General features: G+C 69.6%; 202 protein-coding genes, 3 tRNA genes, 3 pseudogenes and 1 riboswitch (2 of these 209 cut by a window edge). Of the genes and pseudogenes, 113 read left to right on the top strand and 95 right to left on the bottom strand.

Annotated elements, in window-relative coordinates; all coding sequences use genetic code 11:
- Positions 1 to 493, bottom strand: the 5' portion of a protein-coding gene (locus ACIQPR_RS12360; protein WP_403645942.1) for an ABC transporter permease subunit. Its footprint begins 416 nt before the window's first position; 493 of the gene's 909 nt are visible here — the first part of the coding sequence; the start codon lies at positions 491 to 493; the stop codon falls past the left edge of the window.
- Complete coding sequence (locus tag ACIQPR_RS12355) at positions 483 to 1,481, bottom strand: ABC transporter ATP-binding protein (RefSeq protein ID WP_403646474.1); 999 nt, start codon at positions 1,479 to 1,481, stop codon at positions 483 to 485. Before ACIQPR_RS12355 ends, ACIQPR_RS12360 begins: the two co-directional genes overlap by 11 nt.
- Before the next feature lie 247 nt (positions 1,482 to 1,728).
- On the opposite strand from ACIQPR_RS12355, the gene ACIQPR_RS12350 reads away from it, so the two are divergent.
- The 8 genes and pseudogenes from ACIQPR_RS12350 to ACIQPR_RS12315 all read left to right on the top strand — a co-directional run bounded on the left by ACIQPR_RS12350 (position 1,729) and on the right by ACIQPR_RS12315 (position 9,212).
- The gene (locus ACIQPR_RS12350; protein WP_403645939.1) at positions 1,729 to 2,571 is read left to right on the top strand and encodes a M24 family metallopeptidase; all 843 of its coding nucleotides are present in this window, start codon (positions 1,729 to 1,731) and stop codon (positions 2,569 to 2,571) included.
- Positions 2,568 to 4,391: an SDR family oxidoreductase gene (locus ACIQPR_RS12345; RefSeq protein ID WP_403645936.1), complete on the top strand. Its 1,824-nt coding sequence runs from the start codon at positions 2,568 to 2,570 to the stop codon at positions 4,389 to 4,391. Before ACIQPR_RS12350 ends, ACIQPR_RS12345 begins: the two co-directional genes overlap by 4 nt.
- Positions 4,388 to 5,290 (top strand): metal-dependent hydrolase, encoded by a 903-nt coding sequence (locus ACIQPR_RS12340; protein WP_403645934.1) that lies wholly within the window; start codon positions 4,388 to 4,390, stop codon positions 5,288 to 5,290. The genes ACIQPR_RS12345 and ACIQPR_RS12340 overlap by 4 nt, the downstream gene beginning before the upstream one ends.
- 107 nt (positions 5,291 to 5,397) lie before the next feature.
- Complete coding sequence (locus ACIQPR_RS12335; protein ID WP_403646471.1) at positions 5,398 to 6,312, top strand: MerR family transcriptional regulator; 915 nt, start codon at positions 5,398 to 5,400, stop codon at positions 6,310 to 6,312.
- Between the two features lie 122 nt (positions 6,313 to 6,434).
- A complete protein-coding gene (locus ACIQPR_RS12330) occupies positions 6,435 to 6,983 on the top strand; it encodes an RNA 2'-phosphotransferase (protein ID WP_403645931.1) in 549 nt (182 codons plus the stop codon).
- A gap of 31 nt (positions 6,984 to 7,014) precedes the next feature.
- Positions 7,015 to 7,289, top strand: a pseudogene (locus ACIQPR_RS12325) (hypothetical protein).
- A gap of 42 nt (positions 7,290 to 7,331) precedes the next feature.
- Positions 7,332 to 8,234, top strand: coding sequence for an LLM class flavin-dependent oxidoreductase (locus ACIQPR_RS12320; protein WP_403645928.1), 903 nt, complete (start codon positions 7,332 to 7,334; stop codon positions 8,232 to 8,234).
- Between the two features lie 90 nt (positions 8,235 to 8,324).
- Positions 8,325 to 9,212, top strand: a complete 888-nt coding sequence (locus ACIQPR_RS12315; protein ID WP_403646469.1) for an HAD hydrolase family protein — start codon at positions 8,325 to 8,327, stop codon at positions 9,210 to 9,212.
- A 1-nt stretch (position 9,213) separates the two neighbouring features.
- Here ACIQPR_RS12315 and ACIQPR_RS12310 read toward each other — a convergent pair.
- The 6 genes and pseudogenes from ACIQPR_RS12310 to hisC form a co-directional block, all read right to left on the bottom strand.
- A pseudogene (locus ACIQPR_RS12310) lies at positions 9,214 to 9,684 on the bottom strand (M23 family metallopeptidase); the annotation flags it as partial.
- A gap of 233 nt (positions 9,685 to 9,917) precedes the next feature.
- The gene (locus ACIQPR_RS12305) at positions 9,918 to 11,603 is read right to left on the bottom strand and encodes a GAF domain-containing protein (RefSeq protein WP_403645925.1); all 1,686 of its coding nucleotides are present in this window, start codon (positions 11,601 to 11,603) and stop codon (positions 9,918 to 9,920) included.
- A 79-nt stretch (positions 11,604 to 11,682) separates the two neighbouring features.
- Entirely contained in the window at positions 11,683 to 15,174 is a 3,492-nt protein-coding gene (gene cydD / locus ACIQPR_RS12300; protein ID WP_403645922.1) for a thiol reductant ABC exporter subunit CydD, read from the bottom strand.
- Between the two features lie 70 nt (positions 15,175 to 15,244).
- Positions 15,245 to 16,249 carry a cytochrome d ubiquinol oxidase subunit II gene (gene cydB / locus ACIQPR_RS12295; RefSeq protein ID WP_403645919.1) on the bottom strand — a complete coding sequence of 335 codons (1,005 nt, stop codon included), beginning with the start codon at positions 16,247 to 16,249 and terminating at the stop codon, positions 15,245 to 15,247.
- A gap of 21 nt (positions 16,250 to 16,270) precedes the next feature.
- Complete coding sequence (locus tag ACIQPR_RS12290) at positions 16,271 to 17,779, bottom strand: cytochrome ubiquinol oxidase subunit I (RefSeq protein ID WP_403645916.1); 1,509 nt, start codon at positions 17,777 to 17,779, stop codon at positions 16,271 to 16,273.
- A gap of 206 nt (positions 17,780 to 17,985) precedes the next feature.
- Positions 17,986 to 19,065 (bottom strand): histidinol-phosphate transaminase, encoded by a 1,080-nt coding sequence (hisC, locus tag ACIQPR_RS12285; protein ID WP_403645912.1) that lies wholly within the window; start codon positions 19,063 to 19,065, stop codon positions 17,986 to 17,988.
- Positions 19,066 to 19,573: 508 nt separating this feature from the next.
- Between hisC and ACIQPR_RS12280 the strand changes: the two genes are divergently transcribed.
- The 3 genes from ACIQPR_RS12280 (at position 19,574) to ACIQPR_RS12270 (ending at position 23,375) form a co-directional block, all read left to right on the top strand.
- Positions 19,574 to 20,686, top strand: coding sequence for a LacI family DNA-binding transcriptional regulator (locus ACIQPR_RS12280; RefSeq protein ID WP_403645909.1), 1,113 nt, complete (start codon positions 19,574 to 19,576; stop codon positions 20,684 to 20,686).
- A 532-nt stretch (positions 20,687 to 21,218) separates the two neighbouring features.
- Positions 21,219 to 22,319 (top strand): metallophosphoesterase, encoded by a 1,101-nt coding sequence (locus tag ACIQPR_RS12275; RefSeq protein WP_403645906.1) that lies wholly within the window; start codon positions 21,219 to 21,221, stop codon positions 22,317 to 22,319.
- A 192-nt stretch (positions 22,320 to 22,511) separates the two neighbouring features.
- The gene (locus tag ACIQPR_RS12270; RefSeq protein ID WP_403645903.1) at positions 22,512 to 23,375 is read left to right on the top strand and encodes a hypothetical protein; all 864 of its coding nucleotides are present in this window, start codon (positions 22,512 to 22,514) and stop codon (positions 23,373 to 23,375) included.
- A gap of 77 nt (positions 23,376 to 23,452) precedes the next feature.
- Here the strand turns inward: ACIQPR_RS12270 and ACIQPR_RS12265 are convergent, their stop codons facing one another.
- A complete protein-coding gene (locus ACIQPR_RS12265) occupies positions 23,453 to 24,559 on the bottom strand; it encodes a hypothetical protein (RefSeq protein ID WP_403645901.1) in 1,107 nt (368 codons plus the stop codon).
- A 257-nt stretch (positions 24,560 to 24,816) separates the two neighbouring features.
- On the opposite strand from ACIQPR_RS12265, the gene ACIQPR_RS12260 reads away from it, so the two are divergent.
- Positions 24,817 to 26,106 carry a serine hydrolase domain-containing protein gene (locus tag ACIQPR_RS12260; protein ID WP_403645898.1) on the top strand — a complete coding sequence of 430 codons (1,290 nt, stop codon included), beginning with the start codon at positions 24,817 to 24,819 and terminating at the stop codon, positions 26,104 to 26,106.
- Between the two features lie 10 nt (positions 26,107 to 26,116).
- Here the strand turns inward: ACIQPR_RS12260 and thiC are convergent, their stop codons facing one another.
- Positions 26,117 to 27,955, bottom strand: coding sequence for a phosphomethylpyrimidine synthase ThiC (gene thiC / locus ACIQPR_RS12255; protein WP_403645895.1), 1,839 nt, complete (start codon positions 27,953 to 27,955; stop codon positions 26,117 to 26,119).
- A riboswitch (TPP riboswitch) is annotated at positions 27,948 to 28,137 on the bottom strand. It overlaps the preceding gene by 8 nt.
- A gap of 71 nt (positions 28,138 to 28,208) precedes the next feature.
- Between thiC and ACIQPR_RS12250 the strand changes: the two genes are divergently transcribed.
- The gene (locus ACIQPR_RS12250) at positions 28,209 to 29,717 is read left to right on the top strand and encodes a YibE/F family protein (RefSeq protein ID WP_403645892.1); all 1,509 of its coding nucleotides are present in this window, start codon (positions 28,209 to 28,211) and stop codon (positions 29,715 to 29,717) included.
- A gap of 211 nt (positions 29,718 to 29,928) precedes the next feature.
- Here the strand turns inward: ACIQPR_RS12250 and ACIQPR_RS12245 are convergent, their stop codons facing one another.
- From ACIQPR_RS12245 to ACIQPR_RS12230, 4 genes are all read right to left on the bottom strand, one after another.
- Complete coding sequence (locus ACIQPR_RS12245) at positions 29,929 to 30,366, bottom strand: SsgA family sporulation/cell division regulator (RefSeq protein WP_362976005.1); 438 nt, start codon at positions 30,364 to 30,366, stop codon at positions 29,929 to 29,931.
- Between the two features lie 99 nt (positions 30,367 to 30,465).
- On the bottom strand, positions 30,466 to 31,305 hold the full coding sequence (locus ACIQPR_RS12240; RefSeq protein ID WP_403645889.1) for an IclR family transcriptional regulator: 840 nt from the start codon (positions 31,303 to 31,305) through the stop codon (positions 30,466 to 30,468).
- Positions 31,306 to 31,605: 300 nt separating this feature from the next.
- Positions 31,606 to 31,818, bottom strand: a complete 213-nt coding sequence (locus ACIQPR_RS12235; protein ID WP_403645886.1) for a DUF5326 family protein — start codon at positions 31,816 to 31,818, stop codon at positions 31,606 to 31,608.
- A gap of 196 nt (positions 31,819 to 32,014) precedes the next feature.
- On the bottom strand, positions 32,015 to 32,332 hold the full coding sequence (locus tag ACIQPR_RS12230) for a cupin domain-containing protein (protein WP_019073397.1): 318 nt from the start codon (positions 32,330 to 32,332) through the stop codon (positions 32,015 to 32,017).
- 48 nt (positions 32,333 to 32,380) lie between these two features.
- On the opposite strand from ACIQPR_RS12230, the gene ACIQPR_RS12225 reads away from it, so the two are divergent.
- The 5 genes from ACIQPR_RS12225 to ACIQPR_RS12205 all read left to right on the top strand — a co-directional run bounded on the left by ACIQPR_RS12225 (position 32,381) and on the right by ACIQPR_RS12205 (position 36,157).
- Positions 32,381 to 32,758 carry a phage holin family protein gene (locus ACIQPR_RS12225; RefSeq protein WP_403645883.1) on the top strand — a complete coding sequence of 126 codons (378 nt, stop codon included), beginning with the start codon at positions 32,381 to 32,383 and terminating at the stop codon, positions 32,756 to 32,758.
- 7 nt (positions 32,759 to 32,765) lie between these two features.
- Positions 32,766 to 33,257: a low molecular weight protein-tyrosine-phosphatase gene (locus ACIQPR_RS12220; protein WP_403645881.1), complete on the top strand. Its 492-nt coding sequence runs from the start codon at positions 32,766 to 32,768 to the stop codon at positions 33,255 to 33,257.
- Entirely contained in the window at positions 33,254 to 34,411 is a 1,158-nt protein-coding gene (locus ACIQPR_RS12215) for a cystathionine gamma-lyase (protein WP_403645878.1), read from the top strand. The genes ACIQPR_RS12220 and ACIQPR_RS12215 overlap by 4 nt, the downstream gene beginning before the upstream one ends.
- A gap of 228 nt (positions 34,412 to 34,639) precedes the next feature.
- Positions 34,640 to 35,563, top strand: coding sequence for a LysR family transcriptional regulator (locus ACIQPR_RS12210; RefSeq protein ID WP_403645875.1), 924 nt, complete (start codon positions 34,640 to 34,642; stop codon positions 35,561 to 35,563).
- A gap of 111 nt (positions 35,564 to 35,674) precedes the next feature.
- Positions 35,675 to 36,157: an NUDIX hydrolase gene (locus ACIQPR_RS12205; protein ID WP_362976018.1), complete on the top strand. Its 483-nt coding sequence runs from the start codon at positions 35,675 to 35,677 to the stop codon at positions 36,155 to 36,157.
- A 33-nt stretch (positions 36,158 to 36,190) separates the two neighbouring features.
- Here the strand turns inward: ACIQPR_RS12205 and ACIQPR_RS12200 are convergent, their stop codons facing one another.
- On the bottom strand, positions 36,191 to 37,966 hold the full coding sequence (locus ACIQPR_RS12200) for a globin domain-containing protein (RefSeq protein WP_403645872.1): 1,776 nt from the start codon (positions 37,964 to 37,966) through the stop codon (positions 36,191 to 36,193).
- Positions 37,967 to 38,269: 303 nt separating this feature from the next.
- Positions 38,270 to 38,905, bottom strand: a complete 636-nt coding sequence (locus tag ACIQPR_RS12195; protein ID WP_403645869.1) for an HAD family hydrolase — start codon at positions 38,903 to 38,905, stop codon at positions 38,270 to 38,272.
- A 194-nt stretch (positions 38,906 to 39,099) separates the two neighbouring features.
- Between ACIQPR_RS12195 and ACIQPR_RS12190 the strand changes: the two genes are divergently transcribed.
- Positions 39,100 to 39,975: a GNAT family N-acetyltransferase gene (locus tag ACIQPR_RS12190; RefSeq protein WP_403645866.1), complete on the top strand. Its 876-nt coding sequence runs from the start codon at positions 39,100 to 39,102 to the stop codon at positions 39,973 to 39,975.
- A gap of 86 nt (positions 39,976 to 40,061) precedes the next feature.
- On the opposite strand, the gene ACIQPR_RS12185 is transcribed toward ACIQPR_RS12190, so the two are convergent.
- Both ACIQPR_RS12185 and ACIQPR_RS12180 read right to left on the bottom strand, forming a co-directional pair.
- Positions 40,062 to 40,484: a heme-binding protein gene (locus ACIQPR_RS12185; protein ID WP_403645863.1), complete on the bottom strand. Its 423-nt coding sequence runs from the start codon at positions 40,482 to 40,484 to the stop codon at positions 40,062 to 40,064.
- 197 nt (positions 40,485 to 40,681) lie between these two features.
- Positions 40,682 to 41,890: an MFS transporter gene (locus ACIQPR_RS12180; RefSeq protein WP_403645860.1), complete on the bottom strand. Its 1,209-nt coding sequence runs from the start codon at positions 41,888 to 41,890 to the stop codon at positions 40,682 to 40,684.
- 140 nt (positions 41,891 to 42,030) lie between these two features.
- Between ACIQPR_RS12180 and ACIQPR_RS12175 the strand changes: the two genes are divergently transcribed.
- Positions 42,031 to 42,489, top strand: a complete 459-nt coding sequence (locus ACIQPR_RS12175) for a MarR family winged helix-turn-helix transcriptional regulator (RefSeq protein WP_403645857.1) — start codon at positions 42,031 to 42,033, stop codon at positions 42,487 to 42,489.
- Positions 42,490 to 42,527: 38 nt separating this feature from the next.
- Positions 42,528 to 42,980 (top strand): GNAT family N-acetyltransferase, encoded by a 453-nt coding sequence (locus ACIQPR_RS12170; RefSeq protein WP_403645855.1) that lies wholly within the window; start codon positions 42,528 to 42,530, stop codon positions 42,978 to 42,980.
- Between the two features lie 87 nt (positions 42,981 to 43,067).
- Here ACIQPR_RS12170 and ACIQPR_RS12165 read toward each other — a convergent pair whose 3' ends face one another.
- Positions 43,068 to 44,453: a serine hydrolase domain-containing protein gene (locus ACIQPR_RS12165; protein ID WP_403645852.1), complete on the bottom strand. Its 1,386-nt coding sequence runs from the start codon at positions 44,451 to 44,453 to the stop codon at positions 43,068 to 43,070.
- A gap of 222 nt (positions 44,454 to 44,675) precedes the next feature.
- Between ACIQPR_RS12165 and ACIQPR_RS12160 the strand changes: the two genes are divergently transcribed.
- A complete protein-coding gene (locus tag ACIQPR_RS12160; protein ID WP_403645849.1) occupies positions 44,676 to 45,242 on the top strand; it encodes a dihydrofolate reductase family protein in 567 nt (188 codons plus the stop codon).
- 14 nt (positions 45,243 to 45,256) lie between these two features.
- Here ACIQPR_RS12160 and dnaB read toward each other — a convergent pair whose 3' ends face one another.
- A complete protein-coding gene (dnaB, locus tag ACIQPR_RS12155; protein ID WP_026150108.1) occupies positions 45,257 to 46,735 on the bottom strand; it encodes a replicative DNA helicase in 1,479 nt (492 codons plus the stop codon).
- A 460-nt stretch (positions 46,736 to 47,195) separates the two neighbouring features.
- Here dnaB and ACIQPR_RS12150 point away from each other — a divergent pair, with 460 nt between their 5' ends.
- Positions 47,196 to 48,533, top strand: a complete 1,338-nt coding sequence (locus tag ACIQPR_RS12150) for an MATE family efflux transporter (protein WP_403645846.1) — start codon at positions 47,196 to 47,198, stop codon at positions 48,531 to 48,533.
- A 170-nt stretch (positions 48,534 to 48,703) separates the two neighbouring features.
- Here ACIQPR_RS12150 and rplI read toward each other — a convergent pair whose 3' ends face one another.
- The 4 genes from rplI to rpsF all read right to left on the bottom strand — a co-directional run bounded on the left by rplI (position 48,704) and on the right by rpsF (position 50,424).
- On the bottom strand, positions 48,704 to 49,150 hold the full coding sequence (gene rplI, locus ACIQPR_RS12145; RefSeq protein ID WP_019073380.1) for a 50S ribosomal protein L9: 447 nt from the start codon (positions 49,148 to 49,150) through the stop codon (positions 48,704 to 48,706).
- 18 nt (positions 49,151 to 49,168) lie between these two features.
- Positions 49,169 to 49,405 carry a 30S ribosomal protein S18 gene (gene rpsR, locus ACIQPR_RS12140; RefSeq protein ID WP_006381652.1) on the bottom strand — a complete coding sequence of 79 codons (237 nt, stop codon included), beginning with the start codon at positions 49,403 to 49,405 and terminating at the stop codon, positions 49,169 to 49,171.
- A gap of 57 nt (positions 49,406 to 49,462) precedes the next feature.
- On the bottom strand, positions 49,463 to 50,056 hold the full coding sequence (locus ACIQPR_RS12135; protein WP_403645843.1) for a single-stranded DNA-binding protein: 594 nt from the start codon (positions 50,054 to 50,056) through the stop codon (positions 49,463 to 49,465).
- A 77-nt stretch (positions 50,057 to 50,133) separates the two neighbouring features.
- Positions 50,134 to 50,424: a 30S ribosomal protein S6 gene (gene rpsF / locus ACIQPR_RS12130; protein ID WP_006604399.1), complete on the bottom strand. Its 291-nt coding sequence runs from the start codon at positions 50,422 to 50,424 to the stop codon at positions 50,134 to 50,136.
- A gap of 279 nt (positions 50,425 to 50,703) precedes the next feature.
- On the opposite strand from rpsF, the gene ACIQPR_RS12125 reads away from it, so the two are divergent.
- The 3 genes from ACIQPR_RS12125 (at position 50,704) to ACIQPR_RS12115 (ending at position 53,433) form a co-directional block, all read left to right on the top strand.
- Positions 50,704 to 51,018, top strand: a complete 315-nt coding sequence (locus tag ACIQPR_RS12125) for a hypothetical protein (RefSeq protein WP_403645840.1) — start codon at positions 50,704 to 50,706, stop codon at positions 51,016 to 51,018.
- 178 nt (positions 51,019 to 51,196) lie between these two features.
- The gene (femX, locus tag ACIQPR_RS12120; RefSeq protein ID WP_403645837.1) at positions 51,197 to 52,318 is read left to right on the top strand and encodes a peptidoglycan bridge formation glycyltransferase FemX; all 1,122 of its coding nucleotides are present in this window, start codon (positions 51,197 to 51,199) and stop codon (positions 52,316 to 52,318) included.
- 83 nt (positions 52,319 to 52,401) lie between these two features.
- Positions 52,402 to 53,433 (top strand): alanine racemase, encoded by a 1,032-nt coding sequence (locus ACIQPR_RS12115; protein WP_403645834.1) that lies wholly within the window; start codon positions 52,402 to 52,404, stop codon positions 53,431 to 53,433.
- Between the two features lie 101 nt (positions 53,434 to 53,534).
- On the opposite strand, the gene ACIQPR_RS12110 is transcribed toward ACIQPR_RS12115, so the two are convergent.
- Complete coding sequence (locus tag ACIQPR_RS12110; RefSeq protein ID WP_403645831.1) at positions 53,535 to 55,034, bottom strand: glycosyltransferase family 87 protein; 1,500 nt, start codon at positions 55,032 to 55,034, stop codon at positions 53,535 to 53,537.
- Between the two features lie 348 nt (positions 55,035 to 55,382).
- Here ACIQPR_RS12110 and ACIQPR_RS12105 point away from each other — a divergent pair, with 348 nt between their 5' ends.
- The gene (locus tag ACIQPR_RS12105) at positions 55,383 to 55,613 is read left to right on the top strand and encodes a hypothetical protein (protein WP_403645828.1); all 231 of its coding nucleotides are present in this window, start codon (positions 55,383 to 55,385) and stop codon (positions 55,611 to 55,613) included.
- Positions 55,614 to 55,719: 106 nt separating this feature from the next.
- Here ACIQPR_RS12105 and ACIQPR_RS12100 read toward each other — a convergent pair whose 3' ends face one another.
- Complete coding sequence (locus ACIQPR_RS12100) at positions 55,720 to 58,332, bottom strand: transglycosylase domain-containing protein (protein WP_403645826.1); 2,613 nt, start codon at positions 58,330 to 58,332, stop codon at positions 55,720 to 55,722.
- A gap of 375 nt (positions 58,333 to 58,707) precedes the next feature.
- Between ACIQPR_RS12100 and ACIQPR_RS12095 the strand changes: the two genes are divergently transcribed.
- From ACIQPR_RS12095 to ACIQPR_RS12080, 4 genes are all read left to right on the top strand, one after another.
- Complete coding sequence (locus tag ACIQPR_RS12095) at positions 58,708 to 59,394, top strand: PadR family transcriptional regulator (protein WP_403645824.1); 687 nt, start codon at positions 58,708 to 58,710, stop codon at positions 59,392 to 59,394.
- 44 nt (positions 59,395 to 59,438) lie between these two features.
- Positions 59,439 to 60,521, top strand: coding sequence for an inositol-3-phosphate synthase (locus tag ACIQPR_RS12090; protein WP_403645821.1), 1,083 nt, complete (start codon positions 59,439 to 59,441; stop codon positions 60,519 to 60,521).
- Between the two features lie 252 nt (positions 60,522 to 60,773).
- Positions 60,774 to 62,051, top strand: a complete 1,278-nt coding sequence (locus ACIQPR_RS12085; RefSeq protein WP_403645818.1) for an MFS transporter — start codon at positions 60,774 to 60,776, stop codon at positions 62,049 to 62,051.
- 120 nt (positions 62,052 to 62,171) lie between these two features.
- Entirely contained in the window at positions 62,172 to 62,690 is a 519-nt protein-coding gene (locus ACIQPR_RS12080; protein ID WP_403645815.1) for a hypothetical protein, read from the top strand.
- Between the two features lie 103 nt (positions 62,691 to 62,793).
- Here the strand turns inward: ACIQPR_RS12080 and ACIQPR_RS12075 are convergent, their stop codons facing one another.
- Positions 62,794 to 64,260 (bottom strand): CCA tRNA nucleotidyltransferase, encoded by a 1,467-nt coding sequence (locus tag ACIQPR_RS12075; RefSeq protein WP_403645812.1) that lies wholly within the window; start codon positions 64,258 to 64,260, stop codon positions 62,794 to 62,796.
- 258 nt (positions 64,261 to 64,518) lie between these two features.
- Here ACIQPR_RS12075 and ACIQPR_RS12070 point away from each other — a divergent pair, with 258 nt between their 5' ends.
- The 7 genes from ACIQPR_RS12070 to trxA all read left to right on the top strand — a co-directional run bounded on the left by ACIQPR_RS12070 (position 64,519) and on the right by trxA (position 74,268).
- Positions 64,519 to 66,921, top strand: a complete 2,403-nt coding sequence (locus ACIQPR_RS12070; RefSeq protein ID WP_403645809.1) for a DUF6049 family protein — start codon at positions 64,519 to 64,521, stop codon at positions 66,919 to 66,921.
- A gap of 46 nt (positions 66,922 to 66,967) precedes the next feature.
- Entirely contained in the window at positions 66,968 to 69,220 is a 2,253-nt protein-coding gene (murJ, locus tag ACIQPR_RS12065) for a murein biosynthesis integral membrane protein MurJ (protein WP_403645806.1), read from the top strand.
- Positions 69,221 to 69,338: 118 nt separating this feature from the next.
- Positions 69,339 to 71,051: a serine/threonine protein kinase gene (locus ACIQPR_RS12060; RefSeq protein ID WP_403645803.1), complete on the top strand. Its 1,713-nt coding sequence runs from the start codon at positions 69,339 to 69,341 to the stop codon at positions 71,049 to 71,051.
- 26 nt (positions 71,052 to 71,077) lie between these two features.
- Positions 71,078 to 71,806, top strand: a complete 729-nt coding sequence (gene sigM / locus ACIQPR_RS12055; protein WP_403645799.1) for an RNA polymerase sigma factor SigM — start codon at positions 71,078 to 71,080, stop codon at positions 71,804 to 71,806.
- A complete protein-coding gene (locus ACIQPR_RS12050) occupies positions 71,803 to 72,753 on the top strand; it encodes an anti-sigma factor family protein (RefSeq protein ID WP_403645797.1) in 951 nt (316 codons plus the stop codon). Before sigM ends, ACIQPR_RS12050 begins: the two co-directional genes overlap by 4 nt.
- A 171-nt stretch (positions 72,754 to 72,924) precedes the next feature.
- Positions 72,925 to 73,893 carry a thioredoxin-disulfide reductase gene (gene trxB, locus ACIQPR_RS12045; protein ID WP_403645794.1) on the top strand — a complete coding sequence of 323 codons (969 nt, stop codon included), beginning with the start codon at positions 72,925 to 72,927 and terminating at the stop codon, positions 73,891 to 73,893.
- A 42-nt stretch (positions 73,894 to 73,935) separates the two neighbouring features.
- Positions 73,936 to 74,268 (top strand): thioredoxin, encoded by a 333-nt coding sequence (gene trxA / locus ACIQPR_RS12040; protein ID WP_007383275.1) that lies wholly within the window; start codon positions 73,936 to 73,938, stop codon positions 74,266 to 74,268.
- Positions 74,269 to 74,363: 95 nt separating this feature from the next.
- Here trxA and ACIQPR_RS12035 read toward each other — a convergent pair whose 3' ends face one another.
- The 9 genes from ACIQPR_RS12035 to rpmH form a co-directional block, all read right to left on the bottom strand.
- The gene (locus ACIQPR_RS12035) at positions 74,364 to 74,981 is read right to left on the bottom strand and encodes a GNAT family N-acetyltransferase (protein WP_403645791.1); all 618 of its coding nucleotides are present in this window, start codon (positions 74,979 to 74,981) and stop codon (positions 74,364 to 74,366) included.
- 325 nt (positions 74,982 to 75,306) lie between these two features.
- Positions 75,307 to 76,407 carry a ParB/RepB/Spo0J family partition protein gene (locus ACIQPR_RS12030; protein WP_403645788.1) on the bottom strand — a complete coding sequence of 367 codons (1,101 nt, stop codon included), beginning with the start codon at positions 76,405 to 76,407 and terminating at the stop codon, positions 75,307 to 75,309.
- Positions 76,404 to 77,477, bottom strand: coding sequence for a ParA family protein (locus ACIQPR_RS12025; RefSeq protein ID WP_078532690.1), 1,074 nt, complete (start codon positions 77,475 to 77,477; stop codon positions 76,404 to 76,406). Before ACIQPR_RS12025 ends, ACIQPR_RS12030 begins: the two co-directional genes overlap by 4 nt.
- Positions 77,478 to 77,740: 263 nt before the next feature.
- Positions 77,741 to 78,457, bottom strand: a complete 717-nt coding sequence (rsmG, locus tag ACIQPR_RS12020; protein ID WP_403645785.1) for a 16S rRNA (guanine(527)-N(7))-methyltransferase RsmG — start codon at positions 78,455 to 78,457, stop codon at positions 77,741 to 77,743.
- A 135-nt stretch (positions 78,458 to 78,592) separates the two neighbouring features.
- Positions 78,593 to 79,108 carry a protein jag gene (locus tag ACIQPR_RS12015; RefSeq protein WP_403645782.1) on the bottom strand — a complete coding sequence of 172 codons (516 nt, stop codon included), beginning with the start codon at positions 79,106 to 79,108 and terminating at the stop codon, positions 78,593 to 78,595.
- Between the two features lie 15 nt (positions 79,109 to 79,123).
- Positions 79,124 to 80,404: a membrane protein insertase YidC gene (gene yidC, locus ACIQPR_RS12010; RefSeq protein WP_403645779.1), complete on the bottom strand. Its 1,281-nt coding sequence runs from the start codon at positions 80,402 to 80,404 to the stop codon at positions 79,124 to 79,126.
- A gap of 3 nt (positions 80,405 to 80,407) precedes the next feature.
- Positions 80,408 to 80,761 (bottom strand): membrane protein insertion efficiency factor YidD, encoded by a 354-nt coding sequence (gene yidD / locus ACIQPR_RS12005; protein WP_019073355.1) that lies wholly within the window; start codon positions 80,759 to 80,761, stop codon positions 80,408 to 80,410.
- The gene (gene rnpA / locus ACIQPR_RS12000; RefSeq protein WP_403645776.1) at positions 80,758 to 81,129 is read right to left on the bottom strand and encodes a ribonuclease P protein component; all 372 of its coding nucleotides are present in this window, start codon (positions 81,127 to 81,129) and stop codon (positions 80,758 to 80,760) included. The genes yidD and rnpA overlap by 4 nt, the downstream gene beginning before the upstream one ends.
- Before the next feature lie 21 nt (positions 81,130 to 81,150).
- Entirely contained in the window at positions 81,151 to 81,288 is a 138-nt protein-coding gene (gene rpmH, locus ACIQPR_RS11995) for a 50S ribosomal protein L34 (RefSeq protein WP_006381191.1), read from the bottom strand.
- Positions 81,289 to 81,686: 398 nt separating this feature from the next.
- Between rpmH and dnaA the strand changes: the two genes are divergently transcribed.
- From dnaA to ACIQPR_RS11950, 9 genes are all read left to right on the top strand, one after another.
- Positions 81,687 to 83,651, top strand: coding sequence for a chromosomal replication initiator protein DnaA (dnaA, locus tag ACIQPR_RS11990; protein ID WP_403645773.1), 1,965 nt, complete (start codon positions 81,687 to 81,689; stop codon positions 83,649 to 83,651).
- 1,083 nt (positions 83,652 to 84,734) lie between these two features.
- Positions 84,735 to 85,865 (top strand): DNA polymerase III subunit beta, encoded by a 1,131-nt coding sequence (dnaN, locus tag ACIQPR_RS11985; protein WP_403645770.1) that lies wholly within the window; start codon positions 84,735 to 84,737, stop codon positions 85,863 to 85,865.
- A gap of 148 nt (positions 85,866 to 86,013) precedes the next feature.
- Positions 86,014 to 86,889 carry a phosphogluconate dehydrogenase (NAD(+)-dependent, decarboxylating) gene (gene gnd / locus ACIQPR_RS11980; protein ID WP_403645767.1) on the top strand — a complete coding sequence of 292 codons (876 nt, stop codon included), beginning with the start codon at positions 86,014 to 86,016 and terminating at the stop codon, positions 86,887 to 86,889.
- A gap of 61 nt (positions 86,890 to 86,950) precedes the next feature.
- Positions 86,951 to 88,072: a DNA replication/repair protein RecF gene (gene recF / locus ACIQPR_RS11975; protein ID WP_403645765.1), complete on the top strand. Its 1,122-nt coding sequence runs from the start codon at positions 86,951 to 86,953 to the stop codon at positions 88,070 to 88,072.
- Positions 88,069 to 88,614 carry a DUF721 domain-containing protein gene (locus tag ACIQPR_RS11970; protein ID WP_403645762.1) on the top strand — a complete coding sequence of 182 codons (546 nt, stop codon included), beginning with the start codon at positions 88,069 to 88,071 and terminating at the stop codon, positions 88,612 to 88,614. Before recF ends, ACIQPR_RS11970 begins: the two co-directional genes overlap by 4 nt.
- A 354-nt stretch (positions 88,615 to 88,968) precedes the next feature.
- Positions 88,969 to 91,029 (top strand): DNA topoisomerase (ATP-hydrolyzing) subunit B, encoded by a 2,061-nt coding sequence (gene gyrB / locus ACIQPR_RS11965; protein WP_403645759.1) that lies wholly within the window; start codon positions 88,969 to 88,971, stop codon positions 91,027 to 91,029.
- A gap of 42 nt (positions 91,030 to 91,071) precedes the next feature.
- Positions 91,072 to 93,666 carry a DNA gyrase subunit A gene (gene gyrA, locus ACIQPR_RS11960; protein ID WP_403645756.1) on the top strand — a complete coding sequence of 865 codons (2,595 nt, stop codon included), beginning with the start codon at positions 91,072 to 91,074 and terminating at the stop codon, positions 93,664 to 93,666.
- Between the two features lie 18 nt (positions 93,667 to 93,684).
- Positions 93,685 to 94,494 carry a DUF3566 domain-containing protein gene (locus tag ACIQPR_RS11955; RefSeq protein ID WP_403645753.1) on the top strand — a complete coding sequence of 270 codons (810 nt, stop codon included), beginning with the start codon at positions 93,685 to 93,687 and terminating at the stop codon, positions 94,492 to 94,494.
- Positions 94,495 to 94,618: 124 nt separating this feature from the next.
- Positions 94,619 to 94,695: transfer RNA gene (locus ACIQPR_RS11950), tRNA-Ile, on the top strand.
- A gap of 425 nt (positions 94,696 to 95,120) precedes the next feature.
- Here ACIQPR_RS11950 and ACIQPR_RS11945 read toward each other — a convergent pair.
- Positions 95,121 to 95,486: a DUF6344 domain-containing protein gene (locus ACIQPR_RS11945; RefSeq protein WP_403645750.1), complete on the bottom strand. Its 366-nt coding sequence runs from the start codon at positions 95,484 to 95,486 to the stop codon at positions 95,121 to 95,123.
- Between the two features lie 337 nt (positions 95,487 to 95,823).
- Here ACIQPR_RS11945 and ACIQPR_RS11940 point away from each other — a divergent pair, with 337 nt between their 5' ends.
- Together ACIQPR_RS11940 and ACIQPR_RS11935 are read left to right on the top strand one after the other, a co-directional pair.
- Positions 95,824 to 95,952 (top strand): DLW-39 family protein, encoded by a 129-nt coding sequence (locus ACIQPR_RS11940; RefSeq protein WP_003999697.1) that lies wholly within the window; start codon positions 95,824 to 95,826, stop codon positions 95,950 to 95,952.
- Positions 95,953 to 96,143: 191 nt separating this feature from the next.
- Positions 96,144 to 97,547, top strand: coding sequence for a hypothetical protein (locus tag ACIQPR_RS11935; protein ID WP_403646466.1), 1,404 nt, complete (start codon positions 96,144 to 96,146; stop codon positions 97,545 to 97,547).
- A gap of 49 nt (positions 97,548 to 97,596) precedes the next feature.
- Here ACIQPR_RS11935 and ACIQPR_RS11930 read toward each other — a convergent pair whose 3' ends face one another.
- A complete protein-coding gene (locus ACIQPR_RS11930; protein ID WP_403645747.1) occupies positions 97,597 to 98,934 on the bottom strand; it encodes a serine/threonine-protein kinase in 1,338 nt (445 codons plus the stop codon).
- A gap of 130 nt (positions 98,935 to 99,064) precedes the next feature.
- Positions 99,065 to 99,613, bottom strand: a complete 549-nt coding sequence (locus ACIQPR_RS11925; protein ID WP_401949644.1) for a helix-turn-helix domain-containing protein — start codon at positions 99,611 to 99,613, stop codon at positions 99,065 to 99,067.
- A gap of 180 nt (positions 99,614 to 99,793) precedes the next feature.
- On the opposite strand from ACIQPR_RS11925, the gene ACIQPR_RS11920 reads away from it, so the two are divergent.
- Positions 99,794 to 99,866: transfer RNA gene (locus ACIQPR_RS11920), tRNA-Ala, on the top strand.
- Positions 99,867 to 100,327: 461 nt separating this feature from the next.
- Here the strand turns inward: ACIQPR_RS11920 and ACIQPR_RS11915 are convergent.
- Entirely contained in the window at positions 100,328 to 101,038 is a 711-nt protein-coding gene (locus ACIQPR_RS11915) for a DUF5324 family protein (RefSeq protein ID WP_403645744.1), read from the bottom strand.
- Between the two features lie 328 nt (positions 101,039 to 101,366).
- On the opposite strand from ACIQPR_RS11915, the gene ACIQPR_RS11910 reads away from it, so the two are divergent.
- Together ACIQPR_RS11910 and ACIQPR_RS11905 are read left to right on the top strand one after the other, a co-directional pair.
- Complete coding sequence (locus ACIQPR_RS11910) at positions 101,367 to 101,894, top strand: peptidylprolyl isomerase (protein WP_403645741.1); 528 nt, start codon at positions 101,367 to 101,369, stop codon at positions 101,892 to 101,894.
- Between the two features lie 130 nt (positions 101,895 to 102,024).
- On the top strand, positions 102,025 to 102,936 hold the full coding sequence (locus tag ACIQPR_RS11905) for a rhomboid family intramembrane serine protease (protein WP_403645738.1): 912 nt from the start codon (positions 102,025 to 102,027) through the stop codon (positions 102,934 to 102,936).
- A gap of 282 nt (positions 102,937 to 103,218) precedes the next feature.
- Here ACIQPR_RS11905 and crgA read toward each other — a convergent pair whose 3' ends face one another.
- A complete protein-coding gene (crgA, locus tag ACIQPR_RS11900) occupies positions 103,219 to 103,473 on the bottom strand; it encodes a cell division protein CrgA (RefSeq protein ID WP_033285718.1) in 255 nt (84 codons plus the stop codon).
- A 142-nt stretch (positions 103,474 to 103,615) separates the two neighbouring features.
- Between crgA and ACIQPR_RS11895 the strand changes: the two genes are divergently transcribed.
- The 7 genes from ACIQPR_RS11895 (at position 103,616) to ACIQPR_RS11865 (ending at position 108,432) form a co-directional block, all read left to right on the top strand.
- Positions 103,616 to 104,395: a DUF881 domain-containing protein gene (locus tag ACIQPR_RS11895; protein ID WP_403645735.1), complete on the top strand. Its 780-nt coding sequence runs from the start codon at positions 103,616 to 103,618 to the stop codon at positions 104,393 to 104,395.
- 21 nt (positions 104,396 to 104,416) lie between these two features.
- Positions 104,417 to 105,100: a class E sortase gene (locus ACIQPR_RS11890; protein ID WP_403645732.1), complete on the top strand. Its 684-nt coding sequence runs from the start codon at positions 104,417 to 104,419 to the stop codon at positions 105,098 to 105,100.
- A 52-nt stretch (positions 105,101 to 105,152) separates the two neighbouring features.
- Positions 105,153 to 105,314: a hypothetical protein gene (locus ACIQPR_RS11885; protein ID WP_019073551.1), complete on the top strand. Its 162-nt coding sequence runs from the start codon at positions 105,153 to 105,155 to the stop codon at positions 105,312 to 105,314.
- Positions 105,311 to 105,949, top strand: a complete 639-nt coding sequence (locus ACIQPR_RS11880; protein ID WP_403645729.1) for an aminodeoxychorismate/anthranilate synthase component II — start codon at positions 105,311 to 105,313, stop codon at positions 105,947 to 105,949. Before ACIQPR_RS11885 ends, ACIQPR_RS11880 begins: the two co-directional genes overlap by 4 nt.
- Positions 105,946 to 107,040, top strand: coding sequence for a class E sortase (locus tag ACIQPR_RS11875; RefSeq protein WP_403645727.1), 1,095 nt, complete (start codon positions 105,946 to 105,948; stop codon positions 107,038 to 107,040). The genes ACIQPR_RS11880 and ACIQPR_RS11875 overlap by 4 nt, the downstream gene beginning before the upstream one ends.
- 12 nt (positions 107,041 to 107,052) lie before the next feature.
- Positions 107,053 to 107,802 carry a class E sortase gene (locus tag ACIQPR_RS11870; protein ID WP_403645724.1) on the top strand — a complete coding sequence of 250 codons (750 nt, stop codon included), beginning with the start codon at positions 107,053 to 107,055 and terminating at the stop codon, positions 107,800 to 107,802.
- Positions 107,803 to 108,027: 225 nt separating this feature from the next.
- Positions 108,028 to 108,432 (top strand): hypothetical protein, encoded by a 405-nt coding sequence (locus ACIQPR_RS11865; RefSeq protein WP_403645721.1) that lies wholly within the window; start codon positions 108,028 to 108,030, stop codon positions 108,430 to 108,432.
- Positions 108,433 to 108,501: 69 nt separating this feature from the next.
- Here ACIQPR_RS11865 and pknB read toward each other — a convergent pair whose 3' ends face one another.
- The 6 genes from pknB to ACIQPR_RS11835 form a co-directional block, all read right to left on the bottom strand.
- Positions 108,502 to 110,496, bottom strand: coding sequence for a Stk1 family PASTA domain-containing Ser/Thr kinase (gene pknB, locus ACIQPR_RS11860; RefSeq protein ID WP_403645718.1), 1,995 nt, complete (start codon positions 110,494 to 110,496; stop codon positions 108,502 to 108,504).
- Positions 110,497 to 110,666: 170 nt separating this feature from the next.
- A complete protein-coding gene (locus tag ACIQPR_RS11855; protein ID WP_403645715.1) occupies positions 110,667 to 112,154 on the bottom strand; it encodes a peptidoglycan D,D-transpeptidase FtsI family protein in 1,488 nt (495 codons plus the stop codon).
- Positions 112,151 to 113,593 carry an FtsW/RodA/SpoVE family cell cycle protein gene (locus ACIQPR_RS11850; protein ID WP_403645712.1) on the bottom strand — a complete coding sequence of 481 codons (1,443 nt, stop codon included), beginning with the start codon at positions 113,591 to 113,593 and terminating at the stop codon, positions 112,151 to 112,153. The genes ACIQPR_RS11855 and ACIQPR_RS11850 overlap by 4 nt, the downstream gene beginning before the upstream one ends.
- A gap of 27 nt (positions 113,594 to 113,620) precedes the next feature.
- Positions 113,621 to 115,150 carry a Stp1/IreP family PP2C-type Ser/Thr phosphatase gene (locus ACIQPR_RS11845; protein WP_403646463.1) on the bottom strand — a complete coding sequence of 510 codons (1,530 nt, stop codon included), beginning with the start codon at positions 115,148 to 115,150 and terminating at the stop codon, positions 113,621 to 113,623.
- Between the two features lie 98 nt (positions 115,151 to 115,248).
- Positions 115,249 to 115,770, bottom strand: a complete 522-nt coding sequence (locus ACIQPR_RS11840) for an FHA domain-containing protein (RefSeq protein ID WP_019073543.1) — start codon at positions 115,768 to 115,770, stop codon at positions 115,249 to 115,251.
- A 10-nt stretch (positions 115,771 to 115,780) separates the two neighbouring features.
- Positions 115,781 to 116,626, bottom strand: coding sequence for an FhaA domain-containing protein (locus ACIQPR_RS11835; protein WP_403645709.1), 846 nt, complete (start codon positions 116,624 to 116,626; stop codon positions 115,781 to 115,783).
- A gap of 431 nt (positions 116,627 to 117,057) precedes the next feature.
- On the opposite strand from ACIQPR_RS11835, the gene ACIQPR_RS11830 reads away from it, so the two are divergent.
- Positions 117,058 to 117,141, top strand: a tRNA-Leu gene (locus ACIQPR_RS11830).
- Positions 117,142 to 117,243: 102 nt separating this feature from the next.
- Here the strand turns inward: ACIQPR_RS11830 and ACIQPR_RS11825 are convergent.
- Positions 117,244 to 117,897: an FMN-dependent NADH-azoreductase gene (locus ACIQPR_RS11825; RefSeq protein ID WP_403645706.1), complete on the bottom strand. Its 654-nt coding sequence runs from the start codon at positions 117,895 to 117,897 to the stop codon at positions 117,244 to 117,246.
- A gap of 130 nt (positions 117,898 to 118,027) precedes the next feature.
- On the opposite strand from ACIQPR_RS11825, the gene ACIQPR_RS11820 reads away from it, so the two are divergent.
- From ACIQPR_RS11820 to ACIQPR_RS11805, 4 genes are all read left to right on the top strand, one after another.
- Positions 118,028 to 118,390: a winged helix-turn-helix transcriptional regulator gene (locus tag ACIQPR_RS11820; protein ID WP_403645703.1), complete on the top strand. Its 363-nt coding sequence runs from the start codon at positions 118,028 to 118,030 to the stop codon at positions 118,388 to 118,390.
- A gap of 205 nt (positions 118,391 to 118,595) precedes the next feature.
- Positions 118,596 to 120,005: a DUF2252 domain-containing protein gene (locus ACIQPR_RS11815; RefSeq protein WP_403645700.1), complete on the top strand. Its 1,410-nt coding sequence runs from the start codon at positions 118,596 to 118,598 to the stop codon at positions 120,003 to 120,005.
- Between the two features lie 172 nt (positions 120,006 to 120,177).
- Entirely contained in the window at positions 120,178 to 121,248 is a 1,071-nt protein-coding gene (locus tag ACIQPR_RS11810; RefSeq protein WP_403645697.1) for a J domain-containing protein, read from the top strand.
- A gap of 14 nt (positions 121,249 to 121,262) precedes the next feature.
- Positions 121,263 to 121,592: a rhodanese-like domain-containing protein gene (locus ACIQPR_RS11805; protein ID WP_262059518.1), complete on the top strand. Its 330-nt coding sequence runs from the start codon at positions 121,263 to 121,265 to the stop codon at positions 121,590 to 121,592.
- A gap of 50 nt (positions 121,593 to 121,642) precedes the next feature.
- Here ACIQPR_RS11805 and ACIQPR_RS11800 read toward each other — a convergent pair whose 3' ends face one another.
- Entirely contained in the window at positions 121,643 to 122,776 is a 1,134-nt protein-coding gene (locus ACIQPR_RS11800) for an acyl-CoA dehydrogenase family protein (RefSeq protein ID WP_403645694.1), read from the bottom strand.
- Positions 122,777 to 122,981: 205 nt separating this feature from the next.
- On the opposite strand from ACIQPR_RS11800, the gene ACIQPR_RS11795 reads away from it, so the two are divergent.
- Genes ACIQPR_RS11795 through ACIQPR_RS11785 form a run of 3 tightly spaced genes read left to right on the top strand, consistent with a single transcriptional unit; the run spans position 122,982 to position 125,682 of the window.
- A complete protein-coding gene (locus ACIQPR_RS11795) occupies positions 122,982 to 123,734 on the top strand; it encodes a DUF5819 family protein (RefSeq protein ID WP_403645691.1) in 753 nt (250 codons plus the stop codon).
- Positions 123,731 to 124,939 carry an HTTM domain-containing protein gene (locus tag ACIQPR_RS11790; RefSeq protein WP_403645688.1) on the top strand — a complete coding sequence of 403 codons (1,209 nt, stop codon included), beginning with the start codon at positions 123,731 to 123,733 and terminating at the stop codon, positions 124,937 to 124,939. Before ACIQPR_RS11795 ends, ACIQPR_RS11790 begins: the two co-directional genes overlap by 4 nt.
- On the top strand, positions 124,936 to 125,682 hold the full coding sequence (locus ACIQPR_RS11785; protein WP_403645685.1) for a TrmH family RNA methyltransferase: 747 nt from the start codon (positions 124,936 to 124,938) through the stop codon (positions 125,680 to 125,682). The genes ACIQPR_RS11790 and ACIQPR_RS11785 overlap by 4 nt, the downstream gene beginning before the upstream one ends.
- Before the next feature lie 24 nt (positions 125,683 to 125,706).
- On the opposite strand, the gene paaN is transcribed toward ACIQPR_RS11785, so the two are convergent.
- Positions 125,707 to 127,398 carry a phenylacetic acid degradation protein PaaN gene (gene paaN / locus ACIQPR_RS11780; protein WP_403645682.1) on the bottom strand — a complete coding sequence of 564 codons (1,692 nt, stop codon included), beginning with the start codon at positions 127,396 to 127,398 and terminating at the stop codon, positions 125,707 to 125,709.
- 172 nt (positions 127,399 to 127,570) lie between these two features.
- On the opposite strand from paaN, the gene ACIQPR_RS11775 reads away from it, so the two are divergent.
- A complete protein-coding gene (locus ACIQPR_RS11775) occupies positions 127,571 to 129,085 on the top strand; it encodes a 3-hydroxyacyl-CoA dehydrogenase (protein WP_403645679.1) in 1,515 nt (504 codons plus the stop codon).
- Positions 129,082 to 129,672: a TetR/AcrR family transcriptional regulator gene (locus ACIQPR_RS11770; RefSeq protein WP_403645676.1), complete on the top strand. Its 591-nt coding sequence runs from the start codon at positions 129,082 to 129,084 to the stop codon at positions 129,670 to 129,672. Before ACIQPR_RS11775 ends, ACIQPR_RS11770 begins: the two co-directional genes overlap by 4 nt.
- Positions 129,673 to 129,706: 34 nt before the next feature.
- On the opposite strand, the gene ACIQPR_RS11765 is transcribed toward ACIQPR_RS11770, so the two are convergent.
- Positions 129,707 to 130,207: an Lrp/AsnC family transcriptional regulator gene (locus ACIQPR_RS11765; RefSeq protein WP_403645673.1), complete on the bottom strand. Its 501-nt coding sequence runs from the start codon at positions 130,205 to 130,207 to the stop codon at positions 129,707 to 129,709.
- A 174-nt stretch (positions 130,208 to 130,381) separates the two neighbouring features.
- On the opposite strand from ACIQPR_RS11765, the gene pdhA (ACIQPR_RS11760) reads away from it, so the two are divergent.
- From pdhA (ACIQPR_RS11760) to ACIQPR_RS11730, 7 genes are all read left to right on the top strand, one after another.
- Positions 130,382 to 131,518, top strand: coding sequence for a pyruvate dehydrogenase (acetyl-transferring) E1 component subunit alpha (pdhA, locus tag ACIQPR_RS11760; RefSeq protein ID WP_403645670.1), 1,137 nt, complete (start codon positions 130,382 to 130,384; stop codon positions 131,516 to 131,518).
- Entirely contained in the window at positions 131,515 to 132,519 is a 1,005-nt protein-coding gene (locus tag ACIQPR_RS11755; protein ID WP_403645667.1) for an alpha-ketoacid dehydrogenase subunit beta, read from the top strand. Before pdhA (ACIQPR_RS11760) ends, ACIQPR_RS11755 begins: the two co-directional genes overlap by 4 nt.
- A complete protein-coding gene (locus ACIQPR_RS11750; protein ID WP_403645664.1) occupies positions 132,519 to 133,871 on the top strand; it encodes a dihydrolipoamide acetyltransferase family protein in 1,353 nt (450 codons plus the stop codon). Before ACIQPR_RS11755 ends, ACIQPR_RS11750 begins: the two co-directional genes overlap by 1 nt.
- A 54-nt stretch (positions 133,872 to 133,925) precedes the next feature.
- Positions 133,926 to 134,855 (top strand): NTP transferase domain-containing protein, encoded by a 930-nt coding sequence (locus ACIQPR_RS11745; protein WP_403645661.1) that lies wholly within the window; start codon positions 133,926 to 133,928, stop codon positions 134,853 to 134,855.
- Positions 134,852 to 136,240 (top strand): molybdopterin molybdotransferase MoeA, encoded by a 1,389-nt coding sequence (locus ACIQPR_RS11740; protein ID WP_403645658.1) that lies wholly within the window; start codon positions 134,852 to 134,854, stop codon positions 136,238 to 136,240. Before ACIQPR_RS11745 ends, ACIQPR_RS11740 begins: the two co-directional genes overlap by 4 nt.
- Positions 136,237 to 137,334: a potassium channel family protein gene (locus tag ACIQPR_RS11735; protein ID WP_403645655.1), complete on the top strand. Its 1,098-nt coding sequence runs from the start codon at positions 136,237 to 136,239 to the stop codon at positions 137,332 to 137,334. The genes ACIQPR_RS11740 and ACIQPR_RS11735 overlap by 4 nt, the downstream gene beginning before the upstream one ends.
- Before the next feature lie 98 nt (positions 137,335 to 137,432).
- The gene (locus ACIQPR_RS11730; protein ID WP_403645652.1) at positions 137,433 to 138,413 is read left to right on the top strand and encodes an NAD(P)H-quinone oxidoreductase; all 981 of its coding nucleotides are present in this window, start codon (positions 137,433 to 137,435) and stop codon (positions 138,411 to 138,413) included.
- A gap of 21 nt (positions 138,414 to 138,434) precedes the next feature.
- Here the strand turns inward: ACIQPR_RS11730 and ACIQPR_RS11725 are convergent, their stop codons facing one another.
- Positions 138,435 to 139,064, bottom strand: a complete 630-nt coding sequence (locus tag ACIQPR_RS11725; protein WP_403645649.1) for a hypothetical protein — start codon at positions 139,062 to 139,064, stop codon at positions 138,435 to 138,437.
- Positions 139,065 to 139,180: 116 nt separating this feature from the next.
- Between ACIQPR_RS11725 and ACIQPR_RS11720 the strand changes: the two genes are divergently transcribed.
- Complete coding sequence (locus ACIQPR_RS11720; RefSeq protein ID WP_019073519.1) at positions 139,181 to 139,720, top strand: bacterial proteasome activator family protein; 540 nt, start codon at positions 139,181 to 139,183, stop codon at positions 139,718 to 139,720.
- A 67-nt stretch (positions 139,721 to 139,787) separates the two neighbouring features.
- Here ACIQPR_RS11720 and ACIQPR_RS11715 read toward each other — a convergent pair whose 3' ends face one another.
- A complete protein-coding gene (locus ACIQPR_RS11715; protein WP_403645646.1) occupies positions 139,788 to 141,416 on the bottom strand; it encodes a protein kinase in 1,629 nt (542 codons plus the stop codon).
- A gap of 322 nt (positions 141,417 to 141,738) precedes the next feature.
- Between ACIQPR_RS11715 and ACIQPR_RS11710 the strand changes: the two genes are divergently transcribed.
- On the top strand, positions 141,739 to 143,322 hold the full coding sequence (locus ACIQPR_RS11710; protein WP_403645643.1) for a protein kinase: 1,584 nt from the start codon (positions 141,739 to 141,741) through the stop codon (positions 143,320 to 143,322).
- Positions 143,323 to 143,458: 136 nt separating this feature from the next.
- On the opposite strand, the gene ACIQPR_RS11705 is transcribed toward ACIQPR_RS11710, so the two are convergent.
- From ACIQPR_RS11705 to ACIQPR_RS11695, 3 genes are all read right to left on the bottom strand, one after another.
- Positions 143,459 to 144,490: a phosphotransferase gene (locus ACIQPR_RS11705; protein ID WP_403645640.1), complete on the bottom strand. Its 1,032-nt coding sequence runs from the start codon at positions 144,488 to 144,490 to the stop codon at positions 143,459 to 143,461.
- An 86-nt stretch (positions 144,491 to 144,576) separates the two neighbouring features.
- On the bottom strand, positions 144,577 to 144,978 hold the full coding sequence (locus tag ACIQPR_RS11700; RefSeq protein WP_403645637.1) for a pyridoxamine 5'-phosphate oxidase family protein: 402 nt from the start codon (positions 144,976 to 144,978) through the stop codon (positions 144,577 to 144,579).
- Between the two features lie 49 nt (positions 144,979 to 145,027).
- A complete protein-coding gene (locus tag ACIQPR_RS11695) occupies positions 145,028 to 145,690 on the bottom strand; it encodes a response regulator (protein ID WP_403645634.1) in 663 nt (220 codons plus the stop codon).
- A 321-nt stretch (positions 145,691 to 146,011) separates the two neighbouring features.
- On the opposite strand from ACIQPR_RS11695, the gene pdhA (ACIQPR_RS11690) reads away from it, so the two are divergent.
- The 3 genes from pdhA (ACIQPR_RS11690) to ACIQPR_RS11680 are packed head-to-tail and all read left to right on the top strand — an operon-like array spanning position 146,012 to position 149,589.
- Entirely contained in the window at positions 146,012 to 147,169 is a 1,158-nt protein-coding gene (gene pdhA, locus ACIQPR_RS11690; RefSeq protein WP_403645631.1) for a pyruvate dehydrogenase (acetyl-transferring) E1 component subunit alpha, read from the top strand.
- Position 147,170: 1 nt separating this feature from the next.
- Positions 147,171 to 148,163, top strand: a complete 993-nt coding sequence (locus ACIQPR_RS11685; protein ID WP_403645628.1) for an alpha-ketoacid dehydrogenase subunit beta — start codon at positions 147,171 to 147,173, stop codon at positions 148,161 to 148,163.
- Between the two features lie 10 nt (positions 148,164 to 148,173).
- On the top strand, positions 148,174 to 149,589 hold the full coding sequence (locus tag ACIQPR_RS11680) for a dihydrolipoamide acetyltransferase family protein (protein WP_403645626.1): 1,416 nt from the start codon (positions 148,174 to 148,176) through the stop codon (positions 149,587 to 149,589).
- Between the two features lie 220 nt (positions 149,590 to 149,809).
- On the opposite strand, the gene ACIQPR_RS11675 is transcribed toward ACIQPR_RS11680, so the two are convergent.
- Genes ACIQPR_RS11675 through ACIQPR_RS11660 form a run of 4 tightly spaced genes read right to left on the bottom strand, consistent with a single transcriptional unit; the run spans position 149,810 to position 152,661 of the window.
- Positions 149,810 to 150,367: a hypothetical protein gene (locus tag ACIQPR_RS11675; protein WP_403645623.1), complete on the bottom strand. Its 558-nt coding sequence runs from the start codon at positions 150,365 to 150,367 to the stop codon at positions 149,810 to 149,812.
- 38 nt (positions 150,368 to 150,405) lie between these two features.
- Positions 150,406 to 152,082: an RNase A-like domain-containing protein gene (locus tag ACIQPR_RS11670; RefSeq protein ID WP_403645620.1), complete on the bottom strand. Its 1,677-nt coding sequence runs from the start codon at positions 152,080 to 152,082 to the stop codon at positions 150,406 to 150,408.
- A complete protein-coding gene (locus ACIQPR_RS11665) occupies positions 152,079 to 152,204 on the bottom strand; it encodes a hypothetical protein (RefSeq protein ID WP_403645617.1) in 126 nt (41 codons plus the stop codon). Before ACIQPR_RS11665 ends, ACIQPR_RS11670 begins: the two co-directional genes overlap by 4 nt.
- Positions 152,205 to 152,232: 28 nt before the next feature.
- Entirely contained in the window at positions 152,233 to 152,661 is a 429-nt protein-coding gene (locus tag ACIQPR_RS11660) for a WXG100 family type VII secretion target (protein WP_403645614.1), read from the bottom strand.
- A gap of 124 nt (positions 152,662 to 152,785) precedes the next feature.
- Between ACIQPR_RS11660 and ACIQPR_RS11655 the strand changes: the two are divergent.
- Positions 152,786 to 152,986, top strand: a pseudogene (locus ACIQPR_RS11655) (2-oxo acid dehydrogenase subunit E2); the annotation flags it as partial.
- A gap of 121 nt (positions 152,987 to 153,107) precedes the next feature.
- On the opposite strand, the gene murJ (ACIQPR_RS11650) reads toward ACIQPR_RS11655, so the two are convergent.
- Together murJ (ACIQPR_RS11650) and ACIQPR_RS11645 are read right to left on the bottom strand one after the other, a co-directional pair.
- The gene (murJ, locus tag ACIQPR_RS11650; protein ID WP_403645612.1) at positions 153,108 to 154,946 is read right to left on the bottom strand and encodes a murein biosynthesis integral membrane protein MurJ; all 1,839 of its coding nucleotides are present in this window, start codon (positions 154,944 to 154,946) and stop codon (positions 153,108 to 153,110) included.
- Between the two features lie 933 nt (positions 154,947 to 155,879).
- Positions 155,880 to 156,257, bottom strand: a complete 378-nt coding sequence (locus ACIQPR_RS11645; RefSeq protein WP_403646460.1) for an ATP-binding protein — start codon at positions 156,255 to 156,257, stop codon at positions 155,880 to 155,882.
- A 169-nt stretch (positions 156,258 to 156,426) separates the two neighbouring features.
- Between ACIQPR_RS11645 and ACIQPR_RS11640 the strand changes: the two genes are divergently transcribed.
- Positions 156,427 to 157,203 (top strand): DUF5753 domain-containing protein, encoded by a 777-nt coding sequence (locus ACIQPR_RS11640; RefSeq protein ID WP_403645610.1) that lies wholly within the window; start codon positions 156,427 to 156,429, stop codon positions 157,201 to 157,203.
- A 5-nt stretch (positions 157,204 to 157,208) separates the two neighbouring features.
- Entirely contained in the window at positions 157,209 to 157,382 is a 174-nt protein-coding gene (locus tag ACIQPR_RS11635) for a DUF397 domain-containing protein (RefSeq protein ID WP_403645607.1), read from the top strand.
- An 82-nt stretch (positions 157,383 to 157,464) separates the two neighbouring features.
- On the opposite strand, the gene ACIQPR_RS11630 is transcribed toward ACIQPR_RS11635, so the two are convergent.
- A complete protein-coding gene (locus tag ACIQPR_RS11630) occupies positions 157,465 to 158,376 on the bottom strand; it encodes a D-alanyl-D-alanine carboxypeptidase family protein (RefSeq protein WP_403645604.1) in 912 nt (303 codons plus the stop codon).
- Positions 158,377 to 158,657: 281 nt separating this feature from the next.
- On the opposite strand from ACIQPR_RS11630, the gene ACIQPR_RS11625 reads away from it, so the two are divergent.
- Positions 158,658 to 159,341 (top strand): GntR family transcriptional regulator, encoded by a 684-nt coding sequence (locus tag ACIQPR_RS11625; RefSeq protein ID WP_403645601.1) that lies wholly within the window; start codon positions 158,658 to 158,660, stop codon positions 159,339 to 159,341.
- A gap of 101 nt (positions 159,342 to 159,442) precedes the next feature.
- Positions 159,443 to 160,690, top strand: coding sequence for a nitrate/nitrite transporter (locus tag ACIQPR_RS11620; protein WP_403646457.1), 1,248 nt, complete (start codon positions 159,443 to 159,445; stop codon positions 160,688 to 160,690).
- Positions 160,691 to 160,735: 45 nt separating this feature from the next.
- Here ACIQPR_RS11620 and ACIQPR_RS11615 read toward each other — a convergent pair whose 3' ends face one another.
- On the bottom strand, positions 160,736 to 161,560 hold the full coding sequence (locus ACIQPR_RS11615; protein WP_403645598.1) for a maleylpyruvate isomerase family mycothiol-dependent enzyme: 825 nt from the start codon (positions 161,558 to 161,560) through the stop codon (positions 160,736 to 160,738).
- Between the two features lie 179 nt (positions 161,561 to 161,739).
- On the opposite strand from ACIQPR_RS11615, the gene ACIQPR_RS11610 reads away from it, so the two are divergent.
- On the top strand, positions 161,740 to 162,564 hold the full coding sequence (locus ACIQPR_RS11610) for a carbon-nitrogen family hydrolase (RefSeq protein WP_403645595.1): 825 nt from the start codon (positions 161,740 to 161,742) through the stop codon (positions 162,562 to 162,564).
- A 712-nt stretch (positions 162,565 to 163,276) separates the two neighbouring features.
- Here ACIQPR_RS11610 and ACIQPR_RS11605 read toward each other — a convergent pair.
- Both ACIQPR_RS11605 and ACIQPR_RS11600 read right to left on the bottom strand, forming a co-directional pair.
- The gene (locus tag ACIQPR_RS11605) at positions 163,277 to 163,768 is read right to left on the bottom strand and encodes an LURP-one-related/scramblase family protein (RefSeq protein WP_200712920.1); all 492 of its coding nucleotides are present in this window, start codon (positions 163,766 to 163,768) and stop codon (positions 163,277 to 163,279) included.
- A complete protein-coding gene (locus tag ACIQPR_RS11600; RefSeq protein ID WP_403645592.1) occupies positions 163,765 to 164,772 on the bottom strand; it encodes a helix-turn-helix domain-containing protein in 1,008 nt (335 codons plus the stop codon). Before ACIQPR_RS11600 ends, ACIQPR_RS11605 begins: the two co-directional genes overlap by 4 nt.
- A 52-nt stretch (positions 164,773 to 164,824) precedes the next feature.
- Between ACIQPR_RS11600 and ACIQPR_RS11595 the strand changes: the two genes are divergently transcribed.
- Both ACIQPR_RS11595 and ACIQPR_RS11590 read left to right on the top strand, forming a co-directional pair.
- Positions 164,825 to 165,217, top strand: a complete 393-nt coding sequence (locus tag ACIQPR_RS11595) for a cupin domain-containing protein (RefSeq protein ID WP_403645589.1) — start codon at positions 164,825 to 164,827, stop codon at positions 165,215 to 165,217.
- Positions 165,218 to 165,246: 29 nt separating this feature from the next.
- The gene (locus ACIQPR_RS11590) at positions 165,247 to 167,085 is read left to right on the top strand and encodes an NHL domain-containing thioredoxin family protein (protein ID WP_403645586.1); all 1,839 of its coding nucleotides are present in this window, start codon (positions 165,247 to 165,249) and stop codon (positions 167,083 to 167,085) included.
- Between the two features lie 68 nt (positions 167,086 to 167,153).
- On the opposite strand, the gene ACIQPR_RS11585 is transcribed toward ACIQPR_RS11590, so the two are convergent.
- From ACIQPR_RS11585 to ACIQPR_RS11565, 5 genes are all read right to left on the bottom strand, one after another.
- Entirely contained in the window at positions 167,154 to 167,318 is a 165-nt protein-coding gene (locus ACIQPR_RS11585) for a hypothetical protein (protein WP_019055237.1), read from the bottom strand.
- 54 nt (positions 167,319 to 167,372) lie between these two features.
- The gene (locus ACIQPR_RS11580) at positions 167,373 to 168,431 is read right to left on the bottom strand and encodes a glycosyltransferase (protein WP_403645583.1); all 1,059 of its coding nucleotides are present in this window, start codon (positions 168,429 to 168,431) and stop codon (positions 167,373 to 167,375) included.
- A gap of 172 nt (positions 168,432 to 168,603) precedes the next feature.
- The gene (locus ACIQPR_RS11575; RefSeq protein WP_403645580.1) at positions 168,604 to 168,834 is read right to left on the bottom strand and encodes a DUF6458 family protein; all 231 of its coding nucleotides are present in this window, start codon (positions 168,832 to 168,834) and stop codon (positions 168,604 to 168,606) included.
- A 91-nt stretch (positions 168,835 to 168,925) separates the two neighbouring features.
- On the bottom strand, positions 168,926 to 170,221 hold the full coding sequence (locus ACIQPR_RS11570; protein WP_403645577.1) for a M18 family aminopeptidase: 1,296 nt from the start codon (positions 170,219 to 170,221) through the stop codon (positions 168,926 to 168,928).
- Between the two features lie 120 nt (positions 170,222 to 170,341).
- Positions 170,342 to 172,183, bottom strand: coding sequence for an acyl-CoA dehydrogenase (locus ACIQPR_RS11565; RefSeq protein ID WP_403645574.1), 1,842 nt, complete (start codon positions 172,181 to 172,183; stop codon positions 170,342 to 170,344).
- Between the two features lie 126 nt (positions 172,184 to 172,309).
- On the opposite strand from ACIQPR_RS11565, the gene ACIQPR_RS11560 reads away from it, so the two are divergent.
- The 3 genes from ACIQPR_RS11560 to ACIQPR_RS11550 all read left to right on the top strand — a co-directional run bounded on the left by ACIQPR_RS11560 (position 172,310) and on the right by ACIQPR_RS11550 (position 175,015).
- Entirely contained in the window at positions 172,310 to 172,792 is a 483-nt protein-coding gene (locus ACIQPR_RS11560) for an SseB family protein (RefSeq protein WP_403645571.1), read from the top strand.
- A gap of 115 nt (positions 172,793 to 172,907) precedes the next feature.
- Positions 172,908 to 173,885 (top strand): pirin family protein, encoded by a 978-nt coding sequence (locus tag ACIQPR_RS11555; protein WP_403645569.1) that lies wholly within the window; start codon positions 172,908 to 172,910, stop codon positions 173,883 to 173,885.
- A gap of 65 nt (positions 173,886 to 173,950) precedes the next feature.
- Positions 173,951 to 175,015, top strand: a complete 1,065-nt coding sequence (locus ACIQPR_RS11550; protein WP_403645566.1) for an AI-2E family transporter — start codon at positions 173,951 to 173,953, stop codon at positions 175,013 to 175,015.
- Here the strand turns inward: ACIQPR_RS11550 and ACIQPR_RS11545 are convergent.
- Positions 174,967 to 177,111 (bottom strand): SpoIIE family protein phosphatase, encoded by a 2,145-nt coding sequence (locus ACIQPR_RS11545; protein ID WP_403645563.1) that lies wholly within the window; start codon positions 177,109 to 177,111, stop codon positions 174,967 to 174,969. The two genes, ACIQPR_RS11550 and ACIQPR_RS11545, sit on opposite strands and share 49 nt — an antisense overlap.
- 208 nt (positions 177,112 to 177,319) lie before the next feature.
- On the opposite strand from ACIQPR_RS11545, the gene ACIQPR_RS11540 reads away from it, so the two are divergent.
- Positions 177,320 to 178,585 (top strand): glycoside hydrolase family 1 protein, encoded by a 1,266-nt coding sequence (locus tag ACIQPR_RS11540; RefSeq protein ID WP_403645560.1) that lies wholly within the window; start codon positions 177,320 to 177,322, stop codon positions 178,583 to 178,585.
- Positions 178,586 to 178,655: 70 nt separating this feature from the next.
- Here the strand turns inward: ACIQPR_RS11540 and ACIQPR_RS11535 are convergent, their stop codons facing one another.
- Positions 178,656 to 179,309, bottom strand: a complete 654-nt coding sequence (locus tag ACIQPR_RS11535; RefSeq protein WP_403645557.1) for a TetR/AcrR family transcriptional regulator — start codon at positions 179,307 to 179,309, stop codon at positions 178,656 to 178,658.
- Positions 179,310 to 179,413: 104 nt separating this feature from the next.
- Positions 179,414 to 180,760, bottom strand: a complete 1,347-nt coding sequence (locus tag ACIQPR_RS11530; protein ID WP_403645554.1) for an MFS transporter — start codon at positions 180,758 to 180,760, stop codon at positions 179,414 to 179,416.
- 298 nt (positions 180,761 to 181,058) lie between these two features.
- On the opposite strand from ACIQPR_RS11530, the gene aspS reads away from it, so the two are divergent.
- The 5 genes from aspS to ACIQPR_RS11505 all read left to right on the top strand — a co-directional run bounded on the left by aspS (position 181,059) and on the right by ACIQPR_RS11505 (position 187,110).
- Positions 181,059 to 182,822: an aspartate--tRNA ligase gene (aspS, locus tag ACIQPR_RS11525; RefSeq protein ID WP_403645551.1), complete on the top strand. Its 1,764-nt coding sequence runs from the start codon at positions 181,059 to 181,061 to the stop codon at positions 182,820 to 182,822.
- A 146-nt stretch (positions 182,823 to 182,968) separates the two neighbouring features.
- Complete coding sequence (locus ACIQPR_RS11520) at positions 182,969 to 183,961, top strand: dioxygenase (RefSeq protein WP_403645548.1); 993 nt, start codon at positions 182,969 to 182,971, stop codon at positions 183,959 to 183,961.
- A gap of 76 nt (positions 183,962 to 184,037) precedes the next feature.
- Entirely contained in the window at positions 184,038 to 184,496 is a 459-nt protein-coding gene (locus ACIQPR_RS11515; protein WP_403645545.1) for a hypothetical protein, read from the top strand.
- A 108-nt stretch (positions 184,497 to 184,604) separates the two neighbouring features.
- Positions 184,605 to 185,618 (top strand): intradiol ring-cleavage dioxygenase, encoded by a 1,014-nt coding sequence (locus ACIQPR_RS11510; RefSeq protein WP_403645542.1) that lies wholly within the window; start codon positions 184,605 to 184,607, stop codon positions 185,616 to 185,618.
- Between the two features lie 112 nt (positions 185,619 to 185,730).
- A complete protein-coding gene (locus ACIQPR_RS11505; RefSeq protein ID WP_403645539.1) occupies positions 185,731 to 187,110 on the top strand; it encodes a polysaccharide lyase family 1 protein in 1,380 nt (459 codons plus the stop codon).
- Positions 187,111 to 187,132: 22 nt separating this feature from the next.
- Here the strand turns inward: ACIQPR_RS11505 and ACIQPR_RS11500 are convergent, their stop codons facing one another.
- The 5 genes from ACIQPR_RS11500 to ACIQPR_RS11480 form a co-directional block, all read right to left on the bottom strand.
- Positions 187,133 to 188,569, bottom strand: coding sequence for a VCBS repeat-containing protein (locus ACIQPR_RS11500; protein WP_403645537.1), 1,437 nt, complete (start codon positions 188,567 to 188,569; stop codon positions 187,133 to 187,135).
- A gap of 94 nt (positions 188,570 to 188,663) precedes the next feature.
- Positions 188,664 to 189,140: a hypothetical protein gene (locus tag ACIQPR_RS11495; RefSeq protein ID WP_403645534.1), complete on the bottom strand. Its 477-nt coding sequence runs from the start codon at positions 189,138 to 189,140 to the stop codon at positions 188,664 to 188,666.
- Positions 189,141 to 189,294: 154 nt separating this feature from the next.
- Positions 189,295 to 190,875 carry a methionine--tRNA ligase gene (gene metG, locus ACIQPR_RS11490; protein ID WP_403645532.1) on the bottom strand — a complete coding sequence of 527 codons (1,581 nt, stop codon included), beginning with the start codon at positions 190,873 to 190,875 and terminating at the stop codon, positions 189,295 to 189,297.
- A gap of 65 nt (positions 190,876 to 190,940) precedes the next feature.
- Positions 190,941 to 192,665: a methionine--tRNA ligase gene (gene metG, locus ACIQPR_RS11485; RefSeq protein ID WP_403645529.1), complete on the bottom strand. Its 1,725-nt coding sequence runs from the start codon at positions 192,663 to 192,665 to the stop codon at positions 190,941 to 190,943.
- A gap of 131 nt (positions 192,666 to 192,796) precedes the next feature.
- The gene (locus ACIQPR_RS11480; RefSeq protein ID WP_403645526.1) at positions 192,797 to 194,608 is read right to left on the bottom strand and encodes a VWA domain-containing protein; all 1,812 of its coding nucleotides are present in this window, start codon (positions 194,606 to 194,608) and stop codon (positions 192,797 to 192,799) included.
- Positions 194,609 to 194,822: 214 nt separating this feature from the next.
- On the opposite strand from ACIQPR_RS11480, the gene ACIQPR_RS11475 reads away from it, so the two are divergent.
- Positions 194,823 to 195,368: a hypothetical protein gene (locus ACIQPR_RS11475; protein ID WP_403645524.1), complete on the top strand. Its 546-nt coding sequence runs from the start codon at positions 194,823 to 194,825 to the stop codon at positions 195,366 to 195,368.
- Positions 195,369 to 195,431: 63 nt separating this feature from the next.
- On the opposite strand, the gene ACIQPR_RS11470 is transcribed toward ACIQPR_RS11475, so the two are convergent.
- The 3 genes from ACIQPR_RS11470 to ACIQPR_RS11460 form a co-directional block, all read right to left on the bottom strand.
- The gene (locus ACIQPR_RS11470; protein WP_403645522.1) at positions 195,432 to 197,456 is read right to left on the bottom strand and encodes an FUSC family protein; all 2,025 of its coding nucleotides are present in this window, start codon (positions 197,454 to 197,456) and stop codon (positions 195,432 to 195,434) included.
- A 26-nt stretch (positions 197,457 to 197,482) separates the two neighbouring features.
- Complete coding sequence (locus ACIQPR_RS11465) at positions 197,483 to 198,481, bottom strand: endonuclease/exonuclease/phosphatase family protein (protein WP_403645519.1); 999 nt, start codon at positions 198,479 to 198,481, stop codon at positions 197,483 to 197,485.
- A gap of 161 nt (positions 198,482 to 198,642) precedes the next feature.
- On the bottom strand, positions 198,643 to 199,581 hold the full coding sequence (locus tag ACIQPR_RS11460; RefSeq protein ID WP_403645516.1) for a hypothetical protein: 939 nt from the start codon (positions 199,579 to 199,581) through the stop codon (positions 198,643 to 198,645).
- Positions 199,582 to 199,779: 198 nt separating this feature from the next.
- On the opposite strand from ACIQPR_RS11460, the gene ACIQPR_RS11455 reads away from it, so the two are divergent.
- Positions 199,780 to 200,352 carry an SH3 domain-containing protein gene (locus tag ACIQPR_RS11455; protein ID WP_403645514.1) on the top strand — a complete coding sequence of 191 codons (573 nt, stop codon included), beginning with the start codon at positions 199,780 to 199,782 and terminating at the stop codon, positions 200,350 to 200,352.
- A gap of 106 nt (positions 200,353 to 200,458) precedes the next feature.
- On the opposite strand, the gene ACIQPR_RS11450 is transcribed toward ACIQPR_RS11455, so the two are convergent.
- A complete protein-coding gene (locus tag ACIQPR_RS11450; protein ID WP_403645511.1) occupies positions 200,459 to 200,905 on the bottom strand; it encodes a hypothetical protein in 447 nt (148 codons plus the stop codon).
- A 103-nt stretch (positions 200,906 to 201,008) separates the two neighbouring features.
- On the opposite strand from ACIQPR_RS11450, the gene ACIQPR_RS11445 reads away from it, so the two are divergent.
- From ACIQPR_RS11445 to ACIQPR_RS11435, 3 genes are all read left to right on the top strand, one after another.
- Positions 201,009 to 201,644 (top strand): NAD(P)-dependent oxidoreductase, encoded by a 636-nt coding sequence (locus ACIQPR_RS11445; RefSeq protein WP_403645508.1) that lies wholly within the window; start codon positions 201,009 to 201,011, stop codon positions 201,642 to 201,644.
- 5 nt (positions 201,645 to 201,649) lie between these two features.
- Entirely contained in the window at positions 201,650 to 202,795 is a 1,146-nt protein-coding gene (locus tag ACIQPR_RS11440; protein WP_403645505.1) for a PP2C family protein-serine/threonine phosphatase, read from the top strand.
- Between the two features lie 146 nt (positions 202,796 to 202,941).
- On the top strand, positions 202,942 to 204,039 hold the full coding sequence (locus ACIQPR_RS11435; protein ID WP_403645502.1) for a hypothetical protein: 1,098 nt from the start codon (positions 202,942 to 202,944) through the stop codon (positions 204,037 to 204,039).
- Between the two features lie 38 nt (positions 204,040 to 204,077).
- On the opposite strand, the gene ACIQPR_RS11430 is transcribed toward ACIQPR_RS11435, so the two are convergent.
- The 3 genes from ACIQPR_RS11430 to ACIQPR_RS11420 form a co-directional block, all read right to left on the bottom strand.
- On the bottom strand, positions 204,078 to 205,319 hold the full coding sequence (locus tag ACIQPR_RS11430) for an amidohydrolase (RefSeq protein ID WP_403645499.1): 1,242 nt from the start codon (positions 205,317 to 205,319) through the stop codon (positions 204,078 to 204,080).
- A gap of 99 nt (positions 205,320 to 205,418) precedes the next feature.
- The gene (locus ACIQPR_RS11425) at positions 205,419 to 206,195 is read right to left on the bottom strand and encodes an NPP1 family protein (protein WP_403645496.1); all 777 of its coding nucleotides are present in this window, start codon (positions 206,193 to 206,195) and stop codon (positions 205,419 to 205,421) included.
- Between the two features lie 143 nt (positions 206,196 to 206,338).
- Positions 206,339 to 207,103 carry an NPP1 family protein gene (locus ACIQPR_RS11420; RefSeq protein WP_403645494.1) on the bottom strand — a complete coding sequence of 255 codons (765 nt, stop codon included), beginning with the start codon at positions 207,101 to 207,103 and terminating at the stop codon, positions 206,339 to 206,341.
- 1,285 nt (positions 207,104 to 208,388) lie between these two features.
- Between ACIQPR_RS11420 and ACIQPR_RS11415 the strand changes: the two genes are divergently transcribed.
- Entirely contained in the window at positions 208,389 to 212,090 is a 3,702-nt protein-coding gene (locus ACIQPR_RS11415) for a hypothetical protein (RefSeq protein WP_403645491.1), read from the top strand.
- A 138-nt stretch (positions 212,091 to 212,228) separates the two neighbouring features.
- The gene (locus tag ACIQPR_RS11410; protein ID WP_403645488.1) at positions 212,229 to 213,053 is read left to right on the top strand and encodes a hypothetical protein; all 825 of its coding nucleotides are present in this window, start codon (positions 212,229 to 212,231) and stop codon (positions 213,051 to 213,053) included.
- 65 nt (positions 213,054 to 213,118) lie between these two features.
- Here ACIQPR_RS11410 and ACIQPR_RS11405 read toward each other — a convergent pair whose 3' ends face one another.
- Positions 213,119 to 214,087, bottom strand: a complete 969-nt coding sequence (locus ACIQPR_RS11405; RefSeq protein WP_403645485.1) for a ribosome-inactivating family protein — start codon at positions 214,085 to 214,087, stop codon at positions 213,119 to 213,121.
- A gap of 155 nt (positions 214,088 to 214,242) precedes the next feature.
- On the opposite strand from ACIQPR_RS11405, the gene ACIQPR_RS11400 reads away from it, so the two are divergent.
- Positions 214,243 to 214,803 carry a Uma2 family endonuclease gene (locus ACIQPR_RS11400; protein WP_403645482.1) on the top strand — a complete coding sequence of 187 codons (561 nt, stop codon included), beginning with the start codon at positions 214,243 to 214,245 and terminating at the stop codon, positions 214,801 to 214,803.
- Between the two features lie 247 nt (positions 214,804 to 215,050).
- On the opposite strand, the gene ACIQPR_RS11395 is transcribed toward ACIQPR_RS11400, so the two are convergent.
- Positions 215,051 to 215,368: a DUF6401 family natural product biosynthesis protein gene (locus tag ACIQPR_RS11395; protein ID WP_403645479.1), complete on the bottom strand. Its 318-nt coding sequence runs from the start codon at positions 215,366 to 215,368 to the stop codon at positions 215,051 to 215,053.
- Positions 215,369 to 215,481: 113 nt separating this feature from the next.
- Here ACIQPR_RS11395 and ACIQPR_RS11390 point away from each other — a divergent pair, with 113 nt between their 5' ends.
- The 6 genes from ACIQPR_RS11390 (at position 215,482) to ACIQPR_RS11365 (ending at position 220,021) form a co-directional block, all read left to right on the top strand.
- Positions 215,482 to 216,321 carry a helix-turn-helix domain-containing protein gene (locus ACIQPR_RS11390; protein ID WP_403645476.1) on the top strand — a complete coding sequence of 280 codons (840 nt, stop codon included), beginning with the start codon at positions 215,482 to 215,484 and terminating at the stop codon, positions 216,319 to 216,321.
- Entirely contained in the window at positions 216,290 to 216,547 is a 258-nt protein-coding gene (locus tag ACIQPR_RS11385) for a DUF397 domain-containing protein (RefSeq protein ID WP_403645473.1), read from the top strand. The genes ACIQPR_RS11390 and ACIQPR_RS11385 overlap by 32 nt, the downstream gene beginning before the upstream one ends.
- An 8-nt stretch (positions 216,548 to 216,555) precedes the next feature.
- Positions 216,556 to 216,741, top strand: a complete 186-nt coding sequence (locus ACIQPR_RS11380) for a DUF397 domain-containing protein (protein WP_403645471.1) — start codon at positions 216,556 to 216,558, stop codon at positions 216,739 to 216,741.
- A 48-nt stretch (positions 216,742 to 216,789) separates the two neighbouring features.
- On the top strand, positions 216,790 to 218,133 hold the full coding sequence (locus ACIQPR_RS11375; protein WP_403645469.1) for a tetratricopeptide repeat protein: 1,344 nt from the start codon (positions 216,790 to 216,792) through the stop codon (positions 218,131 to 218,133).
- A 152-nt stretch (positions 218,134 to 218,285) separates the two neighbouring features.
- Positions 218,286 to 219,245, top strand: coding sequence for a permease (locus tag ACIQPR_RS11370; RefSeq protein WP_403646455.1), 960 nt, complete (start codon positions 218,286 to 218,288; stop codon positions 219,243 to 219,245).
- Positions 219,245 to 220,021 (top strand): TIGR03943 family putative permease subunit, encoded by a 777-nt coding sequence (locus ACIQPR_RS11365; protein WP_403645466.1) that lies wholly within the window; start codon positions 219,245 to 219,247, stop codon positions 220,019 to 220,021. The genes ACIQPR_RS11370 and ACIQPR_RS11365 overlap by 1 nt, the downstream gene beginning before the upstream one ends.
- Positions 220,022 to 220,052: 31 nt before the next feature.
- On the opposite strand, the gene ACIQPR_RS11360 is transcribed toward ACIQPR_RS11365, so the two are convergent.
- The 5 genes from ACIQPR_RS11360 to ACIQPR_RS11340 all read right to left on the bottom strand — a co-directional run bounded on the left by ACIQPR_RS11360 (position 220,053) and on the right by ACIQPR_RS11340 (position 223,697).
- Entirely contained in the window at positions 220,053 to 220,856 is an 804-nt protein-coding gene (locus tag ACIQPR_RS11360; protein ID WP_403645463.1) for a hypothetical protein, read from the bottom strand.
- Between the two features lie 21 nt (positions 220,857 to 220,877).
- Positions 220,878 to 221,741: a radical SAM/SPASM domain-containing protein gene (locus ACIQPR_RS11355; RefSeq protein ID WP_403645460.1), complete on the bottom strand. Its 864-nt coding sequence runs from the start codon at positions 221,739 to 221,741 to the stop codon at positions 220,878 to 220,880.
- Between the two features lie 164 nt (positions 221,742 to 221,905).
- Positions 221,906 to 222,694 (bottom strand): protein kinase, encoded by a 789-nt coding sequence (locus tag ACIQPR_RS11350; protein ID WP_403646452.1) that lies wholly within the window; start codon positions 222,692 to 222,694, stop codon positions 221,906 to 221,908.
- Positions 222,695 to 222,816: 122 nt separating this feature from the next.
- On the bottom strand, positions 222,817 to 223,260 hold the full coding sequence (locus ACIQPR_RS11345) for a glycine-rich domain-containing protein (protein WP_403645457.1): 444 nt from the start codon (positions 223,258 to 223,260) through the stop codon (positions 222,817 to 222,819).
- Positions 223,261 to 223,454: 194 nt separating this feature from the next.
- A complete protein-coding gene (locus ACIQPR_RS11340) occupies positions 223,455 to 223,697 on the bottom strand; it encodes a hypothetical protein (protein WP_403645454.1) in 243 nt (80 codons plus the stop codon).
- 113 nt (positions 223,698 to 223,810) lie between these two features.
- On the opposite strand from ACIQPR_RS11340, the gene ACIQPR_RS11335 reads away from it, so the two are divergent.
- Positions 223,811 to 225,151, top strand: a complete 1,341-nt coding sequence (locus tag ACIQPR_RS11335) for a helix-turn-helix domain-containing protein (protein WP_403645451.1) — start codon at positions 223,811 to 223,813, stop codon at positions 225,149 to 225,151.
- On the opposite strand, the gene ACIQPR_RS11330 is transcribed toward ACIQPR_RS11335, so the two are convergent.
- Both ACIQPR_RS11330 and ACIQPR_RS11325 read right to left on the bottom strand, forming a co-directional pair.
- Positions 225,129 to 225,662 carry an NUDIX hydrolase gene (locus tag ACIQPR_RS11330; protein ID WP_266859130.1) on the bottom strand — a complete coding sequence of 178 codons (534 nt, stop codon included), beginning with the start codon at positions 225,660 to 225,662 and terminating at the stop codon, positions 225,129 to 225,131. The two genes, ACIQPR_RS11335 and ACIQPR_RS11330, sit on opposite strands and share 23 nt — an antisense overlap.
- A gap of 141 nt (positions 225,663 to 225,803) precedes the next feature.
- A protein-coding gene (locus ACIQPR_RS11325) for an ATP-dependent nuclease (protein ID WP_403645448.1) crosses the window boundary here: on the bottom strand, positions 225,804 to 227,520 show its 3' portion. It continues 29 nt past the right edge of the window; only the last 1,717 of its 1,746 coding nucleotides appear in the window; its start codon lies off the right edge, out of view; the stop codon is at positions 225,804 to 225,806.

Raw genomic sequence — 227,520 nt, 5'->3', positions numbered from 1 at the left:
CCAACAGGGCGCCTACGTAGAGCACGATCAGCGGGGCGGCCGTCAGGACGAACAGGGCCGAGGCGAGGGCCGCGAACTTGGCCCTCACGTAGTCGGCGGTCTCGATCGGCCGTGAGAAGTACAGCGGCACGGTCTTGAAGCGCAGGTCGCGCGAGACGGACTGGGGTGCCTGGGAGGCGACGTAGAGGCTGATGACGGCCTGCATGATGATCGCGTAGCGCGTGTAGTCGACGGGCAGGTCCTTGGCCTTCGTGGCGACCGCGACGGCCACCATGATGGCCGCGGGCACGCACATGACCACGAACAGCAGCATGGGCAGCACCTTGGACTTCACCGAGCGGCCGAGGCCGTAGGCGCCGCGCAGGGACTGCGAGTAGAGGGAGCGCCGGGCGTAGGAGCGGCCCAGCCGGGGGCCGTCGTAGGTGCGGTAGCCGATGTTGTGGATACGGGTCTGGTCGCCCGGCTGGGGGACCAGGGGCTGGTCAATTGCCATGGCCTACGGCCTCCTTCCGCTCCGTGTCGCTGCCGGTTCCGGTGTCGGTGCCGGTGTCGGTTCTCGTGTCGGTGAAGACCTCGGAGATGTGGTGCCTGCGCTGCTCCATGCGCACCAGGCCGAGGCCGAGGTCCGCGATCACGTCCCGGACCAGGTCGTACGTCTCCTCGCCCGAGGCCGTCAGGAGCAGGACGTGGCCCGCGCCCGGCAGGCCGCTGCCGTCGTGGGTGTCCACCCCGCGCGCGTGGAGCGCGTCGCGCACCGCGCGGGTGCCGTCCGGGTGCTCGTCGGTGTCGGTGACCTCGATCGCCAGGGTGGTCGTGGTCTGCGTGAAGTCCGTGGTGGAGCTGGAGCGCAGGAGCTTGCCGCCGTCGACCACGATCACGTGGTCGCAGGTGCGCTCCAGCTCGCCCAGCAGGTGCGAGGTGACCAGGACCGAGATGCCGAAGTCCGTGTGGATGCGGCGGATCAGGCCGAGCATCTCGTCGCGGCCGACCGGGTCCAGGCCGTTGGTCGGCTCGTCCAGGAAGACCAGCTGCGGGTCGTGGACGAGGGCCTGCGCGAGCTTGACGCGCTGCTTCATGCCCGTCGAGTAGCCGCCGATGGGGCGGTAGCGCTCCTCGTACAGGCCGACATGGCGCAGCGTGTCCGCGGTGCGCTCGCGCGCGGCGGTCGGCGGGAGGCCGGACATGCGCGCCATGTGGACGACGAACTCGGTGGCCGAGACGTCGGGCGGCAGGCAGTCGTGCTCCGGCATGTATCCCACGCGCTCGCGGATGGCGGCGCCCTTGGTGGCGACGTCGAGGCCGAGCACTTCGGCCCGCCCCTCGCTCGCCGGGGACAGACCCAGCAGGATCTTGATCAAGGTGGACTTGCCGGCTCCGTTGGCACCGACGAGCCCCGTCACACCGGGTCCGACGTCCACGGAGAGCCGGTCAAGCGCGGTCACCCGGGGGAACCGCTTGCTCAGGCTTTCGGTCGCGATCACAGTCACGTCCACGAAGGTAGTGACGCGGACCACTCCGGTCGTCACCCCGCAGAGCTGTCCTCACATCAGACTCCAGACGTACGGGCCCGTAGGGGATGCCCCTACCTGAGAGCTACGCCACCGCCTTCGCGGAGTTGTCCACAGGCGGGGATCAAGTCTATTGACGCAGCCTCTAACAACTGTCACATTCACCAGTGTCAAGTTACGAGCACGTACCGCAGTCGGTGTGGACAGGTGGGGCGGTGGCATGACTACGGCGGTGACACGCGAACTCTCCGCGGAACTGCGGGGGTTCAGGGAGGTCCAGCGGCTGGCGTACGAGTGCGCCGAGGCGGTGGCGGCCCGGCTGGAGCCCGGGACGACCGAGCGGGACGCGGCGCGCATGCAGCGGTCGTGGCTGCGCGCGAAGGGGGTGCGGGACTGGTTCCACCTGCCCTTCGCCTGGTTCGGCGACCGCACGGCCTTCACCGACTTCCGAGTACCGCTCCAGTTCTTCCCCACGAACCGCAAGCTGGAGCCCGGGATGCCGTTCATCCTGGACATGGCCCCGGTGTACAGGGGCTTCACGGCCGACATCGGCTATGCGGGCACCCTGGGGGCCAATCCGCTCCAGGACCGGCTGATCGCCGACCTGGAGGTCCATCGCGAGCTGCTCCTGCGCGAGGTGCGCGAACGGCGCCCGCTGCGCGAGATCTACGAGGACGTGGACCGCCTCATGGTCCGCCAGGGCTACGCCAACCGACACCGCGCGTATCCCTTCGGTGTGATCGCGCACAAGGTCGACCGGGTCGCCGAACGCCCTTGGTCCCCGAGCCTGTTCGGGTTCGGTACGCAGGCCCTGAAGGGCCTGGCGAGCGACGCGCTGCACGGCCACCGCGAGGGCTGGTCCCCGCTCTGGTCGCCGTACCGCTTCTCCGACCACCCCCCGCACCCTGGCCTGTGGGCGGTCGAACCGCATCTCGGATTCCGGGGCACGGGCGCCAAGTTCGAGGAGATCCTGGTCGTCACCGACTCCAGGGACCCCGAGGAGAGCGCCTTCTGGCTGGACGACGATCTGCCGCACGTGCGGCGCTGGGCGGAGGACAAGTGACGCTTGAGGGTGCGCGCGAGCGCAGGGTGCGGACCGGCGGGATCGAGCTGTGCGTCGCCGAACTGGGGGACACCTCGAACCCCACGGTGGTCCTGGTGCACGGCTACCCCGACACCAAGGAGGTGTGGTCCGAGGTCGCGTCCCGGCTCGCGGACCGCTTCCACGTCGTGCTCTACGACGTCCGGGGCCACGGCCGCTCCACCGCCCCGCAGCCGCTGCGGGGCGGGTTCACCCTGGAGAAGCTGACGGACGACTTCCTGGCGGTCGCGGACGCGGTCAGCCCGGACCGTCCGGTGCACCTGGTGGGGCACGACTGGGGCTCGGTGCAGTCCTGGGAGTTCGTCACCGTCGCGCGCACCAAGGGCCGTATCGCCTCCTTCACGTCGATGTCCGGCCCGTCTCTCGACCACTTCGGGCACTGGATCAACAAGCGCCTGACCCGGCCCACCCCGCGCCGCGTCGGCCAACTCCTGGGCCAGGGCGCCAAGTCCTGGTACGTGTACCTGCTGCACACGCCCGTGCTCCCCGAACTCGCCTGGCGCGGCCCGCTCGGCAGACGCTGGCCGAAGATCCTGGAGCGCGTCGAGAAGGTCCCCGGGGGCGACTACCCGACCGCCTCGCTGCCCTCGGACGCGGCCCACGGCGCCTGGCTGTACCGCGACAACGTCCGCGCCAGACTGCGCGAACCCCGCCCCGACGCGTATGCCCACGCGCGCGTGCAGCTCATCACGCCCCTGGGGGACGCGTTTCTCTCCGAGCGGCTCTACGACGGGCTGGAGGAGTGGGCGCCGGAGCTGGTGCGGCGGACGCTGCCGGCCAAGCACTGGATCCCGCGCACCAGGCCGGACCAACTGGCCTCCTGGATCACGGAGTTCGTGACCGCCGACGAAACCACCCACGAAACCGTCGGCGGAGGGAGCCCGGTGACGTTCAGGGAGAGGGGTCGGGTGACGTCCGGCGGAAAGGGAGCGGTGGCCGCGCGGAGCGGCGAGTACGCCCAGCGGTTCGGCGGGCAGCTCGTGCTGGTCACCGGAGCGGGCAGCGGGATCGGGCGGGCGACGGCGTTCGCGTTCGCCGAGGCGGGCGCGCGCGTGGTGGCCGTCGACCGGGACGCCGAAAGCGCCACCCGCACAGCGGAGTTGGCCCGGCTGATCGGCGCTCCCGAGGCCTGGGCGGAGGCGGTCGACGTCTCCGACGGGCCGGCCATGGAGAAGCTCGCCGCGAAGGTCGCCGGCGAGTACGGCGTGGTGGACGTCCTCGTCAACAACGCCGGAATCGGACTCTCCGGTTCCTTCTTCGACACCACCTCGGAGGACTGGAAGAAGGTCCTGGACGTCAACCTGTGGGGCGTCATCCACGGCTGCCGGCTCTTCGGGAAGCAGATGGCCGAGCGCGGCCAGGGCGGCCACATCGTCAACACCGCCTCGGCGGCGGCGTTCCAGCCCTCCAAGGCACTGCCCGCCTACAGCACCTCCAAAGCGGCCGTCCTGATGCTCAGCGAGTGCCTGCGCGCGGAGCTGTCCGGGCAGGGGATCGGCGTCTCGGCGATCTGCCCGGGCCTCGTCAACACCAACATCACCTCCACCGCGCACTTCGCCGGGGCCGACGCCGACGAGGAGCGACGGCGCCAGAAGCGGTCGGCGCGGCTCTACGGGCTGCGCAACTACCCGCCGGAGAAGGTCGCCGACGCGATCCTGCGGGCGGTCGTCCGCGACCAGGCCGTCGTACCGGTCACCCCGGAGGCGCGCGGCGCCCATCTGCTGTCCCGGTTCGCCCCGCGCGCACTGCGGGCGGTGGCCCGGCTGGAGCCGCCGCTGTGACGGCCGCGGACGAAGCCCCCACGCGCGGACAGCATCCGATCGCACCCCGCCGCGTCGCCTTCGACTGGTCGCGCACACCCCTGCACTGGATCCCCGGCGAGCCGACCGCCACCCATGTCATCAACGTCCTGCATCTGCTGCTGCCGGCGGGGGAGCGGTGGTTCGTGAAGGTCCTCAAGGAGGGCCTGCCACTGGTCAGGGACCCCGAACTCCTCGCGGACGTCAAGGGGTTCATGGGCCAGGAGGCCACCCACAGCGTCCAGCACGCGCACGTGCTGGACCATCTCGCGGCCCAGCGCCTCGACACCACCGGCTTCACCCGGTACGTCGACTTCCTCTTCGAACGGCTGCTGGGCGAACGCCCGCCGCTCGGGGCGCCGTTGCCCGACCGCGAGTGGCTGCGCTTCCGGCTGGCGGTCGTCGCGGCGATCGAGCAGTTCACGGCGGTGCTCGGCGACTGGATCCTGGCCGCGGACGACCTCGACCGGGCGGGCGCCGACGCGATCATGCTCGATCTGCTGCGCTGGCACGGCGCGGAGGAGGTCGAACACCGCGCGGTGGCCTTCGACATGTTCCAGCACTGCGGGGGCCGGGGCCTCCCCCGGTACGCCCGCCGTATCGCCGGCATGACGGTCACCGCGCCCGTGATGCTCTACCTGTGGGCCTGGGGCACGGCCCACCTGATCCGCCACGACCCCGAACTCGCCGGACGCGTCCGCTACTCGCTCGCCGAGCACAACAGGGCCGTACGCGGCGGCCTGTTGCCCACCTGGCGGTCCCTCGGCGCGGCCGTCCCCCGCTATCTGCGGCCCTCCCACCATCCGTCGCGCGAGGGATCCCTGAGCCGGGCGGTGGAGTACCTGAGACGGTCACCGGCGGCCCGGACGGGGGCCGCGTGAACGCCGGCGGCGGTTCGGACACCGGGGGCGGCAACGGCAGCAACAGCGACAGCCGTGGCGGCTCCGGCACCGGGACTGGCACTGGCTCCGGTCAGGCCGCGTACCGGATCGAGGATCTCGCGCGGCTCAGCGGCGCCACCGTGCGCACGATCCGCGCCTACCAGGACCGCGGCCTGCTCCCCCGCCCCGAGCGGCGCGGCCGGGCCAATGTGTACGCCGACGTCCACCTCGCCCGGCTGCGCCAGATCGCGGATCTGCTCGACCGGGGCTACGGCCTGGCCTCCATCAAGGAGTTGCTGGAGGCCTGGGACACCGGCCGGGGCCTGGGCGGGGTGCTCGGGCTGGTCGCCGAGGTGGACGGGCCGTGGACCGACGAGGAGGCGGGCAGGATCTCGCGCGCCGAACTGGAGCGCCGCTTCGGCGGCAGCCCGGACGACACGGCCGTCGCCGAGGCCGTCGAACTCGGCGTACTGGAGCCGGTCCCCGGAGACACCGACTCCTTCCTCGTGCCGAGCCCCCAAGAGCTGGCCGTGGCGGTCGAGTTGTACGCCTCGGGGGTCCCGCTCTCCGCGATCTCGTCCCACCTGCGGGAGTTGAGGGTCCAGGTCGAGCACATCGCCTCCCGCTTCCTGGAGTTCACCACCGAGCACGTCTTCGCCCGCTACCTCGAAGGACCACACCGTCCGACCGACGCGGACGCGGCCGAAGCGGCCTCGCTCGTACGGCGTCTGCGTCCGCTCGCCCAGCAGACGGTGGACGCGGAACTCGCCCGCGCGATGCGGCTGTTCGCCAACCGTTCCCTGCGACAGCACCTCGGTACGGCGGAGTCCTCACCCACGGTGTCCTCGTCACGTTCCGTTGCCGTGCCCGAGGAGACAATGCGGGCCGTGGAGGCGCTGGTTGGGTCGGCGAACGCGGCGGAGTTCATCGCGCTGGCGGCTGAACGGGAGCTGCGGGCAAGGGGGTTGGATGCGCTCATGCCAAGGGGGCGGCCCCCAGCTGATCTTGACGAACGGGTGTGACATGACAGGGAGTTATCCACAGAAACGCCAAATCCCTTGTGGATAACTACAGTTGGTTGTGGACCAAACATCGGCCCTAAAAGAAAATGCGTGATCCGCGTCTCTCCCGTCATGCTGAGCCGATGGACGAAAGACGCACCGTGAAGGTGTCGAAGTACCTCTCCAAACACCTGCGCCACCAGCCCGAGCGGATCGGGCTCGCGCTCGACGAGGCCGGCTGGGTCGAGATCGACACGCTGATCGCCGCCTGTGCCGCGCACGGGTTCCGCTTCACCCGCCAGGAACTCGACCACGTGGTCGAGACGAACGACAAGCGCCGCTTCGCGATCGAGGGCACCCGCATCCGCGCCAGCCAGGGCCACAGCATCGAGGTCGACCTCGGACTGCCCCCGGCCACCCCGCCGTCGTACCTCTTCCACGGCACGGTGGCACGCAACCTGGACGCGATCCGGGCCGAAGGCCTCCGGCCCATGAACCGCCACGCCGTGCACCTCTCCGCCGACCGGGAGACCGCCACCCGCGTGGGCGCCCGCCGCGGCCGGCCCGTGGTGCTCGCCGTGGACGCGGGCGCGATGCACGGCGACGGCCATGTGTTCCGGGTCAGCGAGAACGGCGTCTGGCTCACCGAGGCGGTCCCCGCGCGCTACCTGCGCTTCCCCGAATCCCCCTGACCCCGACCGCCTCGGCCGTGCCGCTCCCGGCATGATGAGAGGTGTGGACCATTTCGCCAGCACCGAGGCTGCCGTCACTGCCCTGTGCGTCCTCGCGGACGAGTACGGGCGCGAGATGGAGGTCACCCACGACATCGGCGCCGACCAGACCTCGCGCCGCACCGCCGCGGGTTTCGGCGTCACCACCGACCCCGACGGTTCCCTCCCGCACGAGGTCTGGTCGTGCCGCTGCCCGGCGACCGGGCGCACAAGGAGTGGATCTCGATGATCACGCTCACACCGTGGCTGAACGGCCGCATCAGGTGACGGTTTCACGTGAAACACGGACAGCCGCATAGCCTGGGATCCATGAACCTGCGCCTGAGCACCGTGATCCTCCCGTACCGCCGCTGGAACGAGGGGAGCCGCCAAGCATGGCAGCGCGCGGAACAGCTCGGCTTCCACACCGCCTACACCTACGACCATCTGTCCTGGCGCACCTTCCGGGACGGCCCGTGGTTCGGCGCCGTACCGACCCTCACCGCGGCGGCGGCCGTCACCGAGCGGATGCGTCTGGGCACGCTCGTGACATCGCCCAACTTCCGGCACCCGGTGACCCTCGCCAAGGACCTCATCACGCTCGACGACGTCTCCGACGGACGCATCACCCTCGGCATCGGTGCGGGCGGCACCGGCTTCGACGCCACGGCGCTCGGACAGGACCCGTGGACCCCACGGGAGCGTGCCGACCGTTTCGGCGAGTTCGTTCCGTTGCTGGACCGGCTGCTCACCGAGGACTCGGTGTCCTACGAGGGCGACTTCTACTCGGCGCACGAGGCCCGGAACATCCCGGGGTGTGTGCAGCGGCCCCGGCTGCCGTTCGCGGTGGCCGCCACCGGGCCCCGCGGTCTGAAGCTCACCGCCCGCCACGGGCAGGCCTGGGTGACCACGGGTGATCCCCGGCTGTTCGAGAGCGGCACCCCGGAGCAGTCGGTTCACGCCATTCGCGGGCAGGTCGAGAAACTGGCCGACGCCTGCGCGGCGATCGGCCGGGACGCGGCCGAACTCGACAAGATCCTGCTCACCGGTTTCACCCCAGACCGCGGCCGGCCGCTGGAGTCCCTCGGCGCCTTCGTGGACTTCGCGGGTCGGCACCAGGAACTGGGCTTCACCGACATCGTGATCCACTGGCCCGTCCCGGACTCCGACTTCGCGGCGGACGAGAAGGTCTTCGAGCAGATCGCGATGGAAGCCCCCACGCAGCTCCGCTGACCCGGTGGCACCCCTGACCTCGGGCGCGAGGGCCCTGACAGGGGCCGTAACCACTCACATGTGCGCACCGTCGCACGGCCGTGCGGGCATATGCGGGAGAATGGCCGGGTGACCTCAGCGACTCGACAGCCCGAGACCCCGGCCTCCGCCGTCCCGCCACGACTGATCGCCACCGACCTGGACGGCACTCTGCTGCGCGACGACAAGTCGGTGTCCCCCCGCACGGTGGCCGCCCTGGCGGCTGCCGAGGAGGCGGGTGTCGAGGTCTTCTTCGTGACCGGCCGCCCGGCGCGCTGGATGGACGTCGTCAGCGAGCACGTCCACGGCCACGGCCTGGCGATCTGCGGAAACGGGGCCGCCGTGGTCGACCTGCACGGCGGCCCCGGCGCCCACCGCTTCGTGAAGGTCCGCGAACTGGCACGGGACAACGCCCTCGACGCCGTACGACTGGTGCGCGAGGCGGCGCCCGGGACGGTGTACGCGATCGAGCAGACCTACGGCTTCTACCAGGAGCCGGCGTATCCCAAGCTGCACATGGAGATCCCGGACACCCTGGCGCCCGCCGAGAAGCTGCTCGCGGCGGACGCCCCGGGGGCCGACGAGCCGGTGCTGAAGATCCTGGCGTTCCACCCCGATCTCGACCCGGACGACTTCCTGGCCACCGCGCGCCTCGCGCTGGGCGACCGCGCGAACGTCACCCGGTCCAGCCCCAGCGCTCTGCTGGAGATCAGCGGTCCCGGTGTCTCCAAGGCGAGCACGCTCGCCCTGTGCTGCGCCGAGCGGGGTGTCGCGCCCGAGGAGGTCGTCGCCTTCGGGGACATGCCGAACGACGTCGAGATGCTCACCTGGGCGGGGCGGTCGTACGCGATGGGCAACGCGCACCCCGACGCGCTCGCCGCCGCCTCGGGGCGGACGGTCGACAACAACGAGGACGGCGTCGCGGTCGTGATCGAGCGGATGCTGGCGGAGCGGCGCTGACTCAGCCGACGGCCACTCCGCGGGCCGCCAGCCACGGCAGCGGATCGACCGCCGAGTCCTGCTCCGGGTCGGTCCGTACCTCGAAGTGCAGGTGGGGACCGGTCGAGTTGCCGGTGGTGCCGGACTCGCCGATCCACTGGCCGGTGGCGACACGGTCCCCCTCGTCGACGGCCACGGCGGCGAGATGGGCGTACTGCGTGCAGTAGCCGTCCGGATGCTCGACCACGATCTGGGTGCCGAAGGCGCCACCGCAGGACACCCGCAGTACGCGGCCCGCTCCGGCCGCCCGGACCGGTGTGCCGGTGGGCACCGCGAAGTCCTGGCCGGTGTGCCGGTTCGCCCAGCGGGAGCCGCTGCTGCCGAATCCCGCGGACAGTTCACCCGTCTCCACCGGTGCGACCCATGCGGCGGTCTCGGTCGTGGGCGGCTGGTCGAGGTGGACGGCGCCCGGACAGGAGCCCGACCCGGCCGACCCGGCCGAGCCGTTCGTCCGCCCGGCACCGGCGGTGTGGCCGCCGCCGTCGCCGGGGCGGGCCGCCAGCACGGCGAGCGCGCACAGCAGCACCGGAACGAGCAGTGGGTGACGGTGGGATGACGGCATGTCAGTGATCGTGACCCGCGCGGCGGACCGATGCCCTGTTCACGTCGTACGCATGGGGGACAGGGCGACGCGAACGGCTCAACGGGAGGCCGGTGGCGGCGGGCTCAGCCGAGTGCCTGCCACACCACCGTCGTGCCGCCGCCGTTCTCGCCGATGCCGGGCCCGTACCAGCTGTCGCCGCCCAGGGACTCGGCCCGCCGCTTGAGGTTGCGCAGGCCGCTGCGACGGCCGCCCTCCGGGATGCCGATCCCGTCGTCCGCGACGGTGAGCCGGACCCCCGGCCGTCCGTCCGGAAGGGTCGCGGTCGCGTCGACGACCACCTCGACGCGGGTGGCCGCCGCGTGACGGAAGGCGTTGGAGAGGGCCTCGCGCAGGGCCGCGACGAGGTTCTTGCCGGTGAGGTCGCCGACCTCGGTGTCGACCGCGCCGACGAAGCGGTGCCCGGGCGTGAACCCGAGGGGGACGGCGGCCGTGTTGATCTCCCGCAGCACCCGGGTGCGCAGCCCGGACGGGGCTTCGGCGGGCCCCTGTTGGAGCGCGAAGATCGCGGTGCGGATCTCCTGGATGGTGATGTCGAGTTCGTCGACGGCGTTGCCGACGCCCTGGCGCACCTCGGGGACGAGCGAGCCGTGCCGGGCGCCCTCCAGCATCATCCCGGTGGTGAACAGCCGTTGGATGACCAGGTCGTGCAGTTCGCGGGCGATGCGGTCCCGGTCCTCGTAGACCGCGAGGCGTTCCCGGTCGCGCTGGGCCTCGGCCATCATCAGCGCGAGCGCGGCCTGCGAGGCGAACTGGATCGCGAGGGTGCGCTCCGCCTCCGTGAACGGCCGCCCGCCCGGCGCCCGAGGGGTGACGAGGGCTCCCAGGACGCGTCCGCCGCTCTGGAGCGGAAGCGCCATGACCGGCCCGTACGCGCGGGCGAGACCGGTGACCAGTCGGGGATCGCTGGCCGCGTCCGCCACGAACACCGGCCGTCCTTCGAGCAGTTGGGCCACGATCTCGCTCTCCGGGGACACGACCGCGCCGAGCGCCTTCGACGGCCGCTCCGAGGCCACGGCGACGATCTCCATTCCGCCCTCGGCGGCGGGCAGCAGCACGATCCCGGCCGCCGACCCGGACAGCCGGCGGGCCTGTTCCGCGACGACCTGGAGCGCGTCCTCGGTGTCCCCGCCGGACAACAGGGCGGTCGTGACGGCCACCGAGCCGTCGATCCACCGCTCGCGCTGCTGGGCGGCCTCGTACAGCCGGGCGTTGCCGATCGCGATGCCGGCCTCGGTCGCCAGGATCCGGACCATGTCGACGTCGTCGTCGCCGAACGGTCCCCCGCCGCGCTTCTCGCCCAGATAGAGATTCCCGAAGACCTCGCCCTGGACGCGGATCGGAACACCGAGGAAGCCGCTCATCCTGGGGTGGTGCGCGGGGAAGCCACAGGAACGCGGATCCTGGGTCACCTCCGCGAGCCGGACCGGGTCCGGTTCCCTGATGAGGGCGCCGAGCAGCCCGCTGTGCCCGTCGGGAAACCGGCCGATGCGCCGCGCGGTTCCCGCGTCCACGCCGTGGAAAGCGAAGTCGGAGAGGCTGTCACCGTCCTCGTCGACGACACCGAGCCCCGCGTAACGGGCGCCCGTCAGCATGGCCGCCGCCTCGCAGATCCGCTCCAGCGTGGCGTGCGGTTCGAGGCCGCTGCCCACGGACCGCATCGCCGCCAGCAACTGCGGCACGCGTGCGGCCAGTTCGGCCGACAGCCCTGGGGAGGGCGACGGGGGACCGGTACTCGGCGCGGCAGACATACCCCGAGCCTAATTAGTACCTTTTGCCATGGAAAGTCGAGCTGTCGGGGACAGTCGAGCGGATCGGCCGTGAGCCTCCCTACCCGGCCGCGACCAGCAGCTCCGACTCCGCCTCCCGCTCCGCCATCCCCCGCAACGGCCCCTCCACCGAGACCAGTCCGGCGTACGGCCCCCGCTGCACGACCCGTCCCTCGTCCAGCACGATCACCTCGTCCACGTCCTCAAGTCCCGCCAGCCGGTGCGTGATGAGCACGGTCGTACGGCCTTCCGTGGCGGCCAGCAGATCCGCGGTGAGCGCGTCGGCGGTCGCCAGGTCCAGGTGTTCGGCGGGCTCGTCGAGGACGAGGACCGGGAAGTCGGCGAGCAGCGCGCGGGCGAGGGCCAGCCGCTGGCGCTGCCCCCCGGACAGCCGGGCACCGTGCTCGCCGACGAGCGTGTCCAGCCCGGCGGGCAGCCCGTCCGCCCAGTCGAGCAGCCGGGCACGCCCCAGCGCGGCCCGCAGCTCGTCCTCGGTCGCGTCCTTCTTCGCGAGCAGCAGGTTCTCGCGCACCGAACTGTCGAAGAGATGCGCGTCCTGGGCGCACAGCCCGACGAGCCGTCGTACGTCGTCGCCGTCCAGGGCGTACGCGTCCACTCCGGCCAGCGTGTACGAACCGGCGTCCGCGTCGAGGAACCGCAGCAGCACCTGCGCGAGCGTCGTCTTGCCGGACCCGGAAGGGCCGACCACGGCGATCCTGCGGCCCTGCTCCAGTGTGAGGTCGAGTCCGGCGAGCGCGTCGCGGTCCTGCCCCGTGTGGCGCGCGGCCAGCCCCTGGACGACGAGCGGGAAGGGCGTCGCGGGTGCCTGGCGGGGCCGCTCCGGTTCCCGTACGGGCTCGGGGGCGTCCAGGACCTCGTACACGCGCTCGGCGCTCTTGCGGACCCGCTGCCGGTACTGCACGGCGAGGGGCAGTCCGAGGACGGCCTCGAAGGCGGCGAGGGGGGTGAGCACGACGACGGCCGTCACCACGCCGCCGAGCCGTCCGGCGGCGACGGCCTGGGCGGCCACCAGGGCGGTGGCGGCGACGGTCAGGCCGGAGATCAGCGCGGTGAGGCCGTCGCCGAGCGCGGTGGCGGTGGCGGCGCGGGAGGCGATCCGGGTGAGGTCGCCATCGGCGCGCTCGGCCTCGTTGGTGCGGGCGGGCAGCGCGCCGGCGACCGTCAGTTCGGCGGTGCCGGTGAGCAGTTCGGTCACGCGGGTGGCGAGGACCCCACGGGCCGGGGCCAGCCGCCGTTCGGCGCGGCGGGCCACGGCACCGGTGACGAGGGGGACTCCGGCACCGGCCGCGAGGAGACCCACCGCGAGCACGGCACCGGCCTCGGGCAGCAGCCAGGCCGTGAAGCCGACCGTCGCCGCCGAGACGGTGGCCGCGACCCCGGCGGGCAGCAGCCAGCGCAGCCAGTAGTCCTGAAGCGCGTCCACGTCGGCGACGAGCCGGGACAGCAGATCGCCGCGCCGGGTGTCGCGCAGCCCGGCGGGCGCGAGCCGTTCGAGGCGCCGGTAGACGGCGACCCGGGTGTCGGCCAGCATCCGCAGCACCGCGTCGTGCGACACCAGCCGCTCCGCGTACCGGAACACGGCCCGCCCGATCCCGAAGGCCCGGGTCGCCGTCACCGCGACCATCAGATACAGCACGGGCGGCTGCTGCGAGGCCCGCGAGATCAGCCACCCCGAGGTGGCCATGAGACCGACCGCACTGCCCAGCGCGAGACTTCCGAGCAACAGCGCCAGGGCGAGGCGGCCACGCCGGGCACCGGACATGGCACGGACCCGCGAGAGGACGCTGCCTGTGTGTGCGGCGAGGCGGGTCCCGGGCTCCTCCGCGGCGCTCACCGGGGTGTCCGAGGAGACCGGACGCTTCCCGCCGAGCGTCGGCGCGGTCTCCGCGTGTACGGCGGCCTCGCCCTCCGTCACCCGCACCACCCGGTCCGCCACCGCCAGCAGGGCCGGCCGGTGCACCACGAGCAGCACCGTCCGTCCGACCGCCAACCGCCGTACCGCCTCGACCACTTCGGCCTCGGTCGCCCCGTCCAGCGCGGCGGTCGGTTCGTCGAGGAGCAGGACGGGCCGGTCGGCGAGAAAGGCCCGCGCGAGTGCCAGCCGCTGCCGCTGCCCGGCGGACAGCCCGGCCCCGTCCTCGCCGAGCACACTCCCGATGCCCTCGGGCAGCGCGTCCACGAAGTCCAGGGCCCCGGCATCGGCCAACGCCCGCCGTACGGCCGTGTCGTCGGCGTCGGGCCGGGCGAGCCGTACGTTCTCGGCGATGGTCCCGGCGTACAGCTGGGGCCGCTGCGGCACCCAGGCGATCCGTGAGCGCCAGCGCTCCAGGTCGGCGTCGGTGAGATCGACTCCCCCGACACGTACTCGGCCCTCAGCGGGCCGCACGAACCCCAACAGGGCGTTCAGCACGGTGGACTTGCCCGCGCCGCTCGGTCCGACGAGGGCGACCGTCTCCCCGGGTTCCACGGTGAAGGACACATGCGACACGGCGTCCGCGGATCGTCCGGGGTACCGCACCGTCACGTCTTCGAAGGACAGGGCGTCGGAGGGTACGTCGGCGGTGCCCGTGGCCGGCACGGGTGTCTCCAGTACCGCGAAGATCTCCTGCGCCGCCGCGAGTCCCTCGGCCGCCGCGTGGTACTGCGCTCCCACCTGGCGCAGCGGCAGATAGGCCTCGGGGGCCAGGACGAGGACGACGAGACCGATGTAGAGGTCCATGTCGCCGTGGACGAGCCGCATACCGATCGTGACGGCGACCAGGGCCACGGAGAGGGTGGCCAGGAGTTCCAGCGCGAAGGAGGAGACGAAGGCGATCCGCAGGGTTCGCATGGTCGCCTGCCGGTACTCGCCGGTGATGCGGCGGATCGACTCGGCCTGGGCCTTGGCCCGCCCGAACACCTTCAGGGTCGGCAGTCCCGCGACCACGTCCAGGAAGTGTCCGGAGAGCCTGGACAGCAGCTGCCACTGCCGGTCCATCCGGGACTGCGTGGCCCAGCCGATCATCACCATGAAGAGCGGGATCAGGGGGAGCGTGCCGACGATGATCGCCGCCGAGACCCAGTCCTCGGTGACGATCCGCGCCAGCACGGCGACCGGGACGACCACCGCGAGCCCCAACTGCGGGAGATAGCGCGAGAAGTAGTCGTCGAGGGCATCGACACCACGGGTGGCGAGGGCTACCAGTGAACCGGTCCGCTGCCCGCTCAGCCAGCCCGGGCCCAGCTCCACGGAACGCGCCAGCAGCCGTCGCCGTAGCTCCGACTTCACGGAGGCGCTGGCGCGGTGGGCTGCGAGTTCGGTGAGCCAGGAGACCAGGGCACGACCACCGGCGACGGCCACCAACAGCAGCAGGGGAGTGCCGAGTTCACTCACCGACTTGCCGTGCTGGAAGGCGCCGACCACGACCTCGGCGATGAGCATGGCCTGGGCGATGACCAGCAGCGCCCCGACGGCACCCAGGCCGACGACCGCCACCATGAACAGCCGGGTGGCGCGGGCGTATTGGACCAGCCGTGGGTCGATTGGTTTCACGTGAAACACACCCTCTTCTCAGAAGGTCCCATCGGGGCATGTTTCACGTGAAACATGCCCCGATCCGGACTCAGTGCGCCGCTTCGGCGATGTGCTGCGTACCGATCCGCTTGCGGAACACCCAGTACGTCCAGCCCTGGTAGAGCAGGACGATCGGGGTGGCGATCCCCGCGCACCAGGTCATGATCTTCAGCGTGTACGGGCTCGACGAGGCGTTGGTGACCGTGAGGCTCCAGTCCGCGTTGAGCGAGGACGGCATGACGTTCGGGAAGAGCGACAGGAAGAGCATCGCGACGGCCGCCACGATGGTGACGCCGGAGAACGCGAACGACCAGCCCTCGCGCCCGACTTGGATCGCCCCGAGGGCCGCGACCAGCGCGACGACGGCCACGATCAGGGCCACCAGGCTCTTGCCGTCACCGCTGTCGACCTGGGTCCAGATCAGGAAGGCCAACGCCAACACGGCCGTGAGGAGGCCGACTTGGAGGGCCAGCTTCCGTGCCCGGGTCCGGATGTCCCCGACCGTCTTGAGGGCCGTGAACACCGTGCCGTGGAAGGTGAACAGCGTCAGCGTGACCAGGCCGCCGAGGATCGCGTACGGGTTGAGCAGGTCCCAGAAGCTACCGGCGTACTCGAAGTTCTTGTCGATCTTCACGCCGCGCACGATGTTGCCGAAGGCGACGCCCCACAGGAACGCGGGGAGCAGCGAGGTCCAGAAGATCGCCGTCTCCCAGTTGCGCTGCCAGTTCTCCTCGGGCCGCTTGGCCCGGTACTCGAAGGCGACACCCCGGACGATCAGGCAGACCAGGATGATCAGCAGGGCGAGGTAGAAGCCGGAGAACAGGGTGGCGTACCACTCGGGGAAGGCGGCGAAGGTCGCGCCGCCGGCCGTGAGCAGCCAGACCTCGTTGCCGTCCCAGACCGGGCCGATCGTGTTGATCAGCACCCGCTTCTCGGTGCGGTCGCGGGCGAGCAGTTTGGTGAGGATGCCGACCCCGAAGTCGAAGCCCTCCAGGAAGAAGTAGCCCGTCCACAGGACGGCGATCAGGACGAACCAGACGTCGTGCAGTTCCATGACAGTTGCAGCTCCCTCGGCCTAGTACGAGAAGGCCATCGGCTTGTCGGCGTCCTGGGAGTCGCCGCCGATCTTCGTGGGCGGGTTGAGGTCGGCCTCGGTGAGTTCGGGCGGGCCGGCCTTGACGTACTTCGCGAGCAGCTTGACCTCGATGACGGCGAGGATCGCGTAGAGCGAGGTGAAGACGATCATCGAGGTGAGGACCTCGCCCTGGGAGACGCTGGGGGAGACGGCGTCCCGGGTCTGGAAGAGGCCGTAGACGACCCAGGGCTGGCGGCCCATCTCGGTGAAGATCCAGCCCCACGAGTTGGCGATGAGGGGGAAGCCGAGGGTCCAGATGGACACCAGCCAGTAGAGCTTGGTGAGTTTCGGGCCGAGGGCCTTCTTCTTGAAGAGGACCACGTTCGGGATCTCGTCGTCGCCGACCCGCAAGTGCTGGGGCAGCATGAACTTCTTGCGGGTCAGCCAGAGTCCGGCCAGGCCCACGGCGAAGGAGGCCATGCCGAAGCCGATCATCCAGCGGAACGCCCAGAAGGTGACGGGGATGATGGGCCGGTAGTCGCCGGGACCGTACTTGGCCTGCTCGGCCTTGTTGGTGTCGTTGATGCCGGGGACGTAGGAGTTGAAGTCGTCGTCGGCGAGGAAGGACAGTATCCCGGGGATCGAGAGCTCGACGGTGTTGTGGCCCTTGCTGACGTCGCCGTAGGCGAAGATCGAGAACGGCGCGGAGTTCTGGCCGTCCCACAGGGCCTCGGCGGCGGCCATCTTCATCGGCTGCTGCTTGAACATGACCTTGCCGAGGGTGTCACCGCTGACGGCGGTGAGCAGGCCGGCGATGGTGACGGTGACCAGGCCGAGGCGCAGCGAGCTCTTCATCACCGCGATGTGCTTCTTGCGGAAGAGGTGGAAGGCCGCGATGCCGACCATGAACGCGCCGCCGGTCAGGAAGGACGCGGAGAGCGTGTGGAAGGCCTGGGCGAGCGCGGTGTTCTGGGTCAGCACGTGCCAGAAGTCGGTGAGTTCGGCACGGCCCTTGGCCTTGTTGATCCGGTAGCCGACGGGGTGCTGCATCCACGAGTTGGCCGCGAGGATGAAGTACGCCGACAGGATCGTGCCGATCGAGACCATCCAGATGCAGGCCAGGTGGATCCGCTTGGGGAGCTTGTCCCAGCCGAAGATCCACAGCCCGATGAAGGTGGACTCGAAGAAGAACGCGATCAGCGCCTCGAAGGCGAGCGGGGCACCGAAGATGTCGCCGACGAACCGCGAGTAGGCGGACCAGTTCATGCCGAACTGGAACTCCTGGACGATGCCCGTGACGACGCCCATGGCGATGTTGATCAGGAAGAGCTTGCCCCAGAACTTGGTGGCCCTGAGGTACTTCTCCTTCTCCGTGCGCACCCACGCGGTCTGCAACCCGGCCGTCAGGGCGGCGAGCGAGATCGTCAGGGGGACGAACAGGAAGTGGTAGACGGTGGTGATGCCGAACTGCCATCGCGCCAGTGTCTCTGGCGCCAGAGCCAATTCCACGTCGTCAGTCTCCTTATGTCGCCGTGGTCACAGCGGCAGTTTGCCCCTTACCTCCAGCCCAACACTGGACAACCGGGACACGCTTGTGAACGCGTTCACATTCACAAGCAATTATGCCGCATGCGCGTTCGACGTTCGATAGGAGGGGGGTCCCCAACGCGGTCCGACCGGCCCCACACGGTCGGGACCGGTCGGCTCATGGCCTTTCAGAGCTCCTTGCGGAAGCCCTCCGCCACCTTCAGGAAGATGTCGTTGCCCTCGGTCTCCCCGACCGTGACCCGCACACCCTCGCCCGGGAACGGCCGCACCACCACACCGTGCCGCTCGCACACCGCCGCGAAATCGACCGTGCGCTCCCCCAGCCGCAGCCACACGAAGTTGGCCTGCGTCTCCGGGACCGTCCACCCCTGAGCGCGCAGCGCGTCGACCACGCGGGTGCGCTCGCTCACCAACGAACCGACCCGGCCCAGCAGTTCGTCCTCCGCGCGCAGCGAGGCGACGGCCGCCTCCTGGGCGAGCTGGCTCACCCCGAAGGGCACGGCCGTCTTGCGCAGCGCCGCCGCCACCGGCTCGTGCGCGATCGCGAAGCCGACCCGCAGCCCGGCGAGGCCGTACGCCTTGGAGAAGGTGCGCAGGACGCAGACGTTCGGGCGGTCGCGGTAGAGCTGGACGCCGTCCGGCACCTCAAGGTCCCGGATGAACTCCCGGTACGCCTCGTCCAGCACGACCAGCACATCGCCGGGCACCCGGTCCAGGAAGCGCTCCAGCTCGGCCCGCCGTACCACCGTGCCCGTCGGGTTGTTGGGGTTGCAGACGAAGATCAGCCGGGTCCGGTCGGTGATGGCGTCGGCCATCGCGTCGAGGTCGTGCACATCGCCCGGGGTCAGCGGCACCTGCACGGCCGTGGCGCCGCTGATCCGCGTGATGATCGGGTACGCCTCGAAGGACCGCCAGGCGTACATGACCTCGTCGCCGGGGCCGGAGGTCGCCTGGATCAGCTGCTGGGCGACCCCGACCGAGCCGGTGCCGGTGGCGAGGTGGGAGACGGGGACGCCGAACCGTTCCGCCAGCTCGTTCATCAGACCGGTGCACGCCATGTCGGGGTACCGGTTGAAGGACGTGGCAGCCGCCGTCACGCTCTCCATGACACCGGGGAGCGGCGGGTACGGGTTCTCGTTGGAGGACAGCTTGTAGGCCACCGGACCGTCGGCCGAGGCGGGCTTGCCCGGCTTGTAGGTGGGGATACCCTCCAGCTCGGCGCGCAGCTTCGGGCTCGTCTCGCTCACCGCAGTCCTCCTCGTGACCACCACCGGCTTTCAATACTCCTCACCTTATGAGGATTCGGCACCGACGCGTACCGGCCGGGTCCCGGCGAACGACCGACGGGCGGCTCTCGGGCGACCCGCCGACGACCTCCTGACGCCCTTCGGGCGACCTTCCGGCGACCTTCGGCGGCCTCGATCCCGCCGGCCGGTACCTTCCCACGAGCCACATCCACAACAGGGGCAACAGCGCACGAAGGCAGACGAACCGGGGGCGCGCCGTACATATATCTATGCGCTGGTGGCTCGCGCCGTGGCGCGCATCCCTCGTACAGGTGAGTTGAGACCTCTTCGAAACATCGGGGACTTGGCAGGCCCATGCGCGCCGACAAGTCACGTAATGCCATCCAAGCGTTTAACTGACTTTGTTTCTAAGGCAGTTGACCCGTTCTGACCTTGCAGAAACGTGCCTGTCAACGCGTGCATATGCGTCCGCACTACCCCACCGCATGAGCCCTACTATCGGCTCGCCATGACAGCAGCAGGGAAGCACCAGGTGAGCCGCGCGGAAACCTCTCGTCGAGGAAGCCGGCCGGGCCGGGCGGGAATCAGAGACGTGGCCGCCGCGGCCGGAGTCTCCATCACGACCGTCTCCGACGCCCTCAACGGCAAGGGCCGGCTCCCGGACGCCACCCGACGCCATGTCCGCGAGGTGGCCGACCGGCTGGGCTATCGCCCTTCCGCGGCGGCTCGCACGCTCCGTACCGGCAAGTCGGGCCTGATCGGCCTGACCGTGACGACGTACGGGGATGAACCTTTCACCTTCACCGAGTTCGCGTACTTCGCCGAGATGGCGCGCGCCGCCACCTCGGCCGCGCTCGCCCGCGGCTACGCCCTGGTGATCCTGCCGGCGACCTCGCGCCACGACGTGTGGTCGAACGTCGCCCTGGACGGCACGGTCGTCATCGACCCGTCCGACCAGGACCCGGTGGTCAGCGAGCTGGTCCGGCAGGGTTTACCCGTCGTCTCCGACGGCCGCCCGGTCGGCTCGCTCCCGGTGACCGCGTGGGTCGACAACGACCACGAGGCCGCGGTCCTGGGCATCCTCGACCACCTGGCCGACGCCGGCGCCCGCCGCATCGGCCTGCTCACGGGCACCAGTACGGACACCTACACCCACCTCTCCACCACCGCATACCTGCGTTGGTGCGAGCGGGTGGGCCAGGATCCGGTCTACGAGTCCTATCCCGCGCACGATCCGTGCGCGGGAGCGGTCGCCGCCGACCGGCTGCTCGCCCGGCCCGACCGGCCCGACGCGGTCTACGGCCTGTTCGATCCCAACGGCACGGATCTGCTGGCCGCCGCGCGCCGTTACGGGATGCGGGTGCCGGAGGATCTGCTGCTGGTGTGTTGCAGCGAGTCCACGGTGTACGCCAACACCGAGCCCCCGATCACCACGCTCTCGCTGAAGCCGCGGCGCATCGGCACGGCGGTGGTGCAGCTCCTCATCGACGCCATCGAGGGCGTCGACTCGGACCTGCCTGTCGAGCAGGTGATACCGACCGAACTGATCATCCGTACGTCGTCCCAACGCCGACCACCGCGGACGACGGTGAGTCCGCCCCGGTCGCCGGAGGGGAAGTAGGGGCGGGTCGGCCTCCGGCCGTCGCCAGCGGTCGGCGCCGTGCCTGGCGTCCGGCGCCTCTCGGGGCGGAGCGGTGGGCAGGCGGTGCCCTGGCGCTTGCCTCGGGCTCCCGTACGGGCCGGACGGTGCCGGGACTCCCACCCGGTGCCGTCCGGCCCGTACCGCCCGCCCAGGGCCGACAGCGGACCGGATTGCCAACTGGCCCGTGGGCAGCGGTCGTAGCGGAGTCGGAAGATGTTGGAGGAAGAAGGCGTCGGAAGGTGATGGCGGGCGGCCGCCGAAGGTCGTCGCACCGGCGAAATCAAGCCGCCCTTCCGGCGGGAACCGATCGCCCCCGGAGTGCTGGTCGAGTGGTCGAAGCCCGGCCCAATCGGGGCGAAAGCCCCGGTGAACCGGAGTCCTGCTCTGATTCACCACCCCTGGGTCATCACATGGCGCGATCCGCATTCCTATGATGGGCGCACGACACCGCGGGCCGCTGCGACCAGGCAGTCCGACGCGGTGCAGACGCGGCGTGATGGTGGAGGGGTCGATGACTCAGGGGGCCGGTCAGGGACCCGAGGTGGAGCGGACGGCGACGTTGCGCGACTTCCGGGTGCCGGCATACGTCCACGAGACCGGTCCGTACGCCGACAGCGCGCAGCCCGGCGGCGCCGTACGACCCGACGAGGAGGCCTTCGAGGAGGCCTTCGACGAGGCGTATCCCGACGGGTACACCCCCACTCAGCGCGATCTGCCGGTCATCAATCGGGGTGACACGGTTCAGGTCGCGGTGGACCCGGCTCCGGGGGGCGTCCCGCGGCAGACCGAGGGCCCCGGTCCGCTGTTCGTCGTAGGGGATGTGCACGGCTACCTCGACGAACTGGTGGCCGCACTGCGGGAGAAGGGCCTGATCGACGCGGCCGGCAGCTGGTGCGCGGGCACCGCTCGGCTGTGGTTCCTGGGCGACTTCACGGACCGCGGGCCGGACGGCATCGGTGTCATCGACCTGGTGATGCGGCTGTCCGCCGAGGCCGCCGCGGCCGGCGGCTACTGCAAGGCGCTGATGGGCAACCACGAGCTGCTGCTGCTCGGCGCCAAGCGGTTCGGCGACACCCCCGTCAGCTCCGGCGCGGGCACCGCCACCTTCCAGGCGGCCTGGCTGCTCAACGGCGGCCAGAAGACCGACATGGACCGCCTCCAGGACGTCCACCTCCAGTGGATGGCCCGGCTGGACGCCATGGAGGAGGTCGACGGACACCTCCTCGTCCACTCCGACACCACCGCCTACCTCGACTACGGCGACTCGATCGAGGCGGTCAACGACAACGTCCGCGAGACCCTCACGCGCAACGACGCGGACGAGGTGTGGGACGTCTTCCGCAAGTTCACCAAGCGCTTCTCCTTCCGCGACGAGGGCGGCGCCGAACATGTCCGCTCTTTGCTCGACATGTACGGCGGCACCCGGATCGTGCACGGCCACAGCCCGATTCCGTACCTCCTGGGGGACGTCGGCTCCGAGGACGGCGAGGACAGCGCCCCGCCCGTGGTCGAGGGACCGCACGTCTATGCCGAGGGACTCGCCATCGCGATGGACGGCGGAGTGACCATGGCCGGAAAGCTGCTGGTCCAGCAACTGCCGTTGGATATCTGAGCGTCTGACGGGCAGTCGTCCTCTTCGGAGGACCGGCGGACGACAGCGCTGGCCAGGGGCCAATTTCTGGAAACCCCCTGTCACCGTGTGCCGTCCCCGCTCTACCATCGGCTTATCCGTAGCAGGCTCCCCTCCGTTTCTGCCCGACGGCTCGTTGGCATGCGAGCCCCAAGCCCTACGGAGCATCGGGGGATGCACATGAACAGCGTTCCGCAGCACCTGCACAGCGAGGACCGCCAGGAGTACGAGCGGATCCTCGACGAGGCGCTGCGCTCCGCCCCTACCCGCCCGGAACTGGCCGCTGTCGGTAAGCGGCTCAACCCCGAACAGCTGCGCACCATGGCGCTGAACGCCACCGCACTCATCACGGCGGCCGCGGCGACCGAGTACCAGCACTACGTGAAGGTCCGCGAGGAACTGCGCCAGCCGGCGTCGTCCACCCCGTCGTCCGTCCACGAACCCGGTTCCACGGAGCCGGGCGGCATGGGCGCGATGGGGCTCGCCACCACCCTGGGAGAGGCCGCCGAGGGTGCGGGCGCCGTCGCCGTCGCCGCCGTCCTCACCCCTGTCCTCGCCGGTACGGCCGCGGCGATATTCCTGCTCGTGGGATACATCCTCAAGATGCTCAGCCCCGAGCCCGCGTTCGCGCAGACCATGCTCACCGCCGGCTGGGTCTTCGGCGCGATGACCGCCGCGGCGATCCTCGTCGCCGCCGTCGGCCTGCTCCTCACGGCCCTGCGCAACCGGCCGACGTTCGACACCGACCCCTACGGCGAGTCGGGCGGTGAGGTGGCCCGGGCCAGGGAAGCCTGGCACGACGCCCTTCTGGAACGCGGCATCCTGCCGTTCCTCCAGGAGGCGCTCGCGGCCCCGGGCACGGCCGCACTGCGCCGTACGACACCCACGGCACCGACCAGTCGCATGCCGCACCTCGGCTACGGCCGCCCGGGCTTCTCCAGCCCCGACGACGGCCCGGAACCGGGCCACCGCCCGAGCTTCAGCAGCCCGGACTTCAGCAGCCCGGACTTCGGGGGGCCCGAGCACCAGCCCGAGTAGCCCCTCGGCTTGCGCCCCCGACCAGGGGAGCGCAAGCCGAACACCCGGATTCACCGCATCAACTGAATTCGCCGTATTCACCGCATCCGGCGAATCGTCTGTGCCGCGGCCCTTTCCACCGGAGTGCGGCTGTGGACGTGCACCAACGCGAGATGGAAGAGGGCCGGTGCAAGAGGGGCCCACCGGTGAACGCGATCGGCGCGCAGCATGTACTTGATGACCGCCGAAGGGCGGAAGGGAACGAAGTCGATGGTCTGGTGTTCCCATCTGTCCGCGACCCCTCTGCTCATCCGTTCCTGTAGACCGGCGCTTTTCACATCGGCGAGCCGGGCGTAGAAGTGAGCACTCCATTGACGCTTCTCGACGTCCAGTACGAACGCGAGCATGTCGAGTGCGTATTCGTGCGGTTCCAAGGACAGTTCTTCGCGCATACCGCGTCGCGCGACCGCGTAGAGATCGGGTGCGTTCCTGCCGGCCGAGTCGATGTAGCGTGACATGCCCTCGTTGACGGACGAGTTCCAGACGCCCGGGGCCATCCGGACCCGGTCACTGCGTTGGCTGACGATCAGCATGTCGTCGGCCGTCACGACGGCGACGTTCACGGCGAAACTGCATTGCAGAAAAGCGGGTGCCGACAGCGGTTTCTCAGGGTCGAGATAGCGCGAACGGGGAGTCGTACCGTCGGACAGCCGACGGTCCAATTGCTGGGCCGCGAGAAAAGTGTAGTAGTCCGTCGGACGCAGCCGCAGATGAATTTCCGGCTGTTCGTCGAGTGCGGTCCGGGAGATGTCGACCCTCTCGACGGCATATCGAGGTCCGTTCCACAACGGTGTTCGTCCCTCTGCCCTCAGGCGCGTGCTTTCCTCCTCTATCTCGCTCCGCCAGTCGACCATGTCCGGCGGCAGCTCGATCTCCTGGTCCAATACTTGGATGTAGACGGATTGCGTCGGTATGGAGGACTCCCCGTCGCCCTCGACGATCAGGGCCGAGGTGTGCAGCGGACCGAGCGAGAACGTCCGCCACGCCGGGCTGGACTCCTCCCGCCGGCGCAGCGCCCGCACCACGCTCTTCGAGCGGGCACGCAGCCTGTACCAGCTGTTCTGTATCGGATCCTGGAACAGCACCGCGACCAACATCCCCAACACGGCACCGACAAGCCCATTGCCCAGATCGATCCCACCCATGCCAGGCAGGGTAGAGACCTTGATCGCGACACGCGTGACCTTGTCTGTTCCGTTACGGCGTCCCCTTCCCTTTCGCTCACGACCTCCACTCCTGTCCCGTCACGACGTCCAGCGGGGCTTCGCCGGGTCCGCCCCGGCCTGGCCGGGGGGCTACCTCGACCCTTCATCCGGAGGCCAGCCCCATCCTCCTTCGTGCCCTGATCCGGTTGGCTGGTGATCGTCACCAATCAGGACCGAGAGCTACGGGGGACTCGAACATGCAGTTGCCGTCGTCGAGGAAGACCGGCGCCGCCGTACTGGCCGCGGCGTTGCTCGCACTGGCCTCACCCATGGCCGCGACCACCGCGACCGCCGCCACCACAACCACCGGACACCCCGCACCGAACCACCCCTCTCACGTGTACGACGAAGCCGTGCTCCAGCGCGACCTGGCGGCCGTACGGCAGGCCGGAGGCGGCGATGTGAACGTGCTGGCCAGGGTCGACCGGCCGAACGGCGCCCCGCTCATGGCCCGCATCGGCACCCGCACGGCCGGCTCCGCCGCGCCGATCCCCTGGAACGCGCACTTCCGTGTGGCGAGCACGACGAAGACGTTCGTGGCGACCGTCGTCCTCCAACTCGTGGCGGAGAAACGGCTGTCACTCGACGACACCGTCGAGCACTGGCTGCCGGGAGTCGTCACGGGCAACGGCAACGACGGCACCCGCATCACCGTCCGCGACCTGCTCCGCCAGACCAGCGGCCTCTACGACTACATCGACGACGCGGAGATCCAGGACCGCCTGTTCAACCACTTCGACGAGAACCGCTACGACACCACCCCGGCGGCCGACCTGGTCGCCGTCGCGATGAAGCACCGGCCGCTGTTCGTGCCGCAGCCGGGCGGGGCCACCCGGTGGGCGTACTCCAACACCAACTACCTGCTGGCCGGGATGATCGCCGAGAAAGCCGGCGGCGCGAGCTGGCAGGACCTGGTCGCCCACCGCGTCATCGCGAGACTCGGACTGCGCGACACCTCCATCCCCGGGCTCAACCCGTTCCTTCCCGATCCGCATGTGAACGCGTACCTCACGACCGCCGACGGCAAGCGTCTCGACGTCACCGACCACAGCCTCCAGCACACCGCCGACTCCGGTGTGGTGAGCACCACCGCCGACCTGAACGCCTTCTTCCGGGCCCTGGCCGACGGCCGGCTGCTGCCCGCCGTACAGTGGCGCGAGATGCGGCAGACCGTCCAGCGGACCGACGACCCGGAGGACGTGGCCGAGATGCCCGAGGGCACCTACGGCCTCGGCCTGCGCAAGATCCCGCTCTCCTGCGGCGGCTTCTACTACACCCACGAGGGCGACGGAGCGGGCGTCAACACCCGCCCCGCGGTGAGTGCCGACGGCAGCCGCGCGGTGACCGTCTCCATCACGACGACCACCGCACCGCCGGACCTCACCGCTCTCAACCGCGCCACGGGCACCCTGGTCGACCACGCCCTGTGCGCCGTCGGCGGCGCCAGCGACGGCAGCGGCCCGGCCAAGGCCTCGCCGAAGAGCTAGAGGGCGGCCCTCAGTCGGCGATCGGCAGATAGACCCGGTTGCCCGCTGCCGCGAACTCCTTCGACTTCCGCGCCATGCCCTCTTCGACCTCGGCCTTGGTACCGCCGTGTTCGCGGCGGATGTCCTGGGAGATCTTCATCGAGCAGAACTTCGGCCCGCACATCGAGCAGAAGTGGGCCGTCTTGGCCGGTTCGGCCGGGAGGGTCTCGTCGTGGAACTCCCGTGCCGTGACCGGGTCGAGGGCCAGGTTGAACTGGTCCTCCCAGCGGAACTCGAAGCGGGCGTCGGACAGCGCGTCGTCCCACTCCTGTGCACCTGGGTGCCCCTTGGCGAGGTCGGCTGCGTGGGCGGCGATCTTGTAGGTGATGACGCCGGTCTTGACGTCGTCACGATTGGGCAGGCCCAAGTGCTCCTTGGGCGTGACATAGCAGAGCATGGCCGTGCCCCACCAGGCGATCATCGCGGCACCGATGCCAGAAGTGATGTGGTCGTACGCAGGCGCGACGTCCGTCGTCAGCGGGCCGAGCGTATAGAACGGAGCTTCATCACAGATCTCCTGCTGAAGGTCGATGTTCTCCTTGATCTTGTGCATCGGGACATGTCCCGGGCCTTCGATCATGGTCTGTACGTTGAAACGCTTGGCGATCGTGTTGAGTTCCCCGAGCGTGCGCAACTCCGCGAACTGCGCTTCGTCGTTGGCGTCCGCGATCGACCCCGGCCGCAGACCGTCGCCCAGCGAGTACGTGACGTCGTAGGCGGCGAGGATCTCGCAGAGTTCCTCGAAGTTCTCGTAGAGGAACGATTCCTTGTGGTGGGCCAGGCACCAGGCCGCCATGATCGAGCCGCCGCGCGAGACGATGCCGGTCTTGCGGTTCGCCGTCAGCGGTACGAACGGCAGCCGCACGCCCGCGTGGACGGTCATGTAGTCCACGCCCTGTTCGGCCTGTTCGACGACCGTGTCCTTGTAGATCTCCCAGGTCAGCTCCTCGGCGCGGCCGTCGACCTTTTCGAGCGCCTGGTAGAGCGGCACCGTGCCGATGGGGACGGGGGAGTTGCGCAGCACCCACTCGCGGGTGGTGTGGATGTTGCGGCCGGTGGACAGGTCCATGACCGTGTCGGCGCCCCAGCGGGTCGCCCACGTCATCTTCTCGACCTCCTCCTCGATGGAGGAAGTGACCGCGGAATTGCCGATGTTGGCGTTGACCTTCACCAGGAACCGCTTGCCGATGATCATCGGCTCGATCTCGGGGTGGTTGACGTTGGCCGGCAGTACCGCCCGCCCGGCCGCGATCTCCTCGCGGACCACTTCGGGCGCCACCTTCTCCCGTACCGCCACGAACTCCATCTCGGGCGTGATCTCGCCCCGTCGCGCGTAGGCGAGTTGGGTCACCGCCGTACCCTCACGGCCTCGGCGCGGCTGGCGCGGGCGGCCCGGGAACACGGCGTCCAGGTTGCGGAGTCCACCGCGCGGTGACGTGTGCTTGATTCCGTCGTCCTCGGGACGGACGGGGCGGCCCGCGTACTCCTCGGTGTCACCCCGGGCGATGATCCAGTTCTCCCGCAGCGGCGCCAGCCCCCTGCGGACGTCGGTGTCGACGAGCGGATCGGTGTACGGGCCCGAGGTGTCGTACAGCGTCACCGACTGCCCATTGGTGAGGTGCACCTGACGGACCGGCACCCGCAGATCGGGGCGCGAGCCCTCGACATACCCCTTGTGCCAGCCGATGGACTCCCCGGCCGCGGGGGACTCCTCAACCCCCGTCGGCTGCTCGGCCCGCGCGAACTCCTCGCCCGGAATGGGCTGTTCGTCCTGGCTGGAGGCAGGCGTGCGTACGTCCTTGTTGGTCATGAGACCTACTCCCTACGCCGGCATTACCCGGTAACAGGTTCGGCGGTCGACGCAGCGGCTTCCGTCAGCCGATGTTTCATGTGAAACATCACTCGATTCAGGTGACGTTTCCCGTGAAACATCGCAGAGACGAAGGTCAGCGCCCTCTCAGCCCGGTGCTCCGAGCTCCCGCGTGTGCAAAGGTGACTCCACGCTAGCGCCATAAGTGGCGCGGTGAACAGTGGGCCCCCGGCGTTCTTGCGATGATCGGGCGGTGACCACGACACAGCAGCCCCCGTACCCGCCGACCGGGCCGCCGCATGGCCACGACCACGGCCATGGTTCGGGAGGCGACCACGGCTCCGGGTCGGGGTCCGGGGACGACCACGGCTCCCACGGGGACGGCGGGCACGGCTCCGGTGCGGGCGGCGGACACGGTCACTCACACAGTCACGGGCCGGCCGCGCCCGTCTCCCGTCACCTCCGGAAGGTCATCGCGGCGATCCTGATCCCGTTCACGGTGGCGGTCGTGGTCGGCATGGTGGTGCTGTGGCCCGGCGGCGCCCCGTCGCACAAGCGCACCGGGGTCGGCTTCGACCGGCAGACGCAGCAGGCGACGGTCACCAAGGTCGTGAGCGTGAGCTGCGCCTCGGTGAACGCCTCGGGCGGGGGCGCGACCGGCGACACCTCCACGGCCGAGGGCTCCTCGGCGCAGCAGGAGGCGGGCGGCACCTGCAAGAAGGCCACGGTCACGGTCAGCACGGGCAAGGACAAGGGCCGTACGTTCACGGAGATCGTGCAGCCCGACCAGTCTCGGCAGTTGCACCAGGGCGAGAAGGTCGTGGTCGCCTACGAGCCCTCCGCGCCCCGGGATCTGCAGTACTCGGTCACCGATGTGAACCGGAAGTTCCCGATGGCGCTGCTCGCCGCGATCTTCGCGCTGGCCGTCGTGGTGGTGGGCCGACTGCGCGGTGTCATGGCACTGATCGCGCTGGCCATCAGCTTCATGATCCTCAACTTCTTCATCCTGCCCGCGATCCTGCACGGCTCGAACCCGCTGATCGTGGCGGTGGTCGGGTCCAGCGCCATCATGCTGATCGCCCTCTACATGTGCCACGGGCTGTCGGCCCGTACATCCGTGGCGGTGCTCGGCACGCTGATGTCGCTGGTGCTGATCGGCGTCCTGGGCTCGGTGTTCATCGGCTGGGCCGCGCTGACCGGCAACACGGACGACAACACGGGCCTGATCCACGGGCTGTATCCGTCGATCGACATGAGCGGCCTGCTGCTCGCCGGAGTCATCATCGGTTCGCTCGGTGTGCTCGACGATGTGACGGTCACGCAGACGTCGGCCGTGTGGGAACTGCACGAGGCCAATCCGTCGATGGGCTGGCGCGGGCTGTACCGCGCCGGTATCCGCATCGGCCGCGACCACATCGCCTCGGTCGTCAACACGCTCGTCCTCGCCTACGCGGGCGCCGCCCTGCCGCTGCTGCTGCTCTTCTCCATCGCCCAGAGCAGCGTGGGGTCGGTCGCCAACAGCGAGTTGGTCGCCGAGGAGATCGTGCGCACGCTGGTGGGTTCGATCGGCCTGGTCGCCTCGGTTCCGGTCACCACGGCGCTCGCCGCCCTCGTCGTCTCGGCGGACCGCCCCGGCAGCGACCCGGTACCGGCGGGTGTCGCCGGGGCGGCCACGGCGGGGCCCGGTGCCGGCCCCGCGTCGGCGCCGACCGCGAAGCCCGCACCGGCGCGCGGCGGGAAGGGCCGGCGCCGCAAGCACTGAGGACGGCGAGAACGGCCGCCCAGGGCCCCGCAGAAGCGTTCCTGCGACCTCGGGACGCCCGGAGTACCTCAGAGAGCACCTCGGGATGCCTCAGAGCATCTGAGAGAGGACCTCGGGGCGCCTCGGGGTCAGGGGCTCCCCAGACGCCGCCCGCGGTTCCGGGCCGTTGGCGAAGCGTTACGCCAACTCCCCCCGCCGCCATGGCAGCACGTCAGCCCGCGCTCTGCTCCTCCGCCAGAATGCGGTCCAGTGCCTCGTCGAGGTGGGCGTCGAAATCCGCGAGCGCGCCCTCCTGACCGAGCGGAACCAGCCGGTCGGTGCGGTCGAGGAAGGCCACGAGCGGGGCCGCGCCGGTCCGGAACAGCGCCTGGTCGCCGCCCACCTGAAGCCTGATCAGTACTTCGCCCAGCGTCTCGGGGTCGACGGGCTCGATCCGGACATCACCGTCCCCGGACGCCCGGCCCACCCCGTCGATCAGCAGCTCCCGGCCGAAAGCCCAGGTCACCGGGGCATCCCCCGGCAAATGGAAGGTCAGCCGCACGGCGTACGGATCGCACGCCTCGTAGCCCAGTTCGACCGGGATACGGAAGGAGAGCTCCTCGGAGACGAGGAAGCTCATCATGACCTCTGCCTGTACGGACTCGCGCATCGCCTATCCCGTCAATTGCCGCCGACTGGCCGGGAATGATCCCCGTGACACTGAAGGAATATTGCTGAACGTACACAACAGATCACAAGGAGTAATTTTTCAGATACTGATAGAGAGCGCGAGCGACCCCAGCAGCCTGCCGACCTCGGTCTGCAACTGCCGGGCGGCGGCCAGCAGTCGGTCGGCCTGGTGCGAGGGGAGAGAAATGGCCATCGTGGCTGCCGTACTGCCGAGCGTGATCGGAATCGCCGCGCAGACCGTGCCCAGCGCGTACTCCTGACGCTCCACCACCAGCTCCATCCGCCTCATCCGATCGAGGCGCCGCAGGAGGGAGTGCCCGTCCCGCACGGTGTACGGCGTGAGCGAGCGCGCGGGGTAGCGGTCGAGGTGGTCGCGCCGGGCCTCCTCGTCCACCTGGGCCAGCAGACACTGGCCGATCGCGTGCGCGTGCCCCGTCTCACGGAAGTCGGCCCACTCCTCGACCGCCGGGTTGGCCGGGGTGTCGGCGACGCACATGACCTCGATCTCGCCGTCGCGGTACATCGCGTAGTAGACCGGGACACCGATCGAATCCCGCCAGGCGGCCAGCGCGTCCACGAGCGTGCTGCGACGTTTCTCCTGCGCTCCGCTGCTGCTCAGCCTCTCGGCCGCCTCGCCGAGGAAGAACAGCCCTTTGTCGCGGCGGAGATAGCCCTCGTGCACGAGGGTGCGCAGCAGGTGGTAGGCCGTGGGAAGCGCGAGGCCGGTCTCGCGGGCCAACTGCTTCGCGGGGGCGCCGTGTTCGTGCGCGGCGACGGACTCCAGCAGCCGCATCGCCCGCTGGACGGAGCCGATGAGGGTGGCGGCGGCCTGGTGCGAGGGCTGGGTCGAGGACTGGGGCGGAGGCTGGGGCGAGGGCTCGGGAGCCGTCGCGGAGCGCTGTCGCGGCGGGGTCGCCACGGGCCGCAGTTGCGCGGGGATCGCCACCGATCTCGGCCATGTCGGCGGGACGGGCCGGGCGGAAGGCGCGTGCGGTTCTACGGGGGCGGTGTCAACCGTGGCCAAGGGTCACTTCCGGAGCGGGGGCAGCCCGTGCGGGGAACACGGGGAGGGGGTGCGCCGCCCGCGGGGTTCGTCCCCGCGGCGAGTTCCGGACTGTAACCGCCCACCACCGCCCGCAGACGGCCTGTCCGGAAAACTTCCCCCGCCCGAGGGAACCGGTGATTCCTGTTACCGATCACCGGTTGCCCGGCAGGGGCCTCACCAGTCGCCGCGTGAGGAGGAACTCGACGTGAACTTCCGCACGACGTAGATCAGTCCGCCGACCAGCGCCACGAAGACCAGCGCCTTGAAGAGCAGTCCGATGACAATGGTCAGGACGGCGGTTATGAGCCCGCCGAACACGACCAGGGCGATGACCGGCACCGCGACCCACTTGACCCACCACGGCAGTCCGCCGAAGATCTCTCGCATCGCCCTCGTCCTTTACCTCTCCGCCCGTCGTTCGTACCGGGTCCTGTCGGTGTCCGGCGCTGTCGTGCCGGACCTCTGATGTCCTGCACCCGATGCTAGGGCGGCCGGAGGCGGAACGGGGGCCCCGGATCCCTTGTCCTCCCCTGACCGTTCCCCTAGGGAACCCTGAGACCGGGATCGGGCTTGCGGTGGAGAGTCAGGCCTCCGGCGGGGAGAACACAACGAGCACCCGCAGGTCCTCGCTGATGTGATGGAACTTGTGGGCCACCCCGGCCGGCACATAGACCACGCTGCCGCGCGCCACCTGGGTGGTCTCCATGCCGACGGTGATCGCGGCACGGCCGCTCACGACGAAGTACACCTCGTCCTGGTTGTGCGGCTGCTGCCGGTCGTGGTCGCCCGCGTCGAGCGCGTAGAGGCCGACCGACATGTTCTTCTCGCGCAGGAACTGGAGGTATGCCCCGTCGTTGGCGGCACGCTCCGCCTCCAGTTCATCCAACCGGAATGCCTTCATCGCCCTCGTCCACGCTCGGATTCGATCTCTTCTGTCACGATCAGACACATGAAGAATTTCCTAGTCAAGACGATCGCCAACGCGGGTGCCCTCGGGGTCGCCGTATGGCTCCTCGACAAGATCACCCTGACCGGGGACAGCACCTTCAAGAAGGTCTGGACCCTGATCCTGGTCGCCCTGGTCTTCGGCCTGGTGAACTTCCTGGTCAAGCCGATCGTCAAGGTACTGACCTTCCCACTGTTCATCCTGACGCTCGGTCTAATCACCCTGGTGGTCAACGCGCTGATGCTGCTGCTCACCTCGTGGCTGGCCGACAAGCTCGACCTGAGTTTCCACGTCGACGGCTTCTGGACCGCCGTCCTGGGCGGCCTGATCATCTCGGTGGTCTCCTGGGCGCTCAACCTCGCCCTGCCCGACGGGGACTGAGCGCGCGATGACCTATCGCGTCAGCTTCGTCTGCACCGGCAACATCTGCCGCTCCCCGATCGCCGAATCGGTCTTCCGCGCGCGGGTGGAGGAGGCCGGGCTCGGCGATCGGATCGAGGTCGAGAGCGCGGGCACCGGCGGCTGGCACGAGGGCGACGGCGCCGACCCGCGCGCCGTCGCCGTCCTCGCGGAGCACGGCTACGACACCAACCATGTCGCACGCCAGTTCCAAGCCTCCGGGTTCGCCCGCCTCGACCTGGTCGTCGCCCTCGACTCCGGCCACCGCAAGACCCTGCGCCACCTCGCCCCCACCGAGCAGGACGCCGAGAAGGTCCGGCTGCTCCGCTCCTACGACCCCGCGGCCGGCGACGACCTCGACGTACCGGACCCGTACTACGGGGCTCTGGACGGCTTCGAGGAGTGTCTTGAGATGGTGGAGGCGGCGAGTGAAGGCCTGCTCGCCGCGGTACGCGAGGAAGTGGAGGGACGAGCGATATGAGTGATTCCGCTGCGGACGGAGGGATCGTGGACACCACCGGGGACGGCACGCGCGCGGTGCGGGCCGGTCTGCCGGAGCCGGTCAAGTACGAGCCGACCCTCCCCGGGCCGGTGTTCGCCGCGCACTTCCATCTCCCGGGCGAGGTGACGGGCCCGTACAGCTACGGCCGCGACGACAACCCGACCTGGACCCACCTGGAGCGCGCCATCGGCGAGCTGGAGGCGCCCGGGCGGGACGGCGTGGAGACGCTCGTGTTCGCCTCCGGCATGGCCGCCATCTCCTCGGTGCTCTTCTCCCAGCTGCGCGCCGGCGACACGGTCGTACTGCCGAACGACGGCTACCAGGCACTGCCCCTGGCGCGCGCCCAACTGGAGGCGTTCGGCATCGAGGTGCGCACCGCGCCGACCGGCGGGGACGCCCAGCTCGACCTGCTCGACGGCGCGAGACTGCTGTGGATCGAAACCCCGTCGAACCCCGGACTCGACGTGTGCGACATCCGCCGGCTGGTCGAGGCGGCACACGCGCGTGGCGCTCTCGTGGCGGTCGACAACACCCTCGCCACACCCCTGGGACAGCGTCCGCTGGAGCTCGGCGCGGACTTCGCCGTGGCGAGCGGCACGAAGCAGCTCACCGGGCACGGGGACCTCCTCCTGGGCTACGTCGCCGGAACCGACGCCACCGCGATGGCCGCCGTACGCCGTTGGCGCAAGGTCGTGGGGGCGATTCCGGGGCCCATGGAGGCCTGGCTCGCGCACCGCTCGATCGCCACCCTCCAGCTCCGGGTGGACCGGCAGGACACCACCGCGCTGCTCCTCGCCGAGGCCCTGCGCGGCCGGGACGAGGTGACGGATCTGCGGTATCCGGGGCTGCCCGACGATCCCTCGCACAAGGTCGCCTCGCGGCAAATGCGGCGCTACGGGTGTGTGGTTTCGTTCACGTTGCCCACGCGCGCGCGTGCCGACCGTTTTCTCGACGCGCTGCGGCTCGTGGACGACGCGACGAGTTTCGGCGGGGTGCGGTCCACCGCCGAACGCCGGGGACGCTGGGGAGGGGACGCGGTACCGGAGGGCTTCGTTCGCTTCTCGGTGGGCGCCGAAGACCCCGAGGACCTGGTGGCCGATGTGCTGCGCGCGCTGGACGAGTCGGCGCGGTGACCGCCTTACGCGCCACCGGCCGGTGTCCGGCCGTGCACAACGGACGGTCCGAGCCTCCCCCCTCGTGGCTCGGACCGTCCTCGGTTCTGCGCGCGAAGAACCGCGCGCACAAGGCTAGTTGACTCTGTGTCAGTGTCCAATCACAGTAACGACAGAGACCTATCGACTTATTTATAGTTGAACCCTGCCCAGGGGCCGGAGAGGGGTGGGGAAAGGAGCGTGCGTGCCATGGATCTGGCCTTGCTGCGCACCTTCGTGACCGTGCACCGGGCCGGCTCCTTCACCCGCGCCGCAGCCCTGCTCGGCCTCTCCCAGCCCGCAGTGACGTCCCAGATCCGCACCCTGGAACGGCAGTTGGGCCGCCCTCTGTTCCTGCGTCAGGCCCGTGGCGTCACCCCCACGACCATGGGCGACGAACTCGCGCACAAGGCCGCGCCGCATCTCGACGCCCTGGTGGAGATCGCCGAGACCGGCCCCGACCACGACGCCTCGCTGCGCACGCTGCATCTCGCCGGACCGCCGGAGTTCACCGCCGAGCGGGCGTTGCCCGCGCTCACGGAGCTGACCGGTGACGACGGCCAGTCCTTCGCGCTGCGCGCGTCCTTCGGGAACGCCGAGGAAACCTTGGAGGGGCTGGCCGCGGGACATCATGATCTGGCCATCAGCACAGCCCGTCCACGAGGTGCCCTGCTCACGGCGACAACCCTCTGCGACGAGGAGCACGTCCTCGTCGCCGCTCCGCACCGGGCCGAGCAACTCCGCTCCGACGCGGGCACCAGCTCCGAGAAGGCCGAGCGCAAGGACGCGCCGGCCCTGGACGACCTCCCCGTGGTCGAGGTCCACGAGTCGCTGCCCTTCGTGTCCCGGTACTGGGCGTCCGTCTTCGACTCCCGTCCGGCCGCCTCGGGCACTGTCATCGTGCCGGACCTGCGCGCGGTCCTCGCCTGCGCGACCGCGGGCGCCGGACTCGCGGTGCTGCCCCGCTATCTGTGCGCCCCCGCGCTGGAGCGCGGCGAGGTCGTCGCGCTCCACGAACCGGCGGTGCCACCGCTGCGCACCTATTTCCTGGTCGTGCGCACCGGAACGCTCGCGATGCCTCACATCGCCCGGGCCTACGAGTGGCTGCACCGCGCGGCCACGACATGGAGCTGACCAGGCACTTTGTCGCCGCTCGGTATCGGCGTCGGCAAAAGTCACGCTCTGAACCGTCAAGGTGACGTTTCGCGATGTTTCACGTGGAACCAGCCGGGCCACATTTCTCCCATGACCGTCCGACCCGTGGTCAAGCGCACCGCACGTGCCGTTCTCCTCGACGGCGACGACCTGATCCTGATCAAGCGCACCAAGCCCGGTGTGGATCCCTACTGGGTCACGCCCGGTGGCGGGGTCGAACCGGAGGACACCACCGTCGTCGACGCCCTGCACCGCGAGGTGCACGAGGAACTCGGCGCCAAGATCACCGATGTGGTCCCCTGCTTCGTGGACACCGTCGAGCACATCGGCGCGAACGCCACGGCGACCGGTGTGAAGGTCCAGCACTTCTTCGTCTGCCACCTGGAGTCCATGGACCCGGCGCTGCGCCACGGCCCCGAAGTGGACGATCCCCTCGGCGAGTACGAGATCGTCAGAGTCCCGTTCACCCGGGTCGGCATCGCGTCCGTCCATCTCGTGCCCCTGTCCCTGCGGCACTATCTGGACGGCAACATCGAAGGGGTCCGCGCGATGCACGCTCCCGACCTCGGCTGAGTCCACGACCTGGGCTGAATCCCCGGCACCGGATCAGTCCCCGGCGGCCACCAGCTCCTCGACCGAGTCGTGCCGTATGCGATCCGCCGGGAAACCCACGTCCTTCAGCGCGTCGACACCGCTGCGGATCATCCCGGGCGGACCCGAGACATACGCGTCGTACCCGCCCCACGGCCCGTACGTCCGTATGGCGTCCGGGAGTTGGAGATGCGCCTGCTGGTCGACGACCGTCCGAACCGTGAGCCACGGATGCGACTGCTGGAGCCGAAGCATCGTGTCGATGTCATAGAGATCGTGCTCGGTGCGGGCCCCGTAGAACACCTCCACCGGTCGCCGTTCGCCGTGCTCGGCGACGTCCTCGACCAGTGCCTTGATCGGCGCTATGCCGGTGCCACCGCCCAGGCAGAGCAGCCCGCTGTCGGTCCTGTGGTCCACGGTCATCGAGCCGCCCGGCGGACCCAGCCGGATGACGTCACCCGGCCGGGCCCGGTGCACCAGGGCGTTCGAGACCCAGCCCGCCGGGACGGCCTTCACATGGAAGGTCAGCAGTCCGTCCGAGCGGGGCGCCGAGGCGAAGGAGTAGTGCCGCCAGATCCGCGGCCACCAGGGCGTCTCCAGGCTCGTGTACTGCCCGGCGAGGAAGGGGTAGGGCTGGTCGGGACGGACGGTGACGACCGCGATGTCCCGGGTCCTGAGGTCGTGGGCGACGACCTCCGCGTGCCACCAGGCCGGGGCACGCAGTTCGTCCGCGGCTGCGGCGTCGATCATGACCTGCGAGATCGTCGTGTACGCCCGGACCCAGGCCGCCTCCGTCTCGGCGTCCCAGACACCGGAGGCGTACTTGTTCAGCGCACCGATGAGGCACTCGCCCACAGCCGGGTAGTGCTCGGCCCGAGTGCCGTACTTACGGTGCCCGCGGCCGAGGTTCTGCAGATACGCGACGAGGATCTCGGTGTTGTCGATGTGCTCGGCCGCGGTGAGCAGCGCCTTGAGCAGTCGGTCGCGCTGGCTGTCCATCGCCGCCGGGAACAGCGACCGCAACTCGGGGTGGCGTACGAAGAGCAGCGCGTAGAAGTACGAGGTCACCTTGTCGGCCACCGGGGCGACTTCGGCCATGGTCCGGCGGATGAGTACGGCGTCCGGGGAGGCGTTCTCGGTGACGGTGCCGGAAGAACGCTGGACCGGTACCCGCACGACGGCCGTGTCCTGCGCGGCGCGTGACGGGGCGGGTGCGGCCGACCACTGCGCGGGAGGCGGGGCCTGAGCGGGAGTGAGCAGTGGCGGGGGTGCGGCGGGAGACGTGGCGTGGGCATCCGTGGCCGGTGACGCTGATGTGGAGAGTGGAGCCCGGGCCTGCGTGGCGGGTGACAGGGGCGGCGAGGTCTGAGCAGGGGTGGAGAACGGTGGAGGCGCCGTGGACGAGGCCTGAGCGGGAACGAAGGGCTGCGGAGGTGCGGCGGCCGGAGGCTGGACCGGGGTGGAGGGCTGTGGCGCGCTCGCGGTCGGCGGTATTCGCTCCTGGCCGGGCGGGACGCTTCGCTGCGCGTCGTGGCCGTCCGGCTCCGCGGGGGCGCCTTCGGCCCTCTGCCCGGCCGACTCCGAACTCACCTCGGGCGGGCGCTCGTTGGCACCCGTCACGGGCCTGCGGACCGGTCGCATCACGGCCGGACGCCGTCCCGCCGCGGTCTCCCGCTCCTCGCCCGGAGCCACCTCCGGATGCTTGCGCGGTGTGAACCAGCCGCTTCCGGCGCTGCCGCTTCCGCCGCCGGACGGGCCGTTGTCGGCCGACGTGGTGGTCGGAGCGTCCATGGTGTGCCTCGCCTCGAACATCTCTCGGTCGGTCGGCGTGCTTCCCCCATCGGAAGCTGCCTGCTTTCCGCGCGGACTGCTTGCTTTTCCCCGTTCGCTCAAGCGGCCGATACGGCCATCCAACCCACATTCCCACTGCTTACGGATAAGTAAGGCGAGAGTGTGACATTGCCCGCAGTACTCTCCCGCAGGACCCGGTTGCGGATCAGAACCGGAGTCGACCATACCGGGCCGCCGTGCGGGCACAAGTCCCGCCTCGCTCCCCCGCGAACGGGCTCGGTGCCGAACCGCCGATTCCCTCAACTACCGGACGCCGCGCACCAATTCGTAGGCGTCCCACAGGTCCCGTCCGGCATAGGAGTGGGTGGCGAGGGCCGCCAGACGCCGATCGGCGTTCACCGCGACAGAGACGGGCACGACAGCGAACAGATCCTTGTCCGACGTCGAGTCGCCATAGGCGACACAATCCGCCCTCGTCACCCCGAACTCCTCACACAGCCGATCCGCGATCACCACTTTGGCGGCTGCGTTGAGGACTCCGGCCAGGTCCATGGAGGGTTCGGTGAAGGGCACGGCCGGGAAGAGCGAGCCGTGCGCGGCGTGCGCACCCCAGCCCGTGAGCCGTTCCACGAAGAAGGACGGCGAGAGCGATACGACGGCGCAGTACTCTCCGGCGTTCCTGATCTCGGCCCAGACCTCGCGGATCCGCGCCAGCCAAGGGGCCCCTTCGAAGGCAGCCGCCACATGCGCCTCTGTGAGATTCGCCCACAGTGCGTACACGCGGCTCGCATACTCCGGTGGTCCGATCAGCCCGGCCGAGATCTCCTGTTCCAGTGCGACCGTCTCGGCTTCCAGACCGAGCTGACGTGAGATCTCCAGGGGTGCGCTGCTCCCGTGCATCAGAGTGCCGTCGAGGTCGAAGAGATGAAGTCTCGCCATGGGCCACGAGGTTAGTGGGCGGACCTGTGGTGCCCTTCAAGAGCGTGGCGGATAGTCGCCGTTCGCCGGTGTTTCACGTGAAACATCCGGCTTCTACCGAGGTGTTGGGCAGTCCGCCATGACATGGCCAAAAGCAAGTACGTCTCCTTGGAAACGGGTGGACGCCGACAACGCAGTCAGACAGCCTGACCTGCGTGCCGACTCACTCCCTCGCCGCTCTGCCCATCCGCCGGCTGACGCTCCGCGATCGCACCGCCTGCGCCGACCTCTCCGAGGACCGGGGGTGGCCACGCGAGGAACACAAGTGGGGCTTCCTCCTCAGCGCCGGCACGGGGTACGGCATCGACAGCCCGGAGGGCGGCCTCGTCGCCGCGTGCGTCGTCACGGAGTACGGCCCGCAGGACCGCCCGGATCTGGGCACCATCGGCATGGTCCTGGTCGCCGAACGCCATGCCCGCCAGGGCGTGGGACGCCGGCTGATGCGCCATGTGCTGTCCGTGCTGAGCCCCACGCCACTGACCCTGCACGCGACGCCGAACGGCCGTCCGCTCTACGAGGAGCTCGGCTTCAAGGCGACCGGTCGAGCCGAGACACTGCGCGGCCGTTTCACGCCTGCTGGACCTGACGCCTCAGAGTCCCGGATCGCCACCCGCGCGGCCACGGCCGAGGACCTCACCGGCATCCTCCGGCTCGACGAGGAAGTGTTCGGCACCGATCGCACGCCCCTCATCACCCGCCTGCCCGCGTTCGCCGACCAGTTGCGGGTGGCGCAGGACAACGGCCGGATCATCGGTTACGCGGCGGCCTGGCCCAACATGGACACACACGTCGTGGGACCGCTGATCGCACAGGACACGGAGACGGCCAAGTCGCTCCTCGCCTCGCTCGCCGCCCGCACCGACCGCCCCCTGCGCACCGACATCGACGTACGCCACGAAGACCTGCTGTCCTGGGCGAAGGAACGTGGCCTGGAGCACCGCGCTTCCAACTCCGTCATGACCTACGGGATCGCGGAGCTGCCCGGCGACTGGACACGGCGGTTCGCGCCTCTCACGGTCGCCGCCGGCTGACACTGCCCGGGCACAGAAGACGCCGGTCCCCGACACGATCGGGAACCGGCGTTTCAGCCGTCTTCAGACGTCGACGTCTTCAGACATCAAACGAGTGCCTCCAGGGCGGCCTGCGCAAAACCGTGGTCCTGTGCCGGCGCGCCGCCACCGACCCCGATCGCTCCGACGAGCCGTCCGTCGCGGTGCACCGGGACACCGCCGGCGATGAACAGCAGCGGTCGGTCGAGCGCGGTCGGCAGGGTGTGGAAGAGGCCTCCGGGCTGGACGGCGTCGACCAGGTCGGCGGTGGCCGCGTCCAGTTGAAGCGCTGTGTAGGCCTTGCGGGTGCTGGTCTCCCCGGAGATCAGCACGGCCCGGTCGTCACGCCGGAAGGCGAGCAGATGACCGCCCGCGTCCAGCACGGTGACGCTGACCGTGACTCCGGCGGCCTCCGCTGCACGACGGGCTCGGTCGACGAGCGTTTCCGCGTCCTGGATGGTCAGCGGGGCTAGGGCTGTGGTGGTGCTCATCGGGGTTTCTCCTTGCGGGTGTTGCTGTCTGTGGTGACTTACGGGTGTTGCTGTCGGTGGTGTCGGAAGGACGGACCGGACAGAGGAATCGGGCGGAGGGACGGATCGGATGGATCGGACGGATTGGACGGACGAGTGCGGTCGGGCGTCACGGGGACGGTCATGGCCCGCTCCCTCGCTGTCGCAGCCCGCCGAGGTCAGTGGTGGGCGACGGTCCGCCGCTCGCTCGGCAGGCCGCCCGTCACGACCGTGCCGTGGACGTCGGTTCGGCGCTCCAGGGCCGCCGAGAGGATCGCCAGGACCAGAGCCGCCGCGGCGAGAACGGCGCCGACCCAGTTGGGGGCGGTGTAGCCGAGTCCGGCCGCGATGACGATCCCGCCGAGCCAGGCGGACAGCGCGTTGCCGAGGTTGAAGGCGCCGATGTTCACCGCGGAGGCCAGTGTCGGGGCGCCCTGCGCCTGGTCGAGGACCCGCTTCTGGAGCGGCGGCACCGTGGCGAAGCCCAGGGCGCCGATGAGCGCGATGGTGACGGCTGCCGCGATCTTGTTGTGCGCGGTGACCGTGAAGAGCGCGAGCACGACGGCCAGGGCGCCGAGCGAGACGTAGAGCATGGGCATCAGGGCGCGGTCGGCGAACTTGCCGCCGACGAGGTTGCCGCCGACCATGCCGAGGCCGAAGAGGACGAGGAGCCAGGTGACGGAGCCGTCGGCGAAGCCCGCGACATGGGTCATCATCGGCGCGATGTAGGTGATGGCCGCGAAGACGCCGCCGAAGCCGAGCACGGTCATCGCCATGGCGAGCAGGACCTGGGTGTTCTTGAACGCGGCCAGTTCGTGCCGCAGTCGTACGCCCTCGGGCTTGGGCAGGTCGGGTACGAGCTTGGCGATGCCGGCCAGGCCGATCACGCCGAGGCCCGCGACGACGGCGAAGGTGAAGCGCCAGCCGAGGGACTGCCCGACGAGGGTGCCCAGCGGAACGCCGACGACATTGGCGACGGTCAGCCCGGTGAACATCATCGCGATGGCTCCGGCCTTCTTGTCCGGGGCGACGAGTTCGGCCGCGACGACCGAGCCGATGCCGAAGAAGGCGCCATGGGCGAGCGAGGCGACCACACGGCCGATCAGCATCACCGAGAAGGTGGGGGCGACGGCGGAGAGCAGGTTGCCGAGGACGAACAGGCCCATCAGCAGCATCAGCATCCGCTTGCGGGGGATCTTGGTGCCGAGCACGGTCATCAGCGGGGCGCCGATCACCACCCCCAGCGCGTAGCCGGTGACCAGCAGGCCGGCGGTGGGGATGGAGACCCCGAAGTCGCCCGCGACCTGGGGCAGCAGGCCCATGATCACGAACTCGGTCGTCCCGATTCCGAAGGCCCCGATCGCGAGGGCCAGAAGCGCGAGAGGCATGGGGATGCACCTTCCCAGAAGATTGCAGGAGCGCTTTGCGTGCGTTCACAATACTTGCAGACGCGGGCTATATGCAAGCGCGGACTATTTCGCCTGTGCTCTATCCTGGGTTCAGCCGCTCCGGGACGGAGGAAACGCCAATGACAGCGACAGACCCCGCACTCACCGCCCTCGCCCAGGGCTGGTGCGCCCTCTCTCTGCTGCACGGGAGGATCGAGGCGCACATCGAGCGCGCCCTACAGGCCAAACACGACCTGAGCATGCGGGAGTACTCCCTGCTCGACGTCCTGAGCCGACAGCACGACGGCGAGGGAGGTCACCTACAGATGCGCCAGGTCGCCGACGCGGTCGTCCTCAGCCAGAGCGCCACGACCCGGCTGGTCACCCGTCTTGAGGACCGCGGCCTGCTCGCGCGCTACCTGTGCCCGACCGACCGGCGCGGCATCTACACCAACGTCTCCGAGGCCGGCCTCGCCCTCCTCGAAGAGGCCCGGCCCACGAACGACACCGCCCTGCGCGAAGCGCTCGACGCGGCGGCCGGAAACCCCGAACTGGCGCCGCTGGTCCGCGTCGTGGAGTCGATGCCCGCACCCGCGTGACCCGTCCCCCATCGCGTGCCGCTGCCTAAGGTGGGCGCATGGGAGATCTTGAGATTCGAGCCGCGATCAGCGAAGACGTCCCCGCCATCGTCGGCATGCTCGCCGACGACCCCCTGGGCTCCCAGCGCGAGTCACCCGACGACCTGACGCCCTACCTGGCCGCGCTGGAACGCCTGACCGCCGATCCCCACCAGCACCTGGTCGTCGCCGTGCGCGAGGGCCGGGTCGTCGGCACCCTTCAGCTCACGGTCATTCCCGGTCTGTCCCGCAGAGGCGCCACCCGCTCGGTCATCGAGGCCGTACGGGTCCACGCGGACGAACGAGGCAGCGGCCTCGGCACTCGGCTCATCGAGTGGGCGATCGCCGAATCGCGCCGACAAGGCTGCCAGTTGGTCCAGTTGACCTCCGACGCCACACGCACCGACGCCCACCGGTTCTACGAACGGCTCGGCTTCACGGCCTCGCACGTGGGCTTCAAGCTCCCCCTCTGAAGAGAGAGCCGTCTGAAGGAGAGAGTCATCTGAAGAAGGGCGCCGTCGTGTTTCACGTGAAACACGACGGCGCCCCGCCCATCCCGGCTAGCGGATCCCTCGCCATCCCTCCGGATCCACTCCACCCGGCACAGAACCGCTCTCGTCGTACGGCTGACGCGTGAAGACGAACGACCCGAGGTCCAGGTGGCTCACGGACCCGTCAGGACGCCGTACGGGCCGTAGAAGCTCTCCGGCGTAGTACCCCTCCAGACCGGTCCAGGTGCCGTCACCGTTGTCCCGGAAACGTGAACGGCGGCCCTTGCCCGCCAACGGCTCCAGGGAGGCCTTTCCGTCCATCGTCAGCCGCAGAGCGAAACCGTGCGTGCCCCAGTACCACTGGCCGACCAACTCCAGTGCGGCGGAGTCGACTTCGGTCAGCGGGCGCCACGGCTCTGGGATCCTCGGCTCGGCCTCCGCGACGATACGGATGAGGTCGGCACCCACCGAGGACAGCAGCGGTCCGGAGGTGCAGTTGGCCAACACCACCGCCGAGACGTCGTCCTCAAGGCAGATGCTGAGGTTTGCCAGGAAACCGGGCAGCGATCCGGAGTGGCCGATGAGCAGTCGGCCGTCGCGGTGCTGCACCTGTAGTCCGAGACCGTAACCGGCGCCGTCCACGAGGTCGGCCGCCTCGGCCGGTGCGGCGGGGGTCCGCATCTCCCGCACGGACTCCGCGCTCAGGACGCGGTCGTCGCCGTTGGCCAGAAAGACGGCGAACCGCGCCAAGTCTCCGGTGGTGGACCAGAGTTGACCGGCCGGGGCCATGAGACCGAGGTCCACGGCGGGTTCCGGCAGCAGTGCGTCGGCCCAGGGATGCACCGCCCAACCGCCCGCGTGCGGTGCCTGGGGCTGACCACTCGTACGACTCAGCCCCAGGGGTTCGAGCACTTCCCGCCGGAGTACGTCCTCCCAGGGCGCACCGCGCAACTCCTCGACGAGCGCGCCCAGCACCGTATAACCAGGATTCGAGTAGTGGAAGCGGCGGCCGACCGGATGCAGCAGGGGCTGCTCGCCCAGCACATCCCGGAGTTCGGGCCGCAGGGAACCCGGCGTCCGCTCCCACCAGGGTGCGGGTGACTCGGCCGCCAACCCGCTGGTGTGCGCCAGCAGTTGGGCGATGGTGGCCTCCCCCGCGCCGGTGCCCGGCAGATGCTTCTCCAGGGGGTCACCGAGATCGAGGACGCCTTCGTCCCGCAGCCTCAGCACCAGGACCGCGGTGAAGGTCTTGGTGATCGAGCCGATCCGGTACTGCACGTTCTCGTCCGGCCCGTGCCCGTCCACCGAGGTCCGCGCGCCGTGCCACACCGCCCGCCCGTCCCGCACCACCGCCGCGACCAACGACGGCGCCCGCCCGTCGGCCTGGGCCACGGCGATCCGATGCAGCAACGCCCGGCGGGTACCGGGAAGCAAGTCGTCCTGAGATCTCGTCATGCCCCCAGTCCATCCGGCCGGGCGGCCGTACGTCGAGCACATTTCCCGGGACACGGCGCCGGGTCGGCCGCCACGCCCGTCGCTTGCCCCTGTCGACCGGGTGCACCACGCTGAACCCCGAGCACGAGGGCTGCCGGCGAGCCCGGATCCAGATCGCGCGCCGATGAGTTTCCCGCGCCACGCTGGTCTGTAAGCCGCACACCCACGGACGGAAGGCCGCGCATGCGGAAACTGGTCTACGGCATGAACCTGACCCTGGACGGCTACGTCGCCGCGGCCGGCGACGACATCGGCTGGAGCGGACCGCCGAGCGACGAGCTGTTCCAGTGGTGGCTCGACCACGAGCAGGCGAGTGGTCTGTCGCTGTACGGGCGCAAGCTGTGGGAGACGATGAGCTCCTACTGGCCGACCGGCGACCAGCAGCCGGGCGCCACCCCGGCGCATGTCGCGTTCGCGCGGAACTGGCGGGACACACCGAAAGTGGTGTTCTCCTCGACGATCGACAAGGTCGACTGGAACACCCGCCTGTTCACGGGCGACACGATCGCCGAGATCAACCGGCTCAAGGCCGAGGACGGCGACCCGATGACCATCGGCGGCCCGACCCTCGCCGGGGCGGCCATGCGCGCCGGGCTGATCGACGAGTACGTGATCGCCACCCATCCGGTCCTGATCGGTGGCGGCACACCGTTCTTCACCGCGCTGGACAACTGGGTGAACCTGAACCTCGTGGAGACGCGGACGATTCCGGGTGGCGTGATCCTGAGCAGGTACGAGACAAGGCGCTGAGCGGCATCACCCGGTCACGTCTGCGCCATGTCGACGAAGCGCGAGTAGTGGCCCTGGAAGGCGACGGTGATCGTCGCCGTCGGGCCGTTACGGTGCTTGCCCACGATGATGTCCGCCTCGCCCGCGCGCGGTGACTCCTTCTCGTAGGCGTCCTCGCGGTGCAGCAGGATCACCATGTCGGCGTCCTGCTCGATGGAGCCGGACTCACGCAGGTCGGACACCATCGGTTTCTTGTCCGTGCGCTGCTCGGGACCACGGTTCAGCTGCGAGAGCGCGATCACCGGCACCTCCAGCTCCTTCGCCAGCAGCTTGAGGTTTCGGGACATGTCCGAGACTTCCTGCTGACGGCTCTCCTGGCGCTTGGAGCCACCAGCCTGCATCAGTTGCAGATAGTCGATGATCACGAGCTTGATGTCGCTGCGCTGCTTGAGCCGCCGGCATTTCGCGCGGATCTCCATCATCGACAGGTTCGGGGAGTCGTCGATGTACAGCGGTGCGGACGACACCTCGGGCATCCGGCGGGCGAGCCGGGTCCAGTCCTCGTCGGTCATGGTGCCGGACCGCATGTGGTGCAGCGCGACGCGGGCCTCGGCGGACAGCAGACGCATCGCGATCTCGTTGCGCCCCATTTCGAGGGAGAAGATGACGCTCGGCAGGTTGTTCTTGATCGATGCGGCGCGGGCGAAGTCGAGCGCGAGCGTGGACTTGCCCATGGCGGGGCGGGCGGCGATGACGATCATCTGCCCGGGGTGCAGACCGTTGGTGAGCGAGTCGAGGTCCGTGAACCCGGTCGGCACACCGGTCATCTCACCGCTGCGTGAGCCGATCGCCTCGATCTCGTCGAGCGCGCCCTCCATGATGTCGCCGAGCGGAAGGTAGTCCTCGCTGGTCCGCTGCTCGGTGACGGCGTAGATCTCGGCCTGGGCCCGGTTGACGATCTCGTCGACGTCGTCGTCGGCCGCGTACCCCATCTGCGTGATGCGGGTACCGGCCTCGACCAGGCGGCGCAGGACGGCGCGCTCGTGGACGATCTCCGCGTAGTACTCGGCGTTCGCCGCTGTCGGCACGGTCTGGACGAGGGTGTGCAGATACGATGCGCCGCCGACCTTGTTGATCTCGCCGCGCTTGGTGAGTTCGGCGGCGATGGTGATCGGGTCGGCCGGCTCGCCTTTGGCGTAGACGTCGAGGATCGCCTGGTAGATCGTCTCGTGCGCGGGCTTGTAGAAGTCGTGGCCCTTGAGGACCTCCACGACGTCGGCAATGGCGTCCTTGGACAGGAGCATGCCGCCGAGTACGGACTGTTCGGCGTCGAGGTCCTGCGGCGGCACGCGTTCGAAGGCCGAGCCCGCGCCTTCCCACTCGCCGCCTTCCCGGCCGCGGTCGTGCTGTTCGTCGCGACCTCTGCCTCCGTCACCTCGTCGTCGGGAAGCAGGCAGACGATCACTTGGACCGCTCTCGGCCCACGGGTCGTCCAAGGGCTCGGAAATACTCAACCGAGCCACCTCCTCCCGTCCGCCGAGCGGACCTCGCCGTGCCCCTCATTTCTACGGCACGGCACTGACAAATGAGGCGCCCAACTCCGGTACGGGCGCGTCGGTTTTGTGATGGTTTCCAGGCCGACGAACGGAGCGGGCGCCGAACCACCGTAGGCCCGCGGGCACCGTCAGCCAATCTGGTTATCCACAGGCCATGTGGACGACGGCCCCGATGCTGTGGAGAACCCGCCAAAACCTGTGCACGACCCGGTGGACAGCCCTGTGAACAAGCCCTCCCCACTCCGAGCGTGACCCATCTGACCTGGCATTTCCCCGTCCACCGGCTGTGCAGAAGAAAAACTTCCCCAGTCCGACCAAGATCGCTTCGAACAGTGCGCGAGAGGACACACGGCGAGACGAGAGGTAAGGGTCACATAGCAATTGCATCGCTTACCTGTGGACGATTAGATTAGTGCTCATGACACAGGCTCCCGCGACCACCAGGGCCACCCGACGCCGGCACGACCGCGAGATCGTCATGCTGGCCGTCCCGGCCTTCGGCGCGCTCGTCGCCGAGCCCCTTTTCGTCATGGCCGACAGCGCGATCGTGGGCCATCTCGGCACCGCGCAACTCGCCGGACTCGGCGTGGCCTCCGCCCTCCTGACGACAGCCGTGAGCATCTTCGTCTTCCTCGCCTACGCCACCACGGCGGCCGTCGCCCGACGCGTCGGCGCGGGCGATCTTCAAGCGGCCATCCGCCAGGGCATGGACGGCATCTGGCTCGCCCTGCTGATCGGCGCCACGGTCATCGCCGTCGTCCTCCCCTCGGCACCCGCCCTCATCCGCATCTTCGGCGCCTCGGACACGGCAACCCCCTACGCGACGACCTATCTCCGGATCTCCTCCCTCGGTATCCCGGCCATGCTGGTCGTACTCGCCGCCACCGGAGTCCTGCGCGGACTACAGAACACAAAGACACCGCTGTACGTCGCCATCACAGGCTTCGTCGCCAACGGCGTCCTCAACCTGGCACTGGTCTACGGCGCCGACCTCGGCATCGCCGGCTCGGCCTGGGGCACCGTCATCGCTCAATGGGGGATGGCTGCCGTGTATCTCGTCGTGGTCGTCCGCGGAGCCCGCCGACATGGCGCCTCGCTCCGCCCCGACTCGGCAGGGATCCGCGCCTCGGCCCAAGCGGGTGCACCGCTCCTGGTGCGCACCCTCTCCCTGAGAGCGATCCTCCTCATCGCGACGGCGGTCGCCGCCCGGCTCGGGGATGCCGACATCGCCGCCCACCAGATCATCCTGTCCCTGTGGTCCCTGCTGTCCTTCGCGCTAGACGCCATCGCCATCGCGGGTCAGGCCATCATCGGCCGCTACCTCGGTGCGGACGATCCACAGGGCGCCCAAGCCGCCTGCCGCCGCATGGTGCAGTGGGGCATAGCCGTCGGAGTGGTGCTCGGCCTCCTGGTGATCGTGTCCCGCCCACTGTTCCTGCCCTTGTTCACCAGCGACCCCACCGTCAAGGACACCGCTCTGCCCGCCCTGCTCATGGTGGCGCTCTCTCAGCCGATCTGCGGCGTCGTCTTCGTTCTGGACGGGGTACTGATGGGCGCGGGGGACGGGCCGTATCTAGCCGGCGCAATGCTGGTGACTCTGGCGGTCTTCGCCCCGGTGGCCCTGCTCGTACCGGCCTTCGGCGCCGGACTGACCGCTCTCTGGGGAGCGATGACCCTGATGATGGCGGTACGCATGGTCACGCTCCTGCTGCGCACCCGCTCAGGCCGTTGGGTCGTCACGGGTGCGACCCGCTGACCGTTTCACGTGAAACACCGCAGACTGCCGCCACGTTTCACGTGAAACATGTGCGCCTCGACGCCACCCCGAACCCTCCGCACCAGTCGTGTACTGCCCACCCCGGGCACGGCAGAGGGGCCGCACCCCAACGGGTGCGGCCCCTCTCTCAGCTATGCCGAGCGCAGCGGTCAGGCCGCGATGACCTCGATGTTGACCTTGGCGGCAACCTCGGGGTGCAGACGCACGGACGTCTCGTGGGCGCCCAGCGTCTTGATCGGGGCAGACAGCTCGATACGACGCTTGTCGACCTCGGGGCCACCGGAAGCCTTGATCGCCGAAGCGATGTCGGCCGGGGTGACGGAGCCGAAGAGACGACCGGCGTCGCCGGAGCGGACGGCCAGACGAACCTTGACACCTTCGAGCTGGGCCTTCACGGAGTTGGCCTGCTCGATGGTCTGGATCTCGTGGATCTTGCGAGCACGACGGATCTGCTCGACGTCCTTCTCGCCACCCTTGGTCCAGCGGATAGCGAACTTCCGCGGGATCAGGTAGTTGCGAGCGTAACCGTCCTTGACGTCGACGACGTCGCCTGCGGCACCGAGGCCGGAGACCTCGTGGGTGAGGATGATCTTCATTGGTCGGTCACCCTTCCCTTATCGCGCGGTGGAGGTGTAGGGCAGCAGCGCCATCTCACGGCTGTTCTTCACGGCCGTGGCGACGTCACGCTGGTGCTGCGTGCAGTTGCCGGTCACGCGGCGGGCACGGATCTTGCCGCGGTCGGAAATGAACTTCCGCAGCATGTTCGTGTCCTTGTAGTCCACGTACTGGACCTTGTCCTTGCAGAAAGCGCAGACCTTCTTCTTCGGCTTGCGCACAGGCGGCTTCGCCATGGTGTATCTCCTGTGTGATCAAGAAGTGTGGGTACGACCCACCCTCGGCCCGGGGGCCTAGAAGGGGGGCTCGTCCGAGTAGCCGCCGCCACCGCCACCGCCGGAGTTTCCACCCCAGCCGCCACCGCCGCCGCCCTGGTTGCCACCGGCGGGAGCGCTGGTGGCCCAGGGGTCGTCGGCGGGAGGACCGCCGGCCGGCTGACCGCCGCCGGAGTTTCCACCCCAGCCGCCGCCACCCTGGCCGCCACCGCCGCCGAAGCCGCCGCCCTGGCCACCGCGAGCGCCACCGGCGGTCTTGGTGACCTTGGCCGTGGCACTGCGCAGGCTGGCGCCGACTTCCTCGACGTCCAGTTCGTAGACCGTGCGCTTGACGCCCTCACGGTCCTCGTAGGACCGCTGCTTCAGCCGGCCCTGCACGATGACGCGCATGCCTCGCTGGAGCGATTCGGCGACGTTCTCCGCCGCCTGACGCCAGACCGAGCAGGTGAGGAAGAGGCTTTCGCCGTCCTTCCACTCGTTCGTCTGGCGGTCGAAGGTGCGGGGAGTGGACGCGACACGGAACTTCGCGACCGCCGCACCGGAAGGGGTGAAGCGCAGCTCGGGGTCGTCGACAAGATTGCCGACGACCGTGATGACGGTCTCGCCTGCCATGGGGGAACCTCTCGGCGGGTTTGCTGCTGGCTGCTTGGTGCTGCTACTCGAATCCCGAGATCAGCTGAGCGGAAAGCTCAGTGGGTCTCGGGGCGGAGGACCTTGGTCCGGAGGACCGACTCGTTCAGGTTCATCTGGCGGTCGAGCTCCTTGACGACCGCAGGCTCGGCCTGCAGGTCGATGACCGAGTAGATGCCCTCGGGCTTCTTCTTGATCTCGTACGAGAGACGACGACGGCCCCAGGTGTCGACCTTCTCGACCTTTCCGTTGCCCTCACGGACGACGGAGAGGAAGTTCTCGATCAGGGGAGAGACGGCGCGCTCCTCCAGATCGGGGTCGAGGATGACCATCACCTCGTAGTGACGCATGTGGAACCCACCTCCTTTGGACTCAGCGGCCACGGTCGATCCGTGGCAGGAGGGTTGTGATGCGTAAGCAACAGTGTGTGCCAGTAAAACAGCCGCCACTGACATCGGGTGCCCCTTGCGGGGATTCCGATCCGTGACGACGTGGGCAGACACCAGTGCAGAGGGTACAGAGTACCCGCACACCGGCTTCCGGTTGAAATCCGGTGGCGGAGAGCGTCAATCTGTACACATCGGGTGTGTCCGGCGCGACGACGCGCCGCCTTCCGCAGGAGGTGCCACATGGCACAGGCATTGCGACCCAACACCGCCGGTTCCCTTTTCGCGACGGACGGCAAGCCCCATCCGCTCCAGGACACGCTGCTCGCGGTGACCCTGGTGCTCGGGGTGACGGCGTTCACCACGTCGTTCTTCCACAGCCTGCACCTGCTCAGCTCATGGACCGGTCTGGTGGGCATCCTCACCGGCGCCTACGGACAGTGGATCTCCGAGACGACGAGGGAACGCTTCGGCCTGATCCTGGGTCTCGGTGCCGCGGGTGTCGGATTCTTCCTCGGCATGGCGCACGGCGGACTGTTCGGCGGCGTCATCAGCTGACGCTCCGACACCTCGGTCCGAACACCACGTAAAACACCACGGAACGCCTCGGCGGCCCGCAGGCCGAGGCGAAGGTTGCATACGCCCAGTCGGGGCGCTCGCAAGGCGCAGTAGGCTTCGGCGCGAGAGCCGGAGCCCCTGTACCCATGGGGACACACCAGCCCGAGGAGCGCCCCGAATGAGCCTGACCCTGAGGACCATCAGCCGAGAGCAGCATCTGGCATTCATCCAGAGCCTGCAGTCGGCTAGCCACATGCAGGTCCCGGCATGGGCTGACGTGAAGGCGGAGTGGCGCTCCGAGAATCTCGGCTGGTTCGACGAGAAGACCGGCGAGCTGGTCGGCGTGGGCCTGGTCCTCTACCGGCAACTCCCCAAGATCAAGCGCTACTTGGCCTATCTCCCCGAAGGCCCGGTCATCAACTGGTTCGCGCCGAATCTGGACGACTGGATCCAGCCGATGCTGGCCCACCTCAAGCACCAGGGCGCCTTCTCGGTGAAGATGGGCCCGCCGGTGATCATCCGGCGCTGGGAGGCCACCTCCATCAAGGCGGGCATCCAGAACCCGGACGTGAAGCGGCTGCGTGACATCGAGGCCGACTACATCGAGCCGCGCGCCTTCGAGGTGGCCGACAAGCTGCGCCGTATGGGCTGGCAGCAGGGCGAGGACGGCGGCGCGGGCTTCGGCGACGTCCAGCCGCGCTACGTCTACCAGGTGCCACTGGCCAACCGCTCGCTCGAAGAGGTCCACAAGAACTTCAACCAGCTGTGGCGCCGCAACATCAAGAAGGCCGAGAAGGCCGGTGTCGAGGTCGTCCAGGGCGGCTACCAGGACCTTGAGGAGTGGCAGCGGTTGTACGAGATCACGGCCGTGCGCGACCACTTCCGCCCGCGCCCGCTGTCGTACTTCCAGCGCATGTGGACGGCCCTCAACACCGAGGACCCCAACCGGATGCGGCTGTACTTCGCCCGGCACAACGGGGTGAACCTGTCGGCGGCGACGATGCTCGTGGTCGGCGGACACGTCTGGTACTCCTACGGCGCCTCCGACAACATCGGCCGTGAGGTCCGGCCCTCGAACGCGATGCAGTGGCGGATGCTGCGCGACGCCTACGCGCTCGGCGCCACCGTCTACGACCTGCGCGGCATCTCCGACTCGCTGGACGAGACCGACCACCTCTTCGGTCTGATCCAGTTCAAGGTGGGCACCGGCGGGCAGGCCGCCGAGTACCTCGGCGAGTGGGACTTCCCGCTGAACAAGCTGCTTCACAAGGCACTCGACATCTACATGTCGCGCCGCTGACCTCACGGTCCCGGCGTCGACGACGTCGACAGGTCCCATACTCCTGATACACCGCAGCCACCAGAAGGGTTCCAGGTCCGGCCATGGCGCTCACGCTCTACGTCGACACCGCGCGCTGGCGTGCGCATCACAAGCACGTGGCCGAGCAGTTCCCGGGGCTCGTCCCGGTCTGCAAGGGCAACGGCTACGGCTTCGGGCACGAGCGGCTGGCGGAGGAGGCGACGCGTCTGGGCGCGGATGTCCTCGCCGTCGGCACGACGTACGAGGCCGCCCGGATCAAGGACTGGTTCGGGGGTGACCTGCTCGTCCTCACGCCCTACCGCCGCGGCGAGGAGCCCGTTCCGCTGCCGGACCGGGTGATCCGCTCGGTGTCGTCCATCGACGGCGTGTACGGCCTCGTGGGCGCCCGTGTGGTCATCGAGGTGATGTCCTCGATGAAGCGGCACGGCGTCAGCGAGCAGGAACTGCCGCAACTGCACTCCGCCATAGAGAACGTCCGCCTGGAGGGCTTCGCCATCCACCTCCCGCTGGACCGCACCGACGGCTCGGACGCCGTCGAGGAGGTCATCGGCTGGATGGACCGGCTGCGGGCCGCGCGGCTGCCGTTGCACACGATGTTCGTCAGCCACCTCAAGGCCGAGGAACTCGCCCGTCTCCAGCAGCAGTTCCCGCAGACCCACTTCCGTGCCCGGATCGGCACCCGGCTGTGGCTGGGGGACCACGAGGCCACCGAGTACCGCGGCGCGGTCCTGGACGTCACCCGGGTCTCCAAGGGCGACCGGTTCGGCTACCGGCAGCAGAAGGCGGCCTCGGACGGCTATCTGGTGGTCGTGGCGGGCGGTACGTCGCACGGGGTGGGCCTGGAGGCTCCCAAGGCACTGCACGGCGTCATGCCGCGCGCCAAGGGCGTCGCCCGCGCCGGCCTCGCCACGGTCAACCGCAACCTCGCTCCGTTCGTCTGGGACGGCAAGCAGCGCTGGTTCGCCGAGCCCCCGCACATGCAGGTCTCGATCCTGTTCGTGCCGGTGGAAGCGGCCGAGCCGAAGGTCGGCGAGGAGCTGGTGGCCCATCTGCGGCACACCACCACCCAGTTCGACCGCATCGTGGATCGCTGAGCCTCCTCGAAGCAGCCGAAAGGCCGTACACGGAATCTCCCGTGTACGGCCTTTCGCATGGTCCCGCCGACTTTCGTGTGGCCCCGCCAGGCCCTGTTCGCTCAGAGCGAACGGTCGGCCGGCTCTTCGTTGCCCCATTCCACCTGCGGTCCGTCGAAGGGCGCCGCGTGCCGTCCCGGACGGGCCGCGGCCCCGAACACGAACATGTCCTCGGCCCGGTCGAGCACCCCGCCCGACGGGTCGTCGTCGCCCGCCATCCGCACCACGTCCCGCTCCGGCATGAGAATGTCGCGCACGATCACGGCACACAGGTAGAGCGTGCCCAGGATGTGCAGGCCGATGGCCAGGTGGTAGCCCTCCGTCGGCAGGCCCTTGTGGGCGTCTCCGCTGGTCGTGTAGGCGAGGTACATCCAGATCCCCAGGAAGTACGCCACCTCGCACGCCTGCCAGATCAGGAAGTCCCGCCACTTCGGCCGGGCCAGCACGGCCAGCGGGACCAGCCACAGCACGTACTGCGGCGAGTAGACCTTGTTGGTCACGATGAACGCCGCGACGATCAGGAAGGCCAGCTGGGCGAAGCGCGGCCGGCGAGGAGCCGTCATCGTGAGGGCCGCGATGGCACCGCAGCACAGCAGCATCAGCAGCGTGGCGAAGGTGTTGACGGTGTCGGTGCTGAGCGGGTCGGTGGAGTTCTGCGCCATGATCAGCCAGAAGGACCCGAAGTCGACGCCCCGTTCCTGGCTGAACGTGTAGAACTTCGACCAGCCGTCGAAGGCGAAGAGCATCACCGGCAGGTTCACCGCCAGCCAGGCCACCGCTGTTCCGGCGAACGCCTTCCCGAAGTCCCGCCACTTGCCCGCGCGCCAGCACAGCAGGAACAGCGAGCCGAGGAGGAAGACGGGATACAGCTTGGCGGCCGTGGCAAGGCCCAACAGGACGCCGAACGCGAGGGAACGGCCCCGCGACCACATCAGCATCGCCGCGGCCGTCAGAGCGACCGCCAGCAGGTCCCAGTTGATGGTGGCGGTGAGCGCGAAGGCAGGCGCCAGGGCGACCAGCAGTCCGTCCCAGGGCCGACGTGCGTGCGTACGGCTGACGCAGACGACGATGACGGCCGCGCACACCATCAGCATCCCGGCGTTGACCACCCAGTACCACTGTTCCTGGTGCTGGATGCTGCCGCTGCCCGGGGTGAGCCAGGCGGCCACCTCCATGAACACGCCGGTCAGCACCGGGTATTCGAGGTACTGCATGTCGCCGGGGAGCTTGTCGAAGTACGGGACGAGCCCATCGGCGAAGCCACGCCCCTGGTAGAGGTGCGGGATGTCCGAGTAGCACGCGTGCGTGTACTGCGAACTCGCGCCGAAGAACCAACCGCTGTTGTAACAGGGCGCCTTCTGGACCAGGCCGAGGGCGAACATCCCGATCGCCACCAGCGCGATGACCCGTACGGGAGTCCACCAGGACGTCCCGAGCAGGGCCCGCCGGCCGAGGGGACCACCGATCACTTCGCTACCGGCGGCGGCGACCTGGTCGACCTTGGTCGGCTTCACCGGATCCGGCTCGTGCACGCTCGTGGGCGTCAGTTCTGCACTGGGCATGGGCCACATCCTGCCGCATGGACCTGAGGGCGACATGCCGTCGTGACAGCTTGCATTCAATTTTGAATTGATACACCCCAATTACGAAGATTATTAATCTTGCGGGGTTCACCCAGCCGTAACTAGGATCACACCAAAGAGAAGAATCACTCAACAACTGGGGGATGGATGAGGAAATTCGCAAGATTCGGCCTGGTTGGCGTCGCTTCTGCAGTACTTGTGGGCTTAGCGGCCAGTCCTTCACAGGCACTCGTGACGCACACTGCCGAATGTTCCGCCACCGGCTCCCAAGGTTCCCTCATCACGACCGGGTGGGACTTCTACGACCGTGGAATACCCAATCTCACCATGACTGTGCGCGACACCAGCTCTGATGGGCATCACGTGCAGATTCGGCTGCTGGTGGGCTATGCCGACACCACCGACTATCTCCAGTGGCACTACAACTATGACGGAGCTGGCACCTCCGCAGTGGTCAACTCGTACGTGCCCGCCGGCGGCCAAATTGCCGATGTCGGGATCGAGGTGGCGACATACGAGGGAAGCTCTCTGATATCCCACTGCATTAAGTGGGTCTGACCCACAAAGGCTCCCAGCGCGCAGTCTTCACACTGAGCGCCGGTATACATAAGGCCGGTGTTCGGTGCCTTTCCATGGCACTGAGCACCGGCCTTATGCTTATCGGTCAGCCGGTTGAGCCTCCGAAGATGCCCCCATTGCCGTTGCCATTGTTGGTGCCGGTGGACTCGGTCGCCGTGGCCGTGTCCGTCGGTGTGGACGTCGTGCCTCCGTCGGTACCGCCGTTGTCACTGCACTGCCAGCTGAACCGGCAGGATTCAGTGGCCGACGGTGACGTGCTCGGTGTCTGGCTGGGCGTCTCGCTCGGCGTCTCACTGGGTGTCTCGCTGGGCGTCACCACGGGAGTCGGAGTGGGAGACGGCGCGCCGTCCTCGTTCTGCACCTTGTCGATCTTGGTGGCATCCGGGAAGCCCGGGTCGGAGCTGCCCTTGAGCGCGGCCTCCATGTACTCGGTCCAGATCGAGGTCGGGATGTCACCACCGTGGATGGACGCCACGCCCGCCGTACCGTTCATGGAGAGCAGCTCGGCGTCCTTGGGGTTCTCCCTGAACATCGCGATCGACGTCGAGAGCTGCTGGGTGTAGCCCACGAACCAGGCCGACTTGTTGCTGTCGGTGGTACCGGTCTTGCCGGCCGCCGCACGGCCCAGAACCTTGGCGGTCTTGGCCGTACCGTTCTGGATGACGTTCTCCAGTGTGTCCGTGACGTTGTTCGCGATGTTCTCCGGCATCGCCTGCTTCACAGCGGGCTTGTCGAAGCCGGCCACCGGCTGTCCGCCCTCTTTGACAGACACCACCGAGTACGGGTCCGCCTGCTTGCCCGAGGCGGCGAACGTCGCGTAGGCGTCGGCCATCCGGATCGCGCTGGGCGTCGACGTACCAATGGCGAAAGACGCATTGAGATCCTTCGCCATACTGGAATCCAGGATGCCTGCCGACTTGGCAACGGCTTTCACCTTCGTCATCCCGACGTCCATACCGAGCTGTACGTACGGCGTGTTGATGGACTGCTCCATCGCCTTGCGCAGCGTGATGTAGCCCCAGGGGTAGTTGCTCTCGTTGTTCTGGTAGAACGTCGAGCCGTCCTTGTTGAGGACGTACGAACCGTCCTGGTTCTCGACCTTGAGGTGATCGTCGCCGTTGTACTTGCTCAGCGGCGAGATACCGACACCATCGGTCTTGTACGTGCCGTACTGCATGGCCGCGGCGAGCACGAACGGCTTCCAGGTCGAACCCACGGGGACACCCGAGGTGTCGGCGTTGTTCGTGAAGTGGCCGTTCTCGTAGCCGTCGCCTCCGTAGAGGGCGACGATCGCTCCGTCCTTGGGCCGCACCGACGCCGCGCCGAACTGGACGTACTTGTCCAGGTCGCGCTTCTTCGGGTCGATGCGCTGCTTCTGGATCTTCTTCACGGCCGCGCTCAGCTCGTTGACCTTGGCCTTGTCGAAGGTCGTGTAGATCTGGAAGCCGCCCTGGTCGAACTGGGTCTGCGAGATGTTCGAGTGGTTCAGGACGTACTTCTTGGCCGTGTCGACCAAGTAGCTGATCTGACCCGTCATGCCCTTGGTCGCCTTCAGCCCCTGCGGAGTGGGGTACCTCTTGATGGCTTCCTGGTACTCGGCGTCCGTGATGTGCTTGTCGTTGTGCATCTGCTCAAGAATCCAGCTCCAGCGGGCTTCTGAGCGCTTGCGGTTGGCGGCGGCGGTCGCCGCGGGGTCGATGTTCGTGGCACCGATCGGGTCGTAGTACGTCGGGCCCTTCAGCAGGGCCGCGAGGAAGGCGCACTGCGACGGCTTGAGATCGACCGCGTTCACGCCGTAGTAGGTCTGCGCGGCGGCCTGTATGCCGTAGGCACCGCGGCCGTAGTACGAGGTGTTCAGGTAGCCCTGAAGGACCTGCTCCTTGCTGAGCTGCGTCCCCACCTTTATGGAGATGAACATCTCCTTGAACTTACGGGTGATCGTCTGTTCCTGGCTCAGGTAGGTGTTCTTGACGAACTGCTGAGTGATCGTCGAACCACCCTGCGTCTGACCGCCCCGGGCCATGTTGGCCAGCGCCCGGGCGATACCCATGGGGTCGACGCCCGAGTCCGTGTAGAAGCTCTTGTTCTCGGCCGAGATCACCGACCACTGCATGGCCTTGGGGATCTGGTCGATGGTGATGTTCTGACGGTTCGCCCCGGTGCCCGTGGCAACCATCTGCTCGCCGTTGGCCCAGTAGTAGACGTTGTTCTGCGACTTGGCCGCGGTGTTCTCGCTGGGGATGCTGACCATCGCGTAGCCGACACCGACCGCGGCCACGATGCTGCCGAAGAACAGCAGGCACAGGCTGGAGACCAGCCGCCAGGAGGGCACCCAGCGGCGCCATCCGTACTTGTCGAAGCGCGGATAGTCGATGAACCTCTTCTTGCCGGGCGCCGGACCGCGTCCTCTGCCCCGACCGGGCCCGCTGGGGCCACCGGGACCGCGGCCTGCCGGCTCGGCCCCTCTGCGACGGCCGCCGCCTCTCTGCGCGGCCCGGCGGGCCTCGGCACGGCTGCCGTACTGGCGGTCGTCGCCCCCGAAATCGGCGGGGTTCGACCCATAGGAATCGGATGGAGACCCGGTGGTGGCGCCTCGCGGTGCCGCGCGGCGGCCGGAGGTCGGTCCGGACTGGCCGCGTCGGTCCGCGGCACGTCCGCCTCCCTGCGGCTGCGGCGGTTTGCGACGGTGCTCGCTCATCGAACGATTACTCCTCGGGCAGGCGCACCCGTGCGCGCCTGGAAACGGCGGCTGGTTTCCGGTCCCCCCGAAGTACGGATGTGGTCGGTTCTGCATTCATCCGTACCGCACCAGGGACGTTGACGCCCCCACGCGTCACTTGGTTCCCGGTGGTGTGCATGCCGCACAGACTACGCACCGTCAAAACCTGCTTAGCCCCGAAGTTCACCCCAAATCAGGCAACTTGATTCCAACGAATCGGTGATGTGACGGCGGTCACCATCTCCCCACTTGTCGCATCCGGAAGGCCGTTCTATCGTCTGGATGTATCGAGTCGATACATCAGCTCGGCATAAAGACCGTGACGGTCGGACCGCGGACAGACAGGAGGCGACGATGAGCAGGCGCTCCGGCATCCTTGAGTTCGCCATCCTCGGCCTGCTCCGCGAATCCCCGATGCACGGCTATGAGCTGCGCAAACGACTCAATACATCACTGGGTGTGTTCCGTGCGTTCAGCTACGGGACGCTCTATCCCTGCCTCAAGACGCTGGTCGCGAACGGCTGGTTGATCGAGGAGGCGGGGAACACTCCTGAGGACGCCCTCACGGCCACACTCGCGGGGCGTCGCGCCAAGATCGTCTACCGGTTGACGGCGGAAGGTAAGGAGCACTTCGAGGAGCTGCTCTCGCAGACGGGACCCGACGCGTACGAGGACGAACATTTCGCCGCTCGTTTCGCCTTCTTCGGGCAGACGTCACGCGACGTACGCATGCGCGTACTGGAGGGCCGCCGCAGCCGGCTGGAGGAGCGTCTGGAGAAGATGCGTGCCTCCCTGGCGCGGACCCGGGAGCGCCTCGACGACTACACCCTTGAGCTCCAGCGCCACGGAATGGAGTCCGTGGAGCGCGAAGTGCGCTGGCTGAACGAGCTCATCGAGAGTGAGCGGGCCGGACGTGACCTGAAGGGTCCCGTTCCGGACGGCACCGCTCAGCAGGACAGCACATCTGGGGAGTCGGGCGGCCTGCCCCGGCTCGGGGGTGCCACCCCCGGGCCGGATCCGTCCGATGACACCACCGCATGAGGTCCAGTCAGGGCCTCACCTCGCACACACAGGGAGCAACCGGAATGGGTTCGGTTCGCGTAGCCATCGTCGGCGTGGGCAACTGCGCCGCCTCACTGGTACAGGGCGTCGAGTACTACAAGGACGCCGACCCGGCCTCCAAGGTCCCGGGTCTGATGCACGTCCAGTTCGGCGACTACCACGTAGGTGACGTCGAGTTCGTCGCCGCCTTCGACGTCGACGCGAAGAAGGTCGGCCTCGACCTCTCGGACGCCATCGGTGCCAGTGAGAACAACACCATCAAGATCTGCGACGTCCCGAACAAGGGCGTCACGGTCCAGCGCGGTCACACCCTCGACGGCCTGGGCAAGTACTACCGCATGACGATCGAGGAGTCCGCCGAGGCCCCGGTCGACGTCGTCCAGGTCCTCAAGGACAAGCAGGTCGACGTCCTGATCTGCTACCTGCCCGTCGGCTCCGAGGACGCGGCGAAGTTCTACGCCCAGTGCGCCATCGACGCCAAGGTCGCCTTCGTCAACGCCCTCCCGGTCTTCATCGCCGGCACCAAGGAGTGGGCGGACAAGTTCACCGAGGCCGGTGTCCCGATCGTCGGCGACGACATCAAGTCGCAGGTCGGCGCCACCATCACGCACCGCGTGATGGCGAAGCTGTTCGAGGACCGCGGTGTCCGCCTTGAGCGCACGATGCAGCTCAACGTCGGCGGCAACATGGACTTCAAGAACATGCTGGAGCGCGACCGCCTGGAGTCCAAGAAGATCTCGAAGACGCAGGCCGTCACCTCGCAGATCCCGGACCGCGACCTGGGCGAGAAGAACGTCCACATCGGCCCGTCGGACTACGTCCAGTGGCTCGACGACCGCAAGTGGGCCTACGTCCGCCTCGAAGGCCGTGCCTTCGGCGACGTCCCGCTGAACCTGGAGTACAAGCTCGAAGTCTGGGACTCCCCGAACTCCGCGGGTGTCATCATCGACGCCCTGCGCGCAGCGAAGATCGCCAAGGACCGCGGCATCGGCGGCCCGATCCTCTCCGCGTCGAGCTACTTCATGAAGTCCCCGCCGGTCCAGTACTTCGACGACGAGGCCTACGCGAACGTCGAGAAGTTCATCAAGGGCGAGGTCGAGCGCTAGGTCGTGTCCGCGAAGTCGCGTCGTCCGCCCGGAGGGCGGGCCTCGCGGCGTCCGGTGCGTGCGATCGGCGTGCCGCCCGGAAGCCCTCGTACTGGACGTACTTGGGCTTTCGGGCGGTGCGGCGAGCGTGCGTGCCGGGCGTCGCGAGGCAGGCGGGACTTCGCGGACACGGCCTAGGACCCGCCGCTCCGTTCGTCGAGGGTCCCCGGGGCATTCCGTCCGGGGACCCTCCTCGTATGTGAGGCTGTGCCCATGGCCGTCGTCCGTGACCTGCGCATCCTTCTGCGCCTCCAGGGCTTCCGACGCCTGCTCGCCGTACGACTGCTCTCCCAAGGCGCGGACGGCGTCTACCAGGTGGCGCTCGCCGCCTACGTCGTCTTCTCCCCGGAGAAACAGACCTCCGCCGCCGCGATCGCCTCCGCGATGGCGGTGCTGCTCCTCCCGTACTCCCTGATCGGCCCCTTCGCCGGCGTCCTCCTGGACCGCTGGCGCCGCCGCCAGGTCTTCCTCTACGGCAACCTGCTGCGCGCCCTGCTGGCCGCGCTGACGGCCGTCCTGATGGTGAGCCACGTCCCGGACTGGCTCTTCTACGTCTCCGCCCTGTGCGTCACGGCCGTCAACCGCTTCGTCCTGGCCGGCCTGTCCGCCGCCCTCCCGCGCGTGGTCGACGACGAACGGCTCGTCCTCGCCAACTCCCTTTCCCCCACGGCCGGAACACTGGCGGCGACAGCGGGCGGCGGCCTCGCCTTCGTCGTCCGGCTGCTCGTCGCGGACACCGACGCGACGGTGGTCCTGCTGGGCGCCGCCCTGTATCTGTGCGCCGCCCTCGCGTCCCTGCGCATCGCCCCCGATCTCCTCGGCCCCGACCTCGCACAGAGCCGCCCCCGACTGGCATCGGCCCTCGTCGGCACCGCCCGGGACCTCGGAGCGGCACTGCGCCATCTCGCCGCGCCCCAGCGCCGGCAGGCGGTCCGGGCTCTCCTCGCGATGACCCTGCTGCGCTTCTGCTATGGCGCCCTGACGGTCCTGCTGCTGATGCTCTGCCGGTACGCCCTGTCGTCGACCTCGGACGACGGACTGCGCCTGCTCGGGCTGGCGTTGGGGGTCTCCGGCGCCGGCTTCTTCGTGGCGGCCGTGGTGACACCCTGGGCCGCCGGACGACTGGGCCCCGGCCGCTGGATCGCCGTGTGCGCAGCGGGCGCGGCCGTCCTGGAACCGGCCCTGGGCCTCCCGTTCACCACCGCCCCGATGCTCGCGGCGGCCTTCGTCCTCGGCCTGACCACACAGGGCGCGAAGATCGCCACGGACACGATCGTGCAGTTCTCGGTCGACGACGGCTTCCGCGGCCGGATCTTCTCCGTCTACGACGTGCTGTTCAACGTCGCCTTCGTCGGCGCGGCGGCGATGGCCGCCCTGGTCCTGCCACCGGACGGCCGTTCGGTGACCTTGGTGGTCACGGTCGCCGTTATCTACACGGCAGTTGCTGTGTCTATGGCCCACTTTGAGCGCCGGAAAGTGTCACATCACTGACACGGAGTCGATCCGGGTCGCGGCGCTGTCAGTGGGTGCCGGTAACTTACGTGCGTCTTACTTCGCACCATGCCGCGCGCAATGCCGCGTCATGCGTCCACGTTCCAGGGGGGACCCCGAATGACAACTCCGCCGCCGCAGAGCCCAAACCCGTACGCCCAGGACCAGCCGCCCCACGGCCAGCCCCAGGCACAGGCTCCGTATCCGCCCCAGGGCGGTTACCCGCAGCAGCCCGGCCAGCCCGGCTTCCCGCCGCAGGGCGCGGCCCCGTACGCTCCGGTCCCGCCGCAGCCGAAGCGCCGGTTCAGCCCCAAGCTGATCCGGCTCGCCATCATCATCGTGATAGGTATCGGCGCGGCCATCTACGGCGTCATATCGAGCCAGAACGACGCCGACACGGCGAAGGTCGGCGACTGCATGCACCGCGGCAGCAGCAGCGACACCAACCCGGACCTTGAGGTCGTGAAGTGCAGCGACTCGAAGGCCCAGTACACGGTCCTGGCCAAGATCAGCGGCAAGTACTCCGAAACCGAGGCGAACGACAAGTGCTCGGCAGCCGCGAAGGACTTCCAGTACTCGTACACCGAGAGCGGTGACGGAAGCGACTTCCTGCTCTGCCTGAAGGACTACAAGAAGTAAGGCAGTTGCGACGCGGGGCGGTGTCTCATGTTTCACGTGAAACACCGCCCCTGATGCTGACCGGGGTCATGTTTCACGTGAAACATGACCCCGTTTCACGGCCTCAGTTCTCCGAGGCCCACCACTCCTTGAGCGCGGCCACCGCCGCCTCATGCTCCATGGGCCCGTTCTCCAGCCGCAGTTCCAGCAGGAACTTGTAGGCCCGACCGATGACCGGCCCCGGTGTGACCCCCAGGATCTCCATGATCTGGTTGCCATCGAGGTCGGGCCGGATCGAGTCCAGCTCCTCCTGCTCCTGGAGCTGCGCGATGCGTTCCTCCAGCCCGTCGTACGCACGGGAGAGGGCGGTAGCCCTGCGCTTGTTCCGTGTGGTGCAGTCCGAGCGGGTCAGCTTGTGGAGCCGGTCCAGGAGCGGGCCGGCGTCACGGACGTAGCGCCGGACCGCCGAGTCGGTCCACTCTCCGGTGCCGTAGCCGTGGAAACGCAGGTGGAGTTCGACGAGACGCGAGACGTCCTTCACCAGTTCGTTGGAGTACTTGAGGGCCAGCATGCGCTTCTTGGTCATCTTGGCGCCGACCATCTCGTGGTGATGGAACGAGACCCTTCCGTCGCTCTCGAAGCGACGGGTGCGCGGCTTGCCGATGTCGTGCAGCAGCGCGGCGAGCCGGAGCGTCAGGTCGGGACCGTTCTCCTCCAGTTCGATCGCCTGCTCCAGCACGATCAGCGTGTGCTCGTAGACGTCCTTGTGCCGGTGGTGCTCGTCGCTCTCCAGGCGCAGGGCAGGCAGCTCGGGCAGGACATGGTCGGAGAGACCGGTGTCGACGAGCAGCGTCAGGCCCTTGCGGGGGTGCGCGGAGAGGATCAGCTTGTTCAGCTCGTCGCGCACGCGCTCGGCCGAGACGATCTCGATCCGCCCGGACATCTCCGTCATCGCCGTGACGACCTCGGGAGCGACCTCGAAGTCGAGCTGGGCCGCGAAACGGGCCGCTCGCATCATCCGCAGGGGATCGTCCGAGAAGGACGCCTCGGGGGTGCCCGGAGTACGCAGCACCTGGGCGGCGAGGTCGCCGAGACCGCCGTGCGGGTCGATGAACTCCTTCTCCGGGAGGGCGACAGCCATCGCGTTCACCGTGAAGTCACGCCGGACGAGATCCTCCTCGATGGAGTCGCCGTACGACACCTCGGGCTTGCGCGAGGTCCGGTCGTAGGCCTCCGACCGATAGGTGGTCACCTCGATCTGGAAGCTCCGGTCGACGTCCCCGACGCGGGCGTCCTTCTGCACACCCACCGTGCCGAAGGCGATCCCGACCTCCCACACGGCGTCCGCCCACGGCCGGACGATCTTCAGTACGTCCTCGGGCCGCGCGTCCGTCGTGAAGTCCAGGTCGTTGCCGAGCCGGCCGAGCAGCGCGTCGCGAACCGACCCGCCGACGAGGGCGAGGGAGAACCCTGCCTGCCGGAAGCGGCGGGCGAGGTCGTCGGCGACGGGAGCGACCCGCAGCAGTTCGCTCACCGCGCGCTGCTGCGCCTGGCTCAGGGCACTGGAGTTGTCTTCGTTGGCGTTCGGCACAACAGAAAAGGGTACGTGGCCCGGGCGACCGCGAGCGCCTCCATTAAATGTCCACGGACACATCCCCCGATACCCGCGCAAGCACAGCCCTTGCGACTTACCGCATCCCTCCCCTTTGTACGTACACATTCAGGACGCGTCGATATCGATCTGCGATCTTGTGGAGCAGTCCGCGGCACTTCCCCTCAGCGCGCATCGTTACCATGCGTGGACGCACATTGCGACGACCACTGACGACGACGAGGGACGGGCGAGCGCGTGGCCGAGGCGGCAGACTTCCAGGGGACGTGTCCCTCACCTGCCCGCCGGTGGCTGCGGCGCACCGGCGCACTGCTCGCCGGGGCGCCACTGCTGGCCGGCGTCCTCCAGATGTCCACCCTCGCGCCCGCAGGTGCGGCCGAGCAGACCTCCGCGCAGACCGCCTCCGGCTCGCAGACGGTGTCCGTCTCCGTGGACACCCTCACCCCCGGCATCCCCACCGACGGGGACACGCTGACCGTCTCCGGGACGGTGACGAACAACGGCAAGCAGGCGGTCACCGACGCCCATGTGGGCCTGCGCCTGGGGCAGGCGCTGAGCACCCGTTCGGCGATCGACAGCGTCGCCGAGCGCACCGGCTTCGTCCAGGGGGTCGACGGCTCGGAGACCGACGCCAAGTACACACAGAAGTTCTCCAAGCTCACTCCGGGCGTCGCCGAGCCCTTCACCCTCTCCGTCCCGGTCGACAAGCTGGACCTCGGCGACGACGGCGTCTATCCGCTCGGCGTCTCGCTCTCCGGCCAGACCTCGGCCCAGCCGTGGGACCAGGTGCTGGGCATCCAGCGGACGTTCCTGCCGTGGCAGCCCGACGACGCGGACACCAAGACGAAGACGACGTACCTGTGGCCGCTCGTCTCCACCGTCCACATGACCGTCCAGACGGGTTCCAACGAGCAGCAGACGCCGGTCTTCCTCAACGACGACCTCGCCAAGGAGATCGCCCCGGGCGGCCGGCTCGACCAGATGCTCTCCCTGGGCAAGGACCTCGACGTCACCTGGGTGATCGACCCGGACCTGCTGGCCTCCGTCGACGCGATGACCCGCAGCTACAAGATCCAGGGCGACGACGGCACCACCACGACGGGCACCCACCAGGCGATCGCCAAGGCGTGGCTGGCCGAGTTGCAGTCGGCGGTGGCCGACAAGGAGGTCGTCGCCCTCCCCTTCGCCGACCCGGACCTGGCGTCCCTGGCCCACAACGGCACCAGTGTCACCGGCTCGTTGAGCCACCTCAAAGACGCCACCGACGTCGCCGCGACCACCGTGGAAACGGTGCTCCACGTGACACCGACCACCGACTTCGCATGGCCGGTGAGCGGCGCCGTGGACCCGTCGATCATCAAGGTCGCCACCTCGGCCGGCGCCGACAAGGTGATCGCCCGCAGCGACAGCCTCCAGGAGACCGGCGGCCTGCCGTACACGCCCTCCGCGGCCCGCCCCATCGGTGGCGGTACGACGGCGGTGGTCGCCGACGCGCGTCTTTCCACGGCGTTCGAGGGCGATCTGACGAAGGCCGGGGCGGCCACCCTCGCCGAGCAGCAGTTCCTGGCCCAGAGCCTGGCGCTGAACCTCCAGACGGACAAGCAGCGCAGCGTCGTCGTCGCCCCGCAGCGCATGCCGACCGCGAGCCAGGCCCAGGCGATGGCGGCGGCCGTGACCACCCTCCAGAGCAGCAACTGGAACGAGTCGCAGGATCTCGCCGCGGCGGCCAAGGCCAAGCCGGACCCGGGAGCCACCACGAAGATCCCGTCGTCCTCCCGGTACCCCTCCTCGCTGCGCAAGCAGGAGCTGCCGAGGTCGGCCTTCGAGGAGATCGCGACCACGCAGGACAAGCTCGACAACTTCCGGGTGATCCTCAGCAACGAGGCCCGCGTGGTGACCCCCTTCGGGCGGGCCATGAACCGCGAGATGTCCACGTCGTGGCGTGGTCGGGCGGGAGAGGGCGAGAACTTCCGCCAGGGTGTGCTGGGTTATCTCGACGACCTCATCGACCAGGTCAAGCTGATCGACAAGTCCGAGACCAAGCTCTCGGGCCGCAGCGCCACCATCCCCGTGACCGTGCAGAACAACCTGGTGCAGGGCGTCGACCACCTGATCCTGCGCCTCACCTCGACGAACCCCACGCGCCTGAAGATCGGCGGCAAGGCCTACGAGGAACAGCGGGTCACGGTCAACGGCGGGCACAGCCAGTCGGTGAAGTTCACCACCACGGCCAACGCCAACGGCAAGGTCGGCGTGGTCGCCCAGCTGTACACGGAGGACGGCCAGGAGTACGGGCAGGCCGTCAACTTCGACGTGAAGGTCACCGAGGTCACCGCCACGGTCATGCTGGTCATCGGCGGCGGTGTCCTGCTGCTCGTCCTGGCCGGCTTCCGGATGTACACCCACCGCAAGCGCGCCGCCGCCCGCCAGGCCGAGGAGGAGGGTCCTGAAGGGCCCGACGACGCGGCGGACGAAGAACCCGACGGCCCGGAGAACCCCGAGGGCCCGCAGGATCGTCTCCAGGAGGAGTCCGGCACTCCGTCCCGGGCAGACGACCCGGGGCACCCGAGTGACCCGACACCGGACACCGCACCGGAAAGCGCCGACCCGTCCGGCACGGGTGAGAGAGTGGACCGTTGAGCGATGTCGTGGCCGGTGGGCCCGGGGACGATGAGGTGGGGTAACCATGAACGCGCCGTACGACGGTGACCGCGGTCAGGGCGCGGGCGGCTCGGGCTACCCCGAGGGCCCGCCGCCCGAACACGGCCAGGTGCCGCCGCAGCCCCCCGCGGACATGTACCTCCAGGACGCCTACGACCAGGACCCCTACCGGGCGCAGGACCTCTCTGCCCAGGACCCGGTCGCCGAGGCGCTCTACGACCGTGCCGCGCACCCCCCGCCGCCCCCGGGCACGTACCAGCCGCAGCCCCCGCTCTACGCCCAGCCGCCGCAGTCCCCGTACGCCCCCGACCCCCGCGTGTGGGCGCAGACCCCGGCGCCCGAGCCCGAGGGCCCGACCCAGTACCTGCCCTACGGCGACGACGCCCGCACCACGCAGTTCGTGGGCGTCGACGACCTGGTGACCGGCGCCGGCGAGGACCGTCAGGAGCCGGACGCCTTCGCTCATCTCTTCCGCGACCAGGGCCAGGGCGGCGGACGCCCGTCGATGGACCCCCCGGGGGTCCCCGGCCCGTCCCCCGCACCGCCCTCGGGCCGGGCGCCCGCCGCGCCCGCCCCGGGACCGATGTCGGACGCCACGATGCAGCTCACCCCGACGGCACCCGCGCCGTCGGCCGCTCCCAAGAAGGGCGGCAAGGCCGGCGGGCTCCTGAAGTCGAGCGCCGTGATGGCGGCGGGCACGATGGTCTCCCGCCTCACCGGCTTCGTACGGTCGGCGCTGATCGTCTCGGCCCTGGGCACGGCTCTGCTCGGTGACACCTTCCAGGTCGCCTACCAGCTGCCGACGATGATCTACATCCTGACCGTGGGCGGCGGACTGAACTCCGTCTTCGTGCCGCAGCTCGTGCGCGCCATGAAGGAGGACGACGACGGCGGAGAGGCGTTCGCCAACCGACTGCTGACCCTGGTCATCGTGGCGCTCGGCGTACTGACCGGGCTCGCGGTGCTCGCGGCACCCCTTCTGGTCCGCCTGCTGTCGAACCCGGTCGCCAGCGACCCCGCGGCGGACCAGGTCGCCATCACCTTCACCCGCTACTTCCTGCCCTCGATCTTCTTCATGGGCATCCACGTGGTGATGGGCCAGATCCTCAACGCCCGGGGCAAGTTCGGCGCGATGATGTGGACCCCGGTCCTCAACAACGTCGTCATCATCGTGACGCTCGGCCTGTTCCTCTGGGTCTACGGCACCTCGGCGCACTCCGGCATGAAGGTCGACAACATCCCGCCGGAGGCCCAACGCCTCCTGGGTGTCGGTGTCCTCCTCGGTCTGGTCGTCCAGGCGCTGGCGATGATTCCGTACCTGCGGGAGACCGGATTCAGGCTGCGGCTGCGGTTCGACTGGAAGGGCCACGGTCTCGGCAAGGCCGCGATGCTCGCCAAGTGGACCGTCCTCTTCGTCCTCGCGAACCAGGCGGGTGCCCTCGTGGTCACCCAGCTCGCCACCGCGTCGGTCGCGGACACGAACATCCCCGGAACCGGATTCAGCGCCTACGCCAACGCCCAGCTCATCTGGGGTCTGCCGCAGGCCATCATCACGGTGTCCCTGATGGCCGCCCTGCTGCCGCGCATCTCCCGCTCGGCGGCCGAGGGCGACGGCGGGGCCGTCCGCGACGACATCTCCCAGGGGCTGCGCACGACCGCCGTCGCGATCGTGCCGATCGCCTTCGGTCTGCTCGCCCTCGGCATCCCGATGTGCACCCTGATCTTCGGCTCCTCCGGTATCAACTCGGCCACGAACATGGGCTTCATGCTGATGGCCTTCGCCCTCGGCCTGATCCCGTACTCGGTGCAGTACGTCGTCCTGCGTGCCTTCTACGCCTACGAGGACACCCGGACGCCCTTCTACAACACGGTCATCGTCGCCGCGGTCAACGCGGGCGCCTCGGCGGTCTGCTACCTGGTCCTCCCGGCCCGCTGGGCCGTGGTCGGCATGGCGGCCTCGTACGGCCTCGCGTACGCGACCGGCGTCGGTGTCGCCTGGAACCGGCTGCGGAAGCGGCTCAACGGCGACCTGGACGGCGCCCGGGTGCTGCGGACGTACGCTCGGCTCGGTATCGCCTCGGTGCCGGCCGCACTGCTCAGTGGTGCGGCCTGCTACGGGATCGGACATACGCTCGGCCAGGGTGTCGTCGGCTCGTTCGCCGCGCTCCTGGTGGGCGGTGCCGTCCTGCTCGGAGTCTTCTACGTCGCCGCACGTCGCATGCGTATCGAGGAGCTCAACTCCCTCGTCGGCATGGTGCGCGGGCGCTTGGGGCGCTGAGGCAGGGGCACACGCACAACCATCGTCCGCCGCTGTGTGTCGTGCATAGCGGCAGACTGTGGGCACAATTGGTTTCGGCGTCGGACAGCGTGCAACGGATGGGGAGGCAGGAGCGGCGGTGGCGGAACGGAGCACGGCTGCCGTCGACGTGGCAGACAACAGCGGCGACGAGCCGCTGACCGCCAAGGCGGACCAGTCCACGGCCGACGGGGTGGCCCAGAACCCGGAGCGGGACACGGACAGCGACGAGGCACAGGGGAGCGGCGGGATCGAGGAAACCGAGAAGGCCTCACCTCCCGAACTGCACAGCGGGCACAAGCTCGCCAGACGCTATCGGCTCGAAGAGTGCGTCACCCGTCTGGACGGCTTCAGCAGTTGGCGCGCGGTGGACGAGAAACTCCGCCGTGCCGTCGGTGTGCACATCCTGCCCGCGGACCACACGCGGGCCCGCTCGGTGCTGGCCGCGGCCCGTTCCTCGGCCCTGCTGGGTGATCCCCGGTTCGTCCAGGTCCTGGACGCCGTGGAGGAGAACGACCTCGTCTACGTCGTGCACGAATGGCTGCCCGACGCCACGGAACTGACGGCGCTTCTGGCGCCCGGCCCGCTGGAGGCGCACGACGCCTACCAGATGGTCAGTCAGATCGCCTCGGCCATGGCCGCCGCGCACCGCGAGGGCCTCGCCCATCTGCGCCTGAACCCGAACGCGGTGCTGCGCACCTCCTCCGGTCAGTGGCGCATCCGGGGCCTGGCCGTCAACGCGGCACTGCGCGGCATCAGTTCGGACACCCCGCAGCGCACGGACACGGAGGCGATCGGCGCCCTGCTGTACGCGGCGCTCACCCAGCGCTGGCCGTACGAGAGCGACGCCTACGGCCTGTCCGGGCTGCCCAAGGGGGTCGGCCTCATCGCCCCCGACCAGGTGCGCGCGGGTGTGCACCGCGGGCTGTCGGAGCTCGCGATGCGCGCGCTCGCCAACGACGGTGCCACGGCCTCCCGCCACGAAGCGGCGTGCACCACTCCCGAGGAGCTGGTGAAGGCGATCGGCGAGATGCCCCGCATCCGCCCGCCGGAGCCCGCGTTCACCGCACCGCCCGAGTATCAGCGCACGACCTACCAGCAGGGCACGTACGGCCGTCCGGCGCCTCCCGGTAGCAACCAGGCGGTGCAGACCCCGCCGCCCCCGTTGCAGAGCCGCACGGGCAAGGCCCTCAAGTGGGCCGTGTCCGCGTTGCTCATCGCCGCGCTGGGACTGGGCAGTTGGCAGCTCGCAGACGCCCTGATGGATCAGGGCAACAAGTCCGAGGACACGAAGCAGACGCAGACGACGGACGGGAACGACAAGAGCGGCGACAAGACCAAGCCGATCCGGACGCTCTCCATCAAGGGCGCCCAGGAGTTCGTGGCGAAGGGCGACGCCCAGCACCCCAACGACGTCGACAAGACGTACGACGGCGACCCGTCGACGTACTGGCGGACCTCCAGCTTCATAGGAGGCCCGGTGCTCGCGCCGTACAAGCCCGGCGTGGGCATCGTCTACGACCTCGGTTCGGCGCAGACCGTCTCCACGGCGACCATAGGGCTCTACTACAGCGGCAACCACACGACGGTGCAGCTGTACGCGGCCGACTCGCTCTCGCCCTCCTCGCTGGACTCCATGACGCAGATCGGCACCGTCACGACGAACGGGACCAGTGCGGCGGTGAAGGTCACCAAACAGGTGAAGACCCGGTACGTTCTTGTCTGGCTCACCGCTCTGCCGCACGCGGACAGCGACCAGTACAGCGATGCCGGCTACAAGCAGGCCATCACCGACGTGAAGTTCACGGGCTGACGTCTCACCGGAGGGGGAGGGGGCCGATGGCGGAAGGCGCCGGACACGACGGCACGAGCGATCAGGATCTGCTCGCCCGTCATGTCGAAGGCGACCCGGACGCCTTCGGTGAGCTCGTACGGCGTCACCGGGACCGTCTCTGGGCCGTGGCCCTCCGCACGCTGGGCGACCGCGAGGAGGCCGCCGACGCGGTCCAGGACGCCCTGGTCTCCGCCTACCGTGCCGCCCACACCTTCCGCGGCCAGTCGGCCGTGACGACCTGGCTGCACCGGATCACCGTGAACGCCTGCCTGGACCGCGCCCGCAAGGCCGCCTCACGGAAGACGTCTCCGGTCGACGACACCGAGCGCCTCGAACAGCTTCTGGAGCCGCACGAGTCGGCCGCCGCCCCGGCGGAGCGCAACGACCTGCACCGCCAACTGCTGGAAGCCCTCGGCACCCTCCCGCCCGACCAGCGCGCCGCCCTCGTCCTCGTGGACATGCAGGGCTACCCGGTCGCGGAGGCCGCCCGCATGCTCGATGTACCGACCGGCACGGTGAAGAGCCGCTGCGCCCGGGGAAGAGCCAGACTGCTCCCGCTCCTCACTCATCTGCGGCCGGAAAGAACCGCTGACGGCGAGGAACCGGGCGCACGACGGAACCGGGCGCAGGGGACATCCGTCCCACCGGCAGCGGGACCACACGAATCGTCGGGTCCCAGGGATGCAGGGCCGAGCGATTCAGCTGCTGTGAAGGGCGGAGGTGGGCGAGCGTGACATCCACGACGGATACGGCCGGGCACCCGGACGTCGCGGAGATCTCCGACCTCACCGAGGGACTCCTTCAGCCGTCCAGGGCGAGTGAGGTACGACGGCATCTGGACGAGTGCGAGCTGTGTGCCGACGTCCATGACTCGCTGGAGGAGATCCGAGGACTGCTGGGCACGATGCCCGGCCCGCCGAGGATGCCCGCCGAAGTCGCGAGCCGGATCGACGCGGCCCTCGCCGCGGAGGCCCTGCTGGGTGCCACGGCTCCCGAGGCGCTGGCCGCACCGACCTTGGTGAGCGCGTCTCGATCCGTGGCCGGCGAGGACATCGCGACGCATGTTTCACGTGAAACATCGCCCCTTGCGGACCGTCCGTCAGGACGTGCGCACGCGGCGACCGGTCCCGGACGCAGGGGCCAAAGCCGCAGCGGTCGTCGCGGGAGGATCGTTCTGGGAGCAGTGTTCACCGCGGCCGTTCTCGGCGCGGGCTCTCTGTTCCTCCAGTCGTCGCTGAGCGACCACAAGACCTCCGACACGGCTCAGGGGAATCCGACCAGCGCTGCGGACACGTTCTCGAAGGGGAAGCTGGAGAGCGAGGTCGCGGACCTTCTCTCCACGAAGACCGCCACGCGTCAGGGCGTCGGCACCGGGAAACCCTGGAACGCCGAAACCGTCCCGGAGGACGGTACGAAGTCCTCCGCCAAGACACCTCAAACCCTGATCCAGCCCTCCGGCACCATCCCGAACTGCATCCGGCAGGGCATCAACCGCAGCGACGAGGATGTGCTGGGTGCGAAGAAGGGCACCTACAACGGCAACGCCGCCTATCTGGTGGTGCTGCCCGACGCTTCCGACAGCACTCGGGTCACGGCGTATGTCGTCGACGCGACCTGTGTCAGCCGGCAGACATCCACTCCTGGCAAGGTTCTTCTGACGCGGTCGTACGCGCGGTCCTGACTTCGGACGTCTCATCCGCGACCGGTGTGGTACTTCCCTCCTGTGGGCCGTCTCCGTGTGCCCGGACACACCGGGAATGCAGGCCCCGTAGGATCCGTTGGGTGGGGTGGAGGCTCTGACAGGGGCTCCCACCGGTCGTACTGACGCAGTCCAGAGACGAGGAACCAAGCCGTGAGCGACGTCCGAAACGTGATCATCATCGGCTCCGGGCCCGCCGGCTACACGGCGGCGCTCTACACCGCGCGCGCGTCGCTGAAGCCGCTGGTGTTCGAGGGCGCCGTCACCGCCGGTGGCGCCCTGATGAACACCACCGAGGTCGAGAACTTCCCGGGCTTCCAGGACGGCATCATGGGCCCCGAGCTCATGGACAACATGCGCGCCCAGGCCGAGCGCTTCGGCGCCGAGCTGATCCCGGACGACGTGGTCTCCGTCGACCTGAGCGGTGAGATCAAGACCGTCACGGACACCTCGGGCACCGTCCACAAGGCGAAGGCCGTCATCGTCACCACCGGCTCGCAGCACCGCAAGCTGGGCCTGCCGAACGAGGACGCCCTCTCCGGCCGGGGTGTCTCCTGGTGTGCCACCTGTGACGGGTTCTTCTTCAAGGACCAGGACATCGCCGTCATCGGCGGCGGTGACACGGCGATGGAGGAGGCGACCTTCCTCTCCCGCTTCGCCAAGTCCGTGACGATCGTCCACCGCCGGGACAGCCTGCGTGCCTCCAAGGCGATGCAGGAACGCGCCTTCGCCGACCCGAAGATCAAGTTCGTGTGGGACAGCGAGGTCGCGGAGATCGAGGGCGACCCGAAGCTGGCCGGTCTCAAGCTGCGCAACCTGAAGACCGGCGAGCTCTCCGACCTCGCGGTGACGGGCCTGTTCATCGCGATCGGCCACGACCCCCGCACGGAGCTCTTCAAAGGCCAGCTGGACCTGGACGGCGAGGGCTACCTGAAGGTCGAGGCGCCGTCGACCCGCACCAACCTGACCGGTGTCTTCGGCGCCGGCGACGTCGTCGACCACACCTACCGCCAGGCGATCACCGCCGCCGGTACCGGCTGCTCCGCGGCTCTCGACGCCGAGCGTTTCCTCGCCGCTCTGGCGGACGAGGAGAAGGCAGAGCCCGCGAAGACCACCGTCTGACCCCCATCCGCCCCACCGCACGATCAAGTTAAGGAGCCCGCCGTGGCCGGCACTCTGAAGAATGTGACCGACGATTCCTTCGAGCAGGACGTCCTCAAGAGCGACAAGCCCGTCCTCGTGGACTTCTGGGCCGCCTGGTGCGGTCCGTGCCGTCAGATCGCTCCGTCCCTCGAAGCCATCGCCGCCGAGTACGGCGACAAGATCGAGATCGTCAAGCTCAACATCGACGAGAACCCGGGTACGGCCGCCAAGTACGGCGTGATGTCCATCCCGACCCTGAACGTCTACCAGGGTGGCGAGGTCGCCAAGACCATCGTCGGTGCGAAGCCGAAGGCCGCGATCGTCCGCGACCTTGAGGACTTCATCGCCGAGTGATGTTTCACGTGAAACATGAATGGGCCGACTCCCCGGAGTCGGCCCATTTTTCATTGAAGCTGTCCTCGACCGTGCCGAGCTGTCCTGGCTAGCTCTTAGAGCGGTCGCAGCGCTGGTTCCTTCTGTACGGCCCCCAACAGCCGGTCGAGCGCCAGCTCCACGTCCTCCTTCCAGGAGAGCGTCGTACGCAGCTCCAGCCGCAGTCGAGGATGGGCGGGGTGCGGGCGGACCGTCTTGAATCCCACGGCGAGCAGGTGGTCGGCGGGCAGTATGCAGGCGGGCTCTTTCCAGCGGGTGTCGCCGAAGGCCTCGATCGCTTTGAAGCCCCGCCGCAGCAGATCCTTGGCAACCGTCTGGACCATGACCCGGCCGAGCCCCTGTCCCTGATAGCCCGGCATGATGAACGCCGTCATCAACTGCACGGCGTCCGGCGAGACGGGACTCGTAGGGAACGCCGTGGAGCGGGGAACGTAGGCGGGCGGCGCGTAGAGGACGAAGCCCACCGGCACGTCATCGACGTAGACGACCCGTCCGCAGGAGCCCCAGTCCAGGAGGACGGAGGAGATCCAGGCTTCCTTCTCCAGGGCTGTCGTGCCGGCTCTTACCGCGGCTTGGCCGCTGACGGGGTCCAGCTCCCAGAAGACGCACGACCTGCACCGCTGGGGGATGTCCGGGAGATTGTCCAACGTGAGCGGTACGAGCCGACGCCCCATGAAGGCTGATCCTCGCTTCCCCCGCCCGCAGCGTCGCGGGCGGCTGTCAGAGCGATGCGTTCCCTGAGCAGACTGCCGACGAACCCGCCGACCGCCCCCAGGCCCAGACCCGCGCTCACCAGTCCGGTGCGGCTCACCGTTCGCATGGCCCCTGCCTCCCCTAAGAGGTGCTGCCAGGTGGATGCGCCATACCCGAACGCATCGTATCCATGATGCGATTGCATCGATACCGACTGAAAGCAAAGAGCGAGCCGTGTTCCGGTACACACCGGACACGGCCCGCTCCGCAGGTCGCGCGAACGAAACCCATGCCGTAGCCAGAGGCTCAGGCTTCGTCCTCCGAGTCGTCGTCCAGCAGACTGCGCTGGAGGACCGGCCCCTCACCCGGAGCCAGCGAACCGAGGATCCGCTCAAGGTCCTCCATCGAGGCGAACTCGACAGTGATCTTGCCCTTCTTCTGACCCAGGTCGACCTTCACCCGGGTCTCGAAGCGGTCCGAGAGCCGCGTGGCGAGGTCGCTCAGCGCCGGGGAGACCAAGGCACCCGCCCGCGGTCCCTTGGAGCGCTGAGCGGTCTGGGGCCGTGAACCCATCAGGGTCACGATCTCCTCGACGGCCCGCACGGAGAGCCCCTCCGCCACAATCCGGTGAGCCAGCCGGTCCTGTTCCTCCGAGTCGTCCACGGAGAGCAGCGCGCGGGCATGGCCGGCGGAGAGCACTCCGGCCGCGACCCGGCGCTGCACCGACGGCGAGAGCTTCAGCAGCCGCAGGGTGTTGGAGACCTGCGGACGTGAACGCCCGATGCGGTCCGCCAGCTGGTCATGCGTGCAGTTGAAGTCCTTGAGCAACTGGTCGTAGGCAGCCGCCTCTTCGAGCGGGTTCAGCTGGGCACGGTGCAGGTTCTCCAGGAGGGCGTCCAGGAGAAGCTTCTCGTCGTCCGTGGCCCGGACGATCGCCGGAATCGCCTCAAGGCCCGCCTCGCGGCATGCCCGCCAGCGCCGCTCGCCCATGATGAGCTCGTACCGCGTCGGGGCGATCTGCCGTACGACGACGGGCTGGAGAAGGCCGACCTCCTTGATGGAGGTGACGAGCTCCTGCAGCGCGTCCTCGTCGAACACCTCACGCGGCTGGCGGGAGTTCGGCGTGATGGAGTCGAGAGGCAGCTCGGCGAAGTGGGCACCGATGGGAGGCGCGAACGTCTCCACGGCGCCGTACGACGGCTCCTCCGTGTCGTAGGAAACCGGCGGCAGGGTGGTGACCTTCGCCGCGGCCACCCCTCGGTCGCCGGTGATGACCGGAACGGCCGTGGGGGACGCGGAAGCGGCGCCGCCTCCCATGGCGGCCGGAGCCGCCGTCTTCTCCCCGGTCGGGGCTGCGGGGATCAGTGCGCCGAGCCCACGGCCCAAACCCCTCCGTCGCTCGCTCACTGGATGCCCTCCACCATGCTCTGGTCGCTCTGCGCGCCGATGTGCGCATGTGGTGCGTCGTAGCTGACGCCCACACCCTTCAGTGCGATTTCCCTTGCTGCTTCAAAGTAGGAGAGGGCACCGCTCGATCCGGGATCGTAGGTCAGTACCGTCTGCCCATAGCTCGGCGCCTCGGAGATGCGGACCGAGCGGGGAATGCTCGTCCTCAGCACCTCGTCACCGAAGTGGCTGCGCACCTCGTCCGCGACCTGGGACGCGAGGCGCGTCCGGCCGTCGTACATGGTGAGCAGGATGGTCGACACATGCAGGTTGGGGTTGAGGTGTCCCCGCACCAGGTCGACATTGCGGAGCAGTTGTCCGAGGCCCTCCAGCGCGTAGTACTCGCACTGGATCGGGATGAGTACCTCCGCACCGGCGACCAGCGCATTGACCGTCAGCAGGCCGAGCGAGGGCGGACAGTCGATGAGGATGTAGTCCAACGGCTGCTCGTAGGCCTGAATCGCCCGCTGCAATCTGCTCTCTCGCGCCACCAGCGACACCAGCTCGATCTCCGCACCGGCGAGATCGATCGTGGCAGGGGCACAGAAGAGACCCTCGACATCGGGAACCGGCTGAACCACCTCGGAGAGGGGCCTGCTATCGACCAACACGTCGTAGATGGAAGGGACTTCCGCGTGGTGGTCGATCCCCAGTGCCGTGGAGGCATTGCCCTGTGGGTCGAGGTCGACCACCAGAACACGGGCGCCATGCAGTGCCAGCGAAGCGGCAAGGTTGACGGTCGTCGTCGTCTTGCCCACGCCGCCCTTCTGGTTGGCGACAACCATGATTCGGGTCTGCTCGGGTCGTGGCAGGCCCTCGCCGGCACGACCTAGGGCTTCCACAGCCAATTGGGCAGCGCGACCGATGGGAGTGTCGTCCATAGGGGGCGGTGTTTCACGTGAAACATCCTCCCCCATCGACTCGGTACGGGGACCGGGGACCGGATCGGTCATCGGTCCCGCGATGTTGGCGTCGGACCGCAAGGATTCACTCTCCTCGACTTCAGGCTCGCAATGAACAGAGCCTCCCATGTCTTCAGGGTCGTGAACCAGTGAGGCCTGTTGTTCTGTGGAGAATTCCACCTCTGTGGACAACTCCGTGCCCTCTCCGAGTGATCCGAGAGGCTTCCTATCGCGGGGTTCGGCCGCGCGGCTGCGGCTGATGATGCCGTGGAGCAGTGAGCGACGTTTCACGTGAAACACGATGCACAGCAGCCAAGGCCGAACTGTCCGCGACACTCCGGCATGCGTAGGTTAGGCAGCTTGTGTGGAGTAAGTCTCGTCCGCAGGACGGATCAGCGACGCCGACGGGTCCGCCCGGTACGTGCCGCCTTCGCTCGCTTGGCGGCGAAGCGGACACCACCGGGGCTCTCCCCGACCTCCACGCGCACGACCGTGGACAGCGGGTCCACGATGCCCTCGCCCACATGAAGGATCGACGTCTCGACGGCACCGAGCTTGCTCAGAGCCGTCGCTGCGGCCTTCAGCTCCTCCTCAGCGGTGTCGCCCTTCAGGGCGAGCATCTCTCCGTACGGACGCAGCAAGGGAATGCCCCAGGTGGCCAGCCGGTCCAGCGGAGCCACGGCCCTTGCCGTCACCACGTGGACGGGCTGCAACTTGCCCATGACCTCCTCGGCGCGACCGCGCACCACCGTCACATGGTCCAGGCCCAGCAGCTCGACGACTTCGGTGAGGAAGTTGGTCCGCCGCAGCAGAGGCTCCAGCAGCGTGATCTTCAGATCCTCCCGGACCAGGGCCAGGGGGATGCCCGGCAGCCCGGCCCCCGAACCGACATCGCAGACGGTCACGCTCTCCGGTACGACCTCCGAGAGCACGGCACAGTTCAGGATGTGCCGTTCCCACAGGCGGGGCACCTCGCGCGGACCGATGAGACCACGCTGCACACCCGCGTCGGCGAGCAGCTCGGCGTATCGGACCGCATCCTCGAAGCGATCACCGAACACCTCACGCGCCTCCTCGGGCGCAGGGGGAAGCTCCGCTGCCTCCGTCACGGGGGACCGTCCTTCCGTACCGCAAGAGCGCATGGAGCGCTGACCATCGGGACCACCAGAACTACAGGACTATCAGGCTGACAAAATTCGGCCCCGTCTGCTCAACAGACGGGGCCGGTGGAACGTAGGAACCGCTCAGGCGGGAAGCACGACGACGAAGCGCTGCGGCTCCTCGCCCTCGGACTCGCTGCGCAGTCCCGCGGCCTTGACGGCGTCGTGCACGACCTTGCGCTCGAACGGGGTCATCGGGTGGAGCTTCACCGGCTCGCCGGTGTTCTTCACGTCGGCCGCGGTCTTGGCACCCAGCTCGGAGAGCTCGGTGCGCTTCTTGGCGCGGTAGCCGGCGATGTCCAGCATCAGTCGGCTGCGGTCCCCGGTCTCCCGGTGCACGGCGAGGCGGGTGAGCTCCTGGAGCGCTTCCAGCACCTCACCGTCACGGCCGACGAGCTTCTGCAGGTCGCGTCCGCCGCTGTCGCTGATGATCGACACAGCGGCACGGTCGGCCTCGACATCCATGTCGATATCGCCGTCGAGATCGGCGATGTCCAGCAGACCCTCAAGGTAGTCCGCCGCGATCTCGCCCTCCTGCTCCAGGCGGGACAGGGTGTCTGCACCCTCGGCAGCGGCGGAGGTGGTGGTGCCTTCCGTCACGGGATGGACTCCTTCTTACTTCTTGGACGGGGACTTGGGCCGCTGCGGGCCCTTGCGCTGTCCGGACTGGGCCCTGCTGCGGGTACCGCCGGCGGGCTTCGGGGCGGCCTTCTTGGCAGCGGTGGCGGGCTTGGCGTCCTCGGGCTCGTCCGACTTGCTCAGCGAGGTCTTCGGCTCGGCCTCGTCGGCCGTGTCGTCGGCCGGCTTCGCACCGGTGGACTGGCGCTGGGACTTGGTCTGCCGCTTGGGCTGCTGGCGCCGGGGAGTGGTCGTGGTGGGCGTTCCGTCCTCGGACTCCACCGGGCTCTCGCCCTTCACCACAGTCCCGTCGGCCTGGGCCACGAGGCCCACCTTGGTGAGGCTGTTGATGAACTTGCGCTCGAACTCGTTGCGCTCGCGGCCCTTGGAGACGATCGCCTTGACGATGGCCTTCTCGCCCCGGCTGCGGGTCTTCTCGTGGTGCGTGACGTGCTTGGTCAGGCGCTCCAGGTAGGCGGCCTGGGCCTTGGAACCCGGGGTCGGGTTGTTGCGGATGACGTACATCTGCTGGCCCATGGTCCACACGTTGGTGGTCAGCCAGTAGACGAGGACGCCGACCGGGAAGTTGATGCCGAAGATGGCGAACATGACGGGGAAGACGTACATCAGCATCTTCTGCTGCTGCATGAACGGCGTCTTCACCGTGGTGTCGACGTTCTTCGTCATCAGCTGGCGCTGCGTGTAGAACTGCGACGCCGACATCAGCACGATCATGATCGCGGTGACGACCCGGACGTCGGTCAGCGTGGCACCGAGCGCCTCGACCTTGCTGCTGCTGTCCGTGAACTTCGCGGCCAGCGGGGCACCGAAGATGTGCGCCTTACGCGCGCTGGCGAGCAGCGAGTCGTTGATGACGCCGATCGTCGAGCCCGTCGCGATGCCGTTGAGCACGTGGTACAGGGCGAAGAAGAACGGGGACTGCGCCAGGATGGGAAGGCACGAGGAGAGCGGGTTGGTACCCGACTCCTTGTACAGCTTCATCATCTCTTCGGACTGACGCTGCTTGTCGTTCTTGTAGCGTTCCTGGATCTTCTTCATCTCGGGCTGCAAGGTCTGCATGGCCCGGGTCGCCTTGATCTGCTTCACGAAGAGCGGGATCAGACAGATGCGGATCAGGATCACCAGGGACACGATGGACAGGCCCCAGGCCCAGCCCGTGTCGGGACCGAAAACCTTCCCGTACACCGAGTGGAACTGGACGATGACCCAGGAAACGGGTGTCGTGATGAAGCTGAAAAGACTGGCAATCGTGTCCACTAATCATGCTCCTTGGGCATGGGACGGTGTCTCTGCGGCCGGGCTCGAAGGACTCAGCCCTTCAGTGGCCGTTTCGGCGGCGGAGGTCCCGCCCTTGTCTGCGCGCCGTGCGCCCCGCAGCATCTCGTGCCACCTCGGCCGCTTGCGCGGCGGGACATGGTCCACACCGCCGAGCGACCACGGATTGCACCGCAGGATGCGCCAAGCCGTGAGCGCGGTGCCCTTGATCGCGCCGTGCCGGTCGATGGCCGTATAGCCGTAGTGGGAGCACGACGGGTAGTACTTGCACACCGGCCCCAGCAGTGGACTGATCGTCCACTGGTACAGCTTGATCAGTGCCAGTAGCGGGTACTTCATCGCGCGCCCCCTCCCAGCAGCCGCTGAACGGCGGCATCCAGGTCTTGGGCCAGCTGTGCATGGTCGGCGTCGCCCGCTCCGGGCAGCGCTCGTACGACTACCAGGCTACCGGGGGGAAACAGAGCGACTCGCTCACGCATCAGATGGCGAAGTCTGCGCTTCACCTTGTTGCGCACCACGGCGCCGCCCACAGCCTTGCTGACGACGAAACCCGCACGCGTCGGGGGAGCGCTCTCCCCTGGCGCGTGCGGGTCCGTGACACCGCTACGAAAGTGGACGACGAGAAGCGGGCGGCCGGCCCGGCGACCCCGTCGTACCGCGGTCGCGAAGTCTTCGCGCCGCCTCAGCCGATGCTCGGTAGGCAGCACGACGTCATGACCTGATCGGGATCAGGCGGACAGGCTGGCGCGACCCTTGCCACGACGGTTCGCGAGAATCGCGCGACCGGCACGGGTACGCATCCGCAGGCGGAAGCCGTGGGTCTTGGCCCGACGACGGTTGTTCGGCTGGAAGGTGCGCTTGCTCACGAGGGGGCTCCAGAAATAAATCGGTGGTTGCGGGTGCCGTCCTGGCTGTCACCGTGCGCCCACGAGTAGCTCGCAGTAACGCCCGAGTGCACCGCTGACCGATCACCCAACGCGATCTGTGCCCATCGGAGGCAGGCGGCAGCAGCCATCGACAACTCGACCTGGTCACGGTACGCGGGGCTACGCCATCCGGTCAAACCAGCGGTCACAGCGAGACACTATCCACAGGCTGGGGACAACAACTTGAACCGCACCCGTCGCCCTGACTACCGTGGCTGGACTCTGATTCGTTCCTTTGTCCCCCGCCCCGACACCTTTTTCCCCCGCGTCCCACCCGATTTACATCCCGTCCCGTCCGCGAACCACACGTTCGTGGGACCCGTGAGAGAGCGTGCCCTGTGGCTGACGTACCTGCCGATCTTGCCGCAGTGTGGCCACGAGTGCTGGAGCAACTTCTCGGTGAGGGGCGTGGGCAGGGTGTCGAGACCAAGGACGAGCACTGGATCCGGCGCTGCCAGCCCCTGGCACTCGTCGCGGACACCGCACTGCTCGCCGTACCGAACGAGTTTGCGAAGGGCGTGCTCGAAGGCCGCCTCGCCCCGATCGTCAGCGAGACGCTGAGCCGCGAGTGCGGCCGGCCGATCCGTATCGCGATCACCGTCGACGACTCCGCGGGCGAGCCCCCGGGCCCGCCGACGCCCCCCGCCCCGCCCCAGCGCCGCTACGAGGAACCCGAGCAGAACCGGGACCCGTACGAGGGCGGCTACGGCCGTCATCGCGCCGAACCGCTGCCGGGCGGCCCCGGCGACCAGTTGCCCACCGCCCGCCCCGCCTACCCGTCGGAGTACCAGCGGCCCGAGCCCGGCGCCTGGCCGCGGCCGTCGCAGGACGACTACGGCTGGCAGCAGCAGCGGCTCGGCTTCCCCGAGCGCGATCCGTACGCGTCACCGTCCCAGGACCAGTACGCGCCGCCCGCGCCGGACCAGTACGGCCCGCCGTCCTCGGACCAGTACGGCACCCCTTCGAAGGACCAGTACGGCGCGCCGCCCCAGGACGCCTACCAGCCGCAGCAGGACCAGTACGCCCCGCCGGCTCAGGACTACCGCCCGCAGTCGATGGAGCGTCCGTCGTACGAGCAGCAGCGCGCGGAGTACGAGCAGTCGCGGGCCGAGTACGAGCAGTCCCGCGCGGAGTACAACCAGCGCGACGCGCGCCGCGATCTGTCCGACTCCCGCCCGTCGTCGAACTCCGGCCATGTGCACCGCGGCGGCCCGGGGTCGCCCGGTCCGCTGGGCTCGAAGCCCGCGCCGGCGGCCGGTCCGGGTGAGCCGACCGCGCGCCTGAACCCGAAGTACCTCTTCGACACGTTCGTCATCGGCGCCTCCAACCGCTTCGCGCACGCCGCCGCGGTCGCTGTGGCCGAGGCGCCCGCGAAGGCGTACAACCCCCTGTTCATCTACGGGGAGTCGGGGCTCGGCAAGACGCACCTGCTGCACGCGATCGGGCACTACGCGCGAAGCCTGTACCCCGGCACGCGCGTGCGGTACGTCAGCTCCGAGGAGTTCACCAACGAGTTCATCAACTCCATCCGCGACGGCAAGGGCGACAGCTTCCGCAAGCGGTACCGCGAGATGGACATCCTCCTTGTCGACGACATCCAGTTCCTCGCGGACAAGGAGTCGACGCAGGAGGAGTTCTTCCACACGTTCAACACGCTCCACAACGCGAACAAGCAGATCGTGCTCTCCAGCGACCGGCCGCCCAGGCAGCTGGTCACGCTGGAGGACCGGCTGCGGAACCGTTTCGAGTGGGGCCTGACCACCGACGTCCAGCCGCCCGAGCTGGAGACCCGTATCGCCATCCTTCGTAAGAAGGCGGTGCAGGAGCAGCTCAACGCCCCACCGGAGGTGCTGGAGTTCATCGCCTCCCGCATCTCGCGCAACATCCGCGAGCTGGAGGGGGCGCTGATCCGGGTGACGGCGTTCGCGTCGCTCAACCGGCAGCCGGTGGACCTCGGTCTCACCGAGATCGTCCTCAAGGACCTCATCCCCGGTGGCGAGGACTCGACCCCGGAGATCACCGCGTCGGCGATCATGGGGGCGACCGCCGACTACTTCGGCATCACGGTCGAGGACCTGTGCGGCAGTTCGCGCGGACGCCAGCTGGTCACGGCCCGGCAGATCGCCATGTACGTGTGCCGCGAACTGACCGATCTCTCCCTGCCGAAGATCGGCGCGCAGTTCGGCGGTCGCGACCACACCACCGTCATGCACGCGGACCGCAAGATCCGCGCCCTCATGGCCGAGCGCCGCTCCATCTACAACCAGGTCACGGAACTGACCAACCGCATCAAGAACGGCTGACAGCCGCGGAGTCACTCCTCCGACCGCAGTGGCTCTACGACATCGAAGGGCGCCCCGGGTCTTCTCCCGGGGCGCCCTTCGACTTTCCGCGACAGCCCACGGAGGGGACGTAACGGATTGCCAGGGACGCCCCGCGAAGCGGTCGAGTCGAAGCCGCGCCCGAGGACGCCGAAGCCGATCCGAAGCCGACGCGGAGCCCGCCCGAAGCCTGCCTGGCGCCCGCCCGAAGCTTGCCTGGCGCCCATCCGGAGCCGTTCCGGAGAGGGTTCGCCGCCTCCGCGCAGCCACCCATCCACCACCCGCTGTTCGAATACCCGCCGGGTTACGGCCGCCCTCCACAGATTTGGGGACTTTCTTCCGTCCACATCCTGGGGACTGCGAAGTTGTCCAGAACGTGTCCACAGGCCTCGCGGGTGAGAGACCATCAGTCCAGGTCAGGTGCTTGTGGATTCGTGGACAAAAGATCTCCACAGGCTGTGGATGAATCCGTGATCCACAGGCTGGGGACGGAGTTGTCCACCGACAACCCACAGGCTGGGGCCGGTTGTCCCCAGCGATCCCCAGCTTCTCCACACCGCTGTCCACTGTTCGGCAACGCGACGCGCCACCTCACCGTGTCGAGTGAAAGGCGTCACACGAAGGTGCCGGGTTGGGCTGTGGGAAAGGTGGGTAAAGCTGGGGACGGCGCTGGGGAGAAGTGGCCCTCGGCTGTGCATGGGGTGTGCAGAACTTTCCGTTCTCCACAGAAACCCGAGGTTGTCCACCGTCGTCACCCACAGGACCAGTGGACAAAATTCCCGCTCTGAGCTGGGAAAACGGGGTTATCCACGGTATCCACAGCCCCTACTACTACTAGCGACTAGAGAGAGCTGGGAAACCGTTTCGAAGCGGGGCCTGTGCACAACTCGCGCTTCGTCGCCCGACCGCCCCTCGTCACGACTTGACCCCGAGAGGCACCTACTGTCAGTGCGGTGCGTCAGACTGTTCCCCGTTGTCCTTCCCCTCACAGGGACCGACGACACCGAGACAGACGACGAAGCCAGGCAGGCCTAGAAGCGCCGGCAACAGCAGGAGGCGGCAACAGTGAAGATCCGGGTGGAACGCGACGTACTCGCGGAGGCAGTTGCCTGGGCGGCACGCAGCCTCCCGGCCCGTCCGCCGGCGCCGGTCCTCGCCGGCCTCCTGCTGAAGTCCGAGGAGGGGCAGCTGAGCCTGTCCAGCTTCGACTACGAGGTCTCCGCGCGCGTGTCGGTCGACGCGGAGGTCGAGGAGGAGGGCACCGTCCTCGTCTCCGGCCGGCTGCTCGCCGACATCTGCCGCGCCCTCCCCAACCGGCCGGTGGAGATTTCCACAGACGGTGTACGGGCGACGGTGGTCTGCGGCTCGTCCCGCTTCACCCTGCACACACTGCCTGTGGAGGAGTACCCGGCGCTGCCGCAGATGCCGGGCGCGACCGGCACCGTCCCCGGTGAGGTGTTCGCCTCGGCCGCCGCCCAGGTGGCCATCGCCGCCGGGCGCGACGACACGCTGCCCGTCCTCACCGGTGTGCGCATCGAGATCGAGGGCGACACGGTGACGCTGGCGTCCACCGACCGCTACCGCTTCGCGGTCCGCGAGTTCCTGTGGAAGCCGGAGAACCCGGAGGCGTCCGCGGTCGCCCTGGTGCCCGCCAAGACGCTCCTGGACACCGCCAAGGCGCTCACGAGCGGCGACAGCGTGATCCTGGCGCTCTCCGGCTCGGGCGCGGGCGAGGGCCTCATCGGCTTCGAGGGCGCCGGTCGCCGTACGACGACCCGTCTCCTGGAGGGTGACCTCCCGAAGTACCGCTCGCTGTTCCCCACGGAGTTCAACTCCATCGCGGTGATCGAGACCGCCCCCTTCGTGGAGGCCGTCAAGCGCGTGGCCCTGGTTGCCGAGCGCAACACCCCGGTGCGGCTGAGCTTCGAGCAGGGCGTGCTGATCCTGGAGGCCGGTTCCAGCGACGACGCACAGGCTGTGGAGCGCGTCGACGCGCAGCTGGAGGGCGACGACGTGTCGATCGCCTTCAACCCGACGTTCCTGCTCGACGGCCTGAGCGCCATCGACTCCCCGGTGGCCCAGCTGTCCTTCACGACCTCGACCAAGCCCGCGCTGCTCAGCGGCAAGCCGGCCCTGGACGCCGAGGCGGACGAGGCCTACAAGTACCTGATCATGCCGGTCCGCCTCAGCGGCTGACCGGTGGGACGAGAACACCGCAGGTCGGGGCAGACCGCCCGGTACTTCTGAGCGCGTATGCCCACAGGTGTGCATGAGCGTCCGGGTTTAGGCTCGGACACAGGTACGCAAGTGCCCTCATGCCACGTCGCACCCTAAGGAACAACTGATGGAGCTCGGTCTCGTCGGCCTCGGCAAGATGGGCGGCAACATGCGCGAGCGCATCCGCCGCGCAGGCCACACCGTCATCGGATACGACCGCAACCCGGACCTCGCCGATGTCCACAGCCTGGGAGAGCTTGTGGACCGCCTCAAGGGCCCCCGCGTGGTGTGGGTGATGGTCCCGGCCGGTGCCGCCACCCAGTCGACCGTCGACGAGCTGGGCGAGCTCCTGGAGCCCGGTGACGTCGTCGTGGACGGCGGCAACTCGCGGTGGACGGACGACGAGAAGCACGCCGAGGAGCTGGGTGCCAAGGGCATCGGCTTCGTCGACGCGGGCGTCTCCGGCGGGGTGTGGGGCCTGAAGAACGGCTACGCCCTGATGGTCGGCGGCGACGCCGAGAACATCGCCAAGGTCCAGCCCGTCTTCGACGCCCTCAAGCCCGAGGGCGAGTTCGGCTTCGTCCACGCCGGCAAGGTCGGCGCCGGGCACTTCTCCAAGATGGTCCACAACGGCATCGAGTACGCCATGATGCAGGCCTACGCCGAGGGCTGGGAACTCCTGGAGAAGGTCCACTCCGTCACCGACGTCCGCGAGGTCTTCCGCTCCTGGCAGGAAGGCACCGTCATCCGCTCCTGGCTCCTCGACCTCGCCGTCAACGCCCTGGACGACGACGAGCACCTCGACAAGCTCAAGGGCTACGCGGAGGACTCCGGCGAGGGCCGCTGGACGGTGGAGGCCGCCATCGACAACGCCGTACCGCTGCCCGCCATCACCGCCTCCCTCTTCGCCCGCTTCGCCTCCCGCCAGGACGACTCGCCGCAGATGAAGATGATCGCGGCCCTGCGCAACCAGTTCGGCGGCCACGCCGTCGAGACCAAGTAATCCACAGATCCACGGGCCCGGGCCCGTGGATCCACAACCTGGGGGAGGTCGGCGAACGACCATGCACGTCACGCATCTGTCGCTGGCCGACTTCCGCTCCTACGCCGGGGTCGACGTCCCGCTCGACCCCGGCGTCACCGCGTTCGTGGGCCCGAACGGACAGGGCAAGACCAACCTCGTCGAGGCGATCGGCTATCTCGCCACCCTGGGCAGCCACCGCGTCTCCTCCGACGCCCCGCTGGTCCGGGTGGGCGCCGACCGCGCGATCATCCGGGCGCAGGTCCGGCAGGGCGAGCGGCAGCAACTGGTCGAGCTGGAACTGAACCCCGGCCGCGCCAACCGCGCCCGCATCAACCGGTCCTCGCAGGTCAGACCCCGTGACGTGCTGGGCATCGTACGGACTGTGCTGTTCGCGCCCGAGGATCTCGCCCTGGTGAAGGGGGATCCCGGGGAGCGACGGCGTTTTCTGGACGAGCTGATCACCGCGCGGTCGCCGCGCATGGCCGGGGTGCGGTCCGACTACGAACGGGTGCTGAAGCAGCGCAACACCCTGCTGAAATCGGCCGCGTTGGCGCGGCGGCACGGCGGGCGGTCGATGGACCTGTCCACGCTCGACGTGTGGGACCAGCATCTCGCGCGCGTGGGGGCCGAGTTGCTCGCCCAGCGGCTGGATCTGATCGCCGCGCTCCAGCCCCTCGCCGACAAGGCCTACGAGCAACTGGCGCCCGGCGGCGGCCCGGTGGCGCTGGAGTACAAGCCGTCGGCGCCCGGTGAGGCGCACACCCGCGAGGACCTCTACGAGCAGCTGATGGCGGCGATCGGCGAGGCCCGCAAGCAGGAGATCGAGCGGGGCGTCACCCTCGTAGGACCGCATCGGGACGATCTGGTCCTGAAACTCGGGCAGTTGCCGGCCAAGGGGTACGCCTCGCACGGGGAGTCCTGGTCGTACGCGCTGGCGCTGCGGCTCGCGTCGTACGACCTGCTCAGGGCCGAGGGGAACGAGCCGGTGCTCGTGCTCGACGACGTGTTCGCGGAGCTGGACACGCGCCGCCGGGAGCGGCTGGCCGAGCTGGTGGCGCCCGGCGAGCAGGTGCTGGTGACGGCGGCCGTCGACGACGACGTACCGCATGTGCTGGTGGGGACGCGGTACAGCGTGGCGGAGGGGGCGGTGGAGCGCGTATGAGCACCGACGAGCCCTCCCCGCGCCCCGCACCCGCGAAGGGCGCCGAGCCCTCCGGTGTGGACCTCGCGCGCGTGGCGCTGCGCGCCGCCAAGGAGCAGGCACGCGCGCGTGGGGACGCGGCGCAGCAGAAGAAGCAGGCGCGGCGCGGGGGCCTGCGCTCCGGCGCGCGCGCCGACGGCCGCGACCCGATGGCGCTCGGTGCCGCGATCAACCGGCTGCTGAACGAACGCGGCTGGGAGACACCGGCCGCGGTGGGCGGTGTGATGGGCCGCTGGCCGCAGATCGTCGGCGAGAACCTGGCCAAGCACTGCGTCCCGGAGCGGTACGACGAGGACGAGCGGATCCTGGTCGTGCAGTGCGACTCCACGGCCTGGGCGACCCAGCTGAGGCACCTCACGCCCACGCTCGTGGCCAGGCTGAACGAGGACCTGGGGCACGGCACCGTACGGATGATCAAGGTGCTCAACCCCGGTGGACCGGCCCGCCGCTACGGCCCGCTGCGGGCTCCCGGCAGCACGGGTCCCGGCGACACCTATGGGTGACTGACATCACAGCGCTCGCCCGCGCGGGCGACCGGACGCGGTTGCGAACGACGACCTGACCCAGGAGTAGCAAAGGGTTCATACCCGGAAGCGCTGAGTGCCGCTGTAAGCCTCTTTGAGCCCCGTTCCGCATATGGGGAGTCGGGAGAGACCGGTTGAGGGCGGCACATGAGGACTCAGGTACCGGCAAACCCCCATCACTGTCGGCGCTACCGGTAGACTGGAAGCAATCCCGCCCCACTTGTGGGACACACACCGAGCAACGCTGACTAAGGCTTACCAACGCAACACGCCGCAGCCGCTCCGGCCACCCCGCCGGGAGCCTGGCTTGTGCTGTGCCAGAAAGGGCGCTTCGTGGCCGATTCCGGCAACCCCAACGAGAACATCCCGTCCACCGACGCAGGCGCCGACGCCGAGGCCCGCACCTCGAACGGCGAGGTCACGGCCTCGTACGACGCCAGCGCGATCACCGTCCTCGAAGGGCTGGACGCGGTCCGCAAGCGACCCGGTATGTACATCGGCTCGACCGGTGAGCGAGGCCTGCACCACCTGGTGCAGGAGGTCGTCGACAACTCCGTCGACGAGGCGCTGGCCGGCCACGCGGACACGATCGACGTCACGATCCTGCACGACGGCGGCGTGCGCGTCATCGACAACGGCCGCGGCATCCCGGTGGGCATCGTCCCGTCCGAGGGCAAGCCCGCCGTCGAGGTCGTGCTGACCGTGCTGCACGCGGGCGGCAAGTTCGGCGGCGGCGGCTACGCGGTCTCCGGCGGTCTGCACGGCGTGGGTGTCTCCGTCGTGAACGCGCTGTCCAGCAAGGTCGCCGTCGAGGTCAGGACCGACGGCCACCGCTGGACGCAGGACTACAAGCTGGGCGTCCCCACGGCCCCGCTCGCCCAGCACGAGGCCACGGACGAGACCGGTACGTCGGTCACCTTCTGGGCCGACCCGGACGTCTTCGAGACGACCGAGTACTCCTTCGAGACGCTGTCGCGGCGCTTCCAGGAGATGGCGTTCCTCAACAAGGGTTTGACGATCAAACTCACCGACGAACGCGAGCTGGCGAAGGCCACGGCCGGTGCCGACGAGGCGGGTGCGGACGAGAAGGACGAGGTCAAGTCCGTCACGTACCACTACGAGGGCGGCATCGTCGACTATGTGACGTACCTCAACTCCCGCAAGGGAGACGTGATCCACCCGACGGTCATCGACCTGGAGGCGGAGGACAAGGACAAGAGCCTGTCCCTTGAGGTCGCGATGCAGTGGAACAGTGGTTACAGCGAGGGTGTGTACTCCTTCGCCAACATCATCCACACGCACGAGGGCGGCACGCACGAAGAGGGCTTCCGGGCCGCGCTGACGTCCCTGATCAACAAGTACGCGCGCGACAAGAAGCTGCTCCGCGAGAAGGACGACAACCTCACGGGTGACGACATCCGCGAGGGTCTGACCGCGATCATCTCGGTGAAGCTGGCCGAGCCCCAGTTCGAGGGCCAGACGAAGACCAAGCTCGGCAACACCGAGGCGAAGACCTTCGTCCAGAAGGCGGTCTACGAGCACCTGAACGACTGGCTGGACCGCAACCCGAACGAGGCCTCGGACATCATCCGCAAGGGCATCCAGGCGGCCACCGCGCGCGTGGCGGCCCGCAAGGCCCGCGACCTGACCCGTCGCAAGGGCCTCCTGGAGACCGCGTCCCTGCCGGGCAAGCTCTCCGACTGCCAGTCGAACGACCCCACCAAGTGCGAGATCTTCATCGTCGAGGGCGACTCCGCCGGCGGCTCGGCCAAGTCCGGCCGCAACCCGCAGTACCAGGCGATCCTCCCGATCCGGGGCAAGATCCTCAACGTCGAGAAGGCCAGGATCGACAAGATCCTCCAGAACCAGGAGATCCAGGCACTGATCTCCGCCTTCGGCACCGGGGTCCACGAGGACTTCGACATCGCCAGGCTGCGCTATCACAAGATCATCCTGATGGCGGACGCCGACGTCGACGGACAGCACATCAGCACCCTGCTGCTGACCTTCCTGTTCCGCTTCATGCGACCGCTGGTCGAGGCCGGGCACGTGTTCCTGTCGCGCCCCCCGCTCTACAAGATCAAGTGGGGCCGTGACGACTTCGAGTACGCCTACTCGGACCGCGAGCGCGACGCCCTGATCGAGCTGGGCCGGCAGAACGGCAAGCGCATCAAGGAAGACTCGATCCAGCGCTTCAAGGGTCTCGGCGAGATGAACGCCGAGGAGCTGCGCGTCACCACGATGGACCAGGAGCACCGCGTCCTCGGCCAGGTCACCCTGGACGACGCCGCCCAGGCCGACGACCTGTTCTCGGTCCTCATGGGCGAGGACGTCGAGGCGCGCCGCCAGTTCATCCAGCGCAACGCCAAGGACGTCCGCTTCCTCGACATCTGAGTCGGTCTCAGCTGACCGCACCAGGAAGGATCTTGACCAGCAATGGCCGACGAGAACACTCCCGCCACCCCTGAAGAGGGCGGCGAACTCGCGATGCGCATCGAGCCCGTCGGGCTTGAGACGGAGATGCAGCGCTCGTATCTCGACTACGCGATGTCCGTCATCGTGTCGCGCGCCCTGCCCGACGTACGGGACGGCCTCAAGCCCGTCCACCGCCGCGTCCTGTACGCCATGTACGACGGCGGCTACCGGCCCGAGAAGGGCTTCTACAAGTGCGCCCGCGTCGTCGGCGACGTCATGGGCAACTACCACCCGCACGGCGACTCCTCGATCTACGACGCGCTGGTCCGCCTCGCGCAGCCGTGGTCGATGCGGATGCCGCTGGTGGACTCGAACGGCAACTTCGGCTCCCCGGGCAACGACCCCGCCGCCGCCATGCGCTACACCGAGTGCAAGCTCGCGCCGCTGTCCATGGAGATGGTCCGTGACATCGACGAGGAGACCGTCGACTTCACGGACAACTACGACGGCCGCTCCCAGGAGCCGACCGTCCTGCCGGCCCGCTTCCCGAACCTGTTGATCAACGGCTCGGCGGGCATCGCGGTCGGCATGGCCACCAACATCCCGCCGCACAACCTCCGTGAGGTCGCGGCGGGCGCCCAGTGGTGCCTGGAGAACCCCGACGCCTCCCACGAGGAACTGCTCGACGCGCTGATCGAGCGCATCAAGGGCCCCGACTTCCCGACCGGCGCGCTCGTCGTCGGCCGCAAGGGCATCGAGGAGGCGTACCGCACGGGCCGCGGCTCGATCACCATGCGCGCGGTCGTCGAGGTCGAGGAGATCCAGAACCGCCAGTGCCTGGTGGTCACCGAACTCCCCTACCAGACCAACCCCGACAACCTCGCGCAGAAGATCGCCGACCTGGTGAAGGACGGCAAGGTCGGCGGCATCGCGGACGTCCGCGACGAGACCTCGTCCCGTACCGGCCAGCGCCTGGTCATCGTCCTGAAGCGGGACGCGGTCGCCAAGGTCGTCCTGAACAACCTCTACAAGCACACCGACCTCCAGTCGAACTTCAGCGCCAACATGCTGGCCTTGGTCGACGGGGTGCCGAGGACCCTCTCCCTGGACGCGTTCATCCGGCACTGGGTGGCGCACCAGATCGAGGTCATCGTCCGCCGGACGAAGTTCCGGCTGCGCAAGGCCGAGGAGCGGGCGCACATCCTGCGCGGCCTCCTGAAGGCCCTGGACGCCATCGACGAGGTCATCGCGCTGATCCGGCGCAGCGACACCGTGGAGATCGCGCGCACGGGCCTGATGGGCCTCCTGGAGATCGACGAGATCCAGGCGAACGCCATCCTGGAGATGCAGCTCCGCCGACTGGCCGCCCTGGAGCGCCAGAAGATCATCCAGGAGCACGACGAACTCCAGGCGAAGATCGCCGAGTACAACGAGATCCTCGCCTCCCCGGTCCGCCAGCGCGGCATCGTCAGCGAGGAACTCGCCGCGATCGTCGAGAAGTTCGGCGACGACCGCAAGACGATGCTGGTGCCCTTCGACGGTGACATGTCCATCGAGGACCTCATCGCCGAGGAGGACATCGTCGTCACCATCTCGCGCGGCGGCTACGTCAAGCGCACCAAGACGGACGACTACCGCTCCCAGAAGCGCGGCGGCAAGGGCGTGCGGGGCGCGAAGCTCAAGGAAGACGACATCGTCGACCACTTCTTCGTGTCGACGACCCACCACTGGCTGCTGTTCTTCACCAACAAGGGCCGCGTCTACCGCGCGAAGGCCTACGAACTCCCGGACGCCGGCCGCGACGCGCGCGGACAGCACGTGGCGAACCTGCTCGCCTTCCAGCCGGACGAGGCCATCGCGGAGATCCTCGCGATCCGCGACTACGAGGCGGCGCCCTACCTGGTCCTCGCGACCAAGGGGGGATTGGTGAAGAAGACGCCTCTGAAGGATTACGATTCGCCCCGTTCCGGCGGTGTCATCGCGATCAACCTCCGTGAGACGGAGGACGGTTCCGACGACGAACTGATCGGTGCCGAACTCGTCTCGTCCGAGGACGATCTGCTGCTGATCAGCAAGAAGGCACAGTCGATCAGGTTCACCGCGACGGACGACGCCCTGCGCCCCATGGGGCGTGCCACCTCCGGTGTCAAGGGCATGAGTTTCCGCGAGGGCGACCAGCTTCTCTCGATGAATGTTGTTCGACCCGGTACGTTCGTGTTCACTGCCACAGACGGCGGGTACGCGAAGCGCACCGCCGTCGACGAGTACCGCGTCCAGGGTCGCGGCGGCCTGGGTATCAAGGCCGCCAAGATCGTCGAGGACCGCGGTTCTCTCGTCGGCGCGCTGGTGGTCGAGGAGACCGACGAGATCCTCGCCATCACGCTGTCCGGCGGTGTGATTCGTACGCGAGTCAACGAGGTCAGGGAGACGGGCCGTGACACCATGGGCGTCCAACTGATCAACCTGGGCAAGCGCGATGCCGTAGTCGGTATCGCTCGTAACGCCGAGGCGGGATCCGAGGCGGAGGAAGTCGCCGGCGACGAAGCCGTCGACGAGACCGCCGAGGGTGTCGCGACCACCGGCACTGACGAGGGTGACGCACCCTCGGTCGAGTAGCACGAGGAGAGAGTCATCGTGAGCGGAGCCACGGGCGCCGGATCGACCGGTACGGACACGGACGGCGGCGGCCGTGGCTCCGCCGCGAACACGACAGATCCGCACACGACCCAACTGCGTGCGATCGATGTGAAGAAGGCGGACCCGCAAGGGTCCGACCCGCATGGATCCCAGGGGGGCGCCGTGTCGGACACCAGAGGTCCGGGGGCCCAGCAGCAGCCCGCCGGGGCCGGCGCGAAGGCTCCGGCCCAGCAGGCCGGGCCCGCACCGGCCGCGCCGCCGTCCGCCGCGCCGCACGGCGCTCCGCAGCCGGGTTCACCGCTCCCCGGTGAGCGTCAGCAGCCGCAGCAGCCCGCGGGGCCGTACCACCCGCCGCAGGCCTACCCCACGCAGGGACCGGCCGCGGCCCAGAGCGGTGCCGTACGGCGTCCGCGCACGGGCGCGCGCACCGCGCCGCGCACCCGCAAGGCGCGCCTGCGGGTGGCCAAGGCCGACCCGTGGTCGGTGATGAAGGTCAGCTTCCTGCTCTCCATCGCGCTGGGCATCTGCACGGTCGTGGCGTCGGCGGTGCTGTGGATGGTCATGGACGCGATGGGGGTCTTCTCGACGGTCGGCGGCACGATCTCGGAGGCGACCGGCTCGAACGAGTCGAACGGCTTCGACCTCCAGTCCTTCCTGTCCCTCCCGCACGTCCTGACCTTCTCGGCGATCATCGCGGTCATCGACGTCGTCCTCGCGACGGCCCTCGCGACCCTCGGCGCGTTCATCTACAACCTGTCCGCCGGCTTCGTCGGCGGCATCGAGCTCACGCTCGCCGAGGACGAGTGAGAAGCAGGGTGAACGGAGGCTGAAACCTCCGCGGGCGGTCCTGTGACTATCGATTTTGGGACTGCCCATGTCGTGCGCTAATCTTCAGGAGTCAGCGCGCGGGACACACCCCGCAGAGCGCGGCGGGGCTATAGCTCAGTTGGTTAGAGCGCATCCCTGATAAGGATGAGGCCACAGGTTCAAATCCTGTTAGCCCCACCAGCACGAAGACCCTCAACCGGCCACGGTTGGGGGTTTTTGGCGTCTACGGCGAATACAGGTCCGGCGGTGGGAGCCGCGCCATCGCATGTCCCCAGCTCGCGGTACGACGTGGACGCAGGGGGAGTCGTCGGAGTCGTCGTGAAGCCGCACAGGACACAGCAGCTGGTGCTGTGGAGCACGTGGGAGTCGATGGGGCCACATCCGGTCTTGAGGTGTGTCTGTCGGGCGGCGACGGACGGCCAAGGGGCCTGAGCCACGCTGGGGTTCCCATTCCCGGGGCCAGTCGCCTGCGGTCGGCCCGGGGTTCTCAGGGGCTTTTCTGGGGCTTCTTCGGAACTTCTCAGAGGCTTCTTCGGTGCTTCTCTGGAGCGTTGTGCGCGAGTTCGGGGTCGTGCGTGGTGTGTGACGGGAGGGGCCTCGGGGCGTCAGCCCTGGAGCGGGGCCGTCAGGGTGGCCGACTGATCGGCGGGGGCCGGTTGTTCGGCGGGGGCGACGGTCTCCGTCGTCTCGTCCGACTCCGCGGGCGAGCGGTGGCGGCAGCTGGGGGACTTGCCGTGGGCCTCGGCGCGGATGCGCTGCTTCATCGTGGGCGGCAGGGACCTGGTGAAGGACCAGGGGGAGATCGTCGGCGCCGCCGGCTGCTCGGTCGCGCAGGTGGCGGTCGCTTCCGACCGGGACGTCACGGCGGTGGCGGCCGTCGCGGTGATCGTGATGAGTCCGAGCGCGGTGCACAGAGAGATGAATGCGGTGACGAAGGCGGTCCACAGCTTCATGACCTTGTTCTGAGGCATGGCCCCTCACTTTCAGGTTGGGCGATTTGCGTACTTTCCTCATGATGTGTATGGCGACCGTGAAGTGTGGGACCGCCGGTCGTGGCGCGTCGATGTTCTGATGAACACCACTCGGATGGGCGCAAGAGCCCCGAAAAGTGCAGGAAAATGGAGATCGCGGACCAAATTAACGGTCCGTGGGGATGTGATCACCCTCCGATCGGAGCGGTTCCATCCGCTTCTACTGCGCTGTCCCGGGCGGGAGTTGGCCGCGGAGGCAGGTCACCGATCGGTATCGGTCGGTGTGTATAGTCGGGCGCCAGAGGTCCCCTACGTCAAGGAAAGACGAGGTCGCGCGGTGAAGAAGCTTCTCCTGGTCGCACTGGCCGCCATCGGCGGGCTCCTCGTGTACCGCCAGATCCAGGCGGATCGCGCCGAGCAGGATCTGTGGACGGAGGCGACCGACTCCGTGCCCACGGGTTCGTGAGTACCGAGATCCAGTTCTGAGCACGCCCCGACCGCTCGGCGGTCGGGGCTTTGTGTTGCGCCACCGCGCGGACCGGGCTACGGCCACCACGACCCGGGCGTTTCGGACGCTCGCGCGCATTGCCCTGATGCCACGCGCGCGTGCGGGGCAGGATGGGCCACGTCCGGAGCAACGACGAGGGGTGACGCGTGATGGGGCGGCGGCGTACGGCGTGGTGGCGGACGACGCGAGCACAGGGCGGCGACCGTACGCCCGTCGCCGAGGCGGCGGCCGTACGACGCGTCGGTGTCGTACGACCAGTGGGAGCCCGGGTCGGGCGCACACCCCGTAGGGGTCTCGTACGACGTGCCGGTGTCCTCGCCGCCGTGCTGTGCGCGACGGTCGCCCTCGCCGGGCAGCCCGCCACCGCCGCCGGGGCGCCGGGCTCCTACGGCTACGACAAGAGCGACAAGGCCGTCGACGGAGCGACCGGCACCGCCGACGCCGTAGGCCTGAATCCCGGTGGGACGTACCGGAGTTCCCTCCCGAAGGGCGCCGGTCTCTACTACGGCCTCACTCTCGACGCCGTGTCCGACGTCTACGTCTCCGTCACCGCCGTGCCCCCGGCCGGCGCCACGGTCGCCGCCACGGACGGCATCAGGGTGTCGCTGCGGAACGCGGCGGGCGCCGGCTGCACCCACCAGAGCGCCACCTTCGGGGCCAGCAGGAGCCCGCACCCCGTGGCCGCCTGGGCCGCCCGGGAGACGGGCCGGGCGCTGTGCAAGGGGTCCGGGCAGTACTACGTCCTCGTCGAACGCGTCGACGCCTCCGGCTCCTCGTCGGACACCTGGGGACTGGAACTCACCGTGGTGTCGGAACCGCCGCTCACCCGGGCCGGGACGTCCGACGCGCCCCAGGTCTGGGACTCCGCGTCGCCCGAGCCCGTCACGGGGGAGGCCCGGAGCCGGGCGGGCGGTCCGGGCTTCGCCGGGGCGGTCGCCGTCGGACAAGGGGTGTGGCGGGGTGACATCGCGCCCGGCGGGACCCTCTTCTACAAGGTGCCGGTCGACTGGGGCCAGCAGCTCTCCGTCACCGCCGACCTGGAATCCTCGAACGCCGGCGCCGGCTATGTGAGCCGCGCGCTGGACCTGGCGCTCTACAACCCCGTGCGCGCCTCCGTCGACGAGACGGGCGTCAGCTATCAGGGCGGCCCGAGATCGGCCGCCCTCGAAGCCCTGCCGCCCGTCGAGTACCGTAACCGCTACTTCGTCGTCGACCACGAGAGCGGGATGCGCTTCGCCGGGTCGTACTACGTCGTCGTGCATCTCGCCGCGCAGGTGGCCGACGACTTCGGCCAGGGGCCGTTCCCGGTGACGCTGCGCGTGCGCGTCGCCGGTACGGCGCACGGCGGGCCCGGATACGCGGGTCGGGCCGACCCCCGGAACGTCTTCGACGTCACCGCGCAGGACCGCACCGCGGCCGTGACGGGCGGCGGCGGGGGAGGCGGCACCGCGATGAAGGTGCTCGCGGTGGCCGGGATCGGCGCGGGCAGCGTGCTGTTGGCGACGCTCGGCGGGTGGACGGTCGCCGCCAGGCGCCGGGCTGCGGTGCAGTGACCGCGGTGCAGTGACCGCGCCCCGCTGACACCGGTCTGTCCGACGCGAGTCAGACGCGGGTCAGCGCCCAGAACCCCACGGCGTAGCAGGCCAGGGCCAGCAGCAGCACCGGTATCGCCACCTTCGCGGGCGGCCCGGGACGACGCCGGGCCCGCCGCCCGCCACGCTGCTGCGCGACCGGCGGCGCGGTGGGCGGAACCAGCGGGACCTGGGCGGTGTAGGAGGCGGTGGGGGACTCGGCCCGCGGGGGCGGCAGGTGGAAGCTCCCGGTGTCCGACATCGGCGTCGGGGTGGGCGTCGGAGTAGGTGTCGGCGTCGGCGTCGGCATTGGGATCGGGTTCGGGATCGGGCTCAGTGTCGAGGCCGACGGACGGGAGATGTCCTGGCGCGGGTCGAGGAGGCCGGAGTCCGCGCCGCCCGCACCGGTACCCGAACCCGTACCCGTACCTGTACCGGTCGAAGTCGCCCCTGCCGAAGTCGCCCCCGTGTCCACCCCGGAGGCCCGTTTCAGCGGCCCCTCGGGCGCGAACCCCTCCGGTAGCGGCCCCACTTGGTCGAAGATCTCGATCAGCTCGTCGTCGGGGCCGGGCTCCGGCAGGAGTTCCACGGCCGCCGCGAGCGCCTTGCGCGCCCCCGTGGCCGTCCGGAAGCGAGCCTGCGGATCGGGTTGCAGCAACATCGCCACGACCTGCCACAGCGGCTCGGGAACGCCCTTGGGCGCCCCCGGGGTCCCGTGCTCGGCGAAGTACTGGATGAGCGCCTTGGAGTCCGGCTTGGCCCCCTCCAGCAGATACAACGCCACCAGTCCTACGGCGAACAGGTCGGCGGGGAAGTCGGGTTCGGCGCCCATCATCTGCTCGGGCGCGAGATAACCCGGCGTGCCCACCACGAGGTTGGTCTCCGTCAGGCGGGCCTCGCCCAGCCGCATCGCGATGCCGAAGTCGGACAGCCGCAGCCGCGGGCGACCCGTGCCGGTGGCTTCGAGGAGCAGGTTGGCGGGCTTGATGTCCCGGTGCACGACGCCTTCCGCGTGCACCGCGGCGAGGCCGGAGAGGAGCTGGTCGAGCAGGGTGCAGACGAACGCGGGCGGCAGGGGGCCGTAGTCCCCGATGAGGTGGACCAGCGAACCGCCGGCCACCAGGTCCATGGTGAACAGGACCTTGTCGTCGTCGGCGGCCCAGCTGGCCGGTGCGAGCACATGGGGGTGGTCGATCCGCAGCGCCTGTTCGCGGACGAAGCGCAGCAGCGAGTGCGCGTCGCTCTGCTGAAGGACCTTGGCCGCGACGTAGCGGCGCCTGCGGTGGTCCCAGGCGCGCCAGACCGCCCCGACACCTCCGCGCCCGATCGGGTCGACCAGTTCGTACCGGCCGGCGAAGACCTCACCCATGGCTGTCCGTCGCTCCTCCCCCTGCGGCTACCTCCGTTGCTTCCCCCGAGACGAGCGATACGACTCCCCCGTACGGCAGTTGCCGTGCGCCCGGCTGCCGAACCCCCGATCGACGGCCGGGCCGTGCCGCTCAGCTCTGGTGGGACTGGTAGTGCGCGACCGCGTCGGAGGTACGGCCCGCGCCGTACACCCGGAGGAACTCTGCCAGTTCGGGGTGGCTCGGGGCGAGGGTGTCCGCCGCGTCGATGATGTCGCCGGCGGCGGCCACCGAGCGCAGCAGCGACTGGATCTCGCGGACCACGCGTTTGACCGTGGGCGCGCCCGAACTGCTCGTCGTGGTCGTGGTGTTGCTGAGCACCGAGCCCCCCTGGGACTTCTTGATCTCGTCCATCCGGTCGGTCGCCTCGGCCGCGCTCACGCTGCCGTCCGCGACCTGTCCCGCCAGGTCCTGCAACAGCTGTACCCGCTGCACCACCGCGGGATTGCCGATCTTCGCCCGCTGACCGCTCATCAGCTGGGACAGCATCGGCGCGGACAGTCCCAACACCCCCGCGAGACGAGCCTGGTTGAGGCCAAGATCGTCGATGAGCTTACGGAAGAGCGCCCCCAAAGGCTCCCCGTACCAGTTCCGCTGAAGCTCCCGCGCTCTGGCGGTTGCTTCCTGCTGTGCGGCGTCCATTGCGTCTCCCCATCGCTTCCCCAAAACCGCGGTTCGCTCTAGCGAACCACGACGAGCATCTTACGGAGAGTGGTCGTCCACCGGGAGCCCCTAGTTTTTGCGAGATACCGGGGGTGACCCGGTACGCTGGTCCCCGAAGCCCGTCGGTACGCGGTTGTGCCGGTCGGACGCTTCTCTAGCGGGGCCTTAGCTCAGTTGGTAGAGCGCTGTCTTTGCATGGCAGATGTCAGGGGTTCGACTCCCCTAGGCTCCACATCCCGCACCGGCCGGTCGCCCTCAGTGGCGTCCGGCCGGTGTTCGTTTGTGCCTGAGAGGTGGCGTGCGTCACATAAGCGGCGGCTCATCGTTGCAGTTGTTTGCGCAAATATTCGTGCCGGGCGGGGTTCGCCGGGTCGCCGGGGTGGTCGTCGGCACAGTGTGGGGAACATGTGTGCCTGTGTGCGAGACCTGTGTGAGCTGGCTGAATACGGTCGCGTAATCAGGGGTGTGCGGTCCGTTAAGGGAGTCTGTGCGGTACTTGTGCACCCGGGGCGTTGCAAACGTCATCGCGGGCGGTGCGCGTAAATCAAGGGTGTTCCGCCGCCCGCCCCGCGACTGTTCCACGTGAAACATCGTGCAACAGCGCGGCGGGGCATGAGAGCTTCAACTCTCCTGCCCCGCCGCGCTGTTGACGGTGTGTCGGTTATCGGCGCCGGATGTCAGCGATGCCGGATGTCAGCGGCGCTCGTCGCGGTCCACCGCGTCCGCCGCGTCGTCCTCGGCCTGCTTCGCCTGGACCTCGGGGTCGAGCACGGACTGGCCGCTGCCGTCCACCGAGGAGAGACGGCCCGTCTCGGGCACATCGGTCGCGGCGGGGGGCTCGACCAGCCAGTCGGGGTTGGCCTGCTTGTCCCACCACTTCCAGGCGGCGAAAGCGCCGCCCGCCAGGATGCCCAGGACCGCCAGCCCCTTCGCGAGCCGGCCGGCCCTCGCCCGCCGCTCGTGCTTGCGGACCAGCTTCTGGATCTCCTTGGGCGAGACCTGGCCGCGCAGCGCGGCGAGCGCCGCCGCACCGCGCGCGGCGGCCTCGTCCTTGACCGGGCCGGCGGCGGCGACCGCCTGCTCGATGCGGGGCCGCGAGTACTCGGCGGCCTGCTGGGCAGCCCTGCGGGTGCGGACGGCGGCCTCCTGGGCGGCTTGGTCGACCTTCGGCGGCACATGGGTGCGGGCCTGTTCCAGACGTGGTGCGAGATGCGCGTCGTACTGCACACGGGCCTGGTCGGCGGCCAGGGACACCTTGGGCGCGAGTCGTACCCGCGCCTCGTGGGCGTAGTACGAGGCCTTGTCCTTGGCCGTGTCGGCGTAGGGCGCCACCACTTCCGCGGCGTGCAGCACGCTGTCCTTCGCCGAGCCGGTCGCGGAGCGCACGCTGTCGATGCGGGTCACGGGTTCCTCCTCCTCGGTGGCGTACGTTTCTTCGTCTGTCCACCCAAATAGGGATCATGCCTGTCAGCGGGCTGTGGGGCATGTGAGGGCGGGCATCCGGGTCACGATCGCGGTAATAGCGGATGAATACGGGGGAACGGGGAGAACGGGGGGATCGGGGGCTTGTCGTCGACAATGCCACGGATCCCCGGCGCCCGCCCCTGTCCCGTAGGCACTCGGCCGGTTTTCTGCAAGCGGGTCCGGTGGACGGGCCCCGGGTCGGCGGGCGACTCGGCGCGGCCGGCGTGCGAGGATCTGGGGGTCACAGGAAGACAACGGAAGGCAGACCGTGGCCGAGCAGCTCTACGCCACCCTGAAGACCAGCCTTGGCGACATCGAGATCCGGCTGCTGCCGAACCACGCGCCCAAGACGGTCCGCAACTTCGTCGAACTCGCCACGGGCGAGCGGGAGTGGACCAACCCCGAGACGGGCGAGAAGTCCAAGGACAGGCTCTACGACGGCACGGTCTTCCACCGGGTGATCAGCGGCTTCATGATCCAGGGCGGTGACCCGCTGGGCAACGGCACCGGCGGCCCCGGATACCAGTTCGAGGACGAGTTCCACCCCGACCTGCGCTTCGACAAACCCTACCTGCTCGCCATGGCCAACGCCGGGCCGGGCACCAACGGCTCGCAGTTCTTCGTCACCGTCTCGCCGACGGCCTGGCTGACCCGCAAGCACACGATCTTCGGCGAGGTCGTCGACCCGGCGAGCCAGAAGGTCGTGGACACCATCGCGACCGCGCAGACCAACCCGCGCACCGACCGCCCGCTCCAGGACGTGGTCATCGAGTCGGTCGTCGTCGAGACCCGCTAGGCCGCGTCCGCGAAGTCCCGCCCCGACCCACAGGGCCGGCACCCATACTTACCGCCGGGAACCAAACGCCCCGTTCATCCGTAAGGATGGGCGGGGCGGTGCATTGCGTACGAACGATTGAGGGGACCCCATGGACCAGGCGCCAGGCAGCCCGCAGGGCCCGGAGGAACAGCGGCCCGCGGACGCCCAGAGCCTGCCGGGCTGCTATCGCCACCCGGACCGCGAGACCGGCATCCGCTGCACCCGCTGCGAGCGCCCGATCTGCCCCGAGTGCATGGTCAGCGCCTCGGTCGGCTTCCAGTGCCCGGAGTGCGTCCGCGGCGGCTCCGGCACGGGTCACGCCCCCACGGCCGCCCAGCCCCGCACGATCGCGGGCGGCACGATGACGGCGGACCCGCGGCTCGTCACCAAGATCCTGATCGGTCTCTGCGTCGCCTTCTACCTGGTCCAGCAGGTGGCGGGCGACGACTTCACCGTGCGCCTCGAACTCCTCGGCCAGGCCTACGTCCCCCAGTTCGGCGCCGTCGAGGGCGTCGCCGAGGGCCAGCCGTACCGGCTGCTGACCGCGATGTTCCTGCACGCCAGCGTGATCCACATCCTCTTCAACATGATGAGCCTGTGGTGGATCGGCGGTCCTCTGGAGGCGGCCCTCGGCCGGGCCCGCTATCTCGCGCTCTACTTCGTCTCGGGTCTCGCGGGCAGCGCGCTCACCTATCTGATCGCCGCCCCGAACCAGCCCTCGCTCGGCGCCTCCGGTGCCATCTTCGGCCTCTTCGGCGCGACGGCCGTGCTGATGCGCCGGCTCAGGTACGACATGCGGCCCGTGATCGCCCTGCTGGTGATCAACCTCATCTTCACCTTCGGCTGGGCCAACATCGCCTGGCAGGCCCACATCGGCGGCCTGGTCGCCGGTGTCGTCACCGGCTACGCGATGGTCCACGCCCCGCGCGAGCGCCGCGCCCTGATCCAGTACGGCACCTGTGCGGTCGTGCTCGTGATCGTCGTGGTGTTGACGCTGATCAGGACGGCTCAGCTCAGCTGATATCAAACCGTTGTCCACAGTGCGTGGCGGATCTTGTGCATACCGTGGAGAACAGCTGTGCCCCCTGTCACCGACCCGTGTTTGCGCAGGTCAGGCAGGGGGCGAACAGGCTTGCGGTTGCCGGTGTGTCAGTCACACCAGCGTCAACATCCAGTGGGTTATCCACAGATCGTCGTTCTTTTTCCCCAGGCCCGCTGTGGATACTGCTCTGGCCTGTGGATAACTCAGTGGAAAGCCGTGGGCAGAGCTGCGTTCACCGGGCGGCAGCCGCAGCTTCCGGCACTACTTCCACTGGGTCGAGACACCGAACCCGGCGGCGATGAAGCCGAAGCCCACCACGATGTTCCAGTTGTCCAGGCTGTCGATGGGCATGGAGCCGTCGGTGACGTAGAAGACGACGATCCAGGCCAGTCCGATCACGAACATGGCCAGCATGACCGGCGCGACCCAGGCACGGCTGTTCAACTTGATGGCGGTCGCCGCCTTCGCCGGCGGCGGCGTGTAGTCGGCCTTCTTGCGGATACGTGACTTCGGCACGAGGGTCTCTCCTGTCGATGCGCTGCGTGGCCGCGCAGGGAACTGGGGCGGGCTCCGGGGCAGCGTACAAGGGGACACTGAGCGCTCCCCCGGGCGTCCGTTAGCGTAGTGCTTCCGCGGCGCCGAAGGAGATAAGGGTACGTTGAGCAATTCTGCCGACTCCCCCGGGACGGGTACCAGTCCTGCCCGTATCCGTCGTTTCCGTCCCGTGCGGATTCTCACGGTGGCCGTCTTCGCGCTCGCGGGGCTCATCTTCTTCACCAGTTTCAACACCGCCAAGGGCACCAACATCCGCACGGACGCCTCCCTGCTGAAGCTGTCCGACCTCATCCAGAACCGCAGCGAGAAGAACGGCCGGCTCAACGACGCCAACGGCGTCCTGCGCGACGAGGTCGACGCCCTCCGCAAGGAGGACGACACCGGCACGGGCGCCGACGACGAGAAGCTGACGAAGCTGGAGCGGAGCGCGGGCGCGCAACAGCTCAAGGGCAAGGCCGTCACCGTCACCCTCAACGACGCCCCGCCCAACGCCACCGCCAAGCTCCCCGGCTACCCCGAGCCGCAGCCCGACTACCTGGTCATCCACCAGCAGGACCTCCAGGCCGTGGTGAACGCCCTGTGGCAGGGCGGCGCCCAGGGCATCAAGGTCATGGACCAGCGGCTGATCGCGACCAGCGCCGTGCGCTGTGTGGGCAACACCCTGATCCTCCAGGGCCGGGTCTACTCGCCGCCGTACAAGATCACGGCCGTGGGTGACCCGGGGAAGCTCCAGCGGGCGCTGGCCGCGTCCAAGGCGATCCAGAACTACATGGTGTACGTCAACGTCTACGGGCTCGGCTGGAAAGTGACCGACGACGGGACGGTGACTCTTCCCGGGTACTCGGGCACAGTGGATCTGCACTACGCGAAGCCAGTGGAGTAGGCGTCCGTACGGGAGCTGCCGGTGCGCGTGATCGTCAGGAGCGTCAGCGAACTCTGCATCACCGTGGGCACCCTGATCGTCCTCTTCGTGGTCTACGTGCTCTTCTGGACCGGTGTGAAGGCCGACCACACCATGAGCGACCAGATCCACCAGCTGCACGACCAGTGGTCGCGGCAGACCGCGCGCCCGAAGGCGGCCTCCACCCCCGCCGCCCCGGCGAAACCGGCCGCCTACCAGGACGGCAAGCCCTTCGCGATCATGTACATCCCGCGGCTTGGTTTCACGTGGAACAAGCCCGTCCTTGAGGACACGGCCGTGAGCACCCTCCAAAAAGGGCTGGGGCACTACGCGGGCACCGCGCGCCTCGGCCAGGTCGGGAACTTCGCGGTGGCCGGGCACCGCCGGACCTACGGCAACCCGTTCGTGGACTTCCCCGAGCTCCGCAAGGGTGACGCGGTGGTGCTGACCGACGGGACGACCTGGTTCACGTATCGGATCGACAAAGGGCCTTACAAAACCGTTCCCACCGACATTGAGGTGATCGATCCTGTGCCACGTAAGTCCGGGTACACGGCCTCGGGCCGCTATCTCACGCTGACCACGTGCGATCCGGAGTGGGGGCACAGCCACCGGCTGATCGTCTGGGCACACCTTGACTCCACACAGCCTGTGGAGGCCGGGAAACCAGCCGCCCTGCGCCGTTAGTCTGGTGGCGTACGGCCTGAGTCTGGTGCCGTGATGCGACGGAAGGGACGGCATGTACGGCTGGATCTGGCGGCATCTGCCGGGCAACGCGTGGGTCAAGGCGCTGATTTCGCTCGTCCTTGCCCTGGCCGTGGTCTACATCCTCTTCCAGTACGTCTTCCCGTGGGCCGAACCGCTGCTGCCCTTCAACGATGTGACGGTGGACAACCAGTGAGCGCACGGATTCTCGTCGTCGACAACTACGACAGCTTCGTCTTCAACCTGGTCCAGTACCTGTACCAGCTGGGCGCCGAGTGCGAGGTGCTGCGCAACGACGAGGTGTCGACCGCGCACGCCCAGGACGGCTTCGACGGCGTCCTCCTCTCGCCGGGCCCCGGCACCCCCGAGGAGGCCGGCGTCTGCATCGAGATGGTGCGGCACTGCTCCTCGACCGGGGTGCCCGTCTTCGGCGTCTGCCTCGGCATGCAGTCGATGCAGGTGGCCTACGGCGGGGTCGTGGACCGCGCCCCCGAACTGCTGCACGGCAAGACCTCGCTCGTCGAGCACGAGGGCAAGGGCGTCTTCGCCGGACTGCCCTCGCCCTTCACGGCGACCCGCTACCACTCCCTGGCGGCCGAGCCGGGCACGGTCCCGGCCGAGCTCGAAGTCACCGCCCGGACCCACGACGGCATCATCATGGGCCTGCGCCACCGTGAACTGCCCGTCGAGGGCGTCCAGTTCCACCCGGAGTCGGTGCTCACCGAGCACGGCCACCTGATGCTGGCCAACTGGCTGGTGGAGTGCGGCGACCAGGGTGCCGTGGCGAGGTCGGCGGGGCTCGCCCCGGTGGTGGGTAGGGCCACGGCGTGACCGCGCTGCGCCCCGAGCGCGAGTCCGAGGCCTCGTACGGGGAGCAGCCGTACGGGGAGCCGGGCGGGTTCGAGGAGTGGTACGACCCGTCCGCCCAGGGCGCGGCCGGGACGCCGTACGGTCCGATCGACGAAGAGACCATGGCGCTGCGGATACCGGAGCCGCCGCCGGTGCGGAGAGGTCACGGGCGGTCCATACCGGCCTCTGACGCCCCATCCGCCTCTGCCGCCACTTCCACCCCCACGGGCGGCCGTGCGGCCCGCAGAAAGGCCGCCAAGGCCCGTCACGGGCGTCATGGGGGCACCGGGCCGGCCGAGGAGACCGCCGAGGGGCTCGAATCCGCTGCCGTCGGCGCGTCCGGCGGATCCGCCGCGCCCGTCTCGCGGGTCGAGGCACGGCGTCGGCAGCGGGCCAACAAGCCGGGTGCCGCGGTCGTCGCGAGCCGCGCGATCGGTGAGGTGTTCATCACCACCGGCGTGCTGATGCTGCTGTTCGTCACCTACCAGCTGTGGTGGACGAACGTACGGGCGCACGCCCAGGCCGGCAGCGAGGCGAGCCAGCTCCAGAACGACTGGGCCAGCGGCAAGCGCGCCCCCGGGGAGTTCGAGCCGGGGCAGGGCTTCGCCATCCTGCACATCCCCAAGCTGGACGTGGTCGCGCCGATCGCGCAGGGCGTCAGCAACAAGAACGTCCTCGACAAGGGCATGGTCGGGCACTACAGCGAGGGCGCCCTCAAGACCGCGATGCCGGACGCCAAGACCGGCAACTTCGCGCTCGCCGCGCACCGCAACACCCATGGCGAACCGTTCCGGTACATCAACCAGCTCAAGCCGGGCGACGAGGTCGTCGTCGAGACCCAGACCACGTACTACGTCTACAAGATGACGAAGACGTTGCCCGTGACCTCGCCGAGCAACACCAGTGTCATCGACCCCATCCCCAAGGGCTCGGGTTTCACCAAGCCCGGCCGGTACATCACGCTGACGACCTGCACCCCGGAGTTCACCAGCAAGTACCGGCTGATCGTCTGGGGCAAGATGGTCGAGGAACGGCCGCGCAGCAAGGGCAAGCCGGATGCGCTCATCGAGTAGGGGCACCTGAACGTGGCAGCGACCACCGACGACACCGAAGAGCAGACCGACACACCCGCGTCGCCGCCGGACCGCCCCCGCGGCACCGGTCCGCTCGCGACCGCGGTCAGCCTCTTCGGTGAACTCCTCATCACGGCGGGCCTGATCCTCGGCCTGTTCGTCGTCTACTCCCTGTGGTGGACGAACGTCGTCGCCGACCGCACGGCCGACAAACAGGCCGACAAGGTCCGCAACAACTGGTCCAAGGACAAGGACACCGGCCCCGGCGCGCTCGACACCAAGGACGGCATCGGCTTCCTGCACGTGCCCGCCATGAAGAACGGCGAGGTCCTGGTCGAGAAGGGCACCGGCACGGACGTCCTCAACGACGGCGTCGCCGGCTACTACACCGACCCCGTCAAGGCCGTCCTCCCCACCACCGGCAAGACCGGCAACTTCACCCTCGCCGCCCACCGCGACGGCCACGGCGCCAAGTTCCACAACATCGACAAGCTCAGGAAGGGCGACCCGATCGTCTTCGAGACGAAGGACAAATGGTACGTCTACAAGGTCTACGACATCCTTCCCGAGACCTCGAAGTACAACGTGAAGACCCTCGCCCAGATCCCCACGGAGTCCGGCAGGAAGAAGGCCGGCCACTACATCACGCTGACGACCTGCACCCCGGTGTACACCTCCCGCTACCGGTACGTGGTGTGGGGCGAACTGGTCCGCGTCGACAAGGTGGACAGCGCGCGGACCCCGCCGAAGGAACTGCGCTGACCGTTCGCACCGGTCTACGGCTGGGCCTTCCCGTCGCTTCGCGAGGCTTCCGGCTGTCCGCTCGTGGGCAAAGGAAGATCGGCTTGATATCGATCAACTGTAGTATTAATTACTTGCACTTGCCCAAGTCTTTAGGAAACCATCGCCCTTGATCGCCGAGGCCCCTGTCCAAAGGGGATTGAGGCCATCGGCAACCAAGGGGGCATGGGCAACATGAGAAACCGTATGCGCGTAGCAACTGCCATTGCCATGGCGGGCGTGGCCACGATCGTGTTCAGCGGCCAGGCGTCCGCGGCGGAGACCGCCAGCTGCTCGACGACCGGAGCGCGGGGCAGCATGGGCGCCACCTACCCCACTGGGGACAACTGGATGTACAAGGAGTTCAGCATCGCGCTGTCGGTTACGGACACGTCTGCGGATGGGCACCACGTACGAGTCCGCCTGCTTACCAAGGGCGTCGGGACCGATGCCACCACCACGTGGAAGTGGCACTCCCTCACCTCGGGTTCAGGCCAAACCCTCACCCTCAGCACCAGCGCCCAGAGCGACTACGGCATCTGGGCCACAGGGGTCGAGGTGGCCCGCTTCGAGGGCGACACCAAGCTCAACTCCTGCACCGATTGGTCCTAGTCCCGGCGACGCGAAGAGCCCCGGCACCCTCCTCAGGGTGCCGGGGCTCTTCGCGTACGGGGTACCGCGCTATCCGTTCAGCCCTCCGAAGATGCCCCCGTTGTTGTTCCCCCCGTTGTTGTTGCCGTTTCCGACACTCAGGGTGGTGAGGGTGATCGTCGTGCTGCTCGGGTCGACCGTGTTGCCCGCGCCCGGGTCGATCTGGGTCACGAACGCGTTGTCGCTCTGGTCGCTGCCGTCGGCGAACTGGATGTTGGTGAAGCCCTGCTGCTGAAGCTGCTGCTTGGCGTTCTTCACCGTCTGGCCGACCACGTTCGGGACCTGGACCTGCGTGGACTTGCCGATCTGGATGTTGACCGTGGAGTTCTTGTCGACCTGGGTGTTGGCCTGCGGATCGGTCGAGACGACCTTGCCGACCAGGTTCGGGTCGCTGGTGTCGACCTCGGTGCAGTTACCCACGAGGTTGTTCGCGGTCATCTGCGCCTTGGCGTCGTCACAGCTCTTGCCGCTGACGTCCGGGACGGTGGACTTCGCCTGGGCCTTGGCGATGGTGAGGGTGATGATCGTGCCCTTCTCCACCTCCGCGCCGAGCTTCGGGTTCTGTTCCAGGACGGTGCCCGGGTCCTCCGCGGAGACCTTCTGCTTCGTCTCCACCTTGAACTGGTACTTGTCGCCCTCCAGCGTCGTGGTGGCGTCGTCGACGTTCTGGCCGAGGACGCTCGGTACGACCACCTTCGGGGCGCCGGTCGAGACGACCAGGTTGACGGTGTCGCCCTTCTTGACGTCGGCACCGGCCTTCGGGTCCTGCGAGCAGACGCTGCCCTTCGGCGCGTTCTCGCAGGTCTTGCGGGTGGGCTCGGCCAGCTTCAGACCGGAGTTGACGGCCATCGTCTTCGCGGTGTCGTAGGTCTGGCCGACGAAGTTCGGTGCCGCGAACGTCTTGTCCGCGCCGCCGTCGCCGCTGAACGCCCACTTCCCGATCAGGATCGCGCCCACCAGCACCAGGACGGCCGCCACGACCAGCAGGATCGTCGAGGTGTTCGCCTTCTTCTTCTGCTGGCGGCGCCGGTCGGGACGGTCGTCGTAGCCGAAGCCGCCGTCGTCCGGGTTCATCGGGGGCAGCATCGTGGTGGCGCCGGCGTCGGCGCGCAGGGCCGTGGTGGCCTGGTCGTCGCCGTAACCGCCGTAGCCGACCGAACCCATCGCCGCCGTCGCCGCGACCGGCTGGCCGTCGAGGCAGGCCTCGATGTCCATGCGCATCTCGTCGGCGGACTGATAGCGGTAGTTGGGGTCCTTGACCAGGGCCCGCAGCACGATCGCGTCCATCTCGGGCGTGATCTCGGGGTCGAAGACCGACGGCGGCTGCGGCTCCTCGCGCACGTGCTGGTACGCGACCGCGACCGGGGAGTCGCCCACGAACGGCGGCCGTACGGTCAGCAGTTCGTAGAGCAGGCAGCCCGTCGAGTAGAGGTCCGAGCGGGCGTCGACCTGCTCGCCCTTGGCCTGCTCCGGGGACAGGTACTGGGCGGTGCCGATGACCGCGGAGGTCTGCGTCATCGTCATGCCGGAGTCGCCCATCGCGCGGGCGATGCCGAAGTCCATCACCTTGACCTGGCCGGTGCGCGTCAGCATGACGTTGGCCGGCTTGATGTCGCGGTGCACGATGCCGTTGCGGTGCGAGTACTCCAGGGCCTGGAGGATGCCGATGGTCATCTCCATGGAGCGCTCCGGCAGCAGCTTGCGGCCACTGTGGAGAAGCTCACGGAGGGTGGAACCGTCGACGTACTCCATGACGATGTACGGGATCGAGACCCCGTCGACGTAGTCCTCGCCCGTGTCGTAGACCGCGACGATCGCGGGATGGTTGAGCGAGGCGGCCGACTGGGCCTCCCGGCGGAACCGGGCCTGGAAGGAAGGGTCGCGCGCAAGGTCGACGCGCAGCGTCTTCACCGCCACCGTGCGGCCGAGGCGTGTGTCATGGGCGAGGTAGACCTCCGCCATGCCACCACGGCCGAGCACCTGGCCCAGCTCGTACCGGCCGCCGAGGCGACGCGGCTCTTCCATAGTTCCCTACCAGCCCTCTCCGTCGGTCCCGACCCGCACGGGTGTGCGGTCGGAGGCTAGCCGTCCGGGCCTACCGTACCCGGCTGGCTTTGTGTGACCTGGCCAAGCCCGTCACCCGATACAGGACCGGTATCGCAACGTGCACCGATGTGAAGGGGACGTGAGCGGGGTCACTTCTTGCTGTTGATGACCGCCTCCATCACGCTCTTCGCGATGGGGGCCGCGAGACCGCCGCCGGAGATGTCGTCACGGTTGGCGCTGGAGTCCTCGATGACCACGGCCACGGCCACCGGCGAACTGCCGTCGGAGAGCTTGGCGTAGGACAGGAACCAGGCGTACGGGTTCTCGCTGTTGGCCACACCGTGCTGGGCCGTACCGGTCTTGCCGCCGACCGTGACACCGCTGATCTGCGCCTTCTTGCCGGTGCCGTCCTTGACGACCGTCTCCATCATCGACTGGAGGATCTGCGCGTTCTTCGACGACAGGGGCTGGCTCAGCTCCTGCGGCTCCGTCTGCGCGATGGTGTCGAGGTTCGACGACTGGAGCTTGTCGACCATGTACGGCTTCATCAGCTTGCCGTCGTTGGCGACCGCGGAGGCGACCATGGCCATCTGCAACGGGGTCGCCGCGGTGTTGAACTGGCCGATCGAGGAGAGCGCGGTCTGCGACGGGTTCATGTTGTCGGAGAAGACCGAGGCGCTGGAACGGATCGGGGTGAACTGCTCGGCGTCGAAGCCGAACTTCTTCGCCTCGGCCAGCATCTTGGCGTTGCCCAGGTCCGAACCGACCTTGCCGAACACGGTGTTGCAGGAGTACTGCAACGCCACGCGCAGGGTCGCGTTCTTGCAGGGGATGTTGCCCTCGTTCTTCAGCTGGGTCGTGGTGCCCGGCATGGTCCACGGCAGCGGCGAGTCGGTCGCCTCGTCGGCGGAGCTGTACAGCCCGTTCTCCAGCGCGGCCGACGCGGTGACCACCTTGAAGGTGGAGCCCGGCGGGTAGGTCTCGCGCAGCGCCCGGTTGAGCATCGGGTCGTTCGGGTCGTACTTCTTCTGGAGCTTCTGCCAGGCCTTGGAGTCCGTGGAGGTGGAGTTCCCGGCGAACGTCGAGGGGTCGTACGACGGGTAGGACGCCAGCGCCAGGATCTTGCCGGTGGACGGGTCGAGGGCGACGACCGCGCCCTTGCCGCCCTGCTTGGTCAGACCGCTCCACGCGGCCTTCTGCGCGGCCTCGTTGAGGGTGGTGACGACGTTGCCGCCGGACTTCTCCTTGCCCGTGATCATGTCCAGGGTGTTGCGGAAGAAGAGCCGGTCGTCGGTGCCGGAGAGGATGCCGTCCTCGATGGACTCCAGCTGGTTGGCGCCGAAGGCCTGCGAGGCGTATCCCGTGACCGGCGCCCACATCGCGCCGTTCTTGTAGGTGCGCTTGTACTTGAGGTCGTTCAGCCCGGAGGTGCTGGTCTCGGTGGAACCGGTGATCGGGCTGCCGTCCACGATGATGTCGCCGCGCGGGGTCGAGTAGCGGGCGATGGTGACCCGGCGGTTCTTCGGGTCGTCCTTGAGACTGTCCGCCTTGACGTACTGGAGCCAGTTGTCGCGCAGCAGCAGAGTGAGGACCAGCAGACCGCAGAAGAGCGCGATCCGGCGCAGGGGCTTGTTCATGACGGGCGGACCACCTGGGTCATCTCGGCGTCGGGACTGGGGGCGGGCGCGGGAGCCGGCCGGCGGGCGGTGTCGCTGATCCGGATCAGGATGCCGATCAGAGCCCAGTTGGCGATCACGGAGGAACCGCCGTACGCGACGAACGGCAGCGTCATACCGGTCAGCGGGATGAGGCCCATGACGCCGCCGGCCACGACGAAGACTTGGAGGGCGAAGGCGCCGGAGAGGCCGATGGCGAGCAGTTTGCCGAAGGGGTCACGGGCGGCGAGGGCTGTGCGCACGCCGCGCTCGACGATCAGGCCGTAGACGAGCAGGATCGCCATGACGCCTGCCAGACCCAGCTCCTCGCCGAAGGTGGCGAGGATGAAGTCGGAATTGGCGGCGAAGCCGATCAGGTCGGAGTGGCCCTGGCCGAGGCCGGTGCCGAGAGTGCCTCCTGAGCCGAAGGCCCACAGGGCCTGCATGGACTGCTCGGAATGGCCGCCCACGCCTGCCTGGCTGAGCGTGTACTCCTTCATCGGGTCGAGCCAGGCCTGGACGCGCATTTTCACGTGCGGCTCGACGCTCGCCACACCCACGGCACCCGCGGCGGACATCAGCAGACCGAAGACGATCCAACTGGTCCGCTCGGTGGCGACGTACAGCATGATCACGAACATGCCGAAGAACAGCAGGGACGTTCCGAGGTCGGTCTCGAAGACCAGGACCAGGATCGAGATGAACCAGACGACCAGGATGGGGCCGAGGTCCCGGCCGCGGGGAAGGTACAGACCCATGAAGCGGCGGCTGGCGAGGGCGAGCGCGTCGCGTTTCACCATCAAATAGCCGGCGAAGAAGATCGCCAGGACGATCTTCGCGAACTCACCCGGCTGGAGCGTGCCGAGCCCGGGGACCTTCACCCAGATCTTGGCGCCGTAGACGTTGGCGCCCAGTCCGGGTACGAGCGGCAGGATCAGCAGGAACAGCGCACCGGCCATGGAGATATAGGTGTAGCGCTGCAGGACGCGGTGGTCCTTGAGGAAGACCAGCACAACCACCAGCAGGGCGACGCCCATTGCCGAGTACAACAGCTGACGTGGCGCCGCCTCGACGAAGGTGTTGCTCTGCTGGAGCCGCTTGGACTGGTCCAGACGCCAGATGATCACCAGGCCGACCCCATTCAGCAGGGTGGCCAGGGGCAGCAACAGTGGGTCCGAGTACGCGGCGAACTTCCGTACGACGAGATGGGCGACGCCGGCCAGCAGGCCGAGGCCCAGTCCGTAGCTCAGCAGGCCGGACGGCACCTTGTCGCTGATGGCCAGGCCCACGTTGGCGTAGGCGAAGACCGGGATGACGACCGCGAACAGCAGCAGCGCCAACTCGGTGTTGCGTCTGCTCGGTGCGCCGATGGCGCCGATCGTGGACGTGTGGTGCGTCGGCGAATTGGTTGAACTGCTCATCGTGTGACGGGGCCTCTCACGGCTTGCCTATTGCTTGCTGCACTGCGAGACGACCTGCTGCTCTTCCTCCGAGAGGCTGGGACCGGGGCTGGGAGTCGCAGACTTGGTCGGGGACGGGGACGTCGTGGCCGAAGGTGACGGCGTGGCCTTGGACGTGAGAGAGGTGCTCGTGGTTCCCGTGGTGCCACTGGGCTTGCTCGTGGCGGACTGGCGCTCGGCCTCCTTCTTGCACGCGGAGGCCTGCACCGCCAGATCGGCGATCTTCTTCTGGGCGTCCTGGAGCCCGCCCTCGGCGATCGTCGCCTTGACCTGCTTCTGCTGGTACGGCGGCAGGTACTTGAGTTCGATCTCGGGGTGGTCCTTCTCCACCTTCGAGAGCGAGACCCAGGCGAGGTCCTGGCTGATGCCCTGGTAGAGCGCCACGTGCTCGCCGTTGCTGCCGACGAAGTACTGCGTCTGCGTCCAGCGCCAGCCGCCGTACAGACCGGCGCCGATGACGGCGAGCGTGAGCACGCCGTAGAAGGATCTCTTCAGCCACCTGCGGCCCTTGGCGGGCTTCACGAAGTCGTCGTCGGAGTAGTCCCCGAAGCTGCCCGAGGGGACGTAGCCGGTGGTGTCGCCGGAGCCGGGCGGGCCGAACTCGCCGCCCCCGCCGCCCTGTCCGGGCACCTGGCGGCCGAGCCCGGAGGCGCGACCGGCCGGGGTCTGCATGATGCCGTTGTCGTGCAGGTGGAGCTGGTTCTCGGCGACCGCGCCGACGATCACCGGGGTGTCCGACAGCTGCGCGGCGAGGGTGTCGCCGGTGTCGAGGTCCAGGACGTCGGCGATGATCACCGTGATGTTGTCGGGGCCGCCGCCGCGCAGCGCGAGCTGGATCAGCTCTTGCACGGTCTCCTGGGGGCCCTGGTAGCTGGCGAGGGTGTCCTCCATCGTCTGGTGGGAGACGACTCCGGACAGCCCGTCGGAGCAGATCAAGTACCGGTCGCCGGCGCGGACTTCACGGATCGACAGGTCCGGCTCGACATGGTCGCCGCTGCCCAGCGCGCGCATCAGCAGGGCGCGCTGCGGGTGGGTGGTGGCCTCTTCCTCGGTGATCCGGCCCTCGTCGACGAGCCGCTGCACCCAGGTGTGGTCCTGGGTGATCTGGGTGAGCACGCCGTCGCGCAGCAGGTAGGCGCGGGAGTCGCCGACATGGACCAGGCCGAGCCGCTGCCCGGTCCACAGCAGGGCGGTCAGGGTGGTCCCCATGCCCTCCAGCTGGGGGTCCTCCTCGACCATCATCCGCAGCTGGTCGTTGGCCCGCTGCACGGCGGTGCCGAGCGAGGTGAGGATGTCGGAGCCGGGCACGTCGTCGTCGAGCGAGACGATGGTGGAGATCACCTCGGAGGAGGCGACCTCACCGGCGGCCTGGCCGCCCATGCCGTCGGCGATGGCGAGGAGGCGTGGACCGGCGTAGCCGGAGTCCTCGTTGCCCTCGCGGATCATGCCTTTGTGCGATCCGGCGGCGAAGCGCAGTGACAGACTCATGCGCACCTCGCCCGTCGGCTCCGGGTACATCCGCACGGTGCCCACCCTCCGGTCGGGAGCGCGCCGGGGTCCGCCAGGCGGTCCGCCGGTGCGTGCTCGCTCCGCTCGCGCTCATTCATGACGTGGCACTACTTCCGCAGCTCGATGACGGTCTTGCCGATGCGGATCGGCGCGCCCAGCGGAATCGGTGTGGGGGTCGTCAGCCGGGACCGGTCCAGATACGTGCCGTTGGTGGATCCGAGGTCCTCGACGATCCACTGGCCGTCGCGGTCCGGGTAGATCCTGGCATGCCGGCTGGAGGCGTAGTCGTCGTCCAGCACGATCGTCGAATCGTGCGCCCGGCCCAGGGTGATGGTCTGGCCCTGGAGGGCGACGGTGGTGCCCGTGAGGATTCCCTCACTGACGACGAGTTTGGTGGGGGCGTTACGGCCCCGCCGGCCGCCCCCGCCCGACTGCTGCTGGCGCTGCTGCGGAGGCGCCGCCTGCCGGGCGGCCTGCTGCTGCGGTCGTCCGGCTTCCCGTCGCGAGCCGCGCTGTGTGACACGCGTTCCGAACAGGTCGCTGCGGATGACCTGCACGGCCACGATCACGAACAGCCACAGTACGGCCAGGAAACCCAGCCGCATGACCGTGAGGGTCAGCTCTGACATTGCCCCCGCTTCACCCTTCGGCTTGCCGGTAAATGATGGTGGTGCTGCCCACGACGATCCGCGAGCCGTCGCGGAGCGTAGCGCGGGTGGTGTGCTGCCCGTCCACCACGATGCCGTTGGTGGACCCGAGATCCTGGATCGTCGAGGGCGTTCCGGTCCGGATCTCACAGTGCCGGCGGGATACGCCGGGGTCGTCGATCCGCACGTCGGCTTCGGTGCTGCGGCCCATCACCAACGTCGCGCGGGAGATCTGATGGCGGGCGCCGTTGATCTCCACCCAGTACCGCATCCGCGCGCCTGCCGCCGGGGCCGCCGGGGCGGACTGGAGATACGGCGCGGAACCGCGGCCCGGCGGCGAGGGCGGCATGGGCGGAGCGCCCGCGGGGGCGGCGGCGGGCGGATAGCCGTAGCCGCCGGGCCGTCCCGCGGCCGGAGCCTGGGGTGCCGCCGGGGCGCCGCCCCCGGGAGCCTGCTGGTTGGTGGAGGAGGCGAGGGTCCGACTGCGCACCCGGTACAGACCGGTGTCGAGGTCCTCGGCCTTCTCCAGGTGGACCTTGATGGGTCCCATGAAGGTGTAGCGCTGCTGCTTGGCGTAGTCGCGGACCATGCCGGCGAGCTCGTCGCCGAGCTGGCCGGAGTAGGGGCTGAGCCGCTCGAAGTCCGGCGTGCTCAGCTCCACGATGAAGTCGTTGGGTACGACGGTCCGGTCGCGGTTCCAGATCGTCGCGTTGTTGTCGCACTCGCGCTGGAGCGCGCCGGCGATCTCCACGGGCTGGACCTCGGACTTGAACACCTTGGCGAAGGTGCCGTTGACCAGACCTTCGAGGCGTTGCTCGAACTTCTTCAGGACTCCCATGGGGCACCTCCTCCGTCGTTGCCGCACTGGTTGTCGTACCGACTGCCGTGCCGGCTGCCTTGGTACTGCTTACTGATCGTATCCACGCGCCGGTAAATCGGCTGGTTCCCCCTTGTCGGCCCGTCGAACTCCTTCTGCACTACTCCTGCCCAGGATCGTAGAGGGGGCCGCAGACAAGTGTCCCGCACCTGACTGTGGACCTTGGCCGCCTCCTGGGGAGATGGCCGCTACCGGTACGAGGTTGATACGTGAACCGGCCCACGTTGATACGCGGCGGGGGGTGCGGGGTGTTCGCAGGGGGCCCCGGTGGTCCCCGGGGCAGGTCACGGGGTGCGGATAAGCGATGTGAATCCACCCCGGCCACCGTGCTAATCTTCTGCATGTCGGAAGGCGCCAGCCCCTAGCGGGGACAGCCCGAGGACACACCCAATGCGCGGGTGGCGGAATAGGCAGACGCGCTGGATTCAGGTTCCAGTGCCCGCAAGGGCGTGGGGGTTCAACTCCCCCCTCGCGCACAACAGAAGCCCCTCAGGTCCTCGGACCTGAGGGGCTTCTTCTTGTGCGGTTCTCACCTTCGGGTGAGGACAATCACAGCCTTCAGTCGGCGATCGCAGCCTCTAGGCGGCGAGCCGTTCCGCCAGTTCCTTGGCCTTGGCCGCCGCGTCGTCGAGGGCGCGCTCACGGGAGGCCTCGTAGAGGGGGACCAGGTCGGCCATCGCCGGGTTCTGCGGGGCCATGGTCAGCTCCGGGACGATGAACTCCAGGTCCATCGCCAGGGCCTCGGCGAAGACCGCGCGGAGATACGTCTGCACGTACTCGAAGCCCTCGCGCGGGGTGCCGGGCCCGTAGGCGCCGCCGCGGCTGGCGATCACGGTGACCGGGGTGCCCTTGATCCGCGACTCCTCGGTGCCGGCGGTGCGGCCCATGAGGATCACGTTGTCCAGCCAGGCCTTCAGGGTCGAGGGGATGGCGAAGTTGTACATGGGGGCGCCGATCAGCACCGCGTCCGCCCCCTCCAGCTCCTCGATGAGCTTCACCCGCTCCGCGAAGGCCGCCGCCTGCTCGGGCGTGTGCGCGGCCGGGTCGGCGAAGCCGGCGGTGTGGGCCTCGGCGGTGAGGTGCGGGACGGGGTGCGCGGCGAGGTCGCGGTGGATCACCGTGCCCTCCGGGTGCTGTTCCTCCCAGGACGTGCGGAAGGCGTCGGCGACGGCACGGGAGGACGAGGCGCCGGCGGGGAACACGGAGGAGTCGATGTGCAGGAGCGTGGCCACGGGGGTCTCCAAGGGGTCGGGCGCGCACGGGGCGCGGCTTTTTCAGCAGCTAAAATTTCGTACTGGACTATGGATAACACAGGTACTTACTTTTTTTCATCCCCGTACGGGAGGGCAGTACCCTGAAGCCATGGCGGTCGAGCAGGAACACGGCAGGGACCTGTGCAAGCAGGTCGACACGGGCATCACCCGTGTCTTCCAGCTGTTCGGGAAGCGCTGGACCGGGCCGATCGTGGCCGTCCTGATGGCGGAGCCCATGCACTTCTCCGACCTGCGCCGGGCCGTTCCCGGCATCAGCGAGCGCATGCTCTCCGACCGGCTCACCGAGCTCGGCGCCGCCGGCCTGCTCGTCCGCGAGGTCGACGAGGGACCGCCGCTGCGGGTCTCGTACCGGCTGACGGACGCGGGCAAGGCCCTGGAACCGGCCCTCCGGGAACTCGGCGAGTGGGCCAAGGTGCATCTGCCCGAGGGGTGGCAGTCCGGCGGCTGCTGAGTTCCGTGCGGCGCCCGCTCCGTGCGGCGCCCGCTCCCTCTGACACGGTGGTCGGTTTTCCACAGCTCGGGAGTTGTCCACAGGGTCTGTTGTCCACAGGGTCTGACGTGTTTTCGCCACCGGCTGTACGGTCGTCGCGAGTTGATGTTCGAGCGAGCGCGAGCCCACATGCGGGCGCGACGGGTGTACGGGGGAGGCGGTCGGTATGACCGAGGCCGGAATCGGTGCGGGGCGCAGGCTGCCGGGTGTGCGGGGCTTCGCCTCGTGGCCGGTGGAGGGATCGCCGAAGGAAGAGGGGAAGGCGCTGCGGGAGAGCGTCCCGCGCAGCGCGCACGCCGCTCTCGACCTGGACGGCTCCCGCCCCGACGCGGTGACCGCCGTGGAGGAGTCCGGCCGCGGCCGTATCCCCGCGCTCACACCGATACGGGTGGGGCGGATGGCGGCCACCCCCTTCGCCTTCCTGCGCGGTTCGGCGGGCCTGATGGCCCACGACCTCGCCCGCACCCCCATGACCCGGATCGGCGCCCAGATCTGCGGCGACGCCCACGCGGCCAACTTCGGCCTCTACGGCGACGCCCGCGGCGGCCTGGTCATCGACCTGAACGACTTCGACGAGACCGTGCACGGCCCCTGGGAGTGGGACCTCAAGCGGCTCGCCGCCTCGCTGGTGCTCGCGGGCCGGGAGGCGGGCGCCGACGAGGACACCTGCCGTACGGCGGCGCACGGCGCGGTGGGCTCCTACCGCCGGACCATGCGGCTGCTGGCGAAGCTCCCGGTGCTGGACGCGTGGAACGCCATCGCGGACGAGGAGTTGGTCTCCCACGCCGACGCCCGTGATCTGCTCGGCACGCTGGAGCGGGTCTCCGAGAAGGCGCGGGGCAACACCAGCGGTCGGTTCGCGGCCAAGTCGACCGAGGCCGCCGAGGACGGCGGGCGCCGCTTCGTCGACGCCTCACCGGTGCTGCGCCGCATCCCGGACGAGGAGGCCGCGGCGGTCGCCGTCTCCCTGGAGGAGTACCTCGGCACGCTCTCCGAGGACCGCCTCCCGCTGCTCGCCCGGCACACGGTGCACGACGTCGCCTTCCGCGTCGTCGGCACGGGCAGCGTCGGCACGCGGTCGTACGTCGTGCTGCTGCTGGACCACCGGGGCGAACCGCTGGTCCTCCAGGTCAAGGAGGCCCGCCCCTCGGCGCTCGTGCCGCATCTGCTCACCGCCGGGTTCGACGCGCCCGCCGTCCCGCACGAGGGCCGGCGCGTGGTGCTCGGGCAGAAGCGGATGCAGGTCGTCAGCGACATCCTGCTGGGCTGGACGACGGTCGACGGACTGCCGTTCCAGGTACGGCAGTTCCGCAACCGCAAGGGCAGCGTCGACCCGGCCGCCCTCGCCGCCGACCAGATAGACGACTACGGCCGGATGACCGGCGCCCTGCTGGCCCGCGCCCACGCCCACAGCGCCGACCCGCGCCTGGTCGCCGGGTACTGCGGCAAGAACGACGAACTGGACGAGGCGATGGCCACGTTCGCCGTCGCCTACGCCGACCGCACCGAGGCGGACCACGCGGACCTGGTGGCGGCCGTGCGGAGCGGACGGATCGCGGCGGAGCTGGGGGTGTGAGGTAGGTCGAACCCGACGGACGCGCGGGTGCGGTGACGGAGGTCGTCGACCCCGGGCCGTGTCCGGCGCGGCTGCCCCGGGACGCTCTTCGTGACCTGCCGGGACCTCTCGGCCGGGTGGTCGCCGGCCGACTGTCCGGAGGCGCGGGGCGGCCGTGGCCTAGGCTGGGCGGGTGACGACCCCGGAAGCTGAACAGCCCCAGTCCGCGCCCGTCGGCGAACCGGCGCCGGAGCGGACGGGTGCCGAGGTGCCGTCCGCCGCCGGAGCCGCGGCGGGCGACGGTTCCGCGAGCGAGGGCACCGAGGAGACGCAGGGCACCGGTGCCGAGGGGACCGGCGCCCACTCGGCCGACTCCCGCCCCGCCGGTGCCCACCCTGCGGACGCCCACCCCGCCGACGCCCACCCGGCGGACACGGACACCGCGACGCCCCGCCCCGAGGAGCGCCTTGAGCGGGCCGTCCGTGCCGCCGAGCAGGCGTTGATCGAGTACGAGATCGCGGTGGACACCTTCCGCATCGAGGTCGAGAACTTCTCCCGGCTGCACCACCAGAAGCTCGGCCCGATGTACTCCCGGCTCGACGAGCTGGACGCGCGGATCGCCGAGGCGAAGGCCGCGCGCAGCGGTGACCCCGAGGACATCCGCCTGGCGGACGAGGCCAGGGCCCGGGTGATGCCGATGCCGGCGGTCGAGGAGCTGTTCCACGGCTGGATGGACGGCGACGGCCTGTTCCCGGAGGCCGCGGCGATGCTCACGGACCAACCGGTCCGGCCCCCGCAGCGGGTGCGCCCCAGCGAGGAGGCCCGCAAGCTCTACCGCGAGCTGGCCCGCAAGGCCCACCCCGACCTGGCGCAGGACGACGAGGAGCGCAAGCGGCGCGAGGAGTTCATCACCCGCGTCAACGCCGCCTACAGCCGTGGCGACGCGCCCCTGCTGCGCGAGCTGGCCGAGGAGTGGGCGGCCGGACCGGCCCCGGCCGAGCGCGGTCCGAGCCCCAGCGAGGAGCTCTACGCCCGCCTCGAATGGCTCGCCCAGCGCAAGGAACTGCTCACCCTCGTCGCCCGGGAGCTGGAGGAGGGCGCGATCGGCTCCATGCTCCGGCTCGCCCCGGACGACCCGGACCGGCTCCTGGACGAGATCGCGGAGCAGCTGCTCGCCCAAGTCTCGCAGCGGGAGGCCGAGTTGGCCGCGCTGCTCGGGGAGCCCGACACGTCCGCACAGCAGTCGGGTAGCGTCGAGTCATGAGCTTCGGAGCTGGTGTGCCCACGGTCGAGGTCGGCGACCTCAAGGACGGCGACTTCCTGCTGGACGTCCGCGAGGACGACGAGTGGCAGGCGGGTCACGCCACGGGGGCGCTGCACATCCCCCTCAGTGAATTCGTGGCCCGGTACGGCGAGTTGACCGAGGCGGCGCCGCAGGACGGCAGGGTCCACGTGATCTGCCGCTCCGGCGGGCGCTCCGCCCAGGTCACCACGTATCTGACCCAGCAGGGCATCGACGCGGTGAACGTCGACGGCGGCATGCAGGTCTGGGCCGCCACCGGCCGCCCGGTCGTCACGGACGAGGGCCAACCGGGCTTCGTCCTCTAGGACGCACAGCTAGCACGCACAGCCCGAACAGCCCGTAGTACTTCGGGGCCCTAGCCCAGCGGATGTGCCGCCAGCAGGTCCCCCAGTGCCTCCTCGTGTGCCGCCGCCGGGCCGAGCGACAGCTCCAGGTGCTTGGCCCAGGCGTGGTACCGGTGCAGGGGATAGTCGGTGTCGGCGCCGAACCCCCCGTGCAGATGCTGCGCGGTCTGCACGACGCGTCGTACCCCCTCCGCCGCCCAGATCTTGGCCACGGCCAGGTCCGCGGCGGCGGGCAGCGCGCCCGGGGCGCCCGTGGAGATCCGCCACGCGGCCTGCCACAGCGTGGCCTCCATCGCGCGCAGGTCGATGTACCGGTCGGCGGCCTGCACGGCGACGGCCTGGAAGGTCGCGACGGGGAACCCGAACTGCTCGCGTTCGCCGGTGTACTCGGCGGTCATGCGCAGCACGGCGGTGCCGAGTCCGAGGGCCAGCGCGCAGGTGCCCGCGGTCAGCAGGTCGCGCAGCCACTCCCAGGCGCCGTCGGCGTCGATGACGTCGACCACGGCGATCGGCACGGACTCCAGGCGCAGTTCGGCGAGCCGTTCGCCGGTGGTGGAGATCTGCTCGGCCAGGACGACTCCGTCGCGGTCCGGGGCGACCAGCGCGAGGACGCTCCGGTCGGCGTCCGTGTGCGCCGGTACGACGACCAGGTCCGCGTTGTGGGCCCACGGCACCGCCGTCTGCACCCCGTCCAGCAGCCACCGGTCGCCGTCCCGCCGTGCCGTCACCGCGAGTTCGGCCGGGTCGTGACCGGTGCGCCCCTGCGCGGCGACGGTCAGCACGACTTCGCCGCGGCCCGCGCGGGCGAGCACGCCGGACCTCAGCTCCTTGCTGCCGAAGGCCTGTACGGCCGCGGCGGCGGCGCTGTGCTCCAGGAGCGGCACCCGGGCCAGCACCTTCGCGGACTCCCGCAGCAGCAGGCAGAGGGCCACGGCGTCCAGTCCGGCGCCGCCGTACTCCTCGTCGAGCAGCAGGCTCAGCAGGTCGGCCTCGGTGAGCGCGGCCCACAGCGCCCGGTCGAAGTCCTCGGCGACGGCACCCGTGGTGTCCGCCGGGCTGGGCACGGAGTCCGGTACGACGTCGGCGAACACCCCCGCCGCCGCCTCGGCCGCCGCCTGCTGTTCCTCGCTGAAGGTGAAGTCCACGGTTCCGGTCCTTCCGCAAGACCTGATCTGACGGAGCGTCAAGATAGAACACGTTCTAGAAGAAGGGAACGGGTCGGCCGCCCGTCCCGCGGAGAACCTGCGGACAACATGACAACGTGCACCGCCGGTGGGGAGCGGGGCTGTGCCCGGAGCGCGGGTCTGAGTACCGTTCCGTGCGACGGACAGGAATCGGAGACGGGGCGGAATGGACGCGAACGACGCAGGCTCGAACGCCCCCGAGGGGCCGCACGTGCCCGCGCAGCAGCCGCCCCCGCCCGAGCCGCCGCCCCACGAGCCCGCAGCGGCGGCCCCTGTCGGGGTCGCCGCCCTGTCCCTGCGCTACCAGGTGGCCGCCGCGCTGGCGGTCGCGGTCGTCGCCGTCACCGCCCTCGTCCACCTCGGGATGGTCTTCCTGCACGTCGCGCCCTCGAACACGGTGACGAAGCAGCACGGCAAGGCGATCGACGAATGGATCTACCCGGAGTTCGAGCAGAACTGGAAGCTGTTCGCGCCGAACCCCTTGCAGCAGAACATCGAGGTCCAGGTCCGCGCCGACATCCGCACGGCGGCCGGTGAGACCCGTACGACCGGCTGGTACGACCTCTCCGCCGAGGACGGCGCGGCCATCGACGGGAATCTGCTGCCGAGCCACACCGAGCAGAACGAGCTGCGCCGGGCCTGGGACTTCCTGACCGCCACCCACGACGCCCAGAACCGCGCGATCGGCGTGCGCGGCACGCTCGCCGAGACGTATCTGCGCCGGATCGTCGTGCTGCGCCTGGACCGGGACCACGCGGCCGGAGCGGGCGGTACCGTCCAGCGCGTCCAGGTCCGCTCCCGCACCACCAACGTGCCCCCACCCCAGTGGAGTGACGAGCAGGTGTCGACCACCCCCCAGTACCGTCTGCTGCCCTGGTGGCCGGTCCCGGCTGCCGAGGCCGCGGGAGGCGTCCGGTGAACGGTTTCGCCCCGGCGGTGTCGCGCGGTATCGCCCGCGTCACCGAGTCGGCCCTCGGCCCCTACCAGAGCGCCGTGATCCGCATCGGCTTCGCCGCGACCTGGCTGCTGTTCCTGCTGCGCGAACTGCCCCACCGTCAGGAGCTCTACGGCCCCGACGGACCGTGGAGCTGGGACCTCGCCCGCCGGCTGGTCGCGGACAACGGCGCGTTCACGGCCCTGATGTGGTCGGACGGGCAGTTCTGGTTCGAGACGGTGTACGCGCTGGCCGTACTGGCGAGCGTGCTGCTCCTGCTGGGCTGGCGCACCCGCACGACGTCCGTGCTCTTCATGGTCGGCGTCCTGTCGTTGCAGAACCGCAGCGTCTTCATGGGCGACGGCGGCGACAACGTCCTGCACCTGATGTCGATCTACCTGGTGTTCACCCGCTGCGGCCAGGTCTGGTCCCTGGACGCCCGCCGGGCCGCACGCGCGCGTGGGGAGCGGGTTCCCGACCGGGCCGGGCCCGTCCTGTGGGTGGTCCTCGGCGCGGTGCTGGTCGCGGTGACCTCGGCCGGCCGGTTCGACAGCGAGTGGTTCGTGCCCGCGCTCCTGTGGGCCGTCTGGCTGGCGCAGGCCCTGTGGTGGGCGGTCGAGCGGTACGCGAGGTCGTACGAGCCCCGGGTGCTGCTCGACGTCGTCGCGAACGTGATCCACAACGGCGCCCTGTTCGTCATCGCGACCGAGGCCTGTCTGATCTACGCCACGGCCGGCTGGTACAAGATCCAGGGTTCCCGCTGGCAGGACGGCACCGCGGTCTACTACCCGCTCCACCTCGACTACTTCTCCCCCTGGCCCGGCCTCGCCGGCGTGCTGTCCTCCAGCGGCACGATGGTGATGCTGGTGACCTACGGGACGGTGATCGTGCAGGTCGCCTTCCCGTTCACGCTCTTCAACCGGCGGGTCAAGAACGTCCTGCTGGCCCTGATGATGACCGAGCACGCGGTGATCGCCGTGCTCCTGGGGCTGCCGTTCTTCTCCCTCGCGATGATCGCGACGGACGCGGTCTTCCTGCCGACGTCGTTCCTGCGCCGGCTCGGCGGACGGGCCGCACGCGCGCGTGGACGCTGGTTCGCGCGGGGCGGGCCCCAGGCGCCGGACGGGGACCCGGGGGAGCCTCGCGCCCCGGAGAACCCCGAGCACAGCCACGTAGGCTTCACCGCATGACCGACCCCGCAGCGGCCGACTGGCACCGGCTCGCCGACACCTCCGTGCTGCTCGACGGCTTCCACGCCCTCAAGCACGCGCTGCGCTTCGGCGCCGAGGTCCCGGTCGCGGTGACCACGGACCGGCGGTCGGCCCTCGCCCTCGCCGCCGACCTGGCCCCCGACGTACGGGACACCCTGGACGCGCTGCTGACGGAGGTCCCGGAGGCCACGTACCGCTCCTTCGTAGCGCGCCCCCACCCGACGGGCGTGGCCGCCCTGGCGGTGCGTCCCGCGCGCGAGGCCAATCTCCGCCAGCTCGGTCACACGCCCCGCCGTACCCCCGTCGTGGTCCTCGACAACCCGCGCAACCTCGGCAACGCGGGCGCCGTGATCCGGCTGGCCGCCGGTTTCGGGGCCACCGGGGTCGTCACCACCGGGACGCTCGACCCCTGGCACCCCACGGTCGTGCGCGCCGGGGCGGGCCTGCACTACGCGACCGCCGTGGAGCGCCTGACGGTGGCCGAGCTGCCCCCCGGCCCGCTGTTCGCGCTGGACCCGGAGGGCGACGACATCCGGGCCCGCGAGCTCCCGGACGACGCCGTCCTCGCCTTCGGCTCCGAGCGCAGCGGCCTGTCGGCCGAACTGCGCGCCCGCACCGACCACTTGGTGGCCCTGCCGATGCGTCCCCAGGTCTCCAGCTACAACCTGGCGACCAGTGTGGCGATGACCCTGTTCCACTGGAGCACCGCGGCGCCTGTCTAGCGCGCAGGCGTCCCGTGTCGCCTCTCAGGCGTCGCGTCGCACCTCGACGACCCGGAAGCGGTTGGCGACGAACGCGCCGTCGCACAGTGCCGCGTTGGCCGCCGGGTTGCCGCCCGAGCCGTGGAAGTCGGAGAACGCGGCCGTCTGGTTCACGAACACCCCGCCGGTCAGATTCAGCGACAACTGCGCCGCCTCCTCAAGACAGACCTCCTCGACGGCCTTCTCGACCCCCTCGTCCGTGGTGTACGCCCCGACGGTCATCGCCCCCTTCTCCCGTACGGTCCGCCGCAGCAGTTCCACCGCGTCCGCCGCGGAGTCGACCGCGACGGCGAAGGAGACGGGACCGAAGCACTCGCTCATGTACGCGGCCTCGTCGTCCGGCTTGGCGCCGTCCAGCTTCACGATGACCGGGGTCCGCACGACCGCGTCCGGGAACTCCGGGTTGGTGATCTCCCGTGAGGCGAGGGCGACTTCACCGAGCCCGGCGGCGGCCTCCAGGCGGGCCTTCACGTCCGGGTTGACGAGTGCGCCGAGCAGGCCGTTCGCGCGGGCGTCGTCGCCCAGGAGACCGTCCACCGCGCGCGCGAGATCGGCGACGACCTCGTCGTAGGACTTGGGGCCCTGGTCGGTGGTGATGCCGTCGCGGGGGATCAGCAGGTTCTGCGGGGTGGTGCACATCTGGCCGCTGTACAGGGACAGGGAGAAGGCGAGGTTGGACAGCATGCCCTTGTAGTCGTCGGTCGACTCGACGACGACCGTGTTGACGCCGGCCTTCTCCGTGTAGACCTGCGCCTGGCGGGCGTTGGTCTCCAGCCAGTCGCCGAAGCCGGTCGACCCCGTGTAGTCGATGATCCGGATCTCGGGGCGGGTGGCGAGCGTCTTGGCGATGCCCTCGCCGGGGCGCTCGGCGGCCAGCGCCACCAGGTTCGGGTCGAAGCCGGCCTCGGTGAGCACCTGGCGGGCGATCAGGACGGTGAGCGCGAGCGGCAGCACCGCGCGCGGGTGGGGCTTCACCAGGACCGCGTTGCCGGTGGCGAGGGAGGCGAACAGGCCCGGATAGCCGTTCCACGTGGGGAAGGTGTTGCAGCCGATGACCAGGGCGGTGCCGCGCGGGACCGGCGTGAACTCCTTGTTCATGACGAGCGGGTCGCGCTTGCCCTGGGGCTTGGTCCACTCCGCGACGGCGGGCGTGCGGACCTGCTCCGCGTACGCGTACGCCACCGCCTCCAGACCGCGGTCCTGGGCGTGCGGGCCGCCCGCCTGGAACGCCATCATGAAGGCCTGGCCGCTGGTGTGCATGACCGCGTGCGCGAACTCGTGCGTCCGGTCGCCGATCCGCTTCAGGATCTCGATGGAGACCGCGGCCCGCGCCTCCGCGCCCGCGTCCCGCCAGGCCCGCTGCCCGGCGCGCATGGCGGGCAGCAGGACGTCGAGGTCGGCGTGCGGGTACGTGACGCCCAACTCGACGCCGTACGGCGAGACCTCGCCGCCCACCCAGTCGTCCGTGCCGGGCTGGCCGAGGTCGAGGCGGGTGCCCAGGAGGGCGTCGAACGCGGCCTTGCCCGCCGCCGCGTCCAGGCTGCCGTGCTCGCCGTACGCCTTGGGGTGTTCGGGGTGCGGGGACCAGTACGCGCGCGTGCGGATCGCTTCGAGCGCCTGGTCGAGTGTGGGCCGGTGCCGGGCGATCAGCTCGTGCGCGGTCGGTTCGGCGGCCATGCGGGACCAACTCCTCTTCTCAAGAACTCGTCTTCGAGCTCATGACCTGGGCAGGAACAGGGGAAGGATCAGGGGCGGAAACGGGCGGTCGGAGTTAGAGTAACCGAACGATCGGTCGGGACAAGGGGGTCCGCCGCATCTGTGGAAAACCCCGTGCGGGAGGATCGCGGACATGACAGCACTGGACCTCAGCAGCCCCGTGGCCGTCGTCGGCACCGGCACCATGGGCCAGGGCATCGCCCAGGTCGCGCTGGCCGCGGGTCACGTCGTGCGGCTCCACGACGCCGTACCGGGACGCGCCGTGGAAGCGAGCGCCGCGATCGGCGCCCGGCTCGACCGGCTCGTGGAGAAGGACCGGCTCAGCGCCGCCGACCGGGACGCCGCGCGCGCCCGGCTGCTGCCCGCCCAAGCCCTGACCGACCTCGCGGACTGCACCCTGGTCGTCGAGGCCGTGCTGGAACAGCTGGACGTCAAACAGCAGTTGATGCGCGACCTGGAGGACATCGTCGGCGAGGACTGCCTGCTCGCCACCAACACCTCGTCCCTGTCGGTGACGGCCATCGGCGCCGCCCTGCGCAACCCCGGCCGCTTCGTGGGCCTGCACTTCTTCAACCCGGCCCCGCTGCTGCCGCTCGTCGAGGTGGTCTCCGGGTTCGCCACCGACGTCACGTCGGCCACGCGCGCGTACGAGATGTCCCGCGCCTGGGGCAAGACCCCGGTCGCCTGCGCGGACACCCCCGGTTTCATCGTCAACCGCATCGCGCGGCCCTTCTACGCCGAGGCCTTCGCCGTCTACGAGGCACAGGCCGCCGACCCGGCCACCATCGACGCGGTCCTGCGCGAGTCCGGCGGCTTCAGGATGGGCGCCTTCGAACTGACCGACCTCATCGGCCAGGACGTCAACGAGTCCGTCACCCACTCCGTGTGGCGGTCCTTCTTCCAGGACGTGCGCTTCACCCCCTCGCTCGCCCAGCGCCGCCTGGTCGAGTCCGGCCGCCTCGGCCGCAAGACCGGGCACGGCTGGTACGACCACGGGGCCGACGCCGAGCAGCCCGAGCCGCACACCGCGGAACCGGCCCAGGCGCCCGCCTACGTCGTCGTGGAGGGCGACATGGGCCCCGCGGCCGACCTCGTCGCGCTGATCCGCGAGGCGGGCATCGCCGTCCGCGAGGAGGAAGAGGACCACGGCACCCGCATGGTGCTCCCCGGCGGCGGCCAGCTGGCGCTCGCCGACGGGCAGACCTCCGTCGAGTTCCGTGACGTCGTCTACTTCGACCTCGCCCTCGACTACCGCAGGGCGAGCCGCATCGCCCTGTCGGCCTCCCAGGACACCGCGTCGGGGACCCTCTCCGAGGCGATCGGCCTCTTCCAGGCGCTCGGCAAGGACGTCAGCGTCATCGGCGACGCCCCCGGGATGATCGTCGCCCGCACGGTCGCCCGGATCGTCGACCTCGCCCACGACGCCGTCGCCAAGGGCGTCGCCACCGAGGAGGACATCGACACCGCGATGCGCCTTGGTGTCAACTACCCCCTGGGTCCGTTCGAATGGAGCCGCAGGCTCGGCCGCAGCTGGGCCTACGACCTCCTGGACGACCTGCACCTGCGTGATCCGTCGGGACGGTACGCGCCGTCCCTGGCGCTCTACCGCCACGCGTACGCCACCGAGAAGCGGGAGGGCACCCCATGACCACCGCCAAGCGAGACACGTACACCCCCGAGAGCCTGCTCTCCGTGGCCGTCCAGGTCTTCATCGAACGCGGCTACGACGGCACCTCCATGGAGCACCTCGCCAAGGCGGCCGGCATCTCCAAGTCGTCGATCTACCACCACGTGACCGGCAAGGAGGAGCTGCTGCGCCGCGCGGTCAGCCGGGCCCTGGACGGCCTCTTCGGGATCCTCGACGAGGAGCACGCGCGCGTGGGGCGCGCCGTCGACCGGCTGGAGTACGTCGTGCGGCGCATGGTCGAGGTGCTGACCGCCGAACTGCCGTACGTGACGCTGCTGCTGCGGGTGCGCGGCAACACCGACACCGAGCGGTGGGCCCTGGAGCGGCGCCGGGACTTCGACCACCGGGTGGCCGAGCTGCTGAAGGCCGCGACCGCCGACGGCGATCTCCGCGGCGACGTGGAGGTACGGCTCGCGACCCGGCTCGTCTTCGGGATGATCAACTCCGTCGTGGAGTGGTACCGCCCCGACGGCCGGGGCATGGGCGAGCGCGAAGTGGCCGACGCGGTGGCCCTGTTGGTGTTCTCCGGGCTGCGCGCGCAGCACTGACCGGGGTCCATTGACCGGGGTCCACCGGCCGGGGTCAGCCCTGGGGCTCCAGGTCCTCCTCCTCGAACACCAGCAGGGTGCGGGTGCTGAGCACCTCGGGGATCGCCTGGAGCCGGTTGAGGACCAGTTCGCGCAGGGCCCGGTTGTCCAGGGTGTGCACCAGCAGCAGGACGTCGAAGTCGCCGCCCACCTGCGCGATGTGCGAGGCGCCCGGGAGCAGCCTGAGCTGTTCGCGGACCGTGCGCCAGGAGTTCTGCACGATCTTCAGGGTGATGTACGCCGACGTGCCCTGGCCCGCCCGCTCGTGGTCGACGCGGGCGCCGAAGCCGCGGATGACGCCGTCCTCGATGAGCCGGTTGATCCGCGCGTAGGCGTTGGCGCGCGAGACGTGCACCCGCTCGGCGACGGACCTTATCGAGGCGCGGCCGTCCGCCTGGAGCATCTGGAGGATGTCCTGATCGATGGCGTCGAGCGGGCGCGGGGGCGGCAGCTCGCGTCCCGCCTCCGGGCCGTCGGCCATTTGTTCAGGTGCCATGTCCCCCCGCCTCTCTACCATGGACGTACTGCGTTCATTGCAGGTTGTGGAGAACCGTTTGTCCACAGCCTGAAGCCGCGTGTAGCCAAAATGTGCCGACGACCGAACAATCGGTAGGGAGGCGCCGTACGTCCGAGGCGCCTCTCCGAGCCACTCCCCCGAGGAGGTGCCGTCATGACGGTCATGGAGCAGCGGGGCGCGTACCGGCCCACACCGCCGCCCGCCTGGCAGCCGCGCACGGACCCCGCGCCCCTGCTGCCCGACGCGGTGCCCTACCGCGTGCTCGGCACCGAGGCCGCCGCGCAGGCCGCCCCCGAGCTGCTGCGCCGCCTGTACGCCCAGCTGGTGTCGGGCCGCCGGTACAACGCGCAGGCCACCGCCCTCACCAAGCAGGGCCGGCTCGCCGTGTACCCCTCCACCACCGGCCAGGAGGCCTGCGAGGTCGCCGCCGCGCTGGTCCTCCAGGAGCAGGACTGGCTCTTCCCCAGCTACCGCGACACCCTCGCCGCCGTCGCCCGCGGCCTCGACCCCGTGCAGGCCCTCACCCTGCTGCGCGGCGACTGGCACACCGGCTACGACCCGCGCGAGCACCGCGTCGCCCCCCTGTCCACCCCGCTCGCCACCCAGCTGCCGCACGCCGTGGGCCTCGCCCACGCGGCCCGCCTCAAGGGCGACGACGTGGTCGCGCTCGCCATGGTCGGCGACGGCGGCACCAGCGAGGGCGACTTCCACGAGGCACTGAACTTCGCCGCCGTCTGGCAGGCCCCGGTCGTCTTCCTGGTCCAGAACAACGGCTTCGCGATCTCCGTCCCGCTCGCCAAGCAGACCGCGGCCCCCTCCCTGGCCCACAAGGCGGTCGGCTACGGCATGCCCGGCCGCCTGGTCGACGGCAACGACGCGGTCGCCGTGCACGAGGTCCTGGCCGACGCCGTACGGCACGCGCGCGAGGGCGGCGGTCCCACGCTCGTCGAGGCGATCACCTACCGCATCGAGGCCCACACCAACGCCGACGACGCGACCCGCTACCGGGGCGAGACCGAGGTCGAGGCCTGGCGCGCGCACGACCCGATCGCCCTCCTGGAGCGCGAGCTGACCGAGCGCGGGCTCATCGACGAGGACGGCATCAAGGCCGCGCACGAGGCCGCCGAGGCCATGGCGGCCGAACTGCGCGCGCACATGAACCAGGACCCGGCGCTCGACCCCATGGACCTGTTCGCCGACGTGTACGCCGAACCCACCCCCCAACTACGCGAACAGCGCGCACAGTTGGCGGCCGAGCTCGCGGCCGAGCGGGAGGGGACGCCCTCATGACCACCGTCGCCCTCAAACCCGCCACCATGGCCCAGGCCCTCACCCGCGCGCTCCGCGACGCGATGACGGAAGACCCCACCGTGCACGTCATGGGCGAGGACGTCGGCACCCTCGGCGGAGTCTTCCGGGTCACCGACGGCCTCGCGAAGGAGTTCGGCGAGGACCGCTGCACGGACACCCCCCTCGCCGAGGCCGGCATCCTCGGCACCGCCGTGGGCATGGCGATGTACGGCCTGCGCCCGGTCGTCGAGATGCAGTTCGACGCCTTCGCCTACCCGGCCTTCGAGCAGCTGATCAGCCACGTCTCCCGCATGCGCAACCGCACCCGCGGCGCCATGCCCCTCCCGATCACCGTCCGCGTCCCCTACGGCGGCGGCATCGGCGGCGTCGAGCACCACAGCGACTCCTCCGAGGCCTACTACATGGCGACCCCCGGCCTGCACGTCGTCACCCCCGCCACCGTCGCCGACGCCTACGGCCTGCTGCGCGCCGCCATCGCCTCCGACGACCCGGTCGTCTTCCTGGAGCCCAAGCGCCTGTACTGGTCGAAGGACACCTGGAACCCCGCCGAGCCCGCACCCGTGGAACCCATCGGACGCGCCGTGGTCCGCCGCCCCGGCAGCAGCGCGACCCTCATCACCTACGGCCCCTCCCTCCCCGTCTGCCTCGAAGCCGCCGAGGCCGCCCGGTCCGAGGGCTGGGACCTCGAAGTCGTCGACCTGCGCTCCCTGGTGCCCTTCGACGACGAGACGGTCTGCGCGTCCGTACGGCGCACCGGCCGCGCCCTCGTCGTGCACGAGTCCGGGGGCTACGGCGGCCCCGGCGGCGAGATCGCGGCCCGCGTCACCGAGCGCTGCTTCCACCACCTGGAGGCGCCGGTGCTGCGCGTCGCCGGGTTCGACATCCCGTATCCGCCGCCGATGCTGGAGCGCCACCATCTGCCCGGCGTCGACCGGATCCTGGACGCCGTGGGACGGCTGCAATGGGAGGCCGACAACTGATGGCACAGGTACTGGAGTTCAAGCTCCCCGACCTCGGCGAGGGCCTCACCGAGGCGGAGATCGTGCGCTGGCTGGTCCAGGTCGGCGACGTCGTCGCCGTCGACCAGCCGGTCGTCGAGGTCGAGACCGCCAAGGCGATGGTCGAGGTCCCGTGCCCCTACGGCGGTGTGGTCACCGCACGCTACGGCGAGGAAGGCACCGAACTCCCGGTCGGCGCCCCGCTGCTGACCGTCGCGGTGGGAGCACCGGCCGCGGGCGCCGACCCGGACACCGAGGGCTCGGGGAACGTCCTGGTGGGCTACGGCACCGGTGCGCCCCCCGCGCGGCGGCGCAGGGTACGCAGGATGGCGGCGGACGTCGTGACCTCGGTGGCGGACGCCCCCGCCATCGGGACCGGCGCCCGCCGCGACGGTCCCGTACCCGTGATCTCCCCCCTCGTACGGCGGCTCGCGCGCGAGAACGGCCTGGAACTGCGGGAGTTGACCGGTTCCGGGCGGGACGGGCTCATCCTGCGCGCGGACGTCGAGAAGGCGCTCCGCGCGGCGGCGACCCTGGAGGCGACCGCACAGGAGGCGACCCTCCTGCCCCCGGCGACGCTCCCCACCGCCCCGGCCGCGCTCCCCACCGCCCTGACCCCGGCACCGCCCACCGCCACGGCCGGCGGAGTCACCCGCACCCCCCTCCGAGGGATCCGGGGCGCTGTCGCCGACAAGCTCTCCCGCAGCCGCCGCGAGATCCCGGACGCGACCTGCTGGGTGGACGCCGACGCGACGGAGCTGATGCGCACCCGCGCGGCCATGAACGCCGTTGAGGGGCCCAGGATCTCCGTACTGGCCCTTCTCGCCCGGATCTGCACGGCCGCGCTGACCCGGTTCCCCGAGCTCAACTCCACTGTGGACACGACGGCCAGGGAGATCGTCCGCTTCGACCGGGTGCACCTCGGGTTCGCCGCGCAGACCGGGCGCGGGCTCGTCGTACCCGTCGTCCGGGACGCGGGCGCACGGGACGCCGAGGCGCTGAGCGCGGAGTTCGCCCGGCTCACCGAGGCGGCCCGGACCGGGACACTGACCCCCGCCGACCTCACCGGCGGCACCTTCACGCTCAACAACTACGGCGTGTTCGGCGTCGACGGCTCCACGCCGATCATCAACCACCCCGAGGCGGCCATGCTCGGCGTCGGCCGGATCGTCCCCAAACCGTGGGTCCACGAAGGGGAGTTGGCGGTCCGCCAGGTCGTGCAGCTCTCGCTCACCTTCGACCACCGGGTCTGCGACGGCGGCACGGCGGGCGGTTTCCTGCGGTATGTGGCGGACTGCGTGGAACAGCCCGCGGTACTGCTGCGCAACCTGTGATCACGGGAGCCCGGACAAGTTCCCTGTGATCGGGGCGGGACGCATACTCGGGGGGTGACCGCGTACGAGCCCCCCGACTCCGTGCCCGGCGACGCCTACGACGCCGTCGTGCTCGCCGGTGGCGGTGCCCGGCGGCTCGGCGGTGCCGACAAGCCCGGACTGCGCGTGGGCGGCCGGGCCCTGCTCGACCGGGTGCTCACCGCCTGCGCCGACGCCCGCACCACCGTCGTGGTCGCCGCCCCCCGGCCCACCCCCCGGCCGGTGCGCTGGGCCCGCGAGGACCCGCCCGGCGCGGGCCCGGTCGCCGCGCTCGCGGCGGGCCTGCGGCACACCACGGCCGACACCGTCGTGGCCCTCTCCGCCGACCTGCCGTTCCTCGAAACGGCAACCGTACGGCGGCTGTCGACCGCCCTGCGGACCGACGGCACCGACGGCGCGCTGCTCACCGACGCCGACGGCCGCGACCAGCCGCTCGTGGCCGCGTACCGCGCACCGGCCCTCCGCCGCGCGCTGACCGCGCTCGCCGAGGAGCACGGCGGCCTCACCGGGCTGCCCCTGCGCAGGCTGACCGCCGCGCTCGAACTCACCCGCGTCCCCGACCCCGTCGCGTCCTTCGACTGCGACACCTGGGACGACCTCGCCACCGCCAGGGCACGCATCAGGGAGCATGGGCACGTGTTGGATGAATGGATTTCCGCAGTCAAGGACGAACTGGGCATCGACCTGGACGTCGACACCGGCATCCTGCTCGACCTCGCCCGCGACGCCGCCCACGGAGTGGCCAGGCCCGCCGCCCCGCTGACCACCTTCCTGGTCGGCTACGCGGCGGCGCAGGCCAAGGGCGGCCCCGAGGCGGTCGCCGAGGCCGCCCGCAAGGCCGCCGCCCTCGCCCTGCGCTGGGCCGACGAGGACACTGCCGGGACCGTGCCCGGCACCCAGCCGGACGCCCCGTCCGACGCTCCGGGCCCGGACGCCGCCGGATGACCGCGCGCGGCACGCACACGCACCCCGGCGGGCCCGCCCAGGACATCGAGGACCTCGACGTCGAGGAGGTACTCGCCCTCGTGAACGAAGGCAGCACCGGCGGACCGCCCGAGCCCGCGCCGGCACCCCAGGGCCGCCCGCCCCGGGCCTCCGACGCACCCCGCACCCCGGACACCCGTCGGCACAAGGCCACCCCGTGGCCCGAGGCCAGGGCCGTCGCCGCGCGCGCCGTACGGTCCGGCGGCCACCGCGCCCCCGTCTCCGTGCCCCTCGACTCCGCCCTCGGCCTGGTCCTGGCCGCGCCCCTCGTCGCCCTGAGCGACCTGCCCTCGTTCGACACCTCCGCGATGGACGGCTGGGCGGTCGCCGGCCCCGGCCCCTGGGCCGTACGCGAGGAAGGCGTGCTCGCCGGGCACGCGGAGTCGGAGCCGCTCAGCGACGGCGAGGCCGTGCGGATCGCGACCGGCGCCCGGGTCCCCGCCGACACGACCGCCGTCATCCGCAGCGAACACGGCCGCACCGACGACAAGGGGCGGCTGCACGCGGCCCGGGACGTCGGACACGGCCAGGACATCCGCCCGCGCGGCCAGGAGTGCCGCAGCGGCGACCATCTGCTGCCCGCCGGCACCGTGGTGACCCCGGCGGTGCTCGGCCTCGCCGCAGCCGCGGGCTACGACACGCTCACCGCCGTACCCCGCCCCCGGGTCGAAGTCCTCATCCTGGGCGACGAGTTGCTCACCGAGGGGCTGCCCCACGACGGGCTCATCCGGGACGCCCTCGGCCCGATGCTGCCGTCCTGGCTGCGCGCGCTCGGCGCCGAGGTCATCGCGGTGCGCAGGCTCGGCGACGACGAGAAGGCGCTGCACAAGGCGATCACGGCCAGCGCCGCCGACCTCGTCGTCACCACCGGCGGCACCGCCTCCGGCCCGGTCGACCACGTCCACCCCACCCTGAACCGGCTCGGCGCCGAACTCCTCGTGGACGGCGTCAAGGTCCGCCCCGGCCACCCCATGCTGCTGGCCCGGATCAAGGACGACCAGCACCTCGTGGGCCTGCCGGGCAATCCCCTCGCCGCGATCTCCGGCCTGCTCACCCTCGCCGAACCGCTGCTGCGGACCCTGTCGGCACACCCCGCCGCCGAGCCGTACGCGCTGCCCCTCCAGGACGCGGTGCAGGGGCACCCGTACGACACCCGGCTCATCCCCGCCGTGCTGCGCGGGGACAGCGCCGTCCCGCTGCACTACAACGGCCCGGCCATGCTGCGCGGGATCGCGGCGGCCGACGCGCTCGCGGTCGTGCCGCCGGAGGGGGCGCGGCAGGGGCAGCGCGCGGAGCTCATCGATCTGCCGTGGGCGGTCGCCGGAATCGGGGTGTGTTTCACGTGAAACAACCGGGCCATGATGCGATCGCCCGCCAGGCGGACGAACATCTCGTGACCCATCGGGTGAAACTCCCGAAGAAAGTGGTCGAGCACCCCTTCCGGCAGGTCGCCAAACGGCTGTCCATCGCGCTGTTCCTGCTGGCCGTGACCGCGCTGATCGTCTATGCCGACCGGGACGGCTACAACGACAACTCGGACGGCTCGGTCGACTTCCTCGACGCGCTGTACTACGCCACGGTCACCCTCTCGACCACCGGCTACGGCGACATCACCCCGGTCAGCGACGGCGCCCGGCTCACCAACATCCTCGTCGTCACACCCCTGCGCGTGCTGTTCCTGATCGTCCTGGTCGGCACCACCCTGGAAGTCCTCACCGAACGCACCCGGGAGGAATGGCGTCTGAACCGCTGGAGGTCCGCGTTGCGGGATCACACCGTTGTCGTCGGCTTCGGCACGAAGGGGCGGTCGGCGATCCAGACCGTGTGCGCGACGGGGCTGAAGAAGGAACAGGTCGTCGTGGTCGACCCCAGCGCGAAGGCGATCGAGGCCGCGAGCAGCGACGGGTATGTGGGGGTCGTCGGGGACGCCACCCGCAGCGAGGTCCTCAAGCGCGCCGAGGTGCACAAGGCACGGCAGATCATCATCGCGACCCAGCGCGACGACACGGCCGTGCTGGTGACCCTGACCGCCCGGCAGCTCAACCGCGGCGCGAAGATCGTGGCCGCAGTCCGCGAGGAGGAGAACGCGCCGCTGCTCAAGCAGTCCGGCGCCGACGCCGTCATCACCAGCGCCAGCGCGGCCGGCCGGCTGCTCGGTCTGTCCGTGCTCAGCCCCGCCGCCGGCATGGTCATGGAGGACCTCATCCAGCAGGGCAGCGGGCTCGACATGACCGAGCGGCCCGTCATAAAGGCCGAGGTCGGCAAGACACCGCGCGAGACCGACGACCTGGTGGTGAGCGTCGTACGCGGGCACCGGGTGCTCGGCTACGACGACCCGGCCATCGGGACCCTTGAGCTGACGGACCGGCTCATCACCATCGTGCGGGTCTCGCCCGGCTCACAGGTCGCGCCCGACACCCGCCCGCTGCCCCGACCGTGACCCACTCCCGGCCGCTGCCCCGATGACCCGCCCCCGGCCGTCGTCGTGCCGTCCCACCTCCGGCGGTCGGCCCCACGACGAGGAGTAGCGTCGGGTTCATGCATGCGATCACGATTTCCGAACCTGGTGGGCCCGAGGCGCTGGTGTGGGACGAGGTCCCCGACCCGGTGGCCGGAGAGGGCGAGGTGCTGGTCGAGGTGGTGGCCGGCGCCGTCAACCGTGCCGACATCATGCAGCGCCAGGGTTTCTACGACCCGCCGCCCGGCGCCTCCCGCTACCCCGGGCTCGAATGCTCCGGCCGGATCGTCGCGGTCGGCCCCGGGGTCTCCGGATGGTCCATCGGCGACGAGGTGTGCGCGCTGCTCGCGGGCGGCGGCTACGCGCAGAAGGTCGCCGTACCGGCCGGACAGCTGCTGCCGCTGCCGCGGGGCATCGACCTCAAGCGGGCCGCCGCGCTGCCCGAGGTGGTCTGTACGGTCTGGTCGAACGTCTTCATGGTCGCCCACCTCCGCCCCGCCGAGACCCTGCTCGTGCACGGCGGCTCCAGCGGTATCGGCACCATGGCGATCCAGCTGGGCAAGGCGGTCGGCGCGAAGGTCGCCGTCACGGCCGGCACCAAGGAGAAACTGGACCACTGCGCCGAACTGGGCGCGGATGTCCTCATCAACTACCGCGAGCAGGACTTCGTCGCCGAGATCGAGCGGGCCACGGACGGCGCGGGCGCCGATGTCATCCTCGACAACATGGGCGCCAAGTACCTGGACCGCAATGTCCAGGCCCTCGCCGTCAACGGGCGGCTCGCGATCATCGGGATGCAGGGCGGCATCAAGGCGGAACTCAACATCGCCGCCCTCCTCGGCAAGCGGGCCGCGATCAGCGCGACCTCGCTGCGGGCCCGCCCGCTCGGCGAGAAGGCGGCCATCGTCGCCGCCGTACGCGAGCACGTGTGGCCGCTGATCGAGTCCGGTCAGGTCCGTCCGGTCGTCGACCGGGAGCTGCCGATGAGCGAGGCGGCGGCAGCGCACCAGGTGGTCGAGGACAGCGGGCACATCGGGAAGGTGCTGCTCGTCGCGCCGTAGGACGGACGGCAGCCGCGGGACCTAGCCGCGCCGTACCCGGAGACCGATGAAGGCGAGGCCCAGGCCGAGGCCGATGAGGATCAGGCCGCTGCCCAGCGGCAGGATCCGCAGCACGGGTCCGGTCGGGTCCTCGGCGTGGGCGACCGTCTGGTGCACGGGCCGGAGCGGTGGCGAGGACGGGGCGACCGCCGCTTCCTGCGCGGGGGACGCGGAGTCGGCGGGCGTCGGAACGGCCGAAGCGCCGTCGTTCTCGTCCGCCGCTTCCCCGTCGGCGCCTCCGTCCTCGACCTCCTCCGCGCTCGGCTGGGCCGTCCGCCCCGGCCGTTCCCGCCCCGCACCGGCCTCGCTGCCGGCGCGCGAGGGCTCGGCGGAGGCGCGAGCGGAGGCCTGATCGGGGGCCTGATCCGGGGCCTGTCCGTGGTGGTCGGGACCGGCGGCGGGTCTCAGCGCGTGAGCGGGAGCGGTGGCGGAGGCCGGGGCCGACGCCGAGGTCGGGGGAGGCGACGGGGTGTGGGCGGCGGCACCGGACGCGGGTGCACCCCCGGCGCCCCCCGCTTCCACGCCGTACGCCGGGACGCCCCCGTACGGATTCGCCGTCGTGCCCGTGCCCAGTACGAGCAGCAGTCCCGCGGTGCGCAGCCATCCAGTCACGGGACAAGCGTCACATCGGGCGGGTTTCCCGGCATTCCAGGTTCGGGCAAACGGTGGATCACCTTACGAGGGGGGCACCACGGTGGTGAGGTGTACAGGTGCGAGAGAATGGCGGCATGGAGATGCCGAGGAACGAAAGGTCACCGGAGAAGCCCCAGATCCTGGTCGTGGGCCAGGACGGGATGGCGCTCGGTGGCACCGGGGACGAGGACTCCCGCGAGATCCCGGTGACGGAGATGGTGGAACAGCCCGCCAAGGTCATGCGGATCGGCAGCATGATCAAGCAGCTCCTGGAGGAGGTGCGGGCCGCTCCTCTCGACGAGGCGAGCCGGGTGCGGCTCAAGGAGATCCACGCCAGCTCGGTCAAGGAGCTGGAGGACGGTCTGGCGCCGGAGCTGGTCGAGGAGCTGGAGCGGCTCTCGCTGCCGTTCACCGACACGGCGATCCCGAGCGACGCGGAACTCCGTATCGCGCAGGCCCAGTTGGTGGGCTGGCTGGAGGGACTCTTCCACGGGATCCAGACCACGCTGTTCGCCCAGCAGATGGCCGCGCGGGCGCAGCTGGAGCAGATGCGCCGGGCCCTGCCGCCGGGGGTCGGTGACGGCGGCGAGGAGGGCCAGCCGGGCGGCGGCCGGGTGGGCGGCCCCTACCTGTAGACCCCCGTACCTGTTCAAAGGGCCCGGCAGCCGTTGCTGCCGGGCCCTTCCGCGTGTCCTGGGTGGGTCAGGACGGGTTGCCCGTCGAGACGCCCAGCTGGATCTGGGGCATCTCCTTGGGGTCCACGTCCGTGCCGGCCGCCGGGAACTGGTCCATGACCGTGCCCTGGCCGTAGGTGTTCTCGTCCTCGTTCTTGACCTTCACCTTCCAGCCCGCGGCCTGGAGGCAGGACTTGACCGACGAGATGTACTTGAACTGGAAGTCCGGGACCTGGATCTTGCTGGGGTCGGTGTACGACTCCTCCGGCTCCGTGCACGCGGTCTTGTCGATCGTCTTCGTCGTGTCGCCGTCGCGGTGGCCCTCCACCGCCGTGGCCGAAGTGCTCGCGCTGGAGCCGCCGTCGCCGCTCCGGTCGTCCGAGCCGCTGCCGGCCGAGGCCAGGGCCGCGATCAGCGAGCCGATCGCGATGAGGGCGACCACGATCGCGCCGACGACCACCGGCTTGTTGCTCCGGCCGCCGCCCCCGGGCGCCGGCGTCGGGTGCTGCGGGTTCAGGTTGTACGGCGGCGGGGTCGAGATGCCCTGCTGCCCGAACCCGACCGAGGCCGGCGTCTGGTAGCCCGGCTGCTGCGGATAGCCGTAGGCGGGCGAGGGGGTGGGCGGCGGAGTGCCGCGGTACGGGCCCGGCTGGTACGGCGTCTGCACCGGGCCGGTGGGCGCCGGGGCCGCCTGGTCGACCGGCGGGAACACCGCGGAGCCGACGCCCGCGCCGCTCTGCGCGGGCGCGCCCGGCACGATGCTCGGGGCCGCCGCGTGCAGCGAGGACGCCACCCGCAGGCACTCCTCGCGCATGGACTCCGCGTTCGGGAAGCGCTCGTTCGGGTTCTTCTTCAGCGCGCGGGCGACCAGCGCGTCCACGGCCGGCGGCAGCGAACGGTTGATCGAGGAGGGCGCGACCGGCTCCTCCTGCACATGCGCGTACGCGATGGCCAGCGGCGAGTCCGCGTCGAACGGCAGCCGCCCGGTGACCAGTTGGAACAGCATGATGCCGACCGAGTACAGGTCGCTGCGCGCGTCCACGCCCCGGCCGAGCGCCTGCTCCGGGGAGAGGTACTGCGGGGTGCCGACGACCATGCCGGTCTGGGTCATCGAGGTGACCCCGGACTGCATGGCGCGGGCGATGCCGAAGTCCATGACCTTCACGACACCGCGCTTGGTCATCATCACGTTGCCCGGCTTGATGTCCCGGTGGACCAGGCCCATCTCGTGGCTGATGTCCAGCGCCGCCAGGACGTCCGCGGTGATCTTCAGCGCCTTGTCGGCGGGCATCGCGCCGAACTGCCGTACGTCCTCGTCGAGTACGGAGCCCAGCGGGCGGCCCTCGACGTACTCCATGACGATGTACGGCATCGTCGAGCCGTCGAGGACGTCCTCACCGGTGTCGAAGACGGAGACGATGTTGGTGTGCGTGAGCTTGGCCACGGCCTGGGCCTCGCGGCGGAAGCGCTCACGGAAGGCCTGTTCACGGCCGAGTTCGGTGTGGAGTGTCTTGATCGCGACCTGGCGGTCGAGGACGGCGTCGTAGGCGAGGTGCACCGAGGCCATGCCGCCCTCGCCGAGCAGGTCGCGCAGCTGGTAGCGGCCACCCGCCAGCGCGCGGCCCGTATACCGGCCGTGTGGGCCCTCCTGGCTCATGTTTCCGTGTCCCCCATCGGCGCCGGCTCAGTGATCGAATGTGCCATTCCCGGCCAAGTCTGCCGGAGGGCACTGACACGTCAAGCGCGGTGCCCGATCCGTGACCGTACGCGAAAGAAGAGTCGTGGAAGCGTTACAGGTGCTGTACCGGCGGTACACAGAATTTGCACCACGGCCCGTGGTACCGATTTGATGACCGGTCCGTCCACGGACGATTCCGGCACTGATCCCGGAACGACGGCTTGCGCCGAGCCTGTAGCGTGGCCGACGGAGACCGTGACAACACCGCGCGCACCGCGGGCAGAAACGACGGCGAGGACTGATGGCACAGCAGCACGCTCAGGGCCCGTCCGACCCCGAGGCGGCTGGCGGCGGAATGTCGGACGCACCGGAACTGTGGGGCAACGGCGGACTGGTCGGCGACGGCCGCTACCGGCTCACCCACAGACTGGGCCGGGGCGGTATGGCCGAGGTTTTCGCGGCCGAGGACGTCCGGCTCGGGCGCACGGTCGCCGTCAAGCTGCTCCGCTCCGACCTGGCCGAGGACCCGACCTCCAAGGCCCGCTTCACGCGCGAGGCCCAGTCCGTGGCGGGGCTCAACCACCACGCGATCGTCGCCGTGTACGACTCCGGCGAGGACACGGTGTCCACGGGCGGCTACGGCGCGGGCGGCGCCCAGTCCGTGCCCTACATCGTCATGGAGATCGTCGAGGGGCGCACGATCCGCGATCTGCTCCTCAACGCCGAGGCGCCCGGACCCGAGCAGGCCCTGATCATCGTCTCCGGGGTCCTGGAGGCGCTCGCCTACTCGCACCAGCACGGCATCGTGCACCGCGACATCAAGCCCGCGAACGTGATCATCACGCACAACGGCGCCGTCAAGGTCATGGACTTCGGCATCGCGCGCGCCCTGCACGGGGCGTCCACGACGATGACGCAGACCGGCATGGTCATGGGCACGCCCCAGTACCTCTCCCCGGAGCAGGCGCTCGGCAAGGCCGTCGACCACCGCTCCGACCTGTACGCGACGGGCTGCCTGCTGTACGAACTCCTCGCGCTGCGGCCCCCGTTCACCGGCGAGACCCCGCTGTCGGTGGTCTACCAGCACGTCCAGGACATCCCGGTCCCGCCGTCCCAGACCTCGAACGGCGTCTGCCCGCCGGAGCTCGACGGCCTCGTCATGCGCTCACTGGCCAAGGACCCGGACGACCGCTTCCAGACGGCCGAGGAGATGCGCGGGCTGGTCCAGTACGGCCTCCAGATGCTCTACGACCAGGGCGGCCACACCGGCACCTGGAACACCGGCCCGGTGACCGTGGCCAACGCGCAGGGAACCCCTCCGGGGGGCTTCGCCGGCACGACCGTGATGCCCCAGGGCGACCCCTCCGGCACCGCGCAGATCCCGCAGCCGATCCTGCCGGGCGGCTACGGCAACGGCGACGACGGCGGCTTCGAGGGGCACGGCAACCGCGGCAGCGGCCGGGGCAAGCTGTGGATCCTGGCCGTGCTCGCGGTGATCGCCATCGCGGCGGGCGTGGCGCTGGCCATGAACACCACCGGCAACGGCAGCGGCGGCTCGGGCACCTCGCAGTCGCCCACGACCTCGCAGTCCGCGACCGACGACACGGCCACCGAGACGCCGAGCGACGAGGCGTCGGCCACGCCCTCGGACACGCAGACGGACGACAGCGGCACGAGCTCCGGCTCGGGCTACACACCGTCGCGGACGCCCTCGTACACGCCGTCCGAGACGGCCACCGAGCAGCCGTCGAGCACCCCGTCCGCGACGGTCTCCGAGGAGCCTTCGGACACCCCGTCCGCGCCGACCTCGTCGGACCCGGCGACCACGGGCGACCCCGGTGACGACGGCGGTACCGGCACCGTCGCGGGCGCCCTGGGCGGCTGACCCGCACGCATCGCGACACGCGCGCGTGTGCCCCGTTGGCAGGGGTCCACGCGCGCGTGCCGTTTTCGGCGGTCCTCAGGGAGGCCGTTCTCAAGGGGCCGCCGTCATCAGGCGGCGCACTCCGTGAAGGCCGTCTTCAGGCGGCGCACTCCATGAAGGCCCCGCACACCGCGTCGTACTCCCGGGTCCACCACACGGCGAGCGCCGAGGCCGCCGGGAACTGGGGGTCCGCGCGGGTGTCGCCGCGCTCGTAGTGCCAGCGCAGCATCCAGAAGTCGTTGAGCCGCTCCCACCACACCCGGTGCACGGCGGCGGCGAGTTCGCCGGGGGTGGCGCCCGCGGCCCGCCGGTACGCGCGCGCGTACGCCCGCACCTTGGGCAGGTCGAGCGCCCCGTCGGGCCGTACGAAGAAGATCGCGGCGGCGCGTACGGCCTCCTCCGCGCGGGGCTGCACGCCGAGCCGGTCCCAGTCGACGATCGCGGCGGGGGCGTCGCCCTTGTAGAGCAGGTTGAACGGGTGGAAGTCCCCGTGCACCCAGCCCACGGAACCCCCGTGCGGCGGGCGCCGGTCCGTGTGCCGCTCCAGCAGTTCCCGCCGCTCCAGCAGCCGGTGGCGGGCCAGTTCGTCGAAGGCGTCGGCGGGCCGGTGCCTGCGGACGTGTCCGAGCAGGTCGTCGATGAGGGCGAAGGTGTCGGCGGGGTCGGCGCCCGGCGGGCACTCCCCGCGCTGTCCCGGCATCACCCGCTCCAGGCTCGCGTGCACGACCCCCAGCAGCGCGCCGAGGCGTCCGCACTGGAGGGTGGTCAGCTGGCCGCCGTGGCGGTGGCGGCCGTCGATCCAGGGGTGCAGGGCGTAGGTGCGACCGCCCACGACGGCGACCGTACGGCCGTCGCGGTCCGGCAGCGGCGGGGCGACGGGGACACCGAGGTCGGCCAGCCGACGGGTCGCCGCGTGCTGGCGGGCGATGGCCGCCGGGTCGGCGGTCTCGGGGTCGAAGTGGTGCTTGAGGAAGTAGTGGCCCCGGGTGGTGCGGAGCCGGTAGCCGCGGTTGAGGAGGCCCTGTTCGACGGGTTCGCAGGTGACGGCGGACCCGGCGGAGTACCGGCTCAGGAGGGCGCGCAACGGGGGCGCATGGGGCGCGGGGGGTGGTACACATAAAGGCGGCACGCGGCCGATGCTAGGGCACGGGACGGGCCTGTGAACTGCGGTTTGTCACAGAAAGTCACCGCTCGGTCTTCGGTGGTCGCTTTCGGTCACAGGGTGGGCCCGAAGCGCCGTTCCAGACCGCCGTCCACCGCGTGCACGGCGCCGAACCGCGGTTCGATGCGCAGGTACACCATCGCGTCCCGGGCCGGGCCGAAGCGGGCGACCTGGTCCGCCGTCGGCTCGTAGCGCTCGCAGGTGCCGATCACCTGCACGGACCACAGGTCCTCGCCCGGTCCCGCCGAGTCCAGGTTGTCGGCCCCGTAGGCGACGACACTGCCCACGCACGCGTGGTGGTGGCCGTGGCTCCGGGGCATGCGCAGCAGCAGCCCGCCGTCCTGGACGATGTGCCCGGCGAGGGCCAGGAAGGGCAGCGCCCGCAGCGTGGTGGCCACCCTGCCCCGGTCGGTGCGGGAGAGCAGGGCGATGGCCGGCTGTGCGTCCTCGGACATGTGACCACTGTCGGCGCGTCAGCGGCCCCGGGGGAGAGGTCTTTGGTCCCTAATGCCGCTGCCGCTCGGCCTGTCTGCGCGCCACGAACGCCGCCGCCTGCGACCGCCGCTCCATGCCGAGCTTGGAGAGCAGGCTCGACACGTAGTTCTTGATGGTCTTCTCCGCGAGGTGCAGCCGCTCGCCGATCGCCCGGTTGGTGAGCCCCTCCCCGATCAGATCGAGGATCCTGCGCTCCTGGTCGGTCAGCCCCTCGAACCCGTCGTCCGGAGCGGCCCCGCCGTTGCGCAGCCGCTCCAGCACCCGGGCGGTCGCCACCGGGTCCAGCAGCGACCTCCCGGCCGCCACGTCCCGTACGGCGCTCAGCAGTTCGTTCCCCCGGATGGCCTTCAGGACGTACCCGGAGGCGCCCGCCATGATCGCGTCGAACAGGGCCTCGTCGTCCGCGAACGAGGTCAGCATCAGGCAGCGCACCGAGTCGTCCCGCGCGCGGATCTCCCGGCACACCTCGACCCCGCTGCCGTCCGGGAGCCGTACGTCCAGGATCGCGACGTCCGGGCGCACGGCCGGGATCCGCACCAGCGCGTCGGCCGCCGTGCCGGCCTCGCCGACCACCTCGATGTCGTCCTCCACGGAGAGCAACTCATGGACACCTCTGCGTACCACTTCGTGGTCATCGAGAAGAAATACGCTGATTTTTCCGTCTCTGTGCACTCGGCAAGTCTCACACGCGACCTCTTCCCGTGCCCGAGGTGACCGGGATAACGTGCCGTTGTTCCGGCCCCCTGCAAGGCTGTGACCAGGACTTGTTCCCGACTTTGCCGATTTACTTGGAAATCCAAGCAAAATCGCAGGTCAGGAGGGGTTTCACAGAATTGTGGACCACTGGGTAACGTGCCTGTTGCAGGGCGCTCGCCGGGGCACCTGTCACGCCTGCTCCCGACGAACCGCACCCACCCTGTGCGTCCGTGGGGCGCAGGTGAGCCGCACTGGCACCCGGCGAACCCGGGGAGCCGGACCGACGGAGGAGCACACGTGACCGTGGAGAGCACTGCCACGCGCAAGCCGCGACGCAGCGCCGGAAGCAAGGCCAAGGGCGCCGACCCGGACCTCGTCCAGCTGCTGACGCCCGAGGGCAAGCGAGTCAAGAACGCGAGGACCGCCCCGTACGACAAGTACGTCGCCGGCATCACCCCCGACGAGCTCCGCGGCCTGTACCGCGACATGGTGCTCACCCGCCGCTTCGACGCCGAGGCCACCGCCCTCCAGCGCCAGGGCGAACTGGGCCTGTGGGCCTCGCTGCTCGGCCAGGAGGCCGCCCAGATCGGCTCCGGGCGGGCCACCCGGGAGGACGACTACGTCTTCCCCACCTACCGCGAGCACGGCGTCGCCTGGTGCCGGGGCGTCGACCCGACCAACCTGCTGGGCATGTTCCGGGGCGTCAACCACGGCGGCTGGGACCCCACCGTCAACAACTTCCACCTCTACACGATCGTCATCGGCTCGCAGACGCTGCACGCCACCGGCTACGCGATGGGCGTGACCATGGACGGCGCCGACAGCGCCGTCGTCGCGTACTTCGGGGACGGCGCCTCCAGCCAGGGCGACGTCGCCGAGTCGTTCACCTTCTCCGCGGTCTACAACGCCCCGGTCGTGTTCTTCTGCCAGAACAACCAGTGGGCCATCTCCGAGCCCACCGAGAAGCAGACCCGCGTCCCGCTCTACCAGCGCGCGCAGGGCTACGGCTTCCCGGGCGTCCGCGTCGACGGCAACGACGTGCTGGCCTGTCTCGCGGTCACCAAGTGGGCGCTGGAGCGGGCCCGCGGCGGTGAGGGCCCCACGCTCGTCGAGGCGTACACCTACCGCATGGGCGCGCACACCACCTCCGACGACCCGACGAAGTACCGGGCCGACGAGGAGCGCGAGTCCTGGGAGGCGAAGGACCCGATCCTGCGGCTGCGCCGGTATCTGGAGGCCGCAAACCACGCGGACGAGGGATTTTTCGCGGAACTCGAAACCGAGTCCGAGGCGTTGGGCAGGCGAGTACGCGAAGCGGTCCGTGCCATGCCGGACCCGGACCGGTTCGCACTCTTCGAGCACGTGTACGCGGACGGGCACGCGCTCGTCGACGAGGAGAGGGCCCAGTTCGCCGCCTACCAGGCGTCGTTCGCGGACGAAGAAGGGGGTAAGTGACATGGCGCAGACCGCGACTTCCAAGAACCTGCCGCTGGCCAAGGCGATCAACGAATCGCTGCGCACCGCCCTGGAGTCCGACCCCAAGGTCCTCATCATGGGCGAGGACGTCGGCAAGCTCGGCGGCGTCTTCCGTGTCACGGACGGCCTCCAGAAGGACTTCGGCGAGAGCAGGGTGGTCGACACCCCGCTCGCCGAGTCGGGCATCGTCGGCTCCGCCATCGGCCTCGCGCTCCGCGGCTACCGCCCGGTCGTGGAGATCCAGTTCGACGGCTTCGTCTTCCCGGCCTACGACCAGATCGTCACCCAGCTCGCCAAGATGCACGCCCGCTCCCTGGGCAAGGTCAAGCTCCCGATCGTCGTCCGCATCCCCTACGGCGGCGGGATCGGCGCGGTCGAACACCACTCGGAGTCCCCCGAGTCCCTGTTCGCCCACGTGGCCGGCCTGAAGATCGTCAGCCCGTCGAACGCGTCGGACGCCTACTGGATGATGCAGCAGGCCATCCAGAGCGACGACCCGGTGATCTTCTTCGAACCGAAGCGGCGCTACTGGGACAAGGCCGACGTCAACACGGAGGCCATCCCCGGCCCGCTCCACAAGGCCCGCGTGGTCCGCGAGGGCACGGATCTCACCCTCGCCGCCTACGGCCCGATGGTGAAGCTCTGCCAGGAGGTCGCCGACGCGGCGGCCGAGGAGGGCAAGTCGCTGGAGGTCCTGGACCTGCGCTCGGTGTCCCCGCTGGACTTCGACGCGATCCAGACCTCGGTCGAGAAGACCCGCCGCCTGGTCGTGGTCCACGAGGCGCCGGTGTTCTTCGGCTCCGGCGCCGAGATCGCGGCCCGCATCACCGAGCGTTGCTTCTACCACCTGGAGGCGCCGGTCCTCAGGGTCGGCGGCTATCACGCCCCCTACCCGCCGGCCCGCCTGGAGGAGGAGTACCTGCCGAGCCTGGACCGGGTGCTCGACGCCGTCGACCGCGCTCTGGCGTACTGAGGAGAGGGTCGTGACGACGATGACTGAAGCGGAAGCGTCCGTACGCGAGTTCAAGATGCCGGACGTGGGTGAGGGCCTCACCGAGGCCGAGATCCTCAAGTGGTACGTCCAGCCCGGCGACACCGTCACCGACGGCCAGGTCGTCTGCGAGGTGGAGACCGCGAAGGCGGCCGTGGAACTTCCCATCCCCTACGACGGCGTGGTCCACGAACTCCGCTTCCCCGAAGGGACGACGGTGGCGGTGGGCACCTCCATCATCGCGGTCGCGGTGGGCGGTGGCGCCGCGGCTCCCGAGGAGACCCCGGCCGCTCCCGTCCAGCAGGAGGCCAAGCCCGCGGCCCGCACCCCGGTGCTGGTGGGCTACGGCGTCTCCACGTCCGCGACGAAGCGCCGCCCCCGCAAGGGCCAGGAGGTCCCGGCCCAGGAGACACCGGCGGCAGCGGCGGCCGTACAGGCGGAACTGAACGGCCACGCGCCGACGCCGGCGTCCCCGCCCCGCCCCCTCGCCAAGCCGCCGGTGCGCAAGCTGGCGAAGGACCTGGGCGTCGACCTGGCGACGGTGACCGCGTCGGGCCCGGACGGCGTCATCACCCGCGAGGACGTGCACGCGGCGGTGACACCGGTGACGCCCCCCGAGGTCCAGCCGACCCAGCCTCCCGCGACTCCCGCGACTCCCGCGATTCCCGTGACCGCCGTGCCGACGACGACGTACGACACGGCTCGGGAGACCCGCGTCCCGGTCAAGGGCGTCCGCAAGGCGACGGCGGCGGCGATGGTCGGCTCGGCGTTCTCGGCACCGCATGTCACGGAGTTCGTGACGGTGGATGTGACGCGCACGATGAAGCTGGTCGAGGAACTGAAGCGGTCCGACGCGTACGGGATGCAGGGCCTGCGGATCAACCCGCTCCTGCTGATCGCGAAGGCTCTGCTGGTGGCCGTCAAGCGCAACCCGGACATCAACGCGTCCTGGGACGAGGCGGCTCAGGAGATCGTCCTCAAGCACTACGTGAACCTCGGTATCGCGGCGGCGACCCCGCGCGGCCTGATCGTGCCGAACATCAAGGACGCCCACGCGAAGACGCTGCCGCAACTGGCCGAGTCGCTGAGCGAGTTGGTGTCGACGGCCCGGGAAGGCAAGACGTCCCCGGCGGCGATGCAGGGCGGCACGGTGACCATCACCAATGTCGGGGTCTTCGGCATCGACACCGGCACGCCGATCCTCAATCCCGGTGAGTCCGCGATCCTCGCGGTCGGCACGATCAAGCTCCAGCCGTGGGTCCACAAGGGCAAGGTGAAGCCCCGCCAGGTCACGACCCTGGCCCTGTCCTTCGACCACCGTCTGGTGGACGGGGAGTTGGGCTCGAAGGTGCTGGCGGACGTGGCGGCGATCCTGGAACAGCCGAAGAGACTGATCACCTGGGGGTAGCCGACGGAGCCGCGCGTCTCCGCGAACCGGGGCCGCGCGGCTCGACTCGGCGATGGCGAGGGCGTGACTGGGCTCGTCCCGGGGTGTCGTCGGCCGGCTGTCCGGCGTAGGCGCGGATCACCTGGTCCAACTCGCCTTAGCGGCGGTCGTGTTCGGGGTAGGTGGCGGTGAGGGTGCGCGTGGATCGATCGCTCTCGGTCTTCGGCCTCGGTCTTCGGCCTCAGTCTTCGTCGAAGGCCCAGAAAACTCCCACTTCGGAGTCCGACACCACGACGAGGCCACAGTCGGTGGTGAAGTCGGAGAAGCAGTTCCATTCAGTATCGGGGTTCAGTAGATCAGCGGCCGGGTCGGTTCGCGCGTCGGCCGCATTGGTGTAGTAGGCGGCCTCCTGTCCGAACCGGGACAGGATTTCCTCGGCGCAACCGAAAAGCCGATCCTTGCGGTTCTCGAAATCCGGGATGTTCGCGGCCTGATAGTGCTGCCCTTGCAGGGCGACGAGCAGCTGGGTCGCAGATTTATTTCCCACCGCGTAGAGAAGCGTATCGAATTCATCGAGGCGCAGATCTGCGAAAGGTTTCACTTCGGTATTCCGGGAACCCGACGTCGGCGGCGGGCAGTTGAGGGATCCCCACTTCCGCGGGTCGGTGACCTTCAGCGACATGACGGCCTGGACATCGCGGCGCCAGTCCTCGTGGTCTCGGGGTCCCGCTGCCGCGAAGGTGAACGCTCCGCCGAGGAGTTCCAGCAGGGCTGATTTCCAAGATGTGGAATCGATCACCGATGTCCTTCCATGGGGCTGCCTCAGGTCAGCAGGACTCACTGCGGGACCGTGTCGCTCGGCATCGACGTGAGGACGACGTACGGCGGATGACCTCCAGGACGGGGCCTCAGGGTCACATTCACGATATGCGAGTCGTGGGCGGAGGCGTCGCCACGGGTGAAGGTCCTGCCGACGACATCATTGAACGGAAGGCCCAGGGTCCGCGTCGATCGGGCCGGGTTCGGGTTGCCCGCCAGCCAATTGGCTATCTTCTGCTGGTTGTGCGGATCGTCGAGGACGGACTGCGTGTAACGCTGGGCCGACGCGAGGTCGGTGAATGTCGAGGCGGCGATCGGCGCGATCGTACCGTCCGGACGCATCTTCGCCTGGTCGCGAAGCCTCTGTTCCAGCTGTTCGTCCGTCTTTCCCACATGCTTGTCGATGACGTGCGAACCTGCCAGGCCTTCCTGATTGGCGAGATCGACGGGGAACCGGTGACGGGACTCGTCATCTCCCGGGACCGTGTAGAGAGGGTCTCCCTTGAATTCTGTCAACGCCCGCGCGCCGAATGCCTCGGCTCTCGCCGATTCGGCGTTGAAGGTCGGTGCGCTCGTACAGGCCTCGTCCAATGCCGGAAGGAGCGCGTTGATCTCGCCGACCTGTCGATGAACGCGATTGTCGTACGCCGACACGGCGTCGTTCAGGGCGCCTTCGTCGATGTTCAGCACGACCCCGACGGAAACATCCGCGACGAGGCCCTTGCCCGCCTCCCACAACCCTTTCACCAGGCTCTTGGCATCCGTGATGTCCAGATCTCTGGGATCGAGCTGCTTGAGACTGTCGATCACTGCCTGGCGGTAGATCCGGTGCAGATCGTCCCGGACGTCCTCGGCGGCCTTCGCGACGTTGTAGATCGCGTCGACCATGGCATCGCAGGTGTCGAAGAGGACGGCGAAGACGGGGTGGCTGCTCCCGCGCTTCTTCGCGTCGTCGTTGGACCAGTCGTAACCCTCCCGGTTCTGCCCCCAGGCGGAAGTCCCCCACAGCGTGCTGCAGAACGTCCGCATCGCGTTGTACCAGTCCTGGTCGGTCTGGTCGGTGATGCTGCCGACGAGCCCCGTCAGCGTCCCGTCGACCGTGCCGAGCGTGGTCTGCGGCATGCGCCACGCCTGGGAGATCGAGTACAGACGCAGGTGATTGGGCAGCGGGAGAATCGTCGCCGCCTTGCCCCAGCGGCACTCGTGCTCCAGCAGGGGACGCATGACGGCCAGGACCACGGCTTCCAGGCCTTCGAGTGCCTCCTGCATCAGGTCCTGACCCGCGTCGATGTCACCCCACTTGAAATCCGTGACGGGACCGTACGCGGGTGCTTTGTCGATGACATGCGGGAGGGGCCGGGGCGTTGCCTGTCCCGCGGGGGACGGGTGGGTGGCCGCGTCGGCCGCCGCGTAGTTGTTGGCGGTGGACGTGAAACCGACAGCGGCTCCGCCCACGCTCACCACGGACTTCGCCCAGACCTCAAGAAAGCGCTCGGCGACCTTGAGGTAGGCGGTCGTGAAGTCCTTCATCGCCGTACCGCGCCCGCCGCCGTCCGGATACCGAGCCAGTTCGTCGAGGAACGACTTGATGCCACGGTCGAGAGGATCCTGCTGGCCGGCCACGCCCGTCGAGACGCCGTACAGGACGGACGGGGTGACATCGATCTTCGTGTTCCCCGGGGACGGAGTACTCATCGGCCCTCCCCCCAGCCCCGCAGTACCGCCCGGTGAGCCGCCGCCAGTTCGGCGGCCAGGCCGTGGAGGGTGGCGAAGGAGACGGCGATGTGGTCGTCGTCGGCGGAAGGCCCGGTCGACATGATCCCCCTGGATATCGGGCGGTAACTCTCAGAACGAGTCGAGGCTGCTGCGGGGTGGAGTCGGCGTGTCCCCTGTCCCCTCCACGTTCGGCGTGGACAACTTGTCGACCTCGCTGCCCACGTCCACCTGAATGCGCCGCATCCGCTCCAGCACCTCGATGTCGTGCGCGGAGAAACCGTCCCGGCTCATCCGCACGGCCTGTTCCAGCAGCTTCATCACTTCGCGGATGCGTACGGCGTCCTCGGTCGCCGCGCGGTGGAACTCGCGGTACGCCGTCGCCGCCGGGCCGCGCCAACCCGCCTCGATCCGGTCGACGACCGCGTCCATCCGTCTGACCTGCTGGTCGAGGTGGTCCTGCATGTCGTCGAGGTCGCCCGCGAGCCTGGTGAGGTCGCTGGACGTCACTCTCAGGTCGGGGCCGCCGCCCTCGCCCATACCGCTTCCGGGCACTGCCATGCCGTATCCCCGCCCCCGTCGCGTCGGCATCACTCGTCACTTGCTGTTGCAATGATCCTACGGTTCGGGGTGGCCCTGGGGCGAGGGCGTTCCGGGGCCAGTGAGCCTCTCCACGGCCCAACGGGCGGCCAGCGCGGTCGGCACGTTCAAGCTCCAGCCGTGGGTCCACAAGGGCAAGGTGAAGCCCCGCCAGGTCACGACCCTGGCCCTGTCCTTCGATCACCGTTTGGTGGACGGGGAGTTGGGCTCGAAGGTGCTGGCGGACGTGGCGGCGATCCTGGAACAGCCGAAGAGACTGATCACCTGGGGTAGGGGACCGGTCTGAGGCCGCGCGTCCCTGTGAGGGGTGCGCGGCTCAGTACTGTCCCGCCGGACGCTGGTGTCCGTGTCGAATGGCGGGACGCTGGGGGCGGCCCCGCCCGTGGGTTCCTCGTCGGCTGAGATATTCAGCGGCCAAGACGTGCGCGAACCATGGTCACCATGGCGTTGACTTCGTTGATGCGCATCATGCGTGCGAGGGGGATGAACAGAGCGATCAGTACGGTCGCTCCCGCAGTCAGTGCGGTGAGCGCGGCGACGGCTGGAGCGTGAATCGCTGTCATCAGCCAAACAGCGACTGATCCGGCTGCCAGGGATGCGGGAATGCTGGCCGCGATGAGGCGCGCGTAAGTTCGGATGACTCGACGGCCGTCGAGGTCGCCGCCGAGTCGGTTGCGGAGTCGCTTCCAGGCGACACCGACGCCGACGATGTAGGCCAAGCCGTAGGCGGAGGCCATGCCGGTCACTGCCCACCGTGCGGGGAGTAGGAGATAGGCGGCGAAGGATCCGACGGCGTTCACGAGCGCGACGATGAGGGTGTTGAAGAAGGGGGTCCGGGTGTCTTCGTAGGCGTAGAAACCGCGCAGCACCACGTACTGCACCGAATAGGGGATCAGTCCCAAGGCGAAGGCCATCAGGACGAAGCCGATATTGCGTGCGCCTTCCTCACCGGCTCCGGCGTAGAGCAGCCGGATCAGAGGCAGCCCCAGAGCAAGAAACGCGAAGGCACACGGAACGATGGCGACTGCTGATGTACGCAGGCCCTGCGAGATGTCGTCGCGCACCGCTCCGTGATCGCCGTCGGCAGCCGCGCGGGCGATGCGGGGAAGGATGGCCGTCATCACGGAGACCGTGATGATGGCCTGCGGCATCTGCCACAGCAGAAGTGCGTAGTTGTACGCGGTGATGCCGGTGCCGGGGTGTCCAGCCTTCTCCGCGCTCGCGCCGGCTGCGGTGGCGAGACGCGTCACGACGACCATGCCGGCTTGATTGACGAGTACGAACAGAAAGGTCCATTTCGCCAGGCCGAGAGCTTTCCCGAGGCCATGGCCGCGCCAGTCGAAGCGGAGGCGGATCCGGAATCCTGAGTCGCGCAGGTAGGGGACCATGGCCAGCGCCTGAACCGCCAGCCCCAGAAGGGTGCCGACACCGAGCAGACGTACTCCCTGCGGAGTGATCGTCGACGCGGACATTCCAGAGTGGGTGGCCGTGCCGAAGACCCAGACGAACGACCCGAAAGCCGTGATGATCAGGACGTTGTTCAGGACGGGCGTCCACATCATGGCACCGAACCGCCCGCGCGCATTTAGGATCTGCCCCATCACCACGTGAATTCCCATGAAGAACATGGTGGGCAGGCAGTAACGGGCGAAGGCGATCGCGACGCGCATTTGGTCAGGGTGGGCGGCCATCGAGGGCGACATGACGCGGATGAATTCTGGTGCCGCGATGACGCATATCAGTGTGGTTGAGCCGAGGAATACGATGACCAGAGTTATGAGACGGTTGGCGTATGCGGTGCCTCCATCGGAGTCGTCTTTCATTGATCGCACCAGCTGCGGAATGAAGACCGCGTTGAGGGCTCCTCCGCCAACCAGCACATAAATCATAGTGGGCAGCGTATTTGCCACCTGGTAAGTGTCGTTGAGTGTTCCTACACCCAGCGCAGTCCCCATGACCAGAGTGCGCAGAAAACCAGTCAAGCGTGAAACCAGCGTTCCGGCCGCCATCAAGGCACTGGACTTCAGAAGACCGGAAGAATTCTTACTGTCGGATTCTTTGTCGGCGGCCGGTATCGCTTCCGCTACGACAGAATTGATGACCGAGGCAGAGCCGGGAACTCGGCGAATCTGGAGCGTCTCGAAATCGTGGGCGGCCCCGTCCGGCACCGCATGCCGGGCACGACGCCGCGGCCCGTGCCCGGGCTCGGATGCGGCTGCGCGGCTGCCGTCACCTTCAACATTCATGCGTGATCCATCGCTCCATGTCTCCGACCACCACTTCAGCCCTGCCACCATACCGGCGCGGCAACTCCAGGCAGTCCGAGGGATGTTGGGCTCGGCGTGCTTCGACTCCGTTATGATGCACGGCAGCCGTCTTGCCGGCCTTGGCACCATCTCCCGCCAGGCACACAGACAGCACATGCGACCCGAATCAGCGGTCCAATGTGGGTGACTGCCGATGTGACGTGGATCATCTTCTCGGCGGCGCTACTCTTACCTTTCTTACCCTCCGCTTTCGAAATTAACTTCTATTGCGACAAATTTGGGCGAAACGATAGTCGAGGGGCCCAATTCTCGCCAGCTACTGGTCGCGCCGACTGAAAAAGCCCCCTGGTGATCCTCTGGCGTGCCATGGATAGTCATTTGAGGCACGTGAGAACAGGCAAAGTAAACCGCTTCTCCATGAGGGGAAAACAAATGCGTCGGATAGTGACCACAGTCGCTGTGACGAGTTTCCTGCTCGCACTCGGAACGGGTGTCAGCGGGGCGGCAACGACGACCAACTCCGTTACTCAGGAGAAAGTCGTGAGCCCCAAAACGAGCTACAGCTTCGCATGCACCCTACCGCAGGGCTCCTATGCCAATTACTCGTTCAGTGATGGGATCACGTCCACCACGATCTACTACAACAACCACTGTTCCAGTGCGATATACGTCAGAGTGCACGTCGCCTCGGGCAGCTCGTGCTGGCTCACTCCGACCGGAAAGTCAAGCGCGGTCTTCGATGCCGGCGTCCTGAGCATCACCGAAGGATGCTGAGAGCTCATTTTCCACAACGGGCCGTAGGTTTCGGAAGTGTGCGGCCGGTGAGGGCGCAACCAGTCGGAACGTAGAGCGGGTCGGTCTACGAGTGCGGGACGGTCTTGCCGAGGCCGTCCCGCACTCGTTGCGTCGGCGTCATGGGGCACTCGCTGTTGCGGCTGTGCTCCGGTTCGCGGCGATGTCCAGCTCCGCCCATACGGTCTTGCCGACCGTGAGCCTCTCCACGGCCCAACGGGCGGCCAGCGTACGGACGATGAGCAGGCCGCGGCCGAACTGGTCGTCGGGGGTGGAGGTTCGGGGCCACGGGAGTCGCTCTCCCCTCGGGTCCGTCACCGCCACGCGCAGGGCGCTGCCGGTCAGGGACGTCTCGACGCGGAACAGACGGTCCCTCAGACATCCGTGCAGCAAGGCGTTCGTGCACAACTCGCTTGCCAGCAGGGCCGCGTCGCCCGCGTGGTGGGGGTGTCCCCAGGTGGCCGTGAGGTGAGCGACGCGTCTGCGGGCGCGGGGGATGTTGCTCGGGTACGGGGTGTAGGTGATGGCGTCGTACTGGGGCGGATCAGCGGGAGAGAACGCGATATGGCAGGCAGGGACCCCAACTGAGGGAAGACGATCACGACCGTGCTGGGGCGCCGACTCGGTGGGGAACTGCTACGGATGCGCGAGGCGTGCGATCTGCCAGTTGCACGCCGCTGAGGCACTGACGGCGTCCGTCACGAAGGCGGCCAAGATCGAGCGCGGGCAGGTGCCGATGCGCGACCCCGACGTCAGGGCGCTGTGTCATCTGTACGGGGAGCGCGACGAGGTTGTGATCGGCAAGCTGCTTGCCCTCGCGAAGGCGGACCGTGAGCGGCGCAAGGCGCACGGCTGGTGGAACCAGTACCCGCAGTTGGAGGCGATGGTCGAGTACGTGGCGCTGGAGGACATCGCCACCAACATCCGTACGTGGCAACTGGCCGTTGTCCCGGGGCTGTTGCAGACACCGGACTACGCGCGAGCGCTCGCGGTCGGCAACGGCCACTGGGAGGACCCGGACGAGATCGAGCCGTTTGTCGAGTCCAGGATGGCGCGACAGGCTCGGCTGCACGGAGACGCCCCGCTGGAACTGTGGGCGGTCGTGCACGAGGCGGCGCTGCGCCAACTCGTGGGCGGGCGTGAGGTCATGCGGGCCCAGCTGGGGCATCTGCTGGACATGGCACGCCGACCGAACGTGAAGCTCCAGGTGCTGCCCTACCTGGCCGGTGCGCATCCGGGGATGACGAGCGCCTTCACCATCGTGTCGTTCGCCGAGCCGGGCGCACTGGACGTGGTCCACGTGGATACCACCTCGTCGACGGTCTGGCTGGAGAGCGATACTGATGCCGACCACCACAACGGGCTCTTCGACCGGATCACGCGGTTGGGCCTCGCGGGGCAGAACTCGGTCAGACTGATCGACGCGATCCTGAAGGAGACGTAGCCGGCGTGCCCGCGTTCGAGTTCGTCAAGTCCAGCTACAGCGGCGGTAACGCCGGTCAGGAATGCGTCGAAGTCGCCCGCAACGTGTCCGGCACGGTGGCCGTCCGCGACTCCAAGGCCCCCGACGGACCGATACTCCAGGTCGCCCCCGCCACCTGGGCCGCGTTCATAAAGCAGTGAACGAAGTGAACGCACTGAACTCGCCGAACGCACTGAGGGCCCGCCGCTGGCGTGCGGCAGGCCCCCGGGAAGTGACTCGGCGTCAGCCGATCGTCGCGAAGCCGTAGTTCAGGAGCTTCGTCGCGTCCGTCGCGCGCTGGGTGACGGAGGACGACGCGAGGACCGTGCCGATGACCGTCTTGCCGTTGCGGGTGGCGGCGAAGACGAGGCAGTACTTGGCCTCGGGGCCGGAGCCGGTCTTCACGCCGATCGTGCCGCTGTAGCTGCTCAGCAGGGTGTTCGTGTTGGTCCAGGCAGCCATCGTGCGGGTGCTGCCGGTCTTCGTGATCGTCTTTGCGGTGTACGACTTGGTCTTGACGACCGTCTTGAACGTCGCGTTCTTCATCACGTTGCTGGCGAGCTTCGTCAGGTCGCGCGGCGTCGAGTAGTTGCTGCCGTTGCCGATGCCGTCGAACGAGTCGAACTTCGTGTTCGTCAGACCGAGCGACTTCGCCGTGGAGTTCATCTTCGCGATGAACGACTTCACGCGCGCGGCGCGGGTCGAACCCGTACCGAACTTGTCGGCCAGGGCGTACGCCGCGTCGCAGCCCGACGGCAGCATCAGGCCGTAGAGGAGCTGGCGGACGGTCACCTTGTCGCCGACGATCAGGTGGGCGGAGGACGCGGTGTTGGCGACGATGTAGTCGCTGTACGCCTTCTGGATGGTGACCTTGGCGTCGAGGTTGAGGTTCGCCTGCGACAGCACGACCTTCGCGGTCATGATCTTCGTGGTGGAGCCCGTGGACCGCTTGGTGTCGGCGGCCTTCGTGTAGAGCGACTTGCCGGTGGCGTTGTTCATGACGAAACCGCCCGCAGCGACGATGGTCGGCTTCGTGACGGCCTGCGCGGGTGCCGCGGTCAGGGCGCCGGTCGCGAGCACGGCGCCCGCGGTCACGGTGACCGCGGCGGCTCTGCGGACGCGGCTGCCCTTGATGCCGGTAATGGCAGTAATCAACTGAGGTACCCCGAATACGTTGAATGCCCCTGAGGAGCGGCCCAGTTGGAGGGGGGAAAGAGAAGGGCCGCACGTGTGTGACACGTAAGTAGCACAGAAGGTTGTGCGGTTGCTGAGCCGGGTTCCCCGAATGTGTGACATGCGCCGGGTTCCGGCCGCGTTCCGCGCGCGGAAACGCATCCTCCTAGACGCGCCCCCGGCTCCCCTCGGTTCCCGGCTCGGTCCCGTCCGCATCCTGGACGCCCGTCCTCATGTGTACGTGTTGTATCTATGCTGTCCTCATGCCGTCCCCGTCCCCCGCTCCGTCCCTCGCCTCACCCCCCGCCGTCAAGCAACCCCCCGCCGCCGACCGCGTCTACACCCACGTCAAGCAGGGCGTCCTGGACCGGCTCTACGAAGGCGGAACCCTGCTCACCGAGGGCGAGTTGGCCGAAGCCGTCGGAGTGTCACGGACGCCCGTGCGCGAGGCGCTGCTGCGCCTGGAGGTCGAGGGGCTGATCCGGCTCTACCCGAAGAAGGGCGCCCTCGTCCTGCCCGTCTCCTCGCAGGAGATCGCGGACGTGGTGGAGACCCGGATGCTGGTCGAGCAGCACGCGGTCCGCAAGGTCGTGCCCGCGTCACCGACCCTCATCGCCCGGCTCGAAGAACTCCTCGCGCGGCAGAAGGAACAGGCCGCCGCCGGGGACCTGGCCGGCGCCGCCGTCACCGACCGCTGCTTCCACGCCGAGATCGTCCGCAGCGGCGGCAACGAGATCCTCTCCCGGCTCTACGACCAACTCCGCGACCGCCAGCTGCGGATGGGCGTCGCCATCATGCACTCCCACCCCGACCGCATCGCCAAGACGCTCACCGAGCACGAGGCGATCCTCGACGCGCTGCGCACCGGTGACGCCGATGCCGCCGCCGAGATCGTCCATCAGCACGTCGACTGGTTCTCCCACCTGGCCCGGGGCGAGGTCCGATGAGCAGCAGTTCCAGTTCCAGTTCCAGTTCAGGTTCCGGCTCCAGCTCCGGTTCTGGGTCCGGGCTCTCGCTGCCCGGTGATCCGCCCGGCGGCCGTCGCGCCATGGCCGTGTGGGGCATCGGCGTCTCCGTCTACTTCGTCGCCGTCATCTTCCGTACGTCCCTGGGCGTGGCCGGCCTCGACGCCGCCGAGCGCTTCCACGTCAACGCCTCGGCGCTCTCCACCTTCTCGATCCTCCAACTCCTGGTCTACGCGGGCATGCAGATACCCGTGGGCCTGCTCGTCGACAGCCTCGGCACCAAGAAGGTGCTGACCATCGGGGTGGTGCTGTTCACCGCCGGCCAGCTCGGCTTCGCCTTCTCCCCCTCCTACGGCACCGCCCTCGCCTCCCGCGCCCTGCTCGGCTGCGGCGACGCGATGACGTTCATCAGCGTGCTGCGGCTCGGCACCCGCTGGTTCCCGGCCCGGCGCGGACCGCTGGTCGCCCAGCTCGCCGGCCTCGCGGGAATGGCCGGAAACCTGGTCTCCACCCTGGTGATCGCCCGCCTGCTGCACGGCATCGGCTGGACGGCAGCCTTCGCGGGCAGCGCGCTCGCCGGAGTCGTAGTCCTCGTACTGCTGTTGCTGTTCCTGAAGGACCATCCGGAGGGGCACGAGCCGGAGCCGTTCCCGCACCGGGGCGCGGCCTACGTCCGGCGGCAGATCGCCGCCTCCTGGCGCGAACCGGGCACCCGGCTCGGGCTGTGGGTGCACTTCACCACCCAGTTCCCGGCGATGGTGTTCCTGCTGCTGTGGGGCCTGCCGTTCCTGGTCCAGGACCAGGGCCTGTCCCGCGCCACCGCCGGCGAACTCCTCACCCTCGTCGTGCTGTCCAACATGGTGGTGGGGCTGGTCTACGGCCAGATCGTCGCCCGGCATCACGCGGCCCGGCTGCCGCTGGCGCTGGGCACGGTCGGCGCCACGGCGATCGTCTGGGCGGCCGTCCTGGTCCACCCCGGCGACCACGCGCCGATGTGGCTGCTGATCGTGCTGTGCGCGGTGCTCGGCTCCTGCGGTCCCGCCTCGATGCTCGGCTTCGACTTCGCCCGTCCGGCCAACCCGCCGGAGCGTCAGGGCACGGCCTCCGGAATCACCAACATGGGTGGTTTCATGGCCTCGATGACGACGCTGTTCGCGATCGGTGTGCTGCTCGACGCGACCGGCGACAACTACTCCGTCGCGTTCTCGGTGGTCTTCGTGCTCCAGGCGGTCGGCGTCAGCCAGATCCTGCGGCTGCGGCGCAGGGCGGCCCGCCGCGAGCGCGAACGGCTGGTGGCCAGCCGGGTGGAGACGGTGCACGTGCCCGCGTGACGGCCGCCCGCCCACCGGACCGGCCCCGGAGAACGCCCGGTCGCGCTACTGCGTGACCGCGAAGTTGCGCAGGATCGACGCCGCCAGCTCCGGATCGCCGTCCGCCTTCACCCGGTCCGCCACCGATTCGAGGGGGACCCGCCCGCAGGCCAGCCGGACGTACGTCTCCCAGTCGAGGATCAGGGTCGCGGCGGGGCCGAGCGCGGGGGCCGTCTCCAGGGTGCCGCGGCCCTGGATGTCGACGCGGATCGTCCGGAGGAACTCGATCGGGCCGTGCACGTCGAAGACGACCGCCGAGCTGCGCGGGGCGCCCGAGTCGTCGGCGACCACCTTCGGGAGCGCGGCGAGGAGCACGTCACGGGCGATGTGCGCGCCGGGCGAGTCGAGGTTCCCGGGGCGGCCGAGGGCGGTGCGCAGATCCTGCTCGTGCACCCACACGTTGAACGCGTGGTTCCGCATGGACTCTTCGAGCGTGACCTCGGTGCTGACATGGCCGCGCACCTTGCGGCCGGGCTCCCGCGACTCGTTCCGCAGCTGCCGGTTGCGCCGGATGATCGTGTACTCCAGCTCCGACGTCATCTCCGGCGCCGTGTGGTGACGGCGGACGTCGACCTGCATCTCCATGTACCGCTGGTGCTCGTTGGTGACGTGGTAGAGGTCGCGCGGGAGGGTGTGGATGGGCCGCGGGTCGCCGAGCATCTCGTTGTCCAGCCCGATGACGTGCGAGACCACGTCGCGCACCGACCAGCCCGGGCACGGCGTTCGCCGGTTCCACTCTCCCTCCACGAGCGGGGTCACCAGCTCGGATATCGCTTCGATGGAGTGGGTCCAGGCGTCGGCGTAGGGCTGGAGAGTGGGATGCAGACTCACGGAACGGGACCCCTCGGCGGTCGGTACAGGTCGGGTGGCGGGCGGCGTTGCCAGCGGGAGGTGGCTGTCGGCGGGTGTCTTGAAACGCTAAGTTACGCTGCTGTGAGGCACCCCGGCAGTGCTTTCGTGTGACGATCGTAGGCCCGTGTGAACGGCTCGAATGCCAGGACGGTGGTAGTGTGCGCGCCTCTCTCATCCAGATCGCCGTAGAAGAGGGCGAATCGGTCGAATCTCGTCGGGCTCGGATGGGTGCTCTCGTCCGCGAACAGGCGGGAGCCGATCTGGTCGTGCTGCCGGAGCTGTGGACCACGGGCGCGTTCGCCTACGAGTTGTTCGACAGCGAGGCCGAGCCCCTGGAGGGGCCGACCTACGAGGCGATGGCCAAGGCGGCGAGCGACGCGGGCGTCTGGCTGCACGCGGGCTCGATCCCCGAACGGGCACCGTCCGACAGCGGCTCCGCCACGGACGAGGGCCGCCTCTACAACACGTCCCTCCTCTTCTCCCCCTCCGGTGAACTGGCCGCCGCCTACCGCAAGATCCACCGCTTCGGCTTCGACAAGGGCGAGGCCGTACTGATGGGCGCGGGCAGCGAGTTGGTGACCGTCCGGCTGCCCCGGACGACCATCGGTCTTGCCACCTGCTACGACCTCCGTTTCCCCGAACTCTTCCGCGGCCTCGTCGACGCCGGCGCCGAGACCCTCGTCCTCTCCGCGGGCTGGCCCGAGCGCCGCCGCTCCCACTGGACCCTCCTGGCGCAGGCCCGCGCCGTGGAGAACCAGTCGTTCGTCCTCGCATGCGGAACGGCCGGTACGCACGCCGGAGTTCCCCAGGCCGGTCACTCGATCGTGGTCGACCCCTGGGGCGAGGTCCTCGCGGAGGCGGGCGCCGGCGAGGAGGTCCTCACGGTGGAGTTCGACCCGGCGAAGGTGTCCGCGACCCGCGAACAGTTCCCGGCCCTGAAGGACCGCCTGCTGGGCCTGGAACGTCCGCGACGGGCAGGCTGACCGGCGGAACAGAGCGCGCCCGCACCGCACTTGGGCGCGCCTTCCGCACCGCCGACCGAGCCTTCGACGGGGCGGCGGGACCGCCCCGTCCGCTGGCGTTCGCCACCAGGAACGCGACGGTCTGCGCGACGGCCGCGGCCCTCCTCGCCGCAGCCGCGGTCGGCCTGCCCCTCTCGCTCCCCACCGACCCGACCTGGGACCGACTCCTACGGACCACCCTCACCGCCACGGGCACGTGGCTGCTGTCCTGGGCGTTCCTCCGCTCCGAACGCCGCCGCCGGACCCACCACGACCCCACCGGCTACGACATCGCGCCGCGCGACCCCGCGCCACCCGCCGGCGTCCGGGCCGCGCTCACGGGGCTGTTCATCGCATGGGTGCCCATGACGGTGTCCGTCCGGCTCCTGGGCAGGCTGCTGAACGACACCCCTCCCCGCTGGACGGACAGCGCGCTTCTCGCCGCACTGTCCGTCGTCTGCACGAGCTCCGCCCGTCACCTGAGGGAACGCCGCCGCACCCGCGCCCGCAAGCAGGCCGGCAAGGAAGCGCGTCAGGGCCTGTCCGGCGGATCAGGAGCAGGGAGAGGAGAGAGTCGACGCGATGGGGTCCCCCGGTCGAGCGGAGCCGGGGCCGGGGGAGTCGGCGCGTGACGACGACGCGGCAGGTGGGCGTGCCGCACCCCGCGTCTGCCGCATGATCCGCCGGACAGGCCTCAGTCCTCCCGCTCCTTCTCCGCCAGGTGGATCACGCACACCGCCACCGCGATCAGCAGGGCCGCGTCCGCGTCCTCCCGGACGATGTCGACGCCGTACGTCTCCCGGATGTGCAGCCAGCGCCGGGAGATCTGCGCGAGCAGCTCGCCGTCGTAGTCGACGCCGAACTCGCGGTCCAGGATCTTGCCGCTGACGTCGAGTTCGGTGCCGTCCACCAGGGACACCCGATAGTGGTTGCGCAGCAGCGAGAACCGCTTGCGTCTGATGGTCGCGAGGGGCTCGCCGTCCCGCTCGATGACCATCGTGTCGCGCAGGGCGAGCATCTTCTTGTGGATGTCGATGAGCACGCGCCCGTGCGTGTCCTTCAACTCGAAGGTGTCCCTGATCCGCATGGCCTTGCCGTCGACCAGGAACACCTTGTTGCCGTGCTGGTCCTCGATCCAGTAATCCTCACCGAAGCCGAGGATCCGATCGCGTACGAGGAATCTCATGCCTCTACGGCTTCCCCGGCAGCCGGTCCGAAACGCCGCCGGTAGGCCGACGGGCTCAATCCGGTCTCCCGCCGCAGCCGCGCCCGCAGGTTCGCCCCGCTGCCGAGCCCACTCCGCGCGGCCACCACGTCGAGCCGCTCCTCCCCGCGCTCGATCAACCGGCACGCCAGCGCCACCCGTTCCCCGGTCAGCCAGGCCAGCGGAGTCGTCCCCAGCTGCGCCCTGAACCGCCGGTGCAGGGTCGCGGGGGAGACGGCCGCCCGGGCGGCCAGCGCGGCCACCGTCAACGGCTCTCCCAGCCGTTCCTGCGCCCACGCGAGCAGCGGCCCCAGCGACTCGTCCGGCACCTCCGGCACCGGCCGCTCCACGAACTGCCGTTGCCCGCCGTCCCGGTGGGCCGCGAAGACGAGCCTCCTGGACACCGCGTTGGCGATCTCGGCGCCGTGGTCCCGCCGGACGACGTGCAGCCCGAGATCGAGCGCGGCGGCGCTCCCGGAGGCGGTGAGGAGGTCGCCGTCGTCCACGAAGAGGACGTCCGGTTCGAGCCGTACGCGCGGGTGCAGGGCGCGGAAGGCGTCGGCCCACATCCAGTGGGTGGTGGCCCGCCGCCCGTCCAGCAGCCCGGCCTCGGCGAGCGCGAAGGTGCCGGTGCACAGGCTCATGACGCGGGCGCCACGCGCGTGCGCGCGCCGGATCGCGTCCAGGACGGCGGCCCCGCGCGGTACGACGTTGTCGGGCCGCCCCGGCACGACGAGGGTGTCCGCCGCGTCCACGGCGTCGAGCCCGTGCGTGCCGCTCACGACGAAGAACCCGTGGTTCATCCGCACCTCGGGCGCGGGCGTGCACACCAGGACCTCGTACAGCGGCCCGGAGAGCCCCAGCTCGGGCCGGGGCAGCCCGAACAGCTCGGTGGCGACGCCCACTTCGAAGGGATTGGTGCCCTCGTCGACGATGACGGCGACGCGGTGCGGACGTTCCCGGCGGTGAGAGGATCCTTGCGGCATATGCGATTCCTAGCACTCGCGGGGCGGGCACCGCACCCCGCAGGCTGCCTCCATGGAACCCGTCGCGCTCTCCGCCGCCCTCGCCTCCTTCACCGACCGCTGGAGCCCCCGCATCGTCACCACCGTCAACGACTACGACGTACGTGTCGCGAAGGTCGAGGGCGAGCACCTCTGGCACACCCACGACCACACCGACGAGTTCTTCCTGGTCCTGGAGGGCGAACTGCACATAGCGCTCCGTGAGCCGGAGGGTTCGGGCGAACACACGGTCGTCCTCCCCAAGGGCTCGGTCTTCACCGTCCCGCGCGGCACGGAACACAAGCCCTACGCCCCCGTCCCGACCGAGATCCTGCTCCTCGAACCGACCGGCACGTCCACGGTCGGCGACCGGCACGGCGCCGTACCGGACCATGTGGACGCGACGACCGGGCACGCGCTGTCGTGACTGTCAGTGGCGGGTGGCAGTCTTGATCCATGACCGACGCATCCGCGACCCCGACCCCCCGACGCGCCCGTGTCCGCGCCCCCCAGCTCACCGGCAGGGGCGGCTGGCTGAACACGGGCGGCAAGCAGTACACCCTCGCCGACCTGCGCGGGCGCATCGTCATCCTGGACTTCTGGACCTTCTGCTGCATCAACTGCCTGCATGTCCTCGACGAGCTGCGGGAGTTGGAGGAGAAGCACCGGGACACCGTCGTGATCATCGGCGTGCACTCGCCGAAGTTCGTGCACGAGGCCGAGCACCGGGCCGTCGTCGACGCGGTCGAGCGGTACGGCGTCGAGCATCCGGTGCTCGACGACCCGGAGCTGGCCACCTGGAAGCAGTACGCGGTCCGCGCGTGGCCGACGCTCGTGGTGATCGACCCGGAAGGGTACGTCGTCGCGCAGCACGCGGGCGAGGGCCACGCGCACGCCATCGAGCGGCTGGTGGCGGAGCTGGAGACCGAGCACGCGGCGAAGGGGACGCTCCGGCGCGGCGACGGCCCGTACGTGCCTCCGGAGCCCGAGCCGACCGTGCTGCGCTTCCCCGGCAAGGCCGTCGCGCTGCCCGGCGGGACCTTCCTGGTCAGCGACACCACCCGGCACCAGCTGGTCGAGCTGGCGGCGGACGGGGAGAGCGTCGTACGGCGGATCGGGTCCGGGACGCGCGGGTTGCGCGACGGCACGGCGGACTCCGTCGCCTTCAACGAACCGCAGGGCCTCGCCCTCCTCGGCGACGGCTCGGTCGTGGTGGCCGACACCGTGAACCACGCGCTGCGCCGCCTCGACCTCGCCACCGGCGCCGTGACCACGCTCACGGGCACCGGCCGGCAGTGGATGCAGGGCGAGCCCACCTCGGGCCCCGCCCGTGAGGTCAGCCTCTCGTCCCCGTGGGACGTGGCCGAGTGGCGGGGCAAGGTGTGGATCGCCATGGCCGGCGTCCACCAGCTCTGGGCCTACGACCCCGCCACCGGCACGGTCGCCGTCACCGCCGGCACCACCAACGAAGGGCTCTTCGACGGGCCCGGACCCGAGGCCTGGTTCGCGCAGCCCTCGGGACTCGCCGCGACCGCCGACCGGCTGTGGCTGGCCGACTCCGAGACGTCCGCGCTGCGCTGGGTGGATGTCGAGGGCGCCGTCCACACCGCCGTCGGCTCCGGGCTCTTCGACTTCGGCCATCGCGACGGAGCCGCCGAACAGGCCCTGCTCCAGCACCCGTTGGGCGTCACCGCGCTCCCGGACGGCTCGGTCGCGATCAGCGACACGTACAACCACGCGCTGCGCCGCTACGACCCCGCGACCGGCGAAGTCACCACGCTGGCCACGGACTTGAGGGAGCCGAGCGACGCCGTCCTGGTCGGCGACGAGATCCTGGTCGTCGAGTCGGCCCGGCACCGGCTCACCCGGCTGCGGCTGCCGGAGGAGGCGGTGCGGGTCGAGTCCGTCGCCCACCGCACCCGGCGTGCGGCGACCGAAGTCGCCCCCGGCGTGCTGGAGTTGGACGTCGTCTTCCAGGCTCCGGCGGGCCAGAAGCTCGACACGCGGTACGGCCCCTCGACCCGGCTGCTGGTCTCCGCGACCCCGCCCGGACTGCTGGTCTCGGGGGCGGGCGAGGGTTCGGACCTGAACCGCACCCTCGCCCTCGACCCGGCTGTCGCCGAAGGCGTGCTGCACGTCTCCGCGATGGCCGCCTCCTGCGACGACGACCCGGCCAACCCCTACCCCGCCTGCCATGTCCACCAGCAGGACTGGGGTGTCCCGGTCCGCCTCACCGAGGGCGGGGCGGACCGTCTCCCCCTCGTCCTGGCCGGGATGGACGACCGGGACGCCTGAAACGGGGGACCATCAGAGCAAGGGCGTCGGCGCCGGCGCGCCCGGCCTTACCGCCGACGTGCCCGGCCTTACCGCCGACGCGCCCGCGGGGCCAGCTTGTACAGCGCCATGCCCGCCGCCACCAGCGTGGTCGCCGCCACCATCATCGCCATGCTGTTCAGCCACAGGCCGGTCGCGGCCAGCGTGGCCCCACCGGCGCCGGTCGTCCCGGCGCCGACAACTCTTCCGTACATAAACGTTTCTCCTTGCGGACCCGAAGTGATGTGAGGGGTGGTGTGAGGGGTGGGCTAGGTGGCCACCCACTTCTCCTCGCTGCGGCGGACCAGTCCCCACAGCGAGGTGAAGTAGACGGCGTGCTGGAAGAGGTCGTAGAGCATCTCCGGGATCATCAGCGCGGCGACCAGGACCGCGAGGGGTCCCGCGCGGCGGACGGAGACGGTCTTCTCGACCACGAAGATCAGGCCGATCGCGGTCCAGAACGGCGAGAGGCCGGGCCAGCCGTACACCGTCGTGTACGTGGCCATGAAGGTCAGATAGACCAGGAACGACAGCGCGCCGAAGCCCATCAGCAACTGCTGGAGGAAGTAGCGGGCGGTGACCTTGGTCCAGCCGTAGTCGCGGAGGTTCTCCAGGGCGCCGCGCTGCCAGCGCAGGCGCTGGTGCCAGAGCTTGGGGAGGCTGGTCATGACCTCGGTGGTGACCGCGCAGCCCGCGGGGGACATCGCGCGGTAGCCGAGGGTCTTGACCGCCTTGGTCATCTCGTCGTCCTCGGTGAGCGAGGCGAGGCTGTAGTAGCCGTCGCCGCCGCCGATGAGCCCCGAGTGCCGGGCGTCCTGGACCTCGCGCAGCACGCGGGCGCGGAACATGGTGCCGGTGCCGGTGAGCACCTGGGCCTTGCCGCCGGTGCGGTCCAGCTCCCAGGCGAAGCGCTGGAACTCCATGCGCTGGAGCAGACCGAGGAGTCCGCCGCCCTTCTCGCCGTAGAAGACTCCGCCGACGGCCCCGACCTTGCGGTTGAAGGTGGCGATGGCGGTCTCGCTGAACCAGGGGTTGAGGACGGTGTCGGCGTCCTGGACGAGGAGGAGGTCGCGCTCGTCGAGGTGGGGCAGGATCCAGTCGATGGCCTGGTTGAGGGCGCCGGCCTTCTTGTGGGTGTTGCCCCGGGTGGCGAAGACGTCCGCGCCGTGCGAGGCGGCGACCCCGGCGGTGTCGTCGGTGCAGTTGTCGGTGACGACGACGATCAGGTCGGGTTTACGGGTTTGCCGCCACAAGCCCTCGATCGCGGCGCCGACGCGGTCCGCTTCGTTGTGGGCCGGTATGAGGACCACCAGCCGTGGTTCGGGCACGGCAGTGGCTCCCTGTGACGATCGCGCGGCGGGCCGGGGACTGCCTCTCCCCGGGCTCTCAACTGCGCAAAGTCTTCACGAGGTTCACACAACCGCACAATGCGCCCGGCGTCACGGATTGCTCACGGTTGTCTGTGGATGTCCTGTGCGGGCGATTGGGTCCGTGTGCGGGTTACGCCCCGTATCCGCCGCGGTCGCGGTCTTCTTCCACCATGGTCGTCGAGCCGGGCAGCAGCACCCGGCGGCGGCGCGCGATGCTGCTGAACGTCACGACCCCGATCAGTCCGACGGCCATCAGGATCACGCCGACGAGGGTGAGATCGACGCCCTGCATGTGCCAGTCGGTCGCGAACGCGAGGATCGCGCCGACGGCGATGAGGATGATGCAGCCTCCCAGGCCCATGAGTGTCGCCTCCCTGTCGTGTCCGGTCCGGTCGGCCCGGTCGGCCACCGGGTACCCGGGGAGGCGGCACCCATGCGCCGCACGGGAGTCGTCAGCCCTCCAGGAACGCCACCAGCGCGTTGGCCAGCAGGAACGGGTCGCGGTCGCCGCAGAGTTCGCGGGCGCTGTGCATGGAGAGGATCGCCACGCCGATGTCGACGGTCTTGATGCCGTGCCGGGCCGCGGTGATCGGGCCGATCGTCGTGCCGCAGGGCATGGAGTTGTTGGAGACGAAGGTCTGGAACGGCACACCGGCCTTCTCGCAGGCCGCGGCGAACACCGCGCGGCCCGAACCGTCCGTGGCGTAGCGGTTGTTGACGTTGACCTTGAGGATCGGGCCGCCGTTGACGCGCGGGTGATGCGTCGGGTCGTGCCGCTCGGCGTAGTTGGGGTGCACCGCGTGCCCGGTGTCGGAGGAGAGGCAGACGGTGCCCGCGAAGGCCCGTGCCCGGTCCTCGTACGATCCGCCGCGCGCGAACACCGAACGCTCCAGCACCCCGCCGAGCAGCGGTCCGTCGGCGCCGGTGTCGGACTGCGAGCCGTTCTCCTCGTGGTCGAAGCCGGCCAGCACCGGGAGGTACGGCAGGTTCTGGCGGGCGGCGGCGGAGGCGAGCGCGGTGGCTCCGGCGTGCAGGGACAGCAGGTTGTCCATGCGCGGTCCGGCGACCAGGTCCTGGTCGCGGCCCAGGTAGGCGGGCGCCTCGACCGAGTGGGTCATCAGGTCCCAGCCGGTGACCTCGCCCGGCGCGAGCCCCGACTCCTGCTCCAGGAAGGCGATCAGGTCGCCGTCGTGGATGTCGTCGCCCAGGCCCCAGATCGGCTGGAGGTGGCGCTGTTTGTCGAGCTTGAGTCCCTCGGCGGACACCGAGCGGTCGAGGTGGATGGCGAGTTGGGGCACTCTGAGCAGTGGCCGGTCGACGTTCACCAGGCGGGTCGAGCCGTCCCGCAGGCTCAGCCGGCCGGCCAGGCCCAGGTCGCGGTCGAGCCAGGAGTTGAGCAGTGGTCCGCCGTAGATCTCGACGGCGACCTGGCGGAAGCCGTGTCCGCCGGTGTCGGGGCGCGGTTTGACCCGCAGGTTCGGCGAGTCGGTGTGGGCGCCGACGATGCGGAAGGGGGTGTGGGGTGCCGCACCTTCGGGGACGAACCAGGCCACGATCGCGCCACCGCGCAGCACGTATTTGCCGCCGGTCGTCCCCTCCCAGGCGTCCGTCTCGGCGACCTGCCTGAAGCCGGCCTTCTCCAGCCGCTCGGCGGTGTTCGCCACGGCGTGGTACGGCGTGGGGGACGCCGCGAGGAAGGACATGAGGTCGTCGGTATGGCCGCGGTCGAAGCGGGGGGGTTCGCTCATGGGGTTCACCTTAACGACGTACGAGGGCCCGCTCCCGGTGATGGGAGCGGGCCCTCGCAAGGGCGATGTGGGGTTTCGCGAAGCTGTTCCGGTCTGTCCCGGAACGGGTTTCCCTGCTGGCTAGAAGGCGGCTTCGTCCAGTTCCATCAGGTCCAGCCCGACACCCTCGGCGACCTTGCGGGCCAGGGTCAGACCGGGCAGCACCTGGGCCGCGAAGAACTTCGCAGCCGCGATCTTGCCCGTGTAGAACTGGACGTCCTTGGCGGACACGGTCTTCGTGGTGGCCGTCTCCAGTTTCTCGACGGCGACGGCGGCACCCTTCAGGAGCAGGTAGCCGACGACGACGTCACCGGAGGCGAGCAGCAGGCGGGTGGTGTTGAGGCCCACCTTGTAGATGTTCTTGACGTCGTCCTCGGTGGCCGCGAGGTCGGTGAGCATCAGGCCGACGATGGCCTCCAGTTCGACGGCCGCCTTGGCGAGGTGCTCGCGGGCGCCGGCCAGCTCCTCGCCGCCCGTGCCCAGCGCGAGGAACTTCTTGATGTCCTCGGCGAGGGAGTTGAGGGCCGCGCCCTGGTTGCGGACGATCTTCCGGAAGAAGAAGTCCTGGCCCTGGATGGCGGTGGTGCCCTCGTACAGGGTGTCGATCTTGGCGTCCCGGATGTACTGCTCGATCGGGTACTCCTGGAGGAACCCGGAGCCGCCGAAGGTCTGGAGCGACTGGGCGAGCTGCTCGTAGCCCTTCTCGGAGCCGTAGCCCTTGACGATCGGCAGGAGCAGGTCGTTGAGGGCGTGCTCGGCGGAGGCGTCGGAGCCCTCGGCCTCCTTGACGGCGATGGCGTCCTGGATCGAGGCGGTGTACAGCACCAGGGCGCGCATGCCCTCGGCGTACGCCTTCTGCGTGATCAGCGAGCGGCGCACGTCCGGGTGGTGCGTGATGGTGACCTTGGGCGCGGTCTTGTCCATGAACTGCGCGAGGTCGGGACCCTGGACGCGCTCCTTGGCGTACTCAAGGGCGTTGAGGTAGCCGGTCGACAGCGTCGAGATGGCCTTGGTGCCGACCATCATCCGGGCGAACTCGATGATCCGGAACATCTGGCGGATGCCGTCGTGCTTGTCGCCGATCAGCCAGCCCTTGGCGGGGTGGCGGTCGCCGAAGGTCAGCTCGCAGGTGTTGGAGGCCTTGAGGCCCATCTTGTGCTCGACGTTGGTGGCGTAGACGCCGTTGCGCTCGCCCAGCTCGCCGGTCTCGACGTCGAAGAGGAACTTCGGCACGAGGAAGAGGGACAGCCCCTTGGTGCCCGGTCCGTGGCCCTCGGGCCTGGCCAGCACGTAGTGAAGGATGTTCTCCTCCATGTCGTGCTCACCGGAGGTGATGAACCGCTTGACGCCCTCGATGTGCCAGGAGCCGTCCTCCTGCTGGACCGCCTTCGTCCGGCCGGCGCCCACATCGGACCCCGCGTCGGGCTCGGTGAGCACCATGGTCGAACCCCAGGTCCGGTCCACGGCGAGCTGCGCGATCTTCTTCTGTACGTCGTTGCCCTCGTCGTAGAGGATGCCGGCGAAGGCCGGGCCGGAGGAGTACATCCACACGGCCGGGTTGGCGCCGAGGATCAGCTCCGCGTACGACCAGATCAGGGAGGGCGGAGCCGTCGTGCCGCCGATCGCCTCGGGCAGGCCGAGCCGCCAGTACTCGGAGTCCATGAAGGCCTTGTAGCTCTTCTTGAAGGAGGCCGGCACGGGCGCGGTGTTCGTCTCGGGGTCGAAGACCGGCGGGTTGCGGTCGGCGTCGGCGAAGGAGTCCGCGAGCTCGTTCTCCGCGAGCCGGGTCAGCTCCTCCAGGACGCTCTTGGCGGTGTCCGTGTCCATCTCCGCGAAGGGACCGGTGCCGTACAGCTTGTCGCGCCCGAGGACCTCGAAGAGGTTGAACTCGATGTCGCGGAGATTCGACTTGTAGTGCCCCATGGCGACGACTCCGTAGAAAGATATGTACAGCGAGACTCGTACTCAGTAGTAGCTACGATGATGCTACCCACCGGTAATAAGAAGCAACCCCAAGCCGTCCATCTGTGACTCAGTACTCTTGCTCGCATGTATGGATACGGCCCGACAATGGATGGGGGCGCGGCTCAGCAGGGGTATGTCCCGCCCCAGCAGCAGATGGCCGGTGGCGTGGGCGGCTACGGCCAGCAGCCGCCGCTCTACCCCGAGCCGTCCCCGCCCTCGCTCGCGGACGCGGTGCGCGCCTTCACCACCGGGCAGATGGCCGCCGAGGACTTCCAGCAGGTCTTCGCGACCTCCAAGGTCTACTGCCCGCGCGGCGACAACCCGGGCTTCCTCGCGCTGCACAACACCCAGCAGCCGGTGATCCCGATGTTCACCTCGCTCAAGGAACTGCGCCGCTACGCCGGCAAGGAGTCCAAGTACTTCGTGATCACCGGCGCCGAGGTGATCGACCTGCTGCCGACGGGCTACGGCTTCGTCGTCGACATGGAGGGCGAGCACCGGATGGTGTTCGACGCGAAGGCGGTCGAGCAGATGGTGGAGTTCGCGATGCGCAGGATGTACGGCTGACGTCCGTCGCCCCGCTGCACCCGACGCCCGGAGGGAATGCCCTCCGGGCTTTCTCTGTTGGGGGTGGCAGAAAGTTCAACGCTCAACTAAACTCGACGCACAAGGAGGTCCCGACATGCCTGCAGTGACCGTAGAGAACCCGCTGACCCTGCCCCGCGTGGCCGCACCGGCCGACGCCGTGGCACGTCCCGTGCTCACCGTCACGACCGCGCCGAGCGGTTTCGAGGGTGAGGGCTTCCCGGTGCGCCGCGCGTTCGCCGGGATCAACTACCGTCACCTCGACCCGTTCATCATGATGGACCAGATGGGCGAGGTGGAGTACGCGCCGGGCGAGCCCAAGGGCACCCCCTGGCACCCCCACCGCGGCTTCGAGACCGTCACCTACATCATCGACGGCGTCTTCGACCACCAGGACTCCAACGGCGGTGGCGGCACCATCACCAACGGCGACACCCAGTGGATGACGGCGGGCGCGGGCCTGCTGCACATCGAGGCCCCGCCGGAGTCCCTCGTCGTGTCCGGCGGCCTCTTCCACGGCCTCCAGCTGTGGGTGAACCTCCCGGCCAAGGACAAGATGATGGCCCCGCGCTACCAGGACATCCGCGGCGGCCAGGTGCAGCTGCTGACCACCCCGGACGGCGGCGCCCTGCTGCGCGTCATCGCCGGTGAGCTGGACGGCCACCAGGGCCCCGGCATCACCCACACCCCGATCACGATGGTGCACGCCACCGTGGCCCCGGGCGCGGAACTCACCCTGCCCTGGCGCGAGGACTTCAACGGCCTCGTCTACGTCATGGCGGGCAAGGGCTCGGCCGGCGCGGACCGCCGTCCGATCCACCTGGGCCAGACGGCCGTGTTCGGCGCGGGTTCGTCCCTGACCGTCCGCGCGGACGAGCAGCAGGACTCGCACACCCCGGACCTGGAGGTCGTCATCCTCGGCGGCCGTCCGATCCGGGAGCCGATGGCGCACTACGGCCCGTTCGTCATGAACACCCGCGAGGAACTCCAGCAGGCCTTCGAGGACTTCCAGAAGGGCCGCCTGGGCACCATCCCCGCGGTGCACGGCATGACCGGGAGCGGCCCGCAGGCCTGACCCCCCGTCACCCGGGCGGGCCGTCCCCACGGGACGGCCCGCCTTTCGCGTGGTCGGCTGGGAACGTGCAGCTTCTGCCCGGTCCCGTACGCCGTCTCGCCGCCTGGTGCGCCGTCCTGCTGCTCGTCTGCGGGGTCGGCTACGTCGGGATCCGGCTCTGTGTCGAGTTCAGGACCGCCGTGACACCCGTGCTGCTCGCGCTGCTGGGCACCGCGCTGCTCGGGCCGCTGTACCGCAGGCTGGTGAAGGCCGGGGTCAACCGGTCCGTGGCCGCGGGCATCACCTGTGTCGCCGTCGTCGCCGCGGTCGGCGGGGCCGTCTACATCGTCGTGGCCGCGCTGATCGACACCGGGGACCAGATCGTGTCCTCGCTCAAGAACGCGGCGAACTCCGTCGCCGAGCACTTCGGGGCCGCCGGGACCTCGCTCGACGACCTCGCCTCCAACGCGAAGGAGCTGCTGGCCAAGTTCGGGGCGACGGCCGCCTCCAACGTGATCAGCGGGGTGAGCGTCGTGGGCGAGGCCATCGCGATGGCCGTCCTGGCGCTGCTGCTCGTGTTCTTCTTCCTGCGCGACTCCCACCTCGCCACCGGGCTGCTGCGCTCGCTCGCCCCGCACGGCACCGCCGACCTCGTCGAGGCCATGGCCCGCCGGGCCTTCGAGGGCGTCGAGGGCTTCATGCGCGGCACCACCGTGATCGCCCTCATCGACGCCATCTGCATCGGCGTGGGCCTGCTCGTGCTGGACGTGCCCGGGGCGGTCGGCCTGGCCGCGCTGGTCTTCGTCGGCGCCTACATCCCCTACCTGGGCGCGTTCCTCTCCGGCGCCGTCGCCGTGCTGGTCGCGCTCGCCGACCGGGGCGTCGTCGTCGGCCTGTGGGCCCTCGGGGTCGTCCTCGCCGTGCAGGTCCTGGAGGGGCACGTGCTCCAGCCGATGATCCAGAGCCGGACCGTGCAGATGCACCCGGCGGTGGTGATGATCGCGATCACCGCCGGAGCCTCCGTGGCCGGCATCCTCGGCATGCTCCTCGCGGTCCCGCTGACGGCCGCCGTCTTCGGCATCGTCCACGAACTGCGGGAGCGCTACGGCACGGCCGACCCGGCCGCGGAACCGGCGCCGTCGGACTCGTAGAGCTCGAACCAGATGCTCTTGCCCTCGCCCCTCGGGTCCACGCCCCAGGTCTCGGCGAGCAGTTCGATCAGCAGCAACCCCCGCCCGGAGGACGCCAGTTCACCGGGGTGCCGCTTGTGCGGGAGGTCGTCGCCGCTGTCCGTGACCTCGACCCGCATCCGCCGCTCACCGACCTCGCCGGCCACCTCGGCGGTGAGCAGGGCGTCGGCGTCGGTGTGCACAAGGACGTTGGTGAGCATCTCGGAGACGAGCAGGACCGCCGAGTCGACCTGGTCCTCCCCGGTCCAGTCGTGGAGGAGCTCGCGCAGCTGCTGCCGGGCCACCGCGATCCGCTCGGGCTCGGCCTGCGCGACCGTGAGGACCGTACGGCGGATCCTCGGCGCTTCGGTGACGGTGTCGCCGCAGCCGCAGCTCTCGCCCTCCCGGGACAGCAGGAGTACGGCGATGTCGTCCTCGCGGCGGTCGGCGAGCGGGCCGGTGGTGTGGTGCGAGGAGGGCCCGTGGACGGCCTGGACGAGCGCGTCGGCGAGTTCCTCCAGGTCGCCCTTGTGCTCCTCCAGGATGGTCCGGATGCGCCGCCAGCCGGTCTCCAGGTCGTGGCCGCCGGTCTCGATCAGCCCGTCGGTGCAGATCAGCATGGTCTCGCCGGGCTCCAGGGCGAGCGTGGTGGTCGGATAGTCGGCGTCCGGGTCGATGCCGAGCGGCAGTCCGCCGGCCGTGGGCCGGGTCAGCACCGTCCCGTCCGCCATGCGTATCGCGGGGTCGGGATGGCCGGCGCGGGCGATCTCCAGGACGCCGGTCTCCGGGTCGGCCTCGACGTAGAGGCAGGTCGCGAAGCGCGGGTCGGCGGGCTCGGCGGCGCCGTTGGTGATGCCGTGCAGGAAGCGGGAGGCGCGCGAGAGCACCGCGTCGGGCCGGTGCCCCTCGGAGGCGTAGGCGCGCAGGGCGATACGGAGCTGCCCCATCAGCCCGGCGGCGCGCACGTCGTGGCCCTGCACGTCCCCGATGACCAGGGCGATCCGGCCGGTGGGCAGCGGGATCATGTCGTACCAGTCGCCGCCGACCTGGAGCCCGCCGCCGGTCGGTATGTAGCGGGCGGCGACGCTCATGCCCGGGATCTCCGGGCCCAGCGTGGGCAGCATCGAGCGCTGGAGGCCGTCGGTCAGCTCCCGCTCGGACTCGGCGACACCGGCCCGGGACAGGGCCTGGGCGAGCATCCGGGCGACGGTGGTCAGGACGGACCGTTCGTCCGGGGTGAAGGCGACCGGGTAGGTGAAGCCGGCCATCCAGGCGCCCATCGTGCGCCCGGCCACGGTCAGCGGCAGGAACGCCCAGGACTGCCGGTGGAAGCGCTGGGCGAGCGGCCAGGTGACCGGGTAGCGGGACTTGTACTGCTCGGGCGTGGACAGATAGACGGCCCGGCCGGTCCGGACGACCTCGGCGGCCGGATAGTCCGTCACCAGGGACATGTGGGAGAACGGGTCTTCGTCGCCGGGCTGTTGCCCGTGGTGGCCGATGATCGTGAGCCGGTCGCCCGACACCCCGAACACCGCGAGGCCGTCCGGCGAGAAGCCGGGCATGGACAGGCCGGCCGCGACCCGCAGCACCTCCGCCGTGGACCGCGCCTCCGCGAGCGCCCGGCCCGCGTCCAGCAGGAACGCCTCCCGGGAGCGCCGCCAGTCGCCGGTGACCGCGGTCCGCCCGGCGGGCGTGCCCGGCGTGGGCTCGGTGACCTCCTGGAGGGTGCCGATCAGCTCGAACGACCGGGTCTCGGGGTCGTAGGACGGCTTGGAGCGGCTGCGGACGGTGCGGATCACCCGGCCCCGGACGTCCATGATCCGGATGCGGACCTCGGCGAGGGTGCCCTCGGCGACGGCCAGGCCGACGACCCCGGCGATCTCGTTCCAGTCGACGGGGTGGAGTCTGGCCCGGGTCTGGGCCTCCGTGAGGGTGGCCGGCTCGGCGGGCAGCCCGAGCAGCCGTGCGGCCTCGGCGTCCACCGTGACCAGTTCCGTGGCGGTGTCCCAGTGCCACAGACCGGTCGCGAGGGCGGCGAGTACCTCCCCCACGGCGGGCAGGGGCTCACCAGTGCGCATTGCCCCATTTAAGAAGATGTGATCGTTCATTGCCACTGTTGCCGACTGTCGATGCCCTCAGGACTCACGATAACTGAGTGATCCTTATTTTTTACGTGCGAGCGCGGAGTTCACTCTGCCATTTCTGCGCCTTCACGCGTCTTGACGATGGAAATTCTTTCATGTTCACTCAGTTTTTGTGACCTCGTCCACGCCACCGGGAGCATCCATGACCTTCCCCGACCGTTTCCTCTGGGGCACGGCCACCGCCGCCCACCAGGTCGAGGGCAACAACATCGCCAGCGACTTCTGGGTCCTGGAGAACGCGCCGGGTTCGTCCTTCGCCGAACCCAGCGGGGACGCCTGCGACCAGTACCGGCTCTACCGCCAGGACCTCGCCCTGCTCAAGGAGCTGGGCTTCACCTCGTACCGCTTCTCCATCGAGTGGGCGCGCGTCGAGCCGGAGGACGGCCGCTTCTCGTCCGCCGCGATAGCCCACTACCGCGATGTGCTGGAGGCCTGCCACGAGCTGGGACTCGTCCCGCATGTGACACTCCATCACTTCACCAGCCCGCGCTGGCTGATGAGGCTCGGCGGCTGGGAATGGGAGGGCACGCCCGAGCGGTTCGCCGCCTACTGCCGGCTGGTGATGAGCGAACTCGGCCCGCTGATCCCGTACGTGTGCACCATCAACGAGGCCAACATCGCCCCGCTGATCCGCAGTCTGCGGCCCGCCACGGACGGCGCGGACGGCTCCCAGGCGCCGGTCGGCGTCGACGACTCCATGGGCGATCTCTTCGGCGGCGGGTTCAAGGCGGCAGCCGCCGAACTCGGCACCACGCCCGAGGAGTTGCACGTCTTCCTGTTCACCGCCACGGAGACCGGGGCGGAGGTGGTGAAGCAGGCCCACATCGCCGCGCGGCGCGCGGTCCGGGAGGCCAGCCCGGCCACCCAGGTCGGCCTCACGCTGGCGATCAGCGACATCCAGGCGCTGCCGGGCGGCGAGGAGGCCGCCGACCGCCTCTGGGCCGAGCAGGTCGGCGACTTCCTGACGGTCACCGAGGGCGACGACTTCCTGGGCGTCCAGAACTACACCAGGGCCCTGGTCGACGCGGACGGCATCAGACCGCACCCGGCCGACGCCGAACTCACCGGGATGGGCTACGAGTTCTACCCCGAGGCGCTGGAGGGCGCGCTGCGCCGGGCGGCCGGCGCGGGCCTGCCGCTCGTCGTCACCGAGAACGGCGTGTCCACCACCGACGACAGCCGCCGTACGGAGTTCGTGCGCCGCGCCCTCGAAGGCGTCGAACGCTGCCTCGCCGACGGCGTGGACGTGCGCGGCTACTACTACTGGTCGGCGCTGGACAACTTCGAGTGGATGCTCGGCTATCGGCAGCAGTTCGGACTCGTCGCCGTCGACCGGGCCACGCAGCGGCGTGAAGTCAAGGACAGCGCGCGGTACTTGGGGGAGATCGCGCGGCGCAACGCGCTGTAGGGCGGGAAGTTGACGGAAAAGGGGGAAGGGGCCGGAGCGTTCGCTCTCCGGCCCCTTCCCCCTTCCGTTCCTACAGACCGGCCGCCGGGTCGAGGAGGGCGCGCCGGGCCTCCATCCAGTTCTCGGCGGTCAACCGCCGTACCGCGGTGACCAGTTCGTCCCCGAGGTCGAAGTCCGGGGTCACCAGCCACTGGGCCTGGAGGCCGTCCCAGACCGCGACGATCTGGCGGGCCACCCGCACCGCGTCCAGGCCGGGATGCGCGAGGCCGGCGTCCTGGCGCTGTTCCACCATGCGTGCGAAGTGGCTGATGCCCATGCGGTAGTGGTCGGTGAAGTACTCCTGCGCGGGATGCCCGGGAACCGTCGCGTTCCCGGCCAGCGCGGTGTAGAGCCGCATGATGGCCTCGCGGCGCGGCGCGGCCCGGGCGAAGGCGCGCAGGTCCTCCATGTCCAGGGTTCCGGAGAGGTCCTCGGTCCGGCCGCCGCTGTCCTCGTCCTCGGCGGACTGGAGCGCGGCCACCAGGAGGTGGTCCTTGGTCGGGTAGTGGTAGAGGACGGTCGCCTCGCGCGAACCGGACCTGCGGGCCACCTCGGCGGTGGTGACGTTGCCGTGGCCCTTCTCCAGGACGATCTCCAGCACGGCACGCGCGATGGCCCGGCGCCGCTGCGCGGTCCTCGCGTACGGCCCCCGGGCCCGGCTCGTCGTGCTCGTGTCGCTCGTCATGCCTCGACCTTACGGGGGCGGTGCCGACAGGGGGACGCGTCGGGGGCGGGTGCGAGGACCTCACGGTCCGCGCACCCGCCCCGGCGGCGGTGCGGCCACGGCGTCTAGCGGACCGACTTCACGAACAGCACCAGCACCGCTCCGACCAGCGAGACGACCGCGCACAGCGGGAACAGGGCGTCGTAGCCCCAGTGCTCGACGATCGCGGCGGCCATGAAGGGGGCGGCGACCTGGGGGGCCGAGTTGGCGATGTTGATCAGGCCCATGTCCTTGCCGGCGTCCTCGCCGCGGGGCAGCACCTTGGTGATCAGTGCCATGTCCACGGCCATGTACATACCGAACGCCAGACCGTTGACGATGTTGAACGCGGTCATGCCGCCCACCGAGTCGAACGCCATGGGGATGAACAGCGACACCGAGGCGAGCAGGCCCGAGCCGAGCACGAACGGCTTGACCCGGCCGAAGCGGTCCACCAGGGTGCCGATGACCAGCGCGGCGCCGACCATCGCCAGGGCGTTGACGACCATCAGGAAGCCCATGGTGGCCGCCGCGTCCTGCGGGGCGACATGGACGTACTCCATGAGGATGTAGTAGCTGAAGGTCACCACCATGAAGTAGCCGGCGACGACTCCGAACCGGGAGACGAAGGCCACCGCGAAGTCGGGGTGCCGCTTCGGGTTGACCCAGAAGTTCCCGAGGAACCGCTTCAGGTCGAAGGGCTCGACGGGCATGTCGAGGGTGGACTTCTCCGGGGTGACGAGCACGAAGACGAGGGTGAGCGCGACCAGCAGGCCGGCGATCAGGTAGTAGCCGTCGGCTCCCTGGAAGCGTCCGCCGAAGCCGCCGACGACACCGTCCAGACCGAGCTTGCTCCCGTCGATGCCGCCGATGACGTAGGCGATGGCGATGGTCCCGATCGGGGTGGCGAGGCCGGAGAGCGCGGAGAAGGCGCCGTACTTGGCCGGGGGGATCCGGTCGGGCATGTTGGCGGTGGTCGCGGCCTGGTAGCCGTTGACGATCAGCTGGACGAAGCCCCAGGTGAGGGCCAGGACGCCGATCGACTTGGCCTGCGACTGCCAGAGCAGGGCGCCCGCGCCGAGGAGCGCGCAGATCAGCATCCAGGGGGCGCGGCGGCCGAAGCGGGAGCGGGTGCGGTCCGAGATCTGTCCGAAGACGGGGTTGCCGATCGCGGCGACGGCGGCACCGATCGCGACGGCGTTCTTGAGGGCGTCGGGGTCGTTGAAGCCCTTGATCCTGGTGACCTGGATGGGGATCAGGAAGGAGCCGACGCCCACCCAGATCAGCACCAGGGCGAGGCCGGCCAGCGGAAACGTGAAGTAGAGGGGGCCGAGCCGGTAGCGCGGGCGGCCGTCGGCGTCGAAGGGCCCGACCGGGGCCGGGACGGAACTCACGGATGTGGCCTCGGAGGCCGCGACATCGCTGTGCGTCATGAGTGTTCACCAGGTCTCAGGAGGGAGGTGGACACGACCCGCGTCGTGGGGGTTTCCGGGGCGCGAAACCTGAGTGAAACAGGGTGGATGGCTGGCGTCAATGTATTCGTGCGCGATTTTTTGACGGATTCAGCGGGGTTCGTTCGGGGAAAACTTGAGTCGACTCAGTGTTTGGTGTCCGTGGTGGGGGTGTCGACGCATGCGGGGAAACCCGGGGAGGCAGGCGGTGGGCGGCCGGTACCCTTGGGGGTGTTTCACGTGAAACACTCCCCGATCCGCGAAGGCTGGATGAACGACGATGCATCGGTACAGGTCCCACACCTGCGGCGAGCTCCGCGCCTCTGACGTCGGCACCGACGTCCGGCTGAGTGGCTGGCTGCACAATCGGCGCGACCTGGGCGGCATCCTCTTCATCGATCTGCGCGATCACTACGGCATCACGCAGCTCGTCGCCCGCCCTGGCACGCCCGCGTACGAGGCCCTCGACAAGGTCACCAAGGAGTCGACCGTCCGCGTCGACGGCAAGGTCGTCTCCCGGGGCGCCGACAACGTCAACCCGGACCTGCCGACCGGTGAGATCGAGGTCGAGGTCGGCGAGGTCGAGCTGCTCGGTGCCGCCGCCCCGCTCCCCTTCACCATCAACACCGAGGACGGGGTCAACGAGGAACGGCGCCTGGAGTACCGCTTCCTGGACCTGCGCCGCGAGCGCATGCACCGCAACATCATGCTGCGGTCCTCGGTGATCGCCTCGATCCGCTCGAAGATGGTCGCCCTCGGCTTCAACGAGATGGCCACCCCGATCCTCTCCGCGACCTCCCCCGAGGGCGCGCGCGACTTCGTGGTCCCGTCCCGCCTCAACCCGGGCAAGTTCTACGCCCTCCCGCAGGCGCCCCAGCAGTTCAAGCAGCTGCTGATGATCTCCGGCTTCGACCGCTACTTCCAGATCGCGCCCTGCTTCCGCGACGAGGACGCCCGCGCGGACCGCTCGCCGGGCGAGTTCTACCAGCTCGACGTGGAGATGAGCTTCGTCGAGCAGGAAGACGTCTTCCAGCCGATCGAGAAGCTGATGACGGAGCTGTTCACGGAGTTCGGCGGCGGCCAGGAGGTCACCTCGCCCTTCCCGCGCATCCCGTTCCGCGAGTCGATGCTGAAGTACGGCTCCGACAAGCCGGACCTGCGCGCCAAGCTCGAACTCACCGACATCACGGACGTGTTCGAGGGCTCGGAGTTCAAGGCGTTCGCGGGCAAGCACGTCCGCGCGCTGGCGGTCCCCGATGTCTCCGCGCAGCCCCGCAAGTTCTTCGACCAGCTCGGCGACTTCGCGGTCACCCTCGGCGCGAAGGGCCTGGCCTGGGTCCGCGTGACCGAGGACGGCTCGCTGACGGGCCCGATCGCGAAGTTCCTGACGGAGGAGAACGTCGCCGAGCTGACCAAGCGCCTGTCGCTGGCGGCCGGCCACGCGGTGTTCTTCGGCGCGGGCGAGTTCGAAGAGGTCTCGAAGATCATGGGCGCGGTCCGCGTCGAGGCCGCCAAGCGCGCCGGCCACTTCGAGGAGGGCGTCTTCCGCTTCTGCTGGATCGTCGACTTCCCGATGTACGAGAAGGACGAGGAGACCGGGAAGATCGACTTCTCGCACAACCCGTTCTCGATGCCCCAGGGCGGTCTGGAGGCCCTGGAGACCCAGGACCCGCTGGACATCCTGGGCTGGCAGTACGACATCGTCTGCAACGGCGTGGAGCTGTCCTCCGGCGCGATCCGCAACCACGAGCCCGACATCATGCTCAAGGCCTTCGAGATCGCGGGCTACGACCGCGAGACCGTCGAGGAGCAGTTCGCGGGCATGCTGCGCGCGTTCCGCTTCGGCGCCCCGCCGCACGGCGGGATCGCCCCCGGCGTCGACCGCATCGTCATGCTGCTCGCGGAGGAGCCGAACATCCGCGAGACGATCTCCTTCCCGCTCAACGGCAACGCCCAGGACCTGATGATGGGCGCGCCCACCGAGCTGGACGAGACGCGCCTGCGGGAGCTGCACCTCTCGGTGCGGAAGCCGCAGCCGAAGTAGCAGCTGAAGCAGCGGCTGAAGCAGCAGCCGGACCACGGCAGTTGGGGCTCGGAACCGGCATCGGTTTCGAGCCCTTTCGGCTGTCCACAGGATTCACAGCGCATTCTCATGTTCATGTCACGTTTCTCACCTCTACCTTCCGGGCCATGACGGATTCCCAAGTACCGGAAGACAGAGGACAGTTGGCCCGCCGTACGGTCCTGGTGGCCGGGGGCGCGGCGGTGACGGCGGTGGGCGTCGGCGGGGCGCTGGCGGCGAACGCCTCGGCGACTCCGCAGAGCGTGCCCCGGGAGGCGCCCCGGCACGTACCCCGGGGCACACCCCAGGACGCCTGCTACACGCTCACCTCGGAGCTGGTCGAGGGCCCGTACTACATCGACGCCGACAAGATCCGCCGCGATGTGACGGAGGACCAGGAAGGCATCCCGCTCACGCTGGCGCTCAAGGTGATCGACGCCGACACCTGCCGACCGCTGCGCGACGCGGCCGTGGACATCTGGCACTGCAACGCGACCGGCGTCTACTCCGGCTACGAGGCGGGCGGCGGGGGTGGCGGCCCGGCCCCCACGGGCGCGCCCCCGTCGGGCACCCCCACCGACACCCCGACCGGCACCCCTACGGGTGGCCCGCCCCCCGGTGGCGGCGGAGGCCACCAGGAGCCGACCGACGACGACCGCTTCCTGCGCGGCACCTGGCACACGGACCGCCACGGCGAGGTGGAGTTCAGGACGGTCTTCCCCGGCTGGTACCAGGGCCGCTGCGTCCACATCCACGTCAAGGTGCACGTCGACGGCGAGTGGACGGACGCGGGCTACGAGGGCGGCCACACCTGCCACACCGGCCAGTTGTTCTTCGACGAGAAGTCCGTCCTGGCCACGGCGGTCCTGGAGCCGTACGTCTCCAACACCGCGACCCGCACGACCCTCACCGAGGACGGCATCTACCCGCAGAACGGTCACGAGGGCGGCCTGCTCTACCTCAAGTACGACAGACGGCACATCGGCCGGGGCGTACACGCGCGTCTGACGCTGGCGGTGGACCCGGACGAGACGAACGACGGCGAGGGCGGCGGAGGACCGGCCCCGTCGGCATCGGCGTCACCGTCGGCAGCGGAGTCACCGTCGGCCACGACCGGCTGACCGGCCCACCGGCCTCGTACGTCCCATTCGCCCCACCGCCATGGAAACCTCGCAGCGGACGCACAGGAATATCGATGTGCCCGCACAGAGGCGGGGCGTGTCATGGACGTACGAGGCCGGAACCACCCGGCCCGTGGACCGTGAAGGCCGGGAGGACGCGATGGGATACGTCGTACTCGCACTGCTGTTGACAGCCGGGGCGGCGTTCGCCGTCGTAGCGCAGCGCCGCGCGCACCGGGCGGCGGACGTGTCCGACCTGGACGCGGAGGTCGAGGCCAGCGGCTGGGTGCTGCGGCTCGGCGCGGGCCTGTCCATCCCCGAGGCGAGGATCTGGGCGGGCGCGGGGGAGACGGCGACGCGTGCGCTGACGGCCGCCGCGGAGTGCCACCGAGCGGCCGGCGCCCAACTCGCCGCGGCCCACACGGCGGACGAATACGCACAGGCGACCCGCCTCGCCCAGGAGGGCCTGGCGCACATAGCCACGGCACGCGCGGCCCTGGGGACGGGACCGGTCCTGGCGGACTCGGCGGCGTAAGGCCGACGAGGGGGACGAGGAACCGGTCAGGCCCCGTCGGTTCAGGTTTCATGGGAAGTCACAGCTGGCACCCATACTCCTTACAGTCCTCTTACCTACCGTCCCGGCATGACCGGAAACGAAACGGCGCATCAGTCGCCGGAACAGCAGCCGCGAAGCCAATCCCCCGCGCACAAACGGGACTTGACCCGACGCAAGGTCGTCGTGGCGGGTGGGGCGGCCGTTGCCGCCGTGGGGGTGGGCGGGGGCCTCGCCGTGAGCGCGTTCGCGGACGAGACGAAGGCCGGCGCGTCCGCGAGGAGCACGGCGAGCGGTGCCGCGACGTGTTACACGCTCACCTCGGAGACCACCGAGGGGCCGTACTACATCGACGCCGACAAGATCCGCCAGGACATCACCGAGGACGAGGAGGGCATCCCCCTGACCCTCACCCTCAAGGTGATCGACGCCGAGACCTGCAAGCCGGTCAGGAACGCGGCCGTCGACATCTGGCACTGCACCGCCCTCGGCGTCTACTCGGGCTACGAGGCGATGGGCAGCGGCGGAGGCGGCGGCGCCCCCACGGACGCGCCTTCGGGCACCCCCACCGACGCGCCCTCGGGCACCCCCACCGGTGAACCCCCGTCCGGCGCCCCCTCCGGAGGCACCGGCGGCGGACACTCCGAGCCGACCGACGACGAGCGCTATCTGCGCGGCACCTGGAAGACCGACAAGCGCGGTGACGTCACCTTCAGGACGGTGTTCCCGGGGTGGTACCAGGGCCGTTGCGTCCACATCCACGTCAAGGTGCACGTGGACGGCGAGTGGACGGACGCCGGTTACGAGGGCGGCCACACCTGCCACACCGGCCAGCTGTTCTTCGACGAGAAGTCGGTCCTGGCGTCCGCGGAGGTCGAGCCGTACTCCACGAACACGACGACCCGTACGACGCTGACCGAGGACACGATCTACCCGCAGAACGGCCACGAGGGCGGTCTGCTCTACCTCGCGTACGACAAGAAGCGCATCGCCAGGGGCGTCCGCGCGCATCTGACGATGGGCGTCGCCCCGGACGAGACGCACGACAGCACGGACACGCAGCCGAGCACGACGGCATCGGCATCGGCGTCCGCGTCCTCCTAGGACCTAGGTAACTGTGCTCAGGATCAAGAAAGTTGGCGAGCCGCGGCAACCTTCTTGATCCTGACGGCCACTGAGGAGTCGTAACCCGCTCGCCGCACCAAAGGACTCCCCCGTGGCCACGCCCTCTCCTTCTCCCTCGCCCGCTCCCTCTCACCGCCGGTCCCTCCGCAAGCGCCGGACCGTCGTCGTCACCGCCGCCGCGGCCGTCGCGGGCATCGGTGCCGGGTTCCTCGTGCTGAACGCGAACGCGGCCGGCACCGCGACCGCCGTCGACCTGTACCACCAGACCCTCGCCGCCAAGGACGGCTGGGCCTCGTCCGGTGCCGGGACGACCGGGGGCGCGAAGGCCGACGCCGCGCACACCTTCACCGTGAGCACGCGGGCGCAGCTCGTGAAGGCGCTGGGGTCCGTGAGCGACAGCACGCCCCGGATCGTCAAGATCAAGGGCACGATCGACGCCAACACCGACGCCTCCGGGAAGAAGCTGACCTGCGCGGACTACTCCGCCGGGACCGGGTACTCGCTGTCCGCCTACCTGAAGGCCTTCGCCCCTTCCACCTACGGCACCTCCAAGCTGCCCTCCGGCACACAGGAGAAGGCGCGGGCCGCGGCGCAGAAGAAGCAGGCGGCGAACATCGTGTTCAAGGTGCCGGCCAACACCACCGTCGTGGGCGTGCCCGGCACCAAGGCCGGGATCACCGGCGGCAGCCTCCAGATACAGAACGTCGACAACGTCATCGTCCGCAACCTGACCTTCGCCGCCACCGAGGACTGCTTCCCGCAGTGGGACCCGACGGACGGCTCCAGCGGGAACTGGAACTCGCAGTACGACGCCGTGACGCTGCGCGGTGCCACGCATGTCTGGGCCGACCACAACACGTTCACCGACGCGCCGGGTCTCGACACGTCCGACCCGACGTACTACGGGCGCCAGTACCAGATCCACGACGGCGACCTCGACATCACCAAGGGCTCGGACCTGGTGACCGTGGAGCGCAACCAGTTCACCAACCACGACAAGACGATGCTGATCGGCAGCAGCGACACCGACAGCGTCGGCAAGCTGCGCGTCTCCATCCACCACAACGTGTGGAAGGGCATCGTGCAGCGCGCGCCACTGGCCCGGATCGGGCAGATCCACATCTACAACAACTACTACGACACCACGAACCTCAACGGGTACGTCCTCCAGTACAGCGTCAACTCCCGGGCCAAGGCGCAGGTCGTCGCCGAGGACAACTACTGGAAGACCTCGGCGACCCAGAAGGTCGGCAAGCTGTTCAGCGGCGACGGCACCGGGTCCATCGCCGGCGGCGGCAACCTGGTCAACGGAAAGGCCACCGACCTGGTCGCCGCCTACAACGCCACCAACTCCAAGAAGCTGAAGACCACCGTGAACTGGACCCCGACCCTCACGGCCGGCCTGGAGACCTCCGCGAAGAACCTGCCGACGGAACTCGCGACGACCACCGGGGCCGGGGTGCTCAAGTAGCCCACGGCAAAGCCCCGTTGCCTCAGATAAGCCAGAGCAGCCCGTACCCGCCCAGGGTCGTGTCGCTCTGTTGGGTGAGGCCGACCGCGGGCCCGGTGAACAGCTTGGTGCCCGTGGTCGTCGGGCGGGCGGTACCGCCGGGGAAGACCCAGACGGCGCCGGTGGAGTTGTTCTCGTGGGCCGCGCTGACGAACAGCTCCGGCTTGCCGTTCTTGTCGACGTCGCCGACCGAGACCGTCGTACCGAAGAAGTCGTCGGTCTCGGAGGCGCCGGGGACGCCGGCCGTGTCCTGGGTGAACGAATAGGCGCCTGTGCCGAGCGCGCCCGTACGGCGGCCCGGGATCACGGTCACGGCTCCGGCCCGCTTCTTGCTTCCGACGCCCTCGCAGGGGGCGCCCACGACGATGTCGGCGAGTCCGTCCCGGTTCAGGTCGGCCACGGTCAGGGCGCCGCCGAACGCGTCGCCCTTCTCGCTGGTGTCGGGCACACCGGCGGTGTTCTGGGTCAGCTGGACCGGCTTGGCGTCGGCCGCGATGCCGTTCGCCGAGCCGTGGTAGACCAGCACCCGGCCGCCCAACGCGCCGTCCACGCCCGCGACTTCGGGCTCCCAGGGGTCGCCGACCACGAGGTCGGCGTACCCGTCGCCGTTGATGTCGCCCGAGGCGGCGATGAGCCCGTTGCCCTGCTTCGGCTGCATGAGGGTGGTGGCCGGGTCGACGTAGACCTCGCCACCGCTCAGGTCGCTGAGACCCACGGTGGTGAGGGCCAGGTCGGGCACGGTGTTGCCGTCGTAGTCGCCGAGCGTGACGCTCGCCGGGGAGGCGGTGTTCTGCTCGGCCGCGGTCGAACCGTAGGTGCCGGTGCGGCTGAACGGTCCCTTGAAGACGACGGTGCCCTCCGATCCGGCGACCGCGACCTGCGTCCTGCTGCCCGCGCCGATGCTCAGGGCGGCCAGGTCGATGCCGTACCGCACCCGGATGTCCGACGGCGCCGGCAGGTCGGTGGCCGTCGTGAGCCCGTTCCTTCCGCCCCACAGGACGGTGACCAGGCCCGCGTCCTTGCCGCGGGCCGTGTCCTCGTACGGAGTGGAGACCACGAGGTCCGCGTAGCCGTCCCGGTTCAGGTCGGCCGTCGCGGTGACGGAGCCGAACCCGTCGTGGGCCTCCGCCGTGTCCGGCACCCCGGCGGTGTTCTGGGTGATCGTCTTGCGGTGGGTGGCCGAGAGGCCCGACGAGGACCCGTACAGGACGACGACCGCGCCCGCCGCCTCCTTGCCCGCCACGTTCGCGCCGGGCGCGGGCAGGACGGCGTCCCGGTAGCCGTCGCCGTTGAAGTCGCCGGGTACCGCCCCGTGCACGGCGAGTGCGGGTGCGGCGGGCAGCAGTGTCCCGCCGACCAGCGCCGCGGCGACGACCGCCGCGGCTCTCCATCTTCCGCCGGACGCCGTCGAGTTGCTCATGCGAGTCCCCTCCCACCTCAGGCGCACCCCCGGTGCGCCGACACCAGGCGTGCAGTGTAAAGCCCCTGGATGTAAGGGAGTTGGGGGTGAGCACTCAGCTGTCGTACGTGCCGTCCCAGGGTGGGCCGAAGGCGTGTCGGTCCGGGTACAGCTCGGCCCAGGAGCCGTCCTCGTCGTGCTCGATCAGCAGGCCGAACAGGACGCCGTCCACGGTGCGTTGGAAGGGGCGGACGGCGATGTCGGTGTAGCTGCGGCGGGGGAGGGCGCGGAGCAGTTTCGCCAGGTGGATGCGGGCCTGGGAGAGGACCGAGTCGTCGCCGTGCGGGGCGCGTTGCTGCTCGGCCCAGGTGCCGGCGCACCAGATCTCCGAGTCGCGGTGACGGCCCGCGGGGTCGAAGGTGTGGAGCACCGTGTAGAGACGTTTCTGCTCTTCCCAGCCGTCGGCGGGACGGAAACCCTGGGGGAACGCGTAGGTGACCGACGCCAGGAACTGACCGTCCGCGTAGCGGCCGACGGCCCCGCTGCGCTGATTCGGGTCGTAGGCGATCGGGATGACCTCGGGGACTGCCATGGCGGCACCTTACGGGTTGGCGCGAACACATCTACGTCGGGGTCCGTCACCGAGCCCGTACGACCTCGCTGAGTTGACCCGGGGTCAATGGTGGCACCGTGACGGGAGGCGCCGCACCGGTCCGCGGATCGTCCGTCGGCGGATTCGGTTCCGGCTAGGAGTCCGTACGGTCCTCAAGGCGCGGGAAGAGTACCGCGCCCTTCGTCACCGGAGAGCCGGGCGGGAGCGCGCCCCAGGCGGCGGCGTCCCGGATCCGCCGGTCGGCCAGGGGGCCCAGGGACGTCGAGGCACCGAGGGAGTCCCAGAGGCGCTGCGAGGTCTCCGGCATGACCGGTTCGAGGAGGATCGCGACGGCGCGGAGACAGTCGGCCGCCGTGTAGAGGATCGTCGCCAGGCGGGCGAGGGCCTCGGGGGAGCCGGACTTGGCGACCTTCCACGGCTCCTGTTCGGTCAGATAGCCGTTGACCTGCCGGACGAGGTCGAAGACGGCCAGGATGCCGCCCTGGAAGTCGAGTTGATCGCCGATACGGCGGTCCGCCTCCGAAGTCACCTTCTCCAGCGCCGACTTGAGAGAGCGCTCGGCCTCGGTCTCCTCCCCCGGAGCGGGCAGCGCCCCGTCGAAATAGCGCGCCGTCATCGCCGTCACCCGGGACGCCAGGTTGCCGTAGCCGTTGGCGAGTTCGCTGGTGTAGCGGGCGGTGAAGTCCTCCCAGGAGAAGGAGCCGTCCTGGCCGAAAGCGATGGCGCGCAGGAAGTACCAGCGGTAGGCGTCCACGCCGAAGTGCGCGGTCAGGGTCTCGGGGCCGATGCCCGTCAGGTTCGACTTGGACATCTTCTCGCCGCCGACCAGCAGCCAGCCGTTGGCGGCGATCCGGCCCGGCAGCGGCAGGCCGTTGGCCATGAGCAGCGCCGGCCAGATCACCGCGTGGAAGCGCAGGATGTCCTTGCCGACCAGGTGGACGTCGGCCGGGAAGGTCGCCCCGAACTTCGCCGGGTTCTCGTTGTAGCCCACGGCGGTCGCGTAGTTGAGCAGCGCGTCGACCCACACGTAGATCACGTGCGACTCGTCCCAGGGCACCTTGACGCCCCAGTCGAAGGTCGAGCGGGAGATCGACAGGTCCTGGAGGCCCTGCCGGACGAAGTTCACCACCTCGTTGCGGGCCGAGGCGGGCTGGATGAAGTCGGGGTGGGCCTCGTAGTGGGCGAGGAGACGCTCGCCGTACTCGCTCAGCCGGAAGAAGTAGTTCTCCTCCTTGAGGAGTTCCACCGGGCGGCGGTGGATGGCGCACAGCGGGGGCCCGCCGTCCGCCGCCTCGACCAGTTCGCCCGGGAGCTTGTACTCCTCGCAGTACACGCAGTACGGGCCCTCGTAACCGCCCTTGTAGATCTCGCCCTTGTCGTGCAGGGCCTGCACGAACTCCTGGACGCGGTCCGTGTGCCGGCGCTCCGTGGTGCGGATGAAGTCGTCGTGGGAGATGCCCAGATGGTCCCAGAGCGGCTGCCACGACTCCTCGACCAGGCGGTCCGCCCACTCCTGCGGGGAGACGCCGTGCGCCTCCGCCGTGCGCAGGATCTTCTGGCCGTGCTCGTCCGTGCCGGTGAGGAACCAGACGTCCGCGCCGCGCCGGCGGTGCCAGCGGGCGAGGACGTCGGCGGCGACGGTGGTGTACGCGTGGCCGAGGTGCGGGGCGTCGTTGACGTAGTAGATGGGGGTGGTGACGTAGTAGTACGTCACCGGGTCATCCCTGGTCTCCGCAGTACGTCATCGGGTCACTCCTGGTCTCCGTAGACGTCATCGGGTCATCCCTGGTCTCCGCCGAACTGCTCCTTGTACAGCTCCAGGTCTTCCTCCGTGAGCTTCGCGAAGAGGACGGGGGGGACGGTGAAGGGGGTGCCGGCCGGGACGGCGGTCAGGGCGCGGGCCTCGGCCGCGGACACCCAGGTCGCCGTGTCGTCCTTCAGCGTGAACGCCTGGCGCATCGCCGCCGACGAGGACGGGATGAAGGGCTCCGAGACCACCGCGTAGAGGTGGATCAGGTTCATCGCCGTGCGCAGGGTCAGCGCCGCGGCCTCCGGGTCGGTCTTGATCTCCAGCCAGGGCGCCTTCTCCTCCAGGTAGGAGTTGCCCGCCGACCACAGGGCGCGCAGCGCCGCCGCGGCCTTGCGGAACTGGAGGGCCTCCAGCTGGGTCTCGTACTCGGCGAGGAGTTCCGCGATCTGCTCGCCGAGCCGCGTCTCCGCCTCGCCCGCGTCCGCGCCCGCCGGGACCTCCTCGCCGAAGCGCTTCTTCGAGAAGGACAGGACGCGGTTGACGAAGTTGCCGAGCGTGTCCGCCAGGTCCTTGTTCACCGTGGCGGTGAAGTGCTCCCAGGTGAAGGAGGAGTCGTCCGACTCGGGCGCGTTGGCGATCAGGAAGTAACGCCAGTAGTCCGCGGGGAGGATGGCGAGCGCCTGGTCCGTGAAGACACCGCGCTTCTGGCTCGTGGAGAACTTCCCGCCGTAGTACGTCAGCCAGTTGAAGGCCTTGACGTAGTCGACCTTCTTCCACGGCTCGCGGATGCCCAGCTCGGTGGCCGGGAACATCACCGTGTGGAACGGGACGTTGTCCTTCGCCATGAACTCCGTGTAGCGGACCGGGTTCTCGCCCGCGTCCGACTCGTACCACCAGGACTTCCAGTCCCGGTTCTCCGGGTCCTGGTCCGCCCATTCCTTCGTCGCGCCGATGTACTCGATCGGGGCGTCGAACCAGACGTAGAAGACCTTGCCCTCGGCGGCCAGCTCCGGCCAGGTGTCGGCGGGGACCGGGACGCCCCAGTCCAGGTCACGGGTGATCGCCCGGTCGTGCAGGCCCTCGGTGAGCCACTTGCGGGCGATGGACGAGGCGAGCTGCGGCCACTCCTCCTCGTGCGCCGCGACCCACTCCTCGACCTCGTGCTGGAGCTTCGACTGGAGGAGGAAGAGGTGCTTGGTCTCGCGTACTTCGAGGTCGGTGCTGCCCGAGATCGCCGAGCGCGGGTTGATCAGGTCGGTCGGGTCCAGGACGCGGGTGCAGTTCTCGCACTGGTCGCCGCGGGCCTTGTCGTAGCCGCAGTGGGGGCAGGTGCCCTCGACATAGCGGTCCGGGAGGAAACGGCCGTCCGTCGGCGAGTACACCTGGCGGATCGCGCGCTCTTCGATGAAGCCGTTCTCGTTCAGGCGGCGGGCGAAGTGCTGGGTGATCTCGCGGTTCTGCGGGGAGGAGCTGCGGCCGAAGTAGTCGAAGGCCAGCGCGAAGCCGTCGTAGACCGCCTTCTGCGCGTCGTGCGCCTGCGCGCAGAACTCCGCTACGGGGATGCCCTGCTCCTTCGCGGCCAGCTCGGCCGGGGTGCCGTGCTCGTCCGTCGCGCAGATGTAGAGCACGTCGTGGCCGCGCTGGCGCAGGTAACGGGAGTAGACGTCCGCCGGGAGCATGGACCCCACCATGTTGCCCAGGTGCTTGATCCCGTTGATGTACGGAAGGGCGCTGGTGATGAGGTGTCGAGCCATCGGGGGGCTGCTCCCAGGTCGGTGTGCTGCTGTTGCTGCGAACCTGGAAATCGTAGCCGACACGGGTGTGCCGCCCGCCTCCCGTTTTACGGGGTGGGAAGCGGGCGGCACGTTGTCCTACGACTGTGTGGCTACGGGCGCCAGTCGATCAGCACGCCGTCGTAGAGCTCCGCGTCCGTGAGCTCCAGGGGCGTCGGGCCCGCGTGGAAGAAGGCCGTGTTCTCGGTCTTCAGCTTGCGGAGGTAGTCGAAGGCCTTGTTGTCGTGGTCGCCGAACGCGACGAACGAGAAGAACACCGAGGCGTGGGACTTCGCGGCGTCCGCGAGGGACTGGGTGGCCGGGGTCTTCGCGTCCGGGGCGCCGTCCGTCTGGAACACCACCAGGGCGGGGGTGCCGGGGGTGGCGTTCGCGTCGTAGTGCGCGAGTACGGCCGCCACGGCGGCGTGGTAGCTGGTACGGCCCATGCGGCCGAGGCCCGCGTGGGCCTCGTCGATCGCGTTGTCGGGGGAGGTGGGGGTCAGGTCCGTGGTGCCGTCCACTTCGGTGGAGAAGAAGACGACGTGGACGGTGGGGGTGGGATCGGGGTCCAGGTGGGTCGCGAGGGCGAGGGTCTGGTCGGCGAGGGCCTGGGCGGAGCCGTCCTTGTAGTACGGGCGCATGCTCGCGGAGCGGTCGAGGACGAGGTAGGTCTTCGCGCGGGTACCGGTGAGGGTGGCCTTGGCGAGGGCGGTGGCGGCGGATCCGGCACCCACGGCCTCGGCTACGCCCTCGGCTTCAATGGTTTCCCCACCCGCACCGCCCGTGACGGATGCGTTGTCGGGTGCGGGTGGCCCCTGTGGGGCGGATTCGCCGTCGGCGGCTGCGGGTTCGGGGGTGGAGGGTTCGAGGGTGGAGGGCTCCGCCTCCGGCGTGACCTCCTCGGCGACCGGTTCGGCGATCGGCTCGACAACCGGTTCGGCCACGGTCGTGGCTTCCGCCTCCGGCTCGGCTTCCGTGATCGGCTCGGGGGCCGGTTCGGGAGTGACCTCGGCGGCGGGCTCGATGACCGGCTCGGCTTCGGCGGCGACCACGTCCGCGACGGGCTCCGGCTCGGCTTCCGCCACCGGCTCGGGCTCCGTGGCCGCTTCCGGCTCGGAGGCGACTACGGGCTCGGGTTCCGGTTCCGGTGTCACCTCAGCCGCAGGCTCGGCTTCCGCGGTGTGCTCGGCCTCGGGCTCCGGTGTCGGCTCAGCCGTAGCCTCGGGTTCCTCCGCCTTCGGCTCGGTGATCGCCGCTTCCGGTTCCGGCGTGGCGTCCGCGACGGGCTCGGCTTCCGCTTCGGCTTCGGGTTCCGCGACGGGCGCCGCCTCGGGCTCCGGTGTCGCCTCGGCCGCGGGCTCGGTGTCCTCTTCCTCGGTCACCGGCTTCGCCTCGACGGCAGGCTCGGCTTCCGCGACCGGCTCGGTCTCGGGCTCCGCGGCTGCTTCCGGCTCGGCGACAGCCTCGACCTCGACCTCGACCTCTGTCTCGGCCTCTGCCTCGCGCTTGGTCTCCGCCTCGACCTCGACCTCGGCTTCGACCTCAGGCTCCGCCTCGGCCTTCGCCGTCGTCGTCGGACCCTCCGTGCCCTCCGTGCCCTCCGTGCCGTCTGTGCCGTCCGTCCCCTCGATGCCCTCCGTCGACGTCGTCGGCTTCGGGACCGTCACGTTGTCGAAGGCCAGGGCCACGAGTTCGTGTTCGTCGTCTTCCAGGGTGGAGGACGGGCGGGGTTCCGGGACCTGGGCGACTGCCGTGGGGGCCGGCGTGGTGAGGTTGGGTTCCGGGGAGGGGGACGGGAGCTTGGTGTCCGGTTCCCGCGGGGGCCGCTGTTCCTGCGAAGGAGTGCGTTCCGCGCTCTCTGCTTCCGCGGCACGCTCCTTGCGTGACCTGCCGAACGCATTCCGCAGGAGAGTGAGAATGCCCATGTGCGCAACCCTTCGCGTGAGTTGGAGCCGTCAATCCCTGGCCAGGACGGACACGTAAGGTTAGCGGCCCCGGACGGCGATCTTAGGCAGGGGCGACCCGCGTGGGACGGGTTCTGTCAACACCCCCTGTTTCAGCCACCACTTCGCTCACCCGTTCATCTGCCCGTTCACCGAACGGCGGGCGGTGTCAGTGGCTCCCTCTACCGTTCCTTCCATGACGCACGTGACGTACCGCACGTACCGCACCCACTGGATACACGGCCCGCTCGCGAGCCATGAGGAGGTCAACGTCGTCTTCTTCCGGGGGATGTCACTGGACACGCTCACGCGGAAACTCCTGTCCGTACGGCGCATCCCGCTCGCCTACGCCAAGGGCGCAGAAGATGAAGCCGAGGATGAATGGGGGCTGGTCCTGCACGACATGTTCGGCTGGGACGACGGCGACTACGACCGGCCCGACTACCGGCCGTTGTGCCGGGACGGCGGTGAACTCGCCGTCTTCACCACGGAGCCCTGCGTCGCCAAGGCGCACGGCCCCGATTTCGACTACTACCGCGCCGGGCACCACGTCTGCGGGGTCAGCTTCGAGAATCTGTCCTTCGGTGTCGGGGAACAGCCCGATCTGCTGGCGCCCGCCCTCACCGCCGCACGGTTCATCGGGCCGCTCGCGGAATATGACCAGGAGGACAGGGAGGAGCTGATCGTCCAGACGATCTCCGCCTTCTTCTCCCTGCCCGATCCCGACTTCTCCCTGACCTGACCGGCCCGACCTGACCGGCCCGACCGACCCGACCCCGACCGCCCTTAGCGCCGCGCGGTCACCTCAGTGCGGCGACGCGATCGCCCGTGCCGCCGCCACCTCCTGCCGTAGCGGCTCCAGCACGCTTCCCGCCGGGCCCGTCAGGTCCGTGCGGACCTCCACCAGTACCTCCGACGCGCGTACCCCCTCCGCCAACTCCCGCAGCTGAAGGGTCACTTGGGTCACCTCCGCCGCGGACGGCGGCGGCGCCCCGTGTTTCACCCGTACTCTCGCCGCCGTCGTCGCGTCGACGATCCGTTCCACGGCCACGACCAGGGGGAGCCAGCCGGCGGCGAGGCGGCCGGTGGGCGGGGGTTCGGTGAGGGCGCGTTGGAACTCCGTGCGGATGACGGACAGGTCGCGGTAGAGGCGCCGCCGCATGCGCGCGCGGGCCGCCGGATCGGCCTCCGCGCCGGCCGAGCCGGGCGTCGCGAACGCCGACTCCACATACCCCGCCGTGTCCGCCACCGCCTCCGCCAACCGGTCCCCCACCCGCGTGTGCCAGCTCTCCGGCCAGAGGAGATACCCCGCGATCAGCGCGATCCCGCAGCCGATCAGCGAGTCGACCAGGCGGGGCACGAGCAGGGCCGTGCCCTGGTGGTTGAGGATGTCCGAGAGGAGCAGGATCACCGGGGTGATCGCCATCGTCTGGTAGCCGTAGCCGCGCGGGGTGAGCGCCGGGATCAGCGGGGCCAGCAGGAGCAGGACCAGTACGTCCCACCAGCCCCTCGGGACGGCCGACAGCACCGCCGCCGCGATCACCAGCCCCGCCACCGTGCCGAGCGCGCGCAGCAGCGCCCGGGAGAAGACCGAGCCGAAGTCGGGCTTGAGGACGAAGGTGATCGTCAGGGCGATCCAGTACGAACGCGGGACCGGGACCGTGGAGACCAGTACCTGCGCCAGGCCGATGCAGAGGGCCAGGCGCAGGCCGTAGCGCCAGGAGCCGGCGGAGAGCAGCACGTTGCGGGCCGCCCTCGCCGCCCGGACGCGGAGGGCCGCCGGACGGCCCAGGCGGTCGTCGATGCCCCGGGGGTCCACGTCGGGTGCGGTGACGACCTCGGCCGCGTGCCGCAGGGCGTGGTCGACCGCGCGGGTCGTCTCGCTGGTGGGGGTGGGCAGGTCGAGCCCGATCGGGCCGGTGTAGCCCGTCTCCACGGCGTGCGCGAGGTGGCGGACCGCGGCGCGGACCTGGGGAGGAAGCGGTCGGCCCGACTGGTGTACGGCGGGGGCCGCCTCGACCACCGGCGTGATCGCGTTCAACTGGGCCAGCAGGCGGGTGAGTTCGGGATTGCGGCCGTGGTGGCGGGCGCGCCGGGCGAGGACCAGGTCGTAGGACTGGTTCAGGGACTGGGTGACGGCCTGGCGGGCGGCGTCGTAGGCCGATGGCGGGTGGTTGTCGGGGGTGGTGGTGGCCGGTGTCGGGCGGTCGTCGGGGGTGGTGGTCGCTGTCGGGTCGTCGCCGCAGGTGGTGAGGAGGTCGGCGACGGTGCGGTAGGTGTTCGCGACCGCCGTGCGTTCCGGGACGCCGGAGCGGAGCGGCCAGGCGAGGAGGGCCAGGAGCAGGACCAGGAGGCCGCCGCCGGACATCAGGACGGGGGCGAGCCACCACGCGCCGGGGAGCGGGAGACCCGCGCCGATCACCGAGTTGAGGAGCAGGAGCAGGCCCGATACGGAGGCCACCGCGCCGATCGTCGAGATCATCCCGGACACCAGCGCGACGAGCGTCAGGACGGTGACCGCCAGCCAGCCGTGGCCGTGGACCGCCGCGCCGAGGGTGACGCCGATCGCGCCGAAGAGCTGGGGGATCGCGATGTTGAGGATGCGCATGCGGTAGGCGTCGGCGGTGTCGCCGATGACTCCGGAGAGGGCGCCCATGGAGGCGAGGGCGCCGTAGGCGGTGTGTCCGGTGGCGAGGCCGAGGGCGAGGGGGAGGGACATCGCGACGGCGGCGCGGGCGAGTGCCGGGCGGTTGAGGGGGGCCTGCTGGGGTTGGAGGTTCCTCACCAGCCAGTCGGGGGGTGTGAGGCCGATGGGGAACTCGCGGGACATGCGCCCATTATGGGCAGCCCTCCCCGCTATCGGTGCTGGTGGAGCGCGATGTCCACGAGCAGCGCGCGGTGGTCGGTGTCGGCGAGGTCGAGGAAGCGGGCGCTGTTCGTGGAGAAGTCCGGGGAGAGGAGGACGTGGTCGATCTGGGTGCCGAAGACGGGCAGCAGCTGCTCCGGCCAGCTGGGGGTGCGGGGGTGTCCGGCGAGGCGGGCCGCGTCGTGCAGGCCGGTGTCGAGGATGCGGCGGAACGCCGCGTGGTCCTGGGAGGAGTTGAAGTCTCCGGCCAGCACGGTGGGGGTGGTCGGGTCGGCCGCGGCGAAGTCGCGCAGCCTGCCCAGTTCGCGGCGCCACAGGCCGACCTGGCGGGGCAACGGGGGCATCGGGTGGGCGAGTTGGAGGCGGACGGCATGACCGTCCACGTCCGCCACCGCGCCGGGCATGCCCATCGTGCCGGTGACGCCCTTCGTGCCCTTGAGGGGGTAGCGGCTGAGGACGACCGAGCCGTGCGAGCCGGCCGCCACCACGGCCTGCCGGTAGGGGAGTTCGGTGCCGAAGTCCCGGCGCAGGGTGGCCTGGCAGGTGTACTCGCACTCCTCCACGAACACCACGTCCGGCCGCTCCCGCCGGATCACCGGCACCAGGGAGCCGGTCCCCCGCCCGAACTCGACGTTCGAGGTCAGCACCCGGAACTCGGCGACCGCGGGCCCGCCCGGCTCACCGCTCTTCCCGTACGGCTCGATGAACCACGCCAGCAGCCCGAGCAGCGCCACGCCCCACACCAGCCAGAGCCGCCTGCGGGAGAGCAGTGAGAGGAGGAGTCCCAGGCCGGTGGGGGCCAGCAACCACGGGAAGAACGCGAGGAGTTGGGGTACGGGCGTCACGGCGTCGGTGTCGGCCGTACGGCAGCCGACCACCACACTCACGGCGGCGAACAGCAGGCCCGCGCACCAGGCCGTGAAGCGCCGGCCCCGGTGGCGTTCCGGCACGAAGTCGGCGGCGGTCCACTCGGAGGTCACGGTGCCCACGTGATGACCTTCCGCCGGTGGATGCAGGTCCCAGGTTCCAGGTCCCAGGTTCCAGGTCCCAGGTTCCAGGTCCCGGATTCCAGATGCCCGAATCATCCCACGCGGGCCGCGCACTCCCCCCCGGAATCAGGAATCAGGAGCCATGAATCACCGGTCGGGAATCAGGGTGTCGCCTGCTGCGCCCGGTCCGTCGCGGCCGTCGTTGCCGTCGCGGGTGTCCGCCTGCGTCGTACGAACTCCCGTGCCGGGCGGGCGTACCGGGTGAGCCAGGTCGTCGCGGCGACCGCGAGACCGAGGGCGAGCAGCAGCCAGGCGACCGTGCGCAGGGTCGAGGTGAGCGCGTCGTAGATCGCGCCGCCCGCCGCCTGGGAGACCTCGGCGGGGAGGTCGGCGACGGTCAGCTGGCGGCCGATCGCGAGGGCGAGGCCGAGCAGCGCGCCGCCGAGGGCGGTGCCGAGCGCGGTCGCCGTGATCGCGCGGCGGCGGCGCACGGCGACGGCGATGCCGGTGACCGCGAAGGCGGCGGCGGTGAGGGGGAGCCAGAAGCCGGCGACCTCAAGCACGTGGAACTCCTTCCGGAGCGGGCCCAGTTCACCGGCCGGGAGGACCGCGACCTCGGTGTGCTGGACGGGGATGCGCTCCGCCAGCGGGACGTGTTCGTGGGCGAGCCGGTGTTTGACGTGGGCGGCGACCGGGGCGAGGTCGACGGTGACGGCACCGCTGCCCCCCTCGTCGCGCAGGGCGTGCAGCACGGCGTCGTGGGTGGCCCGGTTGCTCTCGTCCCAGGCCAGCCGGAAGGCCTCGGTCTTGGTGAAGGAGCGCACCGCGTCGTGCACGAAGGGGGCCATCGTGCCGCGCATGCCGCCCACCGTGCCGCGCATCCCCTCCACATGGATCCCGCGCATGATGCCCGCGCCGACCGTGTCCGCGACGACGTCCCGTACGGCGGGGTCGGCCGCCAGGGGTGCCATCGCGGTGACGTACCGGCCGGAGTCGGTCAGCCCGTAGGCCGCCCAGGCCGCCAGCGCGCCGAAGGGCGTCAGGAAGCAGGAGAGGGCGACGAGTACGGCCGACAGGGCGCTCCGGAGTCGTGGGGGCACCTTCCCAGGACACGGGCGGGACGTGCGGTGCGCGAGCCGGGTGCCGGTATTTGCCTGCATTCGGGTGCGATGTCAAGCCGAACGGGTGCCGCGGCCCCGGAACCCTTGGCGGAACTGGCCGTTCCGCTCTCGGGTGGAGGGTTGACCCGAACGGGTGTTTCCTGGAACCGGGGAGACGGGGGGAGAAGGAGGCCGAACATGCGCACCACTCCGGCCCTGCGGACCCTGGCCGCGGCCCTGCTCACCGGTGGCACACTCGCCGTCGCGGCGGCGGGCACCACGGCGGCGGCAGCACCGACCACGTACGCCGAAGGACATGGCGGTGGTGGCGGTGGCGGCAGTCCGATCTGGGGCACGATCGTCTCCCGCACGGATCTGAACGTGCGGCAGTCGCCCACCACGCGTTCCCCCGCCGTCGACTCGCTCTCACCGGGCAGTCAGGACCGCGTCCAATGCGTGGTCAGGGGACAGAGCGTCAACGGGAACTCCGACTGGTACTGGCTCGTCGGCGCACAGGGCTGGGCCAGCGCCGCGTTCGTCGACACCGGCGGCCAGTGGGTGCCGTCCTGCTCTGACCCGTGTCCGGGCTGGAAGGACGGCAACGGCAGCGGCAACAGCAACGACTCGAACTGGAACAACGACCCCAACTGGAGCGACAACTCCAACGCGTGGAGCACCTCGGCCTCCGGGTCGTGGAGCGCCTCGGGCTCGTGGAGCTGGAGCGCGTCGGGCTCGTCGAGCGGCGGCGGCATCTGGAACTGGACGCCGTAGCGGCCAGCGGAAGCGGCCGGTCTCCGTAGAGGCAGCCGGTCGCCGTCGAAGCGGCAAGTCGTGGGCCCCGGTACCGACTCGGTACCGGGGCCCACGGTCGTGCGGGTCAGCGGATGCGGTTGCCCTCCCCGTCCTCCCGCGTGTAGTAGCGGTAGAAGAACACCAGGAACACGCCCGCCGTGGTGGCGACCCCGAGCGCCGCGGAGCGCAGCACGCTCTCGCCGGTCTGGCTGTAGAGGAAGCCGACCGAGGCGCCCGCGAAACCGGACTTCACCAGCGAGTGCAGTTCGCGCTTGAGCAGCGGGGCGAACCGGGCCACCGCCAGGCACAGCACGATGAACGCCAGCGCCGTCACGAAGCCGAACAGGATGTTCCAGCCGGTGATGGGGCCGCCGCCGCGACGGTTGGCCGCCGCCCAGTAGCCGTAGACGAGCCCCAGCGCGACCGGGATCGCGACCTTCGCCACGCGGTGGACGCGGGCGTCGAAGACGTCGGGCAGCCCGCTCGGGGCGGTGAATCCGCCGGAGCCGGGTGTGGGTGCCGCATGAGCCATGAGAGCACTCCTCTCTCTCGCCCCCGTCTACCAATGCACACCCCGGGGGAGGCGGTGGCAAGTCGGGGTGCGGCCACGGTTGCCCCATGTTTCGCTGGGGCGCATGAAGCTCGTACTCTTCGGCGCCACCGGCATGGTCGGCAGCCGGATCGCCACCGAGGCCTCGGCCCGCGGACACCAGGTGCTGGCGGTCAGCCGGTCCGGCCGGTCGCCGGTCCCCGGGGTCACCGCCACGGCGGCCGACGCGACGGACCCGGCGAAGGTCGCGGAGCTCGCGCGCGGCGCCGACGCCGTCGCCTCCGCGTGCGTGCCGCCCCGCGACGGTAGCGACCCGCGCGGGCCCTTCCTCGCCCTCAACGAGGCGCTCGTCGCGGGCGTCCGCGCGGCCGGGGCCGGACGGCTCCTCGTCGTCGGCGGCGCCGGCGGCCTGGAGGTCGCCCCCGGCCAGGCCCTCAGCGACCAGCCCGGCTTCCCCGAGGCCTACCTCCCCGAAGCCCTCGCCCACCGCGACGCGCTCGCCTACTACCGCACCCTCGACGAGCCCGACTGGACCTACGTCTCCCCCGCCGCCGAGATCGCCCCCGGCCGGCGCACCGGCCGGTTCCGGGTCGGCGGCGACGCGTTCATGACCGACGACCAGGGCCGCAGCTGCGTCAGCGCCGAGGACTACGCGGTCGCCTTCGTCGACGAACTCGAACAGCACGCCCACCCGCGCACCCGGATCTCGGTCGCGTACTGACGGCCGTGAGCGGCCGTGAACTCATACCGGAGAGCCCCGATGCCCTGCGGCGACAGCAGTTGCTGCGCGTGCGCGGGCGGAGCGTCGCCTGGCTGCCGCCGCTGCTGGTACTGATCACCATCCTGCTGGTCGACTGGTACACCGGCGGCGAGTTCCGGACCGTCTCCTGGATCGTGCTCGTGCCCGGTATCGCCGCGGCGATCTGCGGGGTGCGGGGCACGGCCGTGTTCGCGGTGCTCGGCGTCGCCACCTACGCGCTCGCCGACCACGCCTGGCCGCGCCAGTACCAGACCGGCCTGCCCGACTTCATCCTCGTCGGCGTCGGCGGCATCCTCGCCGTGCTGGCCTGCGTGGTCCGGGTGCGCGGCGAACGCCGGATGCTGCACATGCGGGACGTCGCCGAGACCACCCGCCGCACCCTGCTGCGCCCGCTGCCGCCCGGCTTCGGCGGCCTCGACCACGCGGCCGTCTACCTCGCCGCCGACGCCGTCGCCCGGGTCGGCGGCGACTTCTACGACGTCCAGCCCGGCCTGCACGGCACACGCACGCTCGTCGGCGACGTCCAGGGCAAGGGCCTCGGCGCGGTGGAGGCGGCGGCGGCGCTGCTCGGCACGTTCCGCGAGGCCGGCTACCACGAGGCGGACCTCGCGACCGTGGCCGCGCGCCTGGAGATCCGGATGCTGCGGCACGGCCGGCATCTCGCCGCGCTCGGCCGCGAGGACGTCGACCGTTTCGCGACGGCCGTCCTGCTGAGCTTCCCGGCCGGCGACCCCGGCACGGTCGAGGTCGTCAACTTCGGGCACGAACCCCCGCTGGTGGTCGGCCCGTTCGGGGTACGGTCGCTGCCGCCCGGGCACGGACTCCCGCTGGGGCTGGGCGAGTTGGCGGGCATGGACGGCCCGCCGCCGACCCTGCGCATCACCCTCGCGCCCGGCGAGACCCTCCTCATCGTCACCGACGGAGTCACCGAGGCACGCGACGGCGCCGGTGTCTTCTACCCCCTCAAGGACGACGTCACCGAGGGCGTCCACCTCGACCCGCGCACCGCGGACCCGCACCGCCTGGCCGCCTACGTCCGCGACGGCACCCTGCGCCACTGCGGCGGCCGTCTCGCCGACGACACGACGATCTTCGCGGTACGACGGTCCTGAGTTCGCGGGTCCTGACATCACCCTTTGCAGCAGCAGCGGTTACGGTGCAGAGGTACGCAAGTGACCGACGGATCCGCCGGGTTCATCGATCCATCGGGTCCACAGAGTCCTTCGGGTCCATCAGTCTCCAGTCGGGGGGAGGGCACATGCCCGGAACGGTGCTGCTGCTCGCGGCCTCGCCGGTCGGCAAGGGGCGGTTGGTGGACGCGGCGTCCGTGCTCCCGGTCCTCGCGGCCGTGGCCCCGCCCGTGCTGTCCGGCACGGAGACGGCCAACGTCGTGGAACTCGCCGACCCGTTGGAGCCGCAGGCGGTACTGACCCGGCTGCGGGCCGCCGCGACCGCCCCCGGACCGCTGAGCGTGTTCATCACCGGGCAGCTCCAACTCGACCGCAGACAGCACCTTCCGCACCTCGCGCTGGCGCGTACGACCCCGGCGACGGTCCGCTACACGGGATTCCCCTGGGCCTGGATCCGCGAGGAACTGCGCCTGCGGCCCCCCGGCACGACAACTCTCCTGCTCGACCTGCACGCCGACGCGGAGACCTGGCAGTGGCTGCGCACCCACCCGCTCGACTCGGGCCGCACACACGCCGTTCACGGCCGCATCGCACCGCCGCCGCCCCGCCGGGAGGTGGCCGCGCCGACCTACATGAAGGCGGTGGCCACCGTACTGCGCAGCGGCCACCGCCCCCAGGCGGAGCAGCTGCACCAACTGGCGGTGGCCCGACTGGGCGCGGATGCCTACGCGGACGTATTCCTGTCCACACCGACCCACACCACGGGCCCCACCCCCACTCCAACCCCCACTCCAACCCCCACTCCCGACATCGACCCTCACATCGCCATCGCCTCCGCCGTCCAGGCCGGGCGGCACTCCGTCGCCGACGCGCTCGCCGCCGAGCATGAGCAGGCTGCCGTGCGGGTGCACGGGCGAGGGGCGGAACAGGCGTTGCACTGGACGGAGGTGCGGGCCGATCTCGCGATGCTGGCGGGGGATCCGGTGCGGAGCTGCCGGGCGTGGCTCGCCGTGGCCGGGGCGCGGCTGGCGGCCGGGGAGTCCGTCGACACGCCTGCCGTGGAGGCCGCGGTCGACCGGGCCCACCATCAGTGGGGGCAGATCCACGACCCGGCTCCCGCCCGTGAACTCGGGCTCGCGCTGGCCGAGTTGAGAGGGCGGGTGCCGGGGCGCCGGGCGGGCGCCCTGGACCACGTACGGAAGCAGCTGCTTCAACTCCAGCCGTAGAGCCGGGTGGTTGACCGACAGCCACGCACACTCGGTGGTCACTCCGTCGTCAGGATCTCCAACGCGCCCGAGACCAGCGTCCGTACCCCCGGCAGCACCGTCACCAGGTCCGGCGCGAACGTCGGGCTGTGGTTGCTGGGGACGGCGTGGAACTTCTCCATCAGGTCGGTGCCCGGGGCCGCGTCCCACGTGGCCGCCGGAGTGCTCGTCACGAACCAGTAGGAGTACGGCACCCCGTCCGGGACCAGGTGGGGAAAGTCCTCGCTGCCCGTCGCCGGGCCGGGGTCGAAGACCGTGCCCGCGCCGAGGACCTCGGTGTGCACGGCCGCGATCCGGCGGTCGGTGTCCGCGTCGTTGACCACCGTGGGGAGGCAGGTCCCGACCGTGACCTCGGGCTCGCGCGGGCAGCCGGCCGCGAGGCACTCGCCGGCCGCGATGCGGCGGATCGCGGCGATCATCCGCTCCCGCACGTCGGCGGACTGGGTGCGCAGGTTGAGGGAGATCCGGGCGCTGGCCGGGATGATGTTGTGCCGGGTGCCCGCCTCGATGCGGCCCACGGTCAGCACCGCGGAGTCGCGGGCGGCGATCTCCCGGGAGACGACCGTCTGGAGCCGGGTGACCAGGTACGCGGCGGTGACGACCGGGTCGACCGTCGTCTCGGGCCGGGAGCCGTGGCCGCCGAGCCCGTGCACGACGATGTCGAGGTCCGTGGAGGCCGACATGATCAGGCCGGGCGAGTGCGGGTAGAAGCCGGCGGGGCCCGGTGCCACGTGCTGGCCCAGCACCGCGTCGGGGCGCGGGACCCGGTCGTAGAGGCCGTCGGCCACCATCGCCGCCGCGCCCTCGCCCGTCTCCTCGGCGGGCTGCCCCACCAGGACCAGCGTTCCCGACCAGGTGTCCCGCCCGGCGGCCAGCGCCTCGGCGGCGCCGGTCAGCCAGGTCACGTGCAGGTCGTGGCCGCAGGCGTGCATCACCCCGTCCACCGTGGAGGCGTACGGCAGTCCCGTCTCCTCCCGTACCGGCAGCGCGTCCATGTCGGCGCGCAGCAGCACGGTCGGGCCCTCGCCGTTGCGCAGCACCGCGGCGACACCGGTGCCGCCGATGCCCTCGACGGTGTCGTAGCCCGCGGCGGTGAGGCGTTCGGTGAGCCTGGCCGCCGTGCGGTGTTCGCGGCCGGACAGTTCGGGGTGGCGGTGCAGGTCCCGGTAGAAGTCCTCCAGGCCGGGGACCGGGAGGTCGGCGGTGAGGTCGAGTGCGGTGCGCGCGGCGGCAGACGTCATGGCGTCAGCGTAGGGCGGTCGCGCGGGTGACCACATGGCGCGTCCCCCGGGCGATGATGTGGGGGATCGCCCAGGGGACGGCCATGATGCTCGGCGCGGTCAGAACGCCGGGACCTCCGACGGCCGGGCCTTGTTGATGTTGTCCTGGAAGTTGCCGGTCAGCGGGAAGTTGGCCTTGCCCCACTTGGAGTTCCACAGGGCGTTGCGCGGGGCGTCGGCCATCTGCTGGATGTCGACCAGGGCCGGCTTGTCCCAGCCGCCGTCGCCCCAGGCCACCGGCTTCTCGCCCCACTTGGCGAAGCGCATGGCGTGGGTGCTCGCGCCGTCCTTGTGGTAGACGATCTGGACGTGGTTGCCGTCCATCGGCACCTCGTTGATCGGGTGGGTGCTGTAGCCGCCGTGCCGGGAGGCGGCCAGGTAGCGGGGCCGCTCCTCGCCCTGTTTCTGGAAGACGATGACCGATTCCCAGTCGTGGCGGTGGCCGAAGGCGTCCGCGCCGTTGAGGGTCTGGTCCTTCTCGAAGTACAGGGCGTAGATGTAGGCGCACCAGCCGTTCTTGCACCAGGCCTGGGTGTAGGTGTTGGCCTTGCCGAGGTGGTTGGTGCGGCAGCCGCCGGTGATGGAGCCGCTGTTGTTGAGCCCGCCGTTGAGCTGCCCGCTCGCGTCCACGGCCGCGGCGGGGAAGCAGCTGTCGGAGTCGTAGTCGAACTCGGGCATGTACTTGAGCTCGAAGGTGCCCGCCTTCTGCGACAGCGGGGTCAGGACGGCCGCGTGCGCGCTGCCCGCGAGGCCGACGGCCAGCGCGGCGGCGGTGCCCAGGGTCAGGGCGGCCCGGCCGGCCCGCGACGGTGTCGAGTTCCTGACGGTGTTGAACATGCTTGTTTCTCCCGTTCGTCGTTCATGTGCTCGGGCCCTGTGCGGGTCCGGCTCGGCGGGACCGACGCTGGCAGGCGGGGAGTTGATCGGCACCTCGGTGCGACCAGGCCGATCAACTCCGCCGCCGGTGCCCGCCGGGACCGTCAGGCGTACGGGTCGAAGCTGATACCGCTCGGCAAGGCCTTGTTCAGGTGGTCGTCGAACTTCGCGTCCTGGAGCGGGAAGTTGGCGTCGCCCCAGTCGGAGGCGTTCAGGATGTCGCGGAGGTTGGAGGCCATGTTCTCCCAGGTGAGCAGGTTCTCCTGGTGCCAGGCGCCGTCGTCGTTCTCCGGGGTCTCGCCCCACTTGGCGAACCGGAAGTCGTGGGTGCTGATGCCGTCCTTGTGGTAGACGACCTGGACGCGCTGGCTGCTCATCGGCACGTCGGCGACGGCCTCGGTCTCGAAGTCGCCGTGCTGGGAGGCGGACAGGTACGACGGGATGGTGTCGCCCTGCTTGACCCAGACGACGATGCACTCCCAGTCGTGGCGGTGGCCGATGCCCGGGGAGGCCTCGTCCTTCTCGAAGTAGCTGGCGTAGATGGTTCCGCACCAGCCGTTGTTGCACTTGGTGCGCGAGTAGGTGTTGGCGTGGTCGAGGTGCCCGGTGCGGCAGCTGCCGGTGACGGAACCGGTCGGCTTCAGGCCGCCGTTGAGGTTGCCGTCGGGGTCGATGGCGGCGGCCGGGTAGCAGGAGTCCGTGTCGTAGTCGTACAGCGGCTCGAAGTTCTTCTCGTACGTGGTCGCGTTCTCGGGGAGGTTCTGCAGGACGCCCGCGGAGGCGGTGAACGGCAGGGCGACGGTGAGGGCGACGGCGCTGCCCACGACCGCGGCGGCTCGGCCGAGGCGGCGGGTGCTGGTTCGGGACATCGGGGGCTCCAGTCGACGGTCCATGTCCACGCTCGCCCCGGACATGACAGCCGGGGCGGGCGAACAGAGATTGGCAGAAGGTGAGCGCCCGATGGAAGGGCTTTCTATCAAACGGAGGGAGGCATTTCGCCGAACGGGCACACGCGCGTTCACAGGTCGGGCTGCGGCGGGAGCCTCCGGCCGCGGTGGGGAGGCTCGGGTTCCGGTGGGAGGCTCGGGCTCCGGTGCGGAAGCTCGGGCTCCGGTGGGGAAGACCGGACCACGGCGGGGAAGCTCGGGTTCCGGCGAGAGGCTCTGGCCACGGCGGGGAAGCTCAGGCTCCGGCGGGAAGTTCAGGCTCCGGTGGGGAAGACCGGACCACGGCGGGGAGGCTCGGGTTCCGGTGGGGAAGTCCGGGCCACGGTGGGGAGGCTTGGGCTCCGGCGGGAGGGTCGGGCCACGGTGGGGAAGCTCGGGCTCCGGCGGGAGCCTCGTATTCCGGCGGGGAGGCTCGGGGTTCCGGCGGGGAAGTCCGGGCCACGGCGGGGAAGTCCGGGCCACGGTGGGGAAGTTCGGGTTCCGGCGGGAAAGTTCAGGCTCCGGCGGGGATGCTCGGGCCACGGAGGGAAGCTCAGACTCCGGCGGGGAAGTCCGGGTCCGTGAGGGGAAGCTCAGGCCCCGGCAGGGAGGCTAAGGCTCCAACGGGGAAGCCCGGAGACCCACCGGGAAGCCCGGACCCTCGAAGCCCGGCCCTACCCGTAGGGAAGCCCGGACCCCCGAAGCCCAGCCCCCCGTAGGGAAGCCCGCCCCCCCGTAGGGAAGCTCGGGCCCCGGCAGGGAGGCTAAGGCTCCAACGGGGAAGCCGGGAGACTCACCGGGAAGCCCGGACCCCCGAAGCCCAGCCCCCCCCCGCCGTAGGGAAGCCCAGCCCCCTAAGGAAGCCCGACCCCCCGTAGGAAAGCCCAGCCCCCCGTAGGGAAGCCCAACCCCCGGCGAGGAGGCCCGGACCCCCCTCGGGGAAGCCAAGGCCCCGGCGGGGCAGGGGGGTCCGTCCCGCCGGGGCGGCCCGGGTGGTCCTCACGCCCGGGCCCGGGCGTTCTGTGTGAGCGACGCCACGAACGAGATTCGCACCTCGGACATTGATCGGCACACCCCTCCCACCAGGGCAATCAATTCCGGGCCGGGCCGGCGGGCCGTTCGGCGACACCCACACGTCACCTGGAAGCCGCCTTCCTGTTTCCGGACCGGCCGTATGGTCATCGCTCCTGATGCGGCGATTTCGCCGGGTGTACGGAGGTACGAGCACATGGGCCGACCCGAGCGACCGGTGGACCCGCGCGCCGGTGCCGTCCAGTGGCTGGCGCACGAACTGCGGGAGTTGCGCCGCACGGCCGGCTCCCCGCCCTACCGGACGATGGCCGAGGCGGCCGGTTTCTCCGCGACCACGCTGTCCCAGGCCGCCGCCGGCGAGCGGCTGCCGTCCCTCGCCGTCGTCCAGGGATACGCGCGGGCCTGCGGCGGCGACCCGGACACCTGGGCGGGGAAGTGGGAGGAGGCGGAGGCCGAGACGGCCCGCGACCCCGGCGCCGCCGAGGACGCACCGGCGCCGTACCGCGGGCTGACCCGGTTCGAGATGGCCGACCGGGACCTCTTCTTCGGCCGCGACCGGGTCACGGACGCCGTCAACCGGCTGGTCTGCGACCACCGGTTCGCGGTGCTGTTCGGCCCCTCGGGCAGCGGCAAGTCCTCGCTGCTGCGGGCCGGGCTGATACCCCGGCTGCGGGACGAGATCGCCGGCCGGTCCCGGCCCGCGGCACTGCGCGTCCTCACCCCGGGCCCGACCCCCGCGACCACCTACGGGCACCTGCTGGAGACCGTGCCCGGCGCACCCGAGAACTGGGTCGTCGTGGACCAGTTCGAGGAGGTCTTCACGCTCTGCCGGGACGCCGGGGAACGCGCCCGCTTCATCGACCTGCTGCTCGCCGCCCGCGACGCGGGCAGCGGACTGCGGGTGCTGGTCGCCGTGCGCGCCGACTTCTACGCCCGCTGCGCCGAGCACCGCGAACTGGCCGACGCGCTGCGCGGCGCCGCCCTGCTGCTCGGCCCGATGACCGCGGAGGAACTGCGGGAGGCGGTGGTCGGTCCGGCCCAGGCGCGCGGCTGCATGGTCGAACGGACCCTGACCGCCCGCCTGGTGGAGGAGGTCCTCGACGAACCGGGCGGCCTGCCGATGCTCTCGCACGCGCTCCTGGAGACCTGGCGCCGCCGCCGCGGCCGGCTGCTCACCCTCGCCGGGTACGAGGCGGCCGGCGGGGTCCGCGGCGCCGTCGCGGCGACCGCCGACGAGGTCTACGACGGTCTCCTGGCCGACCAGGCCCGCGCCGCCCGGCATCTCCTGCTGCGCATGGTCGTACCGGGCCAGGGCACCCCCGACACCCGGCGTCCGCTGACCCGGGCCGAGCTGGCGCAGTGGGCGGACCCGGCGGTGCCGGTCGTGGTGGAGCGGCTGACCCGGGCCCGGCTGCTGACCTCCGACGAGGACGGGGTGCAGCTCGCGCACGAGGCGCTCATCAGCTGCTGGCCCCGGCTGCACGGCTGGATCGAGGAGGACCGGGAACGGCTGCGCCACCACCGGACCCTCGCGGAGGCGGCCCGCGCCTGGCTGGAGCACGACCGCGACCCCGGCGCCCTGTACCGGGGCAACCGGCTGGCCCGGGCCGCCGAAATCTTCCCCGACCCGGCGGCCGACCCCGCGCTGACCGAGCCGGAGCGGGACTTCCTCACCGCCGCGCTCGCCGCCCAGGAGGCCGAGCGCCGGGCCGCCGCCCGGATCGGCAGACGGCACCGGGTGCTGACGGTGTCGCTGTCCGCGGTGCTGGCCGTGGCCCTGCTGACGGGCTTCGTCGTCTTCCGGGAGTACGCCGACAACCGGCGCCAGCGCACCGAGAACGCCGCCCGCCGGGTCGCCGACATCGCCGACGCGCTGCGCACCACCGATCCGCGCACCGCGCTGCGCCTGGGCGTGGCCGCCTGGCGGATCGCCGAACTGCCCGAGACCCGGCGGGCGTTGCTCGGTTCGCTGGCCCAGCCGGAGACGGACACCTTCACCGATCCGACGCCCGGCGACGAGGTCATGCGTCTGCTCACCGACGACGGCCGCACCCTGATCAGCGCGGACGGCGCGAGCTGGCGCTCGTGGGACGTGGTCTCGCACCGCCGTACCGGCTCGGGCCGGGTGGCGGCGGGCACGGTGAGCGAGGTCGGCGCGTCCGCCCGGTTCCTGGGGGTCACGGAGGGCGACGGGCTGCGGCTGTGGGACACGGCGGCGGGCCGCTGGGCCGGCGGTTCCGCGGGACGGGACGTGGGCGAGGTCCGCTTCACCGCGGACGGCCGCTCCTATCTCGCGGTCGAGGGCGACCGCCTCCGGCTGCGCTCGGTCACGGACGGCCGGGTGCTGTTCGAGGCCCGCGCGCCGGACGCCGCGCTCACGGCGGTGAACGCGGACGGCAGCACGGTGGCCGCCTGTTCGGGGGGCGCGCCGCGCGTGTGGGACACGGCCACCGGCCGGGTGCTGCCCGGTGCCTGGCAGCGGGACCGGGTCTGCGGCACGGCCTCCCCGCTGCTGGCGTTCGGCGGCCACCGGCTGGCCACGGCGACCGCCACCGGGCTGCGGATCTGGGACACCGCGACGGGCCGCGAGGTCGCCGACCTGTACGAGACCGGGCTCCAGTACGCGTCGTTCCGCGCGGACGGCGCCTTCGTGGCGACGGCCGACCGCGCGGAGATCCGCGTCTGGCGGCTCTCGGACCCCGGCGCCCCGGTCTTCCGGCACGAGCTCAACAACCAGTACCTCTACGGCGACCTGGTGTGGGACCGCGACGGCCGCACCCTGCGCTATCTGGAGGGCGGCACCGCGCACACCCTCGACCTCGGCGCGGCGGTCACCTCCGCCTGGCGGGCGACCCCGGCGGCGGACGTCCGCCTCAGCCCGGACGGCCGCTCCTACGCCACCGTCGAGCGCGTCGGCGACCACTACGTCTTCCGCCTCCGCGCCACCTCCGACAACCGGGTCCTGCACACCTTCCCGCCCGTCACCGCCCCCGTCTCCAGCGACCCCGCCACCCCCACGGTCCCCGCCGACACCCTGCCCCTGATGGCCTTCGGCCCCACCGGCACCCGCTTCGTCTACGGCGTCTCGGCGCCCGGCCGGGACGTGACGGCCCAGCCGCTGCGGGTCTGGGACGTGACCCGGGAGCGGGCGGTGACCTCGCTCGACCTGCCGGGCGGGGCGGTGCTCGGACTGGCCCTCGGCGCGGGCGGCGACACCTTGTACGCGGTCCGTGCCACCGCCATCGGCGAGTACTCCGACGAGGTGTGGGACCTCGCGCGCCACCGCCGGACGGCGGTCCTGACCGGGGTGACCGGGGCGCACCTCGCCGTCGGCCCGGACGGCCGCCTGCTGGTCGGCGAGGGCGCGGTCCTCCGGCCGCCGTCCCGCCGCTCCACCGCGTACGACCTGGTCCAGGGCGGCCAGATCGGCGCGCAGGCCTTCACCGGCGACGGGTCGCTGCTGGCGGTCGGCGACCAGACGGGCCGGGTCGCCCTGTGGGACGGGACGCTCGGGCGCCGCGAGGGCGTGCTGCGCAATGTCTTCCCGACCCCGCTCGGCACCACCCCGGAGGGTGTCTCGGCGCTCGCGTTCAGCCCGGACGGCGGCACGCTCGCCGTCGGCGGCGACGGCGGCAGCCTGCAACTCTGGGACGTCGCGACCCAACAGCCGCTCAGCAGCGGCCCGTTGACGACTCCGGGCGAGGCCCTCACCTCCCTCGCCTTCAGCGCGGACGGCCGCACGCTGTACGCGGGCAGCGCGCACGTACCGCTCCAGCGCTACACCGTCGACCCCGAGCTGGCCCGCACACGGGTCTGCGCGCGCACCGGAAACGCGGAGCTGACCCGCGCGCAGTGGCGCACGTACGCGCCGGACGAGCCGTACCGGCGGATCTGCTGACGGCTGACCGCTGCCGGCCGGCCGCCGACGTCACCCGTACGGCTCAGCCCGCACGGCCGGGCGGGTCCGCCGCTGCTATCCACATAGGTAGGGGGACGGGAGTACCCACCGCGTTACCCATCGAAGGAAGTGCCGCTCATGGCTGTCCCTGAATCCACCCTCGCCGTCAACTTCACCCAGGGACTGAACGACGCCTGGTCGAAGGTCGCGCAGTTCGTACCGCAGTTCATCGGCTTCCTGGTCATTCTGGCCGTCGGCTGGTTCGTGTCGAAGATGATCGCCCGGGTCCTGGACCGGGTGCTGCGCAGGGTCGGCTCGGAGCGGCTGGCCGACCGGGCCGGTACGGACCGGTTCCTGCGGGACTCCAAGTACGACATGACCGGCATCGTCTGCAAGATCGTGTACTACGCGCTGATGCTGATCACCCTCCAGCTCGCGCTGGGCGTCTTCGGCACCAACCCGGTCAGCACGATGATCAACGGCATCGTCGCCTGGCTGCCGCGCGGCATCGTCGCGGTGGTCCTGATCGTCGTGGCGATGGCCATCGCGAACGCGGTCCGCGGGATCGTCGGCAGCGCCCTGTCCTCGATGTCGTACGGCAGGATGCTCGCGACCGTCGTCTGGGCCTGCGTCATGGCGCTCGGCGTGATCGCCGCGCTCGGCCAGGCCGGCATCGCGACCTCGGTCACCCAGCCCGTCCTGTACGCGGCGCTCGCGACCGTCGCCGGGATCATGATCGTCGGTGTCGGCGGCGGCATGATCGCCCCGATGCGGCAGCGCTGGGAGCGCATGCTGACGACGGCGGAGCGCGAGACGACCAACGCGAAGGGCAGCCTCACGGCGTACCAGTCGGGCCGCGCGGACGCGATGGGCAACCAGCCGGTGCGCGAGCGCACGGACATGGACACGGGCATGGGTATGGAGGGCGGACGGGACATGCGGCGTCCGACCGACGACATGTGACCGGCGCACACGGGACGGCACTGCCGGGCGGGGCCGCTCATCGGCCCCGCCCGGCAGTCGTGGGGTCAGCGCCCCTTGGACGTGTTGAGGATGTACTGCGCGTACAGGGTCGCCGTCGTGAGGACGATCGCCACCGCGTCGCCGAAGATGTCCCGCCGGTAGCCGGTGAGGGGATGCGGGTCCTGGTAGCCCTGGGGGTGGTGGAGGAGTTCGTTGAAGCGGGTGCTCAGCGCGCCCCAGTTGTTCTCCTGCGCGGCGAGCTGCGCGGGCAGGTACAGAGCGCTGCCCGAACTGCCGATGCTGAGGGCGATGTCGTCGCGGATGGGCCGGAAGCGGGCCGCCTCGGAGATGAACTGGGTCATGCGCAGCGCACCGCGGGCCAGCAGCAGGTTGGCCACGTTGTTGCCCCGGTTGTACATGTACTGGGCGGCCCCGTTGATGGACGCCTGGCTGATCTGGATGCCGGCGCGGTGCTCGTTGGCCGCGGTCTCCAGGCTGGAGTAGTTCTCGCTCGCCACGCGGACCCAGTGGTCGGCGTCACGCCGCTTGCCGTTGTCCATGCGGGAGCGCTCGCCGTAGGGGGGCGTGTTGCTGGGGCGGTCGCCGAGGTAGTAGTAGGTGTTCTTGTACGACCACCAGCCGAGCAGGTACATGTTGCGCCGGTCGAACTGGAGGCGCACCAGGTTGCCGTCCTCCATGACGATGTCGACCTGGAGGTACAGGTTGCCGTTGTTCTCGTTGGTGTGGTCGACCTGGTAGGCGTTGCCCGCACCGGCCACGCTGGTGGACCCGCCGTCGTTGACCTGGGCGCGGATCGAGTTGATGAAGTTGACGTAGGTCGTGCCGTCGGACCCGATCTTGAAGGTGGGGTTCCCGTCGGCCGCGCTCGCGCTCGACAGCACGCCGAGCGGGCCGAGCAGGGTGGCGACGACCGCGAGCACGAGGGTGGTCACGACGGAGGCGACGGTGCTCCTACGGGGACCGAGGACCGCGGGCCGCGGCCCGGCCGCCGGTTCGACATCTGTGGGTGCCATGCGCTGATCTCCAGGTGTTCGGTGCCGGGAACCCGGCGCGGAGGTACGGAAACCAACGATTACCGGTAAATGAGTTGATTTCCCGCACCCTCGCCCACCCGAATCAACGACGTAGCTACGATGGCTCCAGGGCAGGTCACGAGGGAGATCCGGCATTGATCGAGCAGGCCGCGTACCGTCACCTGCGTGCCCGACGCGAGCGTTTCACGCCACCGCCGGGCTGCACACGGCCGGAGATCAGCGACGGCGTGTTCGTGATGACGATGACCCCTTGTCACCGACACGAGCTGACGGTCGCGGACGTCCGTGACCGGCTCGCGGCACGGGTTCCGGACGGTGTCCGCGTCCACGAGGCGGCCGACATCGAGGGCGAGGCCCTGGGGCGGCTCCGCATCGCCGACCTGGTCGTCACCGCCGACGGGTCCGGGCCCCTCCTGGCTGTCGAGATCGTCGCCCCGGCGAACCCCGACACCGACTACGAGGACAAGAGCCGCGACTACCCGGCGATGGGCATCCCGCACTATCTGATCGTCGACCCGCGTGACGGCATGTGCACGTACCAGTGGGGGATCGGTGGACGGCGCGGTTTCCCGGAGTACGAGAACCGGCTGCGCCTGCCCTACGGGAACACCGTCACCGTCGCGGGAAGGTGGCCGCTCGACACGAGCGGTCTGCCGCTCTACTCGCGCAAGGACATGATGCTTCCGCCCGAGTGAGACACCGGCGGGCGGTCCGCCGCCTTGGCCGGGCTCGCCGCCGCGGCGCCGATCAGGGCGGCCACGGCGATGACGGCGGCGCAGAATCCTCTGACGTAACGCGCGGACATACCAACCTCGCAACGACAGTGACAGCGACGGCAATGACAGCAACGAGTTAAGCACGCTTAATGGGTGCCTAACTTAAGGGGTTGGAGTGCGCAACGGGAAGGGCTTCAGGGGGAGTTGAGCCAACGGAAACCCGTTTTCAGTCACCCCGGCGCTGCTCCGGGAGCAGCCCGTGCCGGTGCACCAGCCAGCTGATGGCCGTCAGCCTGCACACCGCGTAGTCGTGCCCGACCGGCTCCCGCCAGTCCAGCTCCGCGAGCGCGTCCAGGAAGCCGAGCGCGTAGTCGGTGAGGTCGGCGGAGTCCGGCGGCGGAGGGGTCAGCTCCGGACCGCCCGCCGAGAGCCGTTCCCGCAGTTCGGCGACGTGCTGGTCCACCGCGGCCGTGAAGGCAGGCTCGAAGGCGAACTCCGCGAAGCGGGGCCCGTAAGAGCTGCTGATCTTGGCCAAAGGGGACATTTCTTCACCGTACGGCAGTGGGGGCGGGGTGAGTTACGTGATTCCCGTCACGACCCCGGCACCCGCTGGTTACGCTCGGCGACAGGCCGTAACTACTCGGAGGTGGCTGTCGCATGGTCCACGTTCGTCAACTCGACCCGAGCGCATCCCCGTTGGACTACTTCGGCTACGAGTGCCGTCGCCTGCGCGAGGCGGCCGGGATGACGCTGGAACAGCTCGGCAAGGTGATCTACTGCACGGGCTCCCTGATCGGCCAGGTCGAGACGGCGTCGAAGGTCCCGAGCCGGACGTTCGCGGAGGCGCTCGACGCGGCGTTCATGACGGACGGCTTCTTCAGCCGCCTGCTCAAGCTGGTCCTGCGGAGCCAGCTGCCGAAGTGGTTCCAGCCGTATGCCGAGATGGAGGCGAAGGCGTCCTTCATCTCCACGTATCAGTGTCAGTTGGCGCATGGCCTCCTTCAGACACCGGAGTACGCGGCGGCACTGTTGGCCGTCGACGAGCCGCACAGGGTGGAGGAGATGGTCGCGGCCCGGATGGAACGGCAGCGCATCCTGGAGAAGAAGCAGCCGCCCGCGGTCTGGGTCATCCTGGACGAGTCCGTGCTGTTCCGGATGGTCGGCGACCGCGCAGTCATGCGCAACCAACTCGCCCGCCTGGTGAGCTATCGGGACAACCCCTGGGCGAACATCCAGGTGCTGCCGTTCTCCGTGGGAGCGCACACCGGAATGATGGGCTCTTTCACGCTCCTCCGCTTCGACGACGACCCGGACATCCACTACTCCGAGGGATACGACCAGGGGCACATGACTGCCAACCCAGAGGTCATCAGGGAGCGTTCGGTCGGCTACGCTCGCTTGCAGGCGGGGGCCCTCTCTGTGAAGGACTCTGCCGACCTGATCGCGCGCGTGATGGAGGAACGTTATGGAGACCGGGCGACAGACGACGTGGCGTAAGTCCAGTTACAGCGGCACCAACGGCGGTGAGTGCGTCGAGTGTGCCCCCCTCGGCACCGTGGAGTGGCGCAAGTCGTCCTTCAGCGGCACCAACGGCGGCGACTGCGTCGAGATCGCCGACACCACCGCCCCCTGCGTCGCCGTCCGCGATTCGAAGGCGGCTCCGGGCGGAGCGATCCTCACGGTCTCCCGCGCGCGCTTCGTGGAGTTCATCGACTCACTCTGAGGAGCACCGTGGCACCGGTCAACGCGCAGTGGCGTAAGTCCAGTTACAGCGGCAGCAACGGCGGCGAATGCGTGGAGATCGCGGAGTTCGCCCCGCGCATCGCCATCCGCGATTCGAAGGCGGCCCCCGGCGGAGCCGTCCTCACCATCTCCCGTCGTTCCTTCTCCGTGTTCGTCAACTCACTCTCGATGTAACTGAGTTACTGGCCAGTCTGTAACTCGGCTTACTGGCATGATTAATGCATGGTGAGACGGGACGACCCGGAAGTCATCGGGCGCAGGGTCCAGCAGTTGCGGCACGAACGCGGGCTCACCCAGCGGCAGTTGGCCGAGCCCGCCTACACCCCCGCGTACATCTCCACGCTTGAGGCCGGCCGGGTCCGCCCCTCCGACGACGCGCTGCGCCACCTCGCGGAACGGCTCGGTGTCGCCTACGACGAGCTGGCGACCGGCCGCCCCGCCCACCTCGCCACCGAACTGCGCCTGCGGCTGACCGGTGCCCAACGCACCCTGGCGACCGGGGAGTCGGAGGAGGCCGCGGAGCAGTACGCCGAACTCCTCGCGGAGGCGGAGTCGCACGGGCTGGTCGACGAGGAGGCCGTCGCCCTGCTCGGACTCGGCGAGTGCGGGCTCGACACCGGTGACCTGTCCGCCGCCCGTATGTACTTCGAGCGGGCCGAGCGACGCCTCGCCGACGAACCCCTCCCCGCCCGCGTCCCCGCCCTGCGCGGCCGTGCCGTGGCGCACTACCTCACCGGTGAACTCCGGTACGCCGTATACCTGTTGGAGTCCACCCTCGACGAGCTGAACCGCGGCGGCCTGCACGACCCGGACGCGCTCCTGCTGCTCTACGCGAGCGCGATAGGGCCGTACATGGACATGGGCGCGCACGCGCGGGCGGCCCAGGCGGCGGAGTTGGCGCTCGCGCTCGCCCCGCAGGTCGCGGACCCGGCGCTGCTGGCACGCATGCACCGGTCGGTCGCGCGGACGCTGATCGCGGAGGGCCGGGTCGCGGAGGCGGACGCGTCACTCGCGAAGGCGGCGGAACTGTACCGCCAGCTCCAGTTCCGCACCGAACTCGCCAACTGCCACTGGATGCGCGGCTACGTCTACGCCCAGGACGGCGAACTTGAGCGCGCCGAGGTCGAGTTGAGGCAGGCGCTGGACATGCTGACGGCGAAGCGCGCGGCGCTGTACAGCAGCCAGGTCGCCGTCGAGCTGGCCGACGTACTGCACCGGCGCGGCAAGTCGGAGGAGGCCGCGACTCTCCTGCGCGACGTCCTCAACGACCTCAGCTCCGAACGCGGCGCCCTGCACTCCGCCGCCGCCCACCGCCTCCTCGGCATCATCGCCGAGGACGCCCGCGACACGGACGCGGCCGAGGAGCACTACGTTCGCGCCCTCAGCCTCCTGGAACGCGCGGGCGCGGCCGGTGACCTGGCCGACCTGTGCCGGATGCTCGGCGACCTGTTCCGCCGTACCGGCCGGGTGGAAGCGGCGCTCGACGCCTACCGCACGGGCCTCGGCCACCGTACGGCCCCCGGGACGACGACCCTGGGTCCGGCCCCCGCACAGCCACCTCTTTGACAAATCGGGGATACCGCACAGCGCTGACGGCTACCGTGCGACGTACGAGTCGTCATGATTCGTAGTGAGTCGTACGAAACGGATGAGACGGGCGCGTGCGGGTGCAGAACGAACGGACCGTGGTCGACGGCCTGCGCCTGGCCGTACGCGCCATGGTCTACGCGGTGCTCGGCGGCGCCGCCCTCATCGCCATCGCGACGGTCGTCTCCGTCCTCGGCCCGATGCTCGCGCTCGACCTCTACACCCCACCGGTGGCGGCCTGGTGGACGGTCTTCACGGCGGTGGCCGTACAGGGCGTCCCCTTCCTGCTGCTGGGCACGGTGGTGTCGGCGGCGATCGGCGCGTTCGTCCCCGAGCGGGTGTTCACCCGCCTCCTCCCCCGCAACCAGGCACTGGCCGTCCCGATCGCGGGCGCGGCCGGAGCCGTACTCCCCGGCTGCGAGTGCGCGTCGGTACCGGTGGCGAGCAGCCTGATGAGAAGGGGAGTGGCCCCGGCGGCGGCCCTGGCGTTCTTGTTGTCGGCCCCCGCGATCAACCCGGTTGTCCTGGTGGCCACTTCGATCGCGTTCCCGGGCCAGCCGAAGATGGTGCTCGGCCGCCTGGTCGCCTCCCTCGCGACGGCGGTGGTGATGGGCTGGCTGTGGGCGCGCTTCGGCAGGGAGGAATGGCTACGACTCCCCAATGGCCACAAGCGATCCGCGCACTCGACGGCGGGCGTGAAGGCGTTCGTCGCGGGCCTCCAGCACGACTTCCTGCACGCGGGCGGCTTCCTGGTGCTGGGCGCGGCAGCGGCGGCGACCTTCAACATCGCCGTACCGCGCTCGATCCTGGACGTCTTCACGGGCTCGTCCTGGCTGTCCCTGCTCCTTCTCGCCCTCCTCGCGGTGGTGCTGTGCGTGTGCAGCGAGGCGGACGCGTTCGTCGCGGCCTCCCTCAGCGGCTTCTCCCCGGCGGCGAAACTGGCGTTCATGGTGGTGGGCCCGATGGTCGACCTGAAACTGATCGCCTTGCAGGCGGGCACGTTCGGCCGCTCCTTCGCCCTCCGCTTCTCCTCGACGACCTGGCTGGTCGCGGTGGCGAGCAGCACGCTGGTGGGCTGGTGGTTGCTGTGATGCGACGCCACGGCCCGGCGGCCCTGCTCCTCCTGACGGGCGGCGCGGTCCTGCGCATCTCCCTCTTCAGCGACCTGTACCTGCGGTACGTACAGCCGGCGCTGCGGCCGTATCTGGTGATCTCGGGTTCGCTGCTGGTGGTGTTGGGGGCGGTGGCGGCGGTCAGAGTCCTGCTGGACAGGCACGACGAGGAGAACGACGAGAACGACGAGAACGACGAGAACGAGGAACACGACCACGGGAAGGAAGAAGGACGCCCCCATGGCCATGGCCATGGCCATGGCATCGCCTGGCTCCTCACCCTCCCCGCCCTGGCTCTCCTCCTCTTCCCACCCCCCGCACTCGGCTCATACAGCGCGTCCCGCGAACAGGCACAACTGGCGGCACAGGGAGTGGGCACCTTCCCCGCCCTGCCCGCCGCCAAGGTGCTGGACATCTCGGTCGCCCAGTACAGCTCCCGCGCGATCTACGACACCGGCCACTCCCTCAAGGGCCGCACACTCCGCATGACGGGCTTCGTCACCCACGGCTCGAACGGCACCTGGTACGTCACCCGCCTCGTCGTCACCTGCTGCGCGGCCGACGCGACGACCAGCAAGGTCGAGATCAGAGGCACCGAGTCGACCGACGCCCCCCAGACCGACACCTGGGTCACGGTCACCGGCACCTGGCTCCCCAAGGGCAAACTCGGCACGGACGGGGCATGGCCCCCACTCCTCGACGCGAAGACGGTCACCGAGGTGAAACAGCCGGCGGATCCGTACGAGAAGCGCTGACGCGCGGCTGAAGGCGATCCGGTTTTACGCGCTACTCCGGTGTGACACTTCTGTGCTCGGTCCACGCCCGGCACGCGTCGACCATGGCCTTCAGCCAGTCCACGTCGGGCTTCCGGTCGACAGCGGCCCGGTACATCCGCAGATTGGCGGCAGCGAAGGCATTGATCGCCTGCGGGACTGCCGTGCGCCACGCGGGCAACCGCTCCGCCCACTTCTCGGCATCGCCCGGGGTGTGCCCGGCCGCGATGAGCTGGAGGACCAGGAGAGCAGGGTCGATGAACCCCGCGCCCCGAGTCGGCCACGCCCAGTCGACCGCCCACACCCGCCGCTTCACGACGATGAGATTGCTCGGATTGATGTCGGTGTGGAGAAGCGAGTCACCCCGGAACCACTCGGCCTCCGAACTGTCTGCGGTGAACCGGTCCCATCGCGTCTCGCACCAGTCCTGGGCGATCCGCGGGAGGGACAGCCGACCGATCTCGCCGATCGCGTCGACCACCAGGGCGAGGTCGGGTGACTCGGGCGCGAAGTCGGCCGACCGGCCGTCGATCACATCGAACCCCAGGACCAACCAGTCCTCGGCCTCCACATCCCACAGCAGGGGCGGAGAGATGTGCCCGAGGTGGGCGTTGATCCGTCTTTCCCTGCTGAGCGAGTCCCGCCGGCCGCCCGGCCGGTTCCGCATCGCCTTGACGAAGAACGGTCCTCTGTCGCAGTCCACCACAGCCGTCAGGTCCGAGCTGAAGCCGCGCTCGGTCCGGCGGATCGCGTTCACGGAGCCCGTGTGTTCCTCGATCAGGGGGAGGATCGCGGATTCGGGAAGATCGGTGTCCATGGTTAGTGGTTCGTGGTCCGTTCAGTTCCTCGGGGTGCACTCACTCCCGGGTGTCCCCGGAGAGCACTCGTCGTCGGTGTCGGGAGTACAGGACCGGGCGACGCGCCCGGCTCGAATCGCGCTGTTGGCCCGTGCGATCTCGGGGCCGCCGAGGATAGCGCCCAGGGGTGCGTGCTGGACGTTTCCCACGCTCAGCCACGTGGAGAACACGCACGGGGAGACCGACCCGTCCGGACCGACGCAGACGCGCCCGTCCCCACATCGCCCGCACAGCCCGTCCGCGCACGGTTCCCGCCCGTTCGCCCCGCGCCCGAAGGGCCTCACGTGATCGACCCGGACGTTCCGCACACCCAGGGCCGCCAGCTCGCGCTTGACCTCCTCCCCGGTGTCGGACGGATCGGAGACGATCACAGACACCCGGATCGGAATGTCCTCCGCCACCGCCTTCACGATGTTCGCTCGGGTACGGGCGTGACTGTTCCGCCCGGTGACCGCGTTGTGCGCGTCTTCCCGGCCGTAGTACGACGTGGCCAGGCTGACGTGCTCCCGCCGGAGCAGGCTCCACCAACTTCCGTTCAGGTGAACCATGTTGCTGTACACCTCGACCGCGAGGCCGAGCTTCAGCGCGTACTCGACCAGGGCCGGCGCGTCGGGGTGCAAGGTGACCTCACCCCCGGTGAACTGCACTCGGGAGACACCGACCCCGGCGGCTTCGTCGAGCACGCGTGTCCAGTCCTCGGTGGTCATCGAGCCATGTGTCCCGTCCGGGCCGGACTCGTTGTGGCAGTGGCCACAGGCGAGTTGACACTTCCGGGTGAGGTCGAGCCACACAAGGCCGGGCGCACGCGTGCCCTTGTGGATCGACGCCTCTGTGACAACAGCCATGCGCTTCCCTCTCGTTGGTTGTCCGCGATGTGACGTACGAGGTACTGCGAATTGCGCCCCGCTCCGGGCGGACCACGACCAGTCCGGTCGGTCCGGCCCGCGTGTCGTCGGCCGTAGCCGTGCGAGCGCCGCCGATACCCGGCGCTTCGGCACCGGGTTCGGGATCAGTTCAGGGCTTTGCCCACTTCGTGGATGGTGGGTCGGTCCTCCGGTGCCGGGCTGAGCATCGCGTCGACCAACTCGCCCAGTTCACCGCTCACTTTCACCCGCCGACGCCGACTGTTCGCTACGGCCTCTCTCTGCACCGAGCGGGGAGCGTCGTCCGGGTACTCGATCGCTCGCCAGCCGGTGGCGGAGATGAGAAGGGAGGCGCCGAGCGCGTAGATGTCGGCTTCCTCGGTCGGCTCGGCTTCTCCGGTGGCGAGCACGCTTCGGGCGATCTCCGGTGCCTCGTAGTGGACGAGGCAGCCGCGGAACGGGAAGTCGTAGCCCTCGGGCACCTGTGCGCCTCGGGCAAGGGCGAGGTCGATGAGGTGGGTGTGCTCCGGCCCGATGATGAAGTGGGCGGGTTGTACGTCACCGTGTACCCAGCCCTTGGCGTGGAGTTCGGCCAAGGCCTGGACGCAACTCGCCGCCACGCTGATATGCGGTGCGACGGACGAGCCGGACCGACGGCACGGCTCCCACAGTTGATACAGATCCGGCCCCTCGTGCCACGGCTGGAAGTTCCAAGTCCCTTGCTCCCACTCGCCGTACGCGAAGTCGACGAAGCCGAGGCGATGCAGTACGGCCCCTTCGCGAGCGGGCGCGAGGGCGGTCCAGGGCTGGGCGGACCAGTCGGCGGTGGCTTCGATCGGATAGCCGACCTTCACGGCGTAGTGGCCCCGATGGCTCTGGACTTCCCAGACCATGGAGCCTCGACGGTTGAGCACCAGGCGCTGGCTCGTGGGCATGAGCGCGTCGAGCACCACGGTCGGCAGTTCAGGTGGTGGTTCGGTGGGCAACGTCTGTTCCCTTCCAGGCGAGCACGACCGACCACGAACCGAGGCCGGCCGCGACGCTGATGTGGTGGGTGTTACGCCTGACCGTATGGTCGGCCGCAGTCCGAGTCGCACTGCGCGAGGTTCCCGCCGCCTACGGTCCACAGGTCGTCGAAGACCATGAACCCGGCCGCCTTCATGGCGCGTGCGGAGGTGATGACTTTCTCCGGGTCGCGGCCTCCGCCGCCCGGCTTCGGGTTGTGGTGCAGGAAGCGGACCGCGTATCGGTCGCACAGCTTCGCGTACTCCCTCGTGTGCAGGATGAGCGCGTGCAGGCCGAGGTCGACGTCGTCCGACGGAACCATGGGGACGGCGGCCGTGGCTGCGGTGACCAGGAAGGCGACCGCCTGGTCCGCGATCCGTTCGGCACGATGGGGCGGCTGGCCGTTGTGGACGACCACGAAGTGGGCGAGGCTCTCGAACAACTCCTCACCGGCCACCGCGCGACCGGACTTCCGACCGTTCGCCGTTGTCGTCATGCGAGTACTCCTTGTGTGTGGCGGTGCGTGGATTGGATGGCGGCTCCGAACGAGCAAGGGGGAACGGGGAGTTGGCGCCCGTTCGGGGCGGCCCGTCTACTGCCCCATGGCGAGAGCCATGCCGATCTCCAGGCCGCACGAGCCGCCGATCACGACCACGAACAAGACTCCTGCGCACCGACTGACAGCACGCGTCACAGCCCATCCCGACTGTTGCCGTTCTTGATAGCCAGACGCGCGCTGAGTTCCTCTCGTGGACTCGGTGCCACTAGGTCGTCCGGCATGGCGTCCCATTCCGTGCCGCCACCGATCGGCCTTATCTGCACCCGACCGCCGACCTCACCCATGACGACGCCGATCCGGTCTCGGGCGCTGTCCTTCGCCAGTTCACCGATGCCTGGTCTGGTCTGCTGGTTGCTCGCCATGTGAAGGAGCATCGCGATCAGGGGGCCTGCGCCAAAAGGCCAGGTGGATTACCCAACTTGGGTAATATCGCGAGAAGTAGATAGTCCGTGACGTTGCGTAGCCCTCGCAGTGTGGGAGCTTGCCAATGCCCGACGCAGACCGGCCGCAGGAACTGCCCGCCAGACTGCTCACCGATCCCGAGATGATCGATGCTTGCCGGGTGCGGGACTTCGCCTTGGTCTTCCGGCTGTTGAAGACCAAGGCGGGCATCTATCCGTCGATGATCGCCAGGCGCTGCGAACTGACGCCCAGTCGCGTCGGTGAAGTCATCGCAGGGCAACGTCAGTTGCGGCACATGGACGTCGTCGAGCGCATCGCGGACGGCTTGCGTATCCCGGGGCACATGCTGGGGCTTGCGCGTCGCGAGTGGGAGACGCCTCAAGCTCTTCTGGTCACCGAGCGAGAGCCCCCACAAGCACCGGAGCCTGAGCAGGAGCCCAGCGCGTCTCTGCCTGGTCCCGACGTGGACAGCATCTTGGCGCTTGCCACGCGAACGAGCTTGAGCGCAGCCACACTTGAGGCCTTTCGTTCGTCCATCGAGGACTACTGGCGACGCGACGACCAGCACGGCGGCGAGGCTCTGAGGCCGGCCATCGTCGGTCAACTCCGGCATGTTGTCGGCCTCTTAAAGGAGAGCCGCTCACCGTCCATCCAGAACGGCTTGTACGGAATCGCGGCTGAGCTGGCCCGCCTCACCGGCTGGACGTACTTCGACGCCCGCCAGTACAACCAGGCCCGCGCGTACTTCACCGAAGCACTGCACCTGGCCAAAGAGATCGACGACCGCCAGTTCATGGCCAACGTCCTTGCCTGTATGAGCTTGCAGGGCACGTACCAAGACAAGCCCGCGGACTCTCTGGCCCTCGTGACTGCCGCCCAGGATCAGGCCCGGTCAGCACTCGACACCACCCCACGTGTCCAGTCCATGCTGTCGATGCGCGAAGCCTTCGCTCACGCCACGCTCGGCAACCGGGACTCTACCCACCGGGCGATTGGGGAGGCCCACCGCCATTTCCAGCAGATTCGAGAGAACGACCCGGACCCGTCGTGGGTGACGTACTTCGACGAGACGAAGCTGATCGTGGACACGGGCATCGCTCACGGTCGACTGGGCGAAGCCGCGATCGCCGAACCCTTGATCGCAGACGCTTTGCGGCGCGAGACCCATTCCAACCAGCGCGGTCGGGCGTTCCACTCGTTCTGGCTGGCTCGTACGCAGTTGGACCAAGGCAAACTTGAACAGGCGTGCCACACCGCCACACAGGCGCTGGGACCCGCTTCAGCAGTGGGATCCGAGCGGGTCTCGGGCCATCTCAGGGAGTTCTACGATCAGTTGGCCCCACACAGGCAGGAGCCAGTAGCCCTGGCCTTCGAGGCACGGCTACGGGAACTTCTCCCACCAGTCAGCGGATCGCTTCGTCCATGAGGAGGTAGAGCAGGCCGACGAGAGAACCGCTGCTCACGACCTCGCGGCGGTCGATCATGCCTCGCACTTCGGAGAGGGGAATCCACTCGATGCGGTCGGACTCGTTCTTTTCCGTGGGAGGCCCGGCGTAGGTCGCGCCGTCCGCGCGGAAGACGTGATGCTGCGAGTCGGTGATGCCGTTGGCCGGCTCGGCGTAGATCAGAGGCTTGATAGGGCCGGGGCGCCACCCAGTCTCTTCCAGCACTTCACGAGCTGCCGCCTCCTCTGGAGTCTCGTTCTCCTCGACCAGGCCCATGGGCAACTCCCAGGCCCACGAGTCCGTGATGAAGCGATGCCGCCACATCATCAGGACCTCTTGGCGGTCGTTGACCACGGCGGCCACGGCCAAGTGGCGGAGGCGTACGACGTGGTACTCCCACCTGCGCCCGTCAGGCTGTTGGACGTCGACCAAGCACAGGTTCACCCACTTGTTCGTGTAGATCTGCCGCTCACCGTGCGTCTTCCACTCCATACCTGCGACCCCTCTCGATCGGTCTCCAGGATCTCAGACCGATTCGCAGAGAGTCGCGCATATGAAGCAATTCACGTCAGGCTGACGAGATGTGTAGGGAAAATGGCACTATATGCCCTATCATGATCGAAGTCGGGCGCGCTAGAGGCCGAGGATTCTCCGTAGGTGATTTTGGGCGGGGGGCTGTAGATGGTAGCCAGCCGTGATTGCTGCAGGAACCCATTCCGGGCCCTTCTTCACTTCCAGAGTGGGTGCAAACCCTTCGAGTTCCCCTACTCTCACTGCCACAATCCCCAGATTATCCAGTTTGGCGAGTAGATTCGCGGCGGCTGTCGCTGCGGCTGGCTTGCGATTCCAGGCGGTCTCACCGTAGTCCTTTAGTGCTTTCCAGGGGCTTTCCTTAGACCTCAGCAATGCGCGAAACTCTTCGGCTGTACCTGAGTCGAAAATTTCGCTCTGGCGATCCTTGAAAACTTCATTTAGTGAGTTGAGGATGACTGAAACTGGAAATTTGTCTCGCGGCTGCCTGAACGGGAGAGTGGCTTGATCGTAATCCTTTTCGAAGTCCTCCCAATTTCCATTGAGTGACGAAATGAGACGCTTCAAGAATGCCTTGTCATCCAAGATGTCAAGATCGGGGCTTGCTACGATTGGAACATGGGCAGAGGAGAGGACTTCGATCAGCAAACGCAGCCCCCCTTTTCCGCCTGAGGGAACAAATAGAACGTCGGATGGGGAAAAATGTAGCTCTTCTTGTGTGCTCAGATGCTCCAAGGCGGCGCTGAAAAATGTACAGTCACGGTCCCCTTCTGCGAGGACCGTAAGTTTATGGAAAAGTCCATCGAGTACATTTGTGTGCCGCAATACCGGGTCTTCCCAGATTCGCTTCAAATTCGCCACACTCAATTGGTGGGCGGTAAGCTCATTTGATGCAGGGCGGTCTAGTCGGACAATGGAAATTTCGGCATCTGATAGTAGTAGACCCGAGAGGAAATTCTTGTCGTGAGTCGCCACCACGATTTGCATGCTCTTCTCTTTTGCCAGCTGGCCGAGAATCTTCCCCAACTGCGCTGCTTGTGGGGGATGCAAAAAGGCTTCTGGCTCGTCGATGAGAACAACGTGGTAGGAATTCGTGATGAGAGGCAGCATCAGTCCAATGAAGCTGCGCATGCCGTCACCTTGATACTCCAAGCGCGGCAGCGCTGAAAGTGACTCTCTGTACTCGGATGTGATTCTGTCTAGGCGTGGCGCATCGGCGGATGGAGAGCCAATTCGAATATTGACTCCCTTGCTTAGCGTGTCAAGTGTCAGTTGGCGCTTGAATACTTGCATGCACAAGTCGTTAAGTTCTTCAAAAATCGCAGCGTCGTCTTGAAGTGTGTGGATTGGATGGGCGGGGGGATCTTCGAAGCTGTCTCGCATCTCTACGGGTCCAACTGAAGAAATTCTATTCCATGGATCGCCAAAATAAACAACGAATGGCTGCAGGGTATTTAGGCCTCTACCGTATTTTCCGCTACTCAATTGATGTGGCACCTGGTCGAGGGTGATTTCGCCGCCTCCGGGTCGGTAAAATCGACGCGGCGTTGTGCCTCTTCTGCTTCGGGAGTGCTTTTCAATCCAAGATTGCGCGTCGTGTGCTCCGCCAGTAATTTGCAGTTCCATCCCCTCCACGAGAACCGGCGCTCCGGGGAATGATTGGCCACTGAACCCTTGGACGCTTAGAGCATTCATCTGCTTGAGAACCGTCGATTTTCCAACATTATTTGGTCCTACGAATACGGTAACTCCGGGCTTGGGTAGTGTGATCTGCTGCCCGTGTGCTAGGCGGATATCTGCAAAACTGACGTTGAAGTCA

This window comes from Streptomyces sp. NPDC091280, assembly GCF_044768565.1.
In the GTDB taxonomy this organism is placed as follows: domain Bacteria; phylum Actinomycetota; class Actinomycetes; order Streptomycetales; family Streptomycetaceae; genus Streptomyces.
The sequence above is the reverse complement of the archived record's forward strand: the minus strand, read 5'-3'. Positions and strand labels throughout refer to the sequence as shown.

Excerpts from the sequence above, each read along its gene's own strand:
- ACIQPR_RS11420 (WP_403645494.1), bottom strand. The coding sequence starts at position 207,103 with ATGTCCCGAACCAGCACCCGCCGCCTCGGCCGAGCCGCCGCGGTCGTG.
- ACIQPR_RS11425 (WP_403645496.1), bottom strand. The coding sequence starts at position 206,195 with ATGTTCAACACCGTCAGGAACTCGACACCGTCGCGGGCCGGCCGGGCC.
- ACIQPR_RS11575 (WP_403645580.1), bottom strand. The coding sequence starts at position 168,834 with ATGGGCCTGGGAGGCTGCATCATCCTCATCGCCGTCGGCGCGATCCTC.
- ACIQPR_RS11845 (WP_403646463.1), bottom strand. The coding sequence starts at position 115,150 with ATGTACCCGGAGCCGACGGGCGAGGTGCGCATGAGTCTGTCACTGCGC.
- paaN (WP_403645682.1), bottom strand. The coding sequence starts at position 127,398 with ATGGCCGCCGAACCGACCGCGCACGAGCTGATCGCCCGGCACCGGCCC.
- ACIQPR_RS11585 (WP_019055237.1), bottom strand. The coding sequence starts at position 167,318 with ATGTACGGAAGAGTTGTCGGCGCCGGGACGACCGGCGCCGGTGGGGCC.
- ACIQPR_RS11520 (WP_403645548.1), top strand. The coding sequence starts at position 182,969 with ATGACGGATTCCCAAGTACCGGAAGACAGAGGACAGTTGGCCCGCCGT.
- ACIQPR_RS11750 (WP_403645664.1), top strand. The coding sequence starts at position 132,519 with ATGGCACAGGTACTGGAGTTCAAGCTCCCCGACCTCGGCGAGGGCCTC.
- gnd (WP_403645767.1), top strand. The coding sequence starts at position 86,014 with ATGGAGCTCGGTCTCGTCGGCCTCGGCAAGATGGGCGGCAACATGCGC.
- ACIQPR_RS11555 (WP_403645569.1), top strand. The coding sequence starts at position 172,908 with ATGCCTGCAGTGACCGTAGAGAACCCGCTGACCCTGCCCCGCGTGGCC.
- ACIQPR_RS12235 (WP_403645886.1), bottom strand. The coding sequence starts at position 31,818 with ATGCGAGAGATCTTCGGCGGACTGCCGTGGTGGGTCAAGTGGGTCGCG.
- ACIQPR_RS12225 (WP_403645883.1), top strand. The coding sequence starts at position 32,381 with ATGAAGAATTTCCTAGTCAAGACGATCGCCAACGCGGGTGCCCTCGGG.
- cydB (WP_403645919.1), bottom strand. The coding sequence starts at position 16,249 with ATGGAACTGCACGACGTCTGGTTCGTCCTGATCGCCGTCCTGTGGACG.
- ACIQPR_RS11765 (WP_403645673.1), bottom strand. The coding sequence starts at position 130,207 with ATGGCACCTGAACAAATGGCCGACGGCCCGGAGGCGGGACGCGAGCTG.
- ACIQPR_RS12170 (WP_403645855.1), top strand. The coding sequence starts at position 42,528 with ATGGGAGATCTTGAGATTCGAGCCGCGATCAGCGAAGACGTCCCCGCC.
- ACIQPR_RS11945 (WP_403645750.1), bottom strand. The coding sequence starts at position 95,486 with ATGCCTCAGAACAAGGTCATGAAGCTGTGGACCGCCTTCGTCACCGCA.
- gyrA (WP_403645756.1), top strand. The coding sequence starts at position 91,072 with ATGGCCGACGAGAACACTCCCGCCACCCCTGAAGAGGGCGGCGAACTC.
- ACIQPR_RS11605 (WP_200712920.1), bottom strand. The coding sequence starts at position 163,768 with ATGAGATTCCTCGTACGCGATCGGATCCTCGGCTTCGGTGAGGATTAC.
- ACIQPR_RS11840 (WP_019073543.1), bottom strand. The coding sequence starts at position 115,770 with ATGTCAGAGCTGACCCTCACGGTCATGCGGCTGGGTTTCCTGGCCGTA.
- ACIQPR_RS11850 (WP_403645712.1), bottom strand. The coding sequence starts at position 113,593 with ATGAGCAGTTCAACCAATTCGCCGACGCACCACACGTCCACGATCGGC.
- murJ (WP_403645806.1), top strand. The coding sequence starts at position 66,968 with ATGAACGCGCCGTACGACGGTGACCGCGGTCAGGGCGCGGGCGGCTCG.
- ACIQPR_RS11625 (WP_403645601.1), top strand. The coding sequence starts at position 158,658 with ATGCCGTCCCCGTCCCCCGCTCCGTCCCTCGCCTCACCCCCCGCCGTC.
- ACIQPR_RS12330 (WP_403645931.1), top strand. The coding sequence starts at position 6,435 with ATGGACGAAAGACGCACCGTGAAGGTGTCGAAGTACCTCTCCAAACAC.
- ACIQPR_RS11720 (WP_019073519.1), top strand. The coding sequence starts at position 139,181 with ATGGAGATGCCGAGGAACGAAAGGTCACCGGAGAAGCCCCAGATCCTG.
- murJ (WP_403645612.1), bottom strand. The coding sequence starts at position 154,946 with ATGAATGTTGAAGGTGACGGCAGCCGCGCAGCCGCATCCGAGCCCGGG.
- ACIQPR_RS12150 (WP_403645846.1), top strand. The coding sequence starts at position 47,196 with ATGACACAGGCTCCCGCGACCACCAGGGCCACCCGACGCCGGCACGAC.
- ACIQPR_RS12260 (WP_403645898.1), top strand. The coding sequence starts at position 24,817 with ATGCAGTTGCCGTCGTCGAGGAAGACCGGCGCCGCCGTACTGGCCGCG.
- ACIQPR_RS11785 (WP_403645685.1), top strand. The coding sequence starts at position 124,936 with ATGACCGACCCCGCAGCGGCCGACTGGCACCGGCTCGCCGACACCTCC.
- ACIQPR_RS11820 (WP_403645703.1), top strand. The coding sequence starts at position 118,028 with ATGGCGGTCGAGCAGGAACACGGCAGGGACCTGTGCAAGCAGGTCGAC.
- ACIQPR_RS11855 (WP_403645715.1), bottom strand. The coding sequence starts at position 112,154 with ATGAACAAGCCCCTGCGCCGGATCGCGCTCTTCTGCGGTCTGCTGGTC.
- ACIQPR_RS11395 (WP_403645479.1), bottom strand. The coding sequence starts at position 215,368 with ATGTCCCCTTTGGCCAAGATCAGCAGCTCTTACGGGCCCCGCTTCGCG.
- ACIQPR_RS12090 (WP_403645821.1), top strand. The coding sequence starts at position 59,439 with ATGGGTTCGGTTCGCGTAGCCATCGTCGGCGTGGGCAACTGCGCCGCC.
- ACIQPR_RS12160 (WP_403645849.1), top strand. The coding sequence starts at position 44,676 with ATGCGGAAACTGGTCTACGGCATGAACCTGACCCTGGACGGCTACGTC.
- ACIQPR_RS11560 (WP_403645571.1), top strand. The coding sequence starts at position 172,310 with ATGTATGGATACGGCCCGACAATGGATGGGGGCGCGGCTCAGCAGGGG.
- ACIQPR_RS12180 (WP_403645860.1), bottom strand. The coding sequence starts at position 41,890 with ATGCCTCTCGCGCTTCTGGCCCTCGCGATCGGGGCCTTCGGAATCGGG.
- ACIQPR_RS11450 (WP_403645511.1), bottom strand. The coding sequence starts at position 200,905 with ATGGCTCATGCGGCACCCACACCCGGCTCCGGCGGATTCACCGCCCCG.
- ACIQPR_RS11410 (WP_403645488.1), top strand. The coding sequence starts at position 212,229 with ATGGCTGTCCCTGAATCCACCCTCGCCGTCAACTTCACCCAGGGACTG.
- ACIQPR_RS11835 (WP_403645709.1), bottom strand. The coding sequence starts at position 116,626 with ATGGGAGTCCTGAAGAAGTTCGAGCAACGCCTCGAAGGTCTGGTCAAC.
- ACIQPR_RS11415 (WP_403645491.1), top strand. The coding sequence starts at position 208,389 with ATGGGCCGACCCGAGCGACCGGTGGACCCGCGCGCCGGTGCCGTCCAG.
- ACIQPR_RS12080 (WP_403645815.1), top strand. The coding sequence starts at position 62,172 with ATGACAACTCCGCCGCCGCAGAGCCCAAACCCGTACGCCCAGGACCAG.
- ACIQPR_RS11435 (WP_403645502.1), top strand. The coding sequence starts at position 202,942 with ATGCCCGGAACGGTGCTGCTGCTCGCGGCCTCGCCGGTCGGCAAGGGG.
- ACIQPR_RS11685 (WP_403645628.1), top strand. The coding sequence starts at position 147,171 with ATGGCGCAGACCGCGACTTCCAAGAACCTGCCGCTGGCCAAGGCGATC.
- ACIQPR_RS11815 (WP_403645700.1), top strand. The coding sequence starts at position 118,596 with ATGACCGAGGCCGGAATCGGTGCGGGGCGCAGGCTGCCGGGTGTGCGG.
- ACIQPR_RS11375 (WP_403645469.1), top strand. The coding sequence starts at position 216,790 with ATGGTGAGACGGGACGACCCGGAAGTCATCGGGCGCAGGGTCCAGCAG.
- ACIQPR_RS11355 (WP_403645460.1), bottom strand. The coding sequence starts at position 221,741 with ATGGCTGTTGTCACAGAGGCGTCGATCCACAAGGGCACGCGTGCGCCC.
- ACIQPR_RS12280 (WP_403645909.1), top strand. The coding sequence starts at position 19,574 with ATGACAGCAGCAGGGAAGCACCAGGTGAGCCGCGCGGAAACCTCTCGT.
- yidD (WP_019073355.1), bottom strand. The coding sequence starts at position 80,761 with ATGAAGTACCCGCTACTGGCACTGATCAAGCTGTACCAGTGGACGATC.
- ACIQPR_RS12270 (WP_403645903.1), top strand. The coding sequence starts at position 22,512 with ATGCACATGAACAGCGTTCCGCAGCACCTGCACAGCGAGGACCGCCAG.
- ACIQPR_RS12275 (WP_403645906.1), top strand. The coding sequence starts at position 21,219 with ATGACTCAGGGGGCCGGTCAGGGACCCGAGGTGGAGCGGACGGCGACG.
- ACIQPR_RS11570 (WP_403645577.1), bottom strand. The coding sequence starts at position 170,221 with ATGAGCGAACCCCCCCGCTTCGACCGCGGCCATACCGACGACCTCATG.
- ACIQPR_RS11795 (WP_403645691.1), top strand. The coding sequence starts at position 122,982 with ATGGACGCGAACGACGCAGGCTCGAACGCCCCCGAGGGGCCGCACGTG.
- ACIQPR_RS11665 (WP_403645617.1), bottom strand. The coding sequence starts at position 152,204 with ATGTCGACCGGGCCTTCCGCCGACGACGACCACATCGCCGTCTCCTTC.
- ACIQPR_RS11770 (WP_403645676.1), top strand. The coding sequence starts at position 129,082 with ATGACCACCGCCAAGCGAGACACGTACACCCCCGAGAGCCTGCTCTCC.
- ACIQPR_RS12350 (WP_403645939.1), top strand. The coding sequence starts at position 1,729 with ATGACTACGGCGGTGACACGCGAACTCTCCGCGGAACTGCGGGGGTTC.
- ACIQPR_RS12035 (WP_403645791.1), bottom strand. The coding sequence starts at position 74,981 with ATGGGGCGTCGGCTCGTACCGCTCACGTTGGACAATCTCCCGGACATC.
- sigM (WP_403645799.1), top strand. The coding sequence starts at position 71,078 with ATGGCGGAAGGCGCCGGACACGACGGCACGAGCGATCAGGATCTGCTC.
- ACIQPR_RS12230 (WP_019073397.1), bottom strand. The coding sequence starts at position 32,332 with ATGAAGGCATTCCGGTTGGATGAACTGGAGGCGGAGCGTGCCGCCAAC.
- ACIQPR_RS11480 (WP_403645526.1), bottom strand. The coding sequence starts at position 194,608 with ATGGGCATTCTCACTCTCCTGCGGAATGCGTTCGGCAGGTCACGCAAG.
- ACIQPR_RS11510 (WP_403645542.1), top strand. The coding sequence starts at position 184,605 with ATGACCGGAAACGAAACGGCGCATCAGTCGCCGGAACAGCAGCCGCGA.
- ACIQPR_RS11500 (WP_403645537.1), bottom strand. The coding sequence starts at position 188,569 with ATGAGCAACTCGACGGCGTCCGGCGGAAGATGGAGAGCCGCGGCGGTC.
- rpsF (WP_006604399.1), bottom strand. The coding sequence starts at position 50,424 with ATGCGTCACTACGAGGTGATGGTCATCCTCGACCCCGATCTGGAGGAG.
- ACIQPR_RS11475 (WP_403645524.1), top strand. The coding sequence starts at position 194,823 with ATGACGCACGTGACGTACCGCACGTACCGCACCCACTGGATACACGGC.
- pdhA (WP_403645670.1), top strand. The coding sequence starts at position 130,382 with ATGACGGTCATGGAGCAGCGGGGCGCGTACCGGCCCACACCGCCGCCC.
- pknB (WP_403645718.1), bottom strand. The coding sequence starts at position 110,496 with ATGGAAGAGCCGCGTCGCCTCGGCGGCCGGTACGAGCTGGGCCAGGTG.
- ACIQPR_RS12220 (WP_403645881.1), top strand. The coding sequence starts at position 32,766 with ATGACCTATCGCGTCAGCTTCGTCTGCACCGGCAACATCTGCCGCTCC.
- metG (WP_403645529.1), bottom strand. The coding sequence starts at position 192,665 with ATGGCTCGACACCTCATCACCAGCGCCCTTCCGTACATCAACGGGATC.
- ACIQPR_RS11700 (WP_403645637.1), bottom strand. The coding sequence starts at position 144,978 with ATGTCCGAGGACGCACAGCCGGCCATCGCCCTGCTCTCCCGCACCGAC.
- ACIQPR_RS11775 (WP_403645679.1), top strand. The coding sequence starts at position 127,571 with ATGACAGCACTGGACCTCAGCAGCCCCGTGGCCGTCGTCGGCACCGGC.
- ACIQPR_RS12115 (WP_403645834.1), top strand. The coding sequence starts at position 52,402 with ATGGCGCTCACGCTCTACGTCGACACCGCGCGCTGGCGTGCGCATCAC.
- ACIQPR_RS12100 (WP_403645826.1), bottom strand. The coding sequence starts at position 58,332 with ATGAGCGAGCACCGTCGCAAACCGCCGCAGCCGCAGGGAGGCGGACGT.
- ACIQPR_RS11905 (WP_403645738.1), top strand. The coding sequence starts at position 102,025 with ATGGACCAGGCGCCAGGCAGCCCGCAGGGCCCGGAGGAACAGCGGCCC.
- ACIQPR_RS12165 (WP_403645852.1), bottom strand. The coding sequence starts at position 44,453 with ATGACGAGATCTCAGGACGACTTGCTTCCCGGTACCCGCCGGGCGTTG.
- ACIQPR_RS11385 (WP_403645473.1), top strand. The coding sequence starts at position 216,290 with ATGGAGACCGGGCGACAGACGACGTGGCGTAAGTCCAGTTACAGCGGC.
- ACIQPR_RS11530 (WP_403645554.1), bottom strand. The coding sequence starts at position 180,760 with ATGACGCACAGCGATGTCGCGGCCTCCGAGGCCACATCCGTGAGTTCC.
- ACIQPR_RS11755 (WP_403645667.1), top strand. The coding sequence starts at position 131,515 with ATGACCACCGTCGCCCTCAAACCCGCCACCATGGCCCAGGCCCTCACC.
- ACIQPR_RS11345 (WP_403645457.1), bottom strand. The coding sequence starts at position 223,260 with ATGACGACAACGGCGAACGGTCGGAAGTCCGGTCGCGCGGTGGCCGGT.
- ACIQPR_RS12245 (WP_362976005.1), bottom strand. The coding sequence starts at position 30,366 with ATGCGCGAGTCCGTACAGGCAGAGGTCATGATGAGCTTCCTCGTCTCC.
- ACIQPR_RS11470 (WP_403645522.1), bottom strand. The coding sequence starts at position 197,456 with ATGTCCCGCGAGTTCCCCATCGGCCTCACACCCCCCGACTGGCTGGTG.
- recF (WP_403645765.1), top strand. The coding sequence starts at position 86,951 with ATGCACGTCACGCATCTGTCGCTGGCCGACTTCCGCTCCTACGCCGGG.
- ACIQPR_RS12125 (WP_403645840.1), top strand. The coding sequence starts at position 50,704 with ATGGCACAGGCATTGCGACCCAACACCGCCGGTTCCCTTTTCGCGACG.
- ACIQPR_RS11715 (WP_403645646.1), bottom strand. The coding sequence starts at position 141,416 with ATGAGCCAGGAGGGCCCACACGGCCGGTATACGGGCCGCGCGCTGGCG.
- ACIQPR_RS11335 (WP_403645451.1), top strand. The coding sequence starts at position 223,811 with ATGCCCGACGCAGACCGGCCGCAGGAACTGCCCGCCAGACTGCTCACC.
- ACIQPR_RS11545 (WP_403645563.1), bottom strand. The coding sequence starts at position 177,111 with ATGCGCACTGGTGAGCCCCTGCCCGCCGTGGGGGAGGTACTCGCCGCC.
- ACIQPR_RS12135 (WP_403645843.1), bottom strand. The coding sequence starts at position 50,056 with ATGGCAGGCGAGACCGTCATCACGGTCGTCGGCAATCTTGTCGACGAC.
- ACIQPR_RS11670 (WP_403645620.1), bottom strand. The coding sequence starts at position 152,082 with ATGAGTACTCCGTCCCCGGGGAACACGAAGATCGATGTCACCCCGTCC.
- rpsR (WP_006381652.1), bottom strand. The coding sequence starts at position 49,405 with ATGGCGAAGCCGCCTGTGCGCAAGCCGAAGAAGAAGGTCTGCGCTTTC.
- thiC (WP_403645895.1), bottom strand. The coding sequence starts at position 27,955 with ATGACCAACAAGGACGTACGCACGCCTGCCTCCAGCCAGGACGAACAG.
- ACIQPR_RS12305 (WP_403645925.1), bottom strand. The coding sequence starts at position 11,603 with ATGTCTGCCGCGCCGAGTACCGGTCCCCCGTCGCCCTCCCCAGGGCTG.
- ACIQPR_RS11740 (WP_403645658.1), top strand. The coding sequence starts at position 134,852 with ATGACCGCGCGCGGCACGCACACGCACCCCGGCGGGCCCGCCCAGGAC.
- ACIQPR_RS11970 (WP_403645762.1), top strand. The coding sequence starts at position 88,069 with ATGAGCACCGACGAGCCCTCCCCGCGCCCCGCACCCGCGAAGGGCGCC.
- ACIQPR_RS11390 (WP_403645476.1), top strand. The coding sequence starts at position 215,482 with ATGGTCCACGTTCGTCAACTCGACCCGAGCGCATCCCCGTTGGACTAC.
- rplI (WP_019073380.1), bottom strand. The coding sequence starts at position 49,150 with ATGAAGATCATCCTCACCCACGAGGTCTCCGGCCTCGGTGCCGCAGGC.
- ACIQPR_RS11600 (WP_403645592.1), bottom strand. The coding sequence starts at position 164,772 with ATGCCGCAAGGATCCTCTCACCGCCGGGAACGTCCGCACCGCGTCGCC.
- ACIQPR_RS11865 (WP_403645721.1), top strand. The coding sequence starts at position 108,028 with ATGCGCGTAGCAACTGCCATTGCCATGGCGGGCGTGGCCACGATCGTG.
- ACIQPR_RS11565 (WP_403645574.1), bottom strand. The coding sequence starts at position 172,183 with ATGGGGCACTACAAGTCGAATCTCCGCGACATCGAGTTCAACCTCTTC.
- ACIQPR_RS12025 (WP_078532690.1), bottom strand. The coding sequence starts at position 77,477 with ATGGGAGGCTCTGTTCATTGCGAGCCTGAAGTCGAGGAGAGTGAATCC.
- ACIQPR_RS11590 (WP_403645586.1), top strand. The coding sequence starts at position 165,247 with ATGACCGACGCATCCGCGACCCCGACCCCCCGACGCGCCCGTGTCCGC.
- ACIQPR_RS12085 (WP_403645818.1), top strand. The coding sequence starts at position 60,774 with ATGGCCGTCGTCCGTGACCTGCGCATCCTTCTGCGCCTCCAGGGCTTC.
- ACIQPR_RS12205 (WP_362976018.1), top strand. The coding sequence starts at position 35,675 with ATGACCGTCCGACCCGTGGTCAAGCGCACCGCACGTGCCGTTCTCCTC.
- ACIQPR_RS11370 (WP_403646455.1), top strand. The coding sequence starts at position 218,286 with ATGGTCTACGCGGTGCTCGGCGGCGCCGCCCTCATCGCCATCGCGACG.
- ACIQPR_RS12210 (WP_403645875.1), top strand. The coding sequence starts at position 34,640 with ATGGATCTGGCCTTGCTGCGCACCTTCGTGACCGTGCACCGGGCCGGC.
- ACIQPR_RS11340 (WP_403645454.1), bottom strand. The coding sequence starts at position 223,697 with ATGCTCCTTCACATGGCGAGCAACCAGCAGACCAGACCAGGCATCGGT.
- ACIQPR_RS12320 (WP_403645928.1), top strand. The coding sequence starts at position 7,332 with ATGAACCTGCGCCTGAGCACCGTGATCCTCCCGTACCGCCGCTGGAAC.
- ACIQPR_RS11885 (WP_019073551.1), top strand. The coding sequence starts at position 105,153 with ATGTACGGCTGGATCTGGCGGCATCTGCCGGGCAACGCGTGGGTCAAG.
- ACIQPR_RS11730 (WP_403645652.1), top strand. The coding sequence starts at position 137,433 with ATGCATGCGATCACGATTTCCGAACCTGGTGGGCCCGAGGCGCTGGTG.
- femX (WP_403645837.1), top strand. The coding sequence starts at position 51,197 with ATGAGCCTGACCCTGAGGACCATCAGCCGAGAGCAGCATCTGGCATTC.
- ACIQPR_RS12185 (WP_403645863.1), bottom strand. The coding sequence starts at position 40,484 with ATGAGCACCACCACAGCCCTAGCCCCGCTGACCATCCAGGACGCGGAA.
- ACIQPR_RS11330 (WP_266859130.1), bottom strand. The coding sequence starts at position 225,662 with ATGGAGTGGAAGACGCACGGTGAGCGGCAGATCTACACGAACAAGTGG.
- ACIQPR_RS11620 (WP_403646457.1), top strand. The coding sequence starts at position 159,443 with ATGGCCGTGTGGGGCATCGGCGTCTCCGTCTACTTCGTCGCCGTCATC.
- ACIQPR_RS12200 (WP_403645872.1), bottom strand. The coding sequence starts at position 37,966 with ATGGACGCTCCGACCACCACGTCGGCCGACAACGGCCCGTCCGGCGGC.
- ACIQPR_RS12095 (WP_403645824.1), top strand. The coding sequence starts at position 58,708 with ATGAGCAGGCGCTCCGGCATCCTTGAGTTCGCCATCCTCGGCCTGCTC.
- ACIQPR_RS12105 (WP_403645828.1), top strand. The coding sequence starts at position 55,383 with ATGACTGTGCGCGACACCAGCTCTGATGGGCATCACGTGCAGATTCGG.
- ACIQPR_RS11710 (WP_403645643.1), top strand. The coding sequence starts at position 141,739 with ATGGCACAGCAGCACGCTCAGGGCCCGTCCGACCCCGAGGCGGCTGGC.
- ACIQPR_RS11445 (WP_403645508.1), top strand. The coding sequence starts at position 201,009 with ATGAAGCTCGTACTCTTCGGCGCCACCGGCATGGTCGGCAGCCGGATC.
- ACIQPR_RS11350 (WP_403646452.1), bottom strand. The coding sequence starts at position 222,694 with ATGCCCACGAGCCAGCGCCTGGTGCTCAACCGTCGAGGCTCCATGGTC.
- ACIQPR_RS12175 (WP_403645857.1), top strand. The coding sequence starts at position 42,031 with ATGACAGCGACAGACCCCGCACTCACCGCCCTCGCCCAGGGCTGGTGC.
- ACIQPR_RS11935 (WP_403646466.1), top strand. The coding sequence starts at position 96,144 with ATGGGGCGGCGGCGTACGGCGTGGTGGCGGACGACGCGAGCACAGGGC.
- ACIQPR_RS11930 (WP_403645747.1), bottom strand. The coding sequence starts at position 98,934 with ATGGGTGAGGTCTTCGCCGGCCGGTACGAACTGGTCGACCCGATCGGG.
- ACIQPR_RS12215 (WP_403645878.1), top strand. The coding sequence starts at position 33,254 with ATGAGTGATTCCGCTGCGGACGGAGGGATCGTGGACACCACCGGGGAC.
- ACIQPR_RS11405 (WP_403645485.1), bottom strand. The coding sequence starts at position 214,087 with ATGGCACCCACAGATGTCGAACCGGCGGCCGGGCCGCGGCCCGCGGTC.
- ACIQPR_RS11540 (WP_403645560.1), top strand. The coding sequence starts at position 177,320 with ATGACCTTCCCCGACCGTTTCCTCTGGGGCACGGCCACCGCCGCCCAC.
- ACIQPR_RS11660 (WP_403645614.1), bottom strand. The coding sequence starts at position 152,661 with ATGGCAGTGCCCGGAAGCGGTATGGGCGAGGGCGGCGGCCCCGACCTG.
- ACIQPR_RS11925 (WP_401949644.1), bottom strand. The coding sequence starts at position 99,613 with ATGGACGCCGCACAGCAGGAAGCAACCGCCAGAGCGCGGGAGCTTCAG.
- ACIQPR_RS11365 (WP_403645466.1), top strand. The coding sequence starts at position 219,245 with ATGCGACGCCACGGCCCGGCGGCCCTGCTCCTCCTGACGGGCGGCGCG.
- ACIQPR_RS11455 (WP_403645514.1), top strand. The coding sequence starts at position 199,780 with ATGCGCACCACTCCGGCCCTGCGGACCCTGGCCGCGGCCCTGCTCACC.
- ACIQPR_RS11535 (WP_403645557.1), bottom strand. The coding sequence starts at position 179,309 with ATGACGAGCGACACGAGCACGACGAGCCGGGCCCGGGGGCCGTACGCG.
- ACIQPR_RS11360 (WP_403645463.1), bottom strand. The coding sequence starts at position 220,856 with ATGGACACCGATCTTCCCGAATCCGCGATCCTCCCCCTGATCGAGGAA.
- ACIQPR_RS11595 (WP_403645589.1), top strand. The coding sequence starts at position 164,825 with ATGGAACCCGTCGCGCTCTCCGCCGCCCTCGCCTCCTTCACCGACCGC.
- ACIQPR_RS11430 (WP_403645499.1), bottom strand. The coding sequence starts at position 205,319 with ATGACGTCTGCCGCCGCGCGCACCGCACTCGACCTCACCGCCGACCTC.
- ACIQPR_RS12110 (WP_403645831.1), bottom strand. The coding sequence starts at position 55,034 with ATGCCCAGTGCAGAACTGACGCCCACGAGCGTGCACGAGCCGGATCCG.
- ACIQPR_RS12315 (WP_403646469.1), top strand. The coding sequence starts at position 8,325 with ATGCGGGAGAATGGCCGGGTGACCTCAGCGACTCGACAGCCCGAGACC.
- ACIQPR_RS11495 (WP_403645534.1), bottom strand. The coding sequence starts at position 189,140 with ATGGCAGTCCCCGAGGTCATCCCGATCGCCTACGACCCGAATCAGCGC.
- ACIQPR_RS12265 (WP_403645901.1), bottom strand. The coding sequence starts at position 24,559 with ATGGGTGGGATCGATCTGGGCAATGGGCTTGTCGGTGCCGTGTTGGGG.
- aspS (WP_403645551.1), top strand. The coding sequence starts at position 181,059 with ATGCATCGGTACAGGTCCCACACCTGCGGCGAGCTCCGCGCCTCTGAC.
- ACIQPR_RS12195 (WP_403645869.1), bottom strand. The coding sequence starts at position 38,905 with ATGGCGAGACTTCATCTCTTCGACCTCGACGGCACTCTGATGCACGGG.